The organism is Streptomyces sp. NPDC006294 (assembly GCF_042870895.1).
Classification (GTDB): Bacteria; Actinomycetota; Actinomycetes; order Streptomycetales; family Streptomycetaceae; genus Streptomyces.
In genome coordinates, this window is sequence record NZ_JBIAHV010000004.1 from 1 (window position 1) to 225,866 (window position 225,866).

Genomic DNA, 225,866 nt, shown 5'->3' on the forward strand with positions numbered 1-225,866 from the left:
GGGGCCACCCCCGCAACCCGTCTCCGGGCCCCGCACACCCGGGGGGGGGGGCGTTCCTGCACCCCCGGCCCGGGGGGGGGCCCCCCCCGGGGGGGGGGGGGCCCCCCCCCGGCGGGCCCCCCCCCCCCCCGCTCGGACGTACGACGACGGGTCGTTGCGACCCGTCTCCTACGACCCTTCGGAACCCGACGGGCGACGGTGCCGGCCGTGCGGCTGTGTCGCCGCGTCCTCCGTCGCCGCACCGCCCCGGTGCTTTCCGGCACCGCCGCCGTCGCCCCGCCCGGCGGCCGCGGACTGCGGACGCTCGTGGGTCGTGTCGGTTCGGGCTTCAGACATGTGGGAAGTCACCCCGTGTGATCGCTGCTTACGTGTGTCGCAGGGCGCCCGGCCGTACCTGAGGAGTCCGCGCCCGGTCGCCCCGGCCCGAGAGTCTAGCCACGGGCCGCGCCGCCGGTGAGTGGTGCCTGCTGCAAGGGAACCGGCCTGCACACAACAGGACTGACGGAGCCTTCGCATGGTTCCCCACCTGCGGCTTCCGGTTGTGCGGGTTCTGTGGCCTCCTCCTGAGGATAGGTTTCTGCAGAAAGAACGAGAGGCTCCGGCGCCTGCGCCCGGGCCACCCCACACGGCATCGACCCGGTCGCGCAGGGAAGTTGCAGCATCCCGTCCCGGCTCCAGGTGCCGGAACCCGTCAACCAGCCTTCGGGCGCGGCGAGTTGATGGAGCCGCCGGTCCGCCGGGCGCCACATGCCCAGCCAGCTGCCCTCCGCGCCGTCGATCCGCAGCGCGACCGCACAGTTCTCCGGCATCAGCACCTGCCCCGGCTGGACCGCGAACGGTGTGACCAGCGCGTCCGGCAGGCGCAGACTCCGCGGGAACCGCACCGGCCGCGCGCTGCCCAGTACGCCCCAGCCGAGCAGGTCCTGACCGGGCCCCGGCGCGTTCGAACGGACCAGCAGCAGACCGCTGTCGGCGTCCGCGAGCAGCAGCCGGTCGTCGCTGTCCTCGGCGATCTGGAGCAGCGGCGTCACCTCGCCGCCCCGCTCCAGATCGACCGCGATCGACTTCACCGGCCCGCCGTCCGGCTGCGTCCGGTCCAGTGCGAGCAGCCGGCCCGTACGGTCCAGCCACACTCCGCCCGAGCAGTGCCCGCTCACGTCGGCGATGTGCTCGGGCCCGTCGCCGCCCGCCACCAGCCAGATGCCGGTCGTACGCTCGCCGGGGGCCAGGGCGTAGGCGCTGAGGCCGTCCGGTGACGGCGGCAGCAGGGTCAACTCCGCGGCGGCGACGGCCCCGAGGGCCAGCTCGCCCGTCGCGGGGCCGGTCGGGTAGAGCAGCGAGAAGGTGTGCCGCTCCGCGACCCGGCGGCGGATCAGGACCCGGCCGTCGGCGAGCGGCAGCACCTGCGCCTCGGGCTCCTCCGGCTGGTCGAGCGGCAGCGGTACGGCGTACGGCTCGGGCCCGTCGAGCGTCCAGCGCTCGGGGAACAGCGCGTCGCCCGTACCGGCGAGGCGGGCTCCGTACGTCCCGTCCGCCGTGATGGTGAAGGCCGGCTCGCCGGCCGTCGCCGGGGGCTCCGCGTCCCCGCTCGCGGGCTCCCCGCCGGTGGGCTCCGTGCCGCCCGTTCCGGCGGGCCCGTCCGTACCGTTGTTGTCCGTGACCGCCCCGTCCTCCGTGGCGGTCTCGATGGCCAAGGCTGTCATCGATGCCTCACCTCCGGACTCCGAAGCTAGGTATCGCACTTCCTGCCGAACAACACGAGCTGCGTACCTTCACACATAAGGGTGGCCATGCGGCGATTCGCCTGTGAATGACGGGGCGGTTGTGCTGCCCGCCGGAGCCGTGGATAAGGTAAGGGCCACCTAAGTTCGTAGAGCAGGAGCACGCCATGTCCGTACGCCGCCGCGGCACATCCGCCGCAGTCGCCTTCGCCGCCGCCCTTTCCCTCGCCGCCTGCGGCGCCGGCGGCGAGGCCGGTGAGGACGCCGGCGCGAAGGCCGACGACGGTGGCAAGAAGGCCGTGGCCCAGGGCGGCAAGGACTTCGGCGACGCCGCCGCGAAGACCGCGGCGATGGGCACGGACGCCGAGCCCGGCGAGTTCCCGCGCACCATCACCCACGCGCTGGGCGAGACCGAGATCAAGGCCGAGCCCAAGCGGGTCGTCGTCCTCGACGTCGGCGAGCTGGACAACGTCGCCTCCCTCGGCGTCCAGCCGGTCGGCTACGCGCCGACCGAGGGCGACGACGGCATCCCCGAGTACCTGAAGAAGGCCGCGGGCGCCCCCAAGAGCGTCGGCACCATCAACAGCCTCAACCTGGAGGCCATCGCCGCCCTGAAGCCGGACCTGATCCTCGGCAGCCAGCTGCGCGCGAGCGACAAGTACAAGGAGCTGTCGCAGATCGCCCCGACCGTCTTCTCCATCCGCCCGGGGTTCACCTGGAAGGAGAACTACCTCCTCAACGCCGCGGCGCTGGACAGGACCGCTGAGGCGGAGGCCAAGCTCGGCGCGTACGAGAAGAAGGCGAAGCAGCTCGGGACCGACCTCGGCGAGAAGAAGCCGACGGTCACCATGCTCCGTTATCTGCCGGGCAAGATCCGCCTCTACGCGAAGGCGTCCTTCATCGGCACGATCCTGGACGACGCCGGCGTCCCGCGGCCGAAGAACCAGCAGATCAACGATCTCGCCGCCGAGATCAGCCCGGAGAAGATGGACGAGGCCGACGCCGACTGGATCTTCACCGGCGTCTACGGCGACCCCTCGAAGACCAAGCGCGACACCGCCGAGTCCAACCCGCTGTGGAAGAACCTGGGGGCCGTCAAGGCCGGGCAGGCCAAGGACGTCCCCGACGAGACCTGGTACCTCGGCCTCGGCGTCACCGCCGCCGACGAGGTCCTCGACGACCTGCGCGGCTTCCTCGTGAAGTAGACCGTGACGTCGCAGGCGGGGAAGCGGACGTCGTGAAGTAGGCGCACACCGGGTGGACGGACGGGGCAGGTAGCCTTTGCTGCGTGCCCCGTCTGTCTGAAGTCATCGCCGCGCTCGACGCCCTCTGGCCCCCCGAGCGGGCCGAACAGTGGGACGCCGTCGGCACGGTCTGCGGAGACCCCGGCGCCGAGGTCACCCGCGTGCTGTTCGCCGTCGACCCCGTCCAGGACGTGGTCGAAGAGGCGGTCGGGCTCGGCGCCGACCTCCTCGTCACCCACCACCCGCTCTATCTGCGCGGTACGACGACCGTCGCCGCCGGTCACTTCAAGGGCCGGGTCGTGCACACCCTGATCAAGAACGACATCGCGCTGCACGTCGCGCACACCAACGCCGACACCGCCGACCCCGGCGTCTCCGACGCCCTCGCCGGAGCGCTCGACCTCCGCGTGGTCGGTCCCCTGGTACCCGACGCCACCGACCCGAACGGGCGCCGCGGCCTCGGCCGGGTGTGCGAACTGGACCGCTCGGAGACCCTGCGCGAGTTCGCGGCCCGTGCCGCGAAGCGCCTGCCCGCCACCGCGCAGGGCATCCGCCTCGCCGGCGACCCCGACGCGACCGTGCGCACCGTCGCGGTCAGCGGCGGCTCCGGCGACAGCCTCTTCGAGCAGGTACGGGCCGCCGGCGTCGACGCCTTCCTCACCGCCGACCTGCGCCACCACCCGGCGTCGGAGGCCACCCAGCACTCACCGCTCGGCCTCGTCGACGCCGCGCACTGGGCCACCGAATGGCCCTGGTGCGAGCAGGCCGCGGCCCAGCTCGACGCAATTTCCGACCGGCACGGCTGGGACCTGCGGGTCCACGTCTCGACGACGGTCACTGACCCCTGGTCCGCCCACCACGATTCCTCTGGAGCCCCCAACTGAACGCCGCCCCCGCCGACCAGATCCGACTTCTCGACGTCCAGGCCCTCGACCGGCGACTGGGGCAGCTCGCGCACAAGCGCACGTCGCTGCCGGAGCACGCCGAGATCGACTCGCTCACCAAGGACCTCACCCAGCTCCGTGACCTGCTCGTCGCCGCGCAGACCGAGGAGAGCGACACCGCCCGCGAGCAGACCAAGGCCGAGCAGGACGTCGACCAGGTGCGCCAGCGCGCCACCCGCGACCAGGACCGCCTGGACTCCGGCGCGATCACCTCGCCCAAGGACCTGGAGAACCTGCAGCACGAGATCGTCTCCCTCGCCAAGCGCCAGGGCGACCTGGAGGACATCGTCCTCGAGGTCATGGAGCGCCGCGAGTCCCTGCAGGAGCGCGTCGCCGAGCTGACCGAGCGGGTCTCCTCCGTGCAGGGCAAGGTCGACGACGCCATCGCCCGCAGGGACGCCGCCGAGCAGGAGATCGACGGCGAGACCGCGTCGATCACCAAGGAGCGCGAGCTCGTCGCCGCCTCCGTCCCGGCCGACCTGCTCAAGCTGTACGAGAAGCTGCGCGTCCAGCAGGGCGGAGTGGGCGCGGCCCGGCTGTTCCAGCGCCGCTGCGAGGGCTGCCAGCTCGAGCTGAACATCACCGAGCTGAACGACGTCCGCGCCGCCGCGCCCGACACGGTGCTGCGCTGCGAGAACTGCCGTCGCATCCTCATCCGCACGTCCGAATCGGGACTCTGATGCGGGAGTTCGTCGTCGAGGCCGACGGCGGCTCCCGGGGCAACCCGGGCCCCGCCGGCTACGGCGCGGTCGTCCTCGACCCGGTCTCCGGCGAACCTCTCGCCGAGGCCGCCGAGTACATCGGCGTGGCGACGAACAACGTCGCCGAGTACAAGGGCCTGGTCGCCGGCCTCAGGGCCGCCCACGCGCTCGACCCGGAGGCGGCCGTCCGCGTACGGATGGACTCCAAACTGGTCGTCGAGCAGATGTCGGGCCGCTGGAAGATCAAGCACCCCGACATGAAGCCCCTGGCGGCCGAGGCCGCCCGGGTCTTCCCGCCCGGCCGGGTCACGTACGAGTGGATTCCGCGCGAGCGCAACAAGCACGCGGACCGGCTCGCCAACGAGGCGATGGACGCGGGCAAGAAGGGCAAGCAGTGGGAGCCGTCGCGCTCCATGGCGGCGCTCGACGCGCGCGACGCGGAGGCGGCGCGCGTGGTCGGCGACGCGGCGGTGGGCGCGGCGAAGGCGCGGGCGGCGATGGGGCGGACGACCGCCGAGGTCTCCGCCGGGGCCCCGGCCGGTGTCGGGCTCGGCGCCCCCGGGACGCCCACGGCCGTCACGGAACCGGCCCCCGCAGCCGCCCCCGCGCCGGGATGGGGGCCGCCCGACATGGGGCTGCCCGCCACCTTCGTGCTGCTCCGGCACGGGGAGACCGTCCTGACCCCCGAGAAGCGGTTCTCCGGCAGCGGCGGCAGCGACCCGGTGCTCTCCGCCGTCGGCCGCCGCCAGGCCGAGGCCGTCGCCGCGGCCCTCGCGGAGCGCGGCACGATCCAGGAGATCGTCAGTTCCCCGCTGCGCCGCTGCCGCGAGACGGCGGACGCGGTCGCCGCGAGGCTCGGCCTCGGGGTGACCCTCGAAGAGGGCCTGCGCGAGACCGACTTCGGCGCGTGGGAGGGCCTGACGTACGCGGAGGTACGGGACCGGTACCCCGACGACCTCGACGCATGGCTCGCCTCCCCGAAGGCGACGCCGACCGGCGGCGGCGAGAGCTTCGCCACGGTGGCGCGCCGGGTCGCGGCGACCCGCGACAAGCTCCTGGCCCGCAGCCAGGGCCGCACGGTCCTGGTGGTCACCCACGTGACCCCGGTCAAGACACTGGTCCGCCTGGCCCTGAGCGCCCCGCCGGAATCCCTGTTCCGCATGGAACTGTCGGCGGCGTCGCTGTCGGCGGTGGCGTACTACGCGGACGGCAACGCGTCGCTGCGGCTGCTGAACGACACGTCGCACCTGCGGTGAGGGTGGGGGCGGTCCGCTGCGCGGGCTTGTCCCCTCCCCTCCCCGCCCCTTCCCGAAACCGGGCTCTGCCCGGACCCGCGCCTCACTCTCCCCCTACGGCCTGGCGGCCGTGGGAGGTACCCCGGCGGGGCTGGGTGGGCCGGTCTTGTCGGGGCGCTGGCCTGAACCCTGTGCCTCGGTCGTCGGCGGGGCTGGGTGGGCCACCTTCCGCGCGGCGAAGTCAGGCCCGCCCGGCGGGCCGGGTTGCCGTGCAGCGGCAACTCAAGCCCGGCCCGGGGGTGCTCCCCCTACGGCTGGCGGCGTGGGAGGTGCCCCCGCCCACGGCCGCCAGGCCGTAGGGGGAGTTCGAGGCCACCGCGCGGAGCCCGGGCCGCCGCCCGGAGGGCGGTGCGGGGTCCGGGGCCTGCCCCGCCACGCGGCGGAGCCGCACATCCGGTACAGCGGGAAGGGGCGGGCAGGGGAACACGCCCGCCGCAGGCGCTACCCGGCCGCACCCCCGACCCCGCCGGCACCCCCCAGCTCCGCCGCCCCCCGCGCCAGTCCCGCGACCCGCGCCCAGTCCCCGGCCCGTACCGCGTCCGCCGGCAGCATCCACGTACCGCCCACGCATGCCACGTTCGGCAGCCCCAGATACGCCGGCGCCGAGGCCAGGGACACCCCGCCCGTGGGGCAGAAGCGGGCCTGCGGGAGCGGTCCGGCGAGGGACTTCAGATACGGGATCCCGCCCGCCGCCTCCGCCGGGAAGAACTTCATCTCGCTCACCCCGCGCTCCAGCAGCGCCACGACCTCCGACGCCGTCGAGACACCGGGCAGGAACGGCACCCCGGACGCCCGCATCGCGTCCAGCAGCGCGTCCGTCCACCCGGGGCCGACCAGGAAGCGCGCCCCGGCCGCCACCGCCGAGGCGACGCCCGAGGGCGAGATCACCGTGCCCGCGCCGACGACCGCCTCCGGCACCTCCGCCGCGATCGCGCGGATCGCGTCGAGCGCGGCCGGGGTCCGCAGCGTCACCTCGATCGCGGGCAGCCCGCCCTCGACCAGGGCGCGGGCGAGCGGCACGGCGTCGGCGGCGTCGTCGATGACGACGACGGGGATCACGGGGGCGAGGTCCAGCACGGAGATCATGCGCTCATCCTGCCCAGCGGAAGCGCAGCACACAACGGCCGTTGCGTAGGGTGCAATGCGACGTCAGTGGATCTCCGACACCACCACGTCCAGCCCCCACGCCTTCCCCGCCTTCTTCGGCGCCTGCGCCTCCACCACGTACCCGAGGTCCCGCAGCGCCTCGACCAGCGCCGCCGGGGACTTCGGCGCCGCGCCCGCCTCCAGCAGGCTCCGTACGAGCCGGCCCTTCGTCGCCTTGTTGAAGTGGCTGACCACCGAGCGCTTCTCGACGCCGTCGACGATCTGGGAGTGCAGCACCCGTACCGTCGCCGTACGGTCCGCCACCTCACCCGTCGGCTTCCACGCCGCCGCGTACGCCGACGAGCGCAGGTCCAGCACCATCCCGCCGCCGGCCGCCTGAGGCAGCGCGGACTCCATCGGGCCCCGCCAGTACGCGCCCAGATTGCCGAGCCCCGGCAGCTTGACGCCCATCGAGCAGCGGTACGGCGGGATACGGTCGCCGACCCGCACCGCGCCCCACAGCCCGGAGAACACCAGCAGTGACTTCCGGGCCCGCCCGCGCGCGGCCGTGTCCAGCGTGGCCAGGCCCAGGGCGTCGTACAGCACGCCCGTGTAGAGCTCACCGGCCGGACGGGTGCCGGCCGTCCGCAGCTCCACGTTCTTCGCGATCTCGCCGCGCAGACCCTCGCTCAGCCCGAGCACCAGCCGCGCCTTCTCCTCGTCGGCCGCGCAGAGCTCGACCAGCTCGTCCAGCACGGCGGCCCGTGCCTGAGCGAGCCCCGGCAGCGACAGCGACTCCGGCTTCAGCGGAGCCCCGCGGCCGGCAGCGGCCTTGCCCTCCGACGGCGGCAACAGGACAAGCACGGCGGTCTCCTTCGTACGAACACGGGCGGGGGTGCGGCCCCGCGCAAGGGTACAAAGCGCCGGGGCCGCCGAAATGCCACCACCCCCGCCCCGCCCTACGCTCGGTCCATGCCCCGCCGCCAGATGACCGTGACCGGCGCAGCCGAGGCCCCGCTGCGCGCCGCCCTGCGTGAACTGCGCACGACGCTCGACGTGCCGGACGGCTTCCCCGCGGCGGTCCTCGCGGAGGCCGAGGCGGCGGCGAAGGCGCCGCGGCTGCCCGAAGAGGACGCGACGGACATCCCCTTCTTCACCGTCGACCCGCCCGCCTCCGTCGACCTCGACCAGGCGATGCATCTCGCCCGCCGCGCCGGCGGCTTCCGCGTCCACTACGCGATCGCCGACGTCGCCGCCTTCGTGACACCCGGCGGCGTGCTGGACTCGGAGGCCCACCGCAGGGTGCAGACCCTGTACTTCCCCGACGAGAAGATCCCCCTCCACCCGCCCGTCCTCTCCGAGGGCGCCGCGAGCCTGCTCCCCGGCCAGAGCGCTCCCGCGCTGCTGTGGCGGGTCGACCTCGACGGCGAGGGGCGTACCGTCAGCGCCGACGTCCGCCGCGCACTCGTCCGCAGCCGCGCCAAGCTCGACTACGAGGGCGCGCAGCGGCAGATCGACACCGGCACCGCGGAGCAACCGCTCGCCCTGCTGAAGGAGATCGGGAAACTGCGCGAGGCGCTCGAGACCGAGCGCGGGGGCATCTCGCTGAACGTTCCCGAGCAGGAGATCGCGCGACGGGACGACGGCTCCTACGCCCTCGCCTACCGCGCCCCGCGCCCCGCCGACGGGTGGAACGCCCAGATCTCCCTCCTCACCGGCATGGCCGCCGCCCGCCTGATGACCGCGTCGGGCACGGGCATCCTGCGCACCCTGCCGACCGCCCCCGACGGGGCGGTGGCACGGCTGCGCCGCTCCGCGCAGGCCCTGCGCGTCGACTGGCCGCACCATGTCTCGTACGCCGAGCTCGTCCGCTCCCTCGACCCGCGCGAGCCGCGCAACGCGGCCTTCCTGGAGGAGTGCACGACCCTGCTGCGCGGCGCCGGGTACTCGGCGTTCACCGGCGGGGTCCTGCCCGTGCCCGCCGTCCACGCCGCGGTCGCCGCCGAGTACACCCACTGCACCGCGCCGCTGCGCCGGCTCGTCGACCGCTACGCGGGCGAGCTGTGCCTCGCCGCCGTCGCGGGCCACGAGCCGCCGGAGTGGGTGAGCGCAGCCCTGGAGGCGCTGCCCGCGGAGATGGCCGTGGGCTCGCGCCGGGGCAACACCGTGGAGCGGGAGTGCGTCGACCTCCTCGAGGCGGTCGTGCTGCGGGACCGGGTCGGTGAACTCTTCGACGCGGTCGTCGTGGACCTCAAGGACAACGACCCCTCCGCCGGCACCGTCCAGCTCGAGGACCCGGCCGTGGTGGCCCGTATCGACGGCGACGGCACGCCGCTGCCTCTGGGGGAGCGGCTGCGGGTCCGCCTCACCGCGGCGGACCCGGCGCGGGCGAAGGTACGGTTCACGCCGGCGTGACCGGCGCCCGCGCCGGACGCTCCCCGCTCACCGCCTCCCGCAGCGCCTTCGCGAAGGCCCTCGCGTCGTCGGCGTGGACGCGGACCGTACGCACGGACCGCTCCCGCCCCAGCAGACCCACGTGGGTCACCGGCCCGGACAGCTCCAGCGTCACCGACGTCTGCGCGGCGACCTTCAGATCGAGGACGCCGTCCTGCTCCTGGTGCGTGAAGCGCAGCTCGTGGCGGACGGCGGCGATCCGGTCCAGCGGTATGCGCAGATCCACATGGCCGGCCTGGCGCAGCCGCAGCGTGTCCGCCGACAGGACATGGGGGCGGGTGACCGAGGCGGCCTGCAGGCCCAGCATGAACAGCACCGTGTAGACGTCCAGGACGAGCACCACCGCGTGCACGACCGGCCAGTCCGTCAGCAGATACGACACGGCCACCGTCTCCACGACACACACGAACGTGGAGCCGTACATCAGCGCGGCCTGGTCCCTCGCGTGCCCGAAGGCCCGGTCGCCCGGCCCGACGCCGTCACGCCGCCGCCCGGCCCACAGGAACAGGCTCCGCATCAGCCGCAGTTCGTGCCCCACCAGCCGCAGCACGGGTACGGGCACCAGCTCCGCCACCGCCTCCCGCCGGGGCAGACCGCGTCTGCGCAGCGTCACGTACGCGTACACCTCGGCGCCCAGCAGCAGCACGACGGCCGCCTCGGCGGCGGCGAGGACGGGCAGAGGGACCGCCACGCCGCCCACCAGGCAGACGGCGAGCAGCACCTCGGCGGGCAGCACCGCGTACGCGACGGGCCGCAGCACCCGCGGCAGCCGCCTCATCGGGCACGCTCCACCAGCAGTTCCAGGGCGCGGGTCACGACCGCGGCCTGGGCGGGGGAGAGGTCGGCGAGGTAGGTGTCCAGGAAACCGTCGTCCGGGACGCCGCCCCGGGCATCGAGCTGTGCCGCGACCTCGTCGGGCAGCATGTCGGCCAGCTCGCGGGCGCTCTCCTCGACCCGTGGATCGGCCGGGTCGGCGTCCGCGAGCGTGTCGAGGGCCGCGTACAGCGCGTACGCCCGCTCCATCGCCCCCGGCGCCTCGGTGATCCGGCGCATCGTCCCCATCAGCCGCTCCTGTTCCGGCGTCGGCGCCACGGTGTCCAGCAGCGCCAGCAGCTCACGGTCCTTGGCCGCCATCGCGGGCTCCGGCCCGGGCAGGGCGGCGGACGTACGGGCCATGTCCCCGAACACCTCCGCCAGCAGCGGCGACACCGGTCCCTCCGCGGTCAGCTCCCCGCCGCGGGCCTGCGCGAGAAGCACGGCCAGCCGGGTCCGCCGCCCGTGGATCAGCGCCTCCTGCCGCGCGAGGTCCTCGTCCAGTTCCTCGAGCACCTCGACGAGATCCCGCCCGGCGTCGTCCGCGACCACGTCCCGCACCTCGTCGAGCCCGAGCCCCAGCTCGGTCAGCCGCCGGACCCGGGCGAGCAGCACGGCGTCGCGTATCCCGTACTCCCGGTATCCGTTGGCCCGCCGGACGGGCTCGGGCAGCAGTCCGAGGTGGTGGTAGTGCCGCACGGCCCGCGGGGTCACCCCCACCAGCGCGGCGATCTCTCCGATTCGCATGGGACCAGTAGAAACGTTGACGCTGCGACAAGGTCAAGCGGTCCGGAAGGCCGCCCGGACTGCCGTCGCGTCCCGTTGATCGTGTGCCACGATCGAGGTAACGACCCCGATCACACGGACGGCGGGTGCCTCGATGTCCGACGCTGACGACATGACTGCCATGACGCACGAACCGATCACGCAGGACGCGGCCGTTCTGCTGGAGGGCTTCCTGGCGCTGGACACGCCGGAGGGCTTCCGCGCGGAGCTGATCGAGGGGGAGATCGTTGTGACACCGCCGCCGGACGGGGACCATGAGGACTACATCAGCTTGATCATCAATCAGGTGATCAGGCGGTCGCAGACCGACATGGCGTTCTCCGGGAACAAGGGCCTGACGCTGAAGGAGGCTCCAGGTAGCCCGAGGGACCACGTCATCCCCGACGGAACCTTCGCTCCGGAGCAGCGGCGCCTGTTCCGTGGCGCGGACCCGTGGATGCCCTGTGAAGGGGTGGCGATGGTACTCGAGGTCACGTCACGCCGTGCGAGTGTCGACCGCGAGGTCAAGCGTCGCTGCTACGCACGAGGAGGCGTCCCGCTCTACCTCCTCGTGGACCGGGACACCTCCACCGTGACGCTCTTCAGCGAGCCGGAGGACGGTGACTACCGCCAGCAGAACCTGGCGCCCTTCGGTAAGCCGCTTCCTCTCCCCGAGCCGTTCGGGTTCGACCTGGAGACGGCCGAGTTCCTCTGAAACGGCAGGTAGCATGGTCCCCACGGCAGACGAGCCGGGCGGACGGCCGCGTGGGGTCCCGAGAGGGATCTCCCGAGGAACGTCCGGGCTCCACAGGGCAGGGTGGTGGCTAACGGCCACCCGGGGTGACCCGCGGGACAGTGCCACAGAAAGCAGACCGCCGGGGCTGCGCTCTTTGAAAGAAGGGCGGTCCTCGGTAAGGGTGAAACGGTGGTGTAAGAGACCACCAGCGCCTGAGGTGACTCAGGCGGCTAGGTAAACCCCACCCGGAGCAAGGTCAAGAGGGACCGCCGCGAGGTGGTCCTGCGCGGACGATCGAGGGCTGCCCGCCCGAGTCCGCGGGTAGACCGCACGAGGCCGGCGGCAACGCCGGTCCTAGATGGATGGCCGTCTCCCCGGCCGCCGCGAGGCGACCGGGCGACAGAACCCGGCGTACAGCCCGACTCGTCTGCCGCTCCTCCGTCTCACGCCCGCTGGCGGGCGTTGCGTTGCCAGAGGGTGAGCAGCGTCGTGGTGTCGGGTGGGGCGGTGTGGGCCGGACAGACGTCGAAGTGGCTGACGCGGCAGTTGCCGGAGGGTGCGGCGCCGCGTAAGTTGACCGCGGTGCCGTCGCCCGCGACGCGCCAGCGGCGGCCGGGCGGGACCGAGGCGGTGGTCTGGGCACCCGGCTCCATCAGCATCCAGCGGCCGCCGGTCGTGCGGTACCACTCCGCCGGCGCGCCGCATTCCCGGCAGGCGGTCCGGCCCCGCTGCGGGGCGGTGGCCGTACGGGCGACGAACGTCAGGGCGTCGCCCGTGGCCGCCAGGATGTCGCCGAGGCGCAGGGGGTCGCGGGCAGTCGGCCCGGCGAGCTCGCAGGGCGTGCACAGGGCGGAGCGCCGGCCGGCGTCCCAGTGGGCGTCCGGGCCGTCGCACGCGGCGCATCGAAAGCCCAACTCCGGCCCCCCACTGGTCCGTTACGGCGTAGCGCGCTTCCTTCCCCTTCGGAAGTCTTCCGAGCGTGACGGAATCGAAACCACGGCCGGCCGGCCCGCGGGCGGGCAGGGCCGTGGCAGGCTGGCGGCCATGGAGCGCACGGAACACCGGGATCACTGGGAGAGCGTCGGCCGCCTGCACGCCTGGCTGGGGGAGAACAACGCGCACCCGCCCGAGCAGGAGGTGCTGCTGCGGGTGCTGAAACTCTCCGAGGAGGTCGGCGAGGTCGCCCAGGCGGTCATCGGCGCGAAGGGCCAGAACCCGCGCAAGGGCACCACGCACAGCTGGCAGGACGTGGAGTCCGAGCTGTGCGACGTCATCATCACGGCCATGGTGGCGCTGCGCACCCTGACCCCGGACGCGGCGGAGGTGTTCGCGTCCCAGCTGGACCGGGTGGTGAAGCGTTCCCTGGGCGGCTGACCTCCGGAGGGGCGGGCGGCCCGTCAGCCCCGCCCGATGTACGGCATGTTCGTCGCCAGCACCGTCGCGAACTGCACGTTCGCCTCAAGCGGCAGTTCCGCCATGTGCCGTACGGTCCGGGCCACGTCGACCACGTCCATCACCGGCTCCGGGGCCAGTTCGCCGTTGGCCTGGAGGACGCCCGACCGCATGGCGCTCGTCATGTCGGTGGCCGCGTTGCCGATGTCGATCTGGCCGCAGGCGATCGAGTAGGGCCGGCCGTCCAGTGACAGGGACTTGGTCAGGCCGGTGAGGGCGTGCTTGGTGGCCGTGTACGGCGCGGAGTCGGGGCGCGGCGTGTGCGCCGAGATGGAGCCGTTGTTGATGATCCGGCCGCCCTGGGGCGTCTGCTCCTTCATCTGGCGGAACGCCGCCTGCGCGCACAGGAACGCGCCCGTCAGATTGGTGTCGACGACCGTGCGCCACGCCTCGTACGGCAGGTCCTCGAAGCGGACGCCGCCGGGGCCGAACGTGCCCGCGTTGTTGAACAGCAGGTCCAGCCGGCCGTAGCGCTCCCGGACGGCGGAGAAGAGCGCGGCCACCGCCCCGGGGTCCGTCACGTCCGCCGGGACGCACAGCACCTCCGCGTCCGGCCGGACGTCACGGATCAGCGCCGCGGTCTCCTCGAGCGTCTCGTTACGCCGACCGGCGAGTGCCACTGCCCACTTCGGGCCAATCCCGGCACCGGCGGCCGTGTCCTGTCCCGTTTGTGCCAGTTCGAGTGCGACGCTCCGGCCGATGCCGGAACCTGCACCCGTCACCACCGCGATCCTCAGTGCTCCGTCCATGGCCCGCAGCGTACGCGCCTGCGCCGTACACGGAACTCATCCGACCGCCATGCGAATGTCGTGTCTGCGACAACGCGGATTCGTCGACTCCGACTCCAATGCGACTGACAACAGCCGACAGGGGAGGGCCACATGACACCCGCGCACACGACCCACTCACCCGAGCTGAGGGCCGCCGCCGCCCGGCACCTCGGACGGCGTACCGTCCTCACCGCCACGGCAGCCGCCGCGGCGCTCGCCTTCTCGGTCAACCTGCCCGGCACCGCGCACGCCAGGACGGTCAACGGCCGGAAGATCACCGAGAACCCCTTCACCCTCGGCGTCGCCTCCGGCGACCCGCGGCCCGATTCCGTCGTCCTGTGGACGCGTCTCGCGCCCAAGCCGTACGAGCCCGGCAGCGGGATGCCGCAGGCGAGCGTCCAGGTCGAATGGGAGGTCGCCCACGACGCCGCCTTCGCCCGGACCGCCAAGCGGGGCTCGGTCACCGCCCATCCCGAGTTCAACCACAGCGTCCACGTCGAGGCCGCCGGCCTGGAGCCGGACCGCGTCTACCACTACCGCTTCCGCACCGGCGCCTGGATCAGCCCCGCCGGCCGCACCCGCACCGCGCCCGCGCCCGGCGCCGCCCTCGGCGAGCTGAAGCTGGCCGCCGTGTCCTGCCAGGCCTACCACGACGGGTACTTCACCGCGTACGAGCACCTCGCGGCCGAGGACCTCGACGTCGTCTTCCACCTCGGCGACTACCTCTACGAGTACGGGGTGAACTCCGCGGGCGGCGCCCGCAACTACACCGACCGCGTCCTGCCCGCCCACTTCAACCGGGAGACGGTCACCCTGGAGGACTACCGGCTGCGGTACGGCCTCTACAAGTCCGACCCCGACCTGCAGGCGGCCCACGCCGCCCACCCCTTCGTCGTCACCTGGGACGACCACGAGACCGAGAACAACTACGCCGACCAGACGCCGGAGAACGGCGTGCCGCCGGAGGAGTTCCTGATCCGCCGGGCCTCCGCCTACCGCGCGTACTGGGAGAACATGCCGCTGCGCGCACCGCAGCAGCCCGTCGGCCCCGACATGCAGCTGTACCGCCGGCTGCACTTCGGGCAGCTCGCCCAGTTCGACGTGCTCGACACCCGCCAGTACCGCTCCGACCAGGCGTACGGCGACCGGGCGCACGTCTCGGGGCCCGAGTCCGAGGACCCGTCGCGCACCATGACCGGCGCGCAGCAGGAGCGCTGGCTCATCGACGGCTGGCGCGCCTCCACCGCCACCTGGAACGTCGTGCCGCAGCAGGTCAACTTCTCGCGGCGCGCTCTGGACCTCGAGGCCGACCCCAGGCTCAGCATGGACGCCTGGGACGGTTACCCCGCCTCCCGCGACCGCGTCCTCGACGGCGCCCGGTCCGCCGGCGTCGAGAACCTGATGGTCCTCACCGGGGACGTGCACGTCGCCTACGCGTACGACATCAAGCGCGACTACGAGACCCCCGGGGCCGAGGTCGTCGGCACCGAGATCGTCGCCACCTCGATCTCCAGCGGCAAGGACGGTGCCGACAAGCCGGCCACCTGGGACACCTACACCCGGGCCAATCCGCACATGAAGTTCTACAACGGCCGCCGCGGTTACGTGACGATCACCCTCGGCGCGCAGCAGGCGCGCGCCGACTTCCGCACGGTCGCCGCGGTGACGACGCCGGGCGCGCCGGTCACCACGACGGCCTCGTTCGTGACCGAGGCCGGCAACCCCGGCCTGAAGCCGGCCTAGGCAGCCGGCCGGCCTGGATCCGGGGGACAGAACCTAGTCGCGGACGGTCTCGCCCGGGAAGCGGACGCCGATGCGGTCACGGACCGCGTCGAGCGTCCGCATCACGGCGAGCGTGCCGTCGAGCGGGACGAGCGGCGACTCCTTCTCGCCCGCCCGCACGGCGCGCATCACCTCGGCCGCCTCGTGCTCCAGCGAGTCCCGGCGGCCGTCGAAGAGGAACTCCTCGGGCTCCTCGCCGTCGCGGTGCAGGACGAAACGCTCGGGGAAGAAGAAGCCGTCGGGCACGTCGATCCGGCCGGCCGTGCCGGTCACGGACGCGGTGACCGGAGTGGCGGCCGTGATCGAGCAGGACAGCAGCGCCGTCGCGCCCCGGTCCGACCAGCCGAGCAGCATCCCGGTGTTCAGGTCCACGCCCTCGGGCGACAGCAGCGCGTCGGCCTGCACTCGGTCGGGCTCGCCGAGCAGCAACTGCGCGAAGGAGACCGGGTAGACGCCGAGATCGAGCAGGGCGCCGCCGCCGAGCGCGGGGTCCCGCAGCCGGTGCTCCGGGGCGAACGGGCCCGCCAGCCCGAAGTCCGCCTGCACGGTGCGCACTTCGCCGATCGCCCCCTCGCGCACCAGCTCGGCGATACGGCGGACCGCCGGGTGGCAGTACATCCACATGGCCTCCATGAGGAACACGCCGCGGGTGCGGGCCAGTTCGACGAGCTCCGCCGCCTCCGCCGCGTTCAGGGTGAACGGCTTCTCGCACAGCACCGGCTTCCCGGCCTCCAGGCACAGCCCGGCCGCGGCCCGGTGTGCGGAGTGCGGCGTTGCGACGTACACCACATCGACGTCCGCGTCGGCCGCGAGCGAGGCCTGATCGCCGTATGCCCGGGGTATGCCGAACCGGTCGGCGAAGGCCTTGGCGGACGCCTCCGTACGCGACGCCACCGCCACGACCTCGGCATCCGGCATCGCCTTCAGGTCCTCGACGAACCGGGCGGCCATGCCTCCGGTCGCCAGTACGCCCCACCGCACGGTGTCGCTCATTGTTCGCCCACCCCTGTCCCTGCCGAATGTTCACGCAGAAAAGGTCTCGATCAGTCCGGACGAGCTGAGAGCATAGATGTTGAAAACAGGAACAGGAGCGGTAGATGCCGGAGAGCGGCCAGCACAAACAGGGACAGACCACTCACGCCGGACCGGCATCCGGGCCCGCACCCTCGGCGGTGCGCCCCGCTTCCACCGGTGTCGTCGCGGCCCGCCGGGCGGGGCTCCTCGTCACGCTGGTGCTCGGCGGACTCACCGCGCTGCCGCCGCTGTCCATGGACATGTACCTCCCGGCGCTGCCCGCCGTCACCCACTCCCTGAACGCGCCCGCCGCGACCGTCCAACTGACGCTCACGGCATGCCTCGCCGGCATGGCGCTCGGCCAGCTCGTCGTCGGCCCGATGAGCGACAAGTGGGGGCGCCGCCGCCCGCTGCTCGCCGGGATGCTCGTGTACGTCGTCGCCACCGCGATCTGCGCGTTCGCGCCGACGGTCGAAATGCTCATCGGCTTCCGGCTGTTGCAGGGTCTCGCCGGCGCGGCCGGCATAGTCATCGCCCGCGCGGTGGTGCGCGACCTCTACGACGGCGTGGACATGGCCCGGTTCTTCTCCACCCTGATGCTGATATCGGGCGTCGCACCGATCATCGCGCCGGTCATCGGCGGCGGGGTGCTGCGCGTCACCGACTGGCGCGGCATCTTCGTGGTCCTCACCGCCGTGGGCGTCCTGCTCACGCTCGTCGTCGTCAAGTGGCTCCACGAGACCCTTCCCGCGGAGAAGCGGCACAGCGGCGGAGTCGGCGAGGCACTGCGCACCATGCGCGGACTGCTCGCCGACCGGGTCTTCGCCGGCTACATGCTCACCGGTGGCCTCGCCTTCGCCGCGCTGTTCGCGTACATCTCGGCGTCGCCGTTCGTGGTCCAGGAGATCTACGGGGCCTCGCCGCAGACGTTCAGTCTGCTCTTCGGCGTCAACTCGATCGGGCTGATCACCGTCGGCCAGATCAACGGCCGGCTCCTCGTCGGCCGCGTCAGCCTCGACAAGGCGCTCGGCTTCGGCCTGGCGGTCATCGTCCTGTCGGCGACCGCGCTGCTCCTCATGACGGCGGGCGTCTTCGGCGAGGTGGGGCTGTTCCCGGTCGCGGCGGGGCTGTTCGTGCTGATGTCGGCGATGGGACTGGCAATGCCGAACACCAACGCGCTCGCCCTGATGCGCACGCCGCACGCGGCCGGTTCTGCGTCGGCGCTGATCGGCACGGCGTCGTTCCTGATCGGCGCGGTCGCGTCACCGCTGGTCGGTATCGCGGGGGAGGGGACGGCGGTGCCGATGGCCGTGGTGCAGCTGGTGTGCGGGGCGGGGGCGGTGGCGTGCTTCGTCGGCCTGTGCAGGCCGTGGCAGCGGCGGGGGGAGACGGTCTGAGGGGCGGGGGTTGGCTGCGGGTGGGTGGCGCCTGCGGCGGGCGTGTTCCCCTACCCGCCCCTTCCCTCAACCGGGGCAGGCCCCGGACCCCGTACCGCGCTGCGCGCGGTGGCCTCAATCGCCGGCCGGGCTTGAGTTGCCCGGCAACTTCAGCCCCGCCGGCGTTTGAGGCGCGGGGCCGGGCAGAGCCCGGTCTCGGGAAGGGGCGGGTAGGGGAACAAGCCCCGCGCAGCGGACACCCGTCACTCAGCCCCACGTACACTCTCTCGGTGACCCCCTCCACCCCCACCGCCGACACCCTCCGCGTCGCCCTCGCGCGGCTGCTGGACGGGCTGCCGCCCACGCTGGCCGCACGGGCCGTCGAGCGGCTGATCGCCAACTACCGCGGGGAGACGCCCACCGCCGCGCCCATCCTCCGGGACCGCGGTGACGTCGTCGCCTACGCCGCGTACCGGATGCCGGCGACGTTCGAGGCGGTGCGGGCCGCGCTCGACGCGTTGCGGGCCGCGGTGCCGGGGTGGGCGCCCGGGACGCACACCGACATCGGCGGCGGCACCGGTGCCGCGAGCTGGGCGGTGGCCGACGTGTGGGACGGGGCGCCGACGACGACCGTGCTGGACTGGGCCGAGCCCGCGCTCGCGCTCGGCCGTGAGCTGGCCGCCGCCTCCCAGGTGCCCTCGCTCCGCGACGCGCACTGGCAGCGCTCCCGTATCAGTGCGACGCTCCGCATCGAGAGCACCGATCTCGTGACCGTCTCGTACGTCCTCAACGAACTCACCCCCGCCGACCGCGCCGCCGTCGTCGCCGAGGCCGCACGCGCAGCCCGGGCCGTCGTCGTCGTGGAGCCCGGCACCCCCGACGGCTACGCGCGGATCATCGAGGCCCGCGACGCCCTGATCACCGCCGGACTGCGGATCGCCGCGCCCTGCCCGCACAGCGCCGCCTGCCCCATCGAGCCGGGCTCCGACTGGTGCCACTTCGCCGCCCGGGTCTCCCGTTCCTCGCTGCACCGGCAGATCAAGGGCGGCTCACTGCCGTACGAGGACGAGAAGTTCAGCTACGTCGCCGCCACCCGCACCCCCCTGGAGCCCGAGCCGGTCGCGGCCCGCGTCACCCGCAAGCCGCAGATCCGCAAGGGTCTCGTGCTGCTCGACCTGTGCACCAGGGACGAGGGGCTGCGCCGGGACACGGTGACCAAGCGCCACGGCGCCCGCTACAAGGACGCCAGGGACGCGGAGTGGGGCGACGCCTGGCCGCCCCGCGACGCCGTCACCGCAGAGGACTGAGACGAGACGTCTCGGTTCACCGATTGGTAGCTTGACCGCATGACCGATATGAAAGCCCCCGACTCCTCCCGCCGGAGCGAGCGCTCCCGCCGCGCGATCTACGACGCCGCCCTCGCCCTCGTCGGTGAGACCGGCTATGCGAAGACCACCATCGAGGGCATCGCCTCCCGCGCCGGCGTCGGCAAGCAGACGATCTACCGCTGGTGGCCCTCCAAGGCCGCCGTCCTCCTCGAGGCGTTCCTCGACCTCGCGGAGCAGGCCGCCGAAGCGGCCGGTTCCGGCGGCTACGAGATCCCCGACACCGGCGACCTCGCCGCCGACCTCCGCCTGGTCCTGCGCGCCACCGTCGACGAGATGAACACCCCCGGCTACGACGTTCCGGCCCGTGCGCTCGCCGCGGAGGGCGTGGTCAATGCGGAGGTCGGGGCCCAGTTCGTCGAAAAGCTGCTCGAACCGCAGCTCGAGTTGTATGTCACACGGCTGCGCGCCGCGCAGCGGGCGGGACAGGTGCGGGCCGGGATCGACCCGCGTATCGCCCTCGAACTGTTCGTCGGCCCCCTCACGCACCGCTGGCTGCTGCGCACCCTGCCGCTCACCCACGAGTACGCCGACCTGGTCGTGGACTACGCCGTTCACGGCCTCGCTCCCCGCGCCTGACCCCGGCCGCCGGCGGACGAACCGCGCGCCCCGTGCATGCTCCCGCGCGCCCCCGTGCGGCGGCTGTGCACACTCCGGAGGGCGACGTGCCCCACCCCGGTTGAGGACTGTGGCCACCCAGGGCGCAGGATGGTGGGAGCATGGCAGTGTCCGCGTGGGGCTAGCGTGAGGTGTGAGGGGATAGATGGGCGACGGTATCGGCCGCTACCGCAACACGGCGAGCAGGTCTTCCCGGGAGAGCCGGCTGACGCAGTGGCTGCGCCGCCGGAGCGCCGACCCCGGTGCGGAGGACTCGCGCCGCGAGGAGCTGCTGCTGGCCGCCGCCGCCGTGGGACTGCCGCTCGCGCCCGCCGCGCACCCCGTCGGCTACCGCTGCTCCTGCGAGCGCATCGGCTGTCCGACGCCGGCCACCCATCCGCTCTCGTTCGCCTGGCAGACCCAGTCCACGACCGACCGGGCGCAGGTCCAGCGCTGGGCCCAGGGCCAGCCGGAGGCGAACTTCATCACCGCCACCGGCATGGTGCACGACGTGCTCGACGTGCCGCTCGAGGCCGGCCGCGGCGCGCTCGACCGGCTGCTGGAGCGGGGGATCGACGTCGGCCCGGTCGCCGAGGTCGGCACGGACCGGATGCTGTTCTTCACCGCCACCCGCGGCACCCCGGAGGACGAGGACGAGTGGTGGCCCTGCGCACTGGACTGCCACCCCGAGACGATGGACGAGCACCCCGGCCTGCGCTGGCACTGCCGCGGCAGCTACGTCCTGGTGCCCCCGGCCCGGCTCCCCGGCGACGGTGACCTGGGCGTCGCCTGGGTGCGCGGCCCGGAGCATCCGCTGCCGGACCCGCTGACGCTGCTGGAGACGCTGACCGACGCGTGCGCGAAGTACGCGGGCGAGAACACGGACATGGACCACCACGCGGTGGCCTGGCCGCTGGGCCGCTGACACCACCGGCGCACAGCGATGCGCCCGAGCCGCCGAGCGGCGACGGGCAACCGGGCGCGACGGGCAACCGCGCGGCTCCGGCTGGAACCGCCCGGCCCGGGGCCGCCCGGCCCGGAGTGGGGCGCCGAGCGGCCCGGTGCCCTGGTGCGCGCCCGCGGGCTACGAGCCCTTCGCCGAGGTCAGTCCCGTCAGCCGGCCCCGTACGTCCACGACCTGGCCGGGCTCGCCCCCGTTGCTCGGCGGTACGACGGCCACGAGGTTCGAGACGCGCTCCTTGGTGAGCGAGGACTTCACCTCGCCGGTCAGCAGCGCCTTCACGTCCGGGACGACCTTCAGCTGGACGCCCTTCGCGGCCGTCTGGCGTTCGAAGTTGCGCACCGAGAAGAACACGAAGCCGCCGCCGTCCTGGGTGACCAGGCCCAGCGGCGCGAAGTCGCCCGTGTCCAGCGGCTGGTCGCGGTACTGGGTGTTCGTCCCCGGCACGTTCGCCCTCTTCGCGCGGTCCGTCCGCCACTCCGAGGTGTGCGGGCCGGCCTTGAAGTGGTCGGGCTGCCCGTTCTGCAGATACGAGGAGTACTCCTCGCTCAGATTCCGCGGGGCGACGGCGAGTTCGGTGCTGTCCGGCGCGACGGCCTCGCCGTGGCCGTCCTCGTCCGTCCTGAAGGGCGGAATCTCCTGCGGGGACAGGATCGCCAGATAGGCGGCCCGCCAGTCGGCGTCGGGACCCGTCCGTACGAAGAGGAGCACCCAGCGGTTGTCCTGGGGGCCGGCGTCCTGGTCGCGGTTGGAGTCGGTGTCGGCGACGAACCAGCGCGGCCAGCCGGCCTTCTTCGGGACGGTGAACTTCGCGTCGGACAGCTCCAGTGGCGAGTGATTCGGGTTGCCGTTCGGGAAGTTGGCCTGGCGGGCCTTGAGACCGGCCTGGTTGATCGCCCCCAGCGGACCCGTGACCTGTGCCGCGTCGAGAGCGGGATCGTACGCCTTGTCGGCCTTGTTGTACGCCTCGGTGAACGCGGCGAGTGCCTGCGCCGCCTCATCGTTCGTCGCCGACGGGACGACCGCCCGTTCCCCGTGCACCGTCACGCACGCGCTCGCCGTCAGGGACAGTACCGCCGTCACTGCGAGCCCCGTCGCCGCCCGACCCAGCCTTCTCATCGGTTGCCTTCTGCTCCTCGACCCCCATGGACCGTCCGAACCCTACCGGGGCCAGGAAAAGGGCGAGCGCCGGGACCAGATACAGCGCCCACACCGTGACCTGGAGGACCGTCGGGTTCGGCTGGAAGTTGAACACGCCCTTCAGCAGCGTCCCGTACCAGCTGTCCGGCGGGACGGCGGTGCTGACGTCGAACGCCTTGTCCGCCAGTCCGTCCAGGAACCGGGCCTCCTGGAGGTCGTGGACGCCGTAGGCGAGCACTCCTGCGGCCACGACGACCAGCATGGCGCCGGTCCAGGTGAAGAACTTCGCCAGGTTGATCCGCAGGGCGCCACGGTAGAACAGCCATCCCAGGACGACGGCGGTGGCGATGCCGAGCAGCACACCGGTCAGCGGGGCACTGCCCGCGCCGCCGTCCTCGGTCGCCGCTCGGACCGACGCCCACACGAACAGTGCCGTCTCGAGGCCCTCCCGTCCCACTGCCAGGAAGGCGGTGGCGACGATTGCCGCCGTGCCCATCCGCAGCGCGGCGTCCAGCTTGGCCCCCAGTTCGGCCTTCAGATGCCGGGCGGTCCGCCGCATCCAGAAGACCATCCACGTCACCAGGCACACGGCCACGATGGACAGCGAACCGCCGAGCAGTTCCTGCGCCTCGAACGTCAGCTCCTGCGAGCCGAATTCGAGCGCGAAGCCGAAACCGAGGGAGACTGCGACCGCCACGCCGATGCCGAGCCAGACGGGACGCAGCGCGTCCCGCCGGTCGGTCTTCACCAGGTAGGCGACGAGGATGCAGACGACGAGGCTCGCTTCGAGCCCTTCGCGCAGGCCGATCAGGTAGTTGCCGAACACGTCGGTCCTTTCTGCCCCTTCGGGGAGGTCACGAGAAGAGCGTCCGGCCCCACCAGTCGTCCGCGCCGCGGACGCCCGGGGGCACGGCGAACAGGGCCGAACCGACGTGCTGGATGTATTCGTTGAGGGCGTCGGAGCGGGCCAGCGACGTCTGCACGGGGATGAAGCCCTTGCGCACGTCACGCTGGTACGCGAGGAAGAACAGGCCCGCGTCCAGCCGTCCCAGACCGTCGGTGCCGTCGGTGAAGGAGTAGCCGCGGCGCAGGATCGTCGCCCCGCCGTTGGAGTCGGGGTGCGCGAGCCGCACGTGCGAGTCGGGCTTCATGGCTTTCAGGAACGGCTCGTCGTGTTCCCTGGACTTCCCCACCGGAGCGCCCTCGCCCTTGTCCCGGCCGAAGATGTCCTCCTGCTCCCGCAGCGGGGTGCGGTCCCAGGTCTCGACGTTCATCCGGATCCGGCGCGCCACCAGGTACGAGCCGCCGGCCATCCACGCGCTGCCGTCCTGTGCGGAGGCCCAGACGTGCCGGTCGAGCGCGGCTGTGTCGGCACCGGAGACGTTACGGGTGCCGTCCTTGAAGCCGAAGAGATTGCGCGGCGTCTGCGCGTCCGGCGTCGTCGACGACGTCTTGCCGAAGCCGAGCTGGGACCAGCGGACCGCTACCCGGCCGAAGCCGATCCGGGCGAGGTTGCGGATGGCGTGCACCGCGACCTGAGGGTCGTCGGCGCAGGCCTGCACGCACAGGTCGCCGCCGCTGCGTGCGGGGTCGAGGTTGTCGCCGGGGAACTTCGGGAGGTCGGTCAGCGCGCCGGGACGCCGCTCACGCAGGGCGAACCGGTCGTCGAAGAGGCCCGGGCCGAAGCCGACGGTCAGGGTGAGGCGGGACGGCTTGAGACCGAGCGCCTCGCCGGTGTCGTCGGGCGGGGCTTCGGGCAGGCCGCCGAAGGCGCCGTCACCCACCGCGTGACCGGCCGTCATCCGCTCGGCCGCGCGCGTCCAGTCCTTGAGCAGCTGCACCAGTTCGGCGCGGTCGCGCGTCTTCACGTCGAACGCGGCGAAGTGCAGCCGGTCCTGGACGGGCGTGGCGATGCCTGCCTGGTGCGGACCGTGGAACGGGACGGCCGCGCCGCTCGCGGCGGCGGACTCCGTCCGTCCGCCTCCGTCCCCGCCGACGGCGAGCGCCGCACCGCCGGCCCCGGCCGCCCCGAGCGCGAGCCCCGCACCGCCCCATCCGAGCAGCGAGCGCCGCGACGGCGACTTCTCGTTGGCCATGGCTACTTCACCACTGCCGCGGCGAGCTTCGACAGCGGCTCGGCGAGAGCGTTGACGCCGTCGCTGAGCTCCTTGCGTTCCGCCTTGCCGACCTGGTCGTACGGGGTGAACGCGTAGGAGGTCTTGTCCTCGCGGTACTCGTCGAGCAGCGCGTTCAGCGCCGCGAACTGCTTGTCCAGCTCGGCGACCAGCTTCGCGTCGTTCTTCGACGCGATCGGCTTGAGCAGTTCGTACGACTTCTGCGCGCCTTCGAGGTTCGCCTTGAAGTCGACCAGGTCGGTGTGGGAGTAACGCTCCTCCTCGCCGGTGACCTTGCCGGTGGCGACCTCGTCCAGCAGCTCCTTGGCGCCGTTGGCCATGGAAGTGGGCGTGATCTCGGCCTTGCCGACGCGCTCGACCCAGTCGGCGAGGTCGGCGTCCAGGGTGTCGGCGAGCTTCTTTTCCGCGCCGCCGATCTTCTTGTCCTGCCACAGCGCCTTCTCCAGGCGGTGCCAGCCGGTCCAGTCCTTCGCCGGGTCCTGGCCCTCTTCGAGACCGTCCTCACGGACGTCGACCTTCGGGTCGATGTCGCCGAAGGACTCGGCGACGGGCTCGGTGCGCTCCCAGCCGATGCGGGAGGGGGCGTACGCCTTCCTCGCGGCCTCCAGGTCGCCGGCACGCACCGCGTCGGTGAAGACCTTCACCTTGGGCAGCGTCTCGTTGGCCTGCTGCTGCACGTATGTGCGGTAGGCGGCGACGGCGGCGTCCATCTCGGGCGAGCGCTTCGCGGTCTTCCCGCCGGTGACGGTGACCTTCTGCCGGATGCCGTCGCCCTTCATGCCGGGCTTGCAGGCGATCTCGTACTCGCCGGCCTGTACCTCGGCGGTGATGTTCGCCTTGGTGCCGGGACCTATGTTCTCGCGCTCGGTGACGATCCGGTCGTCCGGGAAGAGGATGTAGACCTCGGTGACCTTGGAGCCCTTGTTCTCCACGGCCAGTTCGACATGGCCGGACGGGAACTCCTTCTTGGAGACCTCGCACGAGTCGTCCGTCGCGACGACGCCGACAGCTGCGCCGCCTCCCTCGGCGTCGCTCTTCTCGGCACAAGCCGTGACGGCGGTCAGGGCAGCCGCCGTGGCGAGGGCGGTGAGGGCGGAGAGGCGGACGGCTCGCATAGGGGCTCCACGGGTAACGAAAATGGAAGTGAGGCGTGCCTAACTTAACCGAGGCTTACCTCGCCCACATCCCCCCCTGCCGTGATCCGGCTCGCATTGCCGGCGAAGGGAAACGGAAAGGTCACCGCATGCCCTCGACCGTCCCATGGGCACCCCATGGCCGGGTCAAGTCGAATCGTCCGGCGCGACCGAGCAGCGCCGCCGGCGCACCGGCCGAGATGCTTGAATGCCGCTGGAAGCTTCGTTTCCCGAAGGTGAGGACAGGCGTGGGTTCGTTCGGAAAGAGTCAACAGGTGCCGGTTCTCGCCCGCGCACCGTTCTGACCAACGAGCATGACCGATGTCCGGCGCTGTCCCGAAGCACAGGTACCGAGGTGTCAGGTGAACGAACTCGACGTCCTGCACGTCTTCTGTGACGGCGACGGGCGGCACGGAAACGCCCTCGGGGTCGTAAGGGACCCCGGCCGCTACCCTGACCGCGGGGCCCGGCAGGCGCTCGCCGCCGAACTGGGCTTCGGCGAGACGGTGTTCGTCGACGACCCCGAGCGCGGCGTCGTCGACATCCATACCCCCGCGCAGCCGCTGTCCTTCGCCGGGAACCCGCTCGTCGGCGCCGCGTGGCTGCTCGACCTGGAGGCCGTCAACCCGCCCGTGGGGGAGGTCTGGACGCGCCACGACGGCGAGTTCACCTGGATCACCGCCCGCGCCGAGTGGGCGGCGCCGTGGCGGCTCGGACAGTACGCGTCACCGGCGGAGGTCGACGCGCTGCCCGCCCCGCCGCCCGGCGAGGGCGGGCTCTACGCGTGGGCGTGGGAGGACGAGGCGGCGGGCCGGGTGCGGGCCCGTGCCTTCCCCGGGGGCCCCGCCGAGGACGAGGCGACCGGCACGGCCGCGCTGCTGCTGACCGACCGGCTCGGCCGCGCGCTGAACATCACGCAGGGCCGCGGTTCGCAGATCCTGACCGCCCCCGGGCCCGACGGCATCGTCGAGATCGGCGGCCGCGTACGCCTCGTGCCGCGGGCCACGGACACGCCCCGGCCGGAGGGGGCCGCGGCCGGCCGGCCGGCCGTACGCGTCCCCGCCGTCCAGGGCCCGACCGGGCGGGTGCCGGCGGCGCTCCTGCTGCCGTGACACGCCGTGACACGCCGTGGCCCGGCGGGCCGCGGCGGGGTCAGGCGCTGAGCGGGAACTCCCGCTCCAGCTCGCGCAGGATGGCCACGTTGTGGTCGAAGGCCCGCCGGCATTCGTCGACCATGCGCTGCCTCTCCAGGTCGTCGGCCCGCACGTCGTCCAGCAGCCGGCGGTAGTCGCGCTTGAACGCCGCCGGGTTCGGGATCCGCTCGAAGACGTAGAACCGGACGCCGTCGCCCTTGCGGTCGAAGCCCCAGGTCTTCTCCGCCACGTCGCGCAGCACCTGGCCGCCGGAGAGGTCGCCGAGGTAGCGGGTGTAGTGGTGCGCCACATACCCGGCGGGCCAGGTCCGCGCGCACTCCTCGATCCGGGCGGCGTACGCGGCGGTGGCCGGCAGGGGTACGAGGTCGCCGGGCCGGACGTCCGCGCCCCGCAGGTGCCCGAGGTCGCGCTCGAGCTCCGCGGTGCGCGTCAGCTCGGGCCTGATGAACGGACCGGCGACCGGGTCGCCGCGCAGCGCCTCGCCCGCGCGCTCCAGCGCCCGGTAGACGAACCACAGCTCCTCGGTGTACCGCGTCTACGCCTCGACGCCGAGGCGGCCCGCGAGCAGGTGGTCCATGAAGTGGGACGTCTGCACCGTGGTGTGCCGCTCCTGCGAGGCGAGACGGATCTGCGTGGAGAAGGGTGTGCCGGTGGCGTCCAAGGCTGGCCTCCCGAGACCGAAGGGGCTGGAACGCGACGGCGACGGCTGTCGCCCCCAAGGTGTTCCCGACGTCCTGTCGGTAAAGACGCTACCCGCCCCGGGGCTCAGGGCAACGTCAGAATCTCGGCCCCGGTGTCCGTCACCACGAGCGTGTGCTCGAACTGCGCCGTGCGCTTGCGGTCCTTCGTGACCACGGTCCAGCCGTCGTCCCACATGTCGTACTCGTACGTACCGAGAGTGAGCATCGGCTCGATGGTGAAGGTCATCCCCGGCTGGATGACGGTGGTGGCGTGCGCCGCGTCGTAGTGCGGGATGATCAGCCCGGAGTGGAACGACGAGTTGATCCCGTGTCCCGTGAAGTCGCGGACCACCCCGTAGCCGAACCGCTTGGCGTACGACTCGATGACCCGGCCGATGACGTTGACCTGGCGGCCCGGCTTGACCGCCTTGATCGCGCGGTTCAGCGACTCCCGGGTGCGCTCGACGAGCAGCCGCGACTCCTCGTCGACGTCGCCGCAGAGGTAGGTGGCGTTGTTGTCGCCGTGCACGCCGTTGATGTACGCGGTGACGTCGAGGTTCACGATGTCGCCGTCCCGCAGCACCGTGGAGTCCGGGATGCCGTGGCAGATGACCTCGTTGATCGAGGCGCACAGCGACTTCGGGAACCCGCGGTAGCCGAGCGTCGACGGGTAGGCGCCGTGGTCGCACATGAACTCGTGCGCGACGCGGTCCAGTTCGTCCGTCGTCACCCCCGGCGCGATGTGCTTGGCGGCCTCCTCCATCGCCTGCGCGGCGATGCGGCCCGCGATGCGCATCCGCTCGACGGTGTCCGAGTCCTGGACCTCCGGTCCCGAGTACGGGGTCGGCGCCGGCTTCCCGACATACTCGGGACGCCGGATGTTGCCGGGGACGGAACGGGTGGGAGAGAGCTCCCCTGGTACGAGCAGCGACTGGCCAGACATGGCAGCGAGTCTAACCAGCCCTGCTGGGGCAGCATGGCCTGAGAGGAAGGAGCCGACGATGGCCCTGTTCAAGAAGCGCACGGTGGGCAAGCCGGGCGAGTGGTACTACTGCCTGCAGCACAAGAAGGTCGAGGAGGGCCCGGAGTGCCCGGCGAAGGACCGCTTCGGCCCGTACGCGTCGCGGTCGGAGGCGACGCAGGCGATGGAGACGGCGCGGGAGCGGAACCTGGAGTGGGAGAACGACCCGCGCTGGCACGACGGGTCGTCGCGCGCGCCGGACGACGACTGACGCGCCCTCGCCCGGGGGCGCTGCGCCCCCGGGGACCCTGCGCCTCAGACGCCGGCGGGGCCGGGATTGGCCGGTCTTGTCGGGGCTCCGCCCCGAACCCGGCGCCTCAGACGCCGGCGGGGCTGGATGTGCCCGGCATATCCAGCCCCGCCGGGGATTGAGGCCACCGCGCGGAGCGCGGTACCGGGGTCCGGGCCTGCCCCGCCACGCGGCGGAGCCGCACATCCGGTACAGCGGGAAGGTGGGGGCCCTCCCGCGACCGCCAGGCCGCAGGGGGAGGGTGGGGGAACACGCCCGCCGTAGGCGCACCGCCCCCTCAAGACGTCTCCGCCGCCTCCCGCCGTGCCCTCGCGTCCGGGTCCGTGTCCGCGTCGTACGTGACCAGCTTCGGCAGCACCGCCGCCAGCAACCCCACAGCCGCCACGCACGCCACCCCGCCGCCCCAGATCGCCGGCCGGGTCCCCGTCCAGCCCGCCATCGCGCCGGCGCGGACCTGGCCCAGCTGGGGGCCGACGCTGTAGGAGAGGACCTCGATGCCGGCCAGGCGGCCCCGCAGGCCGTCGGGGATGGTCTGGTTCCAGATCGTCGAGCGGCCCAGGCCGCTCAGCATGTCGCCGGCGCCCGCGAAGGCCAGGCACAGCAGCACCAGCCAGATGTTCGTCAGCAGGCCCGCCGCCGCCACCGCCAGGCCCCAGCCCGCCGCGCCGAAGATCACGAGAAGGCCGTGCCGGCGTACCCGGGAGGTCCAGCCGCTGGAGAGGCTGAGCAGGACGGACCCGGCCGAGCCGGCCGCATACATGAGGCCGAGCGACCACTCCGCGTCCAGGTCGTCCGCCAGGAACGGGAAGATCGTGTGGGGGAAGGCGAGCAGCATCGCCGCCAGGTCGACCGCGTACGTCCCCAGCAACACCGGGCGGGACCACGCGTACCGTGCGCCCTCCGCGATGCCGCGCAGGGACGGTTTCTCGGCGTCGTGGGCCGGCGGCGCCGGGTCGAGGCGCAGGCACATGAGCACGGAGACGGCGAAGCCGGCGACCGTGAGCCCGTACGCCGTGGCGTGACCCGCGTAGGCCACCACGACGCCCGCGACCGCCGGGCCGGCGATCGCGCCGAGCTGCCAGCGGATGGAGTTCAGCGCGGCGGCGGCCGTGAGCTGGTCGTGGGGCACGATCCGGGCCAGCAGCGAGTCGAGCGCCGGCCGCTGGAGTCCCGCGCACGCGGAGACCCCGGCCGCCACCAGGTACAGCGGCCACAGCAGCGGCTCGGGCAGCGCCGCGTTCACGAGCAGGACGCCCGCCAGCAGACCGAGCGCGGCCTCGGTGGCGAGAATCACCTTCCGGCGGTCCACGGCGTCCGCGAGCGCGCCGCCGTAGAGACCGAAGACGACCAGCGGGACCAGCTCCACCGCGCCCATCGCGCCCACGGCGAGGGGCGAGCCGGTCAGGTCCTTGATCTGGAGCGGCAGGGCGATCATCGCCATCGCACTGGCGAAGTAGGTGACCAGCCCCTGGGTCCACAGCAGCCGGAAGCCGCGGGACGACCGCCACGGCGCGAGATCGGGCAGCACGGCGGAGAGCTTGGAGGTCACGAGGGGCCATGCTCCTGTCGCCCAGGAGCCCCGGGCAACCGAATTACCAGCGCGCGGGCGGGGGCGCGGTGAGCTGGTCCGCCAGCCGGGAGAGCCGGTCCCGCAGCCGGGAGCGGCCGCGCGGCGCGGGCAGGCAGTTCTCGCCCGCCGCCGCGCTCACCAGGTGCTGCACCGTGTCGATGTCGATCTCCGCCGCGCCCTCCGCGTGGTCGGCGCCCGGCACCGTCAGCGCCTCGTGCGCCAGGCCGTGCACCTCGGGGTCGCCGTCGTCGAGCGCCAGGACCGTCGCACCCGCCCGCCGTGCGTCGTGGACCCGCTCCAGCAAGCCCTCGCCCGGCGGCGCGGGTGCCACCACGAGCAGCGTCTCGCCGCGTCCGGCCGCCTCGAGCCGGCCGAGCCCGACGGCCAGGTGCGCCGGGTCCGCGGCCCGCACCCGGTGCCGTACGAGCGTCGGCGCCAGCTCCGGCTGCCCCGACCACGCGGCCTCGTCGACGAGGTGCGCGGCCATGTGCCACGGCTCGTACTCCTCCGTCCCCACCAGCAGCAGTCCGCCGCCCCGGGGCACCACGGAGGACCGCAGCGCGCGGGCGAACCGCCGGGTCGCCGCGGGCCACTGGGTTCCGGCGAGGACTTCGCGCAGGAGCGCGACGCGTACGGCATCCATGGCGCGCATCCTGCACCGGACCGGGGTCGCGCGCGGCCGGGTCGGCCGCGTCTCACCCGAACGGGACCACGAGGCCCGCGAAGTAAAGTCGGCCCATGACTACTACTGGTACTGACAGTTCCGGCGCCGCGCCCAAGGCCCCGGCGAAGGACCCCTGGGAGCTTCCGGATGTTTCGGACCTCGTGGTCGGCGTCCTCGGCGGGACCGGCGACCAGGGGCGCGGGCTCGCCTACCGGCTGGCCAGGGCCGGCCAGAAGGTGATCATCGGCTCGCGATCCGTGGAGCGCGCCGAGGCCGCCGCGGAGGAACTGGGACTCGGCATCGAGGGCGCCGACAACGCCGAGTGCGCGCGGCGCAGCGACGTGGTGATCGTGGCGGTGCCGTGGGACGGGCACGCCAAGACGCTGGAGACGCTGCAGAAGGAGCTCGTCGGCAAGCTCGTCGTCGACTGCGTCAACCCGCTCGGTTTCGACAAGAAGGGCGCGTACGCGCTGAAGCCGGAGGAGGGCAGCGCCGCCGAGCAGGCCGCCGTCCTGCTGCCCGACTCGCGGGTCACGGCCGCCTTCCACCATCTGTCGGCCGTGCTGCTGCAGGACGAGACGATCGAGGAGATCGACACCGATGTGATGGTGCTCGGCGAGGTCCGCGCCGACACCGACATCGTGCAGGCGCTGGCCGCCCGTATCCCCGGTATGCGGGGCGTGTTCGCCGGACGGCTGCGCAATGCCCACCAGGTGGAGTCGCTGGTGGCCAACCTGATCTCGGTGAACCGCCGTTACAAGGCGCACGCGGGGCTGCGCGTCACCGACGTGTAGCGGGTGACCCGCGGCGGGTGCGGAGGCCCGCGGGGCATGGGGGACACTGGAGGGGACGTATCACCCCTGAAGGACACGACAGGAGCCGTACCCCATGCCCCGCCTCGCTCTCTACTCGCTCGCCGTCTGCGCCCTCGCCGTCGTCGCGGCGGTGATCTCCTTCGTGCAGGGCATGTGGCTCGGGATCGTATGGGTGCTGCTCGCCGGGGTGTCGTCGAACATGGCCTGGTACTACCTGCGCCGGGCGAAGGCGGAGCGCGCGGCGGCCGGCGCCTGACCGGCCTGACGCCTCAGGCGCCGGGACGCCGTCAGGCCGCGGTCGCGCAGAACTCGTTCTGCCCGTTCCAGAACTCGAACAGATCCCGGCCGCAGTAGATGCCGAGCTCGTCCACCCCGAGCGATTCCATGATCGCGTAGATGGTGTCGAAGAACACGGCGTTGACCTCGGGGATGAACAGGATCACGAAGACGATGATCAGCCCGAACGGCGCGATCGGCTCCACCTGCCGGCGCACCTTGTACGAGAGCCAGGGCTCGATCACGCCGTAGCCGTCCAGGCCGGGGATCGGCAGGAAGTTCAGGATCGCGGCGGTGACCTGGAGCATCGCGAGGAACGCGAGCGCGAACCGGAACTCGACCGGCACGCCGTCCAGCGCGTCCAGCCAGAACGGCGCGGTGCACACGGCGGCGAACAGCACGTTCGTCAGCGGGCCGGCGGCCGAGATCACGCTGTGCTTCCAGCGGCCGCTGATGCGGTTCCGCTCGATGAAGACCGCGCCGCCCGGCAGACCGATGCCGCCCATGATCACGAAGACGACCGGCAGCACGATGCTCAGCAGCGCGTGCGTGTACTTCAGCGGGTTCAGCGTCAGATAGCCCTTGGCGCCGATCGAGATGTCGCCGCCGTGCAGCGCGGTGCGGGCGTGCGCGTACTCGTGCAGGCAGAGCGAGACGATCCACGCGGAGACGACGAACAGGAAGACGGCGAGCCCGGGGTTGGCCGAGAAGCCGGTCCACACCGCCCAGCCGGTGACCGCCATCACCGCGGCGATCCCGAGGAAGACGGGACTGACGGCGCGGTCGCTGTGGCGCCTGGCGGCGGTGGTCATGAACGTCACTCCTGGAGGGCTGCGGGCGTGCCGGGCGGGCACGGCGGGACAGGTGCGCTGTAGACCGTACCGGTGACACGGGGTGAAACGTCCAGGAGGCCGGTCACGGTTCCTCGTCCGGCCCGAGCGGCGCCGGACCGCGGCCGCCGCGGGGGACAATGGGCGGGTGCGCTATCTCCTGCTCGGCACCACCCAGGCCGTCCACGACGACGGCACGCCCGTCCGGCTCGGCGGCGCCCGGCTGCGCGCCCTGCTGGCGGTGCTCGCGCTCCGCACGGGGCGCACGGTCCCGGTGCACGTCCTGGTCGACGAGGTGTGGGACGGCGACCCGCCCGCCGACGCGACCGGCGCCGTGCAGGCCCTCGTCGGCCGGCTGCGGCGGGCCCTGGGGCACGCCGCCGTCACCTCCGCCGACGGCGGCTACCGGCTGCGCGCCGACGCCGACGACGTGGACCTCCACCGCTTCGACCGGCTCACCGGGGACGGGGTGCGGGCGCTGGAGGACGGCGACGCGGCGAAGGCCGCGGCCCTCCTCGACGACGCGCTCGCACTGTGGCGCGGTCCGGTCCTGGCCGACCTGCCGGACCGCACGGCGGCACAGGCGCGGTGGGAGGCCCGCCGGCTGGACGCCCGCCGTGCGCGCCTCTCGGCGGCGCTCGCCCTCGGCGGCGCACCGGACGCCCTGCCGGAGCTCGCCGCGCTGTGCGAGGCGCATCCGCTCGACGAGCGGCTCCAGGCCCTGCGCATCCGCGCCCTGCGGGACACCGGCCGGGCCGCGCAGGCGCTGGCCGCGTACGAGGAAGTGCGCCGCGAACTGGCCGGCCGGCTCGGCGCCGATCCCGGCCCCGAACTTGCCGCGCTGCACGCCGAGTTGCTGAACCCTCCGGCAGCGCCCGCCGCCCCCGCCGGCAATCTGCGCGCCCGGCTCACCAGCTTCGTCGGCCGCGGACCCGAACTCCGCGAGATCCGCGACGACCTGGTCCGCACCCGGCTGGTGACGCTGCTCGGCCCCGGCGGCGCGGGCAAGACCCGGCTCTCCCAGGAGGCCGCGGAGCAGGCCGCCGCCCACCCCGGCAACCCCTGGCCGGACGGCGTCTGGATCGCCGAACTCGCGCCGGTGGACGACCCGTCGGCCGTACCGGAGGCGGTGCTCACCGCGCTCGGCGCACGCGAGACGGTGCTGCGCGGCGCCGGCGCGGAGGAGTTGCGCGCCGCCGACCCGCACGGCGACGACCCGCTGGTGCGCCTCACCGAGCACTGCGCCCGGCGCCGGATGCTCGTGCTCCTCGACAACTGCGAGCACGTCGTCGAGGCCGCGGCGGCGCTGGCGGAGCGCCTGCTGGAGACCTGCCCCGGTGTGACGGTCCTGGCCACCAGCCGCGAACCGCTCGGCGTCCCCGGCGAGCAGGTCCGCCCGGTCGACCCGTTGCCGGAGCCGATGGCCCTGCGGCTGTTCGCCGACCGGGGCGCGTCCGCGCGGCCGGGCTTCCGCGTCGACGCGGACGAGGAGACGGCCACCGCCGCCGCGGAGATCTGCCGCCGTCTCGACGGCCTGCCGCTCGCCGTCGAACTGGCCGCGGCGCGGCTGCGGATGCTCACCCCGCGGCAGATCGCCGACCGTCTCGACGACCGGTTCCGCCTGCTGACCAGCGGGGCCCGTACGGTCCTGCCGCGCCAGCAGACGCTGCGCGCGGTCGTCGACTGGTCCTGGGACCTGCTGACCGCGCCGGAACGGGCCGTGCTCCGCCGCCTCTCGGTCTTCGCCGGCGGCTGCGACCTCGCCGCCGCCGAGGCGATCTGCCCGGCGGCGCCGACCGGCGCCCGGGCGGCGTCCGTCGCCGCCGGGCCCGGTTCATCCGCGCCCGGTGGCGGGTTCACGGCCGGCCGATCGCCGGCCTCGGCGCCTTCCCCGACGGCGGCCGCCCCGGCGCACGAGGGCAACGGGCAGGGGAGCACCCGTGCCGCCGACGACGGGCAGGGCCGTACACACGTGGATGACGTCGCGGACGTCATCGGCGCCCTTGTCGACAAGTCGCTCGTCGTCGCCGAGCCCGCCGCCGACGGGCAGATGCGGTACCGGCTGCTCGAGACCGTCGCCGAGTACGCCGCGGAACGGCTCGACGAGGCAGGGGAGCGGGCCGCGGCAGAGCGGCGGCACCTCGTGCACTACCGGGAGCTGGCCCGCACCACCGACCCCCGGCTCCGCGGTCACGGACAGCACACCGCCCTCGCCCTGCTGCGGCGCGAGTACGAGAACCTGCGCACCGCCCTGCGACGGGCCGTCGCCGCCCGCGACGAACACGAGGCCCTGTGCCTCGTCGTCTCCCTGTCCTGGTACTGGCACATGCAGGATCTGCGCACCGACGCACGCCAGTGGACCCAAGCCGTGTCCACCCTGTACCCGGACCCCTTCGCGCCTCCCGTGCGCCCGGCGCCCCCCGTCACCGAGCGCTGCACCGACGCGCCCCCGCCGATGCGGCCCGAACTGCTCTCCGAGGCCCGGCGGCAGGCCGCGCTGATCCGGATGGTCAGCATGGACCACGGCGTCGAGGAGTGGACCACCCCGGAGAAACTCGAGTGGCTGAGCCGCGTCGTCGCCGTCTACGACGCGGGTCCGCCGCAGATCTGCCGCTTTCCCACCTCGCTCTGGTTCTACGCGGTACTGATCACCGGCGACGGCGACCGGGTGCGCCACGTCCTCGACCTGACTGTGCGGACCGCGGAGGAGCACGGCCCGGAGTGGGAACTGGCCAACGCCCTCCAGTGGCGGGCCAACATCCTCGCCAATCGCGGCATGTGGGCAGGCGACGCCCACCGCGACGCCGACCGCAGCCTGCGGATCTTCGAACGGCTCGGGGACGCCTGGGGCGTGGCCGAGGCACTCGCCTCCCGCGGCGAGGCCCACGAGCGTCAGGGAGCGTACGAGGAGGCCGTCGCCGACTACCGGGCGGCCGTCGAGCACACCGCCACGCTCGGCGCCCATGGCCAGGCCCACCTGCTCCGCGGCCGCCTCGCCAACGCCCTGCTGGAGCAGGGCCGCGGGGCCGAGGCCGAGGCGATCGTGCGCGAGGTGCTGGCCGCGGGACACGACGCCGGGTACGAGGCCAGGCCACTGGCCCGGATGGTGCTCGCGACGCGGCTGGGCCGCTCGGGCCGCATCGAAGAGGCGCGCGGCGAACTGGCGGCGCTGCGCCAGGACCTCACGACCGACACGCTCGCCATCTTCGAGGGCATGGTCATCGGCTTCCTCGCCTGGCTGGACGCGGTCGACGGCCGCCATGCCGAGGCGTGCGCCGGAGTCCGTACGGCGCTCGCGTACGCCATGGAGCCGCTGTCCATGATGGTCGCGCCGCAGATGCCCGCCGCGCACGTCCTCACCGCGGCCCGCGCGCTCGCGGGCGCCGGCGACGCCGTGCTCGCGGCGCGGCTGCTCGGCGCGTACGAGGGCCTGCTGCCGCCGGGCCACTTCAGGACGGCTCTGGAGCGGGAGAACCGGGGCCTCGCCGAGGACGCCGCCCGCGCCGCCCTCGGGGACGCCGCCTACGACGCCGCGTACGCCGACGGCGGCGGCCTCACCCTGGAGGAGGCCGCCGCCCTGGTGCGTGCCACGGGCTGAGCGCCGAGGACCGGACGTCAGGTCTTCCTGCGGAACTTGGCGACGGCCAGCGGCGCCGTCACCGCGGTGATCGCCGCCGTCCAGGCCAGCGTCGTCCACACCGACCCGGCGACCGGCCCGCCGTTGATCAGCGCGCGGGCGGCGTCGGCGAGGTTGGAGAGCGGGTTGTAGTCGGTGAACGTCTTCAGCCAGCCCGGCATGGTCGACGGCGGCGAGAAGATCGACGACCCGAACTGCAGCGGCACCAGCACCAGCATGGCCACCCCCTGGACGGCCTGCGCCGTCTTCATCGTCAGCCCCAGCAGTATGAAGACCCACGTCAGCGAGGCGCCGAAGAGCAGCGAGAGCCCGACGGCCGCCAGCAGCGCGGGCACGGAGGTCTTGATCTCCATCCCCAGCAGGAAGCCCATACCGAGCAGGATGACGATGGCGATCACCATCCGGCCGACCTCGACCACGATCTTGGCGATGAGCACCGACGAGCGGGCGATGGGCATCGTCCGGAACCGGTCCATCACACCCTTCCTGAAGTCGTCGTTGATGCCCGTACCGACGGCCATGGCGATGTTCAGGCCCATCATCGCCATCAGGCCGGGGACCACGTAGTTGACGTACGCGTCCTGGTTGCCCTTGCCGGAGATCGCGCCGCCGAAGACGTACACGAACAGCAGCGTGAACATGATGGGCATCAGCAGGACGTCGAACATCGACTCCGGGTCCTGCTTGATCTGCAGGGCGTTGCGGCGCACCAGGGCGCCGATGTGCCGCAGGCCGGACCGCAGTCCGATCCGCCCCTCCGTCCGGGGGGCGGCGGGGGCGGTGGGTGCTGCCGCGCTCATGCCGCGACCTCCTCGGGGATCGTGCCGGCTTCCTCGGCAAGGACGGGCGAGGTCCTCTCACCGGTGAGGGCGAGGAACACCTCGTCCAGGCTGGGCAGATGGGTGTCGATGTGCGCGATGGACAGCCCCCGGCCGCTCAGCAGGCCGACGACGGCGGTGAGTTGCTCGTCGCTCATGATCTGTACGTACAGCTGTCCTTCGTCCGGGACGGCCGACGCCCCTGCGGCGCCGTCGAGCCCGGCCTCGGCCACCGCCCGTGCCATGGCGGCGAGTTGGGTGGAATCGCTCGGCCGGATCCGCAGCGTGCGCCCGCCGACCCTGGCCTTCAGCTCCGCCACGGCGCCGCCGGCGATGACCCGGCCCCGGTCGATGACGGTCAGCTCGCCGGCGAGCTGTTCCGCCTCCTCCATGTACTGGGTGGTGAGCAGCACGGTCGCACCCTCGGCGACCATCCGCCGCACCTCGTCCCAGACCTCGCCCCGGGTACGGGGGTCGAGCCCGGTCGTCGGCTCGTCCAGACAGAGCACGGCGGGCCGGCCGATCATGGAGGCGGCGAGGTCGAGCCGGCGCCGCATACCGCCCGAGTACTGGGCGGCGGGCCGCTTGGCGGCCTCGGTGAGGGAGAAGCGCTCCAGCAGCTCGTCCGCGCGGCGGCGGGCGTCCTTGCGGGACAGGTCCAGCAGCCGCCCGATCATGTACAGGTTCTCCCGGCCGGAGAGCTTCTCGTCGACCGAGGCGTACTGGCCGGTGAGCCCGATGGTGCGGCGCAGCTGCCGGGGCTGCTTCACCACGTCGTAGCCGTTGACCGTCGCCCGGCCGGCGTCGGGGACGACCAGGGTGGACAGGCAGCGTACGAGAGTGGTCTTGCCGGCGCCGTTGGGGCCGAGGACCCCGAGGACCGTTCCCTCACGGACGTCGAGGTCCACCCCGTCGAGCGCCTTCGTCTCGCCGTAGTGCTTCACGAGGCCCCGTACCTCGACGGCGTTCTTGTCGGTTCGCGTCATGCCTGCCACGGTGCCCGGGCGCGCCGACAGACGGCCGACAGAGCGCCGACAGGCCGCCGACGAGAGGTCGGCGGCCTGTCGTTCGCGCAGGTCAGGACTTGGCGTAGTCCCCGAAGCCCGCCCAGTCGAGCATCACGCACGGCTCGTCACCGACGGTCCAGGCGTCGTGTCCCGGCGGGACGGAGATGAGGTCGCCGGGGCCGATCTCGAGGGTCTCGCCGCTGTCCATGACGACCTTCATCCGGCCGCTGACGGCGTAGCCCATGTGCGCGGCCTCGCAGCTGTCGGTGCCCGCGATCGGCTTGACGTGGGTGGACCAGCGCCAGCCCGGTTCGAACACCGCCCGGCCGACCGGCCCGTGCTCGGTGTTGATGAGGTCCAGCTTTCCCTTCCCGTCCTTGAACGCACGGGTCTCGTCGGCCGAGTCGAATTTCCTGCTCATGATTGCGGCCATGGTCCCGCCTCCCGGCGGTGTGCTGCGGTCCCCGAGTCCACTTCTCACACTACGCCGACAGCCCGCCGACGGGGGACGGTCGGCGGGCTGTCGTCTGTGCCGGGAGTGGCTCGGTGCGCTGTGCGCGTGACTCGGAGGAAAGACGAAGGGAACTCGGGGGCTCAGTGGAAGCTGTGCTCCTCGGCGGGGAACGCGCCGCCCGCCACGTCGTCCGCGAAGGCCTTCGCCGCGTCGCCGAGGGTCTGCCGGAGGTTCGCGTACTGCTTGGTGAAGCGCGGCACCTTGCCGCCCGTCAGACCGGCCATGTCGGTCCAGACCAGGACCTGGGCGTCGGTGTCCGGGCCGGCGCCGATGCCGATGGTGGGGATGTGCAGGGAGCGGGTGACCTCGGCGGCGAGCTCGGCCGGGACCAGCTCGAGGACCACGGCGAACGCGCCCGCGTCCTGGGCGGCCTTGGCGTCGCGGATCAGCTTGTGCGCGGCCTCGTCGCTGCGGCCCTGCACCCGGTAGCCCATGGTGTTCACGGACTGCGGGGTCAGACCCAGGTGCGACATGACCGGGATGCCGGACTGCACGATCAGCTCGGTCTGGGCCAGCGAACGCTCGCCGCCCTCCAGCTTGACCGCGCCGACCCCCGCCTCCTTGACCAGCCGGGTCGCGTTGCGCAGCGCCTGGACCGGGCCCTCCTGGTACGCGCCGAAGGGCAGGTCGCCGACGACGAGGGCGCGCCTGGTGCCCCGTACGACGGCCGCCGACAGCAGGGTCATCTCGTCCATCGTGACCGGCACGGTGGTCTCGTAGCCCAGGTGGCAGTTGCCCATCGAGTCGCCCACCAGCACCACGGGGATGCCCGCCTCGTCGAACACGGACGCGGTCATCGCGTCGTAGGCGGTGAGCATCGGCCACTTCTCGCCGCGCTCCTTGGCGGCGGCGACGTCGTGGACGGTGATGCGGCGCGTCTGCTTGCCGCCGTACAGCGCCTTGCTGCTGTCGGGAGCGTTCCGCGCAGGCTGAAGCGTCATGAGAATTCGGCTCCTTCGTCATCTCGAGGCGCCCTCACGGCGTCCCCGGACCGCCTCCATGGTGGCACTACATGCCGCCCCGGGAAAAGAGGACCCCGTCACACGGCCGAGTCGCGACGCCCGTCGCCACGCCGGGCACGGCGAAGTGTGCCCGTTCTGTCACAGCGTGGCCGCCGGCGCCGGCTCCAGGAACCCGGCGCGGCGCTCCGTCGTCATCGAGGCAGTACGGCCGTCCCCGGACGGCAGAGTGGCCACCGGCCATCGCCTAGGGTCCATAGGACGGCGGCGAGGCCGGTGGGACGGCAAGGCAGTGAGGACAGCATTTATGGCGCAGGCGTACACGGCGGCAAAGGGGAACGACGCAGCCCGGACGTCCACCGGCTCCCTCGCCGGGAGACTGGGGAGTCTCCTGCCCGCGCGGTGGCGCGGGGACCGGGGAGTCTGGCGGCGCGGCGTCGTCCTCGCGGTCTGCGCCGTGCTGATCGCCCTGCTGATGGCGCTGCACGCGCGGATCCCCAACCGGATCGGGAACCTCGGCAGTCTGACCGAGACGTTCCTGCCGTGGTTCGGCGTCTTCGTCCCGCTGATCGCCGCCGGGGCGCTGCTGCGGCGCTCCGCGACCGCGCTGATCGCCGCGGTGCTGCCGCTGGCCGTGTGGCTCAATCTCTTCGGCGGGCTGCTGACCGGCAAGGCCGCGGAGGCGGGCCACGACCGGGGTGATCTGACGGTCGCCACGCACAACGTGAACGCCGACAACCCGGACCCGGCGGGCACCGCGCGGGACGTCGCCGCCTCGGGCGCGGACGTGCTTGCCCTCCAGGAGCTGCCGGCCCGGCAGGTCGCGGCGTACGAGGGGGCCCTGGCCGGTACGTACCGCTACCACGCGGTGGAGGGCACGGTCGGCCTGTGGAGCAAGTACCCGCTGACCGGCACGGTCCCCGTCGACATCCGGATGGGCTGGGTCCGCGCCATGCGCGCGACGGTCGCGGTGCCCGGGGGAGAGGTGGCGGTGTACGTCGCGCACATGCCGTCGGTGCGTGTGAAGCTCAACGCCGGGTTCACCGCCAACCAGCGCGACAACAGCGCCGACGCGCTGGGCGAGGCGATCGCCCGCGAGCGGGTGGACCGGGTCGTGCTGCTCGGCGACCTCAACGGCACGATGAACGACCGCTCCCTCAACGCCGTCACGTCCCAGATGCGCTCCACCCAGGGCGCGGCGGGCGACGGGTTCGGCTTCAGCTGGCCGGCGGCGTTCCCGATGGCGCGGATCGACCAGATCATGGTGCGGGGGGTGGAGCCGGTGTCGTCGTGGACGCTGCCGCGCACGCCGAGCGACCACCTGCCGATCGCGGCGAGCGTCACGCTGTGACCTTCCCCACGCCGCCCCTCCCCTGACGGGGGCTCCGCCCCCGGCCCGGTACCGCGCTCCGCGCGGCGGCCTCAAGCGCCGGCCGGGCTGGATGCTCCAGCCCCGTGGCTTCATGACCACCACGCCGTTGCAGACGCTCGTGATGGCCAAGGCGAAGGACGCCCCCACCCTGGCCTCCGCCTCCAACCACTCGGCGTTCAATCTCGCCAACGCCGGCGGCGCCTGGCTCGGCGGCTCGGCCATCGCGGCGGGCTGGGGCTGGACCTCGCCGGCGACGGTCGGCGCGGTCCTGGCCGTCGTGGGGCTCGCGATCGCCGTCACGGCCGGGCTCCTGGACCGCGACCGGCGCAGGGGCCGGGGGCGTACGGCGAAGGGGGCCTCCCGCGTCGTCGCGGGAAGCCCCCTCGCACCGGGCAAGCCGGTCAGCTCGGCCGGCTCGTCGACTCGCGCCAGCGGTTCGTGATCGGCAGCCGCCGGTCCTTGCCGAAGCCCTTCGCCGAGATCTTGGTGCCCGGCGGGTACTGGCGCCGCTTGTACTCCGCCGTGTCCACCATCCGCAGCGTCTTCGTCACCAGCTCCTCGTCGAAACCGGCCGCCACGATCGCGTCCTTGCCCTGGTCCCGGTCGACGTACAGCTCCAGGATCCGGTCCAGCACGTCGTAGTCCGGCAGCGAGTCGGTGTCGACCTGGCCGGGGCGCAGCTCGGCGCTCGGCGGCTTGGTGATCGACGCCTCCGGGATCGGCGGGGTCCCGCCGCGCTCCTCGGCGGCGCGGTTGCGCCACTTCGCCAGCCGGAACACGGTCGTCTTGTAGACGTCCTTGATCGGCCCGTACGCGCCGACCGAGTCGCCGTACAGCGTCGAATACCCCACGGCCAGCTCGGACTTGTTGCCCGGCGCGAGCACGATGTGCCCCTCCTGGTTGGAGATCGCCATCAGCATCGTGCCGCGCAGCCGCGACTGCAGGTTCTCCTCCGCGAGACCGGTGAGCCCCAGCGAGCCCATGTACGCGTCGAACATCGGCTCGATCGGCACGGTACGGAAGTTGAGCCCGGTCCGGCGGGCCAGCTCGGCGGCGTCGCCCTTGGAGTGGTCGGAGCTGTACTTGGACGGCATCGAGACGCCGTACACGTTTGCCGCGCCGACCGCGTCGCAGGCGACGGCGGCCACGAGGGCGGAGTCGATGCCGCCGGAGAGGCCGATGAGCACCGAGCGGAAACCGTTCTTCGCGGCGTACGCGCGCAGGCCGACGACCAGCGCCGAGTACACCTCCTCGTCGTCGTCGAGCCGGTCGGCGTAACCGCCGGTGAGCTCCGCCTCGTACGCGGGCAGCGGTTCCTCGGACAGCACGACGCGGTCGATCCGCAGCCCGTCGTCGACCACGCCCTCCGGGGCGTCGGCCGCCGCGGCGGGGAGCTCCAGGTCGACCACGACGCTGCCCTCCGAGAACTGCGGGGCGCGGGCGACGACTTCACCGTCGGGGCCGACGACGATCGAGTCGCCGTCGAAGACCAGCTCGTCCTGCCCGCCGATCATCGCCACGTACGCCGTGGTGCAGCCGGCCTCCTGGGCGCGCTTGCGCACCAGCTCCAGGCGGGTGTCGTCCTTCTCGCGCTCGTACGGCGAGGCGTTGACAGAGATCAGCAGCCCGGCCTTCGCGCTGCGGGCGGCCGGCACCCGGCCGCCGTCCTGCCAGAGGTCCTCGCAGATCGCGAGCGCCACGTCGACGCCGCGGACGCGGATCACGGGCATCGTGTCGCCCGGCATGAAGTAGCGGAACTCGTCGAAGACGCCGTAGTTCGGCAGGTGGTGCTTGGCGAAGCTCAGCACGACCCGGCCGCGGTGCAGCACGGCGCCGGCGTTGTGCGGGGCGCCGGCGGGCTGGCCGTACTTGGGGCGGCCCGTCTCCGAACGGTCCAGATACCCGACGATCACGGGCAGTTCACCGAACCCCTCGGCGTCGAGCCGCGCGGCGAGGGTGCGCAGCGCGGCGCGGGACGCTTCGACGAAGGACGACCGCAGGGCGAGGTCCTCGACGGGGTAGCCGGTCAACACCATCTCGGGGAACGCGACGAGATGCGCCCCCTGCTCGGCGGCGTGCCGGGTCCAGTGCACGATCGCCTCGGCGTTGCCGGTGAGGTCGCCGACGGTCGAGTCGATCTGATTCAGAGCGAGGCGTAGTTGAGGCACGGGGGCCAGTGTAATCGTCTTTCTGACGCGATGCCCTTCCGGGTGACGCGCGCCACGCTTTGCGCGGGTCCGCGCTCCACCGGGCTCCCGGGGCTTTGCCCCGGGAGCCCGTACCCGCTGAGTCAGGCGTGTCGGGCTCCCCCCGGGGCCTGGTACCGCGCTTCGCCCGGTGGCTCCATCTCCCCCTACGGCCTGGCGGCCGCAGGGGCACCTCCCGCACCGCCAGGCGTGGGGGTAGTACCTCCAAGGTCGGGCTTGAGTTGCCCGGCGACTTCAGCCCCGCAGCGGGGCGCCTCCCGCGGCCGTCAGGCCGTAGGGGGCGGGTCCGTGATGGAGACCGGCCGACTCAGCCCCGCTGGGGGCGCCTCCCACGGCCGTCAGGCCGTAGGGGAGGTTGAGGCGCGGGGTTCGGGGCGGAGCCCCGACGGGGGCCGGACAGTTCCCGGCTCCGCCGGGGATTGGAGGCGCGGGTTCGGGCAGAGCCCGGTCCGGGGGCGGGAACGGCCCCGGACCGGGCTCCGACGGGGCGGCCGGTCAGGTCATCGCGCCCGCGCCCGTCAACCGCTCCGTCCCGCTCTCCGCGTACACCCGTTCCGCCCACCCCGCCAGCTGGTCCTCGCTCAGGTGCTGCGCCAGGTCCGCCTCGCTGATCATGCCGACCAGCCGCTTGTTCTCGATGACCGGCAGCCGCCGGATCTGGTGGCCCTGCATCTCGCGCAGCACCGCCTCGACGTCCGCGCCCGCGTCGATCCACCGCGGGGTGCCCTTCGCCATGTCGGCCGCCGTGACCCGCGACGGGTCGTGGCCCATGGCCACGCAGCCGACGACGATGTCGCGGTCGGTCAGGATGCCGCACAGGCGCTCGTCGGCGTCGGCGATCGGCAGCGCGCCCACGTCCAGCTCGCGCATCAGCTGGGCGGCGCGGTCGAGGGTCTCGTGTTCGGGGATCCACCGGGCCCCCGCGTGCATGATGTCCTTCGCCGTGGTCATGGGACCTGCCTCCTGGATGCCGTAAGGCCCCGAGCCACCCCATTGTCGTTGCGCCGTCCGGGGCACGCGACCGCAGTGGCCGCGCGCCCCGTCCAGGCCGGACGCGAGGTCGGACCCGGACGAGGCACGCGCCGGACGCGCCTTCAGGTGCGGGGCTGCGCGCCCCGCTTGCGCAGCAGGTCGACCATCAGCTCGACCTCCGACACCTGCGCGTCCACCATGCCCTGCGCCAGGTCCCGTTCCACGCCCACCTCGCACTGCTCGACACAGCCCTTGGCCATGGCGATGCCGCCGTTGTGGTGGACGATCATCAGCTGGAGGTAGAGGATCTCGGCCTGCTCGCCGCTGAGCCGGGACAGCCGCTCCACATCAGCCTTGGTCGCCATGCCGGGCATCAGCGCACCGTCCCCGGCCTTGAGGCCGCCGTGCCCACCGTGCCCGCCGTGGCCGGAGGTGCTGCCCATCCACGCCATGGGCTCCGCGTCGGCCTGCACCTTCGGCAGCCCCCACAGGTCGAGCCAGCCGAGCATCATCCCGCGCTGGTTCGCCTGCGTGTTGGCGATGTCGTACGCGAGCCTGCGCACCTCGTCGCCCTGCGTCCGCTCGCGGACGATGAACGACATCTCCACCGCCTGCTGGTGGTGCACCGACATGTCCCGGGCGAAACCGGCGTCCGCGGACGCCGCCGTCGGCGTGCGGTCCGCGGGGGAGCCGCCGTCGCCCGCGGAGGCCACCGTGGCGGCCCCCGCGAACAGCAGGGCGAGGACGACCGCGGTGACTGCCGCCCAGTGCGTACGCGTCATGCCCTTCACTTGCCGCTCAGTCCGCCCGTGCAGGCAGCGCCCGGCTCGGGCGTCTGCGGGCCCTGGACGTACTTGGTGAAGAACTGGCTGACCCGCTTGTCGTCGGCCGAGTCGACGGCGACCTGCTTGCCCCAGGCGCTGAGCACGATCGAGCCGTCCTGATCCTTGTACGGGCTCATCAGCGAGTACGGCGTCTTCTTGACCCGCTCGGCGAGCTTGTCCACATCGGCCTTGTCGGCCTTGTCGGTGTAGGTCACCCACACCGCGCCGTGCTCCAGCGAGTGGACGGCGTTGGCGTCGGGGATCGGCTCCTTGTAGACGTCGCCGTTGCAGTTCATCCACACCTGCTTGTGGTCGCCGCCGACCGGCGGCTGCATCTCGTACGTGACCGGCGTGTCCACGTGGTTGCGGCCGAGCTTCTTCGCGTCCCAGCTCTGCTCGTCCTTGACGGGAGCCTTCGCCTCGGCGACGCGCTGCTCCTTCTCCTCGGACTCCTTGTTGAGCACGAAGATTCCGAAGCCGACGAGGCCGGCGACGACGACGCCGCTGATGCCGATGGTGAGGAAGCGGTTGCGGCGCTCGCGCGACTGCTCGGCGCGGCGCATCTGCTCTATGCGGGCCCGGCGGTCGTTGGTGGTGTTACGGGAAGCCATGGTGGCGATGTCCTTCGTGAAGTCTGCGGAATGGGGGGTTCAGCGATGTGCAGGGCGATGCGGACGCGCATCACGTCCGCATCACCTGAAGGACGTGCAGGTCCGGGGCGCGTGCCTGCGCTCCCGAGTGGTGCGGCGGGGCGGCGTCGGGGTCCGTCCCCAAGGACGCGGGGGCGGCTCCCGCGGGCGGCGGGGCGTCCAGCGGCGGCGCGGTGAGCACCGCGGGGCCCAGCACGGGCCTCAGCCCGCAACCGCCGTCGTCGTACGGACAGCTGTACGCGGTCGCCGAGAGCGGTCCGTACGCCGACTCGGCGGCCGACTCGTACGCCGCGGAGGCGGTCGCCTCGTGCGCACCGCCCGGGCCCAGGCAGAAGAAGAGCGCGCCGAGGAACGTCGCCACGGCACTCAGCAGAGCCGTGGGACGCGTGCGGCGCGAGAGGCGGTGGACCCGCGAACCCCCCATGGCCGCAGATCGTAGTGGGCGCGGCTGTCGGGTACCGCAGTCGGGCGGCGAAAAAGGGACGCCGGCCGACCCGGTCAGGGCCCCGTCGCGGCCGGCCGCGACCCGGTCAGGGACAGTGAAGGAAGCCTTCAGGGTCGTCTCCGGCCGGCCCCTGACCCACAATGGGCGAAGCCGCGTGCGCAACTTCCCCGAAACCCGCGGATGGGATGCTCCAGGGAGCAGGCACGCGCCGTGACCGGCAAGGATTGGTAGGAACTCAGACATGGACAAGCAGCAGGAATTCGTGCTCCGTACGCTCGAGGAGCGCGACATCCGCTTCGTACGCCTGTGGTTCACCGATGTGCTCGGCTTTTTGAAGTCGGTCGCCGTGGCACCCGCCGAGCTGGAACAGGCATTCGACGAAGGAATCGGCTTCGACGGCTCCGCGATCGAGGGCTTCGCCCGGGTCTACGAGTCCGACATGATCGCCAAGCCGGACCCCGGCACCTTCCAGATCCTGCCGTGGCGCGCCGAGGCCCCCGGCACGGCCCGGATGTTCTGCGACATCCTGATGCCCGACGGCTCTCCGTCGTTCGCGGACCCGCGGTTCGTGCTGAAGCGGATCCTGGCCAAGACCTCGGACCTGGGCTTCACGTTCTACACCCACCCCGAGATCGAGTTCTTCCTGCTCAAGGACAAGCCGGTCGACGGCAGCCGGCCCACGCCCGCCGACAGCTCCGGCTACTTCGACCACACCCCGCAGAACGTCGGCATGGACTTCCGCCGCCAGGCGATCACCATGCTCGAGTCCATGGGCATCTCGGTCGAGTTCAGCCACCACGAGGGCGCGCCCGGCCAGCAGGAGATCGACCTGCGGTACGCGGACGCGCTGTCCACGGCCGACAACATCATGACGTTCCGCCTGGTCATGAAGCAGGTCGCGCTGGAGCAGGGCGTGCAGGCCACCTTCATGCCGAAGCCGTTCTCCGAATACCCCGGCTCGGGCATGCACACCCACCTGTCCCTCTTCGAGGGCGACCGCAACGCGTTCTACGAGTCCGGCGCCGAGTACCAGCTCTCCAAGGTCGGCCGCTCCTTCATCGCCGGCCTGCTGCGGCACGCCGCCGAGATCTCGGCCGTCACCAACCAGTGGGTGAACTCCTACAAGCGCATCTGGGGCGGCTCCACCCGCAGCGCCGGCGCCGGCGGCGAGGCCCCCTCGTACATCTGCTGGGGCCACAACAACCGCTCCGCCCTGATCCGCGTCCCGATGTACAAGCCCGGCAAGACCGGCTCCGCCCGCATCGAGGTCCGCTCCCTCGACTCCGGCGCCAACCCGTACCTCTCGTACGCGGTTCTCCTCGCCGCCGGCCTCAAGGGCATCGAGGAGGGCTACGAACTCCCGGCCGGCGCGGACGACGACGTCTGGGCCCTCTCCGACGCCGAACGCCGCGCGATGGGCATCACCCCGCTCCCGCAGAACCTGGGCGAGGCGATCGACCTGATGGAACGCAGCGAGCTGGTGGCCGAGACCCTGGGCGAGCACGTCTTCGACTTCTTCCTCCGCAACAAGAAGCAGGAGTGGGAGGAGTACCGCAGCGAGGTCACGGCCTTCGAACTGCGCAAGTCCCTGCCGGTGCTGTAAGCCCAGGTCAGCCCTGGTTTCACCGCTGTACGGCACTCCGGGCCGACGGTCACCGACCGTCGGCCCGGAGGCGTCTCAGGCTCCGTAAGAGGAGCACGGCCTCGCGGGTCCGGTGCTCTTCTTGCTTGTCCGCGACGCGGCAGGTCAGTGCAGCGCTTCCTGCTGGTGTGCGGGAGGCTCGGGCGGGCGGCCATCCCGATCTGGTTCGGCAACAGCGAGCAGCCGGTCTTGAGGCCCGCCGACCGGAGCGCGACAGACCTTTCTCTTTTCAAGTGCGTCAGCACGGCGGACTTGGCTTTCTAGCGGCGCTTCCGGCGCTTCCCTGCTTTGCCACCGGAGGGGCGCAATTTCTGGGCTTCAAATGGTCTGCCCAGGGCGGTGAGTACCTGGGCGAGGTTTTCGGCGAGGCGCTGAGTCTGGGGGTGGTTCTCGCCCAGGGTGCGGCGGCTTCGGGCATGAGCGTCCCTGAGGAGCTTCTCTGCTGCTGCGACCTGTCGAAGATGGGCCAGGGTGGTGGCGAGGTTGTTGGCGGAGTTGAGGGTGTCGGGGTGGTCCTGGCCCAGGATGCGGCGGCGGTGTTCGTGGGTGTCCTCGTGCAGGCGGCGCGCCTTTTCGTACTCCCCGAGACGGGCCAGGGCGGTGGCGAGGTTGCTGGCGGAGTTGAGGGTGTCGGGGTGGTCCTGGCCCAGGATGCGGCGGCGGTGTTCGTGGGTGTCCTCGTGCATGCGGCGCGCCTCCTCGTACTCCCCGAGACTGTCCAAGGCGGTGGCGAGGTTGCTGGCGGAGGTCAGGGTGTCGGGGTGGTCCTGGCCCAGGACGCGGCGGCGGTGTTCGTGGGTGTCCTCGTGCAGGCGGCGCGCCTCCTCGTACTCCCGGAGATGGGCCAAGGAGTTGGCGAGATTGTTGGCGGAGTTGAGGGTGTCGGGGTGGTCCTGGCCCAGGATGCGGCGGCGGTGTTCGTGGGTGTCCTCGTCCATGCGGCGCGCCTCCTCGTACTCCCCGAGAAGGTCCAGGGCGGTGGCGAGGTCGTTGGCGGAGTTGAGGGTGTCGGGGTGGTCCTGGCCCAGAGTGCGGCGGCGGCGTTCGAGGGTGTCCTCGATGATGCGGCGCGCCTCGTCGTACTCCCCGAGGTCGGCAGTGGCATGGCCGAGGTACTGCGCGATGCCGAGCGTGTCGGGGTGCTCCTCGCCCAGGGCGGTGACCCAGATGGGGTGGAGAGTGGCGGCCAGGTCGCGGCCGGCGCGCGCCTGTCCACTCACGCAGAGGTAGCGGGCGGCCCGGATGAGCGTCTGGTGCAGTGGGGGGTGCTGGGCGGCGGTGTGCAGTCGGGCGTTGAGGTGGGAGGTCAGGGCGGCCCATGTCGGCCAGGAGACCGGGTCCACCGCCTCGCCCGGCGCAATGGCGGCCAGGAGGGTGGTGACGTCGTCTTCTGCCGCGGTGGTGTCGGCTTCGCTGGTGTGGTCGCGGACGATGGCCTGGGTGAGCCGGTGGATCTGGAAGGTTTCGTGGTCGACGCGGGCCAGACCACAGCGGGACAGGAACTGGAGTGCGGTCTGGGGCCACATGAAGTCGTCGGGGTCGACGGTGAGCGTGGCCAGTCGGCCGCGGGTGGTCTCCAGCCAGCCGGTGGGAATGGGGTCGGGGCCCAGGAACGCGGCCAGGCGCAGCAGTTCGGCGGCCTGTAAGTGGTCGTTGGTCAGGCGGGTGGTGGCGATGTCCACCGTGGCTGCAAGGTGGGCGGGGTATCCGGGCGGGCCGCCGTTGGCCATGAGCCGCGCGGTCTTGTCGGTGAGCAGCTGGCGGTAGCGGTCCGGGGTCATGCCGGTGGTGATGACGCCGGCGGCCTGGGCCAGGGCCAGGGGAAGGTCACCGAGGTCGCCGGCGAGTGTGCCGGCCTGCTGCGCGGCGATGTCGGGGATGCGGGTGGTCAGGTAGGCCACGGAGTCGCTGCGGGGGAACACGTCCAAGCCGTGGCTGGGGACGATGTCCTTCCAGCCTGGGTTGCGGGAGGTGATCAGTACGTGGCCGGGGCCGGTGGGCAGCAGGGTCTCGAAGGCGCCGGGGTCGTCGGCGTTGTCCAGGACGATCAGCCAGCGCTCCCGGGTGCGCAGGTGTTCGAGCAGGGCGCGGGTGGTGTGGTCGGTGCCGGCCCCGGGTGCGGCCATGCCCAGGCGTGCGGCCAGTTCGGTGTAGTGGACGGGGATCTGGTCGGCCTGTTCGGCGTCGATCCACCACACGGTGTCGTACTGGCTGGCGAAGCGGTGGGCGTACTCCAGGGCGAGCTGGGTCTTGCCTATCCCGCCCAGGCCGTGCAGGGCCTGCACCACCGCCTGCCGGCCGCCCAGCAGCCCCTCCCGCACCCGTGTCATCGTCGCCTCTCGGCCGGTGAAGTGCGGATTGCGGCGCGGCACGTTCCACACCCCCGGCACACCAGCGCCCGGCAGCCGCGGACGCCCGCCGCCGGCATCCCCGCCCGACGCCGCCGCTCTTGCCGTGCCGGGGAACGGCGGGGGTGCGAGCGGGCCGGTGGGGCCGTCGACGGCCTCCCGCAGCGCAGTGATCGCGGCCTGCTCGTCCAGACCGTGCAGATCCCTACGGATCACGGCAGCCAGGATGTCAGGGACGTCGCCGCCGTGGAGGGGCTCGACCGTCAACGGCACGAGCCGGCGCCGGCGCGCGACGGCGGAGGTCCACTCCTCACGCGTCCAGCGCGCAGGATCGAAATAGCTGTTGGAGAACAGCGCCACCACCGCGGTGGCGCGCTCCAGGGCCTGGTCCATCCGCTCGACGAAGTTGTCGCCGGTGCGCCAGTCCCACACATCCAGCTCCACGCGGTGACCGGCTTCCCGCAGATGCCAGGCCACCCACTCCGCCCAGGCCCGGTCCGCTCCGACGTAGCTGACGAACACCGACTCCGCTGCCCCCGGCATCGCCCGTCCCCTCTGCGCGCTCATGCCCCGCGCCCGCCGCGGATACCCCACCCATGATCCGGCCTATACGGTGGGTCCAGGGCGTGAATCCGGAAACAAGGGGGGGGCAGGCATGGTACGGGCACCGAAGAGCATCGACGTGAAGCTGAACCTGCGTGGTGGAGCTCTCCGGGACCTGGGAGCCCAGCGACACCGAACGGCGCGCCGCGTGGGAGCTGTATGTCGAGCTGGTCACCCGCGTCTCCGTCGTGCCGCTACGAGCCGACGAGGGGCTGCTGCGTGAAGCACTGAGCAGCCTGTACTCCCTGTACTTGTGGACAAGTCTCTCCGACGGTCAGTCAGAAGCCCGCGACCTGAGCACACGTCCAAGACCGAAAGGCCATCCGGAGCTGTGCCCGGTTGGAGCTGGGCCCCTCTGTGGGCCGTCGAAGGGCGGCCTGGAGTGACCAACAACCACCACAGGCGGCCGCCGGCTGCTGGTCGGGCCGGTCTTGCCTTGGGTCCTCTGAGGTCGCATGCGAGCGGCACAAGTTCCTGCGCGCGACAAGGAGCCGGAGTGGGAGGAGTACCGCAGCGAGGTCACCGTCTTCGAGCTGCGCAAGTCCCTGCCGGTGCTGTAGGCGCAGGTCAGGACGGTATTCGAGCCTTGGCGCCGTTCCGGGCCGACGGGCGTGAACCGTCGGCCCGGCAAACGAATGGAGGCTTGGTAGTCTCCACCCGCCATGACCAACGCCCTCACGCGTCTTCTCGACATCGCCCCCGCGCCCGGCGAGCCCCGCCAGAAGGACTGGGTCGGGGCCGAGCGCCGCCTCGGGTTCGAGCTTCCCGCCGACTACAAGGAACTCATCCGCGTCTATGGGGGAAGTAACTGGGACGACTGTCTGTACGTCCTGGAGCCCAGCTGCCCCAACGAGAACTACGACCTCATCACATGGGCGGAGCAACAGGCCGAAGACCTGGAAGACCTGTGGGAGTTCGAGAAGAAGCCGCCAGAATTGGAGGCGGAGGGTTCCCAGGTCATCCCATGGGCGACCACGGACAACGGAGAATGCCTCTACTGGCTGGTCCGGCCAGGTCTTGAGCCGGGCCGATGGACCGTCATGGTGAACGAGGCGCGCGGCGGCCGATGGGAGCATTTCTCCGTCTCCTGCACGGGATTCCTGGCCTCTTCCCTGGACGGAGAGCTGCGGTCGAGCATCCTCTCGTCCTCGTTCCCCCGCGCTCCGCATGAATTCCGTCGGCTCGGTCCGGTATGACGACGCGTCACTGCGTCGCCCAACTCCCCGGACGCCATGGGCCGAGCTGTCTGCGAGCTGCGCGCTCGTCCACCCCTGGCGCACTCCGCTGCGCGCAATTGCCGTTGCGCCTGGCGGGAGTTGACAGTTCGAACGGGGTCGCGACAGCATCCGGGCGGTGGAGATCATCGATCTGACGCCCGCCGAGCGACGCGTCGTCGAGGCGTTCCCGCGGGGTGAGGGGGTCGACTTCCGCGAGGGCGCCGGCGACGAACCCGGGTCCGGGGCCTCCTGGGGGCCCCAGCGGACGGTGCGCGCCGAGGTGCTTCGGGCGCTGCTCGTGGACGGGCCGCGGCAGGACGGTGAGATCGCGGGGATGAAGGTGTGGGGCGCGCGTATCACCGGCGTGCTGAACCTCAAGTTCGGGACGATCCACAGCCCCGTCCGGCTGCGGGCGTGTCACTTCGAGGAGCCGCCGGATCTCTACGGCGCCCAGCTCCGCCTCCTGGCGCTGACCGACTCCGAGCTGCCGGGGCTCATCGCCGGCACCCTGCGCGTCGACCTCGTGCTGCGGATGACCGGCTGCCGCGTCACCGGGCCCGTACGGCTGGCGGGCTCGCAGATCGGCGGCGCGGTCTTCCTCGACGGGGCCCGCCTGGACGCCGGGGACGGCGACCAGGAGCCCGGCGCACCGGTGCTGTCGCTCAACCACGCGACGATCGGAGCCGACATCTGGGCGGTGGGCCTCGTCGTGGACGGTCAGACCGGGTTGAACGGCGCGACCGTCGGAGGTCGGATCAACCTCGACGACGCCACCCTGCGCTGCCCGGGCGGTACCGCCCTGCACGCCGAGAACCTGTCCGTCGGGGCCGACCTGCGGGCGATGCGGCTGCGGGCCGAGGGCCGGATCAACCTGACGGGCGCGACCGTCCCCGGTCAGCTGAATCTGGCGCACGCCAGGCTGTCGAACCCCGGCGGCCAGGCCCTGCGCGCCAGCAGCTGCGTCGCCGGCGAGCTGTGGCTACGAGATGCGGCACCGATCGAGGGCGCCGTGAATCTGCGCCGCTCCCAGCTGGAACTGCTGCACATATCCCCGGAGGTCTGGCCCGACCAGGTCATGATCGACGGGCTCGGCTACCGCAGGCTCACGCCCCACCTGCCGGCCGAGCAGCGGCTGCCACTGCTGGAACACGGACAGACGGACTATCTGCCGTTCACCTACGAACAGCTGGCCACCGCCTACCGCACGGTCGGCGACGAGGCCGCCGCCCGCACCGTCCAGTTCGCCAAGCTCCGCCGCCATCGCCGCACACTCCCGTGGCAGGCCAGGGTCTGGGGCATCCTCCAGGACGTGACCGTCGGCTACGGCTTCCGCCCGCTGCGCGCCGCCGGATGGCTGGCGGCGCTGTTGCTCACCGGGACCGTCGCCTTCGCCCTGAAGTATCCGCCCGCGCTGAAGCCCGACGAGGCCCCCGACTTCAATCCCGCGTTCTACACCCTCGACCTGCTGCTGCCGATCATCGGCTTCGGCCAGGAGACCGCGTACGCACCCCAGGGCGCGTACCAGTGGCTGGCGTATCTGCTGATCATCGGCGGCTGGGTCCTGGCCACCACGATCGCGGCGGGGGTCACCCGGTCCCTGAGCCGCCAGTAGGGCCCCGATCTGCCCAGCGGCTCGTCCAGGACAGGGACTGTCCGCCACGGCAGGCCGTGCGGATGCGAAACGCGCCCGGGGCGGTGACCCTGGAGTGACGGGGGACCCTGCGTCGAGGAGGAAAACCCCATGTCCATGATGGACAAGCTCAAGAGCATGCTCAAAGGCCACCCTGACCAGACGAACCAGGGCATCGAGAAGGCCGGCGACTACGTGGACGGCAGGACCCAGGGCAAGCACAGCCGCCACGTGGACACGGCCCAGGACAAGATGAGGGACCAGTTCGGAGGCGGCGGCACCGGCGGGACCGAACGCCGCGACGAGCCGCCGCAGCAGTGACCTCACCGGTGTGAACGGCCCGGCCCGGACCGGGGGCACCGCCCTCCGGGCCCGGGCCGCCGTGCGGCTACGCCCGCACCGGCTTGCGGGCCAACAGACTGGCCTGCGGCGTCTTCTCGTCCGGCTCCGCCTCCCGCACCATGGTCGCCCTCGGCTCGAAACCGGCCTCCCGCAACTGCCCGGTCACGCGGTCCGGCCGCATCCGGTGGAAGTCGAGCGACACGACGTGCCCGAACCCCTTGGTGTAGCGCGTCACCTCCTCACCGACCTGGAAGGCCAGCGCCAGGTACCCGCCGGGCGCGAGGACGCGGTGGAATTCCGCGAGCACTCCGGGAACCTCGGCGGGCGGTAGGTGGATCAGCGAGTACCACGCGACGATTCCGCGCAGCGAGCCGTCCGCGAAGCCGCCGAGCTCCGTCATCGACCCCTCGTCGAACCGCAGATCCGGAAACGTCCGCCGGGCCAGCGACACCATCACGGGCGACAGGTCGACGCCCCTGACATCCACCCCGAGCCCGTCGAGATACGCCGTCACCCGCCCCGGCCCGGACCCGAACTCCACGACGGGCCCGCCGCCGTCCCGCACCACGCTCTGCGCGAAGGCGGTGAGCACGGCCAGGGCCAGCGGCTTGGCCTCCGGCTCGGTCTTGAACGTCTCCGCGTAGTCGACGGCGATCGCGTCGTACGAGTCGCGGGTGTCGCGCAGGAACGCGGTCTCTTCACGTCGTGTCGTCATGCGGCATCCCACCAGTCCTTGGCGGCCGCCCAGTGCGCGACCCAGCCGGCGAACCCGGACTCCGCCGTGGTGTGGCCGAACGCCGCGCCGAACGCCGCGCGCAGGGCGGCGATTTGGGCGGGCGTCGCGTGATCGGTATCCATGCCTCCCATGGATACCAGGCGTCACTGACAACGAGGCCGCCGCCCGGTCAGCCCTCGGCGGCGTACGCGACGAACGTGGCCCAGGCGGTGGGGCCGAGGGCGAGACCGGGGACGGCGGCGTCCTTGGAGTCGCGCACGTGGACGGCGGCGGGGGTGGCGGCGACCTCGACGCAGCTGGAATCGGGTTCGCTGCTGCTGTAGCTGCTCTTCGACCACTGCAACCCGCGTATGGGCTTGTCGGTCATGCTTCTCCCAGCGCCTTCTCGATGAATGTCAGCGACTCCTGAGGGGTGAGCGCCTGTGCCCGGATGATTCCATACTGGATTTCCAGGGGCTGCACCTCCTTCGGATGTGAGACCAGGCGGGAGAAACGCTGCACGTCCACGTGCCCGACGGTCGTTCCACTCCGCAGCCTCAGCAGTTGCAGAGGCCCTGCCATACCGGCGTGGTCCTCCCGCTCGGTCGGCATGATCTGGATCTCGACGTGCCGCAACCGGCCGACGGCCAGCAGCCGTTCGAGCTGGGCGCGCCACACCTCGCGGCCACCCAGTGGTCTGCACAGAGTGACCTCTTCCTGAACGAAGCTGAAGATCGGCGCCGCTTGGGCGGTGAAGAGCGCCTGCCGGGCCATGCGTGCCGCGATGCCCTGCTCGATGACTTCCTCCGACAGGACAGGGCGCCTCATGTGGAAGAGCGCGCGAGCGTAGGCCTTGGTCTGCAGGAGACCGTGCACGTTGTGGTTCTCGTATGCCGCCAGCTCGACGGACTCGCTTTCGAGCCTTGCCAGGTCGCGGACCTTCTTGGGGTAACGGGCCTCCGCGACGTCCGACTTCATCGCCGAGATCATGCCGCCCGCGTTCAGCACCGCGTCCGCCTGGTCCAGGAATTCCGGCTTCGGAACGCGCCGGCCGCGCTCCACGGAAGAGACCTGTTCCTCCCCGTATCCGATCGCAGCGCCGAGCTCACTCTGCCGCAGCCCTGCTCGCTCGCGCCATGCCTTGATCTGACGGCCGACCGCTTTGAGTACGGCGCTCGTCTCGTCGTCGTGGCCGTCGGTCGGCTGCTCCATGGTGACCTCCGCATCACACGCGTACGAGCCCGGACAGTGGCCGGCCGCAGCCGGACAGAGGTGCCGCGTCCCGGCGGCAGCCCTGTTCAGCGTATGCACGGGCGGACACGCTGAGTGACGTGAACAAGGAAATCACCCGAATCGGCACCCCCGTACACAACTTCACCGTCCTGCTCTCCGCCACGCGCCGGGGCGCGCGGCTCGCGCGGCGGCTGGCCGTTGCGCAGCTCGTCGACTGGGGGCGGCCGTACGAGGCCGTCGAACAGATCGTCGCGGAACTCGCAGCCAACGCGGTGACCCACGGCCGGGTGCCCGGCCGGGACTTCAGGCTGACGCTGCGGCTCGGCGCGGCCGGAGTGGTGCGAATCGAGGTGGCCGACTCGCGTGGCGACCGGCTGCCGGTGCGGGGGAGGCAGCTCGGGGCCGACGCCGTTTCGGGGCGGGGGCTGGTCGTCGTGGAGGCGCTGGCCGATCGGTGGGGTGTGGAGCTGGGGCCCGTGCCCTGCAAAACGGTATGGGCGGAGATCAATCCATTTGAGGCGGTTGAACCGGAACAGGGATGCCGCGACTCGGTGTTCCGGGACTCGGCGGCCCGCGAGGTCAAAGAGTAAGAACTGAGGGAAAGAAACCTTCCAACCCACCCCCGCCCCCGATCACTCGCGTGGGTGAAACGGGCCGGTTCCGCTGGCGCATATGCCGCTGCTCGGTGCACGCTCGGGCTCGACAACTCCCATACGGCAAACGGCCCCCGGCCGGGACGGGCATCCCGATCGAGGGCCTCACCACCCAAGGAAGAACGGACCTTCCCGATGGCTGATCCGCAGCTTAACGCGCTGCCGCGCGCGCTGTCCCTCGTTCCCGCCTCCGGTGTGCAGCACATCAACATCCGGCACCCGGAGCGCTTCACCGTGGTCGGAAACCACCTCGCACAGCACGAAGGGCTGTCCCTGACGGCCATCGGCCTGGCGACGCATGTGCAGTCGCTGAAAGCTGGTTCGATCATCTCGATCCGGGAGCTCGCCAAGCGGTTTCCGGAGAGCGAGAAACGCGTCGGTGACGCCTTCCGAGAGCTGGAGGCGGAGGGCTACATCGCCCGCGTCCGGCTGCGGCTGCCGTCCGGCAAGATGGTGACCGTCACGGTGTCCTACAACAACCCGCCCGCGATGCGCGCCCGACGAACGGCCGAGGTGCCCGCGCCCACCTCCGCCCCGCCTTCGCCGAAAGCCGCACCGGAGCTGGAGCCGGAGCCGAAACCCGAACCGGAGCCGGACGCGGTCGTGCACAACCTCCTGGCCGGGCTGCGCCGCCACGACAGCCGGTTGCTGCTCTCGGAGCGCGACATCCGACGCCTCGCACCGGGCGTGACCACCTGGCTCGAGCGCGGTGTCGACCCGGCCGCCGTGCAGCGCACCCTCACCTCCGCACTGCCGCTCGGCCAGATCCCCAGGCCTGCCGGGCTGCTCGGGCACCGCCTGAGCGCGATGCTTCCGCCGGCGCTCCCCGCCGCCCCGGTCACCGTCCGGCCCGACCCGCTGCAGAACTGCGACGTGTGCGACAGGGCGTTCCGCGCAGCCGAGCCCGGGTGCTGCCCCGAGTGCGTCGCGGCCAACATGACAGCGGCCGCCGCCTGAGGAGCGCGTACGCGTGGAGCCGCTGGAGCGCGGGAAGCGCGCCCGCGCCGGGCCATGACGCGGCGGGCACGCCGCATACGTGCCCGCCGCCATGGACGCCGTCAGCGCTGCGACAGCGGGGCCGGGGCCTCCTGAACGCACCAGCTGTTGCCGTCCGGGTCCTTGAAGAACATGAACGCGTTCCACTCCTCGCCCGTGCCCTCCTCCCAGCCCGTCGCGCCCACGTGCTGGATCGACGTCACCGGGACTCCGCGCGACATCAGCTCGGAGTGCGCCTTCGCGATGTCCGTGACGCACAGCTGGAGGCCGTGGAGCGTGCCGGGGGACATCGTGGGCTGGTCGGGATGCGGTGGCATGCCGCTCAGCAGGGCGATGGAGCAGCGCGACCCGGGCGGGGTCAGTTGGATGATCCGCATACCGGGGGCGACCTCGGAGTCGAGGTCGACCTTGAAGCCGCACGCCTCTGCGTAGAAGGTCTTCGAGCGGTCCAGGTCGGCGACCGGGACGGGGACGACTTCGAGGGTCATTTCCACGGGTGGAATCCTTTCAACGGGACACGTCGGTGGTGAATCGCCAGCGGGTCTGTCCGAACAAGGCGCCCTTCGCGAAGCCGAAGACGGTCCGCGGCGCGACCCGGAAGACCAGGGCATCGCCCGCCTCGTGCGCGAACACGCCGTCCCTGACTTCGAACGCCCAGTCCTGTCCGTACTTTTCCACATAGAGCGCCGCCAGGGCGCGCAACGCCGCTTCGTCGGTCACGCGCTCCGCTTTTCCCTCGACGACCAGGTCGTGGCCCTCGCCCAGTGACGGGACGCCGGTGGTGAGGACGACCTCCTGGTTCTCCCGGAGGTTCTTCGCCTTGCGTTCCCCGGGGCCGGTGCAGAAGTGCAGGGCGTCGTCGTGCCAGACGGCGATCAGCGGCGTGACGTGCGGGCGGCCCTCCGGTCGTACGGTCGTCAGCCAGAACACCTCGGCGTCGCGGAGTTGAGCGACCGCGTCCGACCAGTGGGCGGCCGACGCCCCCGGATCGCTGAAGCGGGGGTCGAGCTCGGAGAGGGGATGGGCGGTCGGTGGCATGGCGCTGGTCCTTCCGTCTGCGGTCGGCACGGTCGACGTATGTGTGGACCGCATGGCGTCCGCATACTCATCGGTCCCTGCGCGCCCGCCGGGCAGCCCGCCCTGGCCTGCGGCTACGCTCGGGCGCACACGGCGGACGGCGCGCACACGGCGCACACACGGCGGACGGCGCACACACGGCGACACGGCGGGCACGGCAGGACGACGGGAGGCCGGGATGACGGTTCCGGGGCGCAGGAGCAGTACGTTCACCCGGTTGCTGAAGCACGGCTTCACCGACCCCTCCGACGCGTCACGGCTCCTCGACCTGCCCGACATGGCGGCGGTGCGCGACGACCCGGTCCTGCTCGACGCCCTCGGCGCCACCGCCGACCCCGACCTCGCACTGCGCTCCCTGGTCCGCCTCGTCGAAGCCCACGAGTCGGGCGAGAGGCGCCGGTTCCTGGACAACCTGATCACCGCGAAGCCGCTGCGCGACCGGCTGCTCGGCGTCCTCGGCGCGTCCGAAGCGCTCGGCGACCACCTCGTTCGCCACCCCCGCGACTGGCACGCCCTGGCCACCTACGAGTCGGCCGACCTGCACCCGGGCGTCGCCGACTTCGAACGCGGGCTCGCCGACGCCACCGACGCCGTCTCGCTGCGGGTCTCCTACCGCCGCTGCCTGCTGGCCATCGCCGCCCGCGACGTGTGCGGCACCACCGACGTGGCCCAGGCCGCCGCCGAACTGGCCGACCTCGCCACCGCCACCCTGCGGGCCGCCCTCGCCATCGCCGGGGCCGCCGCCCCCGACGACGCCGCGATCTGCCGGCTGGCCGTCGTCGCCATGGGCAAATGCGGCGGCCACGAGCTCAACTACGTCTCCGACGTCGACGTCATCTTCGTCGCCGAGCCCGTGAACGGCACCGAGGAGGCCAAGGCGCTGCAGGCCGCGACCCGGCTCGCCTCCCATCTGATGCGCATCTGCTCGGAGACCACCGTCGAGGGCACCATCTGGCCCGTCGATGCCAATCTGCGGCCCGAGGGACGCAACGGGCCCCTGGTGCGCACGCTCTCCAGCCATCTCGCCTACTACCAGCGCTGGGCCAAGACCTGGGAGTTCCAGGCGCTCCTCAAGGCCCGGCCCGTCGCCGGCGACGCCGCGCTCGGCCAGGCGTACACGGAGGCCGTCGCGCCGCTGGTCTGGCAGGCGGCGGAACGCGAGAACTTCGTCGCCGACGTGCAGAAGATGCGCCGCCGCGTCGTCGACAACATCCCTCCGGCCGAGATAGAGCGCGAACTCAAGCTCGGCCCCGGCGGACTGCGCGACGTCGAATTCGCCGTACAGCTCCTGCAACTCGTCCACGGCCGCAGCGACGCCGGCCTGCACAGCGGCACCACCCTGGAAGCGCTCCAGGCGCTCGCCGCCGGCGGGTACGTCGGCCGGGCCGACGCCGCGCAACTCGACGAGGCGTACCGCTTCCTGCGGGCCATGGAGCACCGCATCCAGCTCTACAAGCTGCGCCGCACCCACCTCGTGCCCGAGGACGAGGCCGACCTGCGCCGGCTGGCCCGCTCCCTCGGACTGCGCACCGACCCCGTCACCACCCTGAGCCGCGAGTGGAAACGGCACGCCTCCGTCGTCCGCCGGCTGCACGAGAAGATCTTCTACCGGCCGCTGCTCGACGCCGTGGCCCAGCTCGCCACCGGCGAGACCCGGCTCAGCCCCAAGGCCGCCGGCCAACGCCTCGAAGCCCTCGGATACGCCGACCCCGCAGGCGCGCTGCGCCACCTCGAGGCGCTCGCCTCCGGGGTCAGCCGCAAGGCCGCCATCCAGCGCACCCTGCTGCCCGTCCTGCTCGGCTGGTTCGCCGACTCGGCCGACCCCGACGCGGGCCTCCTCGGCTTCCGCAAGGTCTCCGACGCACTCGGCAAGACGCCCTGGTACCTGCGGCTGCTGCGCGACGAGGGCGCCGCGGCGGAGAACCTGGCGCGGGTGCTGTCCGCCGGTCGGCTCGCGCCCGACCTGCTGCTGCGCGCGCCCGAGGCCGTCGCCATCCTCGGCGACCCGGGCGGGCTGCGGCCGCGCGGCCGCGACCACCTCGAACAGGAGGTCCTCGCCGCCGTCGGCCGCGCCGACACCGCGGAGGCCGCGGTCGCCGCGGCCCGCGGAGTACGGCGCCGGGAACTGTTCCGTACCGCCGCCGCCGACCTCATCGGCTCCTACGGCACCGAGGAGAACCCGGCGGAGGGCGATCCCGGCGCGCTGGTCGACCGCGTCGGCGACGCCGTCACCGAGCTGACGGCCGCCACCATCTCGGGCGCGCTGCGCGCCGCCGTACGCGAACAGTGGGGCGACACCCTGCCGACCCGGTTCGCCGTCATCGGCGTCGGCCGCTTCGGCGGGTACGAGCTCGGCTACGGCTCCGACGCGGACGTCCTGTTCGTCCACGAACCGCGCGAGGGCGTCGACGACCAGGAAGCGGCACGGGCCGCGAACAGCGTCGTCGCCGAGATGCGCCGGCTGCTGCAGCTGCCGACCGCCGACCCGCCGCTCCTCATCGACGCCGACCTGCGGCCCGAGGGCCGCAACGGGCCGCTGGTGCGCACGCTCGGCTCGTACGAGGCGTACTACCGCCGGTGGTCCCTGACCTGGGAGAGCCAGGCACTGCTGCGGGCCCGGCCGATGGCGGGCGACGCCGAGCTCGGCGCGGCATTCGTCGAGCTGGCCGACCCGCTGCGCTACCCGCGGCAGGGGCTCGGCGACGACGCGGTGCGCGACATCCGCCGGCTCAAGGCGCGCATGGAGTCCGAACGGATGCCGAGGGGCGCCGACCCGACGCTGCACACCAAGCTCGGGCGGGGCGGCCTGAGCGACGTCGAGTGGACCGTCCAACTGCTGCAGATGCGGCACGGCGCGGCCGAGCCGGCGCTGCGGACCACCCGTACCCGCGAGGCGCTGGCCGCGGCGCGCGCGGCGGACCTCCTCACCGAGGACGACGCCCGCACCCTCGACGAGGCCTGGGTCCTCGCGACCCGCGTCCGCAACGGCGTGATGCTGGTCCGCGGCCGCGCGGGCGACACGTTCCCCGCGGACGCGCGGGAACTGGCGGCGGTGGGGCGCTACCTGGGCTACGGGCCGGGGCACGTGGGGGACATGCTGGACGACTACCGGAGGGTGACGCGGAGGGCGCGGGGGGTTATGGAGGCGGTCTTCTACGACGCGTAGCCCTTGGGCGGGCGGCGGCGGGGGCGCGTGGCGCCTGCGGCGGGCGTGTTCCCCTCCCCGCCCCTTCCCCGGAACCGGGGCAAGCCCCGGACCCCGATGCGCCCTGCGGGCGGGGGCGGACACCGGGCTCCGCCCGGGCCCGGTACCGCGCTCCGCGCGGTGGCCTCAATCTCCCCCTACGGCCTGGGGCCGTGGCTGGTACCCCCAGGCCGGGCTGGATGTGCCGCTGCGCGGCAACCAGCCCGAGCCGGGCACATCCGGCCTCGCTGGGGGCACTCCCCCTACGCCTGGCGGCGTGGGAGGTACCCCCCACCCACGGCCGCCAGGCCGTAGGGGGAGTTCGAGGCGCGGGGCTCGGGGCGGAGCCCCGAGGAGGCCGTCGCACTCCCGGTCCCGCCGGCTTGGGCAACTTCAGCCCCGCCGGCGATTGAGGCGCGGGACTCGGGGCAGCGCCCCGACAAGACCGGCCGACCAAGCCCCGCCGGCGATTGAGGCGCGGGGGCAAGGGGGCAGAGCCCCCTCGGGCAGGGGTCAGCCGCGGGCCGTCGGGAGGAAGCGGCGGAGGCCCGGCGACGGGTCGCGGGGGAGCGCGGAGACGAGCTGGGGGAGCTGATGCGGCAGCGCCCGGTACCACAGGTACGAGACGCCGAAGCCGAACGCCAGGCAGATGAGGCCCCCCACCGCGTCCAGCCAGAAGTGGTTGGCGGTGGCGACGATCACGACCAGGGTCAGGGTCGGGTACAGCAGGCCCAGGATCTTGGCCCACGGCGCCGCCGCCAGCGCGAAGATGATCAGGCCGCACCACACGGACCAGCCGATGTGCATGGACGGCATCGCCGCGTACTGGTTCGACATGTTCTTCAGGTCCCCGGAGGCCATCGAGCCCCAGGTGTCGTGGACCAGGACGGTGTCGATGAAATTCTGGCCGTTCATCAACCGGGGCGGTGCGAGCGGGTACAGGTAGTAACCGACCAGAGCCACACCGGTCGTGGCGAAAAGGACGAGCCGGGCGGCAGCGTAACGGCCCGGATGCGTACGGTAGAGCCAGACCAGCACACCGATGGTGACGATGAAGTGCAGGGTCGCGTAGTAGTAATTCATCGACACGATGAGCCATGTCACCGAGTTGACGGCGCGGTTGACGGACTCCTCCACCGCTATGCCCATGGTCTGCTCCGCCTGCCAGATCCAGTCGGCGTTGCGGAGGGCCTGGCTCTTCTGCTCGGGCACGGCGTTGCGGATGAGCGAGTACGTCCAGTAACTCACCGCGATCAGCATCACCTCGAACCAGATGCTGGGGCGGGCGGTCGTCCGTGGCACCCGCGGCCGGGGCCGCGAACGGGCAGGTGAAGCAGCGGCCTCGTCCTCCATCGTGGATGACGGGGTCGCCGTCCGTCCTTCGAGAGTCTTCACGGTCGCTTCACCCATGAGAGAGGAGTTTGCCAGATGAACGGCACCCTACGATCATCCCTCCGACGGGTTCGTCCCGCACCCTCTCCGTCTTACGGACTACGGGCGGCCCCCGCCGTCCCGTCCGGCGTCGCGTCCCCGTGCGGAAGCGGTTGAACCGCGGACCACCAGCTCCGGCATGAAGACGAATTCGCCGTGCACGGGAGCCCGGCTCCGCTCCGGAGCCGCGGCCGTCGAGTGGCTGTCGCCCGTCTCCTCCAGGAGCGCGCGTACCGACGCCTGCCCCATCGCCTGCACCGGTTTGCGGATGGTGGTCAGCGGCGGGTCGGTGAACGCGATCAGGGGCGAGTCGTCGAATCCCACGACGGATATGTCGTCCGGTACGTCGAGGCCCCGCCGGCGGGCCGCCCGTATCGCCCCGAGCGCCATCATGTCGCTGGCGCAGACGACGGCCGTGCATCCCCGGTCCAGCAGGGCCGAGGCCGCCGCCTGGCCGCCTTCGAGGGTGTAGAGGGAGTGCTGGACCAGCTCACCGCTCGCCTCCGGCGTGAGGCCGAGCTGTTCCTGCACGGCGAGCCGGAAACCCTCGGTCTTGCGCACCACGGGCACGAACCGGCGCGGGCCGAGCGCGAGGCCGATCCGGGTGTGCCCCAGTGAGACGAGGTGGGTGACCGCGAGCCGCATCGCGCCGCGGTCGTCCGCCGAGATGAACGGCGCGCGGACGCCGGGCGCGTATCCGTCGACGAGGACGAAGGGAACGCCCTTGGTGCGGAGCCGGTCGTAGCGGCCCATGTCGGCGGTGGTGTCGGCGTGCAGTCCGGAGACGAAGATGATCCCGTCGACGCCGCGGTCCACCAGCATCTCGGTCAGCTCGTCCTCCGTCGACCCGCCGGGGGTCTGGGTGGCCAGCACCGGGGTGTAGCCCTGCCGGGTCAGCGCCTGGCCGACGACCTGCGCGAGGGCCGGGAAGATCGGGTTGTCGAGTCCCGGTGTGATCAGCCCCACCAGGCCCGCGCTGCGGCGGCGCAACCGGACGGGCCGCTCGTAACCGAGGACGTCGAGGGCGGCGAGCACCGACTGGCGGGTGGTCGCGGCGACGCCTGGCTTTCCGTTGAGGACCCGGCTCACCGTCGCTTCGCTGACCCCCGCCTGGGTCGCGATGTCGGCCAGCCGTGCGGGTGCGGTCACGCACCGGACTGTACCCGTCACACCCGGGACTGCCCACCGGGCCTGGTGGCGGCGGGAGTTGGTGCCGGAGTCGCCCGCCAGAGGCGCTTCTCCAGCAGCAGCACGCCGTAACTGCTGCCGTCCGCGGCCGACTTGGCCGGTTCCTCACCCACCACCCGGTATCCGGCGGCCTCGTAGTAGTCGCGCAGCCGGGGGTTGCTGCTCAGACAGTCCAGCCGGGCCAGTCGCCGTCCGGCGGCGGTGACACGTCCCTCGGCGTGGGCGAGCAGCAACCGGCCGGCGCCGGGCGGCGTGTCCGCGCCACGAGCGGTCATCAGCCGGTGCACGTAGCCGGCGACCGGCGGCTGTGCGCCCCAGGCCGGCAGGTCGTCCCACCACATCTCGTACGCCCCGGCCGTCCGGCCGCCGTGCCGCAGCAGCCACACCTCCCCCTCGGCGATCCGGCGCCGGAAGTGGGCGGCGTCCTTGCCGCCGGGCCGCCACTGGTCGATGCCGTGGCACAGCGTCCAGCGGGCGGCGCCGTCGTAGAGGGAGACGAGATCGAGCACATCCGATTCGGACGCGGTGGCGGCACGGAAGGCGAAGTCCGGGATCATGGGGCCATGATGGCGCGGGCGCCGCCGGGCGGCCGACGATCAACGAAACGACCGAGATCAACAAAACGACCGAGATCAACGAAACGACCGACGACCCACGACCGGAGACTTCCCATGCCGCAGATCACCGTCGACTACTCGCAGACCGTGGACCCCGCCTTCGACCGGCAGGGCTTCGCCCGCGAACTGCACGAACTGGTTGTGCGGACGGTCGACACCAAACTGGACGCCTGCCGGACGCGGTTCCGCCGGGTCGAGGACACGGTGCTCGGCGCGGGCGGTGCGGAGGACGCCGTCGTGCACATCGCGATCGCGCTGCTTCCCGGCCGGTCCCCCGAACTCAAGGGCGAGCTGTCGGAGGCGGTGCTCGACCTGCTGGCCGGCCGGCTGGCGGCCGCAGGCGGCCCGATGCCGATCCTGTCGGCCGAGGTGCGGGACCTCGAAACGTCCTACCGGAGGCGCTGAGCGGGCACCTTCGCGATCGCCGGCGCCAGCTGCACGAGCCGGCCCACGAGGTCGCCGAACGGGCCGTCCATCGGCTCGTCCCCGAGGATGCGGACGAGCAGGGCGGCCATCTCCTCGTCGTAGGCGGCGCTCACCGCCGCCAGCGCCGCGAAGTCGTGCACCAACTGCAACTCCAGCTCCGCGCGCGGGATGCGGCGTCCGTCGAGCCAGAGCAGGGCCGTCGACTCGGCGAGCGACACCCAGGAGCGCACGACCAGGGCGAGGCGCGGCGACGGGTCGTCGATGCCCAGGTGGGCCAGGATCTGGTCGTACGCGGCCTGCCGCACGCCGTCGATCATCGCGGTGGTCGTGGAGGAGCCGACCGCGGGGCCGCCCCGCATCAACGCCGAGAAGCCGGGGCCGTGTTCGTCGACGAAGTCGAAGAACCGCCCCATCACCCGCAGCAGTCGCACACCGAGCGGGCCCTCGCGCGGTTCGCGGAAGCGGGCGGCGAGTTCGTCGGCGGCCCGCCGCAACGCGGCCTCGTACAGGCTCTGTTTGCCGGGGAAGTAGTGGTAGACCAGCGGGCGCGAGATGCCCGCGGCGGCCGCGATCTCGTCGATCGAGACCTCGTCGGGGGAGCGATGGCTGAACAGCTCCAGCGCCACACCGATCAGCTGCTGTCTGCGCTCCTCGACGCCCATCCTGCGCCGTACCCCGGTCGTCATGCCGACACCCTACCCACCGTGCTCCGGGCGAGACACGAAGGCAGGGGCCGCTGTGCGGCGGCCCAGGACCGGGCTGCCGGACAGCGGCGGACGCACAGCCGCCACGGGGGCGCGGCCGGATCAGCGCAGGGAGCCCACCGAAGTGCCGTCGGCCAGGCGGCCGTTCAGTTCGGGCCGCACGCCCTCGCGGGCGCGGACGGCGACCGTGCTGCCCGCCGCCCCGCCCTCCACCCCGTCGCCGAGGACGGCGACCGAGGTGAGATGCCGGCTGCCGGCCGCCAGCACGTACCACTGGCCCGCCCGCGACTGCCACAGCACACCCGCCAGCACCCTCGGCTCGCGCACCCCGCACGACGGGGAGTCCTCCGCCCGCGCCACCACCGTGCCCGGCGTGCCGGGAGGCGCGGCGGGCGGCTGGAACTGGGCCAGGACCCTGCTCCCCGTACCCCGCCAGGTCTCCGCGCGGGTGCAGACCCAGGAGGCCGTGCCGTTCGCCTCCGGCAGCCGCTGCCGGGCGTAGCGCCACGAGTTGACGCTGCGTACGCCGTGCGCCCGTACCCCCGGCAGCAGACAGGCCGTACGCGCCCAGGACGCGCGGGCCGCGGCGCCCTCGACCTCGGCGGGCGCGTCGGGGGGGCCGTAGGTCAGATGCGCGGGCGTCAGCTCTCCGAGGTCCGTCGTCAGCGCCGTCGTGCTGCCGTCGGTCAGCTCCAGCGCCTGCCACGACCGGCACCCCCGTCCCTGTGCGGGGCTCTCCAGCCGCTCGGTGAGGCCGCTCGCGTCCCGTCGCAGCGGGCGCGGCGCGCCGGACGGGTCCAGCAGGTCCCGCACCGCGACGCCGCGCACCCAGGGCGCCGTCAGATAGCGGACGTACGCCTGCGAGCGCCCGGCCACGAGCGCGCCGGACGCGGTGGCGTCCGCGGCGTCCGTGCGCGCGAAGTCGAGGACCGCGTCGTCCGGCGTGCCCCGCGGCACGGCCTGCTCCGCGTAACGCACGACACGCAGCCCGTCGTACAGCACGACCACCCGCGCCCGGCCCACCCCGCCCGCGAACAGCAACTGCGGCGGGCCCGCCGGGGGACCCGACGACGTACCGGGCGTCGCGCTGACCCTGATCCCGTCACCCGGGTCCGCCCAGGCGACGAGCGCCCGTCGCAGCAGCGGCTGGTCCCCGGTGAGCGGCCCCCGGGCCGGCCACACCGAGAAGTCCCTGCGGACCGACTCCCGCCACGCCGTCGCCGGGACCCGCACCAGCCTTCCCGGATCGAGCGCCGCCCGAGCGGCGGCGTTACGGGGATACGGCCCGTCCCAGGCGTCGGCCTTCCCGCCGCCCGGCAGCAGGAGCAACGTCCCGCACACCGCGAGCGCCGCGGCCGCGACCACGGCCGCCCTGCCGTGCCGGCGACGGCGCAGCAGATCGGTGGGCCGCACCTGGAGCGAGCACGCGTCGAACTCGGAGGAGCCGAGCAACTCCGCGCCGCCCTGCCCGTCCTGCACGCCTTGTACGCCGTCGGCCTCCGCCAGCGCCCCTTCGGGGTCCGCCGCCCCGGCCCGCTCCAGCGCCTCGCGCACCTCGCGGCCGGACAGCCTCTCCAGGCCCCGCAGCACATACGCGGCCCTGGCCGGCCCGGACAGCGCCGACAGCCGCTGGTCCAGAGCGAGTTCACCGGCGCCGCCGGACCGCGGGAAGACCCGCACGCCCCACACGTGCGGCAGGAGCGGCGGGAGCTGCGCCCGCCGGGGCCGTGCCCAGCGGCGCAGCGGCAGCGACGCCTCCAGTGCCTGGCGCACCACCCGGTCCCGTACATACGCGTAGCCGGGGTCGCGGGCCTCCTCCGGGCGGCGGGCGCGGGGCACGGCCGGGGCGGGCGTACCCGACGCGGGCTCGCCGCGGGGGAGCGAACGCTGCACCAGGGCGTGGGCGGTCAGCACGCGGCGGCCCTGGCCGAGGGAGGCGGGCAGCACCAGGTAGGCGATCCGCACCAGGCGCGGGTAGTGCTCGACGAGCGCCGCCTCCGCCTGACCCAGTCCGACTCCCGCACCGCCCCTGCCCGCGTCCCTGCCCGCCTCCCCGGCCGCGTCGTCGGCCGTGGACGAGTTCAGCGGCGACGGGCCGGGCGCGGAGGGGCTCGGAGCGGGTTCCTGGGAGGAGACGACGTCGTGTGGGCGCACGTTCAGCAGAACGAGCGAATCGTCCTATGGTCACCCGGCGCGGCAGAGGGCCCCGTTCAGCTCTCCACGATCAGCCGCTCCCGGATGCCCTCCAGCGCCGCCGACGTGACGCCGAGGCCCTCGCGGACGTACTTCTCCATGCAGCCGTAGCGGGCGTCGACCTCGTCCAGGGCGGCGGCCAGGTACTCGGGCACCACACCGATGATGGACAGCGCCGTCTCCGGCTGCCCGCCCTGGAGGGTGAACCCCTCGACCAGCGGTGCGAACGCCTCGCGCACCGCCGCGTTGACCGACAGGTACTCGGCCTCGACGGTCTCCTGCGTCGCACCGAGCAGGGTCAGCACGACGGTCGCCGCCCAGCCCGTGCGGTCCTTCCCCGCCGTGCAGTGGAACAGCAGCGGACCGGCGTCGGGGTCCGCGACCTCGTTCAGGAACGCCCGGTACGAGGAGCGCGCCGAGGCGGTCGTCACAAAGGCCCGGTAGATGTCGGCGAACATCTCGCCGCCCCGGCCGCCGCCGAGTTCCCGCTCTGCGACGGCCGGATCGGCCAGCAGCCTGCGCAGCCGGGCCGCCGCCGGCATCCGGCCGGAGTCGACCTGGTCGGCCAGCACGTCCGCGAGCAGCAGCCGTCCGCCTTCCGGGAGCCGGTCGGGGCGGGCCTCGCGTTCCGCCCGGGTGCGGAAGTCCACGACGGTACGGACGCCCAGCGCGGCGACGGCCGGGTCGGACGCGGCGTCCATCCGGTCCAGCTGCCCGGAACGGAACAGCAGACCGCTGCGCACCGACCGGCCACCGGGGAGGGGCGTGCCGCCGAGATCGCGAAGGTTCGCGACGGTGGTGGAGGGGATCGCGTTCATGAGCGGACCCTAGGCCCACCGGCCCGCGAGCGGCGGCCGCGACACCGCCGGGCACGGACGGTCACGGAAGCCGACCACCGCGAACCGTCCCGTGCGCCCCGTGCGTTACCCGTGGTTCGGCCGCGCGGAGAGGGGAGGGGCGGGCACCATGGCCCGATGCGGACGAGTACGAATGCGAGTACGGGCACGACGAATGCGGGTGCGGGTGCGGGCGCGCGCCCCGGCAGGAAGCGGGCGGTGACCCGGGCGGGACTGGCAGTGGCGGTCCTGGTCCTGACCGCTGCCTGCGGAGCCGGCGGCGACACCGACGACGGCGACGACGGAGCGCCGGAGCCGAGAACGGCGACCGGCAGCCTCGAGGAACTCGCGCGCCAGGCCGACTGCGAGCCCAACATCCAGACGGACGCCGACGAACTGCGCCAGGCCAACTGCAGGACGGCCGACGGCAGGTTCATCCTCGCGACCTTCAGCACGGACCGCGGCCAGCGCGAGTGGATCAACGAGGCCAACGACTACGGCGGCACGTATCTGGTCGGGCGCAGATGGGTGGCGGTCGGTGACGAGAAGGTCGTCGAGGCGCTCCGCGGCCGGCTCGGCGGCGAGGTGGAGACCGGGGCACAGCACGGCTCGGGCGGCGCGGAGGGCGGTCACGGAGGCCACGAGGAGCACAGCTCGCACAGCGGCGGTTGACCTGACGCGCTGATCACCACCGGGCCGGTCCGGGTCCTCCCGGACCGGCCCGGGAAAGGCCGAAGGCCGAACGGACCGTACGACCGTACCGACCGCGCCGCCCGTCCGCAGACGGCAGGAGGCCGGACCGCCCTGGGGAACTCCCAGGCCGGCCCGGCCTCTTGAGGTTCAGCCGCTCACTGGCAACGACGGCCGTCGTTGATGCAGTCCACCATCTCGTCCATCAGGTTCTCGTCGAAGACGTTGATGAAGTCACCGTGGTCGGTGATCGGCTTGTGCAGCTGCTCGGGGAACGAGTCGACCGCGAAGGCCGAGACGTTGTCCCCTTCGAAGACCGGCGGCGGCACGTCGTAGACGATCCGCTGCACGAGCTGCGGGATGGCCTGGAAGCCGTCCGGGCAGCTGCCGTCGTCCTCCGCGAAGGCCACATGGGTGCGGTGGTTAGCGCTGTCGGTGTTCTCACCGTCCCAACAACTCTGGAACTTGAAGCTCCGCACGACCTGGCTGCCCTGGGGGCAGACCGGATACTTGTCCTTCAGCTGCCGGTTCTCGAATCCGGTGCAGCTCCAGGAGGCGTTGGCATTCGCGTCACCGTTGGTGAAGGACTTGGCGTCACCGGTGATGATGCGCAGGAATTTCGGCATCGCGGTGACCTTGCTGCGCGGATTTCCCTCGAACGTCAGCGTGACCTCCGACGGCTGCTGGATCTCGCCGACGTTCTGGTCGTTGCCGCCACCGTCCTGATCGGCGTCGAACTCGTTCTGGCCGTTCTGCACCCGCAGCACGGGCCAGTAGTACGTCGACTTGTCACCCTGGTTGTCGCAGGTGGTGTCTCCGTTCGCGAAATCGTCGTCGCTGGCGAAGGCGTCATTGGCCTGATTGCCGACGTAGTCGTGCATGTGGTGCGCGCCGTTGCTGACGCCGGGGGCGGCGATGACGTTGTCGGAATTGAACTTGCCGTTCTCGTTCACGCCGCAGTCGGTGACGAAGGTGCCCCGTGAGGCTCCCCGGCGCTGGCGCGGTTCCCGCACGTTCGGCTCGACGGACTCGATCTTCACGAAGTCGTCGGCCTGGGGACCGTTGCCGGCCTGTCCGCCGTTGTTGTCGCCGTCCCCGTCCCCGTTGTTGTCGCCGTTGTCGTTGTTGTCGTTGTTGTCGTTGTTCCGGTCACCGCCGTCCTGGCCCTGGTCCTGGTCGTTGTCGTTGTTCCGGCCGTCGTTCTGACCGCCGTTCTGGTCCCCGTCGTTGTTCTGGTCGTTCTCGTCGCCGCGCAGCGTGCACGGCGCCGTCGCCTCCAGGCCCTGCGGGCGTTCGGCCGAGCGGTCGATCAGGGCGACGATCCGCTGGATGATCACCAGCCGTTCGTTCCTCAGCGGCGACAGAATCTGGTTCTGGGCGAAGGTGCGGTCGCTCTGCACCCGCTGCTTGTTGTCGGCGAACCGCTGGTAGTACGTGGTGATCTGGTTGTCCAGGGTGGCCAGTTCGCGGTCGACGGCGATCCGCTGGTCGTCGGGGATCTCCTCGATGGAATTGACGACCTCCGGACAGTCGATGGTCGAGACCGACTGGCCCGCACTCTGGGTTCTCGGCCCGTCCCGGTCGCCGCCCCAGCTTTCGTGGGCTGACGCGTAGAAATTGGCCGCGATCAGCCCGCCCCCGCCCAGCAGGAGGGCAGCCGAAGCGGCGATCGCCCGGTTGGCCAGAGTTGAGCGTTTTCTCGATTTGCGTCCCATGGAACTCCAATCCCGGGGGAGGGAAGTAGCGCGTCGTTCCATACGGGAGCCGTCGGTGGGGCGTTCAGCGGTGTGCGGAAGTTGTAGAAGTCGCAGGCGCCAAAACCGTTTGCACTACGGAGAAATGGGGTATCTCGCCGCTCAGTTCTGCATCGTCCGGCCGTGATCGAGATAGGCGAGTACGGCGAGCACCCGGCGGTTGTCGTCGTCGGACACCGGCAGGTTCAGCTTTGCGAAGATGTTCGACGTGTGCTTGGACACCGCCCGTTCGGTGACCACCAGCCGCTCCGCGATCGCCGCGTTCGAACGGCCCTGCGCCATCAGCTCCATGACGTCCCGTTCACGCGGCGTCAGACGGCCCATCGGCTTGTCGAGCGAACGCCGTGACAGCAGCTGCGAGATGACCTGCGGATCCATCGCCGTACCGCCGGCCGCGACCCTGCGCACCGCGTCTGTGAACTGCTCCGCGTCGAAGACCCGGTCCTTCAGCAGATAGCCCACTCCGCCGTTGCCGTCCGCCAGCAGCTCCCGTGCGTACAGCTGCTCCACGTGCTGCGACAGCACCAGCACCGGCAGCCCCGGTCTCGCCCGCCGCGCCGCCAGCGCGCACTGCAGGCCCTCGTCCGTGTGGGACGGCGGGAGCCGGACGTCGACCACGGCGACGTCCGGCTCCAAGTCGGCCAGTGCCCTGGTCAGTTCGGGCCCGCTCTCCACGGCGGCCAGGATCTCGAAGCCGAACGCCTCGAGCATCCGGACCAGCCCGTCCCGCAGCAGGAACAGGTCTTCGGCTAGAACGACTCGCAAGGGATCTCCATGGTCACCATGGTCGGGCCGCCCGCGGGACTGCTGACGGCCAGGACTCCGTCGAATGTACCGAGCCGCCGCTCGACGCCGCTCAGGCCGGAGCCGGCCCCGATCACCGCGCCGCCCCTGCCGTTGTCGGTCACCGAGACGCGCAGCGCGCCCGCGGTGTACGTGATGTCCACCCAGACGCGGTCGGCGCCCGAGTGCTTCACCGCGTTGGTCAGCGACTCGCTCACCGCGAAGTACGCGGCCGACTCGACCGGCGCGTCCACACGGCCCGGCAGGCCCACCTCCACCTCGGCCGGAATCGGCAGTCGCAGCGCCAGCGCCTTCACCGCGTCACCGAGGCCGCGCTCGGCCAGCACCGGCGGATGGATCCCGCGCACCAGGTCACGCAGCTCCGTCAGCGCCTCCGCCGACGACTCACGGGCCTTCGAGATCAGCTCCTTCGCCTGGGCCGGGTCCTTCTCGATCAGCGCCTCGACGGTGCCCAGGCTCATCCCCACCGCGACCAGCCGGGCCTGTGCCCCGTCGTGCAGATCCCGCTCGATACGGCGCAGTTCGGCCGCCGACGAGTCAACCGCGTCGTACCGGGTCTCCGTCAGCCGGTCGATGCGCTGCTCCAGCTCGTCCGCACGGTTCGGGGTGAGGAGAGCGGCGGTGAGGCGGAAGTGGGCGCGTACGAGGTAGCGGTTGACGTGCAGCGCGACGATCAGCCAGGCCAGCCCGAGCCAGAAGGCGAAGTGCGCCGTGCCGTCCCTGACCGGAAGGAACGTGTACCAGAACGTCCCCTGCGCGGCGACGATCGGCTCCCACAGCCAGGCCGCCAGCAGCAGCCCGAACACGCCCTCCAGGATCAGCGACGGAGCGAGCACCGCCAGGATCGCGCCGCCCGTCATGTCCGCCAGCAGCCACTGCATGTCACGCCAGGTCGCCGGGTCCTTCAGCATCAGCGAACACCGCTCGGCCTGCCCGACGAAACGCTTGCGCCCCTTCTCCGGGAACGGCCGGTACCGGACCGGGATACGGACCTTGGACCACTTCGCCGCCAGCAGCCGTCTGCGGTTCACATGGGCCCGCACCAGCATCAGCAGCCTCGGGGTGGTGAACACGCCCACCCCGACGGGTATCAGCGAGATCGACACGGCCGCCAGCGTGAAGAGCAGTACGGAGCCGGTCATCGCCGTCACCGCCAGTGCGAGCCCCTGCGCGCCGGCCACCACCGCGTCCCGTGCTTTCGCGATCATTGCGGGTCCCCCTCGTCGTCCGGTGTCGATCACCAGTGTCGGGGGCGCCGCCCGGCCGCCGCACTGGTGCAGGACACCGGACACGGGGTGTAGCCGGCTACACCCCCGCCGCTCACGACTCCCGCAGCAGCCGCTCCTCCACCTCCCGCGCCAGCCCCACCCGCGCGCGGTCGGACCGCTGCGGCGCCGCACCGCCCAGCGACGTGAGCCACGCCCAGGTGTCGCGGACCGTGTCCGCGACCGGGCGGCACCGCAGGCCCGCCGCCATGGCACGTGCCACGCCCACCCCGTGCAGCGCGGCGTGCCCCTCCTGCGTCGGCGGGATCCAGATCGGCAGGTCCGTCCACGGCTCCACGCCCGCCGCGAGCACCGTCTCCGCCGGCGTCCACCGCAGCCGCGCGCTCGAGCCCGTCACCGCGACGCAGGTGTCGAGGAGTTCGCCCATCGTCGTGTGGCCGGGCCGGCTCACCAGGTTGTACGGACCGCCGCGCCCGTCGCGGGCCGCGTCGAGCGTCCACTCGGCGAGGTCCCGGACGTCGACGTACTGCAGCGGCGTCTCCCGCGGGCCCGGCGCGAGCACGTCGCCGCCGCGCGCGATCCGGCCCAGCCACCACGGCAGCCGGCCGATGTTCTCCCACGGGCCGAGGATCAGGCCCGAGCGCACCAGCAGCGAGCGGCTGTCCCCGAAGGCGGCCGACACCGCCAGCTCCCCGCCCCGCTTGGCCTCGGCGTACGGCACGTCCCCGGCGTCGGGCGAACTGGCCACCGTGGCCGTGCTCTCGTCGTACCCGGCGGCCGGGGGCCAGACGTACACGGAGCAGCTGGAGACGTAGACGTACCGCTCGGCCCGCCCGGCGAGCAGCGCCGCCGTGTCCCGCACCGCCGAAGGCGCCCCCGACCAGGTGTCGACGACGACGTCCCAGGTGCCGTCCGCGAGCGCCGCCAGGCCGCCTTCCGCGGCGCGGTCGCCGATCCGTACGGCAGCGCCGTCCGGCGCCGCGTTGTGCCCGCGGTGGAAGACCGTGACGTCCCAGCCGCGGGCGAGCGCCGCCGTCGTCACCGCGCGCCCCGCGAAGTGTGTACCGCCCAGAATCAGAAGCCTCATGATCACGACTCTGCCCCGTCGGGCGGCGCGGAGGACAGCACTTCTGCTGCCGGAATAACGTTCCGTACCCGGGGTCACTCTCCCGGAGGCGGCTGAGGGCTGGCAGCATGTGCCGACGATGACGGCTGCCCGGTCGCCGATGCGTGCCCTGCGGGGCCGCGCTCTTCGCGGCGGTTGCGGTCGTCCTTGCCGCGACGGGGCACTGGTCCCTGTCCGCGCACCACATACCGCCCGCCGCGCTGATCGCCGCGCTCGGCGCGACGGCCGCCGCCGGCTGGCTCGCGGCCGGCCGCGAGCGCGGCGCCCGGTCCGTCGGAGCCGGACTGCTCGCCGTCCAGGGTGTTCCGCACCTGACCTTCGCGGGCGGCGAACAGGCCGCCGCACACCACCACGGGCCGCCCCCGGACATCGCCGCGGACGCCGGCATGGTCGCCGTGCACCTCGCCGCCGCGGCCGGTGGCCGCCGCCCGCGCCTAGGGGGCGTACGTGTAGCCGACCCGCCGCACGGTCCGGATCGTGCGGCGGTGCTCGGCGCCCAGCTTGCGGCGCAGCCGCGCCACATGGACGTCGACGGTACGGCCGTCGCCCACGTGCCCGTACCCCCACACCGTCGTGACCAGTTGGTCCCGCGTGTGCACCCGGTGCGGGTGCGCCACCAGGTGGGCCAGCAGCTCGAACTCCAGGTAGGTCAGCTCCAGCGCCCGCCCGTCCACCCGGGCGGTGCGCCGGTCCCGGTCGATCCGCACCGGGCCGCTGCTCACGGCCTCGTCGGGGGCCGGCCGCGGCTGCTGATCGGCCGGCACGAGCACGAGGTAGCCGACCATCGGCGGCTGCCCCGGGAGAGCGGGCACAGTGTGCGGGGGAGCGGGCAGCCATGTGGCGCCCGGCGGAAGGAAGTCGGCACTCGGCCGCGGCCGGTCTCGGTGGGCGGCGGCGGGGAGGGCACGGGTGTTCGCCATGAGGAGTCAGCTCTTTCGCGCGCGGAGGAAGACGGACTGACGTACGTCGTGCGCGCCGGCCGAAGGCCCGAGCGGGTACTGCCCGACGGGGGCGTCCCGAGTGGGTTCTAGCGGGCGGGCGCGTTCATCGCGCGACAACACACCCGGTCGAAGTCGTGATGCCGCCGGGACGGCCAGAACGGCTCGAGGCCGCTGCGACCTGCTGTGTCCGAGGTGCTTCGACGGGTGCCGACCATGCCCCCATTCAACCAGACCGCCCCTTGGCGCAGTGCTGAATCGCCAACGGAGGAGGGCGCCCGCCGTGCCACGGCGGACGCCCTCCTCAACCAGAACCCGGTGATCAGACCTGGCCGGCCTTTTCCAGCGCCGAACAGCAGGTGTCCACCAGCAGGCGGGTCACCACGTACGGGTCGACGTTGGCGTTCGGGCGGCGGTCCTCGATGTAGCCCTTGCCGTCCTGCTCGACCTGCCACGGGATACGGACCGACGCGCCGCGGTCGGAGACGCCGTAGCTGTACTCGTTCCACGGAGCGGTCTCGTGCAGACCGGTCAGACGGTCGTCGATGCCGGCGCCGTAGTGCTTGACGTGGTCCAGCGGCTTGGAGCCCTCGCCGAGCGACTCGCACGCGGTGATGATCGCGTCGTAGCCCTCGCGCATCGCCTTCGTGGAGAAGTTGGTGTGCGCACCGGCGCCGTTCCAGTCGCCCTTCACCGGCTTCGGGTCCAGCGTCGCGGAGACCTCGAAGTCCTCCGCGGTGCGGTAGAGCAGCCAGCGGGCCACCCACAGCTGGTCCGCGACCTCGAGCGGCGCGAGCGGGCCGACCTGGAACTCCCACTGGCCGGGCATGACCTCGGCGTTGATGCCGGAGATCCCGAGGCCCGCCGCGAGGCAGTTCTCGAGGTGCGCCTCGACGACGTCACGGCCGAAGATCTCGTCGGCGCCGACACCGCAGTAGTAGCCGCCCTGCGCGGCCGGGAAGCCGCCCTCCGGGAAGCCGAGCGGACGGGCGCCCTTGAAGAAGGTGTACTCCTGCTCGATGCCGAAGATCGGCTCCTGCGCGGCGAACTGCCCGTACACCTCGGCCAGCGCGGCACGCGTGTTGGACTCGTGCGGGGTCATGTCCGTGTTGAGGACCTCGCACAGCACCAGAACGTCGTCGCCGCCGCGGATCGGGTCCGGGCAGGTGAAGACCGGCTTGAGCACACGGTCCGACGCGTGACCCTTCGCCTGGTTGGTGCTGGACCCGTCGAAGCCCCACACGGGCAGCTCGGCGAGGCCGGCCGGCGAACCCGTCATGATCTTCGTCTTCGAGCGAAGCTTGGCGGTCGGCTCGGTGCCGTCGATCCAGATGTACTCAGCCTTGAAGGTCACGGGGTCTCATCCTTTGCGGGTGCAGCGGTATGCCGCGCAGCTTGGCAACACGCGATTTCCCAGCCGTTGCCCGTTTGTGAACCCCGCGTTACGCCCCCGCCCGCCCCTCACGCCCGGGAGTGTGGCGCGGGTCCGCCGGCCGGGACGCGGCACTCGTCACGGACTGCCGGGGCTTGCCGTCGCGTACGTGCCTGGCCGGACCCGGGGCGGTGCCGGGCTCCGGGAGCCGGAGCCCGGAGCGGCTCCGGCGGCGGCGCCGACGGGAACGTACACGTTCGTCCCTCGCGGTCTCCGGCGATTTCCGTCGCCGTGCACACTGGTGCGCATGATGAAGCAGACGCAGCAACAGCGTATCGGGCTCCTCGGGGCCGGGCCGTGGGCGCGGATGACGCAGGCACCGGCGCTGGCCGGGCACCCGGACATCGTGTTCAGCGGGGTGTGGGGGAGGCGGCCCGACGCGGCGGCCGAGCTCGCCGACGCGCACGGGACGGCGGCGTTCACGGGCGACGAGGGCATCGACGCCCTCTTCGGCGTCAGCGACGCCGTCGCCTTCGCCGTGCCGCCGGACGTGCAGGCCCCGCTCGCCGCGAGGGCCGCCGCGGCGGGATGCCATCTGCTGCTGGACAAGCCGGTCGCGACGAACGTCGCCGCCGCGCGCGCCGCGGCCCGCGCGGCCGACGAGGCCCAGGTGGCTTCGGTGGTGTTCTGCACGCTGCGGTTCACCGCGGACACCGAGGCGTGGGTGACCGAACAGGCCGCTGCCGACGGTTGGTTCACGGCGCACGCGCAGTGGCTCGGCTCGCTGTACTCGGACGGCTCTGACAGCCCGTTCGCGGCCTCGCCGTGGCGCAGGGAGAAGGGCGGCCTGTGGGACGTCGGCCCCCACGCCCTCTCCGCGCTGCTCCCGGTCCTCGGCGACGTGACAACGCTGTCGGCGGGCCGTGGCCCCGCCGACACCGTGCACCTGGTGCTGCGGCACGCCTCCGGCGCGTCCAGCACCGTGACGCTGGGCCTGAGCGCACCGGGGAAGGCGGCCGGTACGAGCCTGGTCCTGCTGGGCGAGCGGGGCAGGGCCGAGCTGCCCGAGGGCTGGGGCGACCCGGTCACCTCGTTCCGCACGGCCGTCGACGCCCTCGTCGATTCCGCACGCACGGGCCGGCCGCACGCCTGCGACATCCACTTCGGGGTCCGGCTCACCGAGATCCTGGCCGAGGCGGAGGAACTGCTGGTCCGGACTGCGCCGTGACGCGGGCGGGCCGTGCGGGGACAAGGCCGTAGCCGCAGGACCGGCGGGGGCGTTACCGGGGCCTGCGGCTACGACGGCACGGCGGCCGCCGGACCGGGACGGTGCCGTGGCGCCGCCGGGTGTGCGGCCCGGCGGCTGCTCCTCCTGGGACAGTGGAAGGGGAGCGGGCACGGCGTACGTCGTTCGGGGCCGGCGGCGCCCGGTCAGCCGACGCGCTCGATACGCGCGTTGCGGATCAGGAACTTGCCCGCCTCGCGGACCTGTTCGAAGGCCGCGTTGTTCAGCAGGGCGCAGCTCCCGGAGACCGAGGTGACCTCGACGGCCGTGGACTTGTCGTTGTCCAGGTTCGTCACCTTGAGCCGGGTGCCGACGGGGAACTCGTTGCTGGAGGCGGCCGGCGCGCCGCCCTCGCCGGAGACGGTCACGGTGGAGCCGGCGCAGACGACCTCGCCGGTGGCGGCGTCGTCGCCCGCGTTGCCACCGGCCTCCTCCTCACCGCCTCCGGCGCCCTGCTCCGCACCCTGCCCGGCGTCCTGCCCGGCACCCTCGTCGGCGGGCGGTTCCTCCGCCGGGGGCTGCTCCGCAGCGGGCGGCGCGGCCGCCTGGTCGCCGCCACCGCCGTCGCAGCCCGCCGCCTCCTCCTGGACCTTGATCTGCGCGATCACCGCCTCCCGGTTGGCGATGCGCGCGGCCGACTGGGCGTCCGGGTCGGCGCGTTGGCCGGCGATGAAGTTCTCGTTGTTCTGGATCGCCTGAGCGAGCCCGTCGCACGCCACGGACGCGTTGCTCGTCCCGGTCATCACAATCGCAGTGCCGCCGACCATGGCCGCAGCGCCGACGAGGAGGGCGATCTTCTTCTTGCCGCTGAGGGTCTTCTTGCGTGACACGTAAGGGCTCCTGTCCCCGGCCGCGGGGGCGGCCGGATGGTTCCTTGTGCCCTTACGTACGAGTAGCCGCCGCCGAGTTCTCACCGGCCCCACTCGCCTCTTCCTTAACGTTCCTTAAGGTGCCGAAGCGGCCCACCGGCCACGCCGTCACGGACCGGCCGCCGCTCAGGCCGGCACACCCCCCGTCCGGCAGCGCGTGCATCGCGGCTCCCGTCGGCACGGGACCGGCCGCCGCGGCCGACGTCCTGTCAGACTCCGCCGGCGGCTCCGGCACCCGGGCCGGCGTCAGCCACGGCCGCCGGCGGCTCCCGTGCAGATACAGCTCGAGCGGCACACTCCCGGCCCCGGTGGCCCGGTCAGCCGCGTCCCATCGCGTCCCGTACCGCCTCCTCCGTACGCCCCACCACCGCGGTGCCGTCCTCCGCCGTGATGATGGGCCGCTGGATGAGCTTCGGGTGCTGGGAGAGCGCCGCGATCCAGCGGTCCCGCGAACCGGCGTCCCTGGGCCAGTCCTTGACGCCCAGCTCCTTCGCGACCGCCTCGCCCGTGCGCGTGATGTCCCACGGCTCGAGGCCGAGGCGCTCGAGGACGGCGCGGATCTCGTCCTCGGACGGCACGTCCTCGAGGTAGCGGCGGACGGTGTAGTCGGCGCCCTCCGCGTCGAGCAGGTCGACGGCGCTGCGGCACTTGGAACAGGCCGGGTTGATCCAGATCTCCATGCGCTCCACGGTACCGGCCGCAGGCCGCCCAAACACCGTCTGGCCAGGCGAAATTGTCAGTGCCGACCGGTAGAATGAACAGTAGTTCGGGATGGTCCCGCCACCGCGCCAGGAGGTTGCCGATGGCCGTTGCCACACTCACGACGAAGCCCCTGACCCCGCCCCAGAAGAAGCCGCTCCCGGCCGGCCAGCCGCGCGAGTGGTACGTGTCCCACAACCGCCGCCTGAAGGCCATGCGCCTCGCGATCGCGCTGCTCGACTCCGGCGTCTACCACCCGGCGACCGCCGACAACCGCCGTATACGGGCGACGGCGGAGCGCATCGGCGCCCATGCCCCGTCCGACACGACGTGCCGGATGGTCAGGGCCCTGATCCGTTACGGCCGCTGATCCGGAGGGCCCCTGAACCGTACGGTCGCTGATCCGACGCGACCACCGATCGTGCCAGGACCACCGATCCGACACGGCCGTTGCAGCGGCCGACCTCACGAGGCGGGGTGCCGGGGATCCGGCGCCCCGTTCTCGTACCACTCGGCGAGCACTTCGTCCCCGACGGCCAGCATGCCGCCGCGCACCACGGCCGCCTTCGCGCCGAAGCTGACCTTGTTGTCGTAGACGGGCTCCCTGCGGTACGTGGCGAGGGTGCGCACCGGTTCGGGCCCGGCCCGCACCCCCGTGCGCTGGTCCACCATCGGTACGGCGCAGCGCAGCGCCCGTACGGAGTGGGCGAGTTCGACGGTCCGGGCCGTCTGCGCACCGGCGCCGGCGTCCTCTGCCGCGCCCGCGAACCCGATCCGCCGCATCAGGTCCTCGTCGTGCGGCCGGGCGCATCCGTCCAGCACGATGTTGGGCCGGAAGCGGTCCATCGGCACCGGCTTTCCGCCCGCGGCACCGATCCGTTCGTTCAACCCGTCCAGCGAGGCCCGGGACAGCACGAGCACGGAGTGCGCGTCCGCGAAGGCGACCTTGCCCGCCGTCTCGCCCCAGCCGTCGCGGTCGAAGCCGTCCGGCACCCGCACCAGCCGCAGCTTCTCCCCGAGCACCTCGGAGAACCACTCGGCCGCGTCCCCGCCCTGGTCGACGGCGTCCCCGACCGGCCGGCCGAACAGGCTCACCGGCCGCCGCTCGCCCTCCGGGTCGACGGCCACGACCAGGCTCTCGACCCCGTCGGCGCTCAGCCGCAGCGCCCGCCCGCCGTCGACGACCTCGGGCCGGACCGCCGCCATGGCCGGCAGCCGGCGCTGGCTCCGGAAGGCTCCGTCGACCGCGTCGACGACCATGAACGTCCGGTCGTGCTCCAGCCCCGTGGTCTCCACCCGTACCGACTCCGCACCGGTCCCGGCACAGCCTTTGACCGGGTAGTACGTCAGTTCCCGCACAGTCATCCCCATAGCGGCCGATCGTAGCGCCCGCACCGGGCCGCACGGAGGCCCGGCGCGTCCCGCACCCTGCCCCGCTCAGCGCGCGCCGGCGCCGCCACCACGTCGGACGCCGTCAGCAGCCGGACCCGGCCCGCGTCGAGCCCGCCGGGGTACAGCGCGTAGACCCGGCTCCCGTCGGCCGGCGGCAGAGCGGCCCCCCCGTACGGCACATGTGATTGTCCGGCGGCTCAGCCGCCGTTGTGGAAGACGATCAGACAGCGCCAGAAGAGCAGCCGCCGGACACGCGATCCCGGCAGCAGCACCGCCGCCTCCCGCCGGATCTCGGCCAGCCCCGTCTCCGGCTGCCGCACCGGGGCCCTGACCACGCCGTCCGCGGTCATGCCACGGAACCGGTCCGCGACCGCGACACCGAGCCGGGCGACGGCGTTGACCGGCACGGCCGCGAGGCTCCACGCCCGGTCGAGCGGCGTCCTCTCGGCGTAGCACCCCAGCACCACCAGCACACCCCCCGGCGCGAGCGCGTCACGCAGCGCGGCGACCGTGCCGAACGGCATGTGGTGCAGACTCGCCAGACACGACACGAAGTCGTAGTGCCCTTTGGGCAGTTCCATCCCCGTGACGTCCGCCTGCGTGAACCGCGGGCTCCTGGCGCCCGCCGACAGCGCACGGGCCTCCGCGATCACCTCGGCGGACGGATCGACGGCGTCGACGTCCAACCCGAGCGCCGCCACCCGCCGCGCGAACCGCCCCGCCCCGCACCCGACGTCCAGCCCCGTGACCGCGTCGCGCGGCACCTGCCGCAACAGCAGCCGGTGGTAGCGGTCGTTGTGATCGAAGGGCATGCTGGCGACTCTGCCACACCGGGCGGGGAGGGAACCTCGGAAGAGGTCCCTGGACCGCGCCGGGAACGTGAGGCACGGGACGGCCGGGCCGGACGGCCCGACCGGCGGCAGAACTGGAACCGTCACCGGTCCCGGATCACTGGCACACCGGCTGCTCGGCCAGCCAGGTCTTCGCCGCGGCCAGAACCCGGTCCTGGCCGCCTCCCACGGTGCGCCGGGCGGTGAGGACCACCTCGTCCGGCGGAATGGGTCCGTCATACGTGCGGCCCGTGCGGTCCGCGTCCTTGACCTCGGTGAGATGCAGGACGGCTCCGTCCGACAGGCGGTGGGGCTGGTTTCCCGTAGGGACACCGCTGGTGCTCTCGCCGAAGAACCGCGTGTCCGGCCGCCCGCGAAAGCCACCGCGACCGCTTCTCCGGCGCTGCCGGTCGCACCACTCGTCAGCACCGCCACCGGTGGATCGCCGGCGGTCACCGCTTCGCCGCCGGGCCAGCCGACGGACTCGCCGTCGTAGCGCGGACTACCGTCCTCGATCGTCCACATGGTCCTCCCGCCGTCGGCGTCCACGAACGCGCCGACCTTCCCGTCGCCCAGTATGGGAGCGACGACGGCGAGCATCGGCCACATGTTTCCCCCGCGGTTGCGGCGCAGATCCACCACCCAGCCACACGCCTGCGACCGGTCCGCCTCCACCACCGCCCTCCGACCTCGCTGGACGTACTCCTCGTACGACTGCTCCGACCCCTGCACTCCCGGCAGCGACACATACCCGAAGCGCCCTTCCAGCGAGCGACCCCGCAGGTCGTCGAAGGTCGTGACAGGAGCTTCCAACCTCTTGGCCTGCTCCGGCGCGAAGAAGGAACTGTGCCCGTCGTGCAGCGAGTTGACAGCCGACGTGATCGCCCCGTAGGTGTCGGCCGGCTTCTGCGCCCCGTCGGCCCGCGAGAACGCCTCGCTGCGGACCTGCTCCCAGTCGACCGTGCGACGCACCAGCGAGCGCTTCTCCATGATGTCCAGCGCCGTGGACAAGTAGGACTCGGCGCCGGCCGACATGGCCGGACCCGAGGTCCGCTCCTCATGCGGTGCGCAGCCCGCCCCTGAGACGAGAACGGCGACTGCTGCGAGGCAGGCCGAACGGAGTGGACGTCCCCGACGCATTCATCCCCCAGGGTTCTTCTGCGGCCTCGAGTCCCCGTGACCCTAACGGCTGACGTGGTGCGGGGCTCCGTCCCGCGGCCGCTCCGGCCGCCGGCCCTGCCGCACAGCGCGGCCCGGTGCCGGGGCCGACGGCCGGTTCGCCACCGAGGGCGTGCTGCGGGCCCTGCGGCTGCGGCAGACCGCCCCGGCACCGGGCCCGCCGCGTCACTCCTCGTCGCGCAGCCGGGCCGCCAAGGAGGTCAGCGGCTCGGTCTCCTCGGTGTGGCCCAGGGCGGTCAGGCGGGCGACCGCCGCGTCGAGGCGGCCGAGAGCGGGAGCGGTGCGTTCCAGATAGATGCCCTCCACGGCGGCCGCGAGGCGGACGCACTCGGCCCACTCGCCGGCGCGGTCCTCGTCCGGACCCGGATCGCCGACCAGGGCGAGAGCCTTGTCCAGGGCGGCCAGGGCGTCCTCGTACGCACCGGCGTAGGCGTTGACCCGCCCGTGCTCGTAGGCCAGGGCGCTGTCCAGGGAGCGGCCGCGGGCCTCGTACCCGGCGGCGCGGGCCTCGTCGGCGACCTTGGCGGCGTCGGCGAGGAAGGCGAGCGCGCCGGCCAGGCCGTCGGGGCCCTGCTGGTGGGCCTGGAGGCGGGCGAGTTCGCGCAGGCAGTTGCTGAGCTGCTCGAAGCGCGGGTCGCGGGCGTGGGCTGCGAGCGCCTGGTCCGCGGCCTCGCGGGCCGGGCCGAACTCGCCGGACTCGCCGAGGAGTACGGCCGTCTCCGCGGCGATCATGGCGTGGCTCCCCGGGTCGTCGTCCCAGCCCGCCGACTCGGCGGCGAGAGTGACGAACTCCGCGGTGGCGGCCTTGAGGTCCGCTCCGGCGTGCAGCGCGCGGGCGCGGGTCAGGCGCAGCTGGGCGACGAGCCGGTCGTCCAGCTCTCCGGCGGTGACGTCCGGCTCGGCCAGGAGGGAGTCGAGCAGCGCGATGCAGTCCTCGACGCGCCCCAGGTCCAGGCTGAGCTGGGCCGCGTTGCTGTAGGCGCAGAACGCGTCCGTCCGGCTGCCGCGGCGGAGCTCCAGCTCCGCCGAGCGCGTCAGCTGCCGCAGCGCCTCGTCGGGGCGGCCCAAGCGCATGCAGACCTCGGCCAGTTCGCTGTGGAAGCGGGCGGTGTCCATCGCGTCGGCCGGCCAGTCCGCGGCCAGGCGCAGGCCCTCGGCCAGATCCTCGTACGCGGCCTGCGCGTCCTGGAGACCGAGTCGGAGCCGGCCGCGCAGTCGGAGCGTACGGGGCAGGTGCCAGGCGGGGCCGTGCTCCTTCAGCCGGTCGAGGAGGGCGTCGATCTCGGCGACCGCGGTGGGCAGGTCACCGGAGACGGCGTGGGCGCTGGCCCGCACCAGCCGGGCACCGGAGATCTGCCCGACGATGTCGTGCCGGGTCGCGAACGCGTGCAGCAGATCCGCCTCGGCGAGGACCGGAGCGGCGTGCTCCGTGCTCCCCGACGTCTGCAGACGCAGGCCCAGCGCGGTGGCCCGCAGCCGCAGCAGGCGGGCCTCCTGGTACGGGGTGAGGCCGGTCGTCTCCTCGTGCAGACGGACCATGGCGGCGTGGGCGGCGGTCAGCGCGGCGACCCGCGCCTCGGCCCGGCCGGCGCCCTCGGCGGCGCTGTCCGTCGGGCTCTCCGCGGGGTCCTCACCGGCGCTCTTGTGGGGAGCCTCGGCGGCGGCGAGCAGGACGCCGGCCCGGGCGAGCGCCGCGTGGCCCGGCAGGCCGGCGTCCTCGTACAGCCCGGCGGCCTCCTCGTACAGGTCGGCGGCGACGGTGAAGTCGTCCTTCTCGCCCGCCCGGCCCGCCTCGTCGGCCAGCAGATCAGCGCAGAGCTGTACGAGCGGGCCCACGGCCGGGTCGTCGGGGTGGGTGTAGGCGCGGGCGGCGACGAGCGTGCGCAGCTCCGCCCAGCAGCCCTCCGCGTCCGGATGCCCCTGCTCGTCCAGCCGCCGCGCCCGGAGGATCAGTTCGGGCAGCGACTCGGGGACGGCGGCGGCCGTCGGTGCGGCGGGCGCGACAACCGGGGCGGCCGGGGCCACGTCGTCGAGGCGGCGCGGTCGCAGGGTCAGTTCCAGCGAGTCCAGGAGCGGAGCACGGTCGAGGCGGGCCCGGCGGCGGTCGGTGTGGGCCGTGGTCCCGTTGCGGGCGTCGAAACGGGCGGCGAGGTCGTCGGCGCGGCCCCGCACCTCGGCGCGCAGGCCGGCCACCGTCCAGGCGCGGCCCGCGTATCCGGCGGCGGGCAGTTCGCCGTGGCCGAGGAGCTCGACCCGCTGGAGGAGGACCTCCACGCCGGTGAGGAAGTCGAACAGGCCCAGCGGCGAGTCCACCTCCTCGAACAGGTTGCGGTTCTCGGCGAGCAGCTCCAGACCCCGTGCCTCGTTGCCGGTCAGCGCGCAGAACTCCAGGTGCCGGCCGATCTCCCCGGACATCGAGGGGTTGCGGCGGCAGCCGCGGTAGCCGGCGAGGTGCAGTTCACGGGCCTGGCCGGTGCGGCCGGTGCGCAGCAGGGGCAGCAGCGCGTACGAGACGGAGCGGGCCGGCTCCTCCTGGCAGGACGCCTTCCCGGCCAGCACCGGCTCCCAGGCGCGCAGCGCCCGCTCGTCGTCGCCCGCCGCGAGGTGGTACAGGGCGCGCTCGCAGATCTCGCACGCCTCGCAGTCGCTGAGCCGGGTGCGGGTGCGGCCCGCCCACAGCTCGTAGGCGAGAGCGGTGTCCTCGCCGACGTGCGCGGCGAGCTGGTACGCCTGCCCGTAGTACGGCTGGAGGCCCAGACCGGCCTTCTCGTACCGGCCGCGCATCTCCGTCAGCCACTGGCGCAGACTGGTCAGCGGTATCTCGGGCAGCTGGCGCAGGGCGTTGGCGACCCACTTGAACCGCCAGAACAGCATGTGCCGCAGGCGCTCGTCGAAGACGTCGGGCTGCTCGTCGAAGAGAGTGAGCAGGCGGGCGAAGACGACGGGCGACTTCCGCGGTTCGGAGCCGTAGGTGTACGCCTCCTGGAGTTCGAGGAGTGCGTGGATGAGCGGCACGGGCTCCGCGAACTGTTCCGCGGCGTCGACCAGTTCCTCCGCGGTGACGGTACGGGTGCGGCCGTAGGGGAGCCCGCTGTTCTCCTGGAGCGCCCGGTACAGCTCGTCCGTGCTCTGGGGATGGGGTGCGGTAGGCATCGTCAGCTGTCCTTGCGGAGGGCGTGGGCGAGGAGGTCGAGGAAGGAGCGGTTGATGAGACTCGACTCGGCGGGCCGCAGCGGCCGCCGGGACAGCAGCGCGGCCTGCCCGTAGAGCGCTTCGGCGCTGGTACGGGCCAGCTCGGGCTCGTCGATGGCGACGGCGGTGCGGACCAGCGGGTTGAGCTGGTTCAGGATCAGCTGCGCCCGCGGGGCCTCCTGGCGCAGGGCGCCGAGGATGTCGCCCCACAGGCCGCCCTCCTGCTCACGGGCGAGCTGCGAGCGGGTGCGCTCGTGCCGGGCCTCGCGGCTGTCGACGAGCAGCGCGGGGGCGGAGGCCGGCTGGAAGGTGCGCAGCGCGACGTCGCAGTCGAAGACGGCCAGGGCGTCGCGCGCCAGGGCCAGGTAGGCCGCGGCGGCCAGCTCCGTCTCCCGGTCGACGGGGTCGAGATGGGCGGTCAGGGTCGCCGGGTCGAGGTCGGCGACGCCGGCCTCGGGCCTGATCTCCGGCAGCCGGTGGACCAGCTCACGGTCGTACGTGTAGCCGCCGTTGACGACACCGAGCCCGGCGGCCGACGCGATCGCCGCGACCTGCCGGAACTCCTCCACGCTCGACGTCACCAGCACGGTGCGGTGGGTGCGCGCGAACTCGTCGAGCGTGGTGTGCCCGTCGGTCGTCTCGAACGGCAGCCAGGGCAGCAGCATCCGCAGGATCTCGTCGTCGTGCACCGCGAGCGACTTCACGGCCAGATGGTGCGCCTGGAGGAAGCGGGCGAGCAGATCGGGGTCGCTGGCGGCGGCCCGGGCGATCCACGCGCGCAGCCGCTCGGCGAGCGCGTCGCGGACGGCGGCGAGGGTGTCGTCCTCGTACAGCGACTCACGCGACGCCGTCGGGCGCAGGCTCTCCGCGTCGACGACGCAGCGGACGAAGAACGCCCACTCGGGCAGGATCTCCTCGGCCTGCTCGGACAGCAGCATGCCCTTGACGTGCACGCGGTGGCCGTGGCGGCGGCCGGCCGGCACCGTCTCCGGCAGCACGCACGCGATGCCCCTCAGGCCGACGGCCGGCAGGTCCAGCTCGATGGTGTCCAGCGGCGTGAACCCGAAGGTCTCCTCGCCGTAGGCGGCCAGCGCGCGGGAACGGGCCCCCGGCGTGGGGTACGTACGGGCCCAGGGCGCGGGCTCGGGATTGACGGCGGCGCCCTGGCCGCCGGGGCCGCCTGTGCCGCCCGGGCCGCCTGTGCCGTCGTCGAAGGTCACCGGGTGGCGCAGCAGCGAGCCGAAGTGCCGGGCCAGCGCGTGCACCTGCGCCGGGCGGGTCCACTCGCCCGCGTCGGCGCGCGGCGTCAGGGTGACGGTCGTGCCGGGCCGGGGGCGGGCGGATGCGGGCAGGGAGCGGACGGTGTAGCTGCCGTCGCCGCGCCCCCGCCACTCCACGGTGGGCGCGTCGGGGGTGCGGGCGGAGCGGCTGAGGACGTGGATCTCGTCCGCGACGAGGAAGCAGGAGAGCAGGCCGATGCCGAACTGGCCGATGAAGTCACCGCGTTGCTCGGCGATCTTCTCGGCGCGCTTGCTGCTGCGGCCGATCGTGGCGAGGAAGGTGTGCACGTCGGACGCGGTGAGACCGACGCCGTCGTCCTCGACGCGTACGACCGAGCCGTCGGCGTACAGGCGGATGCCGAAAGCGTCGGCGGGGGCCTCGGTGGGGGAGGCCGCCTCGAGGTTGTGCCGGGCGGTCAGCGCGTCCACCGCGTTCTGCAGGAGTTCGCGCAGATAGACGCGGGGGCTGGAGTAGAGGTGGTGGGAGAGGAGATCGACGAGGCCGCGCAGATCCACCTGGAAGGTGCGGTCGTCGCCGGCCGGGTTCGTGGCGGCGTCGGTGTCGTGCAGAGTCATCAGGCAGTCCGGGGGTGGGAGGGGCGACGGGTGGCGGAGGCGCGACCGTTGCGGGAACCGGGCCCGCCGTGCGGCGCAGGCACGGCGGTGGTGGTGGCCGGGCCGGGTCTCAGGCGCGGCGGTGGTGGCGGGCGAACTGCTTCTCCGGCTCCGCGAAGTAGGTCCAGGGCCAGCTGGTGTAGGCGCCGTCGAGCGCCTGGAAGACGCGCCGGACCGTGTGGCGCTCACCGGCCAGCGACAGGGCCATGGCGAACATGTTGAAGTCGTGCTGCCAGCCCGGGCACCGCACGTAGTCCGGGTGGAGGATGCTGTGATCGGCCGCGTTGCGCAACTCCGCCTGGATCTCAGGCGTTTCCAGGCAGTCCCCGTCGTCCGACTCGACCCATTCCTCGATGTGCGCCATGGCGATCACACAGCCGAGGCGGTGCCCCTGCGGTGCACGGGCGAGGGCCTCGCGGGCGAACGCCAGCGCCTGACCGGGCTCGCCGCTCCAGCGGGGCTGCAACTGCGACACCCACTCGACGTGGGTCTCCAGGTCCAGCGGGTCGCGGCGCAGGGCGGCCTCGAGCCGGGTCTCGTTGACGGCCGGGTCCAGCGACATGCCGCGGCCGGAGGTGAGGAGACGACGCCACGGCGTGACCCAGTCCGGCCGCAGCTCGGCGGCCTCGAGGAGTTGCTCCTCGGCGATGTGGAGCCGCTCGTGGAAGACGCGCCACTGCTCCTGCGTGACGTTCACGGCCCGGTCCGAGGTACGCGCCTCCCAGCCCCAACTGATGTGCCGCGTCCCGGATATCAGCAGGGCCGTCGCCCGGTGCTCCTTGTCCTCCTCGACGGCCGGGCCGATCCAGTCCTGCACACCGTCCAGGTCTGCCAGCTCACCCAGCACCTGGTGGTCGCGCCCGATGTCGAAGGGGACCAGCGCCGCCTTGACCGCCTCCCAGTCCCCGGCGTCGGCCGCCTCCACCAGCGCGAGCACCCGCCGGTCCCCGAGCGCGCGCAGTGTGTACGTCCCGTTCTTCTGCCGGCGCGGGACCGGAAGCGCGTGCGGATCCGCCGCGGGTCTCTCCCCGTCACCACCGAACAGCCTGCCGAACATGCCGCGCCCTCCCCTGGTTCCCGCGTGATCGTCCGGTGCAGCATAAACGGCCTCACCGACACCGCTTCCACAGGGTTTTCGCCGTTGCTTCACGCGCTCGCACGCGGACGGCCGGCCCCGGGACGACACGGCGCGGACGACTGCTCCTAGGATCCGAACACCGGCGGAGATCGACAGTTGGGGCGGGCCATGGAGGAGAGCGAACCGTTCGCGCTGACGCGGATCGTCGGCGAGTACGGCGGGGGAAGTGTCGTGGTCCAGCTGAACCCCTCGTACGCCCCGGGCATCCCGGACACCGTGGGACAGCTCTCCGTCCACAACGACTTCGTGACCGGCATCCAGGACATCTACGTCGAGCCGACGGACCTGGCCGGCTGGGCCCACGTACTGGACGAGCTCGCCGCCGGCCGCGACGCCGTCTGGCGCGAGGCGGCCCGGGTCACCGAGATCGGCATCCACCTGGCCTGGCGGGAGAACGACCACGACCAGATCAGGGTCACCGTCGACGACCAGCAGACCACCAGGCTGGCCGTCTCCCTGACGATGCCCCCCGGCTGGATCGACGACCAGCGCGCCCTGCTCACCCGACTCCGCGCCGCCTGGGCACACCTCATTCCCGAGGAATGAGAGGCGCGCGGGACATCGTCATACGGCGAAGACCGCGGTGCCGGGTCCGCAGCGGTGGCGATCCCCTGAGTTGATCCCGTCCGCGGCACCATCGTCCCCGATCCGAAGGTTCACATGAGCTGGGATGTCCTTCTCCTCCGCCTGCCCGACGGCGTCACCTCCATCCAGGCAGTCGCCGACGATTACGTCCCTCCCGCGCTCGGCCGCCGGGAGGAAGTTCTGGCGGCCATTCGTCTGGCCGCACCAGAAGCCGACCTCTCCGACCCCTCCTGCGGTGAACTCCGGGGCCCCGGCTGGTCCATGGACCTCAACATCGGCTCCAAGGATCCCGTCGACTCGGTCATGCTCCACATACGCGCCTCCGGCGACGACGTCCGCACCGTCGTCTTCCACCTCGCCGTCGCACTGGGCTGCGGCGTGTTCGATTGCTCCGACGGAGAACTCATCACCCCGCGCGATGCGAATGGCCGACATGCATTCCAGGAGTTCCGGGACCGCGTGATCGACCGTGCTGCCTGGTCGGTGTCAGAGATGGCAGTCCACTATTCCGTCGCCGCTCCGCGTGAAGCGGATGCCCGCTCAATGGCTTCCGCACTGGCTCGACGCGGTCACCGGTGGGTGACCGTGCGCCCGGTATATCTTCCGCATCTGGATCCCGGGAACGGCCTGTTCGGCAAGCCCGAGTTCTCTTGGCCCGAGCTGGAGGGCTGGTGGAGCGTCGATACCCTCGTGGACGAAGAAGCCCCCGACTCGGAGGCGGAGTTTCACCAGCAGGAGTGTGAACGGGCGGCGGTCGAGGCCATAGCCAGAACACACGGCGGATTCGGGAACGGCGGATCCATGGCGCACCGAGAAACCATGCTGCCCGGATTCGATCAACGTGGGCTGGCTCATGAACTGGACCAGCGGCACGCTCATCGCGTTCGACGTGACGTGATCTCAACGTTTCCCGGGCCGACGGAGGAGCCGGGGCCGACCCCACCACTTTCGTGCACCACCTTTGAACGCCCCTTCCCCTCCGTTCTCGAGTGCGTGCGACAAGTTGCTCGGGAGCAGAAGACTCGGCCGGGTGGCCTTCCCGCCGGAACCGCCCGGTGGCTCACCGCCGAGGCTGACGAGTTCGCCGACGACCGCGAAGTCATCTTCGAGCTGGCCGACTCGGTCATGCACCAGGGCACTTGCTACCCGCACACCACCGACGAGATCCCCTTGCTCGCCTGGCTCGCTGTCCACGAGGACATACGCCCCGCCCACCGAGCGGTCTTCACCAAGTTCCTGTTCGAAGCAGCCACGATTGGGGAGCGCCTCGCTGCGTCCGGTGCCGACCGCCGAGTCGCCTTGGGCCTGTCGTTGGAGGAGACGGCCGAGGAACTCGCGGCCTGCCATGCGGTCGAAGCCGTGGCACCTTACCTTTTGGACCGCTGGCACAGCCAGAGCGAAGCGGTGCAGTTCGGCCTGGCCGCGCTTGCGGCAGCAACTCGGCACGGGGGCGTCGGCCCACGTATCCGGCGCTTGGCGGAACGCTGGACCGAGGGACCTCGAACGGATGCTCTGCGTCTCGCGGCTGCTCTGGCGGAAGCCGACCCCGTCGAGCTGAGCACTGTCCTTCGCAGCATCGTCGAGAGCGGTTCTGTACCTCCGGGCAGGATGCCGAGCCCTCTCGCGCCCGCACGCGGGGCGGCGTTCAATCTGCTCAGATCCCTCGTCGAGCGGGAGCTGTCCGCTCTGCAGCGGCCCCATGAACGGACAGGCGACAAGCGCGGCCTGATCGGCGCCCACCGGACCGCCGTCGGCCGTGCCTCCCAAAAGGTACGGCCGACTTCCCGCAGCCAGCCAAGGCGAGCGGTACCTGCGCTGACCCAGTACCCCTCGATATGCCGATGAACAGCTCGACAATCCGCCTGACGTGCAGAGATGCCTCCAAAGCACCGGAGCGTCACATTCTCGTGTCCACGCCCCAGCCAGCGCCTCGTCCTTGCGGACTCCGCCATCGTCTGTGGCAACGAGCAGCGTGTGAGTCTCCTTCAGTCCGGCCGGTGCTCCGCAGCAGACAGAGCCGTCAAGAGCCCGTCCAGGTCTCCGGTGTAGACGATCACTTCTTCGTCATCGGCCGGGGGGTCGAAGCGGGCGAAGAAGTCGTCGAGGGCTTCGGGGGTGACGGTGAGGGCGTTGGCGTCCTCGCGCTCGTTGCGCTCGGCAAGGCGTCGCAGCAGCTCATCCCGGTCGGCGGGGAGGTAGACGATGAGCGGGTGGCCGCCCGCTTCGCGGGCGGCCTGATGCCAGGCGTCGCGCTCGGCGCGCCGCCACAGCCCGTGGTCCAGGACGACGTCGTTACCAGCCTCCAACTCCTTGACGAACCGCTGCCGGATCGCCTCGACCACTGGTCGTTCGCGCTCGAAGTAGGTGTGCTCGGGGTAGTCCACGCCGTATCGGCCGTGGAGGCGGTGTACCTCCTCGTCCACGGACAGCCGCGTGTAGCCGTGGTCGGCCAGGGCTCGGGCAACGGTGGTCTTCCCGGAGCCGGTGACGCCAGCCAGGAGAACGGCGAGGGGCACGTGGTCATCCCTTCACGATGAGCTGTCCGTGGGCGCGGTCATTGTCTCTGATCCTGGCAGGTGTGCGCGTGCGGTCGCCAGGCCGTAACGATGCTGCGGGCCTCGCTGGGCCAGCTGAACGGCATGCGGTCCAGGCTCACCCGACGGAAGGCGAACCGCGGATCGCTGGTGTTGATCACGCCGCCGTGCTGGCCGACGTGCGACAGGAGGCGGCTGGCCTCGTCGCGCACGGCCGGGGTCTGTTCCTGCCATGTGCCGGTCGAGAAGTGCTGGACCCGGCGGCGGAGGTCATCCAGGACGCCCGAGCGCCACTTGAAGTGGTGAACCGCGCAGATACGGTCGGCATCCGGACGCTGTCCGGGGGCCCTGTGGTTGCCGCCAGCCACGGTGACATCGTGGCGGGCGAGAACGATCTTGCGGGGGTCTCCGTGCAGGAGCCGGTGGGTGAGGTGCCCGCCGAGGGGATAGGCGCGATCCAGTCCGCCTTCGGGCCTCCAGCCGGTCGGGCGCCCGCTGGCGGTGATTCGGTCGAGCATCAGGCCGCCCACCACGCGGTGCCCGGTCTTCTCGGCCTGGGCGATCACCTCACTCAGTGGGGCGGGGTACTGCTGGAACTCGTCGGCGTCGGCGAGCAGGTGCCAGCCCGGGCCGGCCCGGTGCCGCAGGGCGTCCCTGAGCTGGGTGTTGGTGTGCTCGTGCCACGGGCCGGTGCTGGTGCCGGTGGGGATGATGCCCAGTTCGCGGCTGGCGGCCTGGAGTTCGTGCCGCTGCTGGTCGGGCACGTGCTCGGGGAAGTGGAAGGCGATCAGGAACCGCTCGACGCCCAGCCACCGGTAGTGGCGGACCCAGGCGGCCAGCAGCGGGGGTTCGACGGGGCCGACGACGGCGATCAGCGCGGGAGGGGTGCTCAGCATCGGGAGTCCTTCGTACGCAGTGAGGCGAAGGTGCGGGTGAGGAAGTCGGCCTGCCCGGCGGCCGACCGCATCCCCAGCAGGTGGGGCGCCTCGGGGCCGGGCCGCTCGGGCGGCTGACGGATGACGCTGTGCAGGGCCTCGGCGAGGGCGTCCGGGGCGCTGGCGGTGAAGGTCACGGCCCAGGGCCGGCCGCTCAGGCGGGCGGTGAGACCGGGGTCGTGGTCGGAGACGACCAGGGGGACGCCGAGGCGGGCGGCGTCCATCACGAGCCCGGACTCCTTGCCGACGCCGGGCCGGCGGGTGACCAGGGCGGCATCAGCTGCGGCGTAGACCAGCCGCAGCACCGCTTCGCTGACGGGTCCGGGCATCGTGTGGAGGCGGACGTTCGGCAGGTCACGCCATCGGGCGAGTACGGCTTCGTCGAGCGGGATACCGGTGACCACCAGGTGCAGCGGATCCTTCAGCAGGGGCAGGGCGGCGTCGATGACTCCGATGTCTTTGTAGGGCCACCAGCCGCCGACGAGGCACACCGCGGCTTCGCCGGTGGGGATGTCGAAGGCGGTACGGCCGCCGTCGCGTTCGGCGTCGGTGAGGCGGCGGCCGTCGTTGACCGCGAAGGCCCGCACCACCGCGGGCAGGTCCGGGAAGGCTGCCGTGAACTGATCGCCTACGGCCTGGGTCGGGCAGACCGCCAGAACCTGCCTCTCGCCCCGGCGGGCGAGCCTGCCGAGGAACCGCACGGCGGCGTCCTCGGTGGTGACTTGTTCGTGGACGAACCGCAGGTGTGGCAGCCCGCCGAGGAGGGCGGCGGCACCGTGCAGGGCCTCGCTCGCGCTCAGGATCACCACCGCCTCGGCGTCGGGCTCCAGCTGGCGGGCGGTCCGCAGGGTCGACGCCTCAGCAAGGCACCGGGCGATGAGGGTGATCTGGTGCGGCTGCCGCCGCAGGAAGCGCGGCCAGCGGCGCGAGCGGAAGACCCGCAGCCCAGCCCTGGAGAGCCCGACCGCGAGGCGGGAGGCGGCCAGCAGCACGGCCGCCGGGTGCCCGGCCGGTGCGGTCACCAGCCGGGCCCGGGCCTCGCGCAGGGCCGCCACCGCCTCGCGGGAGATCCCGCGTGGGGCGATGGCCAGGCCACCGGGCCGAGCCTGAGCGAGGGCCACCAGCGTGCGCTGGTGGTGCCCGCCCAGGCGGTCGGCGTACGGCTCGATCAGCACCAGGGGGTAGGTCACCCGGCCACCGCCTGGTCCCCATGCGCGGCGGTGAACCTCGCCTGCAGCCACGTGGGGTCGTTGAGGTGGTCGAACTGTCCGGGGACGCGGGCGAACTCCTTGGCGAAGGCGACCCCTTCGCGGGCCCCGGCGGCGGCGTACGGGGCGAACTCGCCGTTGCGGCTCTTGGTCCATGCCTCCACCCGCTGGCGGGAGTCGTCGTCGGCCATGCCGTACTCGCTGCCGCGGGCGAGCATCGCGCACTCGCGGAAACCGGCCTTCCACGCGTGGAAGGGGCTCTGGTTGAACCTCGTGATGCCCGCGGTCTGCTGGGCGAACTCGATCCGTCCGGGCAGGGCAGCGAGCACGTCCACGGCCTCGCCCATCTCGCGCAGGGCACTGCGGCGGACCAGTTTCAGCCCGCCGTAGCCGTAGGTCAGACCGTTGACCGGGTTGACCGCCCGCCACACCCGCATCGACACGCCCTCGTCCAGCGGCTCCACCGTGGCGGGGTCGAAGCTGGCGTCGATGGCGAAGTCCCCGTCGGCAAGGAAGAACTGCTCGTGGTCGACGACCTCGGCACACAGACGGTAGGCCCGGCGCATCCCGTGTACGCCGTGCAGACGCTTGACCGTGCCGCCGAGCGTGCGCTGGAGCCGGGAGTGCAGAGAGGTGGCCATCGGCTCGTCGTACGAGAGGAGAACCGCGTCGAAGCCGTTCACGAGACGGCCTCCAGGTAGCGGGCCGCGATCAGGGCGGGGGTGAAGTCGGCGGTGGAGGCGTGGGCCCGCTTGGCGTGCAGGGCATGGAATTCGGCGTCCGTGGCGAGCCGTTCGGCCAAGGCGACGGCCTCGGCCGGGGTGGTGAAGCACAGCTCGGGGTCGATGTGCTCGGCGAGCCAGCCAAGGCGGGGCGAGATGACCGGAAGGCCCATGCCCTGGCAGTCGATCACGCTCATCGACCAGGGGCAGCCGGGCCGGAACGGGGCGATGCCGAAGCGCGCGCCGGCCAGCAGGTCCTTGTAGCGGACGCGGTCGCCCCGGTCGGAGACGACCTGCACGTGCGGCAGGGCGGCGAGCTGGTCACGCATCTTCTCGGGGCTGTCGTCCAGGCCCTTGCGCTCCGCCCGGCGCTGGCCGAACAGGTCCATGACCCGCAGCCTGACGGTGCCGGACGCGACCAGGTCGCGGGCCAAGTCCACGAACTGCCCGGTGCCGTAGTGCGCGCACAGCCGGTGGTTATAGACGCCGATCGCCCCGGCGCCGGAGGTGGGCTGCGTGGTGGCGGGATCGCGTACCAGACGCTCGTCACGCGGGGCGGGCACCACTCGCAACTTCCCGCCGAGGTCCACGGTCATCCGGGCGGCTGCCGCCCACACCCAGGACGCGGCCGTGGAGGAGTGGACCAGCACCCGGTCACAGGCGGCCAGTCCGGCGGCGAACGCCAGCAGCACCGGCCGCCCGAGCCCCGCGTCGTTCAGGGACGGGTCGAGCTGGATCTGGCCGCCGCCCGTGAAGGAGAACGGCAGGTAATGGCAGTAGCCGGCCAATAGAGCGTTGGATCCGGCCTCCAGTAGGGCCGCGCGGATCGCCGGGGCCTCCTCGATCTGGTTGGCCACGACCACGTCGGGCTTCTCCGCCCGGATCAGTGCCACCAGCCCGTCGATGTCCGCGGAGAAGCGGGCCCGGTACTTCGTCCCCGGCACCTTCGTCTGGTGGAATCCGCAGCGGGCATCCCCGGCCGGAGCCGGGGCCGCGACCGTCACCTCAGCCCCGGCATCCGCCAGAGCCGGGGCAAGCAGGTCCGCGAAAATCCACCCCGAATCGGCCGAAAGCCGGTCGGGGTTGGAGATGTTCAACAGGTACAACACACGCATGGTGCTTCGCCTCCCTCATCCGCCGGGAGGGTCGATCCGGGCCAGTAAGGGAAGGAAAGCGGCGACGCAGACCGTGACGGGATGATGAACTTGGATCACTCACGGTTCATTCATGCTCACCAACGATGACGCGGGGCTTCGATGGAAGCGCAAGGCGAGGAGATTACCGCCGAGCAGGCGGCCGAGGACTACGCGGCCGAGGTGGCGCGCTGGCGGGAAGTGCGCGGCATGTCCAAGAGGGCGTTAGCGCTGGCCATGGGCTTCGACCCGTCCTACGTCAGCCACGTGGAGTCGGGCCGCCACAAGCCCAGCGAGGAGTTCTCACGTCTCGCCGACGAGTCACTGAACGCCGGGAAGGCGATCTGGAGACGCTGGTGCGACTACGAGCAGGCAAAGGCCCGTACCCGGCGGCCAGCGGCGGCGCCGCCCGGCCAGCGCAGGCCCGAACAGCCGTATGCGACCGGATCGGCCCTCGTCGTGGAACACGACGCGGCACGGCTCCAGTACGACGGCACCTCGTACCGGCTGACCATGCGCCGACGGCTGAGGAACACCGGCGGCGAGCCGGTGACCCGCTACCTGATCCGAATCTCCGTGGACCGCTACCCCGGCGACCCTGAGCAGTCCAACGCGCACTACCGAGCCCACCCGCTGACCTGGGACGAACTCGACCTCACCGCCACCTGCCGGGGCGAGGCGATGCGGTGGCAGGCCAAGCACGACCGCGACGCCTTCAAGGAAGTCTGGCTGCTGTTCGACAACGAACACGGCCGCTTCCCCCTCTACCCCGGCGAGTCCGTGTGGATCGAGTACGCCTACACCGTCGGCGACGACAAATGGGGCAACTGGTTCCAGCGAGCCGTCCGCCTGCCCACCGAGCAACTGGAAGTCCAGCTCGCCTTCCCCGCCACCCTCGACCCCGTCGTGTGGGGCACCGAGACCTCCATGACCGCCGAAGCCTCCCCGCTGCGAACCCCTCCCGTCCCCAGCGACGACGGTGAACTACGGCAATTCACGTGGATCACGACTACACCCGCCCTGCACGCTCGGTACCGTCTGGAGTGGCGGTTTCGGGCACGAACCGAACGCGACACAGATCAAGGGGAGTTCAGGTGATTGACGTGCGGCCCAGCCAGCAGATGCGAGACCTCGGCGTCGTCCAACACGGCGCCGGCATCCTCGCCGAACCGGCCCGCGCCTTCGACCTGCCCGCCGAGCGTGACGGGGCCGAACGCATCACGGACGAACTGTTCGCCGCCATGGAACGGATCGGCCAGGTCCACCCCTTCGCCAAGGGCATGGGCATCGCGGCCCCGCAGATCGGCATCGCACGAGCCGCCGCAGTCGTCCAGCCACCCGGCGACGCCCCTGCCATCATCCTGCTCAACCCGAAGATTGCCGACAGGTCCGACGAGATGGACGAACAGTACGAAGGCTGCCTGAGCTTCTTCGACGTCCGCGGCCTCGTCCCCCGCCCCCTGAAGATCATGGTGGAGACCACGGCCCTGACCGGCGAGACCGTGACCACCGTGTACGAACGCGGCCTCGCCCGCCTCATCCACCACGAGATCGACCACCTCGACGGACTGCTCTACTCCGCCCGCATGCGAACGGGCGTCGAACCGATCCCCGTGGAGGAATACCGCCAGACCGGCCGAGCCTGGGCGTACGAGTAGGAGTGCCAGGCCGGCGGCCAACGAGGACGAGTCCGGGATCAGGCGGCACCACCGGGGCCACTGGTGGTGTGCGCGTCGACGCCCGACCTCGCCGCCCGGGCGCGCGCAGACGAGGCCGTGGCAGCCTGGTCCCAGCCCCGACCCTCATGGAGGGCATGACCTGCGACCGCACCCGCAAGGTGATCACCTCGCTCCGCTCCGCACTCACCATCCACCCGCGCCGCAGCGTGCCTGGGGCCGCCGAACGCGTCCGCCGCGCCCGCGCAGCGCTGGCCTAAGCTGCCCACCAACCGGCCGACGAAGGGACACTAGCCGTGGCCCAGCGGACAACCGACGAAAAGCCCGAAGTCCTCGAGCCCGCCCTCGAATCCATGACCCTTCTGGTCGCCGCCGTCATCGTCCACGACCAGGCCGCTAACCGCGTCGTCCTCCTCCAGCGCAGCGAGAACGCCAAGTTCGCCCAGGGCATGTGGGACCTCCCCGTCGGCAAGAGCGAGCCCGGCGAGCCGATCACCGAGACCGCAGCCCGTGAGCTGTTCGAAGAGACGGGCCTGACCGTGAAACCGGAGGCCCTGAAGGTCGCCCACATCATCCACGGCGCCTGGGGCGTCGAAGCCCCCAACGGCTTCCTCACCGTGGTCTTCGCCGCCCACGACTGGACCGGCGAACCCGAGAACCGCGAACCCCGCAAGCACTCCCAGGTCCGGTGGGTCGACGCCGACGCAGTACCCGAGAATTTCGTCGACACCACTTCAAGCGCCCTTCACCGATACCTCGCGGGAGGCCCGGAGGTCTCCCTCGACGGCTGGCATTAGAAGCGTCAACTGCAGCCCGACCAGTTGCCAGGGCGGCCCTTCGCCAATTGAACCCGCCTCCTGGTAGGGCGGCGATCCCGTTCTCAGCAGAGCATGCATTAGTGGAGGACGGCAGCACCCCTCGTCGAGGACGCCGGTGCGATCTTGGCAAAGCTGACCCCGCGTCCACCCGACGCAAAGTCAGTGGCAAGCAGACGCTGTCACTCAGCGGCTGGGATTCTTCCTCTGCATGCGCTTCAGGATTCGTTCCTCGGCGCGATCAATTTCGAGTTGCGCATCCATGAAGGCGCGCGAACAAGTCGACCTCATTTCCTCAATCGCCCGCGCGCAAAGAAGCGCCTCAACATCTGAACCTTCCGGAGCTCCACTAACTGCAAGAGAGAACGTAACTTGAATCAACGAGTTGAGCGCCATGACCGCCGGATCGATAAGCCCTACATTGACCTTTCCGACATCCCGCAGGACAAGCCCTCGGTATTCTATGAAGTTCTGACCGAGCCCCCTGGCGCCACAATGCACCTCACTGCTTGCCCATTGGTAATAGGGGCGCACATGACTCAGGGAGGATTTCTCCTCCAGCTTGCGAAGGTTATCGTCGGGTGAAAATCTCTTGGCCCATCCGTAATCACGCTTGAAGTCCTGCCCATATTTCTCGAGCACTTCAGCGTACCGTTTTTCGAGTTCGTCAACGTACGCCTGCTCAAGCGGCTCCTCGCCAAGAGTTACGTGATCTTTTTGGAACTGGAGAGCGTCGCGCCTCAAGCCAACGATCTCGTGATCAAGAAATCGTTCGGCCAGGTCATGGTGGTCAGGGTCGGCGACTGCGTCTGCAATCACGCAAGCGATGACAGCCGTCTCATGAAGCGTGCGGCATCGCGCCATGGCGCCCCTTGGATGCCCATGCGAGAGAAGAGTAAGAACCTCGCCTGCTACGCGGCTAGCGGTGACATGAAGACCCGTAAGGGCTTCCAGCGTGTGCTCCTGAGCGGGTGCCAGGCTCTCCCTCTCCTTGCGCGCTGCCTTCTCACCCAATTCGGCACACACCGAATGAAGGACCCTGTAAAGATCGAGGGCTTTACCCCACTTCTTCTGGAGTCTCCGATCGAACCTACGATCTATGCGCTTATTCACTCGGAGCGTCCGCTTGTCTTTCATCATCGCGGTGGCCAATTGAGGCGCCAATTCGTTGATCACATCGGGGACCGCGATGGAGATCAGGTCGCTGACGCGCTCAGGATCCAAACCTTTTCGGATCTGGTCCAGCACAGCATCTTCGATTGCGTGCGTGAGGAAATCGGCGTCGACGTGACGCGAGCGTTTGAACTTTCCGAGCATGGTGGTCCCTCTGGCGTAAGTTCTGCCGTACCTTAACTCGGGACGGCTGAGACTGCACACATTTTCCGAGCCTGATCAAATCGGCAGGAGCGAGCCTGCTGCCCGGCGACTCCGCGCAGCTGAAGCCCCCGGTCGTGACCATGACCGGCGCCAAGCTGTCGAAATCCCTCACACGAGAAGGCCGTGCCCCCTTGCCCGAGGGCGCCGCCCCTTGGATGCTCGACACCCGGCAGTGGCCCGGCACCGTCACCGAGTACGCCGACCAGCTGCTCGCCATGGCCGAGACCCTGCTCTCCGACCCCCGCCACTTCTTCCACTCGTACTCGGCCGCCGAGATCGGCCGCCTGATCACCACACCATCCCCCAGGAGCGTCCAGTCCCGATGACCGACCGCACCGCCCGCGTCCACGAACTCAACCTCTACCGCCAGTACTTCGAGCTCGTCGCCGCGGGCACCAAGACCATCGAGGTGCGGGTCAAGTACCCGCACCTCGCCGAGCTCACCGCCGGCGACACCATCCGATTCCGCATCAAGGACACCGACGAGACCTGCGACGTGCAGGTCCTCCGCGTCACCGAGTACCCGGACTTCGAAGCCCTCCTCGACGGCGAAGGCCCGGCCAACGTCAACGCCACCGCCAGTCGCGACCAGCAACTCGCCAGCATCCGCACCATCTACGGCCCCGAGAAGGAAGCCCTCGGCGCCCTCGCCATCCAGATTGAGTGCGCCCTGTAGGGATCCAAGCGTGTGTTAACGAAGGAAGTTGGTTCGCCCCCGGCTCAGTCTCGTAAGCGCGGCACGATCCTCACTCACATCCCACCGCCCATTCACTTCCTCAACCAGACCCAGGGGTAAGGCTTGAGCAACCGAGTTAGACGACAGCACACCGTCTCCAGGTTCTACTTGAACGGCTTCGCAGATGACGCGGGGAGAATACGCCGAGTTTCACTTCCTGGCGACCCTGCGCCCATTCTCTCAACCGGCGACGCGAGCGTAATTAAGGACTTCTACACGGTAACGCTTCCCGATGGCTCTTTGTCAGACTTCTTCGAGAAGGGCTTCAGTAAAATCGAAGGCTCTGCCGCCGAGGCGCTGAAACTTATCCTCTCCGGGACTTGGCCGATCCAAGGTGAACATCGGAAGTCTTTCGCCACGTGGATTGCGCTGCAGCACCTAAGGGCTGAGCAAATACGGCAGAATCAGAAGAATCACAACGCAGAAATGATCCGACTCCTCGTTGGAGTCTCCGGGAAAGAGGCGCTGCGCTCACTTATTCAGGAGGCCGAGGAACGGGTTGTTTCCGATGAGGAGCTGGATATTGAGTGGCACGACCTGACCAAACCAGGTGGACCCGACATGGCAGCCGACGCCAACGACCACATCCGGTTGCTGATGAATCTCCTACCCAGCACTTCTACTTACCTCAACGACTGCCAGTGGACGCTGTACAAATTCACCCGACGCTCCATCATTACATCCGATCACCCGGTTTCTCTTGTCGTCGCCCCTGATTATCCCGCATGGCAGGGAGTGGGCATCTTTACGGCCGACCTATTCTTGGTTCCACTCAGCCGCCGCCACGCCCTCACAATCCAACCGAAAAACCTCCGGGAGGACATGGAGATACCTGACTTCACCGTTTCGGGATCGACTAAGATCGCACGAAGCATCAACCAGGAAACAGTCATGGGGGCGCGAAAGTACATATATCACCACCCCGAGGAATCGCCGCTTCAAGGAATCTACCTTCCCCAGCCTGCGACGCGCGACCGGCCTTCAATGTCCAACACCGACGGACTTATCCGCGAAGAAGGACTCTTTAGTAATATTCCGGAAGCAAGCCTGCGGGCCATGTCGGAGGCAACTCCTCCGGGAGATCGAGAAAATGGCATGACAATCGACGACCTGCCTTGGCCAATCCCTGGACGCCGCCGACCAACGACTGGCAAGTGAGACCAGCAGTCCTGCGGAGGATGTGACTCCCCCACTCGCCCGCGGTCCAGCGCCAGTCCGCACACAGTCCGCAAGACACCCGATCAGGACCGTCGCACCCCATCGCCAGCCATCACCAAAAGTCCAGGTCAGCGACCTGCGGCATCAAACCCCGCAGGTCACCGACCCGGCCCATTACTAGGAGACGAAGAAGGCTGCCGCCGTACACAGAGTCCGGACGAGCCAGCGAGGGCCGCTACCCCGACTATGGGGGTAGCGGCCCTCGCAGCGTTCTGACATCACGTCAGAGAAGTGGCCGGGCGGTGCACACTCGGTGCACAAGGGGGCGGAAACAAGCGGTGACAGTGAGAACTGCTGAGAAGAGTTTTCGCAGGTCACAGCATGTTTACAGGTCTTCCGCCCAGGTCGCGCGACCCCGCCTCTTAGATGTCGAAGTACAGCTCGAACTCGTGCGGGTGCGGGCGCAGCTGGATCGGGGCGATCTCGTTCGTGCGCTTGTAGTCGATCCACGTCTCGATCAGGTCGGACGTGAAGACGCCGCCGGCGAGCAGGTACTCGTTGTCCGCCTCGAGGGCGTCCAGGACGGCCGGGAGCGAGGTCGGGACCTGCGGGACGCCCGCGTGCTCCTCGGGGGCCAGCTCGTAGAGGTCCTTGTCGATCGGCTCGGCCGGCTCGATCTTGTTCTTGACGCCGTCGAGGCCCGCGAGGAGCAGCGCCGAGAAGGCCAGGTACGGGTTGGACGACGGGTCCGGGGCGCGGAACTCGACGCGCTTGGCCTTCGGGTTCGAGCCGGTGATCGGGATACGCATCGCGGCGGAACGGTTGCGCTGCGAGTAGACCAGGTTGACCGGGGCCTCGAAGCCGGGGACCAGGCGGTGGTACGAGTTCACCGTCGGGTTGGTGAAGGCCAGCAGCGACGGGGCGTGCTTGAGGATGCCGCCGATGTAGTACCGGGCGGTGTCCGAGAGGCCCGCGTAGCCCTGCTCGTCGTAGAACAGCGGGTCGCCGCCCTGCCACAGGGACTGGTGGACGTGCATGCCCGAGCCGTTGTCGCCGAAGATCGGCTTCGGCATGAAGGTCGCGGTCTTGCCGTTGCGCCAGGCGACGTTCTTCACGATGTACTTGAAGAGCATCAGGTCGTCGGCCGCGGCGAGCAGCGTGTTGAACTTGTAGTTGATCTCGGCCTGGCCGGCGGTGCCGACCTCGTGGTGCTGGCGCTCGACCTGGAGGCCGTTCTTGTCCAGCTCCAGCGAGATCTCCGCGCGCAGGTCGGCGAAGTGGTCGACCGGCGGGGCCGGGAAGTAGCCGCCCTTGTAGCGGACCTTGTAGCCGCGGTTGTTCTCGATGGCGCCGGTGTTCCAGGCGCCCGCCTCGGAGTCGATGTGGTAGAACGACTCGTTCGCCGAGGTCTGGAAGCGCACGTTGTCGAAGACGTAGAACTCGGCCTCGGGGCCGAAGTACGCGGTGTCGGCGATGCCGGTGGAGGCGAGGTATGCCTCGGCCTTCTTCGCCACGTTCCGCGGGTCACGGCTGTACTGCTCGCCGGTGATCGGGTCGTGGATGAAGAAGTTGATGTTGACCGTCTTGTCGCGGCGGAACGGGTCGACACGGGCCGTCGACAGGTCGGCACGGAGCGCCATGTCGGACTCGTGGATGGCCTGGAAGCCGCGGATCGACGAGCCGTCGAAGGCGAGCTCCTCGGTCGGGTCGAACGCCGCTGCCGGGATCGTGAAGTGCTGCATCACACCGGGCAGGTCGCAGAAGCGGACATCGATGAACTTGACGTCCTCGTCCGCGATGAACTTCTTGACGTCATCGGCGTTCTGGAACATCCAACTCCTCCTACTCCCACCCGGGAGGGGCGGGGTTGCAGCTCGTCCGTGAGGCCAGTGCGGTGGCACACGCTGGTCTCGACCGTAGGCGGACGGCATTTCTCCAGCATGACCCATTTGTTTCGACGAAGTTAACCGGACGAGGGTCACAGTGCGGGAACGGCCCCGGGCGCAGGCGGGTGAAACGGGGCGCAGTACCGTGGACGGGTGGACAACAGGCAAGCAATCGGATCGTGGCTCTCCGGGCCCCGCGCGGCCGCGGAGGACATGGGCGTCGACTTCGGACACCGGGGCCGGCGGCTCGGTCTGCCCGAGGAGGGACCGGGCTCCGTCGCCCCCGTCGGGCGCCGCTTCGGAGCGATCTTCATCGACTGGGGACTCTGTTTCCTGATCGCATACCAACTGTTCGCGGGGCGTGATCAGCAGGCGGCCGGCAACTGGGCGCTCGTCATCTTCTTCACGCTGAGCGTGCTCACCGTCGGCACCGTGGGGTTCACGCCCGGCAAGCGGCTCCTCGGCCTGCGGCTCGTCTCCGAGAACGGCGGCCGCCTCGGCTTCGGGTGGGCCCTCGTACGCAGTGTGCTGCTGTGTCTCGCGATCCCGGCGCTCGTCTGGGACCGGGACGGGCGCGGTCTGCACGACCGCCTCGCCCGCGCGGTGCAGGTACGGAGCTGATCCCGTCCGGCTACGGGTCCGCTCCGCGGGACCGACGGTCCCATGAAGGCACAGGACGACACATGAGGCGGGGCCCGGACGATCGTCCGGGCCCCGCCTCATGTGTCGTCGTAGGGCGCGTCAGCGCATCTTGCCGCCGCGTGGCATCCGCATACCCTTCGGCATCGGCCCCTTCGGAAGCGGCATGTTGCTCATCAGGTCGCCCATCGCGCGCAGCCGGTCGTTGGCCGCCGTCACCTGGGGACCGCTGAGCACCCGCGGGAGCTTGAGCATCGTGGTGCGCACCTTCTTCAGCGGCACCTGACCCTCGCCGTCGCCGACGATGATGTCGTGCACGGGGACGTCCACGACGATGCGGTTCATCTTCTTCTTCTCGGCCGCCAGCAGGGACCTCAGCCGGTTCGGGTTGCCCTCGGCCACCAGCACGATGCCGGCCTTGCCGACCGCCCGGTGCACGACGTCCTGGTTGCGGTTCATCGCCACCGCCGGGGTCGTGCTCCAGCCGCGGCCGACGTTCTGCAGCACGGCGGCCGCCGCGCCCGGCTGGCCCTCCATCTGCCCGAAGGCCGCCCGCTCGGCGCGCCGCCCGAAGATGATCGCCATCGCCAGGAAAGCCAGCACGAAGCCGAGGATGCCCAGGTAAATGGGGTGACCGATCAGGAAGCCGATCCCGAGGAAGACACCGAAGGTGACGATTCCCACACCCGCGACGACAAGACCGACCTTCGGGTCGGCCTTCCGGGTCATCTTGTACGTCAGGGCGATCTGCTTCAGTCGCCCCGGTTCCGCAGCAGCGTCAGCGCTGTCTGAATTTGCCTTCCTCGCCATACCGGAAGTTTACGTGGCCTGCGAGGTGCGGGTCGCCGCGGCCTCCAGTACGTGCTGAGCCTCCACCCGGTCCTTGGCCCGGCGGCGGTCCTCGAGCACCGCCGACCACGCGTTGCGGCGGGCCGTGCGCTGGCCGCCGCTCAGCAGGAGGGCCTCCATGGCGCGCAGCGCGCCGGTGACGGACGGGATCGGGTTGGCCCTGACGTGACGTACCGGCGCGGCCTGCATGGTGGCGGTTCCCCCTCGGGGTGAGTGGCGGTGAGCGGGAGCTGTGCGTGAGTTCAGCGTCACTGACTGGTGTTACCAGTGCGTGACCGGCCGGTCAAACGCTGATGAAGGGGGAATTCCCGGTTGGTGGCGCCCCCACGGACGAGAACGCGGCCCGCACCCGGCCCCCGACCTGCGGGGAGAGTGCGGACCGCGTCCATTCGGCCATTACCGGCCGGTAGTTGCTTGTGCCTGAATTCACACGCCCTGTGCGGCGGCACCCGCCTGCTCGGCACCCGCCTCGCCCGTGGCGGCGCGCGCCTCCATCGCCTGCTGGAAGAGCCGGCCGGCCCGGTACGAGGAACGGACCAGCGGACCCGACATCACGCCGGAGTAGCCGATCTCGTCGGCCTCGTCCTTCAGCTCCACGAACTCGTGCGGCTTCACCCAGCGCTCCACGGGGTGGTGGCGCACGGACGGGCGCAGGTACTGGGTGATGGTGATCAGCTCGCAGCCGGCGTCGTACAGGTGCCGCAGTGCGTCGCTGACCTCCTCGCGGGTCTCGCCCATGCCGAGGATCAGGTTCGACTTCGTCACCAGGCCCGCCTCACGGGCGCGGGTGATGACCTCGAGCGAGCGCTCGTAACGGAAACCGGGACGGATCCGCTTGAAGATCCGCGGCACCGTCTCGACGTTGTGCGCGAGCACCTCGGGGCGCGAGGAGAAGACCTCGGCCAGCTGCTCGGGCACCGCGTTGAAGTCCGGGATCAGCAGCTCGACCTTGGTGCGGCCCGCCTCGCGGTCCGCCGTCTGCCCGTGGATCTGGCGCACGGTCTCCGCGTACAGCCAGGCGCCGCCGTCGTCCAGGTCGTCGCGGGCGACGCCGGTGATCGTGGCGTAGTTCAGGTCCATCGTGACGACGGACTCGCCGACGCGGCGCGGCTCGTCGCGGTCGAGTGCCTGCGGCTTGCCGGTGTCGATCTGGCAGAAGTCGCAGCGTCGGGTGCACTGGTCGCCACCGATGAGGAAGGTCGCCTCGCGGTCCTCCCAGCACTCGAAGATGTTGGGACAGCCCGCCTCCTGGCAGACCGTGTGCAGACCCTCGCTCTTGACCAGTTTCTGCAGCTGGTTGTACTCGGGGCCCATCTTCGCCCGGGTCTTGATCCACTCGGGCTTGCGCTCGATGGGGGTCTGGCTGTTGCGGACCTCCAGGCGCAGCATTTTGCGTCCGTCGGGTGCGACTGCGGACACGACCGGCTCCCTACAGCTTCGATTCTGTGGCGAACACCAGGGTACGCCCGTTAAAAGTGCGGCCTTACGTTCGGCCAACCTGTGGCCCGCGGTCGGCATTCCTGCCGGGGCCCGGCGGCCGTCAGACGGGGGCCCTCTCGGCCCCGGCCGGCATCCCGGTGCCCGGCGTACCGGGCTCCGCCGTCCCGACCTCGCGCGGCAGCAGCACCGCGGTCTCCATGACCTCACGCAGCTGCCGCTCCACCACGGGCAGCACCTCCTCGATCGTGATGTCCCGGCCCAGCTCGTTCGCCAGTGAGGCCACGCCCGCGTCGCGGATGCCGCACGGCACGATCCGGTCGAACCAGGTGTTGTCCGGGTTCACGTTCAGCGAGAAGCCGTGCATCGAGACGCCCTTGGCGATACGGATGCCGATCGCCGCGAGCTTGCGGTCCTCCCGGCGCTGGCCCGCGTTGGACGGGGCGTACTCCGGGCCGTTCAGCCGCGGGTCGAACTCGTCGTCCTGCAGCCGGGGGTCGAAGTCGAGCGACAGCCCGCCGAACGACGGGCGCTCCTCCACGGGATCGCCGAGCACCCACACACCACTGCGCCCCTCGACCCGGCTCGTCTCCACGCCGAACTCGGCGCAGGTGGCGATCAGGGCGTCCTCGAGGCGGCGTACGTGCGCGATGACGTCCACGGGGCGCGGAAGCTTGAGGATCGGGTAGCCCACCAGCTGGCCGGGGCCGTGCCAGGTGATCTTCCCGCCGCGGTCCACGTCGATGACCGGCGTCCCGTCGAGGGGGCGCTCGCTGTCCTCGGTGCGCCGGCCCGCCGTGTAGACCGGCAGGTGCTCCAGCAGCAGACACGTGTCCGGGATCTCGTCCGCGAAGCGGGCGGCGTGGACCTCGCGCTGCTTCTGCCACGCCTCCCGGTACTCGACGGCGTCCTCGCCGAATCCCAGTCGGACGAACCGCAGCTCACTCACGGCTGTGCCTCCCTCGAACGTCTGCCCGGTGGTGACCGGGACCCAGCCACTGTACGGCGGGTGCGAACGCCGCGGCCGGGCAGGTCGTACCCGTTCGTGCCCGTCAGCGCAGCGGTCAGTGCTGCCGTCAATCCTCACACGATCGGATGAATCTGGGGCGAAGGTGGCGGAACAGCCGTGGAGGCCCGCTAAATTCGCGCCGTTCCTTGAGGGCTGCTCCCGGCCCGGAAGGCAGGAGACGCCACTACCGATGACGGAACGGACCATCCAGCGCACCCCCAACCGGCAGCTCGCCGCGCTCATCGCGGAGGCCGGCTTCTCGCACGCCGGTCTCGCCCGCAGAGTGGACCAGCTGGGCCTCGAACACGGCCTGGACCTCCGGTACGACAAGACGTCCGTGACCCGCTGGCTCCGCGGGCAGCAACCGCGCGGCACGACGCCCGCGCTGATCGCCGAGGTGTTCACCCGCAGACTCGGCCGCCGGCTCTCCGCCCAGGACCTGGGGCTGGACGCCTGCGCCCCCGTCTACGCGGGGCTGGAGTTCGCCGCCACGCCCGAGGAGGCCGTGGACATCGTCAGCGGCCTGTGGCGCAAGGACTCCGGCAGCCACGCCGAACTCCGCAAGATCGCGTTCACCCCGGCCGGACTGGTCGTGCCGAGCCGCGACTGGCTGATCGGCCGCGCCGACGAGTGCGTGGGCCGCGCCGCGGCGGGCCCGCCCACCGGCTCCGGCCGCGTCCCCCAGCAGGGCACCAGGGTGGCCGTGCCACGGCAGCGCGGCGCGACCGACCGGGGGCCCGGCCAGAAGGTCTCCGGCGGCGACATCGCCGCGCTGCGCTCGGTCGGCGAGTTGTTCCGCGCCCTCGACCACGCGTACGGCGGAGGGCACGCCCGGCAGGCCCTTGTGCGCTATCTGGAGCACGAGGCCGAGCCGATGCTGCGCGGCAGGTACGGCGAGACGACCGGGCGGCGGCTGTTCGCGGCGGCCGCCGACCTGACCAGGCTCGCCGGCTGGACCTCGTACGACATCGCGGCGCACGGGCTCGCGCAGCGGTACTTCGTCCAGGCCCTGCGGCTCTCCCAGGCGGCGGGGGACCGGGCCTACGGCTCGTACGTACTGGTCACCATGAGCCGGCAGGCCGTCTACCTCGGCCACGGCCGCGAGGCCGTGCAGCTGACCCGGGTCGCCCAGCAGGGCGTGGGCCCCTCGGCGCCGCCGCTGGTCCAGTCGCTGCTGCACAGCGCGGAGGCCCGCGGCCACGGGGTCCTGGGCGACGCGCGGGCCTGCACGTCCGCGCTCGTACGGGCCGAGCGCGCGCTCGAGGCGGCACGGCCCGGGGACGACGTGCCGTACTGGGCGCGCGCCTTCGACGAGGCGCAGCTCGCGGACGAGTTCAGCCACTGCCACCGGGATCTGCGGCAGTACCGGAGCGCGGCGCAGCACGCGGAACGCTCCCTGCAGCTACGGGCCCCCGCCTTCGCCCGCAGCCGCCTCTTCTGCCGGGTCGTCCTGGCGTCGGCCCGGCTCGGACTGGGGGAGCTGGACCAGGCGTGCGCGCTGGGGGCGGAGGCGGCGCTCCAGGCGTCGGAGATGCGGTCGGTGCGGGCGACGGAGTACGTCCGCGAGTTCGAACGCCGCCTGGAGCCCTACCGGGACGCACCCCCGGTCCGCACATACCGCGACCGCGTCTCGGCCCTGAGCTGAGCCCGCCGCTGCCCCGGGCCCCGCGCCTCAATCGACGGCGGGGCTGGAGGCGGCTCCTGCCGTGGGCACGGTGGCCTGCTCCGAGCCGCGCGCCTCAAAGGCCGGCAGGGCCAGGAGTGGTTCCCGTCGTGGGCACCATGCCGGCGGGGAACCCCGGCGGCGGGCCTGGCGCGTGTCCTGCCGGGGACCGGCCCGTCGGGGCGCAGCCCCCGAGGCCCGACGTCGCGGCGGAGCGCCGGTCGCACCCCTGCGGGTCCGGGGTCCGGGGCTTGCCCCGGTTTCGGGAAGGGGCGGGGTGGGGAACAGGCCCGCAGCAACGCTCAGGCCGCCGCCGCCAAGGGCGCCGCCCGCCCCACCCGGATGCCGAAGTCGTTCAGGATCGCGTGCGCCGCCCGGCGGCCCGAGAAGAGCGCGCCCTGGACCGTGCCCGTGTCGCGGTGGTCGCCGCAGACGTAGAGGCCGGAGAGGACCCGTACCGGCCGGCGCAGGTCGTGCGGGGCCGGCATCGCGGGGATCGCCTCCGGGGCGTGGTGGACGGCGAGCAGCTCCCAGTCGTCCGTCGGCCGGCCGTACAGCGTCGCCAGCTGCCGCCGCACCCGGCGGTCCAGGTCGTCCGGCGGCGGGCCGAGAACCGTGGACGAGATCAGCACCCGCCCGTCCGACGCCCGCGACGGATCGACCTCGCTCATCACCGCCGTGTGCGAGACCGGCCCGCTCCGGTCGGCGTCCAGCACCAGCGACGGCTCCCCGAGCGGGGATTCGGGCGCGGTGTGGTGGAGGACCGTCACCGGGTGGTACGACGGCACCCGCAGCCCCGGCAGCAGCGCGGCCGCCGCCCGCGCCCCGGTGGCCAGCAGCACCGAACGGCAGCGGATCTGCCCGAGCTCTTCCGTGGTCACGGACGTCGTGGAGACGTCGGTGACCCTGACCCCCGTCCGTACGGAGCCCACCGGCAGCCCGGCCGCCAGCAGTTCGTGCAGGGTCGCCGCGCCGCCCGCCGGCACGCACAAGCGGCCGCGTGCGTACCCGAGCAGTGCCAGGTCGGCGCACCGGCTGGAGGTGCCGGTCAGCTCCGGGTCGCCCAGCAGCGCCGACAGCAGCGGACGCAGAAAGCCGTGCACCGTACGCGGGGGCAGCCCGCGCCCGTACAGCGCCTCCGCGGCGGAACGTTCCGGCCGGGCGAGGACGCGGTCCACGGGCGTCGCGGCGAGGCGGGCCAGAGCGGCCCCCAGCCGGGCCTGGTCGAGCTGCCGGGGACGAGGGGCGCTCGCGAGAGCACGCGCCACGCTGAACGCGACCCCCGCGCCCTGGGCGCCCGGCGGCGACCCCCGCCCCACGCTCCGGCGGCCGGGGCCGGAACCCCACCGCGGGCCGCCGACCTCGCCGGTCCGCTGCAGCCGGCCGGCGCTGTGGACCAGCACACCGGGGGAGAACATCCGCAGATCCGCGTCCCGGAGCACCGCCGTGCGGCGCAGCTCCGGGTACGAGGTGCAGAGCAGCCGGCCCGTACGGTCGAGCCGGAAGCCGTCGAGCTGCGCGGTGGCCGCTCTGCCGATCGCGGGATCGGCCTCCAGGACGCTGACGGTGACCCCCGCGCCGGTCAGCCGGTGGGCCGCCGAGAGGCCGGCGAGGCCGCCCCCGACGATGACGACGTCCGCATCATGAGCGGTGCTGAGCACGTGCCCCTCCCCGAGGTCGGCGCGGCCGGTGGGAAGCTCATGCCCCCAACAGGGCCGAGGAATACCCGAGTTCGGTTCGAGACTAAAGAGGTGTGGGTCCCGTGGAGGTAGCGCACATCGCGGAGCACCGGAGCGCGGGGGCGCACACCACCCGCCGCACGCCCAGCCGCACAGCCACGCTCCCGCTAGGCGAGCGCCGCCCTGATCGCGTCGTCGACACGGGGAAAGGCGAACGAGAAGCCCGACCCCAGCAGCGCCCCCGGCAGCACCCGCCCGCTGCTCAGCACGTCCTCCGCCAGTCCGCCGAGCACCACCCGCAGCGCCGACTCCGGCACCGCGAACGGCGTCGGGCGGCGCAGCACCCGGCCCATCGCCGCGGTGACCTCCCGGTTGGTCACCGGCTCCGGCGCCGTCAGGTTCACCGGCCCGGACAAGGACTCCGTGTCCACGATGTGCCGCAGCGCCGCCACCGTGTCGTGCAGGGAGATGAAGCTCCAGTACTGCCGGCCGCTGCCCAGCCGCCCTCCGAGCCCCGCCTTGAACAGGGGGAACATCCGCCCCCACGCGCCCCCGTGCCGTGCCACCACGAGCCCCGTGCGCGCCATGGCCGTGCGTACCCCGTCCTCCTGCGCGGCGGCGGTGGCCTCCTCCCACTGGACGCAGACGTCGGGCAGGAAGCCGTCCCCCGGCGGCGCGCTCTCGTCGACGGCCCGGCCGCCGGTGTCGCCGTAGTAGCCGACCGCGCTGCCGCTCACCAGCACCCGCGGCCGCACTTCCATGGCGGCGACGGCCTCCGCGATCGCGGCCGTGCCGAGGACGCGGCTGTCGCGGATCTCCTTGCGGTACGCCTCCGTCCAGCGGTGGTCGCCCACCCCCGCTCCCGCCAGGTGCACGACGGCGTCGCAGCCGGCCAGGCCGGCCACGTCGACGTACTGCCGCGCCGGGTCCCACCGGACCTCGTCCGCGGCCTTCGGGGGACGCCGCACCAGGCGCACCACCTCGTGCCCGTCGGCGCGCAGGGAGTGCGTCAGCGCCCTGCCGATGAGTCCGGAGGCTCCGGTGACGGCGATTCGAGATCTCTGCATGCGCCCCATCCTGCCCCGGCCGCCTTCATGGCACAGTGACGCCATGCCCGAATCGCACATACGTACCGCACGCCGCTCCGACGAGGCGGAACTCGGCGAACTCGACCGCGCCGCCTGGTCACCGCTGCACGCCGTGACGCCCCGGCCGCAGCCGCCGTACGACCCGTTCTTCGACCAGAACCACCGCCCGGACCAGTTCCTCGTCGCCGAGGACGCCGGCGGCGCGGTCGTGGGATACGTCCGGCTCGTCCCGCCGACCCCGCTGGCCTGCAACCGGCACGTCCGCCAGATCCAGGGCCTCGCCGTGGACGACCGGGCCCGCGGCCGCGGTGTCGGGCGCGCCCTGGTGCGGGCGGCATGCGACGAGGCGCGGCGGCAGGGCGCCCTGCGCATCACCCTGCGGGTGCTCGCCCACAACACCCCGGCGCGGACGCTCTACGAGGCGGAGGGCTTCACCGTCGAGGGGGTCCTGCCGGGCGAGTTCCACCTCGACGGGCGGTACGTGGACGACGTGCTGATGGGCCGCTCCCTCGTGCCCGCCGAGGCGGACCGGTAGGCCGCCGACGGCCCGTCAGAGACCGCCGAACCGTTCCCACAGCTTCGGGAAGCGCGCCGCCAGAGCCATGTCGTCGTCGAAGTCGAACGGCGTGCCGGCCGGCTCCGCCGACTGCACGGCGATGCCCAGATCGGGTGAGTCGGCGCCGGTCAGCTGCTCGTACGCCTCGTCCGCCGCGTAACCGAGCTCCTCGCCGTCGCCGTCGATGTCCTCGTCGAACTCGTCCAGCAGCTCGGCCAGCGAGTCCGGGTCGTGCACCCCGCCCTCGAAGACCTCCCTGCCCTGGCCGATCAGCCAGCACCGGAAGTAGTCGAACGCGTCGTCGCTCGCCCCGCCCAGCAGGACCGCCGCCGCGCCCCACAGGTCCCAGGTGTACGCGCGGTTGTAGCGGGCCTCGAAGTGGCGCGCGAAGTCGAGCACGGAGTCGGGGTCGAGCTGCAGCAACCGCTCCACGAGCAGCTCGGCGTGGTCCTCGGGGTCGCCCTCGGCGGCCTCGCGGGTGCTGTCGATGATCTCCCAGAACTCCGTCTCGTCCATCACGGGTCCAGCATCGTGGCTGGCACCGGCCCGCGCACGTGGAGCAGCCGAAAAGCGGCTGTTTCGCAATCCGGGACTTTCGCACGGGAACACGGCCGCGCAAGCCGGACAGAAGGTGTCCGGTTTCCGTGCGACGGTCGGTCCATGACGGAGAACAAGCCGCTCGACGGCTCCATCGCACTGGTCGCCGGCGCCACCCGGGGCGCGGGCCGCGCCATCGCCGTACAACTCGGCGTCCAGGGGGCGACGGTGTACGTGACGGGACGCACCACCCGCGGACACGTCAGCGAGGTGGGCCGCGCCACGGAAACGATCGAGGAGACCGCGGAACTGGTCACGGCGGCGGGCGGCGAGGGCATCGCCGTCCCCACCGACCATCTGAAACCGGAACAGGTACGGGCCCTGGTGGAGCGGATCGACCGTGAGCAGGGCCGTCTCGACATCCTCGTCAACGACATCTGGGGCGGGAACTTCCTGCTCGACTTCGACACCCGGATGTGGGACGTCGACCTGGAGCGCGGGCTTCGGATGCTCGACCTCGGCGTGAAGAGCCACATCGTCACCAGCAGCATCGCGCTGCCCCTGCTGGTCCGGGAGCCGGGCGGCCTGGTCGTCGAGGTCACGGACGGCACCGCGGAGACGAACAAGGGCTTCCGCGAGAACTTCTACTACGACCTCGCCAAGAACGGCCCGATCCGGATGGCCTTCACCCTCGGCGAGGAGCTGAAACAGGTCGGCTGCACTGCGGTCGCGGTCACCCCCGGCTTCCTCCGGTCGGAGGAGATGCTCGACATCTTCGGCCTCACCGAGGAGAACTGGCGCGACGGTGTGACGAAGCAGAAGCACTGGGCGCTGTCCGAGTCCCCCGTGTACGTGGGCCGGGGCGTCGCCGCCCTCGCCGCCGATCCGGACCGGGCCCGCTGGAACGGCCGCTCCCTCGACAGCGGCCGGCTGGCCAGGGAGTACGGCGTCACCGACGCGGACGGCAGCAGGCCCGACGTGTGGGGCTACATGATGGCGGAGCAGGCGGGCGGCACCCCGCGGATCGAGGACCACCGCTGAAGTCCGGGGCGCGGTTCCGGGGCCGGCGGCCTCACGCCGGGTCCGGCGCCGTGCCGGTCCGGGCGTACACCTCGGCCAGCCGGGCCGCCGTCCGGGCGAAGCGCTCGCGCAGCTCGGCGGGGGCGAGGACCTCCACCTCCGGACCCAGCCCGAGGAGTTGGCCGTACGCCACGTCCGGCGACTCCACCGGCAGCGTGCAGGTCACCCGGCCGGCGGCGTCGGGCGGGTCCGCGGCTGCGAGCGCCTCCTCGGCGGCCGCCCGGTCCGTGACATGCGGCAGCCGGCGCGCCCCGTCCCCGGTCAGACGGACGACGACCTCGGCGCGCAGGATGGAGCGCGCGAACTGCGCGGCCCGCTCCGCCCAGAACGCCGGAAGGTCGAACTCCGGGTCCCGCTCGAAGAGTTCACCGTCCCCGGCCACGGAGGTGAAACGGTCGATCCGGTACACCCGGAAGCTGCCCTCCGCCCGCGCGCAGAGGTACCAGACGCCCGCCTTGAGCACGAGCCCGTACGGCTCCAGCTCCCGCTCCACCTCCGCGTCCCGCCGGCGGTACACCGCCCGGACACGGCGGTCCTCCCACACCGCCTCGGCGATCACCGGCAGCAGCGCCGGAGTCTCCGGCTCCTGGTACCAGCCGGGCGCGTCCAGATGGAAGCGCCCGGCCGCGGACTCGGGCGCGTCGCTGAGCGAGGGGAGCAGCGCCGCGGACACCTTCAGCCGTGCCGCGGACGCCGCGTCCTCGAGCCCCATGTCGCGCAGCGCTCCCGGCAGCCCGGAGAGGAACAGCGCCTCCGCCTCGCTGCGGGCCAGCCCGGTGAGCCGGGTCCGGTACCCGCCGACCAGCCGGTAGCCGCCGGCCCGCCCGCGGTCGGCGTAGACCGGGACACCGGCCTCCGACAGGGCGAGCGCGTCCCGGGTGACCGTCCGCTCGGACACCTCGAGCTCCCGGGCCAGCTCCGCCCCGGTCATCGAGGGCCGGGCCTGGAGCAGGAGGACCATCTTGATCAGCCGGGCAGCGCGCATTGCCTCATCATCGCGCAGGCGGGCGCAGCGGTACCTGCAGTTCCGTCACCCACTTCTCCTTGTCCGGAGGGCACTCCAGATACACCTCACGGGCGTAGCCGGCCGAGCTGTGGCCGCCCGCGTCGATCCAGCGGGCCAGGGTCTGCTCGGTGGGCATGACCGTGTCCATCGGCCCGCGGTGGACGATCGTCGCCGCCCGTTCGACGGCGGGCAGTTCGACGATCTCGAAGTCCTCGCCGGGGACGGGCCGCTGGTCGGCCGCGACGGTGCACCCGGCGTGCACCAGAACCGCGCCGCCGCCGTCCGGCGCGTCCTCGTAACAGGCGATGCCGGGACCCGCCGGGGTGACCCCGGCGGCCGTCAGCCGGGTGAACAGCTGGTCGTACAGCGGGCTGATGACCGGTCCGATGTGCTCGGGGGCGTAACTGGCCGCGACGGCGGACAGCACGGCGACCCGTACGGCCGGAGTGCTCTTGACGATGACGTCCTGGGTGGGCATGTGGCCCTCGCTCTCGATCGACCGGAGCCTCGCCTCGACCTGGGCCAGCCTGGCGGCCGCCGCGGCCATCGACTCCTCCAGCTCCGCCTGCCGCAGCTTGAACATCCCGCGCAGCTCCTCCGTGGTCACCCGCTCCTCGAGGATCTGCCGCACCTGCGCGAGGGTGAAGCCGAGGTCCTTGAGGGCGATGACGCGGTTGAGCGTGGCGAGCTGCGCCGCGGAGTAGTAGCGGTAGCCGGTGAACGGGTCGGTGTGCTCCGGCCGGAGCAGCCCGACCGCGTCGTAGTGACGCAGCATCCGGGCGGACACACGGCCGTGCCTGGCGAAGTCTCCGATGGTGAACATGACGTCTCCCACTCCACGGCTTCACACGGTGTCAGGGTCAAGCATCACCCGTGAGGACCCTGCGACGCTGTCGCCGGGATGTGCTTCGCGGGCTACGGTGCAAAACAGGCCAGTTCTGGAGCACGTCCCCATCAGCAGACCCGAGGAACGCATATGACGCAGCAGCCACGTGAACAGTGGGCCACGCGTGCCGGGTTCCTGATGGCCGCCATCGGTTCGGCCATCGGGCTCGGCAACATCTGGCGCTTTCCGGCCATCGCCTACGAGAACGGCGGCGGCGCCTTCCTGCTGCCGTACCTGATCGCCCTCCTGACCGCCGGCATCCCGTTGCTCATCATGGAGTACACGATCGGCCGCAAGTACCGGTTGTCACCGCCGGCCGCGCTGCGCCGGATGTCGAGGCCCGCCGAGGTCATCGGCTGGTGGCAGGTCGTCATCTCCTTCGTCATCGCCACCTACTACGCCGTCATCATCGCGTGGGCGATCCGCTACGTGGGCTTCTCCGTCGGGCAGCAGTGGGGCGACGACCCCGAGAGCTTCCTCTTCGGCGACTTCCTCGAGACCGCGGAAACGCCGGGAGCCATCTCCAGCTATGTGCCCGGTGTGCTCTGGCCGCTGATCGCCGTGTGGGTGGTCGTGCTGGCCATCCTGGCGTTCGGCGTCCGGCGCGGCATCGAGCGCGCCAACCGGATCTTCATCCCGCTGCTCGTCGTCTTCTTCGTGGCCCTGGTGATCCGGGCCCTCACCCTGGACGGCGCGGCGACCGGGCTGGACGCCCTGTTCTCACCCAATTGGTCGGAACTGACCAACGGAAGTGTGTGGGTCGCCGCGTACGGCCAGATCTTCTTCTCGCTGTCGATCGGCTTCGGCATCATGGTCACGTACGCCTCGTACCTGGGGCGGCGCGCGGACCTCACCGGCTCCGCCATGGTCGCGGGCTTCGCCAACAGCTCCTTCGAGATCCTCGCGGGCATCGGCGTCTTCGCGACGCTCGGCTATCTGGCCACCGCCGCGGGGGTGCCGGTCGGCGAGGTCGCGAGCGCCGGCATCGGGCTGGCGTTCGTCGCGTTCCCGGCCGTCATCTCGGAGATGCCCCTCGGCGGCCTCTTCGGAGTGCTCTTCTTCAGCTCCCTGGTGATCGCGGGACTCTCGTCGCTGATCTCCATCGTGCAGGTGGTCGTCTCCGCGGTGCAGGACCGCACCGGGATGCGCCGGATGCCCGCCGTGTTCGGCATCGGCGGCCTGGTGGCCCTGGTCTCCATCCTGCTGTTCCCGACCGACGACGGACTGTTCCTGCTGGACGCCTCCGACCACTTCATCAACCAGTACGGCATCGCACTGGCGGCCCTGGTCGCCCTGGTCGTCATCGCCTGGCTGCTGCGGAAGCTGCCGACGCTCCAGCAGAACGCGGACGCCACGTCCGCCGTCCGCCTCGGCCACTGGTGGCGCATCTGCCTCGGCGTCATCACCCCCCTGGTCCTGGGCTGGATGATGGTCGACAGCCTGCGCACGGAATTCGACGAGAACTACGAGGGCTACTCGACCGGCTTCCTGCTCACCGCCGGATGGGGTGTCGCCATCGGCGCGCTCGTCGTCGCCGTCATCCTCACCCTGCTGCCCTGGAAGGCCGGCGGTGAGGACATCGACCTCGACATGGAGTCACCCGCCGACAGGAAGGAGCACTGATGTCGACCGGCGCCGTCATCATGATGATCATCGCCATCGCGGTCGTGTGGGGCGGTCTGATCGCCGCCATCGTCCGGCTGCGGCGGCACGCCCCCGAGCCCGAGGAGCCGCCGCCGGGCGTCCGTCCCGCCGAGTGAGGCGCCGGCGCCGGCCCGGCGCACCATCAGGAACAGGCGTGGCCCCTGCCGTTCGTACGCATCCGTACGGCAGGGGCCGCGCCTTCGTTCACCCGGCCCGTCCTACAGGCCGTAGCGCTCGCGCGCCTCCTTCACGGCCGAGGCCGGGACCTCTCCCCGCTTGGCGAGCTGGGCCAGCGCGGCGACCGTGATCGACTGCGGGTCGACACCGAAGTGGCGGCGGGCCGCGTCACGCGTGTCCGAGATACCGAAGCCGTCCGTGCCGAGCGAGGACCAGTCCTGCTCCACCCACTGGCTGATCTGGTCCGGCACCTGGCGCATCCAGTCGGAGACCGCCAGCACCGGGCCCGGTGCGCCGTCCAGCGCCTGCGTGACGTACGGCGTGCGCTGCTCGCCGCGCAGCAGGGCCTCGTCGGCCTCCAGGGCGTCGCGGCGCAGCTCGCCCCACGAGGTAGCGGACCACACGTCGGCCGCCACGTTCCAGTCGGCGGCCAGCAGCCGCTGGGCCTCGAGCGCCCAGTGGATGGCCGTACCCGAGGCGAGGAGCTGCAGACGCGGCGCGTCGGCGCCCGCCGAGCCCTCGTTGAAGCGGTAGAGGCCCTTGACGATGCCCTCCTCGACGCCCTCCGGCATCGCGGGCTGCACCTTCGGCTCGTTGTAGACCGTGAGGTAGTAGAAGACGTCCTCGGCGGCGGGGCCGTACATCCTGCGCAGACCGTCCTTGACGATCACCGCGATCTCGTACGCGAACGCCGGGTCGTAGTTGAGCGACGCCGGGTTCGTGGCCGCGATCAGGTGCGAGTGGCCGTCGGCGTGCTGCAGGCCCTCACCGGTCAGCGTCGTACGGCCCGCGGTGGCGCCCACGATGAAGCCCTTGCCGAGCTGGTCGGCGAGCTGCCACATCTGGTCGCCGGTCCGCTGCCAGCCGAACATCGAGTAGAAGATGTAGAACGGGATCATCGTCTCGCCGTGCGTCGCGTACGACGACGCGGCGGCGATGAAGTCGGCCATGGCGCCGGCCTCGGTGATCCCCTCGTTGAGGATCTGGCCGTCCTTGGCCTCCTTGTAGTACATCAGCTGGTCGCGGTCGACCGGCTCGTACGTCTGGCCCAGCGGCGAGTAGATGCCCGCCGACGGGAACAGCGACTCCATGCCGAAGGTGCGGGCCTCGTCCGGGACGATCGGCACCCAGCGGCGGCCGGTCTGCTTGTCCCGCATGAGGTCCTTGACCAGGCGGACGAACGCCATGGTCGTGGCCATCTCCTGCTTGCCGGACCCCTTGTAGAGCGCCTGGAACGCGCGCTCCTCCGGCTGCGGCAGCGGGGCCGAGGCGTGCATCCGGCGGGCCGGCGCGGGGCCGCCGAGAGCGGCACGGCGCTCCTGGAGGTAGCGCACCTCCGGGGAGTCGGCGCCCGGGTGGCCGTACGGCACCTCGCCGTCCTCGAAGGCGCTGTCGGCGATCGGGAGCCCGAGCAGGTCGCGCATGCCCTTGAACTCGTCGGTCGTCAGCTTCTTCATCTGGTGGTTGGCGTTCTTGGACTCGAAGCCCTTGCCGAGCGTGTAGCCCTTCACCGTCTGCGCCAGGATCACCGTCGGCGCGCCCTTGTGGGCGAGCGCCGCGCGGTACGCCGCGTACACCTTGCGGGCCTCGTGGCCGCCGCGGGAGGTGTAGAAGCACTCGGCGATCTTCGCGTCGGAGAGCAGCCTGGCCAGCTCGACGAGCGCGGGCTCCGCGCCGAAGAAGTGCTCGCGGATGTACGCCACGTCGCGCGTCGCGTACGTCTGGAACTGCGCGTCCGGCACCTCGCGCAGCCGGCGGACCAGCGCGCCCGTGGTGTCGAGCCGGAACAGCTCGTCCCAGGCCGAGCCCCACAGCGACTTGACGACGTTCCAGCCGGCGCCGCGGAACTGGGACTCCAGCTCCTGCACGATCTTGAAGTTGGCGCGGACCGGACCGTCGAGCCGCTGCAGATTGCAGTTGATCACGAAGGTCAGGTTGTCGAGCTGTTCGCGCGAGGCGAGTGCGAGGGCCGCCGTCGACTCCGGCTCGTCCATCTCGCCGTCACCGAGGAACGCCCACACGTGCGAGTTCGCCGTGTCCTTGATCCCGCGGTTGTGCAGATAGCGGTTGAAGCGCGCCTGGTAGATCGCGGACAGCGGGCCGAGCCCCATCGAGACGGTGGGGAATTCCCACAGCCAGGGCAGCCGGCGCGGGTGCGGGTACGAGGGCAGGCCCTTGCCGCCGGCCTCCTGGCGGAAGTTGTCCAGGTGCTCCTCGGTGAGGCGGCCGTCGAGGAACGCGCGGGCGTAGATGCCGGGGGAGGCGTGGCCCTGGATGTAGAGCTGGTCGCCGGAGCCGTCCCCCTCCTTGCCGCGGAAGAAGTGGTTGAAGCCGGTCTCGTACAGCCAGGCCGCCGACGCGAACGTGGCGATGTGGCCGCCGACGCCGTGCTTGGAGCCGCGGGTCACCATGGCGGCCGCGTTCCAGCGGTTCCAGGCCGTGATGCGGGCTTCCATCGCCTCGTCGCCGTCGAAGGCGGGCTCGGCGGGGGTCGGGATGGTGTTGACGTAGTCCGTCTCCAGCAGGCGGGGCAGGGCCACACCGGCCTTCTCGGCGTGCTCGAGCGTGCGGCGCATCAGATACGCGGCGCGGTGCGGGCCTGCGTGCTCCGCGACGGCATCGAGGGACGCCGCCCACTCGGCGGTTTCCTCGGCGTCGCGGTCCGGGAGCTGGTCGAGCTCGCTCGGAAGCTTGCCTACGGGGTCGGTCATGATCGCCGCCTTCCGGACAGGAGGGGGGTGGAGAAGGGGGTTTGCCGTGTCTGGCAGGACAGGGCGAAGGGCGGGTGACGCCCTTGGTCGAACTGTAAGTCTCTGATCGATGATCGATCAAAGCCTGGGGAGAAATTGGCATCCGGTGCCGCAAAAGTGGGCACGCGGTGCCGGTGCATAGGGGGCGTTCCGGGCGTCTTCCGCGGCGGGCCGCGGTTGTGGGTGGCGTTCCGTGGTGGCCACGATCGTCGTGGCGCGGCGTGCGCGGGGCGGGCGGCGCCGCCCGGTGGGGGTGCGGCGTCCCCGGGGCGGCCTGGCCCGGCCGGTGGGGGGTGCGGCGTCCCCGGGGCAGCCTGGCCCGGCCGGTGAGGGCGGTGCCCCTCCGGGGGCGGGCGGGTCCAGCCGAGTCCGGCGCCGCACTCGGACGCCAAGCGCACGCGACCGGGCCTGTCACCGGGACCGGGCCCCCGCATGTCACCGGACCGGGCCGCGCCCGGACGGCCAAGCACCCGGACCGGGCCAGGACCAGGCACGTCATCGCGTCCGGGCCGCGCCCGGGAACGTCACCCGGACCGGGCCAGGACCAGGCACGTCACCGCGCCCGGGCCGCACCCGGGAACGTCACCGGGGCCGGGCCGCGCTCGGACGCGTAACCGGGCCGCGCCCGGAGATCGCGCCGTCAGGCGCGCGGCGCGCAGCCCAGGACGTGGGCCTTGACGAGCGCGCCGATCTCCGGGTCGGACCGCCGGAACGCCTCCACCAGATCCTGGTGCTCCTCCGCGTACGACTTCTGCACCGTCCCCAGCCAGCGGATCGACAGCGCCGTGAACACCTCGATGCCCAGGCCCTCCCACGTGTGCAGCAGGACCGCGTTGTCCGCGGCGCGGACCAGCTCCCGGTGGAAGGCCACCGTGTGCCGGACCTGGCCGGCCGAGTCGCCGGTGCGGTCGGCCTCGTAGAGGGCCGTGACATGGGGTGAGAGGGCCGAGCAGTCGGCCGCCAGCCGCGCTGCCGCGAGCTCCGCGGCGATCTGCTCCAGGCCGGCCCGGACCGGGTAGCTCTCCTCCAGGTCCGCGGCCGTCAGATTCCGTACCCGTACGCCCTTGTTGGGGGCCGACTCGATCAGCCGCAGGGACTCCAGCTCGCGCAGCGCCTCGCGCACGGGGGTCTGGGAGACCTCGAGTTCGGTGGCGATGCGGCGCTCGACGATGCGTTCCCCGGGCTTCCAGCGGCCGCTCACGATCCCCTCCACGATGTGCTCGCGGATCTGATCGCGCAGCGAGTGGACGACGGGGATGGTCATGGAGCGCTCCTTAAAGCCGCGTCGACCTGTGGCCCTTAGACAATACGGCTGCGCCCCCGCTCGGATGTACTCCCGAGCAGGGGCGCAGCAGGTGAGGCTGGTTACAGCCGCGTGGTTCAGAGGCCGAGCTCGACCTCGAACTCGCCGGCCTCCAGGATCGCCTTGACCGTCGCCAGGTAGCGCGCGGCGTCGGCGCCGTCCACCAGACGGTGGTCGTAGGAGAGCGCGATGTACGTCATGTCGCGGATCGCGATCGTCTCACCGAGGTCCGGGTGGTTGACGACCACCGGGCGGCGGACCGTGCCACCGATGCCCAGGATGGCGACCTGGTTCGGCGGGACGATGATCGTGTCGAACAGCACCCCGCGCGAGCCGGTGTTGCTGATGGTGAAGGTCCCGCCGGCGAGGTCGTCCGGCGTGATCTTGTTGGAGCGCACCGCGCCCGCGAGCTCGGCGGTCTTCTTGGCGATGCCGGCGAGGTTCAGGTCGCCCGCGCCCTTGATGACCGGCGTCATCAGACCCTTCTCGGAGTCCACGGCGATGCCGATGTTCTCCGAGTCGAAGTACGTGATGGTGCCTTCGCCCTCGTTGATCCGGGCGTTGATGACCGGGTGGGCCTTCAGCGCCTGGGCGGCGGCCTTGACGAAGAACGGCATCGGGGAGAGCTTGACGCCCTCACGTGCCGCGAACGCGTCCTTCGCACGGGCGCGCAGCTTCATCAGCTTGGTGATGTCGACCTCGACGACCGAGGTCAGCTGGGCCTGGTCGTGCAGCGCCTTCATCATGTTGTCGCCGATGACCTTGCGCATACGGGTCATCTTGACCGTCTGACCGCGCAGCGGGGACGCCTCGAGCTTCGGCGCCTTCGCCGCGGCCGGGGCGGCAGCGGCGGGTGCCGGTGCGGCGGCCTTGGCGGCCTCCGCGGCGGCGATGACGTCCTGCTTGCGGATACGGCCGCCGACGCCGGAGCCCTTGACCGAGCCGAGGTCGACGCCGTTCTCGGCGGCGAGCTTGCGGACCAGCGGGGTCACGTACGCGTCGCTCGACTCGACCTGAGCCGGGGCGGCGGGCGCGGCCGGAGCGGCGGGAGCCGCCGGGGCCTGGGGCTGGGCCGGGGCGGCCGGGGCCGGAGCGGCAGCCGGGGCCGGAGCCTGCGCGGCGGGCGCGGGAGCCGGTGCCGCCGGCGCGGGGGCCGGAGCGGCAGCCGGAGCCGGCGCGGGCTCGGCGGCAGGGGCGGGCGCCGCCGGGGCGGGGGCGGCGGCCGGGGCCGCACCCTTCGCACCGATGACGGCCAGCTTCGCGCCGACCTCCGCCGTCTCGTCCTCGGCGACCACGATCTCCAGCAGCACGCCGGAGGCCGGCGCGGGGATCTCGGTGTCGACCTTGTCGGTGGAGACCTCGAGCAGCGGCTCGTCCTCCGTGACCTCCTCGCCGACCTCCTTCAGCCAGCGGGTGACGGTGCCCTCGGTGACGCTCTCGCCGAGCGCGGGAAGGACGACGTCGGTGCCCTCTGCGGAACCGCCGCCTGCGGCGGCCTCCGCGGTCGGGGCGGGCGCCGGGGCGGCGGCCTCGGTGGAGGGCGCCGCCTGCGGCGCCTCCTGGGCCGGGGCCGGGGCGGGGGCGGCAGCCTCGGCGGCGGCCGGGGCCGGAGCCTCGGCCGGGGCGCCGGAGCCGTCGTCGATGACGGCCAGCTCGGCGCCGACCTCTACGGTCTCGTCCTCGGCGACCTTGATGGACGCCAGCACGCCGGAAGCAGGGGCGGGGATCTCGGTGTCGACCTTGTCGGTCGACACCTCGAGCAGCGGCTCGTCGGCCTCGACGCGCTCTCCCTCGGCCTTCAGCCAGCGGGTGACAGTGCCCTCGGTGACGCTCTCGCCGAGCGCCGGAAGGGTTACGGAAACCGCCATGGTTTCAGTTGCTCCTTAACGATGTGCGGAAGTGGTCTGTCGCGCCCGTGACTGATCAGTCGTGGGAGTGCAGCGGCTTTCCGGCCAGGGCCAGGTGGGCCTCGCCGAGGGCCTCGTTCTGCGTCGGGTGCGCGTGGATGAGCTGCGCGACCTCGGCCGGCAGAGCCTCCCAGTTGTAGATCAGCTGAGCTTCGCCGACCTGCTCGCCCATACGGTCACCGACCATGTGGACGCCGACCACGGCGCCGTCCTTGACCTGGACGAGCTTGATCTCGCCCGCGGTCTTCAGGATCTTGCTCTTGCCGTTGCCCGCGAGGTTGTACTTCAGGGCGACGACCTTGTCCGCACCGTAGATCTCCTTGGCCTTGGCCTCGGTGATGCCGACGGAGGCGACCTCGGGGTGGCAGTACGTCACCTTCGGCACACCGTCGTAGTCGATCGGGACGGTCTTCAGACCGGCCAGCCGCTCCGCCACCAGGATGCCCTCGGCGAAGCCGACGTGCGCGAGCTGGAGGGTCGGGACCAGGTCGCCGACGGCGGAGACGGTGGGCACGTTGGTCTGCATGTACTCGTCGACCACGACATAGCCGCGGTCCATCGCGACGCCCTGCTCCTCGTAGCCGAGGCCCTGGGAGACGGGACCGCGGCCGATGGCGACCAGGAGGACCTCGGCCTCGAAGGTCTTGCCGTCGGCGAGGGTGACCCGCACGCCGTCCTGGGTGTACTCGGCCTTCTCGAAGAAGGTGCCCAGGTTGAACTTGATGCCGCGCTTGCGGAACGCGCGCTCGAGCAGCTTCGAGCTGTTCTCGTCCTCGACCGGGACCAGGTGCTTGAGGCCCTCGACGATCGTGACGTCGGTGCCGAAGGACTTCCACGCGGAGGCGAACTCGACGCCGATGACGCCGCCGCCCAGGATGATCGCCGACTGCGGGACGCGGTCCAGCGTCAGCGCGTGGTCGGAGGAGATGATGCGGTTGCCGTCGATCTCCAGGCCCGGCAGCGACTTCGGCACGGAACCGGTCGCCAGCAGGACGTGGCGGCCCTGCACGCGGCGGCCGTTCACGTCGACGGAGGTCGGCGAGGACAGCCGGCCCTCACCCTCGATGTAGGTCACCTTGCGGGAGGCGACCAGACCCTGCAGCCCCTTGTAGAGGCCGGAGACGACCTCGTCCTTGTACTTGTGGACGCCCGCGATGTCGATGCCCTCGAAAGAGGTCTTGACACCGAACTGGTCGGCCTCACGGGCCTGGTCGGCGATCTCGCCGGCGTGCAGCAGAGCCTTCGTGGGGATGCAACCGTTGTGCAGGCAGGTGCCGCCCAGCTTGTTCTTCTCGATCAGTGCGACGTCCAGGCCCAGCTGAGCTCCGCGCAGCGCCGCAGCGTAACCGCCGCTACCACCGCCGAGGATCACTAGGTCGAAAACGGTGCTGGCGTCGTTCGCCACGTCACGTCCTCCATGCATGTGCGCCGTTCGCCGGGCCCCCGTCTCGGGAGATGACCGGCCGGTCGGCTGGTGTTCGGCCGCTGATTCTTCGGCCCTGTGGTGGGGGCCCTGTCCTGCCGGGAACCCATCTTCGCACTTGTTGACGGGAGGCGGGACGCGGGGCCGTAGCTTGAGATGGTGAGCTTGAGCGCGTTGCGCGGTTACCGGGGGGTACGAGGGGTCGCTGCGCGGAGCCGCTTCCCCACCCCGCCCCTTCCCCCAACCGGGCTCCGCCCGGCCCTGTTCCCGGGGCTCCGCCCCGAACCCCGCGCCTCGACCGCCGACGGGACTCCTTTGGAGCCCGTCCGGCGATCGAGGCCACCGCGCGAAGCGCGGTGACGGGTCCGGGGCGGAAGGGGCGGGAGGGCCGGCTTCCGCTAGCCCAGGTCGCCCGCGGCCGTCCGCTCCGCCAGCTTCACCAGCGTGCGGACCGACGAACCCGTGCCGCCCTTCGGCGTGTAGCCGAACGGCGCGCCCTCGTGGTACGCGGGGCCCGCGATGTCCAGGTGCGCCCAGGTGATGCCCTCGCCGACGAACTCCTTCAGGAACAGGCCGGCGACCAGGCCGCCGCCCATCCGCTCACCCATGTTCGCCATGTCGGCGGTCGGGGACTCCATGCCCTTGCGCAGGTCGGCGGGGAGCGGCATCGGCCAGGACGCCTCGCCGACCTCGTCGGCGATCTCGTGGATCGCGGTACGGAAGGCGTCGTCGTTCGCCATGATGCCGAACGTACGGTTGCCCAGCGCCAGCACCATCGCGCCGGTGAGCGTCGCCACGTCGACGATCGCGTCCGGGTTCTCCTCCGACGCCTTCGTCAGCGCGTCCGCGAGCACCAGGCGGCCTTCGGCGTCGGTGTTGAGCACCTCGACCGTCTTGCCGCTGTACATGCGCAGGACGTCACCCGGGCGGATGGCGCTGCCGGACGGCATGTTCTCGGCGAGCGCCAGCCAGCCGGTGACGTTGACCTCGAGGCCCAGCCGGGCGGCGGCGACGACGGCGGCGAACACGGCGGCCGCGCCGCTCATGTCGCACTTCATCGTCTCGTTGTGGCCGGCCGGCTTGAGGGAGATGCCGCCCGAGTCGTAGGTGATGCCCTTGCCCACCAGCGCGAGCGTCTTGGCGCCCTTGGAGTGGGTGTAGGACAGCTTCACCAGGCGCGGCGGGTTCTGCGAGCCCTGGCCGACGCCGAGGATGCCGCCGAAGCCGCCCTTGGCCAGCGCCTTCTCGTCGAGCACCTGCACCTTGACCCCGTGCTCCTTGCCGGCGGCGGTCGCCACGGCGGCGAAGGCCTCGGGGGTGAGGTCGTTCGGCGGGGTGTTGACCAGGTCGCGCGCGCGGTTGATCTCCTCGGCGAGCGCGACGGCGCGCTCCGCGGCGGCCTTGAACGCCTTGTCCCGGGGCTTGGCCCCCAGCAGGGCGACCTCGGCGAGCGGCTTCTTGGAGCCGTTGCCGTTCTCCTGGTACGCGGTGAAGGCGTACGCGCCGAGCAGCGCGCCCTCGGCGACGGCCTCCGCGTCCTCGACGGACTCCATGGGCAGCGCGAAGGCGGCCTTCTTGGAGCCGGCCAGCGCACGCGCGGCGGAGCCGGCGGCACGGCGGAGCGCCTCGGTGCCGTACGCGTCGTCGTCCTCGGGCGCGGCGCCGAGGCCGACCGCGAGCACGATCGTGGCCTTGATGCCGGAGGGCGCGGGGAGCTTGGTGATCTCGCCCTCGCCACCGCCGGCGCCGAGGGTCTCCAGAACGGAGGCGAGCTTGCCGTCGAACGCCTTGTCCACGGCCTCGGCGCCCGGCGCGACGACCGGGCCCTTGGCGCCCTTCGCCACGCCGACGACGAGGGCGTCGGCGCGCAGCGTCGCAGCGCCTGCAGTGCTGAGAGTGAGAGCAGTCACGGTGGTGAAATCTCGCTTCCGTTGAGTTCTGAAGGTCCGGCGAGGCGGATCGGCACCTCACACGGGAGGAGAGCCTACGCGCGGCCGCCCGCGTGGCTCACGGCGGCGGTGGTCCGCCCGCCCAGGGCGCACACCGGTGGGTCTCAACGGGACAGGACGTAGCAGGTGAGGGCTGCCTCCGGCTCCCCCCAGTCCTCCTCGCCCGTGTAGACGAACCAGAACGCGTCGTCCACGGCCTCTTCGGTCCAGCGGTCCGGGGCCCGGAGGTACGCCCGGTCGCACCGGTCGGAGGCCATGTCGTCGGACTCCGCTGCGGGCGCGTATGCCAGATTGCCGATGGGTTCGCGGGCGTAGACCCGCGCGGCGTGGGGCTGTCCGCAGTCCACGCGCACGGCGATCCCGTCGAAACCGACACCGGTGCCGAAGTCCAGGCAGTCGCCGGGTTCCGCTCCGCCGTAGTGCATGGCCACCACGGTCTCGGCCGGATCCAGCACGGTGTCCGACGGGCCGGGCATCTCGGGCTCGGAGGAGCCGTAGCCGCTCAGAGCGAGCCGGATCCGCACCCCGGTCACGCCGGAGAGGGCGCGGTTCTCACGGTCGGCGAGGGCGGAGACGTCGGCCTCCGCTTCGGTGATACGGCCCGCCGCGTCGACCGTGAGCGTCATCCTGACGGGGGAGGCGCCGGCGCCGGCGGGCCACGCCTGCGTCATCCCGGCCCTGACGCGCTCGGGGAACAGGAACCAGGCGTCGGACAGCGGGAACTGAGCACGGTAGCTGCGCCCGCCGTCCAAAGTGGTCGTCTCCGCCGTGGCGCGGGCGCCACCGGCGATCTCGAGGAGCGTGCCCCCGACGGCGGCCGCGCGGCCGCGGAGGGACCGGATCTCGTCGGAGCCGTCCAGCGGGCTTCCGGGGTCCGCGCCGTAGCGGAGCCAGTAGCGAGCCGGCCCCGGGCGGTAGTGCACGAACCGCTTGTCGACCGTGATCGCCGCCTCCGTCTCCACCGGGCCGTGCATCGGCGGGGGGCCGAGCAGAGTTCCCCTCGTGGCGGCCGGGAGCTTCTTCGGCCTACGCCAACTCCGGTTCGCCGCACCGCGGCTGTCCGTGAAGTCGAGGCGTCCGGTGGTCGTCTGGACGGCGTCGCCGCGTTCTGTTCCGTACGTCACGGTCTGCGTGAAGCTCGCGCTGCCCTCGTCCCGGGTCACTCGGACGGCCGCCTCGGGCCGGGCGGCGAGCGGCTCGGTGAACACCGGATGGGGGCCCTCGGCGGAGCAGCCGGTGAGCGGGAGCAGCGCCGCGGTCACCGCGGCGAGAAGAGGAACGCGGAAGCGAATGAGCACGGGGGTTGGACCACTTGGCGTGCGCCGGGGTTGCCTGCCGGGAGATCACGGTACGGGCGACATCAGGAGCGCCGGGAACTCAGCCGAGCACCAGCGCCACCAGCGTGACCGTTCCCGCCGTCTCCGCGAGCGCGCCGAACACGTCGCCCGTCACGCCTTCGAAGCGCCGCACGCAGTGGCGCAGCAGGAGGTGGGCGGCCAGCAGGCCGGCCGCCGCCGCGAGGGCGTGGTGCAGGGCGGCGTACGGGCCGAACAGCGCGCCGGAGGCCGCCGCGCAGACGCCGGTCAGGGCGGTCACGGCGAGTGCGGCGGGCACGGGGACGGCGCCGGCGACCGCCGCGCCGAGGCCCTCGGGGCGGGCCGCCGGGACGCCGGGGCGGCAGGCGAGGGTGAGGGCCAGCCGGGCCGTGACGCCGCTGAGGGCCGCCGCCGCCGCGCCGGCCGCCCAGCTCTGGCCGTACAGCTCCGCCAGCGCCGCGACCTGCGCCACGAGGACGAACAGCAGGGTGATGACGCCGAACGGGCCGATGTCGGACTGCTTCATGATGCGCAGGGCGTCCGCGGCGGGCCTGCCGCTGCCGAGGCCGTCGGCCGTGTCGGCGAGCCCGTCCAGGTGCAGGCCCCGGGTGAGGGCGGCCGGCACCGCCGCGGTGGCCGTGGCGGCGAGCAGCGGCCCGGCACCCAGCAGGGTCAGCAGCCCGCCCGCGGCCGCCGCGCACAGGCCGACGACGAGCCCCGCGAGCGGCGCGCAGAGCATCCCGGCGCGAGCGGCTCCGCGGTCCCAGCGGGTGACGTGGACGGGGAGCACGGTCAGGGTGCCGAAGGCGAAACGTATGCCGTGTGCGAGGGCCCGGGGAGCGGTCGGAGGAGTCACCGCGCGAGGGTAGCCCGCGCCGCGCGCCGGTAAATTGCGTATGACGCGCAATGCGGGCAAATCAGGCGATACGGAAGCGGGCGGCATGGGTCACTGGTTCTACCGCAACATCCTGGAGCCGGGGAAGCTCCCGATGCTGCTCGCGCTGGCCTCTTTTGTGCTCACGTTCCTGCTCACCCGCACGATCACCAGGCTGATCAGGGCCGGCCGGGGGCCGTTCAAGAACGTCACCCCCGGTGGGATGCACATCCACCATGTGGTGCCCGGCGTCATCCTGACCGTGATCGGCGGCTTCGGCGCCGTGGGGAGCGGCCGGCACGGCGTCGCCGCCGCCGTGTTCGCGGTCCTCTTCGGGATGGGGGCGGGGCTGGTACTCGACGAGTTCGCCCTGATCGTCCATCTGGACGACGTCTACTGGACCGAGCAGGGCCGGCAGAGCGTCGAGGTCGTCGTGCTGGCGTCCGCCCTCGCGATGCTGGTCCTCAGCGGCTCGTCCCCGCTCGGCGTCGACGAACTGACCCCGGACGAACGCCAGAACCGCGCCGCGGTGATCCTCACGGTCGTCGGCAATCTGCTCTTCGCCGTGATCGCCCTCCTCAAGGGCAAGGCGAGGATGGGCCTGCTCGGCGTGCTCGTGCCGGCGGTGGCCCTCGTCGGCGCGCTGCGCCTGGCCCGCCCCGAGTCGTACTGGGCCCGCAGGTTCTACCGCCGCCGCCCCAAGGCCCGGGCGCGGGCGCGACTGCGTTCGATCCGGCACGACCGACGCTGGGCGGGGCCGCGCCGGGCGTTCCAGGACCTGATCGGCGGGACGCCGGACCGGGTGCCGTCCCGCCGGCCGTGACCGCGCCGCCGTTCCCGGCGGGTGCGCGTCACGCCTCGTCGGACACCGACGCGTCCGCAGGCTCCGGCGCGGGCCGCTCCGGGAGCTCCGCCGCCAGCGCGGCCGCCGCCTGCACCATCGGCAGCGCCAGCAGCGCGCCCGCCCCCTCGCCGACCGTCACACCGTGGTCGAGCAGCGGGTTGAGCGCCATCCGGTCCAGCGCCTTGGCCTGCGCCGGCTCACCGCTGACCTGACCCGCGAGCCACCAGTCCGGCGCCCTGAAGGCCGCCCGCTGCGCGACCAGCGCGCACGCCGCCGACACCACGCCGTCCAGAATCACCGGCATCCGGCGCACCGCGCTCTGCAGCAGGAACCCGGTCGTCGCCGCCAGATCCGCGCCGCCGACCGTCGCCAGCAGCTCCAACTGGTCACCCAGCACCGGCCGGGCCCGCCGCAGCGCGTCCCTGACCGCCGCGCACTTGCGCATCCAGGCCAGGTCGTCGATCCCGGCGCCGCCGCGCCCGGTCACCACCGAGGCGTCCGTACCGCACAGCGCCGCGATCAGCGTCGCCGCCGGAGTCGTACCGCCGACGCTCAGATCGCCGAGGACGACGAGATCGGTCCCCGAGTCGGCCTCCTCGTCGGCGATCGCCATGCCGAGGCGTACGGCCTGCTCCACCTCGTCGGCGGTGAGCGCGTCCTCGACGTCGATACGGCCGCTGCCGCGCCGCACCCGGTGCCGCGACACCTCCTCGGGCAGCAGCGCAGGGTCGCAGTCCAGACCGGCGTCGACGATCCGCACCGGCACGCCCTGCCTGCGGGCCAGCACCGCCACCGGGCTCACACCCTCCAGCACGTCCCGCACCAGCCGGTGGGCGCTGCCCGGCTCCCGGGCGGACACACCCAGCCCGGCGACACCGTGGTCACCGGCGAACAGCAGTACGCGCGGCTGCTCGACCGCCTTGACCGGCACGGACGCCTGGGCCGCGGCGAGCCACTCGCCCAGCTCGTCGAGGCGGCCCAGCGCCCCCGGCGGCACGGCCAGCCGCTCCCGGCGTTCCTCGGCGTCACGCCGCATGCCGCTGTCCGGGCGCTCGATCAGATCGGAGAAGTCGTCGAGATTCAGCCTGCTCATTCGCCGAACAGTACCGGCACCGGGCGCGGCCCAGCCGTGCGGTACCGGCCTGTTCGCGGGTCAGCCGCGCAGTACCAGGGCCTGGCCCGCGACCACCAGCAGCACATGCTCGCACTCGGCGGCGAACGCCGAGTTGAGCCGGCCCAGTTCGTCGCGGAAACGCCGCCCGGAGGCGGTGGCCGGGACCACCCCGGAACCCACCTCGTTCGTCACCGCCACGACCGTACGGGGCGTCGCCCGCACCGCCGCGAGAAGTTCGCCGACCCGTTCCCGCAGCGCCCGCTCGCCCTCGGCGGCCCACCGCTCGTCGTCCCAGGCGCCCGCCTTGTCCATCGCGTCCGTCAGCCACAGCGACAGACAGTCGATCAGGACCGGAGGCCCGTCCTCCGCCAGTACGGGCACCAGGTCGCACGTCTCCGCCGTACGCCACGAACCGGGCCGCCGCTCACGGTGCGCGGCGACCCTGGCCGTCCACTCGGGGTCGCCGTCCCGGCCGCCGCCCGTCGCGACGTACAACACGTCCGGGAACGCGTCCAGCCGCCGCTCCGCCTCCAGCGACTTCCCCGAACGCGCCCCGCCCGTCACCAGCGTCCGCCGGGGCACGTCCGGCACCGCGTGGTACTCGCCGACGATCAGCGTCGTCCCGTCCGGCACGGCACGGGCGCCCGCCGCCGCCAGACGGCGGGTCAGCTCCGGGCCGCCGGGGGCGTCGTGGTCCAGGTGCACGGCGACCACGTCCGTCGTCGCCCCGATCGCGCCCGACGCCCGCAGCCGGGCGATCCCGTCCGGGCGGCCCACGACGTCGGCCACGACCATCTCGTACGCCGCCAGCCCCTCCGCGAGCCCGGCCGGGGCCGCGCCCGGCGGCAGATACAGCAGCCGGTCGCCGTCCGGGGACGTCACCTCGTACCCCGTGCCCGGATGGTCCATCGGCAGCGCCCGCACCCGGTGCCCGCTGATCAGCGTCAACTCCCGGCCGTCCGGGACCCTCCCCGCCGTCGGCAGCCCGGCCGGCAGATCCACCGGAGGCCCGTCATGAGGGTGCGTCAGCAGCACCTGCCGTACGCCCACGAGCGAATGCCCCGCGCGGGCGGCGGCCAGCGCGGCCCCCGGAGTCAGGTCGAGAAGCAGCGCGCCGTCCACGAGCAACGCGGTCGCGGCCCGCGCCTCGGGCCCGCGGGCGGTCGCGCACACGGCGCACGGGCAGTCGGGCCGGGGGAGTCCGGCGGGCGCGCCGGTGCCGAGCAGAGTCAGTTCCACGCCTCTGATCCTGCCGTCTCGCCCCGGGCGGTGCGCGCCCGGCTACGCTGCGAGCAGCAACTGATCAGCTTGCCCTAGGGACGTGGGAGGCGCACATGGCGTGGACGTGGCGGTTCGAGAAGTCCGACGGTACGGAGGTGCCGCCGGCGGTGGAGCCGGAGGAGTTCACGACGCAGGGCGACGCGGAGTCCTGGATCGGCGAGCACTGGCGGGAACTCCAGGAGGGCGGCGCGGACCAGGTCGTCCTCTCCGAGGACGGCGCCAAGATCTACGGCCCGATGAGCCTCCACGAGTCCTGACGCGGACGGCGGGGCGGGGCGGGTGGCGCCTGCGGCAGGCTTGTTTCCTCCCCGCCCCTTCCCGAACCGGGGCAGGCCCCGGACCCCGTCCCGCGCTCCGCGCGGTGGCCTCAAACGCCGACCGGGCTCGATGTGCCGCTGCGTCGGCAATCCAGCCCGCCGGGCAACTCAAGCCTCGCCGGTGTTCGAGGCGCGGGGTTCGGGACGGAGCCCCGACAAGGGGGCAAGTTCCAGCCCGCCGACCCGGGCGGTGGGAACGGGGGGATGCGTCCATGCCCGGAGTATCCCTTTCGCCCTCCGGTCGGTGCCTGCGGTACGCCGCCGATCAGGGGCGTCGGGACCGGCCGAGCCCGTCAGACCCGGCGCACTCCGCACAGGTGCAGCAGCGCGGCCACGCCCCGGTACGGGTCCGTGCGGCCGGCGCGGTCCTCCAGGGCCAGGACCTGCTGCAGTTCGTCCGCGGCGGGGAGCTCGACATCGTTGCCGACGTGGTCCGTGAAGACGCGCACCCCGTACCAGGCGTGCAGCGGCGCGGCGATCCCGGCGAGGGTGGCGGTCAGCGCCTCGAGCCGGTCGGCCCGCACCCGCACCCCGAGCCGGTTGGTGTAGACGTTCGTGTCGAAGGCCTCCATCGCCGACTGCCAGTTCCCGGCCGCCGCGGGCCGCATGGCGAGCGCGTCGCCGTTGCGTACGAGCAGCGACAGCAGCCCGCCGGGCGCGAGCATCCGGGCCAGGCCGGCGAGCAGGCCGTCCGGCTCCTCGACGTACATCAGTACGCCGTGGCAGAGCACCACGTCGAAGCTGCCGGGCAGGAAGTGCACACCGGTGTCCCGGCCGTCGCCCTCCACGAGCCGGACGCGCTCCCTGATGCCGGCCGGTTCCCCCGCCAGGGCGTCACGGGCGGCCTTCAGCATCACGGGGTCGGACTCCAGGCCGGTGACCGTGTGCCCGGCGCGTGCCAGCCGCAGGGCCTGCGTGCCCTGGCCCATGCCGACGTCGAGCACGCGCAGCCGCTGGCCGACGGGATAGCGCGAGGTGATCTGCTCCTCGAGCTGACGGGCCACGAGTTCCTGACGGACGGTGTTGCGCAGTCCGCCCGCACCGGCGAGCCAGTTCGCGGACGCCTCCGGGGTGAAGCCGCCGGCCTGCGAGGAATCGGCGCTCAGGGCCGCTCTCCGCGCTTGACCTGCGGCTTCGGCAGCCGCAGCCGACGCATCTGCAGCGTGCGCATCAGGCCGTAGGCCACGGCGCCGCGCTTCGGCTCGTTCGGGAAGCGCTCGCGCAGCTGCTTCTTCAGGCGGATGGAGAGACCGACCGAGTCGATGACGATCATCACGATCACGCCGAGCCAGAGCAGCAGCGCGATGTTCTGCAGCTGGGCGACCCGGACCATGCTCAGCACGAGGATCAGCACCGCCAGCGGCAGGAAGAACTCGGCCACGCAGAAGCGGGAGTCGACGAAGTCGCGGACGAAGCGCCGCACCGGACCCTTGTCACGGGCCGGCAGATAGCGCTCGTCACCGCTGGCGAGGGCCTGGCGCTGCTTGGCCAGGTCCGCACGGCGGGCCTCGCGCTGTCGCTTCATCGCCGCCTTGCGGTCCAGCGGAGCGCCGCTGGACGCACGGCGGCGCTGGCCCTGGGCCTCACTGCGCTTCGGCGTCGGGCGCCCCTTGGGGGCCTCGGGGTCGCGGGGCTGCTTGGAGAGGTCCGCCGTCACCTTCGCGGTGGGGGCCTTCTCTTCGTTGGAACGGCTACGGAACACAAAACCCAAGGGTACGGGTTGCGGGGCATGGACCCCACCCCGGAGGGGAACGATCCCGCAACGGCGTGTGTCCGTATCGGACAGAACGGGCGACAGGCACAGCTTCCCTGACGGTCACCTACTCCTTGCGCCGGATCGGAGCCGTCCGCAGTCGTCCTTGGGGATGAGCGCATCCGCGCTCGAACAGTGCGGTAATGGATGCAGGGCCCGTACGCTGGGTTCTAGTTGGAGTGCTGAAGCCGTAGTCCGTCAGAAGGGGGCGCGCGAAGCCCATGAGCGGTGTCATGAAGCGTATGGGGATGATCTTCCGCGCGAAGGCGAACAAGGCCCTCGACAGGGCCGAGGATCCGCGCGAGACCCTCGATTACTCCTACCAGAAGCAGCTGGAGCTGCTGCAGAAGGTCCGCCGTGGCGTCGCCGACGTGGCGACCTCCCGCAAGCGCCTCGAGCTGCAGCTGAACCAGCTCCAGGGACAGTCCTCCAAGCTCGAGGACCAGGGCCGCAAGGCGCTGGCGCTCGGCCGTGAGGACCTGGCTCGCGAGGCACTCTCCCGCCGTGCCGCGCTGCAGCAGCAGGTCACCGACCTCGAGACGCAGCACCAGACCCTCCAGGGCGAGGAGGAGAAGCTGACGCTCGCCGCGCAGCGGCTGCAGGCCAAGGTCGACGCCTTCCGCACCAAGAAGGAGACCATCAAGGCCACCTACACGGCGGCGCAGGCGCAGACCCGGATCGCGGAGTCCTTCTCCGGCATCTCGGAGGAGATGAGCGACGTCGGCGTCGCCATCCAGCGCGCCGAGGACAAGACCGCGCAGCTCCAGGCGCGGGCCGGCGCGATCGACGAACTCCTTGCCTCCGGCGCGCTCGACGACCAGTCCGGCCTGGCGAAGGACGACATCCAGGCGGAACTGGACCGGCTCTCCGGCGGTACGGACGTCGAGCTGGAGCTTCAGCGCATGAAGGCGGAGCTGGCCGGCGGCCCGGCGCCGCAGCAGGCGATCGAGGGCGGCGCCGGTGGTTCCACGGATGCCACGCAGCCGCAGTCGCAGAGCAGCCCGCACAAGTTCGACAAGCAGTGACGGCCGGCAGGAACGGTACGGACGGAGAGTAAGGACTCGTCATGATCGTACGGATCATGGGGGAGGGTCAGCTGGAGGTGGCGGAGAGCCACCTCCCGGAGCTGAACAAGCTCGACGACGAACTGCTCGCGGAGATGGAGAGCGGCGACGGGACCGGCTTCCGCCAGACCCTGCACGCGCTGCTGGAGAAGGTCCGCGATCTGGGGGAGCCGCTGCCGGACGATTCGCTGGAACCGTCCGAGCTCATCCTCCCGGCGTCGGAGGCGACGCTGGAGGAGGTCCGTGAACTCCTCGGCGACAACGGCCTGATCCCGGCCCCGGACACGCCTCTACCCGACTGACGCGCCAAGAGGCGGGCTGTTCCCCACCCCGCCTCTTTCCGCTGTACCGATGTGCGGCTCCGCCGCGTGGCGGGGCAGGCCACGGACCCCGCATCGCCCTCCGGGCGGCGGCCCGGGCTCCGCGTGTGGCCCGCACCGCCCTCCGGGCGGCGGCCCGGGCTCCGCGTGTGGCCCGCACCGCCCTCCGGGCGGCGGTCCGGGCTCCGCCCGTGCCCGGTACCGCGCTTCGCGCGGTGGCCTCGAACTCCCCCTACGGCCTGGCGGCCGTGTGTGGGGGCACCTCCCACGCCGCCAGGCCGTAGGGGGAGTGCCCCCGGGCCGGGCTGGATTTCGCTCCGCGAAACCAGCCTCGCCGGCGTTTGAGGCGCGGGTCCGGGCAGAGCCCGGTTACGGGAAGGGGCGGGTAGGGGAACAGGCCCCGCGCAGCGGCCACGCCCGCCCCCGTCGCGCGTAACGTTGCCCCCCGTGACCCCACTCGCCGCCCGGTACGACCGCACCCGCACGTGGCTGCGCGCGCACCCGCCGGCCTTCGACGGCGCCCTCGCGTTCGCCGCCCTCGTCTGCATGGTCGCCGGGTCGTTCGCCGACCCGCACGGGCCGCACGGCCCCACCTTCGGCACCCGCACCCCCGACGTGCGCAGCCTCGTGCTGATAGTGGTCGCGGCGGCCGCGCTGGTGTTCCGGCGGCGGGAGCCGAGGGGCGTGCTGCTGGTCACCGGCGCGGTGTCCGTCGTCGAGCTGGTGACCGGCGATCCGGCGGCGCCCGTCGCGATGGCCGCGGTGATCGCCCTCTTCACCCTCGCCGCCCGCACCGACCGGCCGACCACCTGGCGGGTCGGCCTCGTGACGATGGCCGTGCTGACGGGCTCGGCGATGTTCTTCGGGGCGAGCCCCTGGTACACGCAGGAGAACCTGGGCATCTTCGCCTGGACCGGCATGGCGGCCGCCGCCGGTGACGCGGTGCGCAGCCGCCGTGCCTTCGTCGACGCCATCCGGGAGCGGGCCGAGCGTGCGGAGCGGACCCGTGAGGAGGAGGCCGGGCGGCGGGTCGCGGAGGAGCGGCTGCGGATCGCCCGCGATCTGCACGACGTCGTCGCGCACCACATCGCGCTGGTCAATGTGCAGGCCGGGGTCGCCGCCCACGTCATGGACAAGCGGCCGGACCAGGCCAAGGAGGCGCTCGCGCACGTACGGGAGGCGAGCCGGTCCGCGCTGAACGAGCTGCGGGCCACCGTCGGGCTGCTGCGCCAGTCCGGGGACCCGGAGGCGCCCACCGAGCCGGCGCCGGGCCTCGGGGTGCTCGACGAGCTGGTCACCCGGTTCCGTCAGGCCGGCCTGCCCGTCGAGGTGGCCCGTGCCGACGACGGCGGGACGCCGCCCGCGGCCGTCGACCTCGCCGCGTACCGGATCATCCAGGAGGCGCTGACCAATGCGCAGAAGCACGCGGGGCCGGACGCCAAGGCCGAGGTGAGCGTCGTACGGGTCGGCTCGCGGCTGGAGATCACCGTCATCGACAACGGCGCCGCGGAAGCGAAGGCGGACGCGCAGGCGCAGACGCCGGGCCCGTCCGGCGGCGGCCACGGCCTGATCGGCATGCGGGAACGTGTCAGCGCCCTCGGCGGCACCCTGACCGCCGGGCCCCGGTACGGAGGCGGCTTCCGGGTGCAGGCGATACTGCCGCTGCAGACGCGGCCGGCGCGTGCGGGGGAGGACACATGACGATCAGGGTGCTGCTCGCCGACGACCAGGCGCTGCTGCGCAGCGCGTTCCGGGTCCTGGTGGACTCGGAGCCGGACATGGAGGTCGTGGGGGAGGCGGCCGACGGGACGCAGGCGGTGGCGCTGGCCCGTTCGGAGCGGGCCGACGTGGTCCTGATGGACATCCGGATGCCCGGCACGGACGGCCTCGCCGCCACCCGGACGATCAGCGCGGACCCGGATCTGTCGCACGTACGGATCGTCATGCTGACCACCTTCGAGGTGGACGAGTACGTCGTGCAGTCGCTGCGCGCCGGGGCGTCCGGCTTCCTGGGCAAGGGCGCGGAGCCCGACGAGCTGCTGAACGCGATCCGTGTCGCCGCCGCGGGCGAGGCACTGTTGTCACCGGCGGCGACCAAGGGCCTCATCGCCACGTTCCTCGCGCAGGGCGGCACCGCGGACGACCGGCGGGCGGGGGACGGCTCGCAGCGGCTGTCGGTGCTCACCGTCCGCGAACGCGAGGTGCTGGTGCTGGTCGCGGGCGGCCGTTCCAACGACGAGATCGCCGAGCAGCTCGCGGTCAGCCCGCTGACCGTGAAGACCCATGTGAACCGTGCCATGGCCAAACTGGGCGCCCGCGACCGCGCCCAGCTGGTGGTCACGGCGTACGAGTCGGGACTGGTCCGGCCGAGGACCGAGTGAGCCGCGAAAGGGGCGCCCCGCCGTCCGGCGGAGCGCCCCTTTCGCGTACGGCAACGGCTACGGCAGGGCCAGCATCCGCTCCAGGGCGAGCTTCGCGAAGCTCTCCGTCTCCTTGTCGACCTCGATCCGGTTGACCAGGTTCCCCTCGGCCAGCGACTCCAGAGCCCACACCAGGTGCGGCAGGTCGATGCGGTTCATCGTCGAGCAGAAGCAGACCGTCTTGTCGAGGAAGACGATCTCCTTGTCCTGGTCGGCGAAACGGTTCGCCAGGCGGCGGACCAGGTTCAGCTCGGTGCCGATCGCCCACTTGGAGCCGGCCGGGGCCGCCTCCAGCGTGTTGATGATGTACTCGGTCGAGCCCACGTAGTCCGCGGCGGCGACGACCTCGTGCCGGCACTCGGGGTGCACCAGGACGTTCACGCCCGGGATGCGCTCACGCACGTCGTTGACCGAGTCCAGCGAGAACCGGCCGTGCACCGAGCAGTGGCCGCGCCACAGGATCATCTTGGCGGCGCGCAGCTCCTCTGCGCTCAGCCCGCCGTTCGGCTTGTGCGGGTTGTAGAGCACGCAGTCCTCGAGGGACATGCCCATGTCGCGGACGGCGGTGTTGCGGCCCAGGTGCTGGTCCGGCAGGAAGAGGACCTTCTCGCCCTGCTCGAAGGCCCAGTCCAGCGCGCGCTTGGCGTTCGACGACGTACAGATCGTGCCGCCGTGCTTGCCGGTGAAGGCCTTGATGTCCGCGGAGGAGTTCATGTACGAGACGGGGACGACCTGCTCGGCGACGCCGGCCTCGGTCAGCACGTCCCAGCACTCGGCGACCTGCTCGGCCGTGGCCATGTCGGCCATCGAACAGCCGGCCGCGAGGTCGGGGAGCACGACCTTCTGGTCGTCGGACGTCAGGATGTCCGCGGACTCGGCCATGAAGTGCACACCGCAGAAGACGATGTACTCGGCCTCGGGCCGGGCCGCGGCGTCCTTCGCCAGCTTGAAGGAGTCACCGGTGACGTCGGCGAACTGGATGACCTCGTCACGCTGGTAGTGGTGGCCCAGGACGAAGACCTTCTGCCCGAGCTTCTCCTTGGCCGCGCGGGCGCGCTCCACCAGGTCCGGGTCGGACGGCGAGGGGAGGTCGCCGGGGCACTCCACGCCGCGCTCGCTCCGCGGGTCGGCCTCACGGCCGAGCAGCAGAAGGGCGAGCGGAGTCGGCTGAACATCGAGCTCGGGGCGGGTTTGGGCGGTGGTCACGACACGCACCCTTTCTTCGTCTGGCTGAGCACTTCTCGTCTATTTGACGCTATCTATCATAACCGCTTCACGTCACTTTGACGATGTCCATAGCGTCGATGTGACGCACCCCCTGTCCACAGGCCGGTGCCGCAGTTGGGCCCGGTGTGCGAGCATGAAGAGACACGAAGCGCAAAGACGGGCCGGCCCGGAATGAATCCGCGGCCATGCCGGTTGCACCGTCGGCAAGCAGTCCGCACAACCCGGGAGAGAAGCAGATGTCCGTATCGGACGAGACCACCACCGTGAGCGACGGCATCCTCCTGTCCGACGCCGCCGCGGCCAAGGTCAAGGCCCTGCTGGACCAGGAAGGCCGGGACGACCTGGCGCTGCGCGTCGCGGTTCAGCCCGGCGGCTGCTCCGGCCTGCGTTACCAGCTGTTCTTCGACGAGCGCTCCCTCGACGGCGACGTCGTGAAGGACTTCGACGGCGTCAAGGTCGTCACCGACCGGATGAGCGCCCCGTACCTGGGCGGCGCCTCCATCGACTTCGTCGACACCATCGAGAAGCAGGGCTTCACCATCGACAACCCGAACGCCACGGGTTCCTGCGCCTGCGGCGACTCCTTCAGCTAGGAGCCCGGCTGCTCACGCCGAAGGCGGCGGACCCGGAACCGGGTCCGCCGCCTTCGACGTGAGCAGCGCGGGGACTACCCCTTGCGCGGCAGCGGCTCGCCGTCCGCGCCGACGACCTCACGGCCGCCCAGCGGCTCGTCCAGGGTCACGGACTCCGTCAGCTCCTTGGCGATCATGATGCAGACCCGCTCCGGGTCCGGATTCGTCTCCACGATCCGCACCTTCACCCGGTCGCCCGTCTCGGTCGCCTTCGCCTCGTACTCGCTGCACACGCCGCCCCAGAAGGTGACGGTCAGCGTCCGCCCGTCGACGCTGTACGAGACCGGCCCGGGGCCCTCCTGCCCGGCCGGGTCCTTCGACGGCTCGGACGGGGTGAGGTCCTTCGCCGGCGGCTCGCTGCTCTTGAGGAACCGCTTCTCCACCGCCGTGTGCGTCACCGTGAACGGCCGGTCGCCGTCCTTCGCCGTCACCTCGAACAGCCACGAGGGCACCAGCGCCTGCCGCCCGTCCACGAACTGCGCGGAGAGCCCGAAGACGGCCTTGCCGATCGTCAGCCGTTCCGGCGCCGCGGGGGAGCCCTCGGGCTCGCACGGCGTCTCGGGCCGCAGGTCGTCCTTGTGCGGCACCTCCCCGTGCGGCACCGGCGTGGCGCACCCGCCGATCCGCACCCGGCCGGTGTCCTTGCCGGCCTCGTTCAGCTGCTCGACCGCCTCGTCGGCGGAGACCACGGGGTACGTGTCGCCCTTCACCGGCTCCTTGAGCCGGCCGCTGCCGCCGACGACGGTGCCGTCCGCACCCACCTGGACACCGGTCGACCAGCCGTACGTCGGCAGACCGCCCACCACCGGGTTCGCGTTCACCACGCGTACGGCGCCCATCAACTGGCCCGCGTCCAGCGCGGCGTCACCCTGACCGACCGCGTCGAGCACCGGGGCCGCGGCGTTCCTGGCCTCCGCCTCGCTCACAGCCGGGCCCGGCTCGCCCGCCCCGCCCGACGGACACGCCTTGCCCTTCAGACAGTTGTCACCGCCGGGCGACGCGAGGTACCTGGCGAACGTCCAGATGCCCGGAGCGTCCTTGTTCACCTGCAGCGTCGGACCCTGCCCGTCCTTGGACGGGCCGACCTTCCACGCGGGACCCTCCAGCCGGGGCGCGCCCGACAGGCCCAGCGCCTTCGCCAGCCGGGTCACCTCGGCCGCGGTGACCGACCCCGTCGCCCGGTGCACGGCCGCACGCTCCGGGCCCTGCGGCAGATCGCCCTTCGCCCGGTAGACGACGCCGCCCCCGGTCGGGTCGGGCTCGCCCGGCGCGATGCCGCCGCCGTCCGTCACGGACCCACCGGTGTCCAGCGCGAGCAGCGGCGGATTCTTCCCGTCGCCCGGACCGCCCTTGCCGTCCGCGGCCCCGACGCCCTCGCCGCTGTCACCGCCGCCGAAGCCGGAGGTCGCGAAGTACGCACCGCCACCGCCGGTCACCAGCACCGCGGCCGCCACCGAGGCGACGACCAGCGGGGAACGCCGACGGCGGGGAGTCTCCTGCGTGTTCTCCGTGCTGCTCACCGCATCGCTCCTTGTCTCGTGCCTCCTGCTGCGGAGGACACGGGTGGGACGGAGCGGAGGGGCGCCTGGTTCCCTCCTTCTCGGCCGGGTCTTCTCGGCCCGGGCGGCGGTGCGCCGCGTCAGTAGCCGTAGTCGGACATCGCGTCCACCAGCCGCGCGGAGGCGGGCGGCACCACGACACCGTGGATCAGGGAGGGGGAAACGGGCACGGCCACCGCGGCCGCCGGTACCACCCAGTGTGGAGCCATTCGGGCGCAGTCGCCGCGAAGCTGGGCCAGACTGATCTCGGATTCCCGGGGATCGGGCCGCAGGAGCGGCTCGAGCGCGGCGCTGTGCATCGTCATAGCCGCACGGTATGCACCTGGGAGTCCAGGAAAAAAGCCCTACTATCGGGTAGTTTCCGTATTTGTCGGGGGCGCATGACCCGGTAGCGTGAACTGTCACTGCCAAACCGCCTCAGGAGCGCCTCACCGTGCGTATCGCAGTCACCGGCTCCATCGCCACCGACCACCTCATGACCTTCCCCGGCCGCTTCGCCGACCAGTTGGTCGCGGACCAGCTGCACACGGTCTCCCTCTCCTTCCTCGTCGACACGCTCGATGTGCGGCGCGGCGGGGTCGGGGCGAACATCTGCTTCGGCATGGGCCAGCTGGGCACCGCCCCGGTCCTGGTCGGCGCGGCGGGCGCCGACTTCGACGAGTACCGCGCCTGGCTCGACCGCCACGGCGTCGACACGGCGTCCGTCCGAATCTCGGAGGTCCTGCACACCGCCCGCTTCGTGTGCACCACGGACTCCGACCACAACCAGATCGGCTCCTTCTACACGGGCGCGATGAGCGAGGCCCGCCAGATCGAGCTCAAGTCGGTCGCGGACCGCGTCGGCGGCCTCGACCTCGTCCTGATCGGCGCGGACGACCCGGAGGCGATGCTGCGCCACACCGAGGAGTGCCGTTCACGGGGCATCCCGTTCGCCGCGGACTTCTCGCAGCAGATCGCCCGGATGAGCGGCGACGAGATCCGCATACTGCTGGACGGCGCGGCGTACCTGTTCTCGAACGAGTACGAGAAGGGGCTCATCGAGTCCAAGACCGGCTGGAGCGACGACGAGATCCTCGGCCGGGTCGGCCACCGCGTCACCACGCTCGGCGCGCGCGGCGTCCGCATCGAGTCCACCGGCATGGACCCGATCGAGGTCGGCTGCCCCGACGAGGAGGCCAAGGTCGACCCGACCGGCGTCGGCGACGCGTTCCGCGCGGGCTTCCTCTCCGGCCTCTCGTGGGGCGTGGGCCTGGAGCGGGCGGCGCAGGTGGGCTGCATGCTGGCGACGCTGGTGATCGAGACGCTGGGCACGCAGGAGTACACGCTGCGGCGCGCGCACTTCATGGAGCGGTTCACGAAGGCGTACGGGGACGAGGCGGCGTCGGAGGTCCACAAGCACCTCTCCTGACCCCGGGCGGGGGCGGGGTGGGCGGCGCCCGCGGCGCCTTGTTCCCCACCCGCCCTTCCCACTGTGCGGTTCGCGCGGACACGGCTGTCGTCGGCGCGGCCCCGGTGTGGTGCGAGTGCGCGTGGTGAATGCCTCAGTCCGGGCGCCGGGGCCGGGTGGCCGCCCGGAGCACGGACGCGCCGGTGGGCGTGAGGGTGTGCAGCACTGAGGGGCCGTTGCGGATCGTGGTGATGAGACCCGCGTCGCGCAGCGCGGTGGCGTGTCTGCTCGCGGCGGACGCCGAGACGCCGGCGGCCTGCGCGATCTCACCGGTTGTCGCACCGCTCGACGCGGCGTGCAGGGCGATCGCGCGGGCCCGGCCGAGCAGGTTGGTCAAGGACCGCCCCGGTGCGTCGGCGTCACCGGGGTCGCTCGGGGCGGCCGGTTCGTGGAGCAGCGAGTACCAGAGGACGGGCGGCAGTTCGGGGTCCGCGAAGGCGACCGGCTCGCCCCAGTTGAAGTACGAGGGGACGAGCGTGAGCCCGCGGCCGTTCAGATACAGGTCCCGGTCCTCGGCCTGCTTGGGATAGGCGACCTCCAGGACGGGCGGGCGCCAGCGCATCATGGGGCCGAGGCTCGCGAGCATGCCCTCGACACCCCCGTCGAGGAGCCCGCGGCAGCGTGCGGCCCGCTCGGCCTCCACGCGTGCCCGCACCTCCTCCTCATAGGGGGCGACGACCGCCTCGTAGTAGGTGCGCAGCATCCCCATGAACTCCTTGCGCGCCTCGGGCCCGGCCAGCTGCCCGGCCCACGAGGGAGCCCCGACGGCCCGGTCGAGGAGGGCCACCTCCTCCAGCACCCGCCGCCCGGACGTGGCCAGGATCGACTCCGCTCCCGCCTTCCATTCGCCCCTGCCCTGGGCCGGAGTCAGGAAGTCGGGGAAATACGCGGCCCGGGGATACAGCGGCAGGAGCACGTCGCGCACGAGGCGCTCCAGCCTCTCCTCCCGCAGCCGCCGCCGTGCCGTGCGATACCAGTCGGCGTACGCCCAGCGCCCTTTCCTCGACTGGAACCGGTGCAGGCTGGACGCGATCTCCCAGAACGGGTCCGGGGCTGACGCGAGTCTGGTTCTGCCCAGGTCCGCGTCGCTGAAATGAATGCGGAGCATCCCGTTCCTCCCCCTTGAAGTGCGCTTTTGCTCTGCAGCGCAACGGTGTTGGTCGGACACCGTCGCCGGGCGATCGTAGAAGCCCGAAGTCAAGACGCGATAAATGAGGGCTCAACGCCGGGGAATCTCATGCGTCGGACCGGCCTTTCGACGAGATCAGGGGGACACCCATGTCCGGACATACAGTACGCAAAGCGGCCGCCACGCTCACGGCGGCGTTCACACTCGCGAGCGCGGGGGTGCTGGGCAGCAGCACCCCCGCGAGCGCCGCGACCTGCTACGGCGGCGCGATCAGCCGGACCTTCGACATGGGGCAGGACGAAGCGGAGCACCGCTTCGGCCCCTACACCACCACGTCACGGTGCAATGACATCAACCTGAAGATCACCAGCTGGGGCAACGCCAACCCGCTGTTCGTGCGAGTGTGCTTCCACCCCAGTTCAGGCGGTACGACGTGCAACTCGTGGAAGACGTTCTACAAGTCGAGCGACCTGAACAAGTGGCGCGTGATCGCCACCGATGTCCGGGACGGCACCCGGTACAGCCTGTCCATGGACTACGCCAGCAACACCTTCCGCGGCTACCTCGCCCACTGACCGGGAACTGAATGCAGGGCCCACCGGTCCACGACCGGTGGGCCCCAGGGCGTCGACCTGGCCCATGCCGGCGCGGTCAGGGACGGAGCGCCGGGGGACACGCTTGCCACAGGCCCTACGACACCCGTCGCACCACGTACGCCACGCCCCGCTCCGCCCCCTGTTCCCCCACGTACTCCTGCCCCCGCATCCCGCACCACGCCGGGATGTCCAGTCGGGCCGCCTCGTCGTCGGAGAGGACCGTGACCGTGCCGCCCACCGGCACGTCGCCGATGACCTTCGCCAGTTCGATCACCGGGATCGGGCAGCGCCGGCCGAGCGCGTCGACCACGAGGGACTCCGACGCCCCCGGCGAAGGCGCGGACGAGGGCGACACCGGCGCCCCGTACCGCTCCCGTACACCCGCCACCAGGCCCGGCAGCACCTCCAGGAAGCGGTCCACGTCCTCCTCCGACGTGCCGGACGGCGGGAGCGACACCCGGACGTTGCCCTCCGACAGCACGCCCATCGCCCGCAGCACGTGGCTCGGGATCAGCGTGCTGCTCGTGCACGACGAGCCGGAGGAGACGGAGAAGCCGGCCCGGTCCAGCTCGTGGAGAAGTGTCTCCCCGTCGACATAGAGACAGGAGAACGTGACCACGTGCGGCAGCCGCCGCACGGGGTCGCCCACCACCTCCACGTCGGGTACCAGTTCCGGGACCCGCGTCCGGATGCGGTCCACCAGGGCCCGCAGCCGTACCGCCTCGTCCGCAGCCTCGGCGCGCACCGCGCGCAGCGAGGCCGCCGCCGCCACGATCGCCGGGATGTTCTCGAAGCCGGCCGACCGGCCCGACTCCCGCTCGCCCGCCGGGCCTTGCGGGGCGAATCGGACACCCTTGCGGACGGCGAGCAGTCCGACACCGGCCGGGCCGCCCCACTTGTGCGCGCTCGCGGCGAGCAGCGACCAGTCCGCGTCGACCGGGCCCCAGGCCAGGGACTGGGCGGCGTCGACCAGCAGCGGCACGTCCACCGCGCGGCACGCCTCTGCCACCTCCCGGACCGGCTGCTCGGTGCCGACCTCGTGGTTGGCGGACTGCAGGCACGCCAGCGCGGTCGTGGCGCCGAGTTCCGCGGCGTACGTGCCGGGGGACACCGCCCCGTGCCGGTCCACGCCGACCTCGGTCACCGAGCCGCCGGCCGCCTCCCACGCGGTCGCCGCGTGGAGAACGGCGGAGTGTTCGACGGCGGAGACGACGAGACGGCGGCCGACACGCCGACGCCCGGCCAGCGCTCCGGAGATTCCGGTGTGGAGGGCCTGCGTCCCCGAAGGAGTGAAGACGAGTTCGTCGGGGCGGCATCCGACGGCCTCCGCCGCGGCCTCCCTGGCCGCGTCGAGCAGCATCCTGGCGCGGCGCCCCTCGCGGTAGAGCCGGGCCGGATCGGCCCAGCCCTCGTCGAGGGAGGCGTGCAGGGCCTGGCGGGCGACGGGGTGCAGGGGAGCCGCGGACGCGGCGTCGAAATAGGGCACGTCGTCACGCTAACCCCCGCGGCAGGAGGGAGCGTCAGTTGCCTGCTGGAAGCGGGCATTCCGGGGCGCTCGGCGCATCGTCCGCGCGCACCGGCCACCCCTTCGGGGTGCCGGACGGCGCGTTGGGCACCCTCCCCGCGCGACCCCAAATTGCGTCCAGTAGGGTTTGGTCCGCATAAACATCCAAACCCCTGCCCGCGTCAGGGCCGGCGACCGACCAGCGAGACGGCCGCAGCCGGCCGCGCGGGCCGAGACTCTCGGGAAGGCGCTACGTGAGTCCCAACGGCTCCGACCGCTCGTCGCGGCGCCCGATGCGGCGGAAGCTGCCGCAGGTGCTGACTGCGGGCCTAGTCCTGGCTACCGCCTCCGGTTGTTCGTACAACTGGGAGGATTTCCCCCGCCTCGGAATGCCCACCCCTGTCACGGAGGAGGCGCCGCGGATCCTCTCCCTCTGGCAGGGCTCGTGGGCGGCTGCGCTCGCCACGGGCGTACTGGTGTGGGGCTTGATCCTGTGGAGTGTCTTCTTCCACCGGCGTACCCGCACCAAGGTGGAGATTCCTCCGCAGACCCGGTACAACATGCCCATCGAGGCGCTGTACACCGTGGTCCCGATCATCATCGTTTCGGTGTTCTTCTACTTCACCGCGCGTGACGAGTCGAAGCTCCTCCAGCTCTCCGACAAGCCGACCCACACCATCAACGTGGTCGGCTACCAGTGGAGCTGGGGCTTCAACTACCTCGAGGACGTGGACGGGAACCCGGCCACCGGGGACGCGACCGCGGACAAGGAACTGAACGCGATCCCGGACAAGTACACCGACGACTTCCCCGAGGGTGCGGAGGGCGTCTACGACGCCGGAATCCCCGGCACCCGCAACCCGCAGAACGGCAACCCGGGCCCCACGCTCTGGCTGCCGAAGGGGGAGAAGGTCCGGTTCGTCCTGACCTCGCGTGACGTCATCCACTCCTTCTGGGTGGTCCCCTTCCTGATGAAGCAGGACGTCATCCCCGGCCACACCAACGTGTTCGAGGTGACCCCCACGCGGGAGGGCACCTTCATGGGCAAGTGCGCCGAACTCTGCGGCGTCGACCACTCCCGGATGCTCTTCAATGTCAAGGTCGTCTCCCCGGAGCGCTACCAGCAGCACCTGAAGGAGCTTGCCGAGAAGGGGCAGACCGGCTTCATCCCGTCGGGCATTGAGCAGACGGACCCGGCCAGGAATGCGGAGAAGAACCAACTGTGAGCATCCTCAACGAACCCCAGGGTGCCGCCGCGGCAGATGAAGACTCGTACGAGAACGAGCTGCCAGTACGGCGCAAGCAGCCCGGCAACGTCGTGGTGAAGTGGCTGACGACCACCGACCACAAGACGATCGGCACGCTGTATCTCGTCACCTCGTTCGTCTTCTTCTGTATCGGCGGCCTGATGGCGCTCTTCATGCGCGCCGAGCTGGCCCGGCCGGGCACGCAGATCATGTCGAACGAGCAGTTCAACCAGGCGTTCACGATGCACGGCACGATCATGCTGCTGATGTTCGCGACGCCGCTGTTCGCCGGATTCGCGAACTGGATCATGCCGCTGCAGATCGGCGCGCCCGACGTGGCGTTCCCGCGGCTGAACATGTTCGCGTACTGGCTGTACCTGTTCGGCTCGCTGATCGCGGTGGCCGGCTTCCTCACCCCGCAGGGCGCCGCCGACTTCGGCTGGTTCGCCTACTCACCGCTGTCGGACGCGGTCCGCTCGCCGGGTGTCGGCGCCGACATGTGGATCATGGGTCTGGCCTTCTCCGGCTTCGGCACGATCCTCGGCTCGGTCAACTTCATCACCACGATCATCTGCATGCGCGCTCCCGGCATGACGATGTTCCGGATGCCGATCTTCACCTGGAACGTCCTGCTGACCGGTGTGCTGGTCCTGCTGGCCTTCCCGGTCCTCGCCGCGGCGCTGTTCGCCCTGGAGGCGGACCGCAAGTTCGGGTCGCACATCTTCGACGCGTCCAACGGCGGCGCACTGCTGTGGCAACACCTCTTCTGGTTCTTCGGCCACCCAGAGGTGTACATCATCGCCCTGCCGTTCTTCGGCATCGTCTCGGAGATCATCCCGGTCTTCTCCCGCAAGCCGATGTTCGGTTACATCGGTCTGATCGGCGCGACGATCGCGATCGCCGGCCTGTCCGTGACGGTGTGGGCACACCACATGTATGTCACCGGCGGAGTCCTGCTGCCGTTCTTCTCCTTCATGACGTTCCTCATCGCCGTGCCCACGGGCGTGAAGTTCTTCAACTGGATCGGCACGATGTGGAAGGGCTCCTTGTCCTTCGAGACACCGATGCTGTGGACGATCGGCTTCCTGGTCACCTTCACCTTCGGTGGCCTCACCGGCGTCATCCTGGCGTCGCCGCCGCTGGACTTCCACGTCTCGGACTCGTACTTCGTCGTCGCGCACTTCCACTACGTCGTCTTCGGCACCGTGGTGTTCGCGATGTTCGCCGGGTTCCACTTCTGGTGGCCGAAGTTCACCGGCAAGATGCTGGACGAGCGGCTGGGCAAGATCACCTTCTGGACGCTGTTCATCGGCTTCCACGGCACGTTCCTGGTACAGCACTGGCTCGGCGCGGAAGGCATGCCGCGGCGTTACGCGGACTACCTCGCCGCCGACGGCTTCACCGCGCTGAACACCATCTCCACCATCAGCTCCTTCGTGCTCGGTCTGTCGATGCTGCCGTTCGTCTACAACGTGTGGAAGACGGCGAAGTACGGCAAGAAGGTCGAGGTCGACGACCCGTGGGGCTACGGCCGCTCGCTCGAGTGGGCGACGTCCTGCCCGCCGCCGCGGCACAACTTCCTCACCCTGCCGCGTATCCGCAGTGAATCGCCGGCGTTCGACCTGCACCACCCGGAGATCGCGGCTCTCGACCAGCTCGAGCACGGCGGCCACGGCGCCAGTGTGCTGGTCGGCGGCAAGGAGGAGAGCAAGTGAAGATCCAGGGCAAGATGTTCCTCTGGCTGAGCGTCTTCATCCTGGCCGTCGCCGTCCTGTACGGCGTCTGGTCGAAGGAGCCGGTCGGCACCACCGCTCTGTTCCTGTCCTTCGGCCTGACCGTCATGATCGGCTACTACCTGGCCTTCACGGCCCGGCGAGTGGACGCCATGGCGCAGGACAACAAGGAAGCCGACGTGGCCGACGAGGCCGGCGAGGTGGGGTTCTTCTCCCCGCACAGCTGGCAGCCGCTCGCGCTGGGCATCGGCGGCGCACTCGCCTTCCTCGGCGTGGCGATCGGCTGGTGGCTGCTGTACTTCTCGCTGCCGCTGCTCCTGGTCGGCCTGTTCGGCTGGGTGTTCGAGTACTACCGCGGTGAGAACCAGAACCAGTAGTACCGCCTGAGCGGAACGGCGGAACAACAGAACAAGAGAAACGGGCCCGGATCGCCTCACTCCAGTGAGGTGATCCGGGCCCACTCGTTCGGAGTCATCCCGCGCGCCGCGGCTGACGATTCTTCATACCGTGTGCTCATGAACCACACGCCTCGTATCCGTGCCGTCAGCTGCATCGCGCTGGTCGTCTCCCTCGGTGTGGTCGCGACCGCCTGCGGCGAGCCGGACCGGCACCCGCTGTCGGCCGCGCCGTACGACGCGGCGCGGCAGGTCAGCCTCAACGCCGCGTCCGGAGCCACGAAGGTGGACCCCGACAAGCCCCTGGAGGTCACCTCCAAGGGTGACGGGGGCCGGATCGCCGATGTCACCGTCATGGACGACGCGGGACATCACCTCGCGGGCGAACTCGCGGCGGACGGCGTCCGCTGGCGCTCCACGGCCCCGATGGCGGCCGGCGTGAAGTACACCGTCCGGGTCTCCACGGAGGACGACGAAGGTGCTCCGGGCGTTCGCACGCTCTTCTTCGAGACCGCGCCCGCCAAGACCTTCCTCACCGCGGAGTTCGGCCCGGAGGCGGGCACCTACGGAGTCGGGCAGCCCATCACGGCCAAGCTCAGCCACGCGGTCGGCGAGGGCAAGGGCAGGGCGGTGGTCGAACGCGCCATGAAGGTCACCTCGAAGCCCGCGGTGGAGGGCGCCTGGCACTGGGTCGACGACAAGACCCTGCACTACCGGCCCAGGGAGTACTGGCCCGCCGGGACCACGGTGGACGTCGCCAGCAACCTCAAGGGCGTCAAGGTCGCCGGCAAGCTCTACGGCGGCCCCTCCAAGCCCCTGAAGATCACCATCGGGGACCGTGTCGAGGCCGTCGCCGACGCCGAGTCGCTCACCATGACGGTGAAGCGCAACGGAGAAGTGATCAAAACCATGCCGGTGACCACCGGCAAGCCCGGCTTCGAGACCCGCAACGGCATCAAGGTCGTGCTGGCCAAACAGCAGTTCGTGCAGATGCGCAGCACCAGCATCGGCATCGCGGAGGGCAGCTCCGAGTCGTACGACCTGCCCGTCTACTGGGCGACGCGCATCACCTGGAGCGGCGAGTACGTCCACGCCGCGCCCTGGTCGGTCGGCTCGCAGGGCTCCGCGAACGTCAGCCACGGCTGCGTCGGGATGTCCATGGGCAACGCCGAGTGGTTCTTCAAGACCGTCCGCGAGGGCGACATCGTCGAGGTCGTCAACAGCTACGGCGACATGATGGACACGTTCGGGAACGGCTTCGGAGACTGGAACCTGTCCTGGGACAAGTGGCGCGAGGGCAGCGCCCTGGTCCCCGGCTCCGAGGCATCGAACGGGAACGCCACCCCCGTGACCGCCCGGCTGCGGCCGGTGGTTTGAGGGCTCGGTCCACCTTCGGGGCGCACTGGGCGTCTGCCGACGGTCGATCGTGCTCGATCCCCCCGGACTCCGTCCGGGAGGTGCCCCCGCTCCCTTTCGCCGTGTTCCACAGCAGCCGCGGGCCGCGCACCCTGCGGGCTCACTCGCCGCAGGCGGGGGCGCGGCCCCCCGGGCGAAGCCCCGGCCGCGCCCGTCAGGCGCCGATGGAGAGGCGGCCGCGCAGCAGGGCCGCGAGGGACGCCGCGAACTCCACCGGGTCGACCGGCAGCGTCACCGCCGCCTCCGCGCGGCTCCAGGTGGCCAGCCAGGCGTCCTGCGGGCGGCCGATCAGCAGCAGCACGGGCGGGCAGTCGAAGACCTCGTCCTTGATCTGCCGGCACACGCCCATCCCGCCCGCCGGAACCGTCTCGCCGTCCAGCACGCAGACGTCGATGCCGCCCTCCTCGAGGGCCTTCAGGACCGCGGGCAGGGTCGCGCACTCCACGAACCGCACCGGCGGCACGTCGGCCGCGGGCCGGCGCCCCGCTGCCAGCCTGACCTGCTCGCGGGTGTTCGAGTCGTCGCTGTAGACCAGGACCGTGGCGCTCGACTGCATGGTTCCTCCGCACTCGTTCGATCAGGCTTGTTGCGCCGGATGCTACTCCGTCCCACTGCCTGTCAGCATCGGTTCGGACACGGCTCCGATGGGCCGTCCGGCCCCGCCGGAAGGTCCCGTTGAGGGCCGGAACACTCCGAACGGCACCCCCCGGAGTGAGGGCGGGATAAGCGACCGACATAATGTCGGTCGTGGCGACAGCAACGACAGTAGAAACCGGGCACGCGCACCCGTCGGTCAATCGGCCGAACCTCACCAGCGTCGGAACCATCATCTGGCTGAGTTCCGAGCTGATGTTCTTCGCGGCCCTCTTCGCGATGTACTTCACCCTGCGATCGGTGACGGGTGCCGAGTTCTGGGCAGAGAAAGCCGAAGCGCTGAACTTCCCGTTCTCGGCGACGAACACCACGATCCTGGTGCTCTCCTCCCTCACATGTCAGCTCGGCGTCTTCGCCGCCGAGCGGGGCGATGTGAAGAAGCTGCGCACCTGGTTCATCATCACGTTCGTGATGGGTGCGATCTTCATCGGCGGTCAGGTCTTCGAGTACACCGAGCTGGTCAAGCACGAGGGGCTCTCCCTCTCGTCCGACCCGTACGGCTCGGTGTTCTACCTGACGACCGGTTTCCACGGCCTGCACGTGACGGGCGGACTCATCGCCTTCCTGCTGGTCCTGGCAAGGACCTACGCGGCCCGGAGATTCACCCACGAGCAGGCAACCGCCGCCATCGTCGTGTCCTATTACTGGCACTTCGTCGATGTCGTCTGGATCGGCCTCTTCGCCACGATCTACATGATCAAGTAATCGGCGCGGGCGGCTCGTCCCGAGCGGGCGCCGCCTGAAGCAGACATAGTCCAGAAGCACCGACGCAGAAGATCCTGACACCGGGGTAATCCGTGAAAAAGCTCTCCGCACGACGACGCCATCCGCTGGCGGCGGTCGTCGTCCTACTCCTCGCGCTGGCGGCCACTGGGGGGCTGTACGCCGCGTTCGCACCCGCGGACAAGGCGCAGGCCGACACGACCGCCCAGTCCCTCGCCATCAAGGAGGGGCAGAAGCTCTACACCGTGGGCTGCGCAAGCTGCCACGGAACCGGCGGTCAGGGCACCTCAGACGGCCCGTCCCTGGTCGGTGTCGGCTCCGCCGCCGTCGACTTCCAGGTCGGCACGGGGCGTATGCCCGCCCAGCAGCCCGGCGCTCAGGTGCCCAAGAAGCCGGTCGTGTACTCGCAGGCCGAGATCGACCAGCTCGCGGCGTACGTCGCCTCTCTGGGCGCCGGTCCGATCACGCCCACCGAGAAGCAGTACAGCCCCGAGGGTGCGGACATCGCCAAGGGTGGCGAACTGTTCCGCAACAACTGCGCCCAGTGCCACAACTTCACCGGCAAGGGCGGCGCGCTGACCGAGGGCAAGTACGCCCCGGACCTGGAGGGCGTCAGCCCGAAGCACCTCTACGAGGCCATGCAGACCGGCCCGCAGAACATGCCCTCCTTCCCCGACACCACACTGCCCGAGCAGCAGAAGCGGGACGTCATCGCGTACGTCACGACCGTGAACAGCGACGACACGCCGAGCCCTGGCGGTTTCGCGCTGGGCGGCCTGGGCCCCGTCAGTGAGGGTCTGTTCGGCTGGATCTTCGGTCTCGGTTCGCTGATCGCTGTTGCCGTCTGGGTCGCGGCCCACACCGCTAAGGCCAAGAAGTCATGAGTAGCCAAGACATTCCAGAAGAGAACCTGCCCGCAGAGCAGGGCGCCGCGCACGACGCGGCACACGGTGGCACCACAGCCGTCGCCTCGCGCCCGGACGATCCGTTCGCCGACCCGGGACTGCCGGCCCACAAGCCGCGCATCCAGGATCTCGACGAACGGGCCGCCAAGCGCTCCGAGCGCACCGTGGCCTTCCTGTTCACCCTGTCGATGCTCTCGACGGTCGGCTTCATCGCCGCCTTCGTGATCTTCCCGGTGGACAAGATCGTCTACATCTGGCCGTTCGGGCACATCAGCGCGCTGAACTTCTCGCTGGGCCTGACGCTGGGCCTCGCGCTGTTCTGCATCGGCGCCGGCGCCGTCCACTGGGCGCGCACCCTGATGTCCGACGTGGAGGTCGCCGACGACCGGCACGCGATCGAGGCCCCGCCCGAGGTCAAGGCCAAGGTCATGGCCGACTTCGCGGACGGAGCCAGGGAGTCCGCGATCGGTCGGCGCAAGCTGATCCGCAACACCATGTTCGGCGCGCTGGCCATGGTGCCGCTCTCCGGTGTGGTGCTGCTGCGCGAGCTCGGTCCGATGCCGGAGAACAAGCTCCGCACCACCCTGTGGGCCAGGGGCAAGCAGCTCATCAACATGAACACCAATGAGCCGCTGCGTCCCGAGGACGTCGCTGTGGGTTCGCTGACCTTCGTCATGCCCGAGGGCCTGAAGGAGGACGACCACAACTTCAACACGGAGATCGCCAAGGCGGCCGTGATGATCGTCCGGCTCCAGCCGGAGGACATCAAGGACCAGCGCGAGCTCGAGTGGTCCCACGAGGGCATCGTGGCCTACTCGAAGATCTGTACCCACGTCGGCTGCCCGATCAGCCTGTACGAGCAGCAGACGCACCACGTCCTCTGCCCGTGCCACCAGTCCACCTTCGACCTCTCCGACGGCGCCCGCGTCATCTTCGGTCCGGCCGGTCACGCGCTTCCGCAGCTGCGGATCGGTGTGAACGCGGAGGGCAATCTCGAGGCGCTCGGCGACTTCGAAGAGCCCGTCGGTCCGTCCTTCTGGGAGCGCGGATGAGCACCATCGACGAAAACAAGCGGAAGGCGCCCGCCGGTGAGCGGGTCGCCGACTGGGCGGACGGCCGGCTCGGGATCTACTCGTTGGCCAAGGCCAACATGCGGAAGATCTTCCCGGACCACTGGTCCTTCATGCTGGGCGAGATCGCGCTCTACAGCTTCATCATCATCATCCTCACGGGTGTGTATCTGACGCTGTTCTTCCACCCGAGCATGAACGAGATCGAGTACCACGGCTCGTACGTGCCGATGCAGGGCATCCGCATGACCGAGGCGTACGCCTCGACGCTGGACATCAGCTTCGACGTCCGCGGTGGTCTGCTCATCCGGCAGATCCACCACTGGGCCGCGCTGATCTTCCTCGCGGCGATGTTCGTGCACATGATGCGCGTGTTCTTCACCGGCGCGTTCCGCAAGCCGCGTGAGCTCAACTGGCTGTTCGGCTTCCTGCTGTTCGTCCTGGGCATGTTCACCGGCTTCACCGGTTACTCGCTCCCGGACGACCTGCTCTCCGGCACCGGTGTCCGCTTCACGCAGGGCGCGATCCTGGCGACCCCGGTCGTCGGCACGTACATCTCGATGTTCCTGTTCGGCGGCGAGTTCCCCGGCCACGACATGGTGGCGCGGTTCTACTCGATCCACATCCTGCTGCTGCCCGGGATCATGCTCGGCCTCGTGGTGGCGCACCTGATCCTGGTCTTCTACCACAAGCACACGCAGTTCGCGGGCCCCGGCCGGACGAACAAGAACGTCGTCGGCATGCCGCTGCTGCCGGTGTACATGGCCAAGGCCGGAGGCTTCTTCTTCCTGGTCTTCGGTGTCATCGCGATGATCTCGGCGATGTTCACGATCAACCCGGTGTGGGCGCTCGGCCCGTACCGGCCGGACATGGTCTCGACCGGCGCGCAGCCCGACTGGTACATGGGCTTCGCGGAGGGTCTGGTCCGTGTGATGCCGGGCTGGGAGATCAACCTGTGGGGCCACACCCTGGCCCTGGGCGTGTTCATCCCGCTGGTCGTCTTCGGTCTGATGCTCGGGGCGCTCGCGCTGTACCCGTTCATCGAGTCGTGGATCACCGGAGACAAGCGCGAGCACCACATCCTGGACCGTCCGCGCAACGCTCCGACGCGTACCGCGCTGGGCGTCGCCTGGGTGACCGCGTACGTGATCATGCTGCTGGGTGGCGGCAACGACATCTTCGCGACGCACTTCAACCTGTCGATCAACGCGATCACCTGGTTCGTGCGCATCACGTACTTCGTCGGACCGGTTCTCGCGTTCGTCATCACCAAGCGGATCTGCCTGGGTCTGCAGCGGCGCGACAAGGACAAGGTGCTGCACGGACGCGAGTCCGGCCTCATCAAGCGCCTGCCGCACGGTGAGTTCGTCGAGGTCCACGAGCCGCTGGCGCAGGCCGACCTGCACACGCTGACCGCGCACGAGCAGTACAAGCCCGCCGAGATCGGCCCGACGGCCGACGAGAACGGCGTGCGCCGCAAGGTCAAGCGCACCGAGAAGCTGCGCGCCAAGCTCAGCAAGGGTTACTACGGCGAGGCGAACCAGATTCCCAAGCCGACGACCGAGGAGTACCAGGAGATCACCAGCGGCCACGGCCACCACTGATCCCCGACCGACACGTCGCCACAGCGCGGGGCCCCGTCCACTCGATGGACGGGGCCCTTCGCCGTGTCCGCCGCCTGGATAGGGTGGAGCCATCCCCTATCGGCTTGTGGACCCCAGGAGCGGACCATGAACGTTGTGACCCCGGGCGGCGGCGACAGCGTGGCGGCACACTCCTGGCCCAGCGTGCTGAACGCCCTCCTCGACAACCGTGACCAGAGCGCCGACGCCACCGCGTGGGCCATGGACCGGATCCTCAGCGGAGAGGCCACCGACGCCCAGATCGCCGGCTTCGCGGTGGCCCTGCGCGCCAAGGGCGAGACCGTCGAGGAGATCTCCGGTCTGGTGCGGACGATGTACGAGCACGCCAATCTGATCGAGGTGCCCGGCGGATGCGTCGACATCGTCGGCACCGGCGGCGACGGGGCGAAGACCGTCAACATCTCCACCATGTCCGCGATCGTCGTCGCCGGCACGGGCGCCAAGGTCGTCAAGCACGGCAACCGCGCCGCGTCCTCGGCGAGCGGCGCGTCCGACGTCCTGGAAAAGCTCGGCGTCAATCTGGAGCTGACCCCGCAGCGGGTCGCGGAGGTGGCCGAGCAGGCGGGCATCACCTTCTGCTTCGCGGTGAAGTTCCACCCGGCGCTGCGGCACGTCGCCGCCGCCCGCAAGGAGCTCGGCATCCGCACCACGTTCAACTTCCTCGGCCCGCTCACCAATCCGGCACGGGTGGGGGCCCAGGCCACCGGCGTGGCCGACGCCAGGATGGCGCCGATCATGGCCGGAGTGCTGGCGGAGCGCGGCTCGTCCGCGCTGGTCTTCCGCGGTGACGACGGCCTCGACGAGCTCACCACGACGGCCACCTCCCGGGTGTGGGTCGTGCGCGACGGCGCGGTGCGCGAGGAGGCCTTCGACCCGCGGGACATCGGCATCGACCTGGTCCCCGTCGAGGCGCTGCGCGGCGCGGACGCCTCGTACAACGCGGACGTGGCGCGCCGGCTGCTGGCCGGCGAGACCGGGCCCGTGCGGGACGCGGTGCTCCTCAACTCGGCGGCGGCGCTGGCCGCGCTGGAGCCGACGGACGGCACGCTGAACGAGCAGCTGGCGGCCGGGATGGCGCGGGCCGCCCGGTCGGTCGACTCCGGGGACGCCAGGGCGGCGCTGGAGCGCTGGGTGGCGGCCAGCAACGCCTAACGGTTCCGGAAGGGAGCGGTCCGTAGTGCGGACCGCTCCCTTGCGCTGTGGGCGACGTGTGGCAGGATGCGTCCCAAGGTCATGAGTGACAGCGATTACGGCCCCGGCCCGCTGTCCGGCAACCCTCCGTCCGTGGCGGGGTGCCCCGGGTGAAGACCAGGCCGCAGGCAGCGAGGTCTGTGGCAAGCGCGGACCCCCGCGGCGTCGTCGAACGCCGTGTCCCTGGGGTCCTGGTCCTCAAGGGAGCAGTCTCGTGAGCAAGCGAATGCGATAGGGCGTCTCAGCCCCTTCTTCATCACCCTCCGTACGGCGCCGCCGTGCGTCGAGGCACACCCGTATCCGGGTCCCTGAAGCCGATTCGCCGCATCCTGCTGGGAGATACCGCCATGTCCGCGTACCCGAACACCGCCGAGACCGCTGTCGCCGACACCGAGACCGCCGCCGACCCGTCCTTTTGTGCCCCGCTGCCGGTTCTCGGCCGGGACGTCACCGTCCCGCTCGTCACCGGCGGCGAAGTCACCTACGCGGCCCTCGACTACGCGGCCAGCGCCCCGGCGCTCCAGCGTGTCTGGGACGACGTCGCCGCGTACGCCCCCTACTACGGCAGCGTGCACCGCGGCGCCGGATACCTCTCGCAGCTCTCCACCGACCTGTTCGAGAACAGCCGGGTCCAGGTGCACGAGTTCCTCGGCTGCCGCGCGGACGACCAGGTCGTCTTCACCCGCTCCACCACCGACTCGCTGAGTCTGCTCGCCACCGCGCTCCCGGCCGGGTGCGAGGTGTTCGTCTTCGAGACCGAGCACCACGCCTCGCTGCTGCCGTGGCGGCACGCCCGCGTGACGTATCTCGACGCGCCGCGTACGCACGGCGAGGCCGTCCGCACGCTGGAGCACGCACTCGCCGGACGCGACCCGCACGGGCCCGCGCTGGTCTGCGTCACCGGCGCGTCGAACGTCACCGGTGAGCTGTGGCCGGTGCGGGAACTGGCGGCCGCGGCCCACGCCCACGGCGCCCGGATCGTCCTCGACGCCGCCCAACTGGCGCCCCACCACCCGGTGTCGGTCCAGGAGCTGGACGTCGACTGGGTCGCCTTCTCCGGGCACAAGCTGTACGCCCCGTTCGGTTCCGGTGTGCTCGCCGGGCGGTGGGACTGGCTGCGGGAGGCGGAGCCGTACCTCGCGGGCGGCGGCGCCTCGCGCTCGGTGGCGCGGCGGGCCGACGGCGGGGTGGACGTCGAGTGGCACACGAGCGCCGCGCGGCACGAGGCCGGTTCCCCGAACGTGATCGGCGTCTACTCGATCGCCGCCGCCTGCAAGGCGCTCACCGAGGCCGGGTTCGACGCCCTGGTCGCCCGCGAGCAGCGCCTGATCGCGCAGGTCCGGGCAGGACTCGCCGAGGTGCCCGAGGTCAGGGTGCTGTCGCTGTTCGGCGACGACTCCCCCTCGCGTTCCGCTGGGGGGACCCCCACGAGGGTCGGCGTCCTCTCCTTCGTCGTGGCGGGCTGGAACAGCTCGCACTTCGCCGCCGCGCTGTCCGCCGAGTACGGCATCGGCGTACGGGACGGGCTGTTCTGCGCCCACCCGCTGGTGCGCACCCTGCTGGGCGGCGACCCGCAGGACGTCGGCGAGTGCGGCGCGCCGGAGGCGGGGCCGGGGGAGAGGTCCCGGGGCGCCATCCGCGTCAGCTTCGGCGCCGGCACGCCCGACGAGCACGTGGAGCGGTTCGTACGCGCCGTGAGGGAGCTGGTCCGCGACGGCGCGCAGTGGAAGTACCGCACCGAGGACGGGCGCTGCGTGCCCGACCGCGGCTGACCGGGGCCGCGAGACGGGACGAGGGGGTGTTCATCTTCGCACCGTCGCCCGGGGCACTCTTCGAACCCGTGTCCGCCGCGCACCCCGTGCGCGGCGGGCGCAGGGCTCCGGGCTACGCGTCCAGGCCGATGGCGAACGCGGCCTCGAGGTCGTGCTGGGAGTAGGTGCGGAAGGCGACATGGGTGTCGGTGCCCTCGACGCCGGGGATCTTGCTGATGCGGCCCGGGATCACGTCCGCCAGGTCGTCGTGGCGGGCGACGCGCACCATGGCGATCAGGTCGTAGGTGCCGGTGACGGAGAAGACCTCGCTGACGCTGTCCAGCGCCGCGATGGACTCGGCGATCTCGGGGATACGGTCCACGCTGGTCTTGATGAGCACGATCGCGGTGATCATGGCTGGCTTTCTCCCTCGGTCGCTGAAGATGCGTTCACTCTAGTCCCACGCCCGTAGCGGCCCCACGCGTAGACGAAGCCCACCCCGAACCCCACCAGATGCGCCAGGTAGGCCACGCCCGGCCCGCTGCCCGCGCCCCTGGCGGCCAGCCACTGCAGCACGAACCAGAAGATCAGCACCGCCCAGGCGGGGAAGCGCAGCGGCAGGAAGAAGAGGAAGGGGAACAGACTGGTGACCCGGGCCCTCGGGAAGAGGAAGAGGAACGCCCCCAGCACGGCGGAGATCGCCCCGGACGCGCCCACCAGGGTCTGGGCGGAGTCGGCGTTGACCGCCGCGTAGACCAGCAGCGCGAGATAGCCGGCGCACAGGTAGAACAGCAGGAAATGCATCTGCCCCATCCGTTCCTCCGCCATCGCGCCGAAGACGAAGAGGAAGAGCATGTTCCCCAGCAGGTGCAGCCAGCTGCCGTGCACGAACAGCGCGGTGAGCGGAGTGAGCAGGGCGCCCGGGGAGCCGGCCATCAGCTCGGCGGGGATCACGCCCCAGCGTTCGAAGTACGCCGCCTGAGCCGCGAGCAGCCGGTCGCCGGCGCCGTACGAGGGGTTCAGACCCGAGATCGGGCTGATGACGAAGATCGCACAGCACAGCGCGATCAGGCCGTACGTCACCGCGGGTCCCGCCGCCGCGTTCCTTACCGCATCCCGGGCCGTGCCCCACCGACTGATCATGGACAGAGCATGGCGTAGCGGGACCGAACGGTACAGAGCGCCTCGCCGCGACATCGGGTACCTGCGAGGCCGTAGGGTTACAGGCAGTACATCCGCAGTTCGACGGCGCACCGCGGTACCCGCACTCGGCACAAGACATGAGGACGGCACGATGACGACGGTTCCCTCGCCGACCGCTGACACCAGGTGGCGCTGCACGCTCTGCGGCAATCTGACCCGCTTCGACGTCACCCGCTCCTCCAAGGTCGTCGAGTACGTCCATCTGGACCTGGCGGGAGAGCCGAAGGTGGAGGAGCGCGAGGTGGTCAGTGAGACCATCGAGTCGGTCCGCTGCCGGTGGTGCAACGCGGTGGACCAGATCGAGCTGGTGGACAGGCCGGGCGCCGGTTCCTGAAGGAACGGCCCGCACGGGTGGTAGGGGTGAACGGATCGTGGAGCAGCCTGACAACGGCGGCGAGCCGGCCGGTGCGGCCGGTGACGCCGCCGAGGCGCTCGACCGCCCGCTGCCGGAAGGGGTACGGCGACGGGTCGTCGCCCTCGTCTCCGACGCGTTCGGCGGCCTGACGGTAGCCGAACTCCCCGCCCAGCTGCGCCAGTACGCCCGGTTCACCCCGACCCGGCGCGCCAAGTTCGCCGGGAACGCGATGGCCGCCGCGCTGGAGGGGGACTCCCTCTTCCGCCAGCGCATCGGCGAACGGCTCGGCAAGGCGCAGCCCGAGCTGGCCAAGGCCCTCGAGTCCGGATCGCCGCCCGCCGCCGCGGACCCCGTGGACGTCGCGGCGGCCGCCTATGTGCTGCGCCCCCCGGGGTGGGTCAAGATGGTCGCCGCCGCGGGCGAGGAGGTGCAGCGGGCCGACGCCGAGCGGGCCGACGAGGCCGGCCGGCGCGAGCTGGACCGGCTCCGTGAGGAACTGACCGAGGCCCGTGGCCAGATCAGATCGGAGACCGAGCGGCTGCGGGCCGAGCTGGACGGCGCCCGCAGGGAGGGCGAGGCGCTCCACCGCAAGCTGCGCAGCGCCCAGGCCGACGTGAAGCGCGGCGAGGCGGCCCTGCGCCGCAAGGAAGTGGAGCTCGACGCCGTCCGCGCGCAGGCCGCGGCCCAGGTGTCTGCCGCGGAGAGCGAGACGCGGCGGCTCAAGGCGCGGCTGGCGGAGGCCGAGGCGGCGGTGGAGGCGGGCCGCAGGGCCGCCCGCGAGGGCCGCTCCGTCGAGGACATGCGGCTGCGCCTTTTGTTGGACACGGTGCTCGACGCGGCCCAGGGGCTGCGCCGCGAGCTGGCCCTGCCGCCCGCGGGCCTGCACCCGGCCGACATGGTGGACGCCGTGGAGCCGGGGCGCATGTCGCCGAAGGACATCGCGGCGCGGGCGCTCTCCGAGACGGACCCGGCACTGCTCGACCAGCTGCTGGCGCTGCCGCAGGCGCATCTGGTCGTCGACGGCTACAACGTCACCAAGACCGGCTATCCCACGATGCCGCTGGAGAAGCAGCGGCTGCGGCTGCTGGGCGGCCTGTCGATGCTCGCCGCCCGCACCGGGGCCGAGGTCACCTGTGTGTTCGACGGGGCCGAACTGGCCGCGCCGGTACTGCTGGCGCCGCCGCGCGGTGTGCGGGTGCTGTTCTCCAAGCCGGGCGTGACCGCGGACGAACTGATCCGCCAGCTGGTGCGGGCCGAACCGCCCGGCCGGCCCGTGGTGGTCGTCTCCACCGACCGGGAGGTCGCCGACGGCGTCGCGAAGGCGGGCGCCAGGCCGGTCGCGTCCGCTTTGCTGCTGAAGCGGCTTTCGCGCGCCTCGTGACCCCGTCGTAACTCCCGCGGCATATGCCCGATTTGGTAACACCCCAGGTGGGACGTTGTGTCAAGTGTCCATTACTACGGGTGTGATGAGAGTAAAGAATGGTGTTCAGGGGTAAGTATTTTCCGATGGGGATTTGAACTGATCACAAGAAGGTCACTAAGGTCAGGCCTCGAACCTTCGCGCGGTTGATCGCCCATCCGGGGTGACAGCGAAGGAACCGCCGAGTTCGTACAGTTCGACCCTATTTCCCCCGGGGACCCGACGTACGGACGCCGGGGACGCGCCATCCCCCCACTGCCCGGTAGGCGGCTCGAGGAAGAAGGAGCTCGCCTTCGTGGCGTCCCACCGTCGTCCCAAGCAGCCGAGCCGCACCCGTGTGACCGTGCTCACCGCGACCGCCGCAGCGGCCGTGGCCCTGACCTCCCAGACCGCCCAGGCCGACCCGAAGCCGAGCAAGAGCGAGGTCAAGGAGAAGGTCGACAAGCTCTACGAAGAGGCGGAGAAGGCCACCGAGAAGTACAACGGGGCCAAGGAGCAGCAGGAGAAGCTCGACGACCAGATCGACGCGCTTCAGGACAAGGTCGCCCGTGGACAGGACGAGCTCAACACCCTGCGGGACAGCCTGGGTTCGGTCGCGAGCGCGCAGTACCGCACCGGAGGCATAGACCCCTCCGTCCAGCTCTTCCTCTCCGGTGACCCGGACACCTACCTCGACAAGGCCTCCGCGCTGGACCAGCTCGGCGCCAAGCAGACCGAGGCCATCCAGGAGATCCAGTCCAAGCAGCGCACCCTCGCGCAGCAGCGCCAGGAGGCCCAGAGCAAGCTCGGCGACCTCGCGGAGACGCGCAAGACGCTCGGCGAGAAGAAGAAGGAGGTCCAGGGCAAGCTCGCGGAGGCGCGCCAGCTCCTGAACTCCCTCACCGCCGCGGAGCGCGCCGCGCTCGCCGCCGAGGAGAGCCGCGCCAACCGCGCCAGCGCCCGTACGGACCTCGGCCCGGCCGTGCCCGCCTCGCAGCGCGCGTCCGCCGCGTTCGCCGCCGCGCAGTCGCAGATCGGCAAGCCGTACGTCTTCGGCGCCTCCGGCCCGAACTCCTACGACTGCTCCGGCCTCACCTCCTGGGCCTTCGCCCAGGCCGGCGTCTCCATCCCGCGCACCTCGCAGGCGCAGGCCAACGCCGGCACCCGCATCTACTCGCAGAGCCAGCTCAAGCAGGGCGACCTGGTCCTCTTCTACGGCGACCTGCACCACGTCGGCTTCTACGCCGGCAACGGCCAGGTGCTGCACGCCCCGCGCAGCGGCACCGTCGTGCGCTACGAGTCGATCAACAACATGCCCTTCCAGTTCGGCGTGCGTATCTGACGCGCGGTCGGGCCGGGAGGCCGGGCGGATCGTTCGGCGGGGTTCCACACCCGCCCGAACGGGGGAATTCGTCCCTTCCGTACTGACGTGACGCCCCGCCGGTGACCTGTGGTCTCCGGCGGGGCGTCAGTTTGTATGCCCGGTCGGGTCTTTGGTCACCGGGTGTTCACCCGGCTACTCTCTGCCGCGCACCGAACCCCCGGTTTCCCGGAAGTCCTGCGGAAGGGAGCGCGGCACGTGGTTTCCCACCGCCGAACCTCACAACCCGGTCTCACCCGAAGTGCCCGCGGCACCGTCCTGACCGCCGCGGCGGCGACGGCCGCCGCCGCCCTCGGAGCCGGCGCCGCACCGGCCGGCGCAGAGCCGGGCACCGGCCCGGAGGCGACCCGGGCCACGGTCGACCGGCTCTACGAGGAGGCCGAGCGGGCCACGGAGCGGTTCAACGAGGCCGGTGAACGCGTCGAGCACCTCGAGGACGAAGTGGCCCGCGCGCAGGACCGGGCCGCCCGCAGCCAGGAACGCATCAACCGGATGCGCGGAGTGCTCGGTTCGGTGGCCGGCGCGCAGTACCGCTCCGGCGGCGTGGACCCGGCGCTCGCCCTGCTGCTCTCCCAGGACCCCGACGGCTACCTCGAGGCAGCGGCCACGCTGGACCGCGTCGGCGAACGCCACTCCGCCGCGCTGAACGACCTCCACCGCGAGCGGCGCCGGCTCGGCCAGGAACGCGCGGAGGCCTCACGCGACCTCGCCGAACTGGAACGCAGCCGTCGGGCCGTGGCCGGTCACAAGCGCACCGTCGAGCGCAAGCTCGGCGAGGCCCGCCGGCTGCTGAACGCCCTGTCGGCCGGGGAGCGCGACCCGTACGCCCGCTCCTCACGCTCCGGCCGCGACGCCCTCCCCGACCTGTCCGCCCTCGCGGCCGCCTCCCCGCACGCGGCGGCCGCGACGATGGCGGCGCGCGGCGTCGTCGGCCGCCCCTACGTCTGGGGCGCCGGCGGTCCCTCCGGCTTCGACTGCTCCGGCCTCGTCCAGTGGTCCTACGCCCAGGCGGGCGTCGCCCTCCCGCGCACCTCCCAGGCCCAGGCGAACGCGGGCCGCCGCGTGCCGCTGTCCCAGGCCCGGCCGGGGGACATCGTGACGTACCGCGGCGACGCGAGCCATGTGGGCATGTACGTGGGCAACGGGCAGGTCGTGCATGCGCCGTATCCGGGGGCGTCGGTGCGGTACGACCCGGTGGGGATGATGCCGGTGCATGCGGTGACGCGGGTGTAGGAGGCGGCCGCGGGTGCGTGGCGCCTGCGGCGGGCGTCGTCCCCGCCCCTTCCCGAACCGGGGGCTCTCCCCCCTACGCCTGGCGGCGTGGGAGGTGCCCCCACCCACGGCCGCCAGGCCGTAGGGGGAGTTCGAGGCCACCGTGCGAAGCGCGGTACCGGGCCTGGGCGAAGCCCGGCCCGCCCGCCCCGAGGGCGGTACGGGGTCCGGGGCCTGCCCCGCCACGCCGCGGAGCCGCACATCGGTACAGCGGGAAGGGGCGGGGAGGGGAACAGGGCCCGCGCAGCGGTCCGCGGATCCGTCCGGTTACGTACCATCGCAGGATGGCAGGCCACCCGCACAAGCAGCACGCCGCGCACGCGGCCGCCACAGCCACCGCGCTGCTGCTGCTCGCCGGCTGTGCCGCCGCCGACCCGCCCGTCGACCCCACCGTGGAGGAGATCCGGCAGACGCTGGACGCCCGTGCCGACGCGCTGCTCGGACACGACCGCGCCGGGTACCTCGCGTCGCTGGAGCCCGGTGACGAGCGGCTGCGGGCGGCGCAGGGCGAGGAGTTCGACAACCTCGCCGACGTGCCGCTGCGTTCCTGGGAGTACCGGATCACGGGCGTGCGACGGCAGGGTGCGTCGGCCGTCGCGGACGCCGAGGTGCGCTACCGCATCGCCGGCTACGACGCCGCCCCCGTGACCGCCTCGCGCACCCTGGAACTCGCCGAGCGCGGCGGCCACTGGTATGTGACCGCCGACCGGGCGGGCGCCGGTACCCCGCAGCAGTTGTGGCAGCAGGGCGAGGTGGACGTCGTACGCGGCAGCCGCAGCATCGTCCTCGGCGTCGGCCAGGACGCGGCGCGGCTGCGTGAGCTCGCGGCGGCCGCCGACCGCGCCGTGCCCGCCGTCTCGGACGCCTGGCCGTCCAAGTGGCCCGGCCGGGTCGTCGTGCTCGTGCCGGCCACGACGGAGGAGATGGGCAGGCTGCTGGGCACGCCGGGCGCCGGCTACCGGGGCATAGCCGCCGTGACCACCGGCGAGACGAGCCGCGGGGCCGCGGCGCCGGCGGACCGGGTGGTCGTGAACCCGGAGGCGTACGGGCTGCTCGGCACCTTCGGGCAGGGCGTGGTGCTCACCCACGAGGCAACCCACGTGGCGACCCGCGCCCACACCACCGCCGCCACCCCGATGTGGCTGTCGGAGGGCTTCGCGGACTGGGTGGCGTACCGCGGCACGGGCCGTACCGCCGCCGAGGCCGCCCCCGAGATGCTGGAGGCGGTACGGGCGGGGGACGTGCCGGCCGGACTGCCCGGCGACCGGGACTTCACCTTCGGCGGGGACCCGGACACCGTCGCACGGGCCTACGAGGGCGGCCGGCTGGCCTGCGAGATGATCGAGGAGCGCTGGGGCGAGGAGAAGCTCACGGCGTTCTACCGGACCGTCGGCGAGGGGCGGCACCGGGACGGCGCGGTGGAGCGCGCGCTGAGCGAGGAACTCGGCATCACGTCCGCCGGGTTCACCGCGATGTGGCGGGACTATCTGACCGAGGTTCTGGGCTGACGGCTGTCCGCGTCGCCGCGCGGCTCCTGCTGTCCGGCGCCGCCGTGACCGTCTGCCGCCACAGCCGCCGGCACGCGTCGGCCGCCGCGGCCACCAGCAGCCCGTTGCGCACCACGAGCAGCGCGATCCCCAGCGGGTCGCTCGCCACGACGTGCGAGAACCACACCGGGAATTCGAAGAGCGTCACCCCGGTCGCGACCAGGACCAGCACGGCGGGCCGCAGCATCCGGCTCGACCGGTGCACCAGGCACACGGCGGCCAGGCCGACCAGCCACACCATGTACTGAGGGCTGATCACCCGGCTCGTGGTGGTGAACAGCAGTACGGCGGCGAAGGCCGCGTCGCACGGGGTGGCGGCAGTGAACTCCCGCGCCCGCGCCCGCCACACCGCGAGCCAGCCGAGCGCGGCGACGGACAGCGCCAGGGCCAGGCCGCTCACCAGCGGGACGTACGGGCCGAGGAACTCCACCGAGCCGTAGTTCAGCAGCACCTGGCCCTGCCACCCGAAGTGGCGCCAGACATGGAAGACGAGCGAGCCCAGCGACTCGATCTCGGTGCCCCGGCCGCGCTGGAAGGCGAGAAAGGCCAGGGCGCCCGGCAGCGCGGCGGCCAGCGCCAGGGCCACGGCCGTCACCGTGACCGCCGCGGCCGACCAGGACCGGCGGGTCGCCCGGCCGCGGGACGTGCCGAGGAGCACCAGCAGCGGCCACACCTTCAGCAGCGCGCCCAGACCGGCGAGCACGCCCATCACCCGTGGCCGGCCCACTCCGGCGAGAAGCGCGCCGACGGCCACGGCGGTCACCATCAGGTCGTACCGGGCGTACACGGTCGGGCCGAGCAGTGGCACACCCGCCACCCACACCCAGGTGCCGGCGCGTCCCGTTCCCGTACGCAGCAACAGGGCCAGGACCAGCAGGTCGCACAGGAGTGTCAGGAGGACGAACGCGGAGACGTAGCCGAGGCCGGGCAGCAGGCCGGGGGCGAGGATCGCGAGCGCGGCCCCCGGCGGGTACTGCCAGGTGACGTCGTCCAGCGGATAGGTGCCGGTTCGCAGGATCTCGTGCCAGCCCTGGTAGATCACCGAGACATCGGTCGTCACGTCGGGGCCGGGGAAGGCGGCGAACCCCAGGACGAAGAGCAGCAGCACCGCCCTCGTCACGACCCACACCGCGACGGGATGCCGGGCGACGCTCGCCACCGCCATGCCGTTGTGCCCCTTTCGTACGGGAACGGGCGTCCTCATGATGCCGGGCGGGCCGCGGCCCGGAGGTGAGGCGGGGCCGTGCGGGGGCCGGGGCGGGGGCCGTTCGGTACGGGGGCCGGGGCCGTTCGGTACTGTCGGCGGCGATGCACAAGACCTTGATCGTGACCAACGACTTCCCGCCCAGGCCCGGCGGCATCCAGGCGTTCCTGCACAACATGGCGCTACGGCTGGACCCAGGGCAGCTCGTCGTCTACGCGTCCACGTGGAAGCGGAGCCGCGAGGGTGTGGAGGCGACCGCGGCCTTCGACGCCGAACAGCCCTTCACCGTCGTCCGCGACCGCACGACGATGCTGCTGCCGACCCCGCGCGTCACGCGCAGGGCAGTGGGGCTGCTGCGCGAACACGGCTGCGAGGCCGTGTGGTTCGGGGCGGCCGCCCCGCTCGGCCTGATGGCCCCGGCTCTCCGCAGGGCGGGCGCGCGGCGGCTGGTGGCCACGACGCACGGCCACGAGGCGGGGTGGGCGCAGCTGCCCGGGTCCCGGCAGCTGCTGCGCCGGATCGGCGAGGGCACGGACGCGATCACCTATCTCGGCGAGTACACGCGCTCGCGCATCGCCACGGCGCTGAGCCCGCAGGCGGCGGCGCGGATGGTGCAACTGCCGCCGGGCGTGGACGAGAAGACCTTCCACCCCGACTCCGGCGGGGACGCGGTCCGCCGGCGCCTCGGCCTGAGCGACCGGCCGGTCGTGGTGTGCGTCTCCCGTCTCGTGCCGCGCAAGGGGCAGGACACGCTGATCCGCGCCATGCCCGCGATCCTTGCGCGGGTGCCCGACGCGGTGCTTTTGATCGTCGGCGGCGGGCCGTACGAGAACGAACTGCGGGGCCTCGCCGCGCAGACCGGGGTCGAGGGGTCGGTGCGCTTCACGGGCTCCGTGCCGTGGTCCGAACTTCCCGCGCACTACGGGGCGGGCGACGTCTTCGCCATGCCGTGCCGCACCCGCCGGGGCGGCCTGGACGTCGAGGGCCTCGGCATCGTCTATCTCGAGGCGTCGGCGACCGGCCTCCCGGTCGTGGCCGGCGACTCGGGCGGCGCGCCGGACGCGGTCCTCGACGGCGAGACGGGGTGGGTGGTGCGCGGCGGCTCCCCGGAGGAGTCGGCCGACCGTATCGTCACGCTCCTCCAGGACCCCGAGCTGCGCCGGCGGATGGGAGAGCGGGGGCGGGCGTGGGTCGAGGAACGCTGGCGGTGGGACCTGCTGGCGGAGCGGTTGGTGGCGCTGCTGTAGGGGGCGGCGGGCGGGGTCCGCTGCGGCGGGACGTGTTCCCCTACCCCCTGCGGCCTGGCGGCCGCGGGGGGACCCCCACCTTCCCGAACCGGGGGCGCTGCCCCCGGGCCCCTGCGCGCCCTCCGGGCGGCGGCCCGGGCTCCGCCCGGGCCCGGTACCGCGCTCCGCGCGGTGGCCCCAATCTCCCCCTACGGCCTGACGGCCGTGGGAGGTGCCCCCCCCAGGCCGGGCACCTTCAGGCCCGCCGGCGTTTGAGGCGCGGGGTTGGGGGCTGCGCCCCGACGGGATCGGCCAACCCAGTCACGCCGGCTTGGGGGACTTTCAGCCCCGCCGGGGCCACTCCCACGCCGACCAGGCTTGAGCCACCGGGCACCTTCAGGCCCGCCGGCGTTTGAGGCGCGGGGTTCGGGGCGGCGCCTCGACGGGACCGGCAAGTTCAGAGCCTCGCCGGCGTTTGAGGCGCGGGGGCCCGGGGGCGGCGCCCCCGAGTCCCGTACGCCCCCGTCAGGCCCGGTAGATCGCTTCGATTTCGTCCGCGAAGTCCTTCGCCACCACGTTCCGCTTCAGCTTCAGGGACGGCGTGATGTGCCCCGCCTCCTCCGTGAACTGGGACGGCAGGATGCGGAACTTGCGGACCGACTCCGCCTTGGAGACCGCCGCGTTGCCGTCGTCGATCGCCTTCTGGAGCTCGGTCCGGAGGTCCGCGTCGTCGCGCAGGGAGGCCGCCGTCGAGCCGGCCGGTTTGCCGTGGTCGGACGCCCAGCGGGCGAGGAACTCCTCGTCGAGGGTGACGAGCGCGCCGACGAACGGGCGGCCGTCGCCGACGACCATGCACTCGGCGACGAGGGCGTGGCCGCGGATGCGGTCCTCGATCACCGCGGGGGCGACGTTCTTGCCGCCGGCGGTGACGAGGATCTCCTTCTTGCGGCCGGTGATCGAGAGGTAGCCGTCCTCGTCGAGGGTGCCGATGTCGCCGGTGTGGAACCAGCCGTCGGCCAGCGCCTCCGCCGTCGCCGACTCGTTGTTCCAGTAGCCGGTGAAGACGTGCTCGCCGTGCAGCAGCACCTCGCCGTCGTCGGCGATGCGGACCACCGAGCCGGGCAGCGGCTGGCCGACCGTGCCGATCTTCTGCCGGTCCCACGGGTTGAACGCGGTCGCCGCGCACGACTCGGTGAGGCCGTAGCCCTCGAGGACGGTGAAGCCGATGCCGCGGAAGAAGTGGCCGAGCCGCTCGCCGAGCGGCGCGCCGCCGGAGACCGCGTACTCGCCGCGGCCGCCCAGCACCCCGCGGAGCTTGCTGTAGACCAGCTTGTCGAAGACCTTGTGCTTGAGCTTCAGGCCGAGCGGCGCGCCCTGCGGGCTGCCGATGGCGCGGCTGTAGGCGATGGCCGTGTTCGCGGCCTGGTCGAAGATCTTGCCCTTGCCGTCCGCCTGCGCCTTGGCGCGCGCCGCGTTGTAGACCTTCTCGAAGACCCGCGGCACACCGAGGATCAGCGTCGGCCGGAAGGACGCGAGCTCGTCGGTGAGGTTCTTGATGTCCGGTACGCAGCCGAGCTTGATCGGCGCCATCACGGCCGCGATCTCGACCATGCGGCCGAAGACGTGCGCGGCGGGCAGGAAGAGCAGCACCGAGCTCTCGCCGGTACGGAACAGCGGCTTGAGGCGCTCGACGAGGTTTCCGCACTCCGCGAAGAAGGCGCGGTGGGTGAGGACACAGCCCTTGGGGCGCCCCGTGGTGCCGGAGGTGTAGACGATCGTCGCCGGGTCGTCGGCCTTGGCGCTCGCGCTGTGCTCGTCGACGGTGGCGTCGGGGACCTCCGCGCCGGCGGTGGTCAGTTCGTCGATCGCGCCCTTCTCGAGCTGCCAGACGTTGCGCAGGGCGGGCAGCGCATCGCGTACGGACTCGACCGCGGCGGCGTGCGCGTCGTTCTCGACGATCACGGCGGCGGCGCCGGAGTCACCGAGGATCCACTGCACCTGCTCGGCGGAGCTGGTCTCGTAGACCGGCACGGTCACCGCGCCGGCGCTCCAGATTGCGAAGTCCAGCTGGACCCACTCGTAGCGGGTGCGGGACATCACGGCGACCCGGTCGCCGGGGCGGATGCCGGACGCGATGAGGCCCTTGGCGGCGGCCCGCACCTCGGCCAGGAACCGGGTGGCCGTGACGTCGGCCCACGCACCGGCGATCTTGCGGCCCATCACCGCCACATCCGGATGCTGCGCGGCATTGCGGCGGATGAGATCCGTCAGGTTGCCGTCCGTGGGGACCTCGTACAGGGCCGGAAGGCTGAACTCGCGCAAGACTGCTGCTCCTCATCGGGCGCCGGCGCCACGGCTCTGTGTGATGCACCGGATGCGGTCCAAGATCGGGCAGGTGCTCGGTGGGGGTGAGCACGACTGGACCGCCCGGACGTTACCCACCAGTAGACAGTTCCCGATAGGGGTTCCCGGCCAACTGTTCTATGCGTCACACGTTGATGGCTGTACTTCGCGCAGCGTATTCCACTCCCGCCGCCGATCCCAAGTAACCGCAGGTAGGCCCCTCTACCCTGCGCGGATGGGGCCCTCTAGGGTGATCGCCATGCGAGGCATGCGAGTCAATGTGGTCAGTGACGTGCACGGGAATGCGAAAGATCTCGCCATCGCCGGTGATGGTGCCGACGCCCTCATCTGCCTCGGTGACCTGGTGCTTTTCCTCGATTACGCCGACCACTCGCGCGGCATCTTCCCCGAGCTGTTCGGCACCGCGAACGCCGATCTGATCGTGGAGCTGCGCACCGCCCGGCGCTTCGAGGAGGCCCGCGAACTCGGCCGCCGGCTCTGGGCGGAGCTCGGCATGGACCGGGAGAGCGCCATCGAGTCGGCGGTGCGCCGCCAGTACGCCGAGCTGTTCGCGGCCTTCCCCACCCCGACGTACGCCACGTACGGCAACGTCGACATTCCGTCACTGTGGCACGAGTACGCCCGCCCCGGCATCACCGTCCTGGACGGCGAGCGCGTCGAGATCGGCGGCCGGGTCTTCGGCTTCGTCGGCGGCGGACTGCGCACCCCGATGCGCACGCCGTACGAGATCTCCGACGACGAGTACGCCGCCAAGGTCGAGGCGATCGGCGAGGTCGACGTCCTGTGCTCGCACATCCCGCCGGACGTTCCCGAGCTGACGTACGACACCGTGGCCCGCCGCTTCGAACGCGGCAGCCGCGCCCTGCTGGACGCGATCCGCCGCTCCAGACCCCGGTACGCGCTCTTCGGCCACGTCCACCAGCCGCTGGTCAGCCGGATGCGGATCGGCGCGACCGAGTGCGTGAACGTCGGGCACTTCGCGGCCGGCGGACGCCCCTTCTCGCTCGCCTGGTGACCTCACGGCGTCGCCCCCGGGGCACGCACCGGAGCGCGCCGCGGTCGCGATAGCCTGCACCCCGTACATCGGCCCGGTCCGTACGCACTGTGAGGGAGCCGCAGAGATGGCGGAACACACCAGCTCGAGCATCACGATCGATGCGGCGCCGGGCGAGGTCATGCGCGTCATCTCCGATTTCGACCGCTACCCCGAGTGGACCGGCGAGGTGAAGCAGGCCGAGGTGCTCGCCACCGACGCCGAGGGGCGGGCGGAACAGGTCCGTCTGGTGCTGGACGCCGGCGCCATCAAGGACGACCACACGCTCGCCTACACCTGGCACGGCGCCGACGAGGTCAGCTGGACCCTGGTGAAGTCGCAGATGCTGCGCGCCCTCGACGGCTCGTACCGCCTCGCGCCCGTCGGCGGCGGCGACCGTACCGAGGTGACGTACCGGCTCACCGTCGACGTCAAGATCCCGATGCTCGGCATGATCAAGCGCAAGGCCGAGAAGGTCATCATCGACCGTGCGCTCGCCGGTCTGAAGAAGCGCGTCGAGAGCGGCGCCGGCGCCTGATGCGCAAGGTCCTCGTCACCGGGCTCGGCGGCGCGGGCCGTACCACCGTCGCCGCCGCCACGGCGCTCGCCTGCGCCGGCGACGGCGGCCGCACCCTCTTCCTGTCGGCCGACCCGGGCGACGTCCTCGGCGCCCCGGTCACCGCCGGCCACGAGGAGCCCGCCCGCGTCCACGACGGCCTGTGGGCCGCCCGCATCGACGCCGGGGCGGACTTCCGCGCCGAGTTCCTCGACCTCCAGCAGCGTGCCTCGGCGGCGCTCGACCTGCTGGGCGCCGCCCGGCTCGAGGACGCGGAACTGACGCCGCTGCCCGGCAGCGACCAGTTCGCGCTGCTGCGCGCGCTCGCCGTCGCCTCGCGCGGCGACTGGGACACGGTCGTCGTCGACATGCCGCCGCTGCGCGAGACGATCGCGCTGCTCGCCCTGCCGGAGGAGCTGCGCCGCTATCTGCGCCGCCTGCTGCCGGCCGAACGCCAGGCCGCCCGCGCCCTGCGCCCGGTGCTCGCCCAGCTCGCGGGCGTACCGATGCCCGCGCAGTGGCTGTACGCGACCGCCGGCCGCTGGGACGCGGAACTCGCCGGTGTGCAGTCGGTCGTGGAGTCCCCGGACACCACCCTGCGGATCGTCGCCGAGCCGGGCCCCAGGGCCGCCGCGGCGCTCCGCGAGGCCCGCACGGGGATCGCCCTGCACGGGCTGCGCGTCGACATGCTCGCGGCGAACCGGATCCTGCCCCAGGAGTCCGCGGACCCCTGGCTCGCCGGGCTCACCGCGCAGCAGGAGAAGTGCCTGCACGAGTGGCACGGCGCCCGGCCGCCGGGCGCCTCCGTACGGGAGGTGCCCCACCTCGGCCGCGACCCCCAGGGCCTCGACGACCTCGCTCTCCTCCACACCGCCGCGGTCGGCGAGGACGGCGGACTGGGCGCCATGCCCCGGTGGGACGGGGCGGAGACGTCCGGCGACCTCGGCCGGATCACCGCACCGCCGGCGACCGGTCACCCGTCCGGTGCCGGGGACGCCCTCTATGTGTGGGAGCTCGACCTCCCCGGCGCCGTCAAGGAGACGCTCTCCCTCGTCCGCCGCGGGGATGAACTCCTGATCGGCGCGGGCCCGTTCCGCAGGAACCTCCCGCTGTCCTCGGCCCTGCGCCGCTGCACCGTCGCCGGCGCGGGACTCACGGACGGCGTGCTCAAGATCCGTTTCACGCCCGACCCCGGGCTGTGGCCACGGACACCCTGAACGCCCTCAACGTCCTGGCGCCGTTCGGGTAACGTCGAAAGCACACAAACCCCCGACGCGGCACACCCAGGAGTACGTCATGAGCGAAGCGACCGAGCGCCCCGACGCCGACGCCTGGTCCGCCGCCTGCGAGGAGGACCTCCAGGAGGAGCAGGCCCGGCGCCGTGCCCAGTACGGCCCGCCGCCCGGCTCCGCCGCGGAGGAACTGCGCAAACTCTTCGACGTCGTCGCCGAGAAGGTGACCACCTTCCAGTCGTCCCTGCCGGGCATCGCCGCGCAGAGCGCCGTCCAGCAGTTCGTCGGCCAGGCGAAGGCCGTGGTCGAGCCGGTGATCGAACGGAACCCGCAGGTCTTCGACCATCTCGCCGCCGCGGGCGGCGAACTGCTCGCCGCCTACCGGTCCGCGGTCGAGGGCCAGGAACGGCGCTGGACCCGTGGACCGGACCCCGCCGAGCCCGCCCGGAAGAGCGACGATCCGCGCGACGAGGGCCCCGAAGGCAGCGAGCACATCGACCTGGACTGACCAGGGCATGCCCGCCCTCGGGTACGGTTGAGCCCAGCGGGGCTCGACCGAATACTGAGGGACACATGGGACTCACCATCGGCGTCGACATCGGCGGCACGAAGATCGCGGCGGGAGTGGTCGACGAAGAGGGCGCCATTCTCGAGACGCACACCGTGCCGACCCCGTCGACTCCCGAAGGCATCGTCGACGCGATCTGCTCGGCCGTCGCGGGCGCCGGCTCCGGGCACGACATCGAGGCCGTCGGTATCGGAGCCGCCGGTTACGTGGACGACAAGCGCGCCACGGTCCTCTTCGCACCGAACATCGACTGGCGCCACGAGCCGCTCAAGGACAAGGTCGAGCAGCGCGTCGGCATGCCCGTCGTCGTCGAGAACGACGCCAACGCCGCCGCGTGGGGCGAGTACCGCTTCGGCGCCGGCCAGGGCCACGAGGACGTCATCTGCATCACGCTCGGCACCGGCCTCGGCGGCGGCATCATCATCGGCAACAAGCTGCGCCGCGGGCGGTTCGGCGTCGCCGCCGAGTTCGGCCACATCCGGGTGGTGCCCGACGGCCTCCTCTGCGGCTGCGGCAGCCAGGGCTGCTGGGAGCAGTACGCCTCCGGCCGCGCCCTCGTCCGATACGCGAAGCAGCGCGCCAACGCCACGCCGGAGAACGCGACGGTCCTGCTCGGCCTCGGCGACGGCACCGTCGAGGGCATTCAGGGCAAGCACATCAGCCAGGCCGCCCGGCAGAGCTGCCCGGTCGCCGTCGACTCCTTCCGTGAGCTGGCGCGCTGGGCGGGGGCCGGTCTCGCCGACCTGGCCTCGCTGTTCGACCCGTCCGCGTTCATCGTCGGCGGCGGCGTCTCCGACGAGGGCGACCTTGTCCTCGACCCGATCCGCAAGTCCTTCCGGCGCTGGCTGATCGGGGGCCAGTGGCGTCCGCACGCCCAGGTGCTCGCCGCGCAACTCGGCGGCAAGGCCGGGCTGGTGGGCGCGGCGGACCTCGCACGCCAGGGCTGACGGCCGTACCGCACGGGTGACGTGCCCGCCACGCCTCACGAAGGACTCAGCCTTCGGGAAGCGCGGCGGGCACCGTCGTATCTTGCTCCCATGCCGATCAACCCGATCACGCCGCTGCCCAAGTCGCGCACCGACCCGGACGGTTCGGCCGTGGTCCGGGTCCTGAGCTACAACGTCCGCTCCCTGCGCGACGACGAGGCGGCGCTCACCCGGGTGATCCGGGCCTGCGAGCCCGACCTGGTGTTCGTCCAGGAGGCCCCGCGCTTCTTCCGCTGGCGCAAGCACGCGGCCCGGCTCGCGGCCAGCACCGGCCTTGTGATGCTCGCCGGCGGCGCGACGGCGGCCGGGCCGCTGCTGCTGTGCTCCCTGCGGGCCACGGTCGAACGCACCGAGGACCTGCTGCTGCCCCTGCGCTCCGGCCTCCACCGGCGCGGCTTCGCCACTGCGGTCGTCCGGTTCGCGGGCGCGCGGGTCGGCGTCGTGAGCTGCCACCTGAGCCTGCAGAGCGACGAACGCCAGGCGCAGGCCGGGATGCTGCTGGACCGCGTCAAGGCGATGGACGTGCCGCACGCGATCGTCGCCGGCGACATCAATGAACGGCCGGGCGGCCGGAGCTTCTCCCGCCTGGCGGCGGAACTCCGGGACTGCTGGGCGGTCGCGCCGTGGGGCGACGAGCACACGTCGACGGCGCGGGATCCGCACCAGCGGATCGACGCGGTGTTCGCGACGGAGGGGGTGGAGGTGCTGGGGTGCGGGGTCCCGCGGGGCCTGCCGGGCGTCTCGGCGCCTGACCTGCGGGCGGCGTCGGACCACCTGCCGGTGCTGGCGGCCCTGCGCCTGCCGCCCACGGCGGGCTTGTCCCCCACCCTCCCTCTGCGGCCTGGCGGCCGCGGGGGGACCCCCACCTCCCCGTAACCGGGGCAGGCCCCGGGCCCGGTACCGCGCTTCGCGCGGTGGCCTCAAACGCCGGCGGGGCTTGAGTTGCCCGGCAACTCAAGCCACGCCGCGTTTGAGGCGCGGGTCCGGGCAGAGCCCGGGCTCGGGAAGGGGCGGGGAACACGCCCCGCGTAGCGGCCCGCCCCGCGTCACACCACCGCGCCCCGCCCCGGGTCGTCCGGCTCGTCGTCGTCGTGGGACATCCGCGCCACCAGCGTCCCGAAACCGCCCAGGAAGCCGCCGACGCACAGCGTCGTCAGCCACCACTTCATGTCCCACTGAAGGATCACCGCGACCAGCATCAGCACCGGCCCGCCGATCACCGCCAGCCAGGCGAACCTGGCCGTCACGTCGGTCTCGGGCAGCGGCGGCGGTTCCGGCGGGACGAAGTGGCCCTCGTCGGTGTCGTCGAAGTCGTCGTCGGACGGCTGCGCGACCTGGTAGTCGCGCGGTCCGCCGACGCCCGGCGCGAAGGTCACCGAGCTGCCGAGCGCGGGCTTGTCCTCCTCGGGCGGGGGCGGCGGCGCCGGCCGCCCCGGCGTCTCGTTCATGTCGCCCTCGAGCAGCGCCAGGTCCTCCACCGACTTGAACGGCTTCGCGCCGGGCGGGTCGGAGGGCTCGTCGCCGTATCCGGCGACGATCGCCGCCCATGCGGCGTCCTCGTCGATCGGCTGCGGCTCGCGGTCCGCGTCGTGCTGGTCAGCCACCGGTCGTGCTCCCTCCCAAGGATTCCGGCGCGGGCGAGGTTCCCGCACCCGGAGCGAGCCGGTCGATGAACGCATGACTCTCCTCGAAGATCCGCTCCGCATCGTGGTCCAACGTCGCCACGTGGTAGCTCTGTTCCAGCAGGATCTCGGTGACGTCCGTGGAGGAGACGCGGCTGAGGATCCGCGCGGAGTCGGCGGCCGGCACCACATGGTCCTCGGGACTGTGCAGCAGCAGCATCGGCTGGGTGACCTGGGGCAGCTCCCCGTCGACCATCCGGAAGAACTGCCGCACCGAGTGCGCGGCGTGCAGCGGCACCCGGTCGTATCCCAGCTCGTCGACGCCTTCCTTGGCGATGTCGCTGGTCAGGCCCTTTGTGGAGGGCACCAGATGGCGGACCACGGGCAGCAGGGACGCCATCGCGCCGTGCACCTTGTTCGCCGGATTGACCACGACGACGCCCCGCACCGCGTCACCGTGCTTGGCGGCCAGCCGCAGGGTGAGGGCGCCGCCCATGGAGAGGCCGAAGACGAAGACCGCCTCGCAGCGCTCCTGGAGCCCCCGCAGCTCGCGGTCCACCTCCGCGTACCAGTCCTGCCAGCCGGTGACCTGCATGTCCTGCCAGCGCGTGCCGTGACCGGGCAGCAGCGGGAGGGAGACGGTCAGCCCCCGCTCCGCCAGGTATTCGGCCCAGGGCCGCAGCGACTGGGGGGAGCCGGTGAAGCCATGACAGAGAAGAACGCCGACCCGGCCGCCTTCGTGGCGGTAGGGCTCGGCTCCGGGAAGCACCGGCACCGGGGATCTCCTGTTCGTGAGGTGTACGAGGCGTGGGTGGGACGAGGCGTGGGCCGTGCGAGGCGTGGGTGGGACGAGTTCGTGCGGGAGGGGTGACGGGTGTACTTCACGGTACGCGACCGGACCGACACCGACCAGGGCCGTAGCCGCACGGCGGACCGGATGTGACATGCCCCCGGCGCGGGAAGCGGGGGCGGTGGGCGGGTTAAGGTCTGTTCGACAGCAACAGGAGGCATTCGAGTTGATCTACGGCGCCATGAAGTTCTCCATCGGAGGCTCGCTCAAGCTTGCCTTCAGGCCCTGGGTGGAGGGTCTGGAGAACGTTCCCGCCGAGGGTCCCGCCATCCTCGCGAGCAACCATCTGTCGTTCTCCGACTCGTTCTTCCTCCCCGCGGTGCTGGACCGCAAGGTGACGTTCATCGCGAAGGCCGAGTACTTCACCTCGCCCGGTGTGAAGGGCAGGATGACGGCCGCCTTCTTCAAGGGCGTCGGCCAGCTCCCCGTCGACCGCTCGGGCGCCCGTGGCGCGGGTGAGGCGGCGATCAAGGCCGGTATCGACGTGATCGACTCCGGTGGTCTGTTCGGCATCTACCCGGAGGGCACCCGCTCCCCGGACGGCCGTCTCTACCGGGGCAAGCCCGGCGGCCTGGCGCGTGTGGCGCTCGCCACCGGCGCGCCGGTGATCCCCGTCGCGATGATCGACACCGAGAAGATCCAGCCCCCCGGCAAGGTCGTCCCCAAGCTGATGCGCCCGGGCATCCGGATCGGCAAGCCGCTGGACTTCAGCCGCTACCACGGCATGGAGGGCGACCGCTTCATCCTGCGTTCGGTGACCGACGAGGTCATGTACGAGATCATGAAGCTGTCCGGCCAGGAGTACGTCGACATCTACGCGACGGCCGCGAAGCGCCGGATCGCCGACGAGGAGAAGGCCGCGAAGGCCGCCCGCGCCGAGGCCGAGAAGGCCGAGAAGGCGAAGAAGTCCCAGCGGCCGGCCGCCTGAGCCGGGCCGCGGTACCGGTACGGGGTGTGGTGGGGGTCATGGCCAAGCGCGAGCGAGTCGTGCGGATGTCCGTCGAGCAGCCGCTGTGGCGTGCGCTGACCGCCTACCGCGTACTGACCATGGTCTACGCGGTGCTGCTGTTCGTCTTCACCCGGCAGAAGTTCGAGCGCCCCATGGTCGCGGTCTGCTTCCTCGCGGTGATGGCCGTGTGGACCCTCGCCACTCTCCCCAAGGTCGCGAACGCGGCCCGCTGCACCAAGGGCTTCCTGGCGGCGGACCTGACGATCGCGCTGACCGGCATACTTCTCACCCCGCTGGCCGACGCCCAGGCCCAGACCCAGGACGGCCCGACCCTCCCGACGATCTGGACGGCAGGGTCGGTCCTCGCCTTCGCCATCAAGGGCGGCTGGCGCTGGGCCGGGTTCGCGTCCTCTTTTGTCGCCGTCGCCAACATCGTCGAGCGGGGCGAGCCCAGCCGGGACACGTTCCACAACGTGCTGCTGGTGTGGGTCGCCTCCATAGCCATCGGTTACGTCGTCGAGGTGGCCCGCGCCTCCGAACGCACCCTCGCCCGCGCCCTGGAGATCGAGGCCGCGACCCGCGAGCGGGAGCGGCTGGCGCGCGACATCCACGACAGCGTCCTGCAGGTGCTGGCGATGGTGCAGCGGCGCGGCAACGCGCTCGGCGGCGAGGCCGCGGAGCTCGGCCGGATGGCCGGCGAGCAGGAGGTCGCGCTGCGCAGCCTGGTCGCCGGCGGTCTGGTCCCCGCCTCCCGGGTGTCGGAGGACGAGTCGCAGGGCGCGGTCGTACGGGTCGTGGACGTACCGGACGACGACGCTCCGGCGCCGCCGTGCGACCTGCGGACGCTGCTCTCCCCGCACGCCGGGTCGCGGGTGACGCTGTCGGAGCCGGGCGCCCCGGTGCTGATGGACCCGGCGGCCGCGCGGGAGCTCGCGGCCGCTGTCGGCGCCGCCCTGGACAATGTGCGCAAGCACGCGGGGGACGGCGCCCAGGCGTGGATCCTGGTCGAGGACTGGCCCCATGAGGTGATCGTGACGGTCCGGGACGACGGGCCGGGCATCGCGGAGGGCAGGCTCGCGCAGGCGGAGGGGGAGGGCCGGCTCGGCGTCGCCCAGTCCATCCAGGGGCGGCTGCGGGATCTCGGCGGGACGGCCGAGCTGGTCTCGGTCCCCGGCCAGGGCACGGAAGTTGAGCTGAGGATCGCACGGGGGAAGGCAGGAAGATGACCGACCAGCAGACGATCAGAGTGATGGTGGTCGACGACCACCCGATGTGGCTGGACGCGGTCGCCCGCGACCTGGCCGCGGCCGGGTTCGACGTCGTCGGCACCGCGGGGGACGGCGCGCAGGCCGTCCGCCGGGCCAAGGCGGTCACCCCCGATGTGCTCGTACTGGACCTCAACCTGCCCAAGATGCCGGGCGTGCAGGTGTGCAAGGAGCTCGTCGCCGCCCTGCCCGGGCTGCGGGTGCTGGTGCTGTCCGCCAGCGGTGAGCACGCCGACGTCCTGGAGGCGGTGAAGTCGGGCGCCACCGGCTATCTGCTGAAGTCGGCCAGCACCGAGGAGCTGACGGACGCCGTGCGCCGCACGGCTGTGGGCGACCCCGTCTTCACGCCGGGCCTCGCGGGTCTGGTCCTCGGCGAGTACCGGCGCCTCGCGTCCGAGCCCGTGCCGGCGGCCGGCGGCGACGAGCCGAAGGCACCGCAGCTCACCGAGCGCGAGACCGAGGTGCTGCGCCTGGTGGCCAAGGGTCTGTCGTACAAGCAGATCGCGGAGCGGCTGGTCATCTCGCACCGCACCGTCCAGAACCATGTGCAGAACACCCTCGGCAAGCTCCAGCTGCACAACCGCGTCGAGCTGGTGCGGTACGCGATCGAGCGCGGTCTGGACGACGCCTGACCCACGCCGCGGACACCCCCGGAACAGTCACCCTTACGAGTGAACGCTGCTCGGCCAACGACCCGGCATTCCACCGGAATTGACTTTCGGCCCATCTCCGAGTGACCTGCGTCACCATTAGCGTGACGGTCACAGGCTCACCAGGCGAAGGGAAGTTTTCCATGCGCGTCGGAGTACTGACCGGGGGCGGCGACTGCCCCGGCCTCAACGCGGTCATCCGCGGCCTCGTCCGCAAGGGTGTGCAGGAGTACGGCTACGAGTTCACCGGCTACCGCGACGGCTGGCGCGGACCGCTCGAGGGCGACACCGTTCCGCTCGACATCCCGGCCGTCCGTGGCATCCTGCCCCGCGGCGGCACGATCCTCGGCGCTTCCCGCACCAACCCGCTGAAGGAAGCGGACGGCATCCGCCGGATCAAGGAGAACCTCGCCAAGCAGGAGGTGGACGCCCTGGTCGCGATCGGCGGCGAGGACACCCTCGGCGTCGCGGCCCGGCTGTACGACGAGTACGGCGTCCCGTGCGTCGGCGTCCCCAAGACCATCGACAACGACCTGTCCGCCACCGACTACACCTTCGGTTTCGACACGGCCGTCGGCATCGCCACCGAGGCGATCGACCGGCTCCACACCACCGCAGAGTCCCACATGCGCGTCCTCGTCGTGGAGGTGATGGGCCGTCACGCCGGCTGGATCGCCCTCCACTCGGGTCTGGCGGGCGGCGCCAACGTCATCCTCATCCCCGAGCAGCGCTTCGACGTCGACCAGGTCTGCGCCTGGGTCACCTCCCGCTTCCGGGCGAGCTACGCCCCGATCGTGGTCGTCGCGGAGGGCGCCGTGCCCAAGGACGGCGACGCGGTCCTCAAGGACGGCACGCTCGACTCCTTCGGCCATGTCCGGCTCTCCGGCGTGGGGGAGTGGCTGGCCAAGCAGATCGAGAACCGTACGGGCAAGGAGGCCCGCACCACCGTTCTCGGCCATGTCCAGCGCGGCGGCACCCCGAGCGCCTTCGACCGCTGGCTGGCCACCCGCTTCGGGCTGCACGCCATCGACGCGGTGCGCGACGGCGACTTCGGCAAGATGGTCGCGCTCCAGGGCACCGACATCGTCCGGGTCCCGATCGCGGAGGCGACGGCCAGGCTCAAGACGGTCGACCCGAAGCTCTACGAGGAGGTCGGCGTCTTCTTCGGCTGACACGGCGGTGGGCCGTATATTCGCCGCATCCGGATATACGCGGGTATCCGGCCCACAGCTCGTGAACCGGGAGAGAACGTGGAAATCCTCGCCTTCGGTGTCCAGGCCGACGAACAGCCGCTCATCGAGCGGGCCTTCGCGGATCTCCACGAGGACGTGCGGTGCCTTCAGGTGTTCCTCGACGCGGACACCGCCGCCATCGCCGCCGGCCACGAGGTGATCTCCACCAGCGTCAACGCCCAGTTGGACGCCGAGGTGCTGCGGACCCTCGCCGCCGGCGGGACGAAGATGATCGCCCAGCGCTCCACCGGCTTCAACAACATCGACCTCGGCGTGGCGGGCCGGCTCGGGCTCACCGTCGCCCGGGTGTCGTACTACTCGCCGTACTCCGTCGCCGAGTTCGCCTGGGCGCTGGCCATGGCCGTCAACCGGCGCATCGTCCGCGCCGCCAACCGCACCCGCGACTTCGACTTCCGGCTCGACGGACTGATGGGCCGGGACCTGCGCGGCCGCACCGCCGGCGTGATCGGCACCGGCAAGATCGGCGAGGCGTTCACCCGGATCGCCCACGGCTTCGGGATGCGGCTGCTCGGCCTGGACGTCGCCCCCAACCCCGTCTGCGTCGACCTCGGCATGAAGTATGTCGACAAGGACGAACTCCTCGCCGCCGCGGACCTGGTCAGCCTGCACGTACCGCTGCTGCCCGCCACCCGGCATCTGATCGGCGCCCGGGAGCTGTGCGCGATGAAGGACGACGCGATCCTGGTGAACTCCAGCCGCGGCGGCCTCATCGACAGCGACGCCCTCGTCGGTGAACTGCGCAAGGGCCGCTTCTCCGGCGTGGGCCTCGACGTGTACGAGGCGGAGGCCGGGCTGTTCTTCCTCGACAAGTCCATGGAGGCGGTCGACGACGACACCCTGGCCCGGCTGATGACCTTCCCCAACGTGCTGGTCACCTCCCACCAGGCGTACTACACCGTGGACGCGGTCCACCAGATCGTGGAGACCACCGCCCGGAACATCACTGACTATCTCGCGGGCCGGCGCGGCGAGAACGTGCTCGTCCCCGTCGCGCCCGCCCCCTGACCCCGGCTCTCAGCCGACCAGCACACCCGCCAGCAGCGACGCCGTCAGCGCCGCGCCGTCCATGGTCAGCACCGACTCCGGATGGAACTGCACGGACGCGAAGCCCGCGCCGCGCAGCGCGTGGACGTCCCCGGTCGCCGCGTCCCGGCTGAGCTCGATCCCGTGCGCGGCCAGTTCCGCGGCGGCGGCCTCGTCGCAGCGCGCGGTGAAGCTGTTGTAGAAGCCCACCGTCTCCGGGCGCCCGAAGAAGTCGATCCGCTCCTGCGCCCCCTGGTACGGCTCCTCCTTGCGCACGACCTCCAGGCCCAGCTCCGCGGCCAGCACCTCATGGCCCAGGCACACGCCCAGCAGACCGTGCCGGTGCCCCTTCAGCAGGTCGGCCGCGAGGGCCCGCAGGAAGCCCATCTTCGGATCGGAACCGTCGGCCGGATCGCCGGGCCCCGGCCCGAGCACCACCGGCCCCCGGTGAGCGAGCACCCGCTCCCGCAGCCCCGGCTCGTCGAAGCGCAGGACCGTCACCTCCAGGCCGGTCGAGCGCAGCAGATGCGCCAGCATGGCGGTGAAGGCGTCCTCCCCGTCGACGACCAGGGCGTGCCCGGAGAGCCGCGCCGTCTGCTCCGGCATCCGCAGCCAGAACGGGGCGAGGCCCGCCCGGCGGGAGTCCAGGGCCGCCCGCACCCGCGGATCGTCGGCCAGCCGCGCGACCGGCTCCCGCGTACGGTCCGGGCCCGGCCGCACCCCCAGCGCGGCCAGCACCCCGGCCGCCTTGGCGTGGGTCTCCGCGACCTCGCCCGCCGGGTCGGAGTGCCGCACCAGCGTCGCCCCGACCGGCACCCGCAGTGTTCCGGCGGCGTCGATGTCGGCGGTGCGGATCAGGATCGGCGAGTCCAGCGTCTGCGCACCGCCCGCGTCCTGCGCGATCAGCGCCAGGGCGCCCCCGTAGTAGCCGCGTCCGCCCACCTCGTGGCGCTCGATGACCCGGCAGGCGTTCTGCACCGGCGAGCCGGTGACCGTGGCCGCGAACATGGTCTCCTTCAGCACCTCCCGCACATCGAGGGCGGAACGCCCCCGCAACTCGTACTCGGTGTGCGCCAGATGAGCCATCTCCTTCAGCCGGGGCCCCACCACCACACTCCCGCTACGCCCTGGGGGCGTGGTGGGACCCCCACCCATGTCGCCGACCGTGCACATCATCTTCAGCTCCTCGTCGACGACCATGGAGAGCTCGTCGCGCTCCTTCCGGTCGCCCAGGAAGCCGAGCAGCGCCTCGGCGGTGGGCCCCTCGGGCGGATAGCGGAAGGTGCCGCTGATCGGATTCATCACGACCGTGCCCCCGCTCATGCGCACATGCGCCTCCGGGCTCGCGCCGACCAGTGTGCGCTCGCCGGTGTGCACGACGAAGGTCCAGTACGCGCCCCGCTCACCGGTCAGCAGCCGGCGGAACAGTGCCAGCGCGTCGGCGCGGCCGAAGCCGGGGAGCCGGCCGGTGAAGGTGCGGCGGACGACGAAGTTCGCGCCCTCGCCGCGGCCGATCTCGTCGTCGATGACGCGGCGGACGATGCCCGCGTACTCCTCGTCGTCGACGTCGAACCCCCCGCCCTCCACACGCACGGCACGGCGGGGGAGCGCGGCCAGCGCCTCGGCGAGCGGCAGCCGGTGGCACTCGTCGGCGACCAGCACCGACAGCGGCGTCCCGTCGTCGGTGACGTCGAAGCCGCGCTCCGCGATCTGGCGGAACGGGACGAGCGCGAGCGAGGGCCCCTCGCCCACCGGGACGGCGGCGAGCCGGTCCACCTCCCGCACGTCGCCGATCAGGACCTCGACGGTGTCGTGGTCATGGCCGGGGGTGCGCCGGCGGAGCAGCGCGAAGGGAGGGCAGTCGTCCTCGAGCAATCGGTCGATGATCATGCGGTCGGTTCCTTCCGGATGGGAGGAACGGCCGGCCCCGCCGAGTGCGGGAAAGACTGAAGGCCGCCCCTCGGGCGGCCTTCGCGATCGGATGCTGCGCGCGATGTGTCAGTGGGCCGCCGAGTGTGCGGTCCACCACCAGCTCTGTGCCTGCTGCGCCAACATGCCGCCGACCCTAACCCATCCGCGCCCGGCTCCGCGGCCATGATCAGGGGTCCGCGTCCCCGGCGCGCCCGTGCGTACGGCTGTCTCACTGGGTGAGCGACGGCTTGGACGCCCATCCGGACCCCGTAATGTTGACGACGTGACCGTGAACGCTAAGACCACCCCCGCCGGTGGCAACACCTGGCGAAACCTGCCCGCGGCGCAGCAGCCCGAGTACCCCGATGCCGAGGCGCTGCGCGAAGTAGTCGCGGACCTCGAGTCGTATCCGCCGCTCGTCTTCGCGGGCGAGTGCGACCAGCTGCGCGCCCGGATGGGAGCCGTCGCCAAGGGCGAGGCGTTCCTGCTCCAGGGCGGCGACTGCGCCGAGTCGTTCGACGCCGTGTCCGCCGACCAGATCCGGGCCAAACTCAAGACCCTGCTCCAGATGGGCGCGGTCCTCACCTACGCCGCGTCGGTGCCGGTGGTGAAGGTCGGCCGTATCGCCGGCCAGTACTCGAAGCCGCGCTCCAAGCCCACGGAGACCCGCGACGGCGTGACCCTGCCGACCTACCGCGGCGACTCCGTCAACGGCTTCGACTTCACCGAGGCGGCCCGTATCCCGGACCCCGAGCGCCTGAAGCGGATGTACAACGCCTCCGCCTCGACGCTCAACCTGGTCCGCGCCTTCACCACCGGCGGTTACGCCGACCTGCGCCAGGTGCACGCCTGGAACCAGGACTTCGTGAAGTCGTCCCCGTCCGGCCAGCGCTACGAGCAGCTGGCCCGCGAGATCGACAACGCGCTCAGCTTCATGAAGGCGTGCGGCACCGACCCGGCCGAGTTCCGCACGGTCGAGTTCTACGCCTCCCACGAGGCCCTGCTGCTGGACTACGAGGGTGCTCTGACCCGCACGGACTCCCGCACCGGCAGCCTCTACAACACCTCGGGCCACATGGTCTGGATCGGTGAGCGCACCCGCCAGCTGGACGGCGCGCACATCGAGTTCGCCGCCAAGATCCGCAACCCGATCGGCATCAAGCTCGGGCCGACGACGACGGTGGACGAGGCGCTGACCTACGTCGACCGTCTCGACCCCGACCGGGAGCCCGGCCGGCTGACCTTCATCGTCCGCATGGGCGCCGACAAGGTCCGCGACAAGCTCCCCGAGCTGGTCGAGAAGGTCACGGCCTCCGGTGCGACGGTGGCCTGGGTGACCGACCCGATGCACGGCAACACCTTCGAGGCGGCGTCCGGGCACAAGACGCGCCGCTTCGACGACGTGCTTGACGAGGTCAAGGGCTTCTTCGAGGTCCACAAGGCGCTCGGCACCCACCCGGGCGGCATCCACGTCGAGCTCACCGGTGACGACGTCACCGAGTGCGTGGGCGGCGGCGACGAGATCTTCGTCGACGATCTGCACCAGCGCTACGAGACGGCCTGCGACCCCCGGCTCAACCGCAGCCAGTCGCTGGACCTGGCCTTCCTGGTGGCGGAGATGTACCGCGACCAGTAGTGGACCGATGACGGTGGGGCGTGGATCGCTGTGATCCACGCCCCACTGGCATGTCCGGGACTTTTGCCGTCCCGGGACGGCGGGTAAGGTTAGGTTAGCCTCACCGAGTCAATCGGTACGGGCGACCGAAACGACCCTGCCGGGAGGTGAACCGCGTGTACGTCTGCTCGTGCTTCGGCATCACGGAGAAGCAGGTCAAGGAGCACGCGGACGCCGGCGCCTGCACCCCCCGCCAGATAGCGTCCGTCTCCAAGGCGGGCACCGACTGCGGTTCGTGCGTGCGGCGCATCCAGGGGATTCTCGGCCGTGGCGCGTGCCCCCGCCGCGAGCTGCTGGACCAGGGCAACGGCGCTTCCGTAATGGCTGCCGACGCGGCCGGCACCCGTCCGGCGCTCGACGAAGCGGCGTAGCCCCCGGCTCCCTCCCGGACCGGCCTCGGCCAGGGCCTCTCGTTCGGATCCTGCCGGGCTCGCGTGCCCTGGCACCGCGCCGAACGAAAGACCCTAGCCCTCCGGCTGCTCGATCAGCTGCGCGATGTAGAGCGCCTCACCGAGCTTGTCGACCAGGTCCAGCTGGGTGTCGAGGTAGTCGATGTGGTGCTCCTCGTCGGCGAGGATGGACTCGAAGATGTTCGCCGAGGTGACGTCGCCCTTCGTCCGCATGACCTCGATGCCGCGCTTGAGGCGGTCGATGGCCTCGACCTCGACCTGCCGGTCCGCCTGGAACATCTCGGTGACCGTCTGCCCGACGCGTACATGGAACAGCCGCTGGTAGTTCGGCAGGCCGTCCAGGAAGAGGATCCGGTCGGTGAGCACCTCCGCGTGCTTCATCTCGTCGAAGGACTCGGCACGGGTGTATTTGGCGAGCTTCGTCCAGCCGAAGTTCTCCTGCATCTTCGCGTGCAGGAAGTACTGGTTGATCGCGGTCAATTCGGCAGTCAGCTGCTCATTGAGGAACTCGATGACCTCGGGGTCGCCCTGCATTGCAGAGGCTCCTTCCGCGCGTATGTCTGGGCAGGTTCGCGCATCCTCGCACCACGGCCACAGGCCGTCCAGTAAGTGCACGCTTAGTAGGAGTTGCCCGAATCGGGCCAGACCTGGTCATGACCACCCCTCCCGGTCTGTCACCATTGGAGGCATGGGTCAGCCGGAGAGCCGGGAATACCGCGCACCAGAGGAGTCCGAGCTTCCGCCGGGACAGCGACTGCAGCGAGGCTGGCCCGTCACCCATTACGGACCCGTGCCCAAGTTCAAGCCGGACCGCTGGGAGTTCAGGGTCTTCGGCGCCACGGCCGACGGTGAGAAGCGCTGCTGGAGCCACGAGGAGTTCTCGGCGCTGCCGTTCTCGACCGTCGAGGGCGATCTGCACTGCGTGACGAAGTTCAGCATGCTGGGGGCCGAATGGGGCGGTGTGCCGGCCCGCACGATCGTGGAACTCGCACCCCCCGCGCCCGCCGTCAGCCATGTGATGGTCTGGGCGGAGTACGGATTCAGCGCCAATCTGCGCCTCTCGGACTTCACCGCCGACCGCACGATCTTCGCCACCCACAAGGACGGTGAGCTGCTCACCGCCGAGCACGGCTTCCCGCTGCGGCTGGTGGTGCCGCATCTGTACGCCTGGAAGGGCCCCAAGTGGGTCCGCGGCGTGGAGTACATGACGTCCGACCGCCGCGGCTTCTGGGAGGAGCGCGGCTACCACAACGTCGGTGACCCCTGGCGGGAGCAGCGCTACTCCTACCAGGAGGAACCGGGGGACGGCCCGGAGCTCTGAGCCCCGGGCCGGTCCTCGCCGTCTGCCGCACGGCTCAGTGGTGGTACTGGTGGACCACCGCGTGCCCCTTGCCCCGGCTGATCATCCACCGGTTCACCGGCGTGGTGACCAGGAACGCGACGAAGAACGCGAAGGCCAGCGCGCTCCAGAAGAGCCAGTCGGCCAGGTGGGCGTCCATCGCTCCCGGCACCAGCAGCAGTACGCCGTTGTCCACGATCTCCATGACGGTGATCGAGATGGTGTCGGCGGCGAGAGCGACGCCGATCGCGGCCTTCAGGCTCAGGCCGGCCCGTACGACCGCCCAGAGGGTCAGCGAGTAGCCGAAGAAGAAGGCCAGGGTGATGGCGAGGGCCATGGTGGGCGCGTTGCCCCAGCCCAGCGCCGTGCCGATGATCATGCCGAGTACCTCGCCGATGGCGCAGCCGGTGAGGCAGTGCAGGGTCGCCTTGGCCGCCATGCCCCAGCCGACCTTGCCCTCGCCGTGCATGTGGGCGTGGCCGTGCTGGGCGTGGCCCGTGTGATCGGTGTGAGTCGTGTGGTCGGTGTGGTCCGTGTGCCCGGCGTGCGTGTCGTGCTGCATGGCGTGCCCCCAGCGTCCGGTAGCGGTTCCTGTCGACATCAGGAACCGTATACCCCCTGGGGGTATTCCGAAAAGGGTCAGCGAAGGGTCTTCAGCCGCGCCACGTCCGCCGCGTGCCCCTCCTTGCCGCCGGGGGTCTCGATGACCAGAGGGACACCGTCGGTGGCGGGATGCGACATGAGCGCACGGAACGGCTCCTCACCGATGTGCCCCGCGCCGATGTTCTCGTGACGGTCCTTGTGTGCTCCGGCCACGTCCTTCGAGTCGTTGGCGTGGATCAGCTTCAGCCGGCCCTCGCCCACGGTGTCCACCAGCAGGTCCAGGGTCTCCCTCACCCCGCCGGGAGCCGCCAGGTCGTGCCCGGCCGCGTAGATGTGGCAGGTGTCCAGACAGACGCCCAGCTTGGGGTGGGCGTCGAGCGCCTCGAAGTACGGACCGAAGTCCCAGGTCCGCGAGCAGAGCGAGAAGCCCTGCCCGGCCGTCGACTCCAGGAGCAGGAACGGGTCGTCTTCGTGCGTCAGCTCGTCCAGCAGCGGCAGCAGCCGCTCCCGCACCTGCGCCAGCGCCACCTCGCGGGGGCGGCCGCCCGTCGCGGAACCGGTGTGCACCACCACGCCCAGCGCGCCGATCTCCCGCGCCCTGCGCAGGGAGTGCCGCAGCGACAGGACGGACTGCTCGGCCGTGGCCTCGGTGTGCGAGCCGAAGTTGATCAGATACGGGGCATGCACCCAGGCCGAGAGGGACTCCGCGGCACACTCCGTCCGGAACTTCTCGTCCTGCGCCGGGTTGCCCCTGGGCGTGGCCCAGCCCCGCGGATTGGCCACGAAGACCTGCACGGCCTCCGCCCCCAGCTCCCGTGCGTAGGCGAGTCCGGTCGTGGCGAGGCCGCCGGCCACGGGGACGTGGCCGCCGACAGGGTTGCGCATCGGAGTCAGAGTCCCTTGATCTTGATGGTGATGGTGCTGCCCTCGGGCGCCCGGCCGCCGCCCTCGACGGACTGGCTCTCGACCTTGTCGCCGAGGAACGGGAAGTTCTTCTCGGTCTTCACCACGAAGCCCGCCCCCTCCAGCTCGGCCGTGGCCTCGTCGACCCGGTCACCGACCACGTCGGGGACCTCGACCATCCGCGGGCCCTTGGAGACGGTGAGCGTGACCGTGTCACCGCGGGCCAGCCGGGTGCCCTCGGCCGCCGACTGCCGGGCGACCGAACCGGCCTCCTCGGCCGAATGGATCCGCTCCTCGGCCACCTCGACCTTCAGCCCCGCCTCCTCGAGCTCGGCGGTCGCCTCCTCGACGGCGTCGCCCGTCACGTCGGGCACGTCGATCGGCGCGCCCCTGCTGACCACGATCGAGACCGCCGTGTCGGGGCTGCGGCTGCTGCCCGCGGCCGGGTCGGTGCGGATCACCGCGCCCTGGGCGACGCTCTCGTCGAACTCCCTGGTCACCACGCCCGGCGCGAGCCCGGCCGCGCGCAGTTCCCGTTCGGCCTGCGCCAGGGGCTTGTTCTCCAGCCGCGGGACCTTCACGATCTTCGGGCCGCGGGAGATCGTGATCGTCACGGAGTCGTTGCCCCGTATCCGTTCGTTCGTGGCCGGGTCCGTCTTGATGACGGTGCCGCGGGCGACGGTCTCACTGAAGTCGTGGCGGACCGACTTCACGTCGAGTCCGGCCTTGTCGAGCATCTGACGGGCTTCCGTCTCGCTCTTGCCGATCACGGCCGGCACGCGGGTGAACTGACCCGAGTTGATGTACCAGACGCCCGCGCCGACACCGAGCACGGCGACCACCGCGATCAGCAGCGTGACCAGGCCGCGGCGGGACAGCGGGGCGCGGCGGCCGGCCGGCCGGACCGGTTCCCGCTCCGGCGGCTCCGGGGGCGGCAGGATCAGCCGCGCCGTGCGGTGCACGCCGGGCTCCTCACGGGGCAGGGCCCGCGGGATCACGTCCGTACGGTCCTCGTCGGAGCCCGCTGCCGCCACCGGGGCGACGTCCTCCGGCCCGGTCCGCGGGGGCGCCACGTCCAGCTGATCGGCGGTGAGCGCCGCGCGAGCCTCACGCGTACGGGCCAGCAGCTCCACCGCGTCGTGCGGGCGTACGTCGGGATGACGGGCGGTCGCCGTCGCCACCAGCTCGTCCAGCTCGACGGCGAGGCCGGGGAAGAGCGCGGACGGCGCCGGCATGTCGGTGTTCAGATGCTGGAAGAGCACCTGGGCCGGGGTGTCGCCCGCGTGCGGCTTGGCGCCGGTCAGCATCTCGTAGAGGACCACCCCGCACGCGTACACATCGGCGCGGGTGTCGGCGGTGCCGTACTCGATCTGCTCCGGCGCGAGGTAGGAGACGGTGCCGAGGACCGTGCCGGAGGTGTTCGTCACGGAACCGACGGTCCGTACGAGACCGAAGTCGGCGACCTTGACCCGGCCGTCGTCCCCTATCAGCACGTTCTCCGGTTTCATGTCCCGGTGCACGAAACCGGCCCGGTGCGCGGCGCCGAGCGCCGCCAGCACGGGCTCCAGGATGTCCAGCGCGGCCCGCGGCCGGAGCGCGCCGCGCTCCCGCAGCACGTCCCGCAGGGTGCAGCCCTCGACGTACTCCATCGCCAGATAGACGTACGCCCCCTGGGCGCCCTGGTCGAAGACGCCCACGACATTCGGGTGCGCGAGCCGGGCCACGGACTTCGCCTCGCGGATGAAGCGCTCCACGAAGGTGGCGTCCGTGGCGAGATCCGGGTGCATCACCTTGAGCGCGAGCTCCCGGTCGAGACGGGTGTCGACGGCCCGGTAGACCGTGGCCATGCCGCCGACGGCGATGCGCTCATCGACTCGGTAGCGGCCGTCGAGCACCTGCCCGACGAGGGGGTCCTGGAGGGTCGTATCCACGCGCCGATTCTACGAGCCCGGTCGGACACGACGGACGGCCCGTGCGGAGGCGGTGCGGTACTGCAGCCGACCTGTGACGCCCCGCGCCCCGTTCCGGGGGCGCTGCCCCGTATCCCGGACGCGCCTTCAGCGCGGGCGGGGCGGGGTGCGGCGGTCTTGTCGGGGCGCTGCCCCGAGCCCCGCGCCTCAATCGCCGGCGGGGCTCGATGTGGCCGGTTCTGTGCCGAGCCCCGCGCCTCAAACGCCGGCGGGGCTGAAGTCGCCGGGCAACGCAAGCCCGGCCTGGGGGTACTCCCCCTATGCCTGGCGGCGTGGGAGGTGCCCCCCACCCACGGCCGCCAGGCCGCCGGGGAAGGGTCAGGGGGACAAGCCCGCCGCAGGCGCCACGCCCCGCCCCCGCGGCCGCCGCCCTCAGAACGCCGGCCGCTCCGGGTCCAGCGCCGCGCGCCCTTCCGTCGGGGACGATGCCTCGGCGAAGTGGCGGCGGGGGATCCGCCCCGCCCGGTACGCCAGCCGCCCCGCCTCCACCGCGTGCCGCATCGCCTCCGCCATCAGGACCGGCTCCTGCGCCCGCGTCACCGCCGACGCCAGCATCACCGCCGCGCACCCCAGCTCCATCGCCAGCGCCGCGTCCGACGCCGTGCCGGCGCCCGCGTCGAGCACCACCGGCACGCCCGCCTGCTCGGTGATCAGCTGGAAGTTGTGCGGGTTGCGGATGCCCAGCCCGGACCCGATGGGCGAACCGAGCGGCATGATCGCGGCGCAGCCCACGTCCTCCAGCTTCTTCGCGAGGACCGGGTCGTCGTTCGTGTACGGAAGGACCGTGAAGCCGTCGTCGACCAGCGTCTCCGCCGCGTCGAGCAGTTCCACCGCGTCCGGCAGCAGGGTCCGCTCGTCCGCGACGACCTCGAGCTTGATCCAGTCGGTGCCCAGCGCCTCCCGTGCCAGGCGCGCGGTGAGGACGGCCTCGCCGGCGGTGAAACAGCCCGCGGTGTTGGGCAGGACCCGGATGCCGAGCCGGTTCAGCACCGACAGGACGGACCCCTGAACGGTCGGGTCGAGGCGGCGCATCGCCACCGTGGTGAGTTCCGTGCCGCTCGCGACCAGGGAGCGCTCGAGGACGTCGAGGCTGGGCGCCCCGCCCGTGCCCATGATCAGCCGGGAGTCGAACGTCGTACCGGCGAGAGTGAAGCGGTCGTCTGCCATGGCGGCTCAGCCTCCCTGCACTGCGGTGAGAATCTCGACGCGGTCACCGTCGCCGAGGCGGGTGCCGGGCCACTGGCCGCGCGGAACGACGGTCTCGTTGACGGCCGCGGCGACACCCGTGGGCGCGGCGGTGAGCTGCGCGACGACGGCGTCCAGCGTGGTTCCCGCGGCGAGATCCCGCGCCTCGCCGTTGACGGAGATGCTGACGGAGACGTTCATGCGGGCTGCTCCTCGAGGACGGCGTCCGTAAGAACCGGGCCCGCCGCGAAGCGCCGCGGCGAGAAGGGCCGTGCCACCTCCGGCAGCTCGCCGCTCAGCAGCGCCTGAGCCAGCACGTCGCCGGTGACGGGCGTCAGCAGCACCCCGTTGCGGTAGTGCCCGGTGGCCAGCAGGAGCCCCGGCAGCTCCGTGAAGCCCAGCAGCGGCGCGTTGTCCGGCGAGCCCGGCCGCAGTCCGGCGCGGGTCTCGACCAGGGGCAGCTCGGTGATGCCCGGCACCAGCTCGTGCGCGTCGCGCAGCAGCTCGTACACCCCGCCCGCGGTGACCGTCGTGTCCCAGCCCAGTTCCTCGCTGGTCGCGCCGACGACGAGTTCGCCGTCCTCGCGCGGCACGAGGTAGACATGGCTGCCGCGCACCACGGCGCGCACCGTGCGGGACAGGAACGGCGCGTACGGCCGCGGCACGGTCAGCCGCAGGACCTGGCCCTTCACCGGCCGTACGGGCGGCACCACGTCCGCCGGTACGCCCTTCAGCCGGCCGCTCAGGCTGCCGCCCGCCAACACGACCTGCTGCGCGCGGACTTCCAAGCCGTCGGCGAGGACCGCCCCCACCGCCCGGTCGCCCTCGACGAGCAGCCGCTCCGCCCAGGTGCGGCGGAGGCCGACCCCGGCCCGCTCGCAGGCGACGACGAGCGCCGCCGCCAGCCGCCGCGGGTCGACCTGGTGGTCGCCGTCCACCCGCAGCCCGCCGCGTACGCCGGGTGCGAGCATCGGTTCGAGGCGGCGGCACTCGCGGCCGGAGAGCCATTCGGAATCGAGGCCCGAACGGCGCTGCAGCGCGTGCAGTTCGCGCAGGTGCGCCCGGTCGTCGGCGTCGAGGGCGACGGTGAGCGTGCCGCAGGAGCGGTGTCCCACCCGCTGCCCGCTCGCCTCCTCCAGCTCGGCGACGAAGGCCGGATAGCGGCGGGCCGATTCGAGGTTGAGGCCGAGCAGCGTCTGCTCGCCGTAGTGGAGTTCGGTGACGGCGGCCAGCATGCCGGCGGCGACCTGCGCGGCGCCGCCGCCCGGCTCCGGGTCGGCGACGGTGACCCGCAGGCCCCGCTGTGCGGCGCGCCAGGCCGTGACCAGGCCGATGATTCCGCCCCCCACGACAAGGACGTCGGGGGTGTGCGGTGTACGAGACGACATGGGCGTCCAGCCCCTCCCTTCGCCGGCATGACCCGGATCAGGTTCGTACGGTCGGAGGCCGGTCAGCCTCCCTCTCAGCCCGGTGCGTCCGGGCTCCCGCGAGTGCCTTACGGTGGCCACCCTAACCTCCCGCCCCGACGCTCGGTAAGGGAGCCGCAGCAGTGGCGAAGACCCTCGACGGACTCGTTCTCTCGCCGGTCGCGGACCAGGCTCCGGGCCGGCTCGGCACCCGCCCGCGCTCCACGTACCACGTGGAGCGGGGCGTGCTCTGGGCCGAGGGGGGAGGCCGGGTGCGGCTGGAGGAGACGTGGGAGTGGGCGTCACAGGAGGGCCGCGGGACGAGCGTGGTGGAGGAACTGCCCTCCGGACCGCCCGCAGCATCCTGACCCGTCGTCAGGTACGTAAGGTGTGCGGGTGGAAGAACGGCAGCAGCAGACAGCAGAGCGCCGGCGCGTGGTGATCGTCGGCGCCGGCATGGCCGGTGTCCAGACGGCGGTGGCCCTCCGCGAGCGGGGCTTCACCGGCCCGGTCGCCGTGCTCGGGGCCGAGCCGCACCAGCCGTACGACCGGCCCCCGCTGTCCAAGGCGGTCCTGCTCGGTACGGCGGAGGGCTCGGCGTTCGACATCGACTTCGAGGCCCTGGACGTCGAACTGCGCCTCGGCGTCGAGGTGACCGGAGTGCGCACGGACGCCCACGAGGTCGACACCGCGGCCGGCCCCGTCGCGTACGACGTGCTCGTGCTGGCCACCGGCGCGGAGCCGGTCACCCTGCCGGGCGCGGCGGGCGTCCCCGGTGTCCATCTGCTGCGCACGCTGGACGACGCCGCCCGGCTGCGGCCCCTGCTCGCCGAGAAGCACGACATCGTCGTGGTCGGCGCCGGCTGGATCGGCGCGGAGTTCGCGACGGCCGCCCGGCAGGCCGGCTGCGCCGTCACTGTCGTCGAGGCCGCCGACCGTCCGCTCGCCGGCACCATGCCCGCCGAGGTCGCCGCCCCGATGGCCGCCTGGTACGGGCAGTACGGGGCCGAACTGATCACCGGCGCCCGGGTCGCCGCCGTCGAACCGGGAGCCGTCGTCCTGGCCGGGGGCCGCAGGGTCCCGGCCGGCGCCGTCGTCGTCGGCATCGGCGCCCGGCCCGCCACCGGCCTGCTCGCCGGCTCCGGCATCGAGCTGGGCCCCGACGGGGCGGTCGTCGCCGACGAGCGGCTGCGCGCCTCCGCCCCCGACGTGTACGCCGTGGGGGACTGCGCCTCCTACCCGTCCGGCCGCTACGGACGGCGGCTGCTCGTCCACCACTGGGACAACGCGCTCCAGGGGCCGCGCACGGTCGCCGCGAACATCACCGGCGGCGCCGAGGAGCCGGAGCCGTACGACCCCGTGCCGTACTTCTGGTCGGAGCAGTTCGGCCGTTTCGTCCAGTACGCCGGCGACCATGGCGCCGCCGACACCCTGCTGTGGCGCGGCGGCCCCGCAGAAGAGACCTGGTCGGTGCTGTGGCTGCGCGACGCCGCCCTGGTGGCGCTGCTGGCCGTCGGCCGACCGCGTGACCTGGCGCAGGGGCGCAAGCTGATCGTGTCCGGGACGGCGCTGGACCGGGCGCGGGCCGCCGACCCCTCGGTGCCCCTGAAAGCTGCGGCACAGTCACCCTGAAAGCAGCGGTGCGTCCCTCTGAAGGCGGCGTCGGCGTCCCCTGAGGAGGCGCCACGGCCGGTCCCGGCTTCCGACTGTCGGTCCTGGATGGGAGGCTTGTCCCGTGACCGAGATTGACGCAAAGATCGATGCTCTCGTCCCCGCCTGGCTTTACCTGCCGGACATCGCGGAAATGCTCGATGTCGAGGTGACGCGCGTGCGGCAGCTGGTCAAGGAAGGCCAGCTGATCGCGGTGCGCCGCGGCGAGAACCGGGCGCTTCAGGTGCCTGCCGCCTTCATCGACGGCAACAAGGTGGTCAAGGGCCTCTCGGGGACCCTGACCCTCCTGAGGGACGACGGCTTCAACGACGAAGAGATGCTGGAGTGGCTGTTCACTCCTGACCCGAGCCTGCCGGGCACGCCCGCGCAGGCGCTCAGCGAGAATCGCGGTACGGAGGTGAAGCGCCGCGCACAGGCGCTCGCCGTCTGACATACCGGAAAACACCATCGCGGCCGGATGTACGGGACGGGCCGCGCCCGTCCCGTACATCCGGCCGCCCGACGTGGGGATCGCCTCATGGCCACGGCTCGCGCGCTGCTGTCCGACGCCCGGCTCTATCTGTGCACGGACGCCCGCAAGCGGCAGGGAGACCTTCCCGCCTTCCTCGACGCCGTGCTGACGTCCGGTGTGGACGTCGTGCAGCTGCGCGACAAGGGCATGGAGGCCGGTGAGGAGCTGGAGCACCTCCAGGTCTTCGCCGACGCCTGCCGCAGACACGGCAGACTGCTCGCGGTGAACGACCGCGCCGACGTGGCGCACGCCATCGGCGCCGACGTGCTGCACCTGGGTCAGGGCGACCTGCCGGTGCCCGCCGCGCGCGCCATCCTCGGCGACGGCGTGCTGATCGGCCGTTCGACGCACTCCGGGTCCGAGGCGGCCGCCGCCGCGGTCGAGCCGGGCGTGGACTACTACTGCACCGGCCCCTGCTGGCCCACCCCCACCAAGCCCGGACGCCACGCCCCCGGCCTCGACCTGGTGCGATACGCGGCGGGGCTGGGCGCCGAGCGGCCCTGGTTCGCCATCGGCGGCATCGACGCGGGCAATCTGGACGAGGTGCTGGACGCCGGCGCGCGCAGGGTCGTCGTGGTGCGGGCGATCACCGAGGCCGACGACCCGGCATCCGCCGCGGCCGATCTGGCGAAGCGGATCAGGGCCAGGTCCTGACCTCGGCCGTCCGGCGGCGGCGATCTCCTCGCGCTGATCCCGCCGCACCGACCCAGCCACACTGATCGTCCGTTTTCTGTCCAAGGGATGGACAAGAGATGGACAAACGCGACAATTTTCCCTGATCCGGTTGGGGGACCCCCACCGTCTGGCTAACCTGCGGGTATGGCCCTCGGTACTGCTTCCACCAGAACGGATCGCGCGCGAACGGTGCGCGACCTGCTTGCGACGGGCAAGACGTCGTACTCGTTCGAGTTCTGGGCGCCCAAGACCGAGAAGGGCGAGCGGAACCTGTGGAACGCGCTGCGCAGGGTCGAGGCGGTCGCTCCCAACTTCGTCTCGGTGACCTACGGCGCCGGCGGCTCCACCCGCGCCGGCACCGTCAAGGCGACCCAGCAGATCGCCGCCGACACCACCCTGACGCCCGTCGCGCACCTCACCGCGGTGAACCACTCCGTCGCCGAGCTGCGCAACATGATCGGCCAGTACGCGGACGCGGGCATCCGTAACATCCTCGCCGTCCGCGGCGACCCGCCCGGCGACCCGATGGGCGAGTGGGTCGAACACTCCGAGGGCGTGCGGTACGCGGCGGACCTCGTCCGCCTCATCAAGGAGTCGGGCGACTTCTGCGTGGGGGTGGCGGCGTTCCCCGAGATGCACCCGCGCTCGACCGGGTGGGACGAGGACATCCGGCACTTCGTGGACAAGTGCCGCGCCGGCGCCGACTACGCGATCACGCAGATGTTCTTCCGCCCCGAGGACTATCTGCGCCTTCGGGACCGGGTCGGTGCAGCGGGTTGCGAAACCCCGATCATCCCCGAGATCATGCCCGTCACCAGCGTCAGACAGATCGAACGGTTCGCCACTCTCAGCAACGCGCACTTCCCGGCCGAGCTGAAAGAGCGGATCGTCGCGGTCAAGGACGATCCCGCCGCTGTACGCTCCATTGGCATCGAGTTCGCGACGGAGTTCTGCGCGAGGCTGCTTGCCGAGGGTGTCCCGGGGCTGCACTTCATCACGCTCAACAACTCCACCGCGACGCTCGAAATCTACGAGAATCTCGGACTGCACGAGCAGTCCTGACCGGTCGTACCCGCCCCGCCCCGGGGCCGGCGGCCGCAGGAGAGGGGCGGACATGGGCTGGACGGTCCTCTACGTCGCGTTCGGCGTCGTCGCGCTGTGGCTGCTGGGCGAGGTGCTGCTGCAGTACAAGGCGCGGCTGCGCTGGCGGGTGCTCGCCTTCTGCGGCTTCCTCGGTGTCGTCATAGGCGTGCTGATGGCCTCCGTCGTGGTGATCGCCCTGGGGACCATGGCGTTCGCGGTCGGCCAGACCTATGTGACGCTCTCCTTCCGGCGCGGCTTCTCCACCGGCTGGGCCCTGGGCGGCAGCCCCGGCGTGAGCAGGCGCCGCAGGTCCGGCGCCGCCCCGGAAGCCGAGCGCGAGCCCACGCTCGAGGTCACCGACATCTCCTACGACACGCCCGACCACGGTCCGGCCGCGGCCGACGAGGGCCCGGGCGTCTACGAGCCCCAGCCGCTGCCGGACGACACCGGGCAGTACGGCGTCTACACCCCCGCGGCCTACGCGGCCCAGGACGAGCCCCGGCACGACGCCGCCGCCCAGGACCCGTACGCCTCGGGATACGGCGCCTACGACGCGTACGCCGACCACTCCCAGCAGCAGCCCGCGGAGCAGCCGACCTACGCCGGCCAGTACGACTACGGCACCGGCCAGCAGTACGCCACGTACTCCGACCCCTACGTGGGCGGTCAGCAGTACAGCACCCACGACGCCTACGGCGCGGGCTACGGCGACCAGCAGCAGTACGCCGCCTACGGGCAGCAGGACGGCTACAGCGAGACGCCGCCCGGCGGGGTCTGGGTGCCGCAGCAGCGCGAGGGCGACCAGGAAGAGCCGCCCCCGGTGTACTACGACTCCGGCTACAACGAGCAGCAGCAGTACCGCTACTGAGCGGCGGAACTCCGCGGCCGCGGGCCCTCAGCGCGAGCCGCGGAAGTCCGCGCCCTCCACGATCAGCCCCGCCACCAGCGCTCCCGACATGCCCGCGTGCGCCAGCCCGCCGCCGGGATGCGCCCAGCCGCCGGCGAAGTAGAGACCGGACAGCGGCCCGGTGTTGGGTGCCGGCAGGAACGCGCCGGACCCGCCCGCCAGGGCCGGGGCCGGGACCGCCGCGCAGCCGGTGTCGTGGCGGGTGTCGTCGGGGGTGCGCACCTCGCGCCACAGGATCCGCTCGCGCAGGCCGGGCACCGCGGACCGGGCCGCAGCCACCAGCCGGTCGGCCGCTGCCTCGGCGGCCTCCGCCCAGCTGCCGCCGTCCCGCAGTCCGGCCGGCACGGTGGCCGTCAGCGTGACCGCCTCGTGGCCGTCGTCGGGCCGCAGCAGCGGGTCGTCGGGGCGCATGACGGTCACGGTCGGGTGCGCACCGGTGGTGCCGGCGCCGATCGCGTCCCATTCGGCCGCCGCGTCCGGGGCGTGCACCACGGTGCGGTGCACGGTCTCGTCCGGCCGGCCGCCGCGCAGCGCCAGATGGACCGTCAGCCGCCCCGTACGCGCCTCAGGGCGGCCGTGCCGCGGCTCGTCACGGCCGCCCCACGCGACGACGCGGTTCTCGACCAGGGAGGGCAGCGGGGCCCCGGACACCACGATGTCCGTCTCCACCGGGCCGCCGCGGTCCAGCTCAAGACCCACCACGCGGCCGTCCTTCTCCACCACGCCGGTCACGGCGGTGTCGAACACGAACTCCACCTTCCTGGCCAGACACCGCTGGTGCACGGCGTCGGCGAGGGCGCGCAGACCGCCCTTCACGTACCAGGAGCCGAAGGTCTGCTCCATGTACGGCAGTACCGCGGCGGCGGCCGGCGCGGTGCGCGGATCCAGCCCGTACGCCGTGGCGTGGCTGCCGAGCAGTGCGGCCAGTCGCGGGTCGCGCAGTTCGCGGGCGCCGATCTCGCCGAGCGTGCGGGCGGGCCGCCGCAACAGGCCCTGCCTCAGCGCCGGATAGGGGTCCTTCGAGAACGGCGAGGTGTCCGCGGGCAGCGGCTCCTCCAGCAGCGGACGGCGCGAACGCTCCCAGGCGTCCCGGGCGCGGCCGAGGAAACCGCCCCAGCGTTCGCCAGAGCCGGGCCCGAGCGCCGCCTCGAGAGCCGAAAGAATGCCGGCCCGGGACACGTTGGGGAGCAGGACGTCCGTCCCGTCGGCGAAGACGTGCCGGCTCGCCGGATCCACCTGCGTCAGCTCGACGCACTTCTCCAGGGGTTCCTTGCCGGTCTTCACGAACAGGTCCCGCCAGACCGCCGGGAGGTGCAGCAGACCGGGGCCGGTGTCGAAGACGAAGCCGTCCCGCTCCAAGCGGCCCACCGAGCCGCCGTGCGTGGACCCACGCTCGTACACCGTCACCCGGTGGCCTGCCACGGCCAGCCGGGCGGCCGCCGCCATGGCGCCCATCCCGGCGCCGATCACCGCAATCCGTGCCATGTCCGTGACTTTATTACCCGGGTCCGGCGGGTCACGGCCCGGGGCGGCCCGTCGGCGGACGGCGCACCGAGAGCCGCAGCGGCCTCACAGGCCCGCGCCGGCCAGGCGTTTCTCCTCCCGGCGCCGCGCCCTGCGCCGCAGGAAGTTGCGGATCCTGGTCGCGAGGAAGATCACCGTGACGATGCCCAGCACGAGCAGCGTGCCCGCGATCACCGCGGCGGCCACCGGGTTGAAGACCGCGAACGAGATGATCGCGGCCACCCCCAGGTCCTCCGCCAGGCTCACGCCGATGTTGCTGAACGGCTCGGGCGAGGTGTTGACGGCCATGCGGGTGCCGGCCTTGACGAGATGGCTGAGCAGCGCGGTGGAGCCGCCCACGGCGGCCGCGGCCACCTCGGGCAGCGACCCGCTCTGGCCCGCCAGCAGCGCGGCGACGACGGCGCCGGACACCGGCCGGATCACGGTGTGGACGGCGTCCCATATCGAGTCGAAGTACGGGATCTTGTCCGCCACCGCCTCGCACAGGAAGAGCACGCCGGCGACGATCAGCACATCGGTGCGCTGCAGCGTCTCGGGCACCTGGTCCGAGACGCCGGTCGCGCCGAAGACGCCGAACAGCAGGATCACCGCATAGGCGTTGATCCCGCTGGCCCAGCCGCTGGTGAAGACGAGAGGGAGTACGGACACGGACGCGATGGTAACCAGTCCGGTGGCGCGGTGGGTGAGGATCCGTACGGAGAGCTGAGTATCCGTACCTAGGCGCCGAGTTGAGTACCCGCGCGGATGGGGTCCGGCCCGCCGGGACGGAAGAGTGGGGACCACGGAAGGGGCGCGGCGCCGGCACCGCCGACACGGGGCGGCGGAACGGCGCGGCTCCCCCGACGGAACGGGGATGCGGTACGGAGGGCCCATGACCACGGGGGGACAACGGGGGACGGGCTCTTCGGACCCACGGGGGAACGGGGAAGCGGGGGACACGGGGAACGGGGAACGGGGAACGGGGAACGGGAGACGCCGGCCGGGCTGGAGAACCAGCCCGGCCGGCGTTCCTGTCGTCCAGCCGGTCGCAGTGCGCCGTCAGTCCCGGCGGCCGCTCACCCGGCCGTGCAGCAGCAGCGACAGCGCCCCGTGCACATCGTCCAGCGACCGCTCCCGCTGGAACGCCTGCCAGTCCAGCGCGGCCACCAGCACCATCCCGACCAGCGCGGCGGCCGTGAGCGGGATGTCGATCTCCTCGCTCAGCTCACCCGCCTCCACGCCCTCCCGGAGCACCGTCTCCACGACGGCCACCGCCTCCTGGCGCACCACGAGGAGCGTGGACTGCCAGGCGCGGTTGGTGCGCCACAGCTCCGCGACGTACAGCTGGGTGAAGGCCGGATAGCGGTCGATGAAGACCAGACCGGCCCTGATCATCTCGTCCAGCGCCTCGACCTTGGAGCCGCCGCGGTCCGCCGTCCGGTCGGCGGACTCCTGCAGGGAGGCCGTGAGAAGGCCGACGCCGAAGCGCAGCAGCTCCTCGAACAGCTCGGTCTTGCTCTTGAAGTTGTAGTACACCGTGCCCTTGGCGACCCCGGCCCGCTCGGCGATCTCGTCGACCGTCGTCGCCGAGAAGCCCTGCTCGGCGATGAGCGTCACGGCTGCCTCGTAGAGCTTGGCGCGGGTCGCCCGGCGTCTGGTGCTGCTGCTGTCCATGACATCGATTCTCACAGGTCCGCCCGCCGTCACAGACTCAGCTCGGGGTGAAGCCGGTCGAGCGTCCACACCTGCTTGCTCCGTGCGGACAGGGCGGTCAGCGCGAGAGCTCCCGCGGTGAAGGCGAGCAGCACCGCACACGCCTGCCACACCGGACCGGCCCCGCCGCCGGTGATGAGTATGCGCAGCGCCTCCACGACGTACGTCATCGGCAGGAACGGGTGAATGGCGTTGAAGAAGCCGGGGCTCGTCTGGACCGGGTAGGTGCCGCCGGCCGACGTCAGCTGGAGCATCAGCACCGCGAGGACCAGGATGCGTCCGGCGGCGCCGAAGCGGGCGTTGAGCCACTGGATGATCGCCGCGAAACAGCAGGTGACCAGGGCGAGGAAGCCGACGGTGCCGGCCGCGTTCGCCATCTCGAGCCCGAGGCCCCAGTGCAGGACGGACATCAGGGCCGTGACCTGGAGCAGGCCGAGTGACGCCACCGGGAGCAGACCCGCCAGCGCGATCCGCCATGCGGAGGCCCCGGTGGACAGGGCCCGGCGGTTCAGCGGCTGGATGATCATGTACGCCACCATCGCGCCCACCCAGAGGGAGAGCGGGATGAAGTACGGGGCGAAACCGGTGCCGTAGTTGGGCGCAGCGTGCAGGGACCGGCCGGCCAGCTGGACCGGGTCGGCCATCACCTCGGTGCGGCGGTCGCGCTCCTTCTTGTCGTAGTCGGGGATCTCGTCGACCCCCTTGTCCAGCCCCGCCGCCAGCTCGGTCGACCCGTCGGCCAGCCGGAACAGCCCGCCGTCCAGCTCGCCGGCGCCCTTCTTGAGTCTGCCGACGCCCGTGTCCAGATCGGTGGAGCCGGTCTTGGCGGTGGTGAGCCCGGTGTGCAGCCGGACCGCGCCCGAGGCGACCTTGTGGGCGCCCTTGTTGAGCTCGTTGATCCTGCCGATCGCGTACTCCAGATCCTCGTCCAGCTTCGGAGAGCGCTTGGCGAGGGCGTCGGCCTTCTTCTCGAGGTCGGCGAGCTGCTTCTGCAGCCGCTTCAGGTCGCCGTCGCTGTTGGCGACCAGCACGTTGAGGTCGTCCGCGATCGTGGCGACGTCGGCCGCGGTCACCTTGGCGCGCTTCAGCTCCGGACAGGCCCGGGCGTCGGGTATCAGGGCCTCCTCGCACTGGGTGCGGTGGATCTCGCTGAGCGCGTCGGCGGACTTGTGGGCCACGACGGTGGCGGCCGGGGCGCGTTCGACCAGGCGGTCCAGGTTGTGCTGGACGGCACGCGAGGTGTCGGCCACCAGCCGGGCCGAGTCCCCGATCGACTTGCCGTTGTCCTTCAGGTACGGGCGGGCGCGGTCGGCGGCGCCGTTGATCCGGTCGGCCAGCGCCTGCGTGCCCTCGGCGACCTGACGGGACCCGGTCTTCAGCTCACCGGCGCCCTTGTGCAGCGTCTTGATGCCTCCGGCGAGCTTGCCGCTGCCCTCCTTGGCGTCCTTCAGACCGTTCGCGAGGTTCTCGGAGCCCTTCTTCGCCTCACCGACGCCGCTCCTGAGCTTGTCGGCCCCCTTCGCGGCCTTCTCCGTCGCGTCGTGGATGTCGGAGAACGAGATGAAGATCCGGTCGAGGAACGACCGGGAGGCGTCGGTCGACGCGGCCGTGCGCACCTCGGCGAAGACCGTCCGGGAGATCTGCCCGACGATGTAGTTGTTCGCGTCGTTCGTACGCACCCGGAGGGCCCCCGTCTCGGGGGAGTCGCCCGAGCTGGAGGCGATGCGCCGGCTGAAGTCCGCCGGCACGGTCAGCGAGAGGTAGTACGTGCCGTTCTCGACACCGTCGCGGGCCTCGGCGTCGCTGACCTCGTGCCACTCGAAGACCTTGCTGTCGCGCAGGCGCTCGGTGATCTCGTCCCCGGCGGCAAGTTTCTCGCCGCCGGTGGTGGCCCCCTTGTCCTCGTTGACGAGGGCGACGGGAAGCCGGTCGAGCCTGCCGTACGGGTCCCAGAACGACCACAGGTACAGGGCGCCGTAGAGCAGCGGGAGCAGCAGTACGGCGACGATCGCGGCGGCCGGCAGCTTGCCCCGGCCGAAGCGCTTCAGCTCAAGCGCGGCCAGTTTCGGCGATCGCATCGGCCGGGCCCTCCTCGTCGGTGTCGGTGTCGGTGTCGGTGTGCGTGTCCGTATCGGTGTGGGTGTCCGCGCCGGCGTCGGTGTCCGGGTCCGCGTCGGTGTCCGGGTCGCGGTCGGTCGTGGCGGCGGTGGGCGCGGGCTCGGCGTCGGTCCCGGCCTCGCTGCCGTCGGCGGCCGGGGAGCCGGCGGCGGGCGACGCGGCTGTCCCGGTGGACACGGTGACGGCGCCGGCCGGGGCCTGGCTGCACACGGCGAGCACGGTCGTGCCGGCGTCGGCGATCGAGCGCAGCAGCGCCCAGGCCGTGGCCCGTTCCTGGTCCGAGAGCTTGAGGTCCATGTCGTCGACCGCGAGCAGCCGGGGGCGGGCGATCAGGGCGAGGGCGACGGAGAGCCGCAGCTCCTCGGGCCGTTCGAGGTCGCGCACGACCGTGCGTTCCCGCTTGGGCAGCGTCGCGAGGTCGAGCCCGGCGGCGGCGAGGGCGTCCTCGACACGCTGTCGTGCCGTGGCCGCTCGCTCCGCGCGCGGTCTCAGCAGCGCGCGCAGCGATCCGTCGAAACGCCGCTGCAACAGGGCCCGCTCGCGCAGATGCTCCGCCACCGTGAGCGCCGGATCGAGATCGCTGACCCCCGGCACCGGCCCGAGCGCGCTGATCCGGCGCACCGCGGACATCTTGCGCGGCAGCGACAGGCCCGCGACCTCGGCGCTGCCCTCGGTGGCCCGCATGCGTCCGACGAGCGCGAGCAGCAGGCAGGTGCGCCCGGACCCGGACGGGCCCTCGATCGCCACCAGCGCGCCGGGCTCCGCCTCGACGTCCACCGAGCGGAACGCCCAGCCGCGCGGGCCCTTGAGCCCGAACCCCGAGGCGCTCACGGCCGCGCCGTGCGGGCCGTCCACGTCTCCCACCCCGACTCCCATCCCCTGTTCCTCCGTCAGTTTTGAACTGACCGGTCAGTGCAAAAAGTTACTCCGAACCCTTGATCGACGCAAAGGGGCAGGTCAGGCCGACTGTCAGTGGGTGGCTCCACGATGGACACATACGGCCACAGCGCCGTCACACGACGACAGGAGGCTCGTCATGGCCAGCTACTCAGCCGCCGCACACCGGCGCCGCGCCACCGGCCCTGCCCCTTCATCGACCGGACCCGCGCAGGACGTGCACCCCGTCCCGCGCCGGGCCACAGCGCCGCCCGCCGCCCTCGATCTGCTCGCCCAGGCACGCGCCGGGCTCGAAGAGGCGGCGGCCTTCGACCAGCCCAACGAGCGGTATGCCACGGCGCATCTCGCCGCCCTGCGCACCGCCGCCGCGGTGCTCGCCGCCCGTGCCCGCCCCGAGACCGCCGTACGGCGCGGACACGGGGCGTCCCCACGGCGGAGCCGCAGGGCAGCCATCCGCAGCGCCTGGGAGATCCTGCCGGAGACGGCGCCGGAACTGTCCGAGTGGAGCCTGCTGTTCGCCTCCGGAGCCGAGCGCCGTGCCCGCGCGGAGGCGGGCATACGGGGCGCGGCCAGCCACCGTGAGGCCGACGACCTGCTCAGGGACGCCGCCATGTTCCTGCGGCTGGTGGAGCGGATGCTGGTACCGCAGCCGGTGCTGCCGCAGCCCAGGGCCGGACAGCCGGAGCAGCCGCCGCCGCAGGGCGAGACGGAGCGCCGACCGGGGCCGCGAAGGCAATAGGGTGGGCGCAGGCCAGCCAGAACATCGCCCGAGGAGCCAACTGCCGTGTCGGAACCGTCCCCCACAGGTGGGCAGACCCCACCGCGCCCCTCTCGCGCCTCAGTCCGCACCGCCGTGGTCTGGGAGGTCCTCAAGGACGCCCTCGACCACCGGGTCAAGGAGACCGGGACGGACCACCTGGACATCCTCGACACCGGCGGCGGCACCGGCAACTTCGCGGTGCCCGCCGCCCGGCTCGGCCACCGGGTCACCGTCGTCGACCCCAGCCCGAACGCGCTGTTCGCGCTCGAGCGCCGGGCCGCGGAGGCCGGGGTCGCCGACCGGGTGCGCGGCGTCCAGGGCGACATCCACGGCCTCTTCGACGTGGTCGCACGCGGCGGTTACGACGCGGTCCTGTGCCACGGCGTCCTGGAGTACGTGGACGACCCCGCGGAGGGTGTGCGCAACGCGGTCGAGGCCCTGCGCCCCGGCGGAGCGCTCAGCCTGCTCGCCGCCGGGCTCGGCGGCGCCGTGCTCGCCCGTGCCCTGGCCGGCCACTTCAACGACGCCCGCCAGGCGCTGAGCGACCCAAACGGCCGCTGGGGCACGGGCGACCCGGTGCCCCGCCGCTTCACGGCCGAGCAGCTCACCGAACTCGTCGGCCGGGCCGGTGTGGAGGTCGGCGCGGTGCACGGCGTGCGGGTCTTCGCCGACCTCGTGCCCGGCGTTCTGGTGGACACCGAGCCCGGTGCTCTGGATGCGTTGCTCAAGCTGGAGGCGGCGGCCGCCGAGCTGCCGGCCTTCCACTCCGTCGCGACCCAGCTGCACGTCCTGGGCGAGAAGCGGGGCTGATCAGCGGCGCAGCCGCAGATGGAGTACGCCACAGAGCCTCCGTCGGCGGGTTTCGCACCGTATGATCGGGGGACACCATCCGGCATGACGGATCGGAGGTTGGGGAATCAACGCCTCAGCACCCCGATCGGGCATGGCGGCCCGGAATGGCGTTTGCGAGAGGGCGGGTTTCACGGGGGCGAATCCCTGCCTATCCTGAAAGGGCCGCATACCGGTCGTCCCCGCGACCGACGACGAGGAGGACTCCGTGCCGCTCTCGGAGCACGAGCAGCGAATGCTCGAGCAGATGGAGCGAGCGCTGTACGCCGAAGATCCCAAGTTCGCGACAGCGCTTGAGGGAAGCGGGCTGCGTACGTACACCCGACGACGGGTCTACCAGGCAGTTGCAGGCTTCCTGGTGGGTATCGCGCTCCTCATGGCCGGAATGGTCGCCCAGCAGATCTGGATCAGTGTGGTGGGCTTCCTCGTGATGCTCGGCTGTGCGGTTCTCGCGATCACGGGCTGGCGCAAGGCGCCGAAGCCGGGTGAACAGCAGGCCTCCGGTGAGCAGGGGCGCCGCAAGTCTCACCAGCACAGATCGGTGATGAGCCGGATCGAAGAGCGGTGGCAGCGCCGCCGCGACGAACAGGGCGGTCAGGGCGGCCACTGAGGACCGCGGGCCACAGACCTGTACAGAGCTGGAACACGTGTGAGGGGCGACGCCGAAGGCGTCGCCCCTCACACGTGTTCCCGAGTGCCCTCGTGACCCGAGTGCCCTCGTGACCCGGGCCGTGGAGCCCTGAAACGTGTTCCGGGACCGGGCCCGGCCCGTGCGAGACCTGGCCCGTGAGCCTCTGGACGTGCTCCGGGGCCGGGCCTGTGCGGCCCGGCCCCGGGTGTCTCAGCCCTGCTGCCGCGACGGGCGGCGCAGCGCCCGGGCCCACCGGTTCAGCCGCAGCCGCCGTATCTGCCACCGGTCCGTGACGGCCGACCAGCGCGCCGTCAGCGCCCACACGGCGCGAACGGAGGAGCGGGGCAGCAGCACGGCCCGCATCCGGGTCCGGAAGCCCACGGCGCCGAGCAGGCCCGACTGGATCCGCCGGGCGTCCTCCGCGAGAGCCGTGCCCGGCTCCGGTACGGGCGCGTAGAGCACCTGCTCCACCGAGCGGGCCATCCGGTGCACGGCTGCCGCCGATTCGTCCTCCAGCTTGCCCAGCCTGACGATGCGTGCCGCCGTCTTGCGGGGCGTCAGCGATTCGTCGGGCAGGACGCCCACGTCCCACGCGGTGTCCGTGACCTCCTGCCAGACCGCCAGCGTCCGGCCGGGGTCGGCCACCGCCGTGCGTCCGGCGGTGGCGCTGCCCTGCGCGCCGAGCGACACGGCGCCGGGCGCCGGCGGGTCGTCCTTCGCCGGCCGGACCGGGGACCCGGCCAGCCGCCGGGAACGCGTCACGAGCCGCAACAGCAACGGCACCGACAGCAGCAGCAGTCCGGCGGCGACGCCGAAGGAGGTCATCAGGACCGTGTCCAGCGACGAGTCGTCCGCCGGCGGCTGCACGTCACGCGGGTCGGCGGCGCCGCACTGGCCCAGCTGCCGCTCCTGCCGGGGGCACGCGTCCTGCGGACGGTCCGACGGCTCGGGGGCGGCGGAAGCGCCCTCCTCCGGCTGCGCCGGATCAGAGGGACCGCCGACCGGCGTCTGCTCCTGGGTGTACTCGGGCCGGGAACCACGGCTGGGCGTCGGCTCGAAGCGGGTCCACCCCACGCCCTCGAAGTACAGTTCGGGCCAGGCGTGGGCGTCGCGCAGACCGACCGACACCGTGCCGTCCGACTGCGTGGCGCCCGGCTGGAAGCCCACGGCGACACGGGCCGGAATGCCCAGGGTGCGCGCCATCGCGGCCATCGAGAAGGAGAAGTGGACGCAGAAGCCCTCCTTCTGCTTCAGGAAGCGGCTGATCGCGGTGACGCCCGTACCCGACCGGACATCGGTGTTGTAGGTGAAGCCCCCGTCGAGGGAGAACCAGTCCTCGAGCTTCTTCGCCTTCTCGTAGTCGTTGGCCGCGCCCTCGGTCACCGTGAGCGCCGTCTTCTTGACGTCCTCCGGGAGCACGTCGGGAACCTGGGTGTACTCCCGCAACAGCGCGGCGGGCGCCTCGGGCGCGGCCGCCAGCTGTTCCTGGGTGGGCTGCACGATCATGCTGTTGACCGAGTACTGCGCCCCGGCCGTGGTCTGGTCGCGGTCGCCGACCAGCGTCCGTCCGGCGGGCTCGTAGCGCCAGCGGCCCTCGATGGCCACCGTCGTCGCCGGGAAGGGCATCGGCAGCCAGTTCTGCTTGTACGAACCGGCCGCGGAGATGTTGGTGCGGACCTCGGTGACCTGGACCGACGGGCGCAGCCCCGCCGGCTCCGGCAGCCGCTCCGGCACGCCGGTGACCTTGCGCTCCGAGGAGCGCCACGAGGTGCCGTCGAACCGGTCCAGAGCCAGGATCCGCAGATACATGTCCTCGTTGCCGGGCGCGTTGCTGCGGTACCGCAGCACCTCCCGGTTCTGCGGCTGGTTCAGATTGTCCTGGAGCGAGACCAGCGGATTGACGGCCGAGATCGTGCCGCCACCGCCGCCGATCCCGCCACCTGGACCGTTGCCCACGCCGCCGATCAGGCCGCCGTTCAGGGCCGGCAGTGCCGCCGGCACCGCGAGCGCGATACCGAGCGCGAGGACGCCGATACGGCGGCCGGCGCGTACCGGCGCCTGGGGCCGGCCCTCCGCCGGGCCGAGGCCGCCCGTCGAACGGGCGGCCGCCGCCCCACCGAAGACGCGCCCCCACTGGGACAGCCGGTCCCGGCCCTCCGCGAGGAGCAGCACCAGATAGCCGGAGGCCGCCAGCAGGAACCACAGCCAGCTGGCGCCGCCGCCGGACAGCCCGGCGGCCACCGAGTAGAGCGCGAGGAGCGGCAGCCCGGCCGGAGCCGCGCTGCGGAACGTCACCGCCAGCGCGTCGACGGTGAGGCCGATCAGCAGCACGCCGCCGATCACCATCAGCCTGATGCCGTCGGTCGCCGGGGCCGGGATCGCGTACCGGCCCACGTCGTCGGCGCCGGCCCGCAGCAGCTCGCCGAAGTGGGCGAACGCCTCCGGGCCCGGCAGCACCCCGAGGAAACTGTGGCCGCGGGCGAAGACGACGGTGAGCACCAGCAGCGTGACCAGTGCCTGCACCGCTACGGTCAGCGGCCTGGCCAGCGGCACCCGTCTGGCGAGCGCGCCGACCCCGGTCTGGATCGCCAGCAGCAGCGCCGCCTGGAACATCCAGTTCGGCGGGTCCACCAGCGGCAGCAGGGCCCCCGCCGCCATCAGGGTGGCAGCGAAGGCGCACACCGCGAGCCTTCCGCGACCGCTCATGACCAGCCTCCCGACGAGCCGTACGCACCGGTGCCCGACGGCTCGGTGCGATCGCGTGCCGCCTGCTGCCACAGATCCGCGAGCGGCGCGCCGGGCGGGACGGCGAGCGCGGTCCACCCCGCCTCGCGGAGCTGCCGCAGCCGCTCCTCGACCGGGCCGGGCACCGAGCCGCCGGTCAGCCACGTCCCGCTGTCGAGCACGAAGGCGACCGCGGCCCCGCTGCTGCGGCGCATCCGGGCCGCCAGCGCGGTCTGTTCGTCGTCGAGGTCGCCGAAGAAGCCGATCAGCAGCCCTTCGCTCGTGCCGCGCAGCACCTCGTACGAGCGGGACAGGCCCGCGCCGTCGGAGTGGTCCACGACGGAGAGCGTGTCCATCATCATTCCGGCGGCCTCCGCGGACTCGTGGGAGGAACCGGCGAAGCCCTCGGCGCCCTGCCCGGGCACGGAGCTGCCGGTGTCCGTCAGCAGCCGCACGGAGAAGCCCCGTTCCAGCAGGTGCATCAGGGCGGAGGCCGCGCCGGACACCGCCCACTCGAACGCCGAGTCCGGTCCGGCCCCCTGGAACGCCGTCCGCCGGGTGTCCAGCAGCACGGTGCACCGGGCCCGCTGCGGCTGCTCCTCGCGCCGGACCATCAGCTCGCCGTACCGCGCGGTGGAGCGCCAGTGCACCCGGCGCAGGTCGTCGCCGTGGCGGTACGCGCGCGGGATGATGTCGTCGTCGCCGGCCAGGGCGAGCGAGCGCTGGCGGCCCTCGCCGTAACCGGAGGCCTCGCCGGCGAGCCGGACGGCGGGCAGGGACTCGGTGCGCGGAACGACCGTGAGGGTGTCGAACGCGCTGAACGACCGGGTGAGCTCGCACATGCCGAACGGGTCGGTCAGCCGCAGCTGGAGCGGCCCCAGGGGATAGCGCCCCCGCAGGTCGGAGCGGACCCGGTAGGAGACCTCGCGCCGGCCGCCCGCCTCGACCCGGTCCAGCACGAACCGCGGCCGCGGGCCCAGTACGTACGGCACATGGTCCTGGAGCATCAGCAGCCCGGTCGGCATCCGGGAGACGTTGTCCATGCGCAGATGGACCCGCGCCTCGGAACCGGCGGGCACCCGGCCGGGCGACAGCCGCCGGCTGGCCGCGACCCGGTAGCGCGTGCGGTACAGCACGACCACACAGATCAGCGGCAGCCCGGCGAGCAGCAGTCCCACCCGCAGCAGGTCGCTCTGGCCCAGGACATAGGCGCACACGGCGGCCGCCACGCCGGCCGCGAGGAACGAACGGCCCCGGGTGGTGAGCCCGCCGAGCGCCGCGCGCACCCCGCCGGCGTTCGTGCCGTCCGGACCCGGCGAGGCATCGGGTCCTGCGGCCGCCATCACAGCCGCCGGGCGCCGGGCTGCTGCCCGTAGAACGGCGTGCGGTCCGGGCCGCCGCCGTACGACCCGTCCGCGCTGCCGGTCGTGGGCACCGCGGTGCGCTGGACGATGTCGAGCACGACCTGCTCGGCGGTCCGGCGGTTGAGCTGAGCCTGCGCCGTCGGCAGCAGCCGGTGCGCCAGCACCTGGACGGCGAGCGCCTGCACGTCGTCCGGCAGGGCGTACTCACGGCCGCTGAGGGCGGCGGACGCCTTCGCGGCGCGCAGCAGGTGGAGCGTGGCGCGCGGGGACGCCCCGAGTCTGAGATCGGGGTGGCTGCGCGTCGCGGAGACGAGCTCCACCGCATACCGGCGGACGGACTCGGCGACGTGCACCGCGCGCACGGCCTCGATCAGCTTCACGATCTCGTGGGCGTGCGCCACGGGCTGCAGGTCGTCCAGCGGGGAGACCCCGCCGTGCACGTCGAGCATCTGCAACTCGGCGGCCGCGCTCGGGTAGCCGATCGAGACGCGCGCCATGAAACGGTCGCGCTGCGCCTCCGGCAGCGGATAGGTGCCCTCCATCTCCACCGGGTTCTGGGTGGCCACCACCATGAACGGATTGGGCAGTTCGTAGCTGTGTCCGTCGATGGTGACCTGGCGTTCCTCCATCGACTCCAGCAGCGCCGACTGGGTCTTGGGCGACGCGCGGTTGATCTCGTCGCCGATCACGATCTGGGCGAAGATCGCGCCCGGCTTGAACTCGAACTCACGCCGCTGCTGGTCGAAGATCGACACACCCGTCACATCGGACGGCAGCAGGTCCGGCGTGAACTGGATGCGCCGCACGGAACAGTCGATGGACCGCGCCAGCGTCTTGGCCAGCATCGTCTTGCCCACGCCGGGGACATCTTCGATGAGGAGATGTCCCTCGGCCAGCAATACGGTCAGCGAAAGCCGTACGACCTCTGGCTTGCCCTCGATCACGCTCTCGACCGACCTGCGGACACGATCCGCGGTGGTGGTCAGATCCGTGAGGCTCGCTCGATCGTCATAGGTCGTCACCCGGCCCTCCTCGGCCCGTTCATAGGGCCGGCGCCTTGGACGGCACGGCCCACCCCGAAACACGGACACCGCTCCCGGAGGGTCCGGAAGCACGTCCCACAGGCATTCTTGTTTGCGTTCCCGTGTTGTGTCACTTGCCTGTGGACAAGTGGGCGGGATATGTCGGGGTTGAGCCGTTTCGTCCAGTGCCCGACTGCTTACGCAGCGGGGTCGATCTCCCTCAGCAGTCCCGTCGTGACGTCGAAGACGAAGCCGCGGATGTCGTCGGCGTGCAGCAGGAACGGCGAGGTGCGCACCCGCTGCATCGACTGCCGGACGTCCTGGTCGACGTCGCGGAACGCCTCGACCGCCCATGCGGGACGCTGCCCGACCTCCGCCTCCAGTTCCATACGGAAATCCTCCGTGATGGTCTCAAGGCCGCAGCCGGTGTGGTGCACGAGGATCACGCTGCGGGTGCCCAGCGCGCGCTGGCTGATGGTGAGTGAGCGGATCACGTCGTCGGTGACGACGCCGCCGGCGTTGCGGATCGTGTGGCAGTCGCCCAGTTCGAGCCCGAGCGCCGCGTGCAGGTCCAGTCGGGCGTCCATGCAGGCGACGACCGCGACCTTGAGGACCGGGCGGGCGTCCATGCCCGGGTCCTCGAACTCCGCGGCGTACTTCCGGTTCGCCTCGACGAGGCGGTCAGTGACGGTGCCGCCGGTACGCGCGGTGTCGGCGGCGGGCTGGTGCGCAGAAGTCGACATGGAAAGAAGGTAACGGTCACGGCCCCGGCCGGGCCGGTGTGAGAGTGGACAAAAGAACGTCAACGACCCGTCCTGTGAGGTAACCCACAAGCCTGACTCGGCGGCCCGCGCGACGCGCTGGCCGGTTGATTGACCGGCCGGACCAGTGCACTAAAGTGACGCGCAGTTCACGGACACCAACCGCACAACCGGTGGTTTCCCGCACAATTCCCCGCGTGCGCGGCGTACGCACGGCCCGGCCATGACCCGCCCGCGCCGGATCTGAGAGGGCGCATGAGCCAGACCCGACACGTCCCGGTGATGCTCCAGCGGTGCCTGGACATGCTGGCCCCCGCGCTTCAGGAGCCGGGCGGAGTCGTCGTCGACTGCACCCTCGGCCTCGGCGGCCACAGCCAGGCCCTTCTCGAACGTTTCCCCGAGACCCGGCTCGTCGCGCTCGACCGCGACAAGGAGGCGCTGCGCCTCTCCGCCGAGCGGCTCGCCCCGTTCGGCGAGCGGGCGACCCTGGTGCACGCCGTCTACGACGAGCTCCCCGAGGTCCTCGACCGCCTCGGCATCCCCAAGGTCCAGGGCGTGCTGTTCGACCTCGGCGTCTCCTCCATGCAGCTCGACGAGGCGGAACGGGGCTTCGCCTACGCCCAGGACGCCCCGCTCGACATGCGCATGGACCAGACCACCGGCCTCAGCGCCGCCGAGGTCCTCAACACCTACCCGCCCGGCGAACTGGTGCGCATCCTGCGCGCGTACGGCGAGGAGAAGCAGGCCAAGCGGATCGTGTCCGCCGTCGTGCGGGAGCGCGCCAAGGAGCCGTTCACCAACAGCGCCCGGCTCGTCGAACTGATCCGCGACGCACTGCCGCAGGCCGCCAAGCGCACCGGCGGCAACCCGGCCAAGCGCACCTTCCAGGCCCTGCGCATCGAGGTCAACGGCGAACTGGCCGTCCTCGAGCGGGCCATCCCCGCCGCGGTCTCCGCGCTCGCCGTGGGCGGCCGGATCGCCGTCCTCTCGTACCACTCCCTCGAGGACCGGCTCGTCAAGCAGGTCTTCGCGGCCGGCGCCGCGAACACCGCCCCGCCCGGACTCCCCGTGGTCCCCGAGCAGTACCAGCCCCGGCTGAAGCTGCTGACCCGCGGAGCGGAGCTGCCCACCGACGAAGAGGTCGCACAGAACCGCCGTGCGGCTCCGGCGCGTCTGAGGGGGGCACAGCGCATCCGGGAGGACGTCGCGTGAGCGCGGCGGACCGGGTGACGCGCACGGCCGACGCGGCGCCGAAGGGGAGGACACCTTGAGCACACCGGCCAAGCAGCTGAAGGGATCGGCCGCGCGACTCGCGCGGCTGCTGCCGTCGGGCCCGAGCACCGCGGCCCGCGCACCCTTCGTCCTGCTGGTCGTGCTCATCCTCTCCGGCGGGCTGATCACGCTCCTGCTGCTGAACTCGTCACTCAGCCAGGGCTCGTTCGAGCTGAGCGAACTCAAGAAGAAGACGACCGAACTCACCGACGAGCAGCAGGCGCTGCAACGCGACGTCGACCGCCGTTCGGCCCCCGGCGCCCTCGAGCGGCGCGCCCGCGAGCTCGGCATGGTGCCCGGCGGCGGCCCCGCCTTCCTCGGCCCGGACGGCAAGGTCCTCGGCGTACCGCAGAAGGCCACCGCGGAACCCCTGCCGCCCGCGCCGGAGCCGTCACAGACGGACGGCGACCCCTCCGCCCCGCCGTCCGAGCAGGTCACGCCCCCGGACGCCACGCCGTCCGACACCGCCTCCGCACAGCCGGACGCCGTGTTCCCGCAGACCCAGGGCCTGTCCGGCCCGCCCGCGGGACCCGGCGACAGCGAGCCCGCCCCCCGTACGTCCCCGCAGCCGAACCCGACGACCCCCGGCAGGTGACGCAGTGCCCCCCAAGGAACCACCGCGGCGCCGGGTGCCAGGCCCGGCACGGCGGCCCTCCGCGCAGCGCTCCGGACAGCGGCCACGGCGACCGCCCGCCGCCGGCCGGTCGCGCGCCGGACAGCGCCCCGCCCCCCGCCGCGTCCGGCTCGGCAACCCGCGCCCCCGGCTGAGGCTGGTCAGCCTCGGCCTCACCCTGGTCATGCTCGCCTTCGTGATCCGGCTGCTTCAGGTGCAGGCCGTCGACGCCAGCACCTACGCGGCCAAGGCGGAGAAGAACCGCTACCTCAGCCACGACCTCGCCGCCGAGCGCGGCAGGATCACCGACCGCGCCGGGATCGCCCTGGCCACCAGCGTCGACGCGCACGACATCACCGCCGACCCGAAGATGTTCACCCCTGAGGACAGCAATTCGCCCAACGCGCCCGAACAGGCCGCTCAGCTCCTCGCCCCCATCCTCGGCAAGGACCCCGCCGACCTCGCCAAGAAACTGAAGAAGCCCGGCTCCCGCTACGCCGTGCTGGCCCGCCGCCAGACCCCGCAGGTGTGGAACCAGATCAAGGACCTCAAGGGCGTCTACGCGGAGAAGGCCGCCGCCGACAAGCGCAGTGGCGGCCCCGGAGCCAATGTGCTCGCGGGCGTCTTCCAGGAGCCCAGCAGCACGCGCGTCTACCCCAACGGCGATCTCGCCGCGGGGATACTGGGCTTCGTCAACGCGGCGAACCGCGGCGGCGGCGGCATCGAGTCCATGCTCGACGAGACGCTGGCCGGCAAGGACGGCACCATCACCTACGCCCAGTCCGGCGGCCGCCGCGTACCCACCGCCACGTCCCGCGAAGTGCCCGCAGTGCCCGGCTCCGACGTGGAACTCACCATCGACCGCGACATCCAGTGGGCCGCCCAGCAGGCCATGGAGGAGCAGGTCAAGAAGTCCAGGGCCGACCGCGGCTACGTCATCGTGCAGAACACCCGCACCGGCGAGGTCCTCGCCATGGCCAACGCCCCCGGCTACGACCCCGGCGACCTGAGCACCGTCACCCCCGGCACGCTCGGCAACGCCGCCCTGCAGGACGCGTTCGAACCCGGTTCCACCGCCAAGGTGATGTCGATGGCCGCCGTGCTGGAGGAGAAGAAGGCCACCCCCGGCACCCATGTCGTCGTCCCCAACCGGCTGCACCGCGGCGACCGCCTCTTCAAGGACGACGTCGACCACCCCACCTGGTACCTCACCCTCAACGGCGTCCTCGCCAAGTCCAGCAACATCGGCACCATCCTGGCCACCGGGCAGCTGGGGAAGACCCAGCCGGAGGCCAACAAGGTGCTCCACTCCTATCTGCGCAAGTTCGGCATCGGCCGCCCGACCGGGCTCGGCTACCCGGGCGAGACCCGGGGCATCCTCGCCGAGCCGCAGGACTGGTCCACCTCGCAGCAGTACACGATCCCCTTCGGGCAGGGCCTGTCGGTCAACGCCATGCAGGCCGCCTCCGTGTACTCGACCATCGCCAACGGCGGCGTACGCGTCGAGCCCACGCTGGTCCGCGGGACCAGGGGCCCGGACGGGCGTTTCACACCCGCCGAGGAGCCCGAGAAGACCCGGGTCGTCAGCGAGAAGACCGCCAAGACCCTCGCCACCATGCTGGAGTCGGTCGTCGACGACGAGGAGGGCACCGGAACCAAGGCCCGCATCCCCGGCTACCGTGTCGCGGGCAAGACCGGAACGGCCAACCGCGTCGACCCCGAACTGGGCGTCTACAAGGGCTACACCGCCTCGTTCGCCGGCTTCGCGCCGGCCGACGATCCGCAGATCACCGTCTACTGCGCCATCCAGAACCCCACCAAGGGCAGTTACTTCGGCGGCCAGATCTGCGGACCCATCTACCAAAAGGTCATGGCCTTCGCGCTCAAGACCCTGCAGGTCGCCCCGACCGGCAAGGGATCCGCACGGCTGCCCGTGACCTTCGATCCCGGTGAGTGACCCGGAGGTACCACCAGTGACGACGATCACCCCCGATTCCGGGAACCGACCCGGGGACCGCCCCTCATTTTCGCCCGGGCCCGGTGCGCCCGGTACGCTCACCGCCGTGCCACACGCTGATCAGTACCGAACGACCCAGCAGGACGCGGCCCCGAAACACCCGGGAGCGCCCCGTCCTGACCGGCCCCGCCCGACGAAGCTCGGGGATCTGGCGGCCAGACTGGGGGTGGAGACCCAGGGCGCCGCGGAGATCACCGGCATCACCCACGACTCACGGGCGGTACGCCCCGGCGACCTGTACGCCGCCCTGCCCGGCGCCCGGCTCCACGGCGCCGACTTCGTGGCCCAGGCCGCCGACCTCGGAGCGGCCGCGGTCCTCACGGACAGCACCGGCGCCGAGCGCGCCGCCGCCACCGGCCTGCCGGTCCTCGTCACCGACGACCCGCGCGGCCGGATGGGCGAACTCGCCGCGGAGATCTACGGCCACCCCGGGAACGACCTGCTGCAGATCGGCATCACCGGCACCTCCGGCAAGACGACGACCGCCTATCTCGTCGAGGGCGGCCTCCAGGCGGCCGGGCGCTCCACCGGCCTGATCGGCACGGTCGAGATGCGCATCGGCGACGAGCGCATCAAGTCCGAGCGCACCACCCCCGAGGCCACCGACCTGCAGGCGCTCTTCGCGGTCATGCGCGAACGCGGCGCCGACTCGGTCGCCATGGAGGTCTCCAGCCACGCCCTGGTGCTGGGCCGGGTCGACGGCTGCGTCTTCGACGTCGCCGTCTTCAACAACCTCAGCCCCGAGCACATGGAATTCCACTCCGACATGGAGGACTACTTCCAGGCGAAGGCGCAGTTGTTCACCCCGCGCCGCAGCCGGAAGGCGGTCGTCAACCTGGACGACGAATACGGCCGCAGGCTCGTCGACGAGGCCACCGTGCCCGTCACCACGTTCTCCGCCGAGGGCCACCCCGACGCCGACTGGCGCGCCGAGGACGTCGAGGTCGGCACCCGCGGCTCGACGTTCACCGCGGTGGGCCCGGCGGGCGAGCGGGTACGTGCCGAGGCGCCGCTGCCCGGCCCGTTCAACGTCGCCAACACCCTGGCCGCCGTCGTCACCCTCGCCGTCGCCGGGCTCGACCCGCAGACCGCCGCCGACGGGGTCGCCGCCGTGCCCGGAGTGCCGGGCCGGCTGGAGCGCGTCGACGCCGGCCAGCCGTACCTGGCGGTGGTGGACTACGCGCACAAGACCGACGCCGTCGAATCGGTCCTGCGCTCGCTGCGCAAGGTCACCGAGGGCAAGATCCACATCGTGCTCGGCTGCGGCGGCGACCGCGACCGGACCAAGCGCGGCTCCATGGGCGCCGCGGCCGCGCGACTGGCCGACACCTCCGTATTCACCTCCGACAACCCGCGCGGCGAGGACCCCCTCGCGATCCTCGCCACGATGCTCGCGGGCGCGGCGGAGGTGCCGATCCACGAACGCGGCGACGTCATGGTCCACGAGGACCGGGCCGCCGCCATCGCCGAGGCCGTCGCCCGCGCGCAGGACGGCGACACCGTGCTCGTCGCCGGCAAGGGCCACGAGCAGGGCCAGGACATCGCGGGAGTGATCCGCCCGTTCGACGACCGCCAGGAGCTGCGGGCGGCCATCGAACGCTCGCTCAGCGACGCAGCCGTCAAGAACAGTCAGGGATGACCCAGTGATCGCCCTCTCCCTCGCCGAGATCGCCGAAATCGTCGGCGGGCAGCCGCACGACATACCGGATCCGGCCACGCCGGTCACCGGCCCCGTCGTCATCGACTCCCGCGCCGTGGAGCCCGGCAGCCTCTTCGCCGCCTTCCGGGGCGAGAACGTCGACGGCCACGACTACGCGGAATGCGCGGTGGCCCGGGGCGCGGTGGCTGTGCTGGCCACCCGCCCCCTCGGCGTACCCGCCATCGTCGTCGACGACGTGCAGAGCGCCTTGGGGCGCCTGGCCCGCGCCGTGGTCGAACGCCTCGGCACCACGCTCGTCGCGCTCACCGGCTCGGCCGGGAAGACCAGCACCAAGGACCTGATCGCCCAGGTGCTCCAGCGCAAGGGGCCCACCGTCTGGACCCCCGGCTCCCTCAACAACGAGATCGGTCTGCCCCTCACCGCACTGCGCGCCACCGAGGAGACCGAGCATCTGGTGCTGGAGATGGGTGCGCGCGGAATCGGCCATATCCGCTACCTCACCGAACTGACCCCGCCCAGGATCGGCCTCGTGCTGAACGTCGGCACCGCCCACATCGGCGAGTTCGGCGGCCGCGAGCAGATCGCGCAGGCCAAGGGTGAGCTGGTCGAGTCGCTGCCCCCGGCGGAAGAGGGCGGCGTCGCCCTGCTCAACGCCGACGACCCCCTGGTCCGCGCCATGGCAACGCGCACCGCGGCCCGGGTACTTCTGTTCGGAGAGTCCGGCGAGGCCGCCGTGCGTGCCGAGAATGTCCGGCTCACGGAGCTCGGGCAACCCACCTTCACGCTCCGCACACCCACCGGGTGCAGTGACGTGACCATGCGGCTGTACGGTGAGCATCACGTGTCGAACGCGCTCGCCGCGGCCGCCGTCGCCCATGAGCTGGACATGCCCGCCGACGAGATCGCCCTGGCGCTCTCCGAAGCCGGCACCCTCTCCCGCTGGCGCATGGAGGTCACCGAGCGTGCGGACGGCGTGACGGTCGTCAACGACGCCTACAACGCGAACCCCGAGTCCATGCGTGCCGCGCTGCGTGCGCTGGCCGCCATGGGCGAAGCCGCACGGGCGAAAGGGGGGCGCACGTGGGCGGTGCTCGGCCAGATGGCCGAACTCGGTGACGAGGCACTCGTCGAGCACGACGCGGTCGGGCGGCTCGCCGTCCGGCTCAACGTCGGCAAGCTCGTCGCGGTCGGGGGCAGGGAGGCGTCCTGGATGCAACTGGGCGCATACAACGAGGGTTCGTGGGGTGAGGAGTCGGTGCACGTGTCCGACGCGCAGGCGGCGGTCGACCTGTTGCGCAAAGAGTTGCGCCCGGGAGACGTCGTGCTGGTGAAGGCTTCCAGGTCGGTCGGTCTGGAGCGGATCGCACAGGCGCTGCTCGAGGGTCTCGAGGGTGAGGGTGCCGTCCGATGAGGCAGATCCTCTTCGCGGGAGCCATCGGTCTCTTCCTGACCCTGGTCGGGACCCCGCTGCTGATCAAGCTGCTGGCCCGCAAGGGATACGGGCAGTTCATCCGCGACGACGGCCCGCGCAGCCACGGAAGCAAGAAGGGCACGCCCACCATGGGCGGCATCTCCTTCATCCTGGCCACGCTCATCGCCTACGCGCTCGCCAAGGTGATCACCGGTGAGGACCCGACCTTCTCGGGTGTGCTGGTGCTCTTCCTCATGGCCGGCATGGGCCTGGTCGGCTTCCTCGACGACTACATCAAGATCGTCAAGCAGCGTTCGCTCGGTCTGCGCGCCAAGGCGAAGATGGCCGGGCAGCTGATCGTCGGCATCGCCTTCGCCGTCCTGTCGCTGCAGTTCGCCGACCAGCGCGGCAACACCCCGGCCTCCACCAAGCTGTCGTTCATCACCGACTTCGGCTGGTCCATCGGTCCGGTGCTGTTCGTCGTCTGGGCGCTGTTCATGATCCTCGCCATGTCGAACGGCGTGAACCTGACGGACGGTCTGGACGGCCTCGCCACCGGCGCGTCGGTGATGGTCTTCGGCGCGTACACCTTCATCGGGCTGTGGCAGTTCCAGGAGTCCTGCGCCAACGCGGTGACCCTGACCAATCCCAACGCCTGCTTCGAGGTACGAGATCCGCTCGACCTCGCGGTCGTCGCCTCCGCGCTGATGGGCTCCTGCTTCGGCTTCCTGTGGTGGAACACCTCACCCGCCAAGATCTTCATGGGCGACACCGGCTCCCTCGCGCTCGGCGGCGCGCTCGCGGGCCTCGCGATCTGCTCCCGTACGGAGTTCCTCCTCGCGCTCCTCGGCGGACTGTTCGTCCTCATCACCATGTCCGTGGTGATCCAGGTCGGTTCGTTCAAGATGACCGGCAAGCGGGTCTTCCGGATGGCGCCGCTCCAGCACCACTTCGAACTCAAGGGGTGGTCCGAAGTCCTTGTGGTGGTCCGGTTCTGGATCATCCAGGGCATGTGCGTGATCGTGGGCCTCGGTCTCTTCTACGCGGGATGGGCAGCCGACAAGTGAGCGACTGGCAGGGCAGGAACATCACCGTCGCCGGCCTCGGAGTGAGCGGCATCAGCGCCGCGCGCGCCCTGGCCGGCCTCGGCGCGAACGTCACCGTCGTGGACGGCGGATCGGGCGACGCGCACGAGGCGCGCGCGGCCGAGATGGCCGCGCTCGGCATCGCCGTGCGCCTCGGTGACGCCGAGACCCTGCCCGCCGGCACCGACCTGGTCGTCACGTCGCCCGGCTGGAAGCCGTCCGGCCCGCTGTTCGCCGCGGCGGCCGCCGCCGGTGTCGACGTCGTCGGCGACGTCGAGATCGCCTGGCGGCTGCGCGGCCCCGGCGCCGCGCCGTGGCTGGCGATCACCGGCACCAACGGCAAGACGACGACGACCAGGATGCTCGCCTCGATCCTGACGGCGGCGGGCCTGCGGACGGCCGCGATCGGCAACATCGGCACGCCGATCGTCGACGTCGTCCTCGGCGACGAGCCGTACGACGTGCTCGCCGTGGAACTCTCCAGCTACCAGCTGCACTGGGCGCCCTCGCTGCGCGCCCACTCCGCGGCCGTGCTCAACCTCGCGCCCGACCATCTCGACTGGCACGGCTCGATGGAGGCGTACGCCGCCGACAAGGGCCGTATCTACGAGGGCAATACGGTCGCCTGCGTCTACAACGCCGCCGACCCGGCCACCGAGGAACTGGTCCGCGCGGCGGACGTCGAGGAGGGCTGCCGGGCCATCGGCTTCACCCTGGGCACTCCCGGCCCTTCCCAACTCGGCGTGGTGGAGGGGCTCCTGGTCGACCGGGCGTTCGTGACCGACCGGCAGAAGCAGGCCCAGGAGCTCGCGGAGGTCGCCGACGTCGACCCGCCGGCCCCCCACAACATCGCCAACGCCCTCGCGGCCGCCGCGCTGGCCCGTGCCTTCGGCGTCGAACCGGCCGCGGTACGGGACGGGCTGCGCGCCTTCCGGCCCGACGCGCACCGCATCCAGCACATCGCGGACGTCGCGGGCGTCGCCTACATCGACGACTCCAAGGCCACCAACACGCATGCGGCCCAGGCGTCTCTGGCCGCGTACGAGCCGATCGTGTGGATCGCCGGGGGACTTGCCAAGGGCGCCACCTTCGACGAGCTGGTCACCGCCTCGGCGAAGCGCCTGCGGGGCGTCGTCCTCATCGGGGCCGACCGCGCCCTGATCCGGGAAGCCCTCGCGCGACACGCGCCCGAGGTCCCGGTCGTCGACCTCGAGCGGACCGACACTGGGGCGATGTCCGAGGCGGTACGGGAGGCGGCCTCGCTCGCCCGGCCCGGAGACACGGTCCTGCTGGCGCCGGCCTGCGCCTCGATGGACATGTTCACCAATTACAACGAGCGGGGCGAGGCCTTCGCGGAAGCGGTCCGGGCGCTCGCCGACAAGCACGCCTGACAGCCGCGAGGTCCGGCCGGCGCCGGGCACGACTGGAGGGGACAGCCACGATGCCGCCCACGGACGGGCCCCCGCCCCCGGGAGACGCCCTCCCGACCCCACCCGGGACCATGCCCCCGCAGCACCCGGCCCCGCCGGGGCCCGTGGCGCCGCATGCCGGGGGAGCCGCCTCGGCGGCGCGTCCTGCGGCCGCCGCGGGTGATGGCGCCCCGCCGCCCTCGTTGCCGGCAGCCGCGCCTGCCGGCCCGGTGAGGGGAACGGCTTCGCCGCGCACCGCCAGCGCCGCCCGGTCGGCCCCTGTGGCCCAGCCGGACCCGTCTCCGCTGCCGCCGGCCCCGCCCGCCGCCGGCTCCGTCATGCCGCACGCCCAGGGCGTCCGCCGGGCTTCCTCGCCGGTCGCCGGGCCCGCCACTGCGGGCTCGGACGCCGTGGCGCTCGATGCCGTCGGCGCTCCTGTGGCGCGCCGGGCCTCGGCCGCGCCGAGAGGGGCCCGCCGGTCGCGGGCCCTTGGCCGGTGGGCGGACCGGACGGGCGCCCGCGTCGGGCGGGGTGCGCTGCGCGCCGTGCGGGTGTCGGTCGCCGGGCTCGCACCCGCAGGGCCGCTGCCCGCGCTCGCCGGCGCCGTACCCCCACTCACCGGCGCGGCCGGGCCCGCCGGGCTCGCGCTGCGCAGCCGCGTCGGCGGCGAGACGCGGCGGGCGCCCGGGGTGCGGGGCGGCGGGCCACGGGCGCCGCGGACGTCCGGGGCCGCCGGTCCGAGGGGGCCGCGGCGGCTGTACGAGCAGGCGCGCAGGGCCTGGGACCGGCCGCTGACCGCCTACTACCTGATCCTCGGCAGCAGCCTGCTCATCACGGTCCTCGGCCTCGTCATGGTCTACTCCGCGTCGATGATCCAGGCGCTGGAGTACTCGCTCCCCGCTTCCTACTTCTTCCAGAAGCAGTTCGTCGCCGCCGTCATCGGCACCGTACTCCTGCTGATCGCCTCCCGTATGCCCGCCAAGCTGCACCGGGCCCTGTCGTATCCGCTGCTGATGATCACCGTCTTCCTGATGGTGCTGGTCCAGGTCCCCGGGATAGGGCACGCGGTCAACGGAAACCAGAACTGGATCTATCTCGGCGGCCCCTTCCAGCTCCAGCCCAGTGAGTTCGGCAAGCTCGCCCTGATCCTGTGGGGCGCCGACCTGCTGGCCCGCAAGCAGGACCGGCGACTGCTGACCCAGTGGAAGCACCTGCTGGTCCCGCTCGTGCCCGTCGCCTTCCTCCTCCTCGGCCTGATCATGCTCGGCGGCGACATGGGCACCGCGATCATCCTGACCGCAATCCTGTTCGGTCTGCTCTGGCTCGCGGGAGCGCCCACCCGGCTCTTCGCCGGGGTGCTCTGCGTCGCCGGGTTCGTCGGGCTGATGCTGATCAGGACCAACGAGAACCGCATGTCCCGGCTCGAGTGCATCGGTGCGATCGACCTCGGTCCGGAAGGCGAGTGCTGGCAGGCCGTGCACGGCATCTATGCTCTTGCCTCTGGCGGATGGTTTGGTTCCGGCCTCGGTGCAAGTGTGGAAAAATGGGGCCAACTGCCCGAACCGCACACCGACTTCATCTTCGCCATCGCCGGGGAGGAACTGGGCCTGGCGGGGACGCTGTCGGTACTCGCTCTGTTCGCGGCTCTAGGCTATGCGGGTATCCGCGTCGCCGGACGCACGGAGGACCCCTTCGTGAGGTATGCGGCGGGAGGCGTCACCACGTGGATCACGGCGCAGGCCGTGGTCAACATCGGTGCGGTGCTCGGTCTGCTGCCGATCGCCGGCGTCCCGCTGCCGCTGTTC

The 225,866-nt window shown here is 72.0% G+C and carries 205 protein-coding genes, 1 other RNA gene, 5 pseudogenes and 2 riboswitches (1 of these 213 running past the window's edge); of the genes and pseudogenes, 103 read left to right on the forward strand and 108 right to left on the reverse strand.

The window, feature by feature from the left end:
* Nucleotides 1-431: 431 nt before the first annotated feature.
* The gene (locus ACFYOP_RS07845) at nt 432-1,703 is read right to left on the reverse strand and encodes a hypothetical protein (protein WP_356891407.1); all 1,272 of its coding nucleotides are present in this window, start codon (nt 1,701-1,703) and stop codon (nt 432-434) included.
* Between the two features lie 185 nt (nt 1,704-1,888).
* Between ACFYOP_RS07845 and ACFYOP_RS07850 the strand changes: the two genes are divergently transcribed.
* From ACFYOP_RS07850 to ACFYOP_RS07865, 4 genes are all read left to right on the forward strand, one after another.
* Nucleotides 1,889-2,926 (forward strand): iron-siderophore ABC transporter substrate-binding protein, encoded by a 1,038-nt coding sequence (locus ACFYOP_RS07850; protein ID WP_356891409.1) that lies wholly within the window; start codon nt 1,889-1,891, stop codon nt 2,924-2,926.
* 83 nt (nt 2,927-3,009) lie between these two features.
* Entirely contained in the window at nt 3,010-3,849 is an 840-nt protein-coding gene (locus ACFYOP_RS07855) for a Nif3-like dinuclear metal center hexameric protein (RefSeq protein WP_356891411.1), read from the forward strand.
* Entirely contained in the window at nt 3,846-4,589 is a 744-nt protein-coding gene (locus tag ACFYOP_RS07860; protein WP_356891718.1) for a C4-type zinc ribbon domain-containing protein, read from the forward strand. Before ACFYOP_RS07855 ends, ACFYOP_RS07860 begins: the two co-directional genes overlap by 4 nt.
* Complete coding sequence (locus tag ACFYOP_RS07865; protein WP_356891413.1) at nt 4,589-5,866, forward strand: bifunctional RNase H/acid phosphatase; 1,278 nt, start codon at nt 4,589-4,591, stop codon at nt 5,864-5,866. Before ACFYOP_RS07860 ends, ACFYOP_RS07865 begins: the two co-directional genes overlap by 1 nt.
* 480 nt (nt 5,867-6,346) lie before the next feature.
* On the opposite strand, the gene eda is transcribed toward ACFYOP_RS07865, so the two are convergent.
* A complete protein-coding gene (eda, locus tag ACFYOP_RS07870) occupies nt 6,347-6,991 on the reverse strand; it encodes a bifunctional 4-hydroxy-2-oxoglutarate aldolase/2-dehydro-3-deoxy-phosphogluconate aldolase (RefSeq protein ID WP_356891415.1) in 645 nt (214 codons plus the stop codon).
* Nucleotides 6,992-7,054: 63 nt separating this feature from the next.
* Nucleotides 7,055-7,855 carry a peroxide stress protein YaaA gene (gene yaaA, locus ACFYOP_RS07875; protein ID WP_356891417.1) on the reverse strand — a complete coding sequence of 267 codons (801 nt, stop codon included), beginning with the start codon at nt 7,853-7,855 and terminating at the stop codon, nt 7,055-7,057.
* 108 nt (nt 7,856-7,963) lie between these two features.
* Here yaaA and ACFYOP_RS07880 point away from each other — a divergent pair, with 108 nt between their 5' ends.
* Entirely contained in the window at nt 7,964-9,406 is a 1,443-nt protein-coding gene (locus ACFYOP_RS07880) for an RNB domain-containing ribonuclease (protein WP_356891419.1), read from the forward strand.
* Here the strand turns inward: ACFYOP_RS07880 and ACFYOP_RS07885 are convergent.
* Together ACFYOP_RS07885 and ACFYOP_RS07890 are read right to left on the reverse strand one after the other, a co-directional pair.
* The gene (locus ACFYOP_RS07885) at nt 9,393-10,223 is read right to left on the reverse strand and encodes a hypothetical protein (protein WP_356891421.1); all 831 of its coding nucleotides are present in this window, start codon (nt 10,221-10,223) and stop codon (nt 9,393-9,395) included. The genes ACFYOP_RS07880 and ACFYOP_RS07885 overlap by 14 nt on opposite strands.
* The gene (locus ACFYOP_RS07890; RefSeq protein WP_356891423.1) at nt 10,220-11,005 is read right to left on the reverse strand and encodes a MerR family transcriptional regulator; all 786 of its coding nucleotides are present in this window, start codon (nt 11,003-11,005) and stop codon (nt 10,220-10,222) included. The genes ACFYOP_RS07885 and ACFYOP_RS07890 overlap by 4 nt, the downstream gene beginning before the upstream one ends.
* A gap of 151 nt (nt 11,006-11,156) precedes the next feature.
* On the opposite strand from ACFYOP_RS07890, the gene ACFYOP_RS07895 reads away from it, so the two are divergent.
* Together ACFYOP_RS07895 and rnpB are read left to right on the forward strand one after the other, a co-directional pair.
* Nucleotides 11,157-11,738 carry a Uma2 family endonuclease gene (locus tag ACFYOP_RS07895; RefSeq protein WP_356891425.1) on the forward strand — a complete coding sequence of 194 codons (582 nt, stop codon included), beginning with the start codon at nt 11,157-11,159 and terminating at the stop codon, nt 11,736-11,738.
* A 30-nt stretch (nt 11,739-11,768) separates the two neighbouring features.
* Nucleotides 11,769-12,189: RNase P RNA component class A (rnpB, locus tag ACFYOP_RS07900), an RNA gene on the forward strand.
* Between the two features lie 13 nt (nt 12,190-12,202).
* Here the strand turns inward: rnpB and ACFYOP_RS07905 are convergent.
* The gene (locus tag ACFYOP_RS07905) at nt 12,203-12,673 is read right to left on the reverse strand and encodes a DUF6083 domain-containing protein (RefSeq protein ID WP_356891427.1); all 471 of its coding nucleotides are present in this window, start codon (nt 12,671-12,673) and stop codon (nt 12,203-12,205) included.
* A 130-nt stretch (nt 12,674-12,803) separates the two neighbouring features.
* Between ACFYOP_RS07905 and ACFYOP_RS07910 the strand changes: the two genes are divergently transcribed.
* Nucleotides 12,804-13,133, forward strand: coding sequence for a MazG-like family protein (locus ACFYOP_RS07910; protein WP_356891429.1), 330 nt, complete (start codon nt 12,804-12,806; stop codon nt 13,131-13,133).
* Between the two features lie 23 nt (nt 13,134-13,156).
* On the opposite strand, the gene ACFYOP_RS07915 is transcribed toward ACFYOP_RS07910, so the two are convergent.
* Nucleotides 13,157-13,960 carry an SDR family oxidoreductase gene (locus tag ACFYOP_RS07915; protein WP_356891431.1) on the reverse strand — a complete coding sequence of 268 codons (804 nt, stop codon included), beginning with the start codon at nt 13,958-13,960 and terminating at the stop codon, nt 13,157-13,159.
* Between the two features lie 132 nt (nt 13,961-14,092).
* Here ACFYOP_RS07915 and ACFYOP_RS07920 point away from each other — a divergent pair, with 132 nt between their 5' ends.
* Nucleotides 14,093-15,724 (forward strand): alkaline phosphatase D family protein, encoded by a 1,632-nt coding sequence (locus tag ACFYOP_RS07920; protein ID WP_356891433.1) that lies wholly within the window; start codon nt 14,093-14,095, stop codon nt 15,722-15,724.
* Between the two features lie 33 nt (nt 15,725-15,757).
* On the opposite strand, the gene ACFYOP_RS07925 is transcribed toward ACFYOP_RS07920, so the two are convergent.
* On the reverse strand, nt 15,758-16,756 hold the full coding sequence (locus tag ACFYOP_RS07925) for a Gfo/Idh/MocA family oxidoreductase (RefSeq protein ID WP_356891435.1): 999 nt from the start codon (nt 16,754-16,756) through the stop codon (nt 15,758-15,760).
* A gap of 104 nt (nt 16,757-16,860) precedes the next feature.
* Between ACFYOP_RS07925 and ACFYOP_RS07930 the strand changes: the two genes are divergently transcribed.
* The 4 genes from ACFYOP_RS07930 (at nt 16,861) to ACFYOP_RS07945 (ending at nt 21,060) form a co-directional block, all read left to right on the forward strand.
* Nucleotides 16,861-18,174, forward strand: a complete 1,314-nt coding sequence (locus ACFYOP_RS07930) for a Bcr/CflA family multidrug efflux MFS transporter (protein ID WP_356891437.1) — start codon at nt 16,861-16,863, stop codon at nt 18,172-18,174.
* Nucleotides 18,175-18,443: 269 nt separating this feature from the next.
* A complete protein-coding gene (locus ACFYOP_RS07935; protein ID WP_356891439.1) occupies nt 18,444-19,460 on the forward strand; it encodes a small ribosomal subunit Rsm22 family protein in 1,017 nt (338 codons plus the stop codon).
* Nucleotides 19,461-19,499: 39 nt separating this feature from the next.
* Complete coding sequence (locus ACFYOP_RS07940; RefSeq protein ID WP_356891441.1) at nt 19,500-20,117, forward strand: TetR/AcrR family transcriptional regulator; 618 nt, start codon at nt 19,500-19,502, stop codon at nt 20,115-20,117.
* Nucleotides 20,118-20,301: 184 nt separating this feature from the next.
* Entirely contained in the window at nt 20,302-21,060 is a 759-nt protein-coding gene (locus ACFYOP_RS07945) for a bifunctional DNA primase/polymerase (protein WP_356891443.1), read from the forward strand.
* A 159-nt stretch (nt 21,061-21,219) separates the two neighbouring features.
* Here the strand turns inward: ACFYOP_RS07945 and ACFYOP_RS07950 are convergent, their stop codons facing one another.
* The 4 genes from ACFYOP_RS07950 to efeO are packed head-to-tail and all read right to left on the reverse strand — an operon-like array spanning nt 21,220 to nt 25,486.
* Nucleotides 21,220-22,143 (reverse strand): hypothetical protein, encoded by a 924-nt coding sequence (locus ACFYOP_RS07950; RefSeq protein WP_356891445.1) that lies wholly within the window; start codon nt 22,141-22,143, stop codon nt 21,220-21,222.
* Nucleotides 22,094-23,062: an iron uptake transporter permease EfeU gene (gene efeU / locus ACFYOP_RS07955; protein WP_356891447.1), complete on the reverse strand. Its 969-nt coding sequence runs from the start codon at nt 23,060-23,062 to the stop codon at nt 22,094-22,096. The genes ACFYOP_RS07950 and efeU overlap by 50 nt, the downstream gene beginning before the upstream one ends.
* Nucleotides 23,063-23,090: 28 nt before the next feature.
* The gene (efeB, locus tag ACFYOP_RS07960; protein ID WP_356891449.1) at nt 23,091-24,332 is read right to left on the reverse strand and encodes an iron uptake transporter deferrochelatase/peroxidase subunit; all 1,242 of its coding nucleotides are present in this window, start codon (nt 24,330-24,332) and stop codon (nt 23,091-23,093) included.
* A gap of 2 nt (nt 24,333-24,334) precedes the next feature.
* Complete coding sequence (gene efeO, locus ACFYOP_RS07965) at nt 24,335-25,486, reverse strand: iron uptake system protein EfeO (RefSeq protein ID WP_356891451.1); 1,152 nt, start codon at nt 25,484-25,486, stop codon at nt 24,335-24,337.
* A 332-nt stretch (nt 25,487-25,818) separates the two neighbouring features.
* On the opposite strand from efeO, the gene ACFYOP_RS07970 reads away from it, so the two are divergent.
* Nucleotides 25,819-26,616, forward strand: coding sequence for a PhzF family phenazine biosynthesis protein (locus ACFYOP_RS07970; protein WP_356891453.1), 798 nt, complete (start codon nt 25,819-25,821; stop codon nt 26,614-26,616).
* A gap of 40 nt (nt 26,617-26,656) precedes the next feature.
* On the opposite strand, the pseudogene ACFYOP_RS07975 reads toward ACFYOP_RS07970, so the two are convergent.
* Both ACFYOP_RS07975 and map read right to left on the reverse strand, forming a co-directional pair.
* A pseudogene (locus ACFYOP_RS07975) lies at nt 26,657-27,319 on the reverse strand (heme oxygenase (biliverdin-producing)).
* 104 nt (nt 27,320-27,423) lie between these two features.
* On the reverse strand, nt 27,424-28,281 hold the full coding sequence (gene map, locus ACFYOP_RS07980; RefSeq protein ID WP_356891455.1) for a type I methionyl aminopeptidase: 858 nt from the start codon (nt 28,279-28,281) through the stop codon (nt 27,424-27,426).
* Between the two features lie 58 nt (nt 28,282-28,339).
* Here map and ACFYOP_RS07985 point away from each other — a divergent pair, with 58 nt between their 5' ends.
* The gene (locus ACFYOP_RS07985) at nt 28,340-28,570 is read left to right on the forward strand and encodes a hypothetical protein (protein WP_356891457.1); all 231 of its coding nucleotides are present in this window, start codon (nt 28,340-28,342) and stop codon (nt 28,568-28,570) included.
* 316 nt (nt 28,571-28,886) lie between these two features.
* Here the strand turns inward: ACFYOP_RS07985 and ACFYOP_RS07990 are convergent, their stop codons facing one another.
* A complete protein-coding gene (locus ACFYOP_RS07990; protein ID WP_356891459.1) occupies nt 28,887-30,158 on the reverse strand; it encodes an MFS transporter in 1,272 nt (423 codons plus the stop codon).
* 43 nt (nt 30,159-30,201) lie between these two features.
* Nucleotides 30,202-30,822, reverse strand: coding sequence for a hypothetical protein (locus tag ACFYOP_RS07995; protein ID WP_356891461.1), 621 nt, complete (start codon nt 30,820-30,822; stop codon nt 30,202-30,204).
* A gap of 95 nt (nt 30,823-30,917) precedes the next feature.
* Here ACFYOP_RS07995 and npdG point away from each other — a divergent pair, with 95 nt between their 5' ends.
* Both npdG and ACFYOP_RS08005 read left to right on the forward strand, forming a co-directional pair.
* Nucleotides 30,918-31,637, forward strand: coding sequence for an NADPH-dependent F420 reductase (gene npdG, locus ACFYOP_RS08000; protein ID WP_356891463.1), 720 nt, complete (start codon nt 30,918-30,920; stop codon nt 31,635-31,637).
* A 94-nt stretch (nt 31,638-31,731) separates the two neighbouring features.
* Nucleotides 31,732-31,914, forward strand: a complete 183-nt coding sequence (locus tag ACFYOP_RS08005; protein ID WP_356891465.1) for a hypothetical protein — start codon at nt 31,732-31,734, stop codon at nt 31,912-31,914.
* Between the two features lie 31 nt (nt 31,915-31,945).
* On the opposite strand, the gene ACFYOP_RS08010 is transcribed toward ACFYOP_RS08005, so the two are convergent.
* Nucleotides 31,946-32,746 carry a site-2 protease family protein gene (locus tag ACFYOP_RS08010; RefSeq protein ID WP_356891466.1) on the reverse strand — a complete coding sequence of 267 codons (801 nt, stop codon included), beginning with the start codon at nt 32,744-32,746 and terminating at the stop codon, nt 31,946-31,948.
* Between the two features lie 166 nt (nt 32,747-32,912).
* Between ACFYOP_RS08010 and ACFYOP_RS08015 the strand changes: the two genes are divergently transcribed.
* Nucleotides 32,913-36,362 (forward strand): BTAD domain-containing putative transcriptional regulator, encoded by a 3,450-nt coding sequence (locus ACFYOP_RS08015; RefSeq protein ID WP_356891468.1) that lies wholly within the window; start codon nt 32,913-32,915, stop codon nt 36,360-36,362.
* Between the two features lie 17 nt (nt 36,363-36,379).
* Here ACFYOP_RS08015 and ACFYOP_RS08020 read toward each other — a convergent pair whose 3' ends face one another.
* The 4 genes from ACFYOP_RS08020 to panB form a co-directional block, all read right to left on the reverse strand.
* Nucleotides 36,380-37,201, reverse strand: a complete 822-nt coding sequence (locus tag ACFYOP_RS08020; RefSeq protein WP_356891470.1) for an ABC transporter permease — start codon at nt 37,199-37,201, stop codon at nt 36,380-36,382.
* A complete protein-coding gene (locus ACFYOP_RS08025) occupies nt 37,198-38,205 on the reverse strand; it encodes an ATP-binding cassette domain-containing protein (protein WP_356891472.1) in 1,008 nt (335 codons plus the stop codon). Before ACFYOP_RS08025 ends, ACFYOP_RS08020 begins: the two co-directional genes overlap by 4 nt.
* Nucleotides 38,206-38,296: 91 nt before the next feature.
* On the reverse strand, nt 38,297-38,659 hold the full coding sequence (locus ACFYOP_RS08030) for a cupin domain-containing protein (RefSeq protein WP_356891474.1): 363 nt from the start codon (nt 38,657-38,659) through the stop codon (nt 38,297-38,299).
* 161 nt (nt 38,660-38,820) lie between these two features.
* The gene (panB, locus tag ACFYOP_RS08035) at nt 38,821-39,681 is read right to left on the reverse strand and encodes a 3-methyl-2-oxobutanoate hydroxymethyltransferase (RefSeq protein ID WP_356891476.1); all 861 of its coding nucleotides are present in this window, start codon (nt 39,679-39,681) and stop codon (nt 38,821-38,823) included.
* A 325-nt stretch (nt 39,682-40,006) separates the two neighbouring features.
* Here panB and ACFYOP_RS08040 point away from each other — a divergent pair, with 325 nt between their 5' ends.
* Together ACFYOP_RS08040 and ACFYOP_RS08045 are read left to right on the forward strand one after the other, a co-directional pair.
* The gene (locus tag ACFYOP_RS08040; RefSeq protein WP_356891478.1) at nt 40,007-41,050 is read left to right on the forward strand and encodes an endonuclease/exonuclease/phosphatase family protein; all 1,044 of its coding nucleotides are present in this window, start codon (nt 40,007-40,009) and stop codon (nt 41,048-41,050) included.
* Nucleotides 41,051-41,156: 106 nt separating this feature from the next.
* Nucleotides 41,157-41,513, forward strand: a pseudogene (locus ACFYOP_RS08045) (MFS transporter); the annotation flags it as partial.
* On the opposite strand, the gene ACFYOP_RS08050 reads toward ACFYOP_RS08045, so the two are convergent.
* The 5 genes from ACFYOP_RS08050 to ACFYOP_RS08070 form a co-directional block, all read right to left on the reverse strand.
* The gene (locus ACFYOP_RS08050) at nt 41,473-43,239 is read right to left on the reverse strand and encodes an NAD+ synthase (RefSeq protein WP_356891480.1); all 1,767 of its coding nucleotides are present in this window, start codon (nt 43,237-43,239) and stop codon (nt 41,473-41,475) included. The pseudogene ACFYOP_RS08045 and the gene ACFYOP_RS08050 sit on opposite strands and share 41 nt — an antisense overlap.
* A 534-nt stretch (nt 43,240-43,773) precedes the next feature.
* Nucleotides 43,774-44,229 carry a CBS domain-containing protein gene (locus ACFYOP_RS08055; protein WP_356891482.1) on the reverse strand — a complete coding sequence of 152 codons (456 nt, stop codon included), beginning with the start codon at nt 44,227-44,229 and terminating at the stop codon, nt 43,774-43,776.
* A 143-nt stretch (nt 44,230-44,372) separates the two neighbouring features.
* Nucleotides 44,373-45,032, reverse strand: a complete 660-nt coding sequence (locus ACFYOP_RS08060; protein ID WP_356891484.1) for a DUF305 domain-containing protein — start codon at nt 45,030-45,032, stop codon at nt 44,373-44,375.
* Between the two features lie 5 nt (nt 45,033-45,037).
* Entirely contained in the window at nt 45,038-45,685 is a 648-nt protein-coding gene (locus ACFYOP_RS08065; RefSeq protein ID WP_356891486.1) for a DUF3105 domain-containing protein, read from the reverse strand.
* A 70-nt stretch (nt 45,686-45,755) separates the two neighbouring features.
* Nucleotides 45,756-46,148: a hypothetical protein gene (locus ACFYOP_RS08070; RefSeq protein WP_356891488.1), complete on the reverse strand. Its 393-nt coding sequence runs from the start codon at nt 46,146-46,148 to the stop codon at nt 45,756-45,758.
* A 262-nt stretch (nt 46,149-46,410) separates the two neighbouring features.
* On the opposite strand from ACFYOP_RS08070, the gene ACFYOP_RS08075 reads away from it, so the two are divergent.
* A complete protein-coding gene (locus tag ACFYOP_RS08075) occupies nt 46,411-47,772 on the forward strand; it encodes a glutamine synthetase family protein (RefSeq protein ID WP_356891490.1) in 1,362 nt (453 codons plus the stop codon).
* A 299-nt stretch (nt 47,773-48,071) separates the two neighbouring features.
* On the opposite strand, the gene fxsT is transcribed toward ACFYOP_RS08075, so the two are convergent.
* Nucleotides 48,072-50,702 (reverse strand): FxSxx-COOH system tetratricopeptide repeat protein, encoded by a 2,631-nt coding sequence (fxsT, locus tag ACFYOP_RS08080; RefSeq protein ID WP_356891491.1) that lies wholly within the window; start codon nt 50,700-50,702, stop codon nt 48,072-48,074.
* Nucleotides 50,703-51,241: 539 nt separating this feature from the next.
* Between fxsT and ACFYOP_RS08085 the strand changes: the two are divergent.
* The 4 genes and pseudogenes from ACFYOP_RS08085 to ACFYOP_RS08100 form a co-directional block, all read left to right on the forward strand.
* A pseudogene (locus ACFYOP_RS08085) lies at nt 51,242-51,322 on the forward strand (glutamine synthetase); the annotation flags it as partial.
* Between the two features lie 102 nt (nt 51,323-51,424).
* A complete protein-coding gene (locus tag ACFYOP_RS08090; protein WP_356891495.1) occupies nt 51,425-51,958 on the forward strand; it encodes an SMI1/KNR4 family protein in 534 nt (177 codons plus the stop codon).
* Nucleotides 51,959-52,115: 157 nt separating this feature from the next.
* Entirely contained in the window at nt 52,116-53,591 is a 1,476-nt protein-coding gene (locus ACFYOP_RS08095) for a membrane-associated oxidoreductase (RefSeq protein WP_356891497.1), read from the forward strand.
* A gap of 129 nt (nt 53,592-53,720) precedes the next feature.
* The gene (locus tag ACFYOP_RS08100; RefSeq protein WP_356891499.1) at nt 53,721-53,930 is read left to right on the forward strand and encodes an antitoxin; all 210 of its coding nucleotides are present in this window, start codon (nt 53,721-53,723) and stop codon (nt 53,928-53,930) included.
* A 67-nt stretch (nt 53,931-53,997) separates the two neighbouring features.
* Here ACFYOP_RS08100 and ACFYOP_RS08105 read toward each other — a convergent pair whose 3' ends face one another.
* From ACFYOP_RS08105 to ACFYOP_RS08120, 4 genes are read right to left on the reverse strand one after another with little or no spacing between them, the layout of a single operon-like run.
* On the reverse strand, nt 53,998-54,666 hold the full coding sequence (locus tag ACFYOP_RS08105; RefSeq protein ID WP_356891501.1) for a class I SAM-dependent methyltransferase: 669 nt from the start codon (nt 54,664-54,666) through the stop codon (nt 53,998-54,000).
* The gene (locus ACFYOP_RS08110; protein ID WP_388451087.1) at nt 54,663-54,809 is read right to left on the reverse strand and encodes a hypothetical protein; all 147 of its coding nucleotides are present in this window, start codon (nt 54,807-54,809) and stop codon (nt 54,663-54,665) included. The genes ACFYOP_RS08105 and ACFYOP_RS08110 overlap by 4 nt, the downstream gene beginning before the upstream one ends.
* A 47-nt stretch (nt 54,810-54,856) precedes the next feature.
* The gene (locus tag ACFYOP_RS08115; protein ID WP_356891503.1) at nt 54,857-55,054 is read right to left on the reverse strand and encodes a DUF397 domain-containing protein; all 198 of its coding nucleotides are present in this window, start codon (nt 55,052-55,054) and stop codon (nt 54,857-54,859) included.
* Nucleotides 55,051-55,878, reverse strand: a complete 828-nt coding sequence (locus ACFYOP_RS08120; RefSeq protein WP_356891505.1) for a helix-turn-helix transcriptional regulator — start codon at nt 55,876-55,878, stop codon at nt 55,051-55,053. The genes ACFYOP_RS08115 and ACFYOP_RS08120 overlap by 4 nt, the downstream gene beginning before the upstream one ends.
* A gap of 119 nt (nt 55,879-55,997) precedes the next feature.
* Between ACFYOP_RS08120 and ACFYOP_RS08125 the strand changes: the two genes are divergently transcribed.
* Nucleotides 55,998-56,489 (forward strand): ATP-binding protein, encoded by a 492-nt coding sequence (locus ACFYOP_RS08125; RefSeq protein WP_356891507.1) that lies wholly within the window; start codon nt 55,998-56,000, stop codon nt 56,487-56,489.
* A gap of 198 nt (nt 56,490-56,687) precedes the next feature.
* Nucleotides 56,688-57,509 carry a helix-turn-helix domain-containing protein gene (locus tag ACFYOP_RS08130; RefSeq protein WP_356891509.1) on the forward strand — a complete coding sequence of 274 codons (822 nt, stop codon included), beginning with the start codon at nt 56,688-56,690 and terminating at the stop codon, nt 57,507-57,509.
* A gap of 101 nt (nt 57,510-57,610) precedes the next feature.
* On the opposite strand, the gene ACFYOP_RS08135 is transcribed toward ACFYOP_RS08130, so the two are convergent.
* Nucleotides 57,611-58,042 carry a VOC family protein gene (locus tag ACFYOP_RS08135; protein ID WP_356891511.1) on the reverse strand — a complete coding sequence of 144 codons (432 nt, stop codon included), beginning with the start codon at nt 58,040-58,042 and terminating at the stop codon, nt 57,611-57,613.
* Between the two features lie 13 nt (nt 58,043-58,055).
* Nucleotides 58,056-58,586: a pyridoxamine 5'-phosphate oxidase family protein gene (locus ACFYOP_RS08140; protein WP_356891513.1), complete on the reverse strand. Its 531-nt coding sequence runs from the start codon at nt 58,584-58,586 to the stop codon at nt 58,056-58,058.
* A gap of 217 nt (nt 58,587-58,803) precedes the next feature.
* On the opposite strand from ACFYOP_RS08140, the gene ACFYOP_RS08145 reads away from it, so the two are divergent.
* Complete coding sequence (locus ACFYOP_RS08145; RefSeq protein ID WP_356891515.1) at nt 58,804-61,791, forward strand: bifunctional [glutamine synthetase] adenylyltransferase/[glutamine synthetase]-adenylyl-L-tyrosine phosphorylase; 2,988 nt, start codon at nt 58,804-58,806, stop codon at nt 61,789-61,791.
* 531 nt (nt 61,792-62,322) lie between these two features.
* Here the strand turns inward: ACFYOP_RS08145 and ACFYOP_RS08150 are convergent.
* The 3 genes from ACFYOP_RS08150 to ACFYOP_RS08160 form a co-directional block, all read right to left on the reverse strand.
* Complete coding sequence (locus tag ACFYOP_RS08150) at nt 62,323-63,219, reverse strand: phosphatase PAP2 family protein (RefSeq protein WP_356891517.1); 897 nt, start codon at nt 63,217-63,219, stop codon at nt 62,323-62,325.
* A gap of 81 nt (nt 63,220-63,300) precedes the next feature.
* Entirely contained in the window at nt 63,301-64,389 is a 1,089-nt protein-coding gene (locus ACFYOP_RS08155) for a LacI family DNA-binding transcriptional regulator (protein WP_356891519.1), read from the reverse strand.
* A gap of 17 nt (nt 64,390-64,406) precedes the next feature.
* Nucleotides 64,407-64,985 (reverse strand): N-acetyltransferase, encoded by a 579-nt coding sequence (locus tag ACFYOP_RS08160; protein WP_356891521.1) that lies wholly within the window; start codon nt 64,983-64,985, stop codon nt 64,407-64,409.
* A gap of 114 nt (nt 64,986-65,099) precedes the next feature.
* On the opposite strand from ACFYOP_RS08160, the gene ACFYOP_RS08165 reads away from it, so the two are divergent.
* Nucleotides 65,100-65,450: an isomerase gene (locus ACFYOP_RS08165; protein WP_356891523.1), complete on the forward strand. Its 351-nt coding sequence runs from the start codon at nt 65,100-65,102 to the stop codon at nt 65,448-65,450.
* Here the strand turns inward: ACFYOP_RS08165 and ACFYOP_RS08170 are convergent.
* The 3 genes from ACFYOP_RS08170 to ACFYOP_RS08180 all read right to left on the reverse strand — a co-directional run bounded on the left by ACFYOP_RS08170 (nt 65,435) and on the right by ACFYOP_RS08180 (nt 69,186).
* Nucleotides 65,435-66,157, reverse strand: coding sequence for a TetR/AcrR family transcriptional regulator (locus tag ACFYOP_RS08170; protein ID WP_356891525.1), 723 nt, complete (start codon nt 66,155-66,157; stop codon nt 65,435-65,437). The genes ACFYOP_RS08165 and ACFYOP_RS08170 overlap by 16 nt on opposite strands.
* A 120-nt stretch (nt 66,158-66,277) precedes the next feature.
* Nucleotides 66,278-68,338 carry a hypothetical protein gene (locus ACFYOP_RS08175; protein WP_388451210.1) on the reverse strand — a complete coding sequence of 687 codons (2,061 nt, stop codon included), beginning with the start codon at nt 68,336-68,338 and terminating at the stop codon, nt 66,278-66,280.
* A gap of 47 nt (nt 68,339-68,385) precedes the next feature.
* Nucleotides 68,386-69,186 carry a tyrosine-protein phosphatase gene (locus ACFYOP_RS08180; protein WP_356891527.1) on the reverse strand — a complete coding sequence of 267 codons (801 nt, stop codon included), beginning with the start codon at nt 69,184-69,186 and terminating at the stop codon, nt 68,386-68,388.
* A gap of 237 nt (nt 69,187-69,423) precedes the next feature.
* Here ACFYOP_RS08180 and ACFYOP_RS08185 point away from each other — a divergent pair, with 237 nt between their 5' ends.
* Nucleotides 69,424-69,876, forward strand: a complete 453-nt coding sequence (locus ACFYOP_RS08185) for a hypothetical protein (RefSeq protein ID WP_356891529.1) — start codon at nt 69,424-69,426, stop codon at nt 69,874-69,876.
* A gap of 176 nt (nt 69,877-70,052) precedes the next feature.
* On the opposite strand, the gene ACFYOP_RS08190 is transcribed toward ACFYOP_RS08185, so the two are convergent.
* The 6 genes from ACFYOP_RS08190 to glnII all read right to left on the reverse strand — a co-directional run bounded on the left by ACFYOP_RS08190 (nt 70,053) and on the right by glnII (nt 77,096).
* Nucleotides 70,053-71,609 (reverse strand): DUF1996 domain-containing protein, encoded by a 1,557-nt coding sequence (locus tag ACFYOP_RS08190; RefSeq protein ID WP_356891531.1) that lies wholly within the window; start codon nt 71,607-71,609, stop codon nt 70,053-70,055.
* Between the two features lie 141 nt (nt 71,610-71,750).
* Nucleotides 71,751-72,413, reverse strand: a complete 663-nt coding sequence (locus tag ACFYOP_RS08195; protein WP_356891533.1) for a response regulator transcription factor — start codon at nt 72,411-72,413, stop codon at nt 71,751-71,753.
* A complete protein-coding gene (locus ACFYOP_RS08200; protein WP_356891535.1) occupies nt 72,398-73,660 on the reverse strand; it encodes a sensor histidine kinase in 1,263 nt (420 codons plus the stop codon). The genes ACFYOP_RS08195 and ACFYOP_RS08200 overlap by 16 nt, the downstream gene beginning before the upstream one ends.
* A gap of 112 nt (nt 73,661-73,772) precedes the next feature.
* Nucleotides 73,773-74,765 carry an NAD-dependent epimerase/dehydratase family protein gene (locus tag ACFYOP_RS08205; RefSeq protein ID WP_356891537.1) on the reverse strand — a complete coding sequence of 331 codons (993 nt, stop codon included), beginning with the start codon at nt 74,763-74,765 and terminating at the stop codon, nt 73,773-73,775.
* A 473-nt stretch (nt 74,766-75,238) separates the two neighbouring features.
* On the reverse strand, nt 75,239-75,724 hold the full coding sequence (locus ACFYOP_RS08210) for a winged helix-turn-helix domain-containing protein (RefSeq protein ID WP_356891539.1): 486 nt from the start codon (nt 75,722-75,724) through the stop codon (nt 75,239-75,241).
* Between the two features lie 340 nt (nt 75,725-76,064).
* On the reverse strand, nt 76,065-77,096 hold the full coding sequence (gene glnII / locus ACFYOP_RS08215) for a glutamine synthetase (protein WP_356891541.1): 1,032 nt from the start codon (nt 77,094-77,096) through the stop codon (nt 76,065-76,067).
* A 325-nt stretch (nt 77,097-77,421) separates the two neighbouring features.
* Between glnII and ACFYOP_RS08220 the strand changes: the two genes are divergently transcribed.
* Nucleotides 77,422-78,342: a Gfo/Idh/MocA family oxidoreductase gene (locus ACFYOP_RS08220; RefSeq protein ID WP_356891543.1), complete on the forward strand. Its 921-nt coding sequence runs from the start codon at nt 77,422-77,424 to the stop codon at nt 78,340-78,342.
* A 203-nt stretch (nt 78,343-78,545) separates the two neighbouring features.
* Here ACFYOP_RS08220 and ACFYOP_RS08225 read toward each other — a convergent pair whose 3' ends face one another.
* Both ACFYOP_RS08225 and ACFYOP_RS08230 read right to left on the reverse strand, forming a co-directional pair.
* Entirely contained in the window at nt 78,546-79,229 is a 684-nt protein-coding gene (locus ACFYOP_RS08225) for a hypothetical protein (RefSeq protein ID WP_356891545.1), read from the reverse strand.
* A 356-nt stretch (nt 79,230-79,585) separates the two neighbouring features.
* The gene (locus tag ACFYOP_RS08230; RefSeq protein WP_356891547.1) at nt 79,586-79,948 is read right to left on the reverse strand and encodes an arsenate reductase family protein; all 363 of its coding nucleotides are present in this window, start codon (nt 79,946-79,948) and stop codon (nt 79,586-79,588) included.
* Between the two features lie 122 nt (nt 79,949-80,070).
* Here ACFYOP_RS08230 and ACFYOP_RS08235 point away from each other — a divergent pair, with 122 nt between their 5' ends.
* Nucleotides 80,071-80,337 (forward strand): hypothetical protein, encoded by a 267-nt coding sequence (locus tag ACFYOP_RS08235; protein WP_356891549.1) that lies wholly within the window; start codon nt 80,071-80,073, stop codon nt 80,335-80,337.
* A gap of 95 nt (nt 80,338-80,432) precedes the next feature.
* Here the strand turns inward: ACFYOP_RS08235 and ACFYOP_RS08240 are convergent, their stop codons facing one another.
* The 5 genes from ACFYOP_RS08240 to ACFYOP_RS08260 form a co-directional block, all read right to left on the reverse strand.
* A complete protein-coding gene (locus tag ACFYOP_RS08240) occupies nt 80,433-81,338 on the reverse strand; it encodes an MOSC N-terminal beta barrel domain-containing protein (protein ID WP_356891551.1) in 906 nt (301 codons plus the stop codon).
* 218 nt (nt 81,339-81,556) lie between these two features.
* Entirely contained in the window at nt 81,557-83,224 is a 1,668-nt protein-coding gene (locus tag ACFYOP_RS08245) for a methyltransferase domain-containing protein (RefSeq protein WP_356891553.1), read from the reverse strand.
* A 309-nt stretch (nt 83,225-83,533) separates the two neighbouring features.
* Nucleotides 83,534-86,521, reverse strand: coding sequence for a hypothetical protein (locus tag ACFYOP_RS08250; protein WP_356891555.1), 2,988 nt, complete (start codon nt 86,519-86,521; stop codon nt 83,534-83,536).
* Nucleotides 86,522-86,523: 2 nt separating this feature from the next.
* Complete coding sequence (locus ACFYOP_RS08255; protein WP_356891557.1) at nt 86,524-88,416, reverse strand: HSP90 family protein; 1,893 nt, start codon at nt 88,414-88,416, stop codon at nt 86,524-86,526.
* 109 nt (nt 88,417-88,525) lie between these two features.
* On the reverse strand, nt 88,526-89,512 hold the full coding sequence (locus ACFYOP_RS08260; protein WP_356891559.1) for a hypothetical protein: 987 nt from the start codon (nt 89,510-89,512) through the stop codon (nt 88,526-88,528).
* 189 nt (nt 89,513-89,701) lie between these two features.
* On the opposite strand from ACFYOP_RS08260, the gene ACFYOP_RS08265 reads away from it, so the two are divergent.
* Nucleotides 89,702-90,139 (forward strand): DUF5959 family protein, encoded by a 438-nt coding sequence (locus ACFYOP_RS08265; protein WP_356891561.1) that lies wholly within the window; start codon nt 89,702-89,704, stop codon nt 90,137-90,139.
* Between the two features lie 114 nt (nt 90,140-90,253).
* Complete coding sequence (locus ACFYOP_RS08270) at nt 90,254-92,023, forward strand: hypothetical protein (protein WP_356891563.1); 1,770 nt, start codon at nt 90,254-90,256, stop codon at nt 92,021-92,023.
* A 140-nt stretch (nt 92,024-92,163) separates the two neighbouring features.
* Here ACFYOP_RS08270 and ACFYOP_RS08275 read toward each other — a convergent pair whose 3' ends face one another.
* The 5 genes from ACFYOP_RS08275 to ACFYOP_RS08295 are packed head-to-tail and all read right to left on the reverse strand — an operon-like array spanning nt 92,164 to nt 96,692.
* Entirely contained in the window at nt 92,164-92,694 is a 531-nt protein-coding gene (locus ACFYOP_RS08275; protein ID WP_356891565.1) for an ATP-binding protein, read from the reverse strand.
* Between the two features lie 38 nt (nt 92,695-92,732).
* The gene (locus ACFYOP_RS08280) at nt 92,733-93,608 is read right to left on the reverse strand and encodes a glycosyltransferase family 2 protein (RefSeq protein WP_356891567.1); all 876 of its coding nucleotides are present in this window, start codon (nt 93,606-93,608) and stop codon (nt 92,733-92,735) included.
* The gene (locus ACFYOP_RS08285; RefSeq protein ID WP_356891569.1) at nt 93,602-94,837 is read right to left on the reverse strand and encodes a hypothetical protein; all 1,236 of its coding nucleotides are present in this window, start codon (nt 94,835-94,837) and stop codon (nt 93,602-93,604) included. Before ACFYOP_RS08285 ends, ACFYOP_RS08280 begins: the two co-directional genes overlap by 7 nt.
* Nucleotides 94,834-95,538 (reverse strand): hypothetical protein, encoded by a 705-nt coding sequence (locus ACFYOP_RS08290; RefSeq protein ID WP_356891571.1) that lies wholly within the window; start codon nt 95,536-95,538, stop codon nt 94,834-94,836. The genes ACFYOP_RS08285 and ACFYOP_RS08290 overlap by 4 nt, the downstream gene beginning before the upstream one ends.
* Nucleotides 95,535-96,692, reverse strand: a complete 1,158-nt coding sequence (locus tag ACFYOP_RS08295; RefSeq protein ID WP_356891573.1) for a glycosyltransferase — start codon at nt 96,690-96,692, stop codon at nt 95,535-95,537. Before ACFYOP_RS08295 ends, ACFYOP_RS08290 begins: the two co-directional genes overlap by 4 nt.
* Nucleotides 96,693-96,833: 141 nt before the next feature.
* Between ACFYOP_RS08295 and ACFYOP_RS08300 the strand changes: the two genes are divergently transcribed.
* The 4 genes and pseudogenes from ACFYOP_RS08300 to ACFYOP_RS08315 all read left to right on the forward strand — a co-directional run bounded on the left by ACFYOP_RS08300 (nt 96,834) and on the right by ACFYOP_RS08315 (nt 99,183).
* Nucleotides 96,834-97,808 (forward strand): helix-turn-helix transcriptional regulator, encoded by a 975-nt coding sequence (locus tag ACFYOP_RS08300; RefSeq protein WP_356891575.1) that lies wholly within the window; start codon nt 96,834-96,836, stop codon nt 97,806-97,808.
* Nucleotides 97,805-98,368 (forward strand): peptide deformylase, encoded by a 564-nt coding sequence (locus ACFYOP_RS08305; protein WP_356891577.1) that lies wholly within the window; start codon nt 97,805-97,807, stop codon nt 98,366-98,368. The genes ACFYOP_RS08300 and ACFYOP_RS08305 overlap by 4 nt, the downstream gene beginning before the upstream one ends.
* An 87-nt stretch (nt 98,369-98,455) precedes the next feature.
* Nucleotides 98,456-98,646: pseudogene (locus ACFYOP_RS08310) on the forward strand (hypothetical protein); the annotation flags it as partial.
* 36 nt (nt 98,647-98,682) lie between these two features.
* Nucleotides 98,683-99,183: an NUDIX domain-containing protein gene (locus tag ACFYOP_RS08315; protein ID WP_356891579.1), complete on the forward strand. Its 501-nt coding sequence runs from the start codon at nt 98,683-98,685 to the stop codon at nt 99,181-99,183.
* A 204-nt stretch (nt 99,184-99,387) separates the two neighbouring features.
* Here the strand turns inward: ACFYOP_RS08315 and ACFYOP_RS08320 are convergent, their stop codons facing one another.
* The gene (locus ACFYOP_RS08320) at nt 99,388-100,518 is read right to left on the reverse strand and encodes a DUF5677 domain-containing protein (RefSeq protein ID WP_356891581.1); all 1,131 of its coding nucleotides are present in this window, start codon (nt 100,516-100,518) and stop codon (nt 99,388-99,390) included.
* Nucleotides 100,519-100,643: 125 nt separating this feature from the next.
* Here ACFYOP_RS08320 and ACFYOP_RS08325 point away from each other — a divergent pair.
* From ACFYOP_RS08325 to ACFYOP_RS08335, 3 genes and pseudogenes are all read left to right on the forward strand, one after another.
* A pseudogene (locus ACFYOP_RS08325) lies at nt 100,644-100,904 on the forward strand (hypothetical protein); the annotation flags it as partial.
* Nucleotides 100,901-101,254 carry an ASCH domain-containing protein gene (locus ACFYOP_RS08330; protein ID WP_356891583.1) on the forward strand — a complete coding sequence of 118 codons (354 nt, stop codon included), beginning with the start codon at nt 100,901-100,903 and terminating at the stop codon, nt 101,252-101,254. The pseudogene ACFYOP_RS08325 and the gene ACFYOP_RS08330, both read left to right, overlap by 4 nt.
* Before the next feature lie 123 nt (nt 101,255-101,377).
* A complete protein-coding gene (locus ACFYOP_RS08335; protein ID WP_356891585.1) occupies nt 101,378-102,472 on the forward strand; it encodes a DUF4238 domain-containing protein in 1,095 nt (364 codons plus the stop codon).
* Nucleotides 102,473-102,894: 422 nt separating this feature from the next.
* On the opposite strand, the gene glnA is transcribed toward ACFYOP_RS08335, so the two are convergent.
* Nucleotides 102,895-104,304: a type I glutamate--ammonia ligase gene (gene glnA / locus ACFYOP_RS08340; RefSeq protein WP_356891587.1), complete on the reverse strand. Its 1,410-nt coding sequence runs from the start codon at nt 104,302-104,304 to the stop codon at nt 102,895-102,897.
* Between the two features lie 207 nt (nt 104,305-104,511).
* On the opposite strand from glnA, the gene ACFYOP_RS08345 reads away from it, so the two are divergent.
* Entirely contained in the window at nt 104,512-104,979 is a 468-nt protein-coding gene (locus ACFYOP_RS08345; protein WP_356891589.1) for an RDD family protein, read from the forward strand.
* A gap of 120 nt (nt 104,980-105,099) precedes the next feature.
* Here the strand turns inward: ACFYOP_RS08345 and ACFYOP_RS08350 are convergent, their stop codons facing one another.
* The 4 genes from ACFYOP_RS08350 to lipB all read right to left on the reverse strand — a co-directional run bounded on the left by ACFYOP_RS08350 (nt 105,100) and on the right by lipB (nt 108,232).
* Complete coding sequence (locus tag ACFYOP_RS08350; protein ID WP_356891591.1) at nt 105,100-105,807, reverse strand: DUF4191 domain-containing protein; 708 nt, start codon at nt 105,805-105,807, stop codon at nt 105,100-105,102.
* Between the two features lie 9 nt (nt 105,808-105,816).
* Nucleotides 105,817-106,035, reverse strand: coding sequence for a hypothetical protein (locus ACFYOP_RS08355; protein ID WP_356891593.1), 219 nt, complete (start codon nt 106,033-106,035; stop codon nt 105,817-105,819).
* 237 nt (nt 106,036-106,272) lie between these two features.
* A complete protein-coding gene (gene lipA / locus ACFYOP_RS08360) occupies nt 106,273-107,265 on the reverse strand; it encodes a lipoyl synthase (protein ID WP_356891595.1) in 993 nt (330 codons plus the stop codon).
* Nucleotides 107,266-107,386: 121 nt separating this feature from the next.
* Nucleotides 107,387-108,232: a lipoyl(octanoyl) transferase LipB gene (lipB, locus tag ACFYOP_RS08365; protein ID WP_356891597.1), complete on the reverse strand. Its 846-nt coding sequence runs from the start codon at nt 108,230-108,232 to the stop codon at nt 107,387-107,389.
* Between the two features lie 250 nt (nt 108,233-108,482).
* Here lipB and ACFYOP_RS08370 point away from each other — a divergent pair, with 250 nt between their 5' ends.
* Entirely contained in the window at nt 108,483-109,937 is a 1,455-nt protein-coding gene (locus ACFYOP_RS08370; RefSeq protein WP_356891599.1) for a regulator, read from the forward strand.
* Between the two features lie 320 nt (nt 109,938-110,257).
* On the opposite strand, the gene ACFYOP_RS08375 is transcribed toward ACFYOP_RS08370, so the two are convergent.
* Nucleotides 110,258-111,616, reverse strand: a complete 1,359-nt coding sequence (locus ACFYOP_RS08375) for an FAD-dependent oxidoreductase (protein ID WP_356891601.1) — start codon at nt 111,614-111,616, stop codon at nt 110,258-110,260.
* Nucleotides 111,617-111,801: 185 nt separating this feature from the next.
* Nucleotides 111,802-112,701 (reverse strand): TIGR01777 family oxidoreductase, encoded by a 900-nt coding sequence (locus tag ACFYOP_RS08380; RefSeq protein ID WP_356891603.1) that lies wholly within the window; start codon nt 112,699-112,701, stop codon nt 111,802-111,804.
* 43 nt (nt 112,702-112,744) lie between these two features.
* On the opposite strand from ACFYOP_RS08380, the gene ACFYOP_RS08385 reads away from it, so the two are divergent.
* Nucleotides 112,745-113,257, forward strand: a complete 513-nt coding sequence (locus ACFYOP_RS08385; RefSeq protein ID WP_356891605.1) for a GNAT family N-acetyltransferase — start codon at nt 112,745-112,747, stop codon at nt 113,255-113,257.
* A 15-nt stretch (nt 113,258-113,272) separates the two neighbouring features.
* Here ACFYOP_RS08385 and ACFYOP_RS08390 read toward each other — a convergent pair whose 3' ends face one another.
* The gene (locus ACFYOP_RS08390; RefSeq protein WP_356891722.1) at nt 113,273-113,794 is read right to left on the reverse strand and encodes a DUF4240 domain-containing protein; all 522 of its coding nucleotides are present in this window, start codon (nt 113,792-113,794) and stop codon (nt 113,273-113,275) included.
* Nucleotides 113,795-113,938: 144 nt separating this feature from the next.
* On the opposite strand from ACFYOP_RS08390, the gene ACFYOP_RS08395 reads away from it, so the two are divergent.
* Entirely contained in the window at nt 113,939-114,856 is a 918-nt protein-coding gene (locus ACFYOP_RS08395; protein ID WP_356891607.1) for an SDR family oxidoreductase, read from the forward strand.
* Nucleotides 114,857-114,887: 31 nt separating this feature from the next.
* On the opposite strand, the gene ACFYOP_RS08400 is transcribed toward ACFYOP_RS08395, so the two are convergent.
* A complete protein-coding gene (locus tag ACFYOP_RS08400; RefSeq protein ID WP_356891609.1) occupies nt 114,888-115,880 on the reverse strand; it encodes a WYL domain-containing protein in 993 nt (330 codons plus the stop codon).
* A gap of 7 nt (nt 115,881-115,887) precedes the next feature.
* Complete coding sequence (locus tag ACFYOP_RS08405; protein WP_356891611.1) at nt 115,888-116,724, reverse strand: MerR family transcriptional regulator; 837 nt, start codon at nt 116,722-116,724, stop codon at nt 115,888-115,890.
* A 153-nt stretch (nt 116,725-116,877) separates the two neighbouring features.
* Here ACFYOP_RS08405 and ACFYOP_RS08410 point away from each other — a divergent pair, with 153 nt between their 5' ends.
* Both ACFYOP_RS08410 and ACFYOP_RS08415 read left to right on the forward strand, forming a co-directional pair.
* The gene (locus tag ACFYOP_RS08410) at nt 116,878-118,410 is read left to right on the forward strand and encodes a sodium-dependent transporter (RefSeq protein WP_356891613.1); all 1,533 of its coding nucleotides are present in this window, start codon (nt 116,878-116,880) and stop codon (nt 118,408-118,410) included.
* Nucleotides 118,410-118,547, forward strand: coding sequence for a methionine/alanine import family NSS transporter small subunit (locus ACFYOP_RS08415; protein WP_356891615.1), 138 nt, complete (start codon nt 118,410-118,412; stop codon nt 118,545-118,547). Before ACFYOP_RS08410 ends, ACFYOP_RS08415 begins: the two co-directional genes overlap by 1 nt.
* Before the next feature lie 102 nt (nt 118,548-118,649).
* Here the strand turns inward: ACFYOP_RS08415 and aceE are convergent, their stop codons facing one another.
* The 7 genes from aceE to ACFYOP_RS08450 all read right to left on the reverse strand — a co-directional run bounded on the left by aceE (nt 118,650) and on the right by ACFYOP_RS08450 (nt 130,199).
* A complete protein-coding gene (gene aceE, locus ACFYOP_RS08420; protein WP_356891617.1) occupies nt 118,650-121,319 on the reverse strand; it encodes a pyruvate dehydrogenase (acetyl-transferring), homodimeric type in 2,670 nt (889 codons plus the stop codon).
* Between the two features lie 679 nt (nt 121,320-121,998).
* Entirely contained in the window at nt 121,999-122,622 is a 624-nt protein-coding gene (locus tag ACFYOP_RS08425) for a GntR family transcriptional regulator (RefSeq protein WP_356891619.1), read from the reverse strand.
* Between the two features lie 116 nt (nt 122,623-122,738).
* Nucleotides 122,739-124,529: a 2-oxoglutarate dehydrogenase, E2 component, dihydrolipoamide succinyltransferase gene (gene sucB, locus ACFYOP_RS08430; protein ID WP_356891621.1), complete on the reverse strand. Its 1,791-nt coding sequence runs from the start codon at nt 124,527-124,529 to the stop codon at nt 122,739-122,741.
* Nucleotides 124,530-124,584: 55 nt separating this feature from the next.
* Complete coding sequence (gene lpdA, locus ACFYOP_RS08435) at nt 124,585-125,973, reverse strand: dihydrolipoyl dehydrogenase (RefSeq protein ID WP_356891623.1); 1,389 nt, start codon at nt 125,971-125,973, stop codon at nt 124,585-124,587.
* Nucleotides 125,974-126,389: 416 nt separating this feature from the next.
* Complete coding sequence (locus tag ACFYOP_RS08440) at nt 126,390-127,901, reverse strand: leucyl aminopeptidase (protein ID WP_356891625.1); 1,512 nt, start codon at nt 127,899-127,901, stop codon at nt 126,390-126,392.
* A gap of 143 nt (nt 127,902-128,044) precedes the next feature.
* Nucleotides 128,045-129,238, reverse strand: coding sequence for a hypothetical protein (locus tag ACFYOP_RS08445; RefSeq protein ID WP_356891627.1), 1,194 nt, complete (start codon nt 129,236-129,238; stop codon nt 128,045-128,047).
* A 79-nt stretch (nt 129,239-129,317) separates the two neighbouring features.
* Nucleotides 129,318-130,199 (reverse strand): adenosylcobinamide-GDP ribazoletransferase, encoded by an 882-nt coding sequence (locus ACFYOP_RS08450; protein ID WP_388451109.1) that lies wholly within the window; start codon nt 130,197-130,199, stop codon nt 129,318-129,320.
* On the opposite strand from ACFYOP_RS08450, the gene ACFYOP_RS08455 reads away from it, so the two are divergent.
* A complete protein-coding gene (locus ACFYOP_RS08455) occupies nt 130,198-130,953 on the forward strand; it encodes a hypothetical protein (protein ID WP_356891631.1) in 756 nt (251 codons plus the stop codon). The genes ACFYOP_RS08450 and ACFYOP_RS08455 overlap by 2 nt on opposite strands.
* A 28-nt stretch (nt 130,954-130,981) precedes the next feature.
* On the opposite strand, the gene cobT is transcribed toward ACFYOP_RS08455, so the two are convergent.
* On the reverse strand, nt 130,982-132,067 hold the full coding sequence (gene cobT, locus ACFYOP_RS08460; protein ID WP_356891633.1) for a nicotinate-nucleotide--dimethylbenzimidazole phosphoribosyltransferase: 1,086 nt from the start codon (nt 132,065-132,067) through the stop codon (nt 130,982-130,984).
* A gap of 60 nt (nt 132,068-132,127) precedes the next feature.
* Complete coding sequence (locus ACFYOP_RS08465) at nt 132,128-133,327, reverse strand: bifunctional adenosylcobinamide kinase/adenosylcobinamide-phosphate guanylyltransferase (protein WP_356891635.1); 1,200 nt, start codon at nt 133,325-133,327, stop codon at nt 132,128-132,130.
* 95 nt (nt 133,328-133,422) lie between these two features.
* Here ACFYOP_RS08465 and ACFYOP_RS08470 point away from each other — a divergent pair, with 95 nt between their 5' ends.
* Nucleotides 133,423-133,626, forward strand: a complete 204-nt coding sequence (locus ACFYOP_RS08470; protein ID WP_356891637.1) for a hypothetical protein — start codon at nt 133,423-133,425, stop codon at nt 133,624-133,626.
* Between the two features lie 353 nt (nt 133,627-133,979).
* Here ACFYOP_RS08470 and ACFYOP_RS08475 read toward each other — a convergent pair whose 3' ends face one another.
* A complete protein-coding gene (locus tag ACFYOP_RS08475) occupies nt 133,980-134,717 on the reverse strand; it encodes a methyltransferase domain-containing protein (RefSeq protein ID WP_356891723.1) in 738 nt (245 codons plus the stop codon).
* A gap of 71 nt (nt 134,718-134,788) precedes the next feature.
* Complete coding sequence (locus tag ACFYOP_RS08480) at nt 134,789-135,388, reverse strand: DUF3043 domain-containing protein (RefSeq protein WP_356891639.1); 600 nt, start codon at nt 135,386-135,388, stop codon at nt 134,789-134,791.
* Nucleotides 135,389-135,660: 272 nt separating this feature from the next.
* Between ACFYOP_RS08480 and ACFYOP_RS08485 the strand changes: the two genes are divergently transcribed.
* The 4 genes from ACFYOP_RS08485 to ACFYOP_RS08500 all read left to right on the forward strand — a co-directional run bounded on the left by ACFYOP_RS08485 (nt 135,661) and on the right by ACFYOP_RS08500 (nt 139,204).
* Nucleotides 135,661-136,464 (forward strand): PspA/IM30 family protein, encoded by an 804-nt coding sequence (locus ACFYOP_RS08485; protein WP_356891641.1) that lies wholly within the window; start codon nt 135,661-135,663, stop codon nt 136,462-136,464.
* A 41-nt stretch (nt 136,465-136,505) separates the two neighbouring features.
* A complete protein-coding gene (locus ACFYOP_RS08490; RefSeq protein ID WP_356891642.1) occupies nt 136,506-136,805 on the forward strand; it encodes a hypothetical protein in 300 nt (99 codons plus the stop codon).
* Nucleotides 136,806-137,261: 456 nt separating this feature from the next.
* The gene (locus tag ACFYOP_RS08495; protein WP_356891644.1) at nt 137,262-138,524 is read left to right on the forward strand and encodes a sensor histidine kinase; all 1,263 of its coding nucleotides are present in this window, start codon (nt 137,262-137,264) and stop codon (nt 138,522-138,524) included.
* On the forward strand, nt 138,521-139,204 hold the full coding sequence (locus tag ACFYOP_RS08500) for a response regulator transcription factor (protein ID WP_356891646.1): 684 nt from the start codon (nt 138,521-138,523) through the stop codon (nt 139,202-139,204). Before ACFYOP_RS08495 ends, ACFYOP_RS08500 begins: the two co-directional genes overlap by 4 nt.
* Nucleotides 139,205-139,261: 57 nt before the next feature.
* Here the strand turns inward: ACFYOP_RS08500 and nadA are convergent, their stop codons facing one another.
* The gene (gene nadA / locus ACFYOP_RS08505; protein WP_356891648.1) at nt 139,262-140,449 is read right to left on the reverse strand and encodes a quinolinate synthase NadA; all 1,188 of its coding nucleotides are present in this window, start codon (nt 140,447-140,449) and stop codon (nt 139,262-139,264) included.
* A gap of 257 nt (nt 140,450-140,706) precedes the next feature.
* Between nadA and ACFYOP_RS08510 the strand changes: the two genes are divergently transcribed.
* Nucleotides 140,707-141,063, forward strand: coding sequence for an iron-sulfur cluster assembly accessory protein (locus ACFYOP_RS08510; RefSeq protein WP_005318559.1), 357 nt, complete (start codon nt 140,707-140,709; stop codon nt 141,061-141,063).
* A gap of 74 nt (nt 141,064-141,137) precedes the next feature.
* On the opposite strand, the gene ACFYOP_RS08515 is transcribed toward ACFYOP_RS08510, so the two are convergent.
* Both ACFYOP_RS08515 and ACFYOP_RS08520 read right to left on the reverse strand, forming a co-directional pair.
* Entirely contained in the window at nt 141,138-142,622 is a 1,485-nt protein-coding gene (locus tag ACFYOP_RS08515) for a hypothetical protein (RefSeq protein WP_356891650.1), read from the reverse strand.
* Nucleotides 142,623-142,741: 119 nt separating this feature from the next.
* On the reverse strand, nt 142,742-142,966 hold the full coding sequence (locus ACFYOP_RS08520) for a hypothetical protein (RefSeq protein ID WP_356891652.1): 225 nt from the start codon (nt 142,964-142,966) through the stop codon (nt 142,742-142,744).
* Between the two features lie 128 nt (nt 142,967-143,094).
* On the opposite strand from ACFYOP_RS08520, the gene ACFYOP_RS08525 reads away from it, so the two are divergent.
* On the forward strand, nt 143,095-144,069 hold the full coding sequence (locus tag ACFYOP_RS08525; RefSeq protein ID WP_356891654.1) for a carbohydrate kinase family protein: 975 nt from the start codon (nt 143,095-143,097) through the stop codon (nt 144,067-144,069).
* Nucleotides 144,070-144,202: 133 nt separating this feature from the next.
* Here ACFYOP_RS08525 and ACFYOP_RS08530 read toward each other — a convergent pair whose 3' ends face one another.
* On the reverse strand, nt 144,203-145,216 hold the full coding sequence (locus ACFYOP_RS08530; RefSeq protein WP_356891656.1) for an ArsR family transcriptional regulator: 1,014 nt from the start codon (nt 145,214-145,216) through the stop codon (nt 144,203-144,205).
* Between the two features lie 170 nt (nt 145,217-145,386).
* Between ACFYOP_RS08530 and ACFYOP_RS08535 the strand changes: the two genes are divergently transcribed.
* Nucleotides 145,387-145,812 (forward strand): hypothetical protein, encoded by a 426-nt coding sequence (locus ACFYOP_RS08535; RefSeq protein WP_356891658.1) that lies wholly within the window; start codon nt 145,387-145,389, stop codon nt 145,810-145,812.
* Nucleotides 145,813-145,927: 115 nt separating this feature from the next.
* Here ACFYOP_RS08535 and ACFYOP_RS08540 read toward each other — a convergent pair whose 3' ends face one another.
* Nucleotides 145,928-147,319, reverse strand: a complete 1,392-nt coding sequence (locus ACFYOP_RS08540; RefSeq protein ID WP_356891660.1) for an aminotransferase class V-fold PLP-dependent enzyme — start codon at nt 147,317-147,319, stop codon at nt 145,928-145,930.
* Nucleotides 147,320-147,591: 272 nt separating this feature from the next.
* Here ACFYOP_RS08540 and coxB point away from each other — a divergent pair, with 272 nt between their 5' ends.
* The 4 genes from coxB to ACFYOP_RS08560 all read left to right on the forward strand — a co-directional run bounded on the left by coxB (nt 147,592) and on the right by ACFYOP_RS08560 (nt 152,089).
* The gene (gene coxB, locus ACFYOP_RS08545; protein ID WP_356891662.1) at nt 147,592-148,563 is read left to right on the forward strand and encodes a cytochrome c oxidase subunit II; all 972 of its coding nucleotides are present in this window, start codon (nt 147,592-147,594) and stop codon (nt 148,561-148,563) included.
* Nucleotides 148,560-150,299: a cytochrome c oxidase subunit I gene (gene ctaD / locus ACFYOP_RS08550; protein ID WP_356891664.1), complete on the forward strand. Its 1,740-nt coding sequence runs from the start codon at nt 148,560-148,562 to the stop codon at nt 150,297-150,299. The genes coxB and ctaD overlap by 4 nt, the downstream gene beginning before the upstream one ends.
* The gene (locus ACFYOP_RS08555) at nt 150,296-150,694 is read left to right on the forward strand and encodes a cytochrome c oxidase subunit 4 (protein ID WP_356891666.1); all 399 of its coding nucleotides are present in this window, start codon (nt 150,296-150,298) and stop codon (nt 150,692-150,694) included. Before ctaD ends, ACFYOP_RS08555 begins: the two co-directional genes overlap by 4 nt.
* A gap of 138 nt (nt 150,695-150,832) precedes the next feature.
* Nucleotides 150,833-152,089 carry an Ig-like domain-containing protein gene (locus ACFYOP_RS08560; protein ID WP_356891668.1) on the forward strand — a complete coding sequence of 419 codons (1,257 nt, stop codon included), beginning with the start codon at nt 150,833-150,835 and terminating at the stop codon, nt 152,087-152,089.
* Nucleotides 152,090-152,282: 193 nt separating this feature from the next.
* Here ACFYOP_RS08560 and ACFYOP_RS08565 read toward each other — a convergent pair whose 3' ends face one another.
* A complete protein-coding gene (locus ACFYOP_RS08565) occupies nt 152,283-152,684 on the reverse strand; it encodes a hypothetical protein (protein ID WP_356891670.1) in 402 nt (133 codons plus the stop codon).
* A 182-nt stretch (nt 152,685-152,866) separates the two neighbouring features.
* Here ACFYOP_RS08565 and ACFYOP_RS08570 point away from each other — a divergent pair, with 182 nt between their 5' ends.
* The 6 genes from ACFYOP_RS08570 (at nt 152,867) to ACFYOP_RS08595 (ending at nt 160,086) form a co-directional block, all read left to right on the forward strand.
* Nucleotides 152,867-153,487 (forward strand): heme-copper oxidase subunit III, encoded by a 621-nt coding sequence (locus tag ACFYOP_RS08570; RefSeq protein WP_356891672.1) that lies wholly within the window; start codon nt 152,867-152,869, stop codon nt 153,485-153,487.
* Between the two features lie 92 nt (nt 153,488-153,579).
* Nucleotides 153,580-154,389, forward strand: coding sequence for a c-type cytochrome (locus ACFYOP_RS08575; RefSeq protein ID WP_356891674.1), 810 nt, complete (start codon nt 153,580-153,582; stop codon nt 154,387-154,389).
* A complete protein-coding gene (locus ACFYOP_RS08580) occupies nt 154,386-155,462 on the forward strand; it encodes a Rieske 2Fe-2S domain-containing protein (protein ID WP_356891676.1) in 1,077 nt (358 codons plus the stop codon). Before ACFYOP_RS08575 ends, ACFYOP_RS08580 begins: the two co-directional genes overlap by 4 nt.
* On the forward strand, nt 155,459-157,084 hold the full coding sequence (locus ACFYOP_RS08585) for a cytochrome bc complex cytochrome b subunit (protein ID WP_356891678.1): 1,626 nt from the start codon (nt 155,459-155,461) through the stop codon (nt 157,082-157,084). Before ACFYOP_RS08580 ends, ACFYOP_RS08585 begins: the two co-directional genes overlap by 4 nt.
* A gap of 126 nt (nt 157,085-157,210) precedes the next feature.
* The gene (gene trpD, locus ACFYOP_RS08590) at nt 157,211-158,275 is read left to right on the forward strand and encodes an anthranilate phosphoribosyltransferase (protein ID WP_356891680.1); all 1,065 of its coding nucleotides are present in this window, start codon (nt 157,211-157,213) and stop codon (nt 158,273-158,275) included.
* Nucleotides 158,276-158,352: 77 nt separating this feature from the next.
* Nucleotides 158,353-158,470: riboswitch (SAM riboswitch) on the forward strand.
* Between the two features lie 191 nt (nt 158,471-158,661).
* On the forward strand, nt 158,662-160,086 hold the full coding sequence (locus ACFYOP_RS08595) for an aminotransferase class V-fold PLP-dependent enzyme (RefSeq protein WP_356891682.1): 1,425 nt from the start codon (nt 158,662-158,664) through the stop codon (nt 160,084-160,086).
* 112 nt (nt 160,087-160,198) lie between these two features.
* Here ACFYOP_RS08595 and ACFYOP_RS08600 read toward each other — a convergent pair whose 3' ends face one another.
* On the reverse strand, nt 160,199-160,480 hold the full coding sequence (locus ACFYOP_RS08600; protein WP_065488891.1) for an Lrp/AsnC family transcriptional regulator: 282 nt from the start codon (nt 160,478-160,480) through the stop codon (nt 160,199-160,201).
* The gene (locus ACFYOP_RS08605; protein WP_356891684.1) at nt 160,477-161,208 is read right to left on the reverse strand and encodes a rhomboid family intramembrane serine protease; all 732 of its coding nucleotides are present in this window, start codon (nt 161,206-161,208) and stop codon (nt 160,477-160,479) included. Before ACFYOP_RS08605 ends, ACFYOP_RS08600 begins: the two co-directional genes overlap by 4 nt.
* A gap of 151 nt (nt 161,209-161,359) precedes the next feature.
* Here ACFYOP_RS08605 and ACFYOP_RS08610 point away from each other — a divergent pair, with 151 nt between their 5' ends.
* The 5 genes from ACFYOP_RS08610 (at nt 161,360) to ACFYOP_RS08630 (ending at nt 167,183) form a co-directional block, all read left to right on the forward strand.
* On the forward strand, nt 161,360-161,602 hold the full coding sequence (locus tag ACFYOP_RS08610) for a hypothetical protein (protein ID WP_356891686.1): 243 nt from the start codon (nt 161,360-161,362) through the stop codon (nt 161,600-161,602).
* A gap of 37 nt (nt 161,603-161,639) precedes the next feature.
* A complete protein-coding gene (locus ACFYOP_RS08615; protein ID WP_356891688.1) occupies nt 161,640-163,004 on the forward strand; it encodes an NYN domain-containing protein in 1,365 nt (454 codons plus the stop codon).
* 334 nt (nt 163,005-163,338) lie between these two features.
* Nucleotides 163,339-164,364 carry an NlpC/P60 family protein gene (locus tag ACFYOP_RS08620; RefSeq protein WP_356891690.1) on the forward strand — a complete coding sequence of 342 codons (1,026 nt, stop codon included), beginning with the start codon at nt 163,339-163,341 and terminating at the stop codon, nt 164,362-164,364.
* A gap of 237 nt (nt 164,365-164,601) precedes the next feature.
* Nucleotides 164,602-165,636 (forward strand): NlpC/P60 family protein, encoded by a 1,035-nt coding sequence (locus ACFYOP_RS08625; protein ID WP_356891692.1) that lies wholly within the window; start codon nt 164,602-164,604, stop codon nt 165,634-165,636.
* A gap of 323 nt (nt 165,637-165,959) precedes the next feature.
* Nucleotides 165,960-167,183, forward strand: a complete 1,224-nt coding sequence (locus ACFYOP_RS08630) for a hypothetical protein (protein ID WP_356891694.1) — start codon at nt 165,960-165,962, stop codon at nt 167,181-167,183.
* Here ACFYOP_RS08630 and ACFYOP_RS08635 read toward each other — a convergent pair.
* Nucleotides 167,140-168,387 (reverse strand): glycosyltransferase family 87 protein, encoded by a 1,248-nt coding sequence (locus ACFYOP_RS08635; RefSeq protein ID WP_356891696.1) that lies wholly within the window; start codon nt 168,385-168,387, stop codon nt 167,140-167,142. The genes ACFYOP_RS08630 and ACFYOP_RS08635 overlap by 44 nt on opposite strands.
* A 143-nt stretch (nt 168,388-168,530) precedes the next feature.
* Between ACFYOP_RS08635 and ACFYOP_RS08640 the strand changes: the two genes are divergently transcribed.
* The gene (locus ACFYOP_RS08640; RefSeq protein ID WP_356891698.1) at nt 168,531-169,673 is read left to right on the forward strand and encodes a glycosyltransferase family 4 protein; all 1,143 of its coding nucleotides are present in this window, start codon (nt 168,531-168,533) and stop codon (nt 169,671-169,673) included.
* Between the two features lie 504 nt (nt 169,674-170,177).
* Here ACFYOP_RS08640 and ACFYOP_RS08645 read toward each other — a convergent pair.
* Nucleotides 170,178-171,974 (reverse strand): AMP-dependent synthetase/ligase, encoded by a 1,797-nt coding sequence (locus tag ACFYOP_RS08645; protein WP_356891700.1) that lies wholly within the window; start codon nt 171,972-171,974, stop codon nt 170,178-170,180.
* A gap of 289 nt (nt 171,975-172,263) precedes the next feature.
* Between ACFYOP_RS08645 and ACFYOP_RS08650 the strand changes: the two genes are divergently transcribed.
* The 6 genes from ACFYOP_RS08650 (at nt 172,264) to ACFYOP_RS08675 (ending at nt 177,267) form a co-directional block, all read left to right on the forward strand.
* Nucleotides 172,264-173,031: a metallophosphoesterase gene (locus ACFYOP_RS08650; protein ID WP_356891725.1), complete on the forward strand. Its 768-nt coding sequence runs from the start codon at nt 172,264-172,266 to the stop codon at nt 173,029-173,031.
* Nucleotides 173,032-173,137: 106 nt separating this feature from the next.
* Nucleotides 173,138-173,587, forward strand: coding sequence for an SRPBCC family protein (locus ACFYOP_RS08655; protein WP_356891702.1), 450 nt, complete (start codon nt 173,138-173,140; stop codon nt 173,585-173,587).
* Nucleotides 173,587-174,822, forward strand: a complete 1,236-nt coding sequence (locus tag ACFYOP_RS08660) for an ArsA-related P-loop ATPase (RefSeq protein ID WP_356891704.1) — start codon at nt 173,587-173,589, stop codon at nt 174,820-174,822. Before ACFYOP_RS08655 ends, ACFYOP_RS08660 begins: the two co-directional genes overlap by 1 nt.
* A 79-nt stretch (nt 174,823-174,901) precedes the next feature.
* Nucleotides 174,902-175,345 carry a DUF5304 domain-containing protein gene (locus tag ACFYOP_RS08665; RefSeq protein ID WP_356891706.1) on the forward strand — a complete coding sequence of 148 codons (444 nt, stop codon included), beginning with the start codon at nt 174,902-174,904 and terminating at the stop codon, nt 175,343-175,345.
* A gap of 65 nt (nt 175,346-175,410) precedes the next feature.
* Entirely contained in the window at nt 175,411-176,352 is a 942-nt protein-coding gene (locus tag ACFYOP_RS08670; RefSeq protein WP_356891708.1) for an ROK family glucokinase, read from the forward strand.
* Nucleotides 176,353-176,442: 90 nt separating this feature from the next.
* On the forward strand, nt 176,443-177,267 hold the full coding sequence (locus ACFYOP_RS08675) for an endonuclease/exonuclease/phosphatase family protein (RefSeq protein WP_356891710.1): 825 nt from the start codon (nt 176,443-176,445) through the stop codon (nt 177,265-177,267).
* Between the two features lie 170 nt (nt 177,268-177,437).
* Here ACFYOP_RS08675 and ACFYOP_RS08680 read toward each other — a convergent pair whose 3' ends face one another.
* Nucleotides 177,438-178,097: a hypothetical protein gene (locus ACFYOP_RS08680; RefSeq protein WP_388451127.1), complete on the reverse strand. Its 660-nt coding sequence runs from the start codon at nt 178,095-178,097 to the stop codon at nt 177,438-177,440.
* The gene (locus ACFYOP_RS08685; protein WP_356892134.1) at nt 177,988-178,788 is read right to left on the reverse strand and encodes an alpha/beta fold hydrolase; all 801 of its coding nucleotides are present in this window, start codon (nt 178,786-178,788) and stop codon (nt 177,988-177,990) included. Before ACFYOP_RS08685 ends, ACFYOP_RS08680 begins: the two co-directional genes overlap by 110 nt.
* A gap of 241 nt (nt 178,789-179,029) precedes the next feature.
* Between ACFYOP_RS08685 and ACFYOP_RS08690 the strand changes: the two genes are divergently transcribed.
* The 5 genes from ACFYOP_RS08690 to ACFYOP_RS08710 all read left to right on the forward strand — a co-directional run bounded on the left by ACFYOP_RS08690 (nt 179,030) and on the right by ACFYOP_RS08710 (nt 183,985).
* Entirely contained in the window at nt 179,030-179,791 is a 762-nt protein-coding gene (locus ACFYOP_RS08690) for a lysophospholipid acyltransferase family protein (RefSeq protein WP_356892132.1), read from the forward strand.
* A gap of 38 nt (nt 179,792-179,829) precedes the next feature.
* Nucleotides 179,830-181,038: a MacS family sensor histidine kinase gene (gene macS, locus ACFYOP_RS08695; protein ID WP_356892130.1), complete on the forward strand. Its 1,209-nt coding sequence runs from the start codon at nt 179,830-179,832 to the stop codon at nt 181,036-181,038.
* Complete coding sequence (locus tag ACFYOP_RS08700; RefSeq protein ID WP_356892128.1) at nt 181,035-181,709, forward strand: response regulator transcription factor; 675 nt, start codon at nt 181,035-181,037, stop codon at nt 181,707-181,709. The genes macS and ACFYOP_RS08700 overlap by 4 nt, the downstream gene beginning before the upstream one ends.
* Before the next feature lie 161 nt (nt 181,710-181,870).
* Nucleotides 181,871-182,899, forward strand: a complete 1,029-nt coding sequence (locus tag ACFYOP_RS08705) for a 6-phosphofructokinase (protein WP_356892126.1) — start codon at nt 181,871-181,873, stop codon at nt 182,897-182,899.
* A 78-nt stretch (nt 182,900-182,977) separates the two neighbouring features.
* On the forward strand, nt 182,978-183,985 hold the full coding sequence (locus ACFYOP_RS08710) for a 2-hydroxyacid dehydrogenase (protein ID WP_356892124.1): 1,008 nt from the start codon (nt 182,978-182,980) through the stop codon (nt 183,983-183,985).
* Nucleotides 183,986-183,994: 9 nt separating this feature from the next.
* On the opposite strand, the gene ACFYOP_RS08715 is transcribed toward ACFYOP_RS08710, so the two are convergent.
* Nucleotides 183,995-185,893: an anthranilate synthase family protein gene (locus ACFYOP_RS08715; RefSeq protein ID WP_356892122.1), complete on the reverse strand. Its 1,899-nt coding sequence runs from the start codon at nt 185,891-185,893 to the stop codon at nt 183,995-183,997.
* A 304-nt stretch (nt 185,894-186,197) separates the two neighbouring features.
* Between ACFYOP_RS08715 and ACFYOP_RS08720 the strand changes: the two genes are divergently transcribed.
* Complete coding sequence (locus tag ACFYOP_RS08720; protein ID WP_356892120.1) at nt 186,198-187,550, forward strand: class II 3-deoxy-7-phosphoheptulonate synthase; 1,353 nt, start codon at nt 186,198-186,200, stop codon at nt 187,548-187,550.
* Between the two features lie 146 nt (nt 187,551-187,696).
* Complete coding sequence (locus ACFYOP_RS08725) at nt 187,697-187,960, forward strand: (2Fe-2S)-binding protein (RefSeq protein ID WP_356892118.1); 264 nt, start codon at nt 187,697-187,699, stop codon at nt 187,958-187,960.
* 93 nt (nt 187,961-188,053) lie between these two features.
* On the opposite strand, the gene bfr is transcribed toward ACFYOP_RS08725, so the two are convergent.
* Entirely contained in the window at nt 188,054-188,533 is a 480-nt protein-coding gene (gene bfr / locus ACFYOP_RS08730) for a bacterioferritin (RefSeq protein WP_356892116.1), read from the reverse strand.
* Between the two features lie 154 nt (nt 188,534-188,687).
* Between bfr and ACFYOP_RS08735 the strand changes: the two genes are divergently transcribed.
* Complete coding sequence (locus tag ACFYOP_RS08735) at nt 188,688-189,320, forward strand: sulfite oxidase-like oxidoreductase (RefSeq protein WP_356892114.1); 633 nt, start codon at nt 188,688-188,690, stop codon at nt 189,318-189,320.
* Nucleotides 189,321-189,354: 34 nt separating this feature from the next.
* Here the strand turns inward: ACFYOP_RS08735 and ACFYOP_RS08740 are convergent, their stop codons facing one another.
* The 6 genes from ACFYOP_RS08740 to thiO all read right to left on the reverse strand — a co-directional run bounded on the left by ACFYOP_RS08740 (nt 189,355) and on the right by thiO (nt 195,387).
* On the reverse strand, nt 189,355-189,939 hold the full coding sequence (locus ACFYOP_RS08740) for a DUF4396 domain-containing protein (protein ID WP_388451132.1): 585 nt from the start codon (nt 189,937-189,939) through the stop codon (nt 189,355-189,357).
* 38 nt (nt 189,940-189,977) lie between these two features.
* Entirely contained in the window at nt 189,978-190,826 is an 849-nt protein-coding gene (locus tag ACFYOP_RS08745; RefSeq protein WP_356892112.1) for a deoxyribonuclease IV, read from the reverse strand.
* A gap of 5 nt (nt 190,827-190,831) precedes the next feature.
* Nucleotides 190,832-192,775 (reverse strand): Stk1 family PASTA domain-containing Ser/Thr kinase, encoded by a 1,944-nt coding sequence (pknB, locus tag ACFYOP_RS08750; protein WP_356892110.1) that lies wholly within the window; start codon nt 192,773-192,775, stop codon nt 190,832-190,834.
* A gap of 411 nt (nt 192,776-193,186) precedes the next feature.
* The gene (locus ACFYOP_RS08755) at nt 193,187-193,981 is read right to left on the reverse strand and encodes a thiazole synthase (RefSeq protein ID WP_356892108.1); all 795 of its coding nucleotides are present in this window, start codon (nt 193,979-193,981) and stop codon (nt 193,187-193,189) included.
* 6 nt (nt 193,982-193,987) lie between these two features.
* On the reverse strand, nt 193,988-194,200 hold the full coding sequence (gene thiS, locus ACFYOP_RS08760) for a sulfur carrier protein ThiS (RefSeq protein WP_356892106.1): 213 nt from the start codon (nt 194,198-194,200) through the stop codon (nt 193,988-193,990).
* On the reverse strand, nt 194,197-195,387 hold the full coding sequence (thiO, locus tag ACFYOP_RS08765) for a glycine oxidase ThiO (RefSeq protein WP_356892104.1): 1,191 nt from the start codon (nt 195,385-195,387) through the stop codon (nt 194,197-194,199). The genes thiS and thiO overlap by 4 nt, the downstream gene beginning before the upstream one ends.
* Nucleotides 195,385-195,497, reverse strand: a riboswitch (TPP riboswitch). Its footprint overlaps the gene before it by 3 nt.
* Nucleotides 195,498-195,548: 51 nt before the next feature.
* Here thiO and ACFYOP_RS08770 point away from each other — a divergent pair.
* The 6 genes from ACFYOP_RS08770 (at nt 195,549) to ACFYOP_RS08795 (ending at nt 200,213) form a co-directional block, all read left to right on the forward strand.
* Nucleotides 195,549-195,773, forward strand: coding sequence for a hypothetical protein (locus tag ACFYOP_RS08770; protein WP_356892102.1), 225 nt, complete (start codon nt 195,549-195,551; stop codon nt 195,771-195,773).
* An 88-nt stretch (nt 195,774-195,861) separates the two neighbouring features.
* Nucleotides 195,862-197,037, forward strand: a complete 1,176-nt coding sequence (locus tag ACFYOP_RS08775) for an FAD-dependent oxidoreductase (protein WP_356892157.1) — start codon at nt 195,862-195,864, stop codon at nt 197,035-197,037.
* A gap of 103 nt (nt 197,038-197,140) precedes the next feature.
* Nucleotides 197,141-197,506, forward strand: a complete 366-nt coding sequence (locus ACFYOP_RS08780) for an Rv2175c family DNA-binding protein (protein ID WP_356892100.1) — start codon at nt 197,141-197,143, stop codon at nt 197,504-197,506.
* Nucleotides 197,507-197,593: 87 nt separating this feature from the next.
* A complete protein-coding gene (gene thiE, locus ACFYOP_RS08785) occupies nt 197,594-198,241 on the forward strand; it encodes a thiamine phosphate synthase (RefSeq protein ID WP_356892098.1) in 648 nt (215 codons plus the stop codon).
* A 165-nt stretch (nt 198,242-198,406) separates the two neighbouring features.
* Entirely contained in the window at nt 198,407-199,324 is a 918-nt protein-coding gene (gene metF, locus ACFYOP_RS08790; protein WP_356892096.1) for a methylenetetrahydrofolate reductase [NAD(P)H], read from the forward strand.
* Between the two features lie 52 nt (nt 199,325-199,376).
* Nucleotides 199,377-200,213, forward strand: a complete 837-nt coding sequence (locus ACFYOP_RS08795) for a hypothetical protein (RefSeq protein WP_356892094.1) — start codon at nt 199,377-199,379, stop codon at nt 200,211-200,213.
* A 27-nt stretch (nt 200,214-200,240) separates the two neighbouring features.
* Here ACFYOP_RS08795 and ACFYOP_RS08800 read toward each other — a convergent pair whose 3' ends face one another.
* From ACFYOP_RS08800 to ACFYOP_RS08820, 5 genes are all read right to left on the reverse strand, one after another.
* Nucleotides 200,241-201,737, reverse strand: a complete 1,497-nt coding sequence (locus ACFYOP_RS08800; RefSeq protein WP_356892092.1) for an NAD(P)/FAD-dependent oxidoreductase — start codon at nt 201,735-201,737, stop codon at nt 200,241-200,243.
* A gap of 84 nt (nt 201,738-201,821) precedes the next feature.
* The gene (locus tag ACFYOP_RS08805) at nt 201,822-202,424 is read right to left on the reverse strand and encodes a DUF4126 domain-containing protein (RefSeq protein WP_356892090.1); all 603 of its coding nucleotides are present in this window, start codon (nt 202,422-202,424) and stop codon (nt 201,822-201,824) included.
* A gap of 390 nt (nt 202,425-202,814) precedes the next feature.
* Entirely contained in the window at nt 202,815-203,429 is a 615-nt protein-coding gene (locus ACFYOP_RS08810) for a TetR/AcrR family transcriptional regulator (RefSeq protein WP_356892088.1), read from the reverse strand.
* Between the two features lie 29 nt (nt 203,430-203,458).
* Complete coding sequence (locus ACFYOP_RS08815; RefSeq protein ID WP_356892086.1) at nt 203,459-205,546, reverse strand: YhgE/Pip domain-containing protein; 2,088 nt, start codon at nt 205,544-205,546, stop codon at nt 203,459-203,461.
* On the reverse strand, nt 205,518-206,462 hold the full coding sequence (locus ACFYOP_RS08820) for an ATP-binding cassette domain-containing protein (protein WP_388451138.1): 945 nt from the start codon (nt 206,460-206,462) through the stop codon (nt 205,518-205,520). Before ACFYOP_RS08820 ends, ACFYOP_RS08815 begins: the two co-directional genes overlap by 29 nt.
* A gap of 160 nt (nt 206,463-206,622) precedes the next feature.
* On the opposite strand from ACFYOP_RS08820, the gene ACFYOP_RS08825 reads away from it, so the two are divergent.
* From ACFYOP_RS08825 to ACFYOP_RS08835, 3 genes are all read left to right on the forward strand, one after another.
* On the forward strand, nt 206,623-207,222 hold the full coding sequence (locus ACFYOP_RS08825; RefSeq protein ID WP_356892084.1) for an SAV_6107 family HEPN domain-containing protein: 600 nt from the start codon (nt 206,623-206,625) through the stop codon (nt 207,220-207,222).
* 114 nt (nt 207,223-207,336) lie between these two features.
* Complete coding sequence (locus tag ACFYOP_RS08830) at nt 207,337-208,053, forward strand: methyltransferase (RefSeq protein WP_356892082.1); 717 nt, start codon at nt 207,337-207,339, stop codon at nt 208,051-208,053.
* Between the two features lie 247 nt (nt 208,054-208,300).
* The gene (locus ACFYOP_RS08835) at nt 208,301-208,702 is read left to right on the forward strand and encodes a DUF3040 domain-containing protein (protein WP_356892080.1); all 402 of its coding nucleotides are present in this window, start codon (nt 208,301-208,303) and stop codon (nt 208,700-208,702) included.
* A gap of 231 nt (nt 208,703-208,933) precedes the next feature.
* On the opposite strand, the gene ACFYOP_RS08840 is transcribed toward ACFYOP_RS08835, so the two are convergent.
* From ACFYOP_RS08840 to ACFYOP_RS08855, 4 genes are all read right to left on the reverse strand, one after another.
* Nucleotides 208,934-211,429, reverse strand: coding sequence for a DUF3488 and transglutaminase-like domain-containing protein (locus ACFYOP_RS08840; protein ID WP_356892078.1), 2,496 nt, complete (start codon nt 211,427-211,429; stop codon nt 208,934-208,936).
* Complete coding sequence (locus ACFYOP_RS08845; RefSeq protein ID WP_356892076.1) at nt 211,426-212,790, reverse strand: DUF58 domain-containing protein; 1,365 nt, start codon at nt 212,788-212,790, stop codon at nt 211,426-211,428. The genes ACFYOP_RS08840 and ACFYOP_RS08845 overlap by 4 nt, the downstream gene beginning before the upstream one ends.
* Nucleotides 212,790-213,833, reverse strand: coding sequence for a MoxR family ATPase (locus tag ACFYOP_RS08850; protein ID WP_356892074.1), 1,044 nt, complete (start codon nt 213,831-213,833; stop codon nt 212,790-212,792). The genes ACFYOP_RS08845 and ACFYOP_RS08850 overlap by 1 nt, the downstream gene beginning before the upstream one ends.
* 197 nt (nt 213,834-214,030) lie before the next feature.
* Nucleotides 214,031-214,576 carry a carbonic anhydrase gene (locus tag ACFYOP_RS08855; protein WP_356892073.1) on the reverse strand — a complete coding sequence of 182 codons (546 nt, stop codon included), beginning with the start codon at nt 214,574-214,576 and terminating at the stop codon, nt 214,031-214,033.
* 273 nt (nt 214,577-214,849) lie between these two features.
* On the opposite strand from ACFYOP_RS08855, the gene rsmH reads away from it, so the two are divergent.
* From rsmH to ftsW, 8 genes are all read left to right on the forward strand, one after another.
* Nucleotides 214,850-215,806: a 16S rRNA (cytosine(1402)-N(4))-methyltransferase RsmH gene (gene rsmH, locus ACFYOP_RS08860; RefSeq protein ID WP_356892071.1), complete on the forward strand. Its 957-nt coding sequence runs from the start codon at nt 214,850-214,852 to the stop codon at nt 215,804-215,806.
* A 55-nt stretch (nt 215,807-215,861) separates the two neighbouring features.
* The gene (locus ACFYOP_RS08865) at nt 215,862-216,461 is read left to right on the forward strand and encodes a septum formation initiator family protein (protein ID WP_356892069.1); all 600 of its coding nucleotides are present in this window, start codon (nt 215,862-215,864) and stop codon (nt 216,459-216,461) included.
* Nucleotides 216,462-216,465: 4 nt separating this feature from the next.
* A complete protein-coding gene (locus ACFYOP_RS08870) occupies nt 216,466-218,436 on the forward strand; it encodes a penicillin-binding protein 2 (RefSeq protein WP_356892067.1) in 1,971 nt (656 codons plus the stop codon).
* A gap of 16 nt (nt 218,437-218,452) precedes the next feature.
* A complete protein-coding gene (locus ACFYOP_RS08875) occupies nt 218,453-220,135 on the forward strand; it encodes a UDP-N-acetylmuramoyl-L-alanyl-D-glutamate--2,6-diaminopimelate ligase (protein WP_356892065.1) in 1,683 nt (560 codons plus the stop codon).
* A gap of 4 nt (nt 220,136-220,139) precedes the next feature.
* The gene (gene murF / locus ACFYOP_RS08880) at nt 220,140-221,567 is read left to right on the forward strand and encodes a UDP-N-acetylmuramoyl-tripeptide--D-alanyl-D-alanine ligase (protein WP_356892063.1); all 1,428 of its coding nucleotides are present in this window, start codon (nt 220,140-220,142) and stop codon (nt 221,565-221,567) included.
* Complete coding sequence (mraY, locus tag ACFYOP_RS08885; protein ID WP_356892061.1) at nt 221,564-222,634, forward strand: phospho-N-acetylmuramoyl-pentapeptide-transferase; 1,071 nt, start codon at nt 221,564-221,566, stop codon at nt 222,632-222,634. Before murF ends, mraY begins: the two co-directional genes overlap by 4 nt.
* The gene (murD, locus tag ACFYOP_RS08890) at nt 222,616-224,043 is read left to right on the forward strand and encodes a UDP-N-acetylmuramoyl-L-alanine--D-glutamate ligase (protein ID WP_356892059.1); all 1,428 of its coding nucleotides are present in this window, start codon (nt 222,616-222,618) and stop codon (nt 224,041-224,043) included. The genes mraY and murD overlap by 19 nt, the downstream gene beginning before the upstream one ends.
* Nucleotides 224,044-224,645: 602 nt before the next feature.
* Nucleotides 224,646-225,866, forward strand: partial view of a putative lipid II flippase FtsW gene (gene ftsW, locus ACFYOP_RS08895; protein WP_388451214.1) — the 5' portion only. Its footprint extends 168 nt past the window's final position; only the first 1,221 of its 1,389 coding nucleotides appear in the window; the start codon lies at nt 224,646-224,648; its stop codon lies beyond the right edge, outside the window.

Bases quoted from the DNA above. Each gene is read 5' to 3' on its own strand.
- ACFYOP_RS07845 (WP_356891407.1), bottom strand. From the start codon at position 1,703: ATGACAGCCTTGGCCATCGAGACCGCCACGGAGGACGGGGCGGTCACG.
- ACFYOP_RS07850 (WP_356891409.1), top strand. From the start codon at position 1,889: ATGTCCGTACGCCGCCGCGGCACATCCGCCGCAGTCGCCTTCGCCGCC.
- ACFYOP_RS07865 (WP_356891413.1), top strand. From the start codon at position 4,589: ATGCGGGAGTTCGTCGTCGAGGCCGACGGCGGCTCCCGGGGCAACCCG.
- eda (WP_356891415.1), bottom strand. From the start codon at position 6,991: ATGATCTCCGTGCTGGACCTCGCCCCCGTGATCCCCGTCGTCGTCATC.
- ACFYOP_RS07880 (WP_356891419.1), top strand. From the start codon at position 7,964: ATGCCCCGCCGCCAGATGACCGTGACCGGCGCAGCCGAGGCCCCGCTG.
- ACFYOP_RS07885 (WP_356891421.1), bottom strand. From the start codon at position 10,223: ATGAGGCGGCTGCCGCGGGTGCTGCGGCCCGTCGCGTACGCGGTGCTG.
- ACFYOP_RS07890 (WP_356891423.1), bottom strand. From the start codon at position 11,005: ATGCGAATCGGAGAGATCGCCGCGCTGGTGGGGGTGACCCCGCGGGCC.
- ACFYOP_RS07895 (WP_356891425.1), top strand. From the start codon at position 11,157: ATGACTGCCATGACGCACGAACCGATCACGCAGGACGCGGCCGTTCTG.
- ACFYOP_RS07910 (WP_356891429.1), top strand. From the start codon at position 12,804: ATGGAGCGCACGGAACACCGGGATCACTGGGAGAGCGTCGGCCGCCTG.
- ACFYOP_RS07915 (WP_356891431.1), bottom strand. From the start codon at position 13,960: ATGGACGGAGCACTGAGGATCGCGGTGGTGACGGGTGCAGGTTCCGGC.
- ACFYOP_RS07920 (WP_356891433.1), top strand. From the start codon at position 14,093: ATGACACCCGCGCACACGACCCACTCACCCGAGCTGAGGGCCGCCGCC.
- ACFYOP_RS07925 (WP_356891435.1), bottom strand. From the start codon at position 16,756: ATGAGCGACACCGTGCGGTGGGGCGTACTGGCGACCGGAGGCATGGCC.
- ACFYOP_RS07930 (WP_356891437.1), top strand. From the start codon at position 16,861: ATGCCGGAGAGCGGCCAGCACAAACAGGGACAGACCACTCACGCCGGA.
- ACFYOP_RS07940 (WP_356891441.1), top strand. From the start codon at position 19,500: ATGACCGATATGAAAGCCCCCGACTCCTCCCGCCGGAGCGAGCGCTCC.
- ACFYOP_RS07945 (WP_356891443.1), top strand. From the start codon at position 20,302: ATGGGCGACGGTATCGGCCGCTACCGCAACACGGCGAGCAGGTCTTCC.
- efeB (WP_356891449.1), bottom strand. From the start codon at position 24,332: ATGGCCAACGAGAAGTCGCCGTCGCGGCGCTCGCTGCTCGGATGGGGC.
- efeO (WP_356891451.1), bottom strand. From the start codon at position 25,486: ATGCGAGCCGTCCGCCTCTCCGCCCTCACCGCCCTCGCCACGGCGGCT.
- ACFYOP_RS07970 (WP_356891453.1), top strand. From the start codon at position 25,819: ATGACCGATGTCCGGCGCTGTCCCGAAGCACAGGTACCGAGGTGTCAG.
- map (WP_356891455.1), bottom strand. From the start codon at position 28,281: ATGTCTGGCCAGTCGCTGCTCGTACCAGGGGAGCTCTCTCCCACCCGT.
- ACFYOP_RS07985 (WP_356891457.1), top strand. From the start codon at position 28,340: ATGGCCCTGTTCAAGAAGCGCACGGTGGGCAAGCCGGGCGAGTGGTAC.
- ACFYOP_RS07995 (WP_356891461.1), bottom strand. From the start codon at position 30,822: ATGGATGCCGTACGCGTCGCGCTCCTGCGCGAAGTCCTCGCCGGAACC.
- npdG (WP_356891463.1), top strand. From the start codon at position 30,918: ATGACTACTACTGGTACTGACAGTTCCGGCGCCGCGCCCAAGGCCCCG.
- ACFYOP_RS08005 (WP_356891465.1), top strand. From the start codon at position 31,732: ATGCCCCGCCTCGCTCTCTACTCGCTCGCCGTCTGCGCCCTCGCCGTC.
- ACFYOP_RS08010 (WP_356891466.1), bottom strand. From the start codon at position 32,746: ATGACCACCGCCGCCAGGCGCCACAGCGACCGCGCCGTCAGTCCCGTC.
- ACFYOP_RS08020 (WP_356891470.1), bottom strand. From the start codon at position 37,201: ATGAGCGCGGCAGCACCCACCGCCCCCGCCGCCCCCCGGACGGAGGGG.
- ACFYOP_RS08025 (WP_356891472.1), bottom strand. From the start codon at position 38,205: ATGACGCGAACCGACAAGAACGCCGTCGAGGTACGGGGCCTCGTGAAG.
- ACFYOP_RS08030 (WP_356891474.1), bottom strand. From the start codon at position 38,659: ATGGCCGCAATCATGAGCAGGAAATTCGACTCGGCCGACGAGACCCGT.
- panB (WP_356891476.1), bottom strand. From the start codon at position 39,681: ATGACGCTTCAGCCTGCGCGGAACGCTCCCGACAGCAGCAAGGCGCTG.
- ACFYOP_RS08040 (WP_356891478.1), top strand. From the start codon at position 40,007: ATGGCGCAGGCGTACACGGCGGCAAAGGGGAACGACGCAGCCCGGACG.
- ACFYOP_RS08055 (WP_356891482.1), bottom strand. From the start codon at position 44,229: ATGACCACGGCGAAGGACATCATGCACGCGGGGGCCCGGTGGATCCCC.
- ACFYOP_RS08060 (WP_356891484.1), bottom strand. From the start codon at position 45,032: ATGACGCGTACGCACTGGGCGGCAGTCACCGCGGTCGTCCTCGCCCTG.
- ACFYOP_RS08065 (WP_356891486.1), bottom strand. From the start codon at position 45,685: ATGGCTTCCCGTAACACCACCAACGACCGCCGGGCCCGCATAGAGCAG.
- ACFYOP_RS08070 (WP_356891488.1), bottom strand. From the start codon at position 46,148: ATGGGGGGTTCGCGGGTCCACCGCCTCTCGCGCCGCACGCGTCCCACG.
- ACFYOP_RS08075 (WP_356891490.1), top strand. From the start codon at position 46,411: ATGGACAAGCAGCAGGAATTCGTGCTCCGTACGCTCGAGGAGCGCGAC.
- fxsT (WP_356891491.1), bottom strand. From the start codon at position 50,702: ATGCCGGGGGCAGCGGAGTCGGTGTTCGTCAGCTACGTCGGAGCGGAC.
- ACFYOP_RS08090 (WP_356891495.1), top strand. From the start codon at position 51,425: ATGACCAACGCCCTCACGCGTCTTCTCGACATCGCCCCCGCGCCCGGC.
- ACFYOP_RS08100 (WP_356891499.1), top strand. From the start codon at position 53,721: ATGTCCATGATGGACAAGCTCAAGAGCATGCTCAAAGGCCACCCTGAC.
- ACFYOP_RS08105 (WP_356891501.1), bottom strand. From the start codon at position 54,666: ATGACGACACGACGTGAAGAGACCGCGTTCCTGCGCGACACCCGCGAC.
- ACFYOP_RS08110 (WP_388451087.1), bottom strand. From the start codon at position 54,809: ATGGATACCGATCACGCGACGCCCGCCCAAATCGCCGCCCTGCGCGCG.
- ACFYOP_RS08115 (WP_356891503.1), bottom strand. From the start codon at position 55,054: ATGACCGACAAGCCCATACGCGGGTTGCAGTGGTCGAAGAGCAGCTAC.
- ACFYOP_RS08120 (WP_356891505.1), bottom strand. From the start codon at position 55,878: ATGGAGCAGCCGACCGACGGCCACGACGACGAGACGAGCGCCGTACTC.
- ACFYOP_RS08130 (WP_356891509.1), top strand. From the start codon at position 56,688: ATGGCTGATCCGCAGCTTAACGCGCTGCCGCGCGCGCTGTCCCTCGTT.
- ACFYOP_RS08140 (WP_356891513.1), bottom strand. From the start codon at position 58,586: ATGCCACCGACCGCCCATCCCCTCTCCGAGCTCGACCCCCGCTTCAGC.
- ACFYOP_RS08145 (WP_356891515.1), top strand. From the start codon at position 58,804: ATGACGGTTCCGGGGCGCAGGAGCAGTACGTTCACCCGGTTGCTGAAG.
- ACFYOP_RS08150 (WP_356891517.1), bottom strand. From the start codon at position 63,219: ATGGGTGAAGCGACCGTGAAGACTCTCGAAGGACGGACGGCGACCCCG.
- ACFYOP_RS08160 (WP_356891521.1), bottom strand. From the start codon at position 64,985: ATGATCCCGGACTTCGCCTTCCGTGCCGCCACCGCGTCCGAATCGGAT.
- ACFYOP_RS08165 (WP_356891523.1), top strand. From the start codon at position 65,100: ATGCCGCAGATCACCGTCGACTACTCGCAGACCGTGGACCCCGCCTTC.
- ACFYOP_RS08170 (WP_356891525.1), bottom strand. From the start codon at position 66,157: ATGACGACCGGGGTACGGCGCAGGATGGGCGTCGAGGAGCGCAGACAG.
- ACFYOP_RS08180 (WP_356891527.1), bottom strand. From the start codon at position 69,186: ATGAACGCGATCCCCTCCACCACCGTCGCGAACCTTCGCGATCTCGGC.
- ACFYOP_RS08190 (WP_356891531.1), bottom strand. From the start codon at position 71,609: ATGGGACGCAAATCGAGAAAACGCTCAACTCTGGCCAACCGGGCGATC.
- ACFYOP_RS08200 (WP_356891535.1), bottom strand. From the start codon at position 73,660: ATGATCGCGAAAGCACGGGACGCGGTGGTGGCCGGCGCGCAGGGGCTC.
- ACFYOP_RS08205 (WP_356891537.1), bottom strand. From the start codon at position 74,765: ATGAGGCTTCTGATTCTGGGCGGTACACACTTCGCGGGGCGCGCGGTG.
- ACFYOP_RS08210 (WP_356891539.1), bottom strand. From the start codon at position 75,724: ATGGCGAACACCCGTGCCCTCCCCGCCGCCGCCCACCGAGACCGGCCG.
- ACFYOP_RS08220 (WP_356891543.1), top strand. From the start codon at position 77,422: ATGATGAAGCAGACGCAGCAACAGCGTATCGGGCTCCTCGGGGCCGGG.
- ACFYOP_RS08230 (WP_356891547.1), bottom strand. From the start codon at position 79,948: ATGGAGATCTGGATCAACCCGGCCTGTTCCAAGTGCCGCAGCGCCGTC.
- ACFYOP_RS08235 (WP_356891549.1), top strand. From the start codon at position 80,071: ATGGCCGTTGCCACACTCACGACGAAGCCCCTGACCCCGCCCCAGAAG.
- ACFYOP_RS08240 (WP_356891551.1), bottom strand. From the start codon at position 81,338: ATGGGGATGACTGTGCGGGAACTGACGTACTACCCGGTCAAAGGCTGT.
- ACFYOP_RS08245 (WP_356891553.1), bottom strand. From the start codon at position 83,224: ATGTCGGCCGGCGCCGAGTCCTACTTGTCCACGGCGCTGGACATCATG.
- ACFYOP_RS08250 (WP_356891555.1), bottom strand. From the start codon at position 86,521: ATGCCTACCGCACCCCATCCCCAGAGCACGGACGAGCTGTACCGGGCG.
- ACFYOP_RS08255 (WP_356891557.1), bottom strand. From the start codon at position 88,416: ATGACTCTGCACGACACCGACGCCGCCACGAACCCGGCCGGCGACGAC.
- ACFYOP_RS08260 (WP_356891559.1), bottom strand. From the start codon at position 89,512: ATGTTCGGCAGGCTGTTCGGTGGTGACGGGGAGAGACCCGCGGCGGAT.
- ACFYOP_RS08265 (WP_356891561.1), top strand. From the start codon at position 89,702: ATGGAGGAGAGCGAACCGTTCGCGCTGACGCGGATCGTCGGCGAGTAC.
- ACFYOP_RS08270 (WP_356891563.1), top strand. From the start codon at position 90,254: ATGAGCTGGGATGTCCTTCTCCTCCGCCTGCCCGACGGCGTCACCTCC.
- ACFYOP_RS08280 (WP_356891567.1), bottom strand. From the start codon at position 93,608: ATGCTGAGCACCCCTCCCGCGCTGATCGCCGTCGTCGGCCCCGTCGAA.
- ACFYOP_RS08295 (WP_356891573.1), bottom strand. From the start codon at position 96,692: ATGCGTGTGTTGTACCTGTTGAACATCTCCAACCCCGACCGGCTTTCG.
- ACFYOP_RS08300 (WP_356891575.1), top strand. From the start codon at position 96,834: ATGGAAGCGCAAGGCGAGGAGATTACCGCCGAGCAGGCGGCCGAGGAC.
- ACFYOP_RS08320 (WP_356891581.1), bottom strand. From the start codon at position 100,518: ATGCTCGGAAAGTTCAAACGCTCGCGTCACGTCGACGCCGATTTCCTC.
- ACFYOP_RS08330 (WP_356891583.1), top strand. From the start codon at position 100,901: ATGACCGACCGCACCGCCCGCGTCCACGAACTCAACCTCTACCGCCAG.
- glnA (WP_356891587.1), bottom strand. From the start codon at position 104,304: ATGTTCCAGAACGCCGATGACGTCAAGAAGTTCATCGCGGACGAGGAC.
- ACFYOP_RS08350 (WP_356891591.1), bottom strand. From the start codon at position 105,807: ATGGCGAGGAAGGCAAATTCAGACAGCGCTGACGCTGCTGCGGAACCG.
- ACFYOP_RS08355 (WP_356891593.1), bottom strand. From the start codon at position 106,035: ATGCAGGCCGCGCCGGTACGTCACGTCAGGGCCAACCCGATCCCGTCC.
- ACFYOP_RS08370 (WP_356891599.1), top strand. From the start codon at position 108,483: ATGACGGAACGGACCATCCAGCGCACCCCCAACCGGCAGCTCGCCGCG.
- ACFYOP_RS08380 (WP_356891603.1), bottom strand. From the start codon at position 112,701: ATGCAGAGATCTCGAATCGCCGTCACCGGAGCCTCCGGACTCATCGGC.
- ACFYOP_RS08385 (WP_356891605.1), top strand. From the start codon at position 112,745: ATGCCCGAATCGCACATACGTACCGCACGCCGCTCCGACGAGGCGGAA.
- ACFYOP_RS08390 (WP_356891722.1), bottom strand. From the start codon at position 113,794: ATGGACGAGACGGAGTTCTGGGAGATCATCGACAGCACCCGCGAGGCC.
- ACFYOP_RS08395 (WP_356891607.1), top strand. From the start codon at position 113,939: ATGACGGAGAACAAGCCGCTCGACGGCTCCATCGCACTGGTCGCCGGC.
- ACFYOP_RS08400 (WP_356891609.1), bottom strand. From the start codon at position 115,880: ATGCGCGCTGCCCGGCTGATCAAGATGGTCCTCCTGCTCCAGGCCCGG.
- ACFYOP_RS08405 (WP_356891611.1), bottom strand. From the start codon at position 116,724: ATGTTCACCATCGGAGACTTCGCCAGGCACGGCCGTGTGTCCGCCCGG.
- ACFYOP_RS08410 (WP_356891613.1), top strand. From the start codon at position 116,878: ATGACGCAGCAGCCACGTGAACAGTGGGCCACGCGTGCCGGGTTCCTG.
- ACFYOP_RS08415 (WP_356891615.1), top strand. From the start codon at position 118,410: ATGTCGACCGGCGCCGTCATCATGATGATCATCGCCATCGCGGTCGTG.
- aceE (WP_356891617.1), bottom strand. From the start codon at position 121,319: ATGACCGACCCCGTAGGCAAGCTTCCGAGCGAGCTCGACCAGCTCCCG.
- ACFYOP_RS08425 (WP_356891619.1), bottom strand. From the start codon at position 122,622: ATGACCATCCCCGTCGTCCACTCGCTGCGCGATCAGATCCGCGAGCAC.
- sucB (WP_356891621.1), bottom strand. From the start codon at position 124,529: ATGGCGGTTTCCGTAACCCTTCCGGCGCTCGGCGAGAGCGTCACCGAG.
- ACFYOP_RS08455 (WP_356891631.1), top strand. From the start codon at position 130,198: ATGGGTCACTGGTTCTACCGCAACATCCTGGAGCCGGGGAAGCTCCCG.
- ACFYOP_RS08450 (WP_388451109.1), bottom strand. From the start codon at position 130,199: ATGCCGCCCGCTTCCGTATCGCCTGATTTGCCCGCATTGCGCGTCATA.
- cobT (WP_356891633.1), bottom strand. From the start codon at position 132,067: ATGAGCAGGCTGAATCTCGACGACTTCTCCGATCTGATCGAGCGCCCG.
- ACFYOP_RS08470 (WP_356891637.1), top strand. From the start codon at position 133,423: ATGGCGTGGACGTGGCGGTTCGAGAAGTCCGACGGTACGGAGGTGCCG.
- ACFYOP_RS08485 (WP_356891641.1), top strand. From the start codon at position 135,661: ATGAGCGGTGTCATGAAGCGTATGGGGATGATCTTCCGCGCGAAGGCG.
- ACFYOP_RS08490 (WP_356891642.1), top strand. From the start codon at position 136,506: ATGATCGTACGGATCATGGGGGAGGGTCAGCTGGAGGTGGCGGAGAGC.
- ACFYOP_RS08500 (WP_356891646.1), top strand. From the start codon at position 138,521: ATGACGATCAGGGTGCTGCTCGCCGACGACCAGGCGCTGCTGCGCAGC.
- ACFYOP_RS08510 (WP_005318559.1), top strand. From the start codon at position 140,707: ATGTCCGTATCGGACGAGACCACCACCGTGAGCGACGGCATCCTCCTG.
- ACFYOP_RS08520 (WP_356891652.1), bottom strand. From the start codon at position 142,966: ATGACGATGCACAGCGCCGCGCTCGAGCCGCTCCTGCGGCCCGATCCC.
- ACFYOP_RS08530 (WP_356891656.1), bottom strand. From the start codon at position 145,216: ATGCTCCGCATTCATTTCAGCGACGCGGACCTGGGCAGAACCAGACTC.
- ACFYOP_RS08535 (WP_356891658.1), top strand. From the start codon at position 145,387: ATGTCCGGACATACAGTACGCAAAGCGGCCGCCACGCTCACGGCGGCG.
- ACFYOP_RS08560 (WP_356891668.1), top strand. From the start codon at position 150,833: ATGAACCACACGCCTCGTATCCGTGCCGTCAGCTGCATCGCGCTGGTC.
- ACFYOP_RS08565 (WP_356891670.1), bottom strand. From the start codon at position 152,684: ATGCAGTCGAGCGCCACGGTCCTGGTCTACAGCGACGACTCGAACACC.
- ACFYOP_RS08570 (WP_356891672.1), top strand. From the start codon at position 152,867: ATGTCGGTCGTGGCGACAGCAACGACAGTAGAAACCGGGCACGCGCAC.
- ACFYOP_RS08580 (WP_356891676.1), top strand. From the start codon at position 154,386: ATGAGTAGCCAAGACATTCCAGAAGAGAACCTGCCCGCAGAGCAGGGC.
- ACFYOP_RS08585 (WP_356891678.1), top strand. From the start codon at position 155,459: ATGAGCACCATCGACGAAAACAAGCGGAAGGCGCCCGCCGGTGAGCGG.
- trpD (WP_356891680.1), top strand. From the start codon at position 157,211: ATGAACGTTGTGACCCCGGGCGGCGGCGACAGCGTGGCGGCACACTCC.
- ACFYOP_RS08595 (WP_356891682.1), top strand. From the start codon at position 158,662: ATGTCCGCGTACCCGAACACCGCCGAGACCGCTGTCGCCGACACCGAG.
- ACFYOP_RS08600 (WP_065488891.1), bottom strand. From the start codon at position 160,480: ATGATCACCGCGATCGTGCTCATCAAGACCAGCGTGGACCGTATCCCC.
- ACFYOP_RS08605 (WP_356891684.1), bottom strand. From the start codon at position 161,208: ATGATCAGTCGGTGGGGCACGGCCCGGGATGCGGTAAGGAACGCGGCG.
- ACFYOP_RS08610 (WP_356891686.1), top strand. From the start codon at position 161,360: ATGACGACGGTTCCCTCGCCGACCGCTGACACCAGGTGGCGCTGCACG.
- ACFYOP_RS08630 (WP_356891694.1), top strand. From the start codon at position 165,960: ATGGCAGGCCACCCGCACAAGCAGCACGCCGCGCACGCGGCCGCCACA.
- ACFYOP_RS08635 (WP_356891696.1), bottom strand. From the start codon at position 168,387: ATGGCGGTGGCGAGCGTCGCCCGGCATCCCGTCGCGGTGTGGGTCGTG.
- ACFYOP_RS08640 (WP_356891698.1), top strand. From the start codon at position 168,531: ATGCACAAGACCTTGATCGTGACCAACGACTTCCCGCCCAGGCCCGGC.
- ACFYOP_RS08650 (WP_356891725.1), top strand. From the start codon at position 172,264: ATGCGAGTCAATGTGGTCAGTGACGTGCACGGGAATGCGAAAGATCTC.
- ACFYOP_RS08655 (WP_356891702.1), top strand. From the start codon at position 173,138: ATGGCGGAACACACCAGCTCGAGCATCACGATCGATGCGGCGCCGGGC.
- ACFYOP_RS08660 (WP_356891704.1), top strand. From the start codon at position 173,587: ATGCGCAAGGTCCTCGTCACCGGGCTCGGCGGCGCGGGCCGTACCACC.
- ACFYOP_RS08665 (WP_356891706.1), top strand. From the start codon at position 174,902: ATGAGCGAAGCGACCGAGCGCCCCGACGCCGACGCCTGGTCCGCCGCC.
- ACFYOP_RS08670 (WP_356891708.1), top strand. From the start codon at position 175,411: ATGGGACTCACCATCGGCGTCGACATCGGCGGCACGAAGATCGCGGCG.
- ACFYOP_RS08675 (WP_356891710.1), top strand. From the start codon at position 176,443: ATGCCGATCAACCCGATCACGCCGCTGCCCAAGTCGCGCACCGACCCG.
- ACFYOP_RS08680 (WP_388451127.1), bottom strand. From the start codon at position 178,097: ATGCGGAGCGGATCTTCGAGGAGAGTCATGCGTTCATCGACCGGCTCG.
- macS (WP_356892130.1), top strand. From the start codon at position 179,830: ATGGCCAAGCGCGAGCGAGTCGTGCGGATGTCCGTCGAGCAGCCGCTG.
- ACFYOP_RS08700 (WP_356892128.1), top strand. From the start codon at position 181,035: ATGACCGACCAGCAGACGATCAGAGTGATGGTGGTCGACGACCACCCG.
- ACFYOP_RS08705 (WP_356892126.1), top strand. From the start codon at position 181,871: ATGCGCGTCGGAGTACTGACCGGGGGCGGCGACTGCCCCGGCCTCAAC.
- ACFYOP_RS08715 (WP_356892122.1), bottom strand. From the start codon at position 185,893: ATGATCATCGACCGATTGCTCGAGGACGACTGCCCTCCCTTCGCGCTG.
- bfr (WP_356892116.1), bottom strand. From the start codon at position 188,533: ATGCAGGGCGACCCCGAGGTCATCGAGTTCCTCAATGAGCAGCTGACT.
- ACFYOP_RS08735 (WP_356892114.1), top strand. From the start codon at position 188,688: ATGGGTCAGCCGGAGAGCCGGGAATACCGCGCACCAGAGGAGTCCGAG.
- ACFYOP_RS08740 (WP_388451132.1), bottom strand. From the start codon at position 189,939: ATGTCGACAGGAACCGCTACCGGACGCTGGGGGCACGCCATGCAGCAC.
- ACFYOP_RS08745 (WP_356892112.1), bottom strand. From the start codon at position 190,826: ATGCGCAACCCTGTCGGCGGCCACGTCCCCGTGGCCGGCGGCCTCGCC.
- ACFYOP_RS08755 (WP_356892108.1), bottom strand. From the start codon at position 193,981: ATGGCAGACGACCGCTTCACTCTCGCCGGTACGACGTTCGACTCCCGG.
- thiS (WP_356892106.1), bottom strand. From the start codon at position 194,200: ATGAACGTCTCCGTCAGCATCTCCGTCAACGGCGAGGCGCGGGATCTC.
- thiO (WP_356892104.1), bottom strand. From the start codon at position 195,387: ATGTCGTCTCGTACACCGCACACCCCCGACGTCCTTGTCGTGGGGGGC.
- ACFYOP_RS08775 (WP_356892157.1), top strand. From the start codon at position 195,862: ATGGCCGGTGTCCAGACGGCGGTGGCCCTCCGCGAGCGGGGCTTCACC.
- thiE (WP_356892098.1), top strand. From the start codon at position 197,594: ATGGCCACGGCTCGCGCGCTGCTGTCCGACGCCCGGCTCTATCTGTGC.
- metF (WP_356892096.1), top strand. From the start codon at position 198,407: ATGGCCCTCGGTACTGCTTCCACCAGAACGGATCGCGCGCGAACGGTG.
- ACFYOP_RS08795 (WP_356892094.1), top strand. From the start codon at position 199,377: ATGGGCTGGACGGTCCTCTACGTCGCGTTCGGCGTCGTCGCGCTGTGG.
- ACFYOP_RS08800 (WP_356892092.1), bottom strand. From the start codon at position 201,737: ATGGCACGGATTGCGGTGATCGGCGCCGGGATGGGCGCCATGGCGGCG.
- ACFYOP_RS08810 (WP_356892088.1), bottom strand. From the start codon at position 203,429: ATGGACAGCAGCAGCACCAGACGCCGGGCGACCCGCGCCAAGCTCTAC.
- ACFYOP_RS08815 (WP_356892086.1), bottom strand. From the start codon at position 205,546: ATGCGATCGCCGAAACTGGCCGCGCTTGAGCTGAAGCGCTTCGGCCGG.
- ACFYOP_RS08820 (WP_388451138.1), bottom strand. From the start codon at position 206,462: ATGGGAGTCGGGGTGGGAGACGTGGACGGCCCGCACGGCGCGGCCGTG.
- ACFYOP_RS08825 (WP_356892084.1), top strand. From the start codon at position 206,623: ATGGCCAGCTACTCAGCCGCCGCACACCGGCGCCGCGCCACCGGCCCT.
- ACFYOP_RS08840 (WP_356892078.1), bottom strand. From the start codon at position 211,429: ATGAGCGGTCGCGGAAGGCTCGCGGTGTGCGCCTTCGCTGCCACCCTG.
- ACFYOP_RS08845 (WP_356892076.1), bottom strand. From the start codon at position 212,790: ATGGCGGCCGCAGGACCCGATGCCTCGCCGGGTCCGGACGGCACGAAC.
- ACFYOP_RS08855 (WP_356892073.1), bottom strand. From the start codon at position 214,576: ATGTCGACTTCTGCGCACCAGCCCGCCGCCGACACCGCGCGTACCGGC.
- rsmH (WP_356892071.1), top strand. From the start codon at position 214,850: ATGAGCCAGACCCGACACGTCCCGGTGATGCTCCAGCGGTGCCTGGAC.
- mraY (WP_356892061.1), top strand. From the start codon at position 221,564: ATGAGGCAGATCCTCTTCGCGGGAGCCATCGGTCTCTTCCTGACCCTG.
- murD (WP_356892059.1), top strand. From the start codon at position 222,616: ATGGGCAGCCGACAAGTGAGCGACTGGCAGGGCAGGAACATCACCGTC.